This is a genomic window from Phenylobacterium montanum (assembly GCF_018135625.1).
Classification (GTDB): Bacteria; Pseudomonadota; Alphaproteobacteria; order Caulobacterales; family Caulobacteraceae; genus Poindextera; species Poindextera montana.
In genome coordinates, this window is the sequence record NZ_CP073078.1 from 734308 (window position 1) to 962609 (window position 228302).

General features: G+C 67.4%; 206 protein-coding genes and 4 tRNA genes (2 of these 210 only partly in view). 85 read left to right on the forward strand and 125 right to left on the reverse strand.

Annotation, left to right across the window (positions count from 1 at the left end; translation table 11 throughout):
• The 4 genes from KCG34_RS03300 to KCG34_RS03315 all read right to left on the reverse strand — a co-directional run.
• Positions 1-30, reverse strand: partial view of a response regulator gene (locus KCG34_RS03300; RefSeq protein WP_211938979.1) — the 5' end (the start) only. The gene continues 330 nt to the left of window position 1, outside the view; the window shows 30 of its 360 coding nt (coding positions 1-30); the start codon lies at positions 28-30; its stop codon lies beyond the left edge, outside the window.
• On the reverse strand, positions 23-1567 hold the full coding sequence (locus tag KCG34_RS03305; protein ID WP_211938980.1) for an HWE histidine kinase domain-containing protein: 1545 nt from the start codon (positions 1565-1567) through the stop codon (positions 23-25). The genes KCG34_RS03300 and KCG34_RS03305 overlap by 8 nt, the downstream gene beginning before the upstream one ends.
• 189 nt (positions 1568-1756) lie before the next feature.
• On the reverse strand, positions 1757-2587 hold the full coding sequence (locus KCG34_RS03310) for a PDZ domain-containing protein (RefSeq protein ID WP_211938981.1): 831 nt from the start codon (positions 2585-2587) through the stop codon (positions 1757-1759).
• Between the two features lie 10 nt (positions 2588-2597).
• Positions 2598-3260: a SanA/YdcF family protein gene (locus KCG34_RS03315; protein ID WP_211938982.1), complete on the reverse strand. Its 663-nt coding sequence runs from the start codon at positions 3258-3260 to the stop codon at positions 2598-2600.
• Positions 3261-3486: 226 nt separating this feature from the next.
• Between KCG34_RS03315 and KCG34_RS03320 the strand changes: the two genes are divergently transcribed.
• Together KCG34_RS03320 and KCG34_RS03325 are read left to right on the forward strand one after the other, a co-directional pair.
• On the forward strand, positions 3487-4737 hold the full coding sequence (locus tag KCG34_RS03320) for a hypothetical protein (protein ID WP_211938983.1): 1251 nt from the start codon (positions 3487-3489) through the stop codon (positions 4735-4737).
• Positions 4738-4856: 119 nt separating this feature from the next.
• A complete protein-coding gene (locus KCG34_RS03325) occupies positions 4857-6497 on the forward strand; it encodes a hypothetical protein (protein ID WP_211938984.1) in 1641 nt (546 codons plus the stop codon).
• Between the two features lie 10 nt (positions 6498-6507).
• Here the strand turns inward: KCG34_RS03325 and mfd are convergent, their stop codons facing one another.
• Complete coding sequence (mfd, locus tag KCG34_RS03330; RefSeq protein WP_249138200.1) at positions 6508-9978, reverse strand: transcription-repair coupling factor; 3471 nt, start codon at positions 9976-9978, stop codon at positions 6508-6510.
• 68 nt (positions 9979-10046) lie between these two features.
• Complete coding sequence (locus KCG34_RS03335) at positions 10047-10328, reverse strand: FAD assembly factor SdhE (protein WP_211938985.1); 282 nt, start codon at positions 10326-10328, stop codon at positions 10047-10049.
• A gap of 57 nt (positions 10329-10385) precedes the next feature.
• On the opposite strand from KCG34_RS03335, the gene recG reads away from it, so the two are divergent.
• From recG to KCG34_RS03355, 4 genes are all read left to right on the forward strand, one after another.
• Positions 10386-12464: an ATP-dependent DNA helicase RecG gene (recG, locus tag KCG34_RS03340; RefSeq protein ID WP_211938986.1), complete on the forward strand. Its 2079-nt coding sequence runs from the start codon at positions 10386-10388 to the stop codon at positions 12462-12464.
• Complete coding sequence (locus KCG34_RS03345) at positions 12464-13921, forward strand: mannitol dehydrogenase family protein (protein ID WP_211938987.1); 1458 nt, start codon at positions 12464-12466, stop codon at positions 13919-13921. Before recG ends, KCG34_RS03345 begins: the two co-directional genes overlap by 1 nt.
• A 160-nt stretch (positions 13922-14081) precedes the next feature.
• The gene (locus tag KCG34_RS03350; RefSeq protein WP_211938988.1) at positions 14082-14615 is read left to right on the forward strand and encodes a UrcA family protein; all 534 of its coding nucleotides are present in this window, start codon (positions 14082-14084) and stop codon (positions 14613-14615) included.
• A 116-nt stretch (positions 14616-14731) separates the two neighbouring features.
• A complete protein-coding gene (locus tag KCG34_RS03355) occupies positions 14732-14944 on the forward strand; it encodes a hypothetical protein (RefSeq protein WP_211938989.1) in 213 nt (70 codons plus the stop codon).
• Here the strand turns inward: KCG34_RS03355 and KCG34_RS03360 are convergent.
• Genes KCG34_RS03360 through kdsA form a run of 3 tightly spaced genes read right to left on the reverse strand, consistent with a single transcriptional unit; the run spans position 14938 to position 18206 of the window.
• The gene (locus KCG34_RS03360) at positions 14938-16068 is read right to left on the reverse strand and encodes a DUF3089 domain-containing protein (RefSeq protein ID WP_211938990.1); all 1131 of its coding nucleotides are present in this window, start codon (positions 16066-16068) and stop codon (positions 14938-14940) included. The genes KCG34_RS03355 and KCG34_RS03360 overlap by 7 nt on opposite strands.
• Before the next feature lie 40 nt (positions 16069-16108).
• Positions 16109-17344: an FAD-dependent oxidoreductase gene (locus KCG34_RS03365; RefSeq protein WP_211938991.1), complete on the reverse strand. Its 1236-nt coding sequence runs from the start codon at positions 17342-17344 to the stop codon at positions 16109-16111.
• 4 nt (positions 17345-17348) lie between these two features.
• Entirely contained in the window at positions 17349-18206 is an 858-nt protein-coding gene (gene kdsA, locus KCG34_RS03370) for a 3-deoxy-8-phosphooctulonate synthase (protein WP_249138201.1), read from the reverse strand.
• Positions 18207-18291: 85 nt separating this feature from the next.
• On the opposite strand from kdsA, the gene KCG34_RS03375 reads away from it, so the two are divergent.
• The 6 genes from KCG34_RS03375 (at position 18292) to metC (ending at position 24790) form a co-directional block, all read left to right on the forward strand.
• Positions 18292-19608, forward strand: coding sequence for an NAD(P)/FAD-dependent oxidoreductase (locus KCG34_RS03375; RefSeq protein WP_211938993.1), 1317 nt, complete (start codon positions 18292-18294; stop codon positions 19606-19608).
• Complete coding sequence (locus KCG34_RS03380) at positions 19605-20393, forward strand: DUF1365 domain-containing protein (RefSeq protein ID WP_211938994.1); 789 nt, start codon at positions 19605-19607, stop codon at positions 20391-20393. The genes KCG34_RS03375 and KCG34_RS03380 overlap by 4 nt, the downstream gene beginning before the upstream one ends.
• Complete coding sequence (locus tag KCG34_RS03385; RefSeq protein WP_249138202.1) at positions 20390-21631, forward strand: SAM-dependent methyltransferase; 1242 nt, start codon at positions 20390-20392, stop codon at positions 21629-21631. The genes KCG34_RS03380 and KCG34_RS03385 overlap by 4 nt, the downstream gene beginning before the upstream one ends.
• 105 nt (positions 21632-21736) lie before the next feature.
• Entirely contained in the window at positions 21737-22735 is a 999-nt protein-coding gene (locus KCG34_RS03390) for a cysteine synthase A (protein WP_211938995.1), read from the forward strand.
• 8 nt (positions 22736-22743) lie between these two features.
• A complete protein-coding gene (gene sseA, locus KCG34_RS03395) occupies positions 22744-23613 on the forward strand; it encodes a 3-mercaptopyruvate sulfurtransferase (RefSeq protein WP_211938996.1) in 870 nt (289 codons plus the stop codon).
• The gene (metC, locus tag KCG34_RS03400) at positions 23606-24790 is read left to right on the forward strand and encodes a cystathionine beta-lyase (protein WP_211938997.1); all 1185 of its coding nucleotides are present in this window, start codon (positions 23606-23608) and stop codon (positions 24788-24790) included. Before sseA ends, metC begins: the two co-directional genes overlap by 8 nt.
• A gap of 24 nt (positions 24791-24814) precedes the next feature.
• On the opposite strand, the gene KCG34_RS03405 is transcribed toward metC, so the two are convergent.
• From KCG34_RS03405 to KCG34_RS03470, 14 genes are all read right to left on the reverse strand, one after another.
• Complete coding sequence (locus tag KCG34_RS03405; protein WP_211938998.1) at positions 24815-25675, reverse strand: hypothetical protein; 861 nt, start codon at positions 25673-25675, stop codon at positions 24815-24817.
• 70 nt (positions 25676-25745) lie between these two features.
• Positions 25746-26546 (reverse strand): agmatinase family protein, encoded by an 801-nt coding sequence (locus KCG34_RS03410; protein ID WP_211938999.1) that lies wholly within the window; start codon positions 26544-26546, stop codon positions 25746-25748.
• A gap of 27 nt (positions 26547-26573) precedes the next feature.
• Positions 26574-27791, reverse strand: coding sequence for a chromate efflux transporter (gene chrA, locus KCG34_RS03415; RefSeq protein WP_211939000.1), 1218 nt, complete (start codon positions 27789-27791; stop codon positions 26574-26576).
• 46 nt (positions 27792-27837) lie between these two features.
• Positions 27838-27914 (reverse strand) — tRNA-Arg (locus tag KCG34_RS03420).
• Between the two features lie 14 nt (positions 27915-27928).
• A complete protein-coding gene (locus KCG34_RS03425; RefSeq protein WP_211939001.1) occupies positions 27929-28234 on the reverse strand; it encodes an ETC complex I subunit in 306 nt (101 codons plus the stop codon).
• A gap of 30 nt (positions 28235-28264) precedes the next feature.
• Positions 28265-28341: transfer RNA gene (locus KCG34_RS03430), tRNA-Pro, on the reverse strand.
• Between the two features lie 69 nt (positions 28342-28410).
• A complete protein-coding gene (locus KCG34_RS03435; RefSeq protein WP_211939002.1) occupies positions 28411-28800 on the reverse strand; it encodes a PaaI family thioesterase in 390 nt (129 codons plus the stop codon).
• 65 nt (positions 28801-28865) lie between these two features.
• The gene (locus tag KCG34_RS03440) at positions 28866-29492 is read right to left on the reverse strand and encodes a cold-shock protein (protein ID WP_211939003.1); all 627 of its coding nucleotides are present in this window, start codon (positions 29490-29492) and stop codon (positions 28866-28868) included.
• Positions 29493-29625: 133 nt separating this feature from the next.
• Positions 29626-29700 (reverse strand) — tRNA-Glu (locus tag KCG34_RS03445).
• A 131-nt stretch (positions 29701-29831) separates the two neighbouring features.
• Complete coding sequence (gene recJ, locus KCG34_RS03450) at positions 29832-31634, reverse strand: single-stranded-DNA-specific exonuclease RecJ (protein ID WP_211939004.1); 1803 nt, start codon at positions 31632-31634, stop codon at positions 29832-29834.
• A 239-nt stretch (positions 31635-31873) separates the two neighbouring features.
• Complete coding sequence (glpX, locus tag KCG34_RS03455; protein WP_211939005.1) at positions 31874-32827, reverse strand: class II fructose-bisphosphatase; 954 nt, start codon at positions 32825-32827, stop codon at positions 31874-31876.
• 51 nt (positions 32828-32878) lie between these two features.
• Complete coding sequence (locus KCG34_RS03460) at positions 32879-34165, reverse strand: homoserine dehydrogenase (protein WP_211939006.1); 1287 nt, start codon at positions 34163-34165, stop codon at positions 32879-32881.
• A gap of 8 nt (positions 34166-34173) precedes the next feature.
• Positions 34174-35400: an LL-diaminopimelate aminotransferase gene (locus KCG34_RS03465; RefSeq protein ID WP_211939007.1), complete on the reverse strand. Its 1227-nt coding sequence runs from the start codon at positions 35398-35400 to the stop codon at positions 34174-34176.
• Between the two features lie 114 nt (positions 35401-35514).
• Positions 35515-35979 carry a hypothetical protein gene (locus KCG34_RS03470; protein WP_211939008.1) on the reverse strand — a complete coding sequence of 155 codons (465 nt, stop codon included), beginning with the start codon at positions 35977-35979 and terminating at the stop codon, positions 35515-35517.
• A 111-nt stretch (positions 35980-36090) separates the two neighbouring features.
• Here KCG34_RS03470 and phaC point away from each other — a divergent pair, with 111 nt between their 5' ends.
• Positions 36091-38121 carry a class I poly(R)-hydroxyalkanoic acid synthase gene (phaC, locus tag KCG34_RS03475; RefSeq protein ID WP_211939009.1) on the forward strand — a complete coding sequence of 677 codons (2031 nt, stop codon included), beginning with the start codon at positions 36091-36093 and terminating at the stop codon, positions 38119-38121.
• On the opposite strand, the gene msrB is transcribed toward phaC, so the two are convergent.
• The 6 genes from msrB to KCG34_RS03505 all read right to left on the reverse strand — a co-directional run bounded on the left by msrB (position 38118) and on the right by KCG34_RS03505 (position 42340).
• The gene (gene msrB / locus KCG34_RS03480; protein ID WP_211939010.1) at positions 38118-38627 is read right to left on the reverse strand and encodes a peptide-methionine (R)-S-oxide reductase MsrB; all 510 of its coding nucleotides are present in this window, start codon (positions 38625-38627) and stop codon (positions 38118-38120) included. The two genes, phaC and msrB, sit on opposite strands and share 4 nt — an antisense overlap.
• 49 nt (positions 38628-38676) lie before the next feature.
• Positions 38677-39123 (reverse strand): GNAT family N-acetyltransferase, encoded by a 447-nt coding sequence (locus KCG34_RS03485; RefSeq protein ID WP_211939011.1) that lies wholly within the window; start codon positions 39121-39123, stop codon positions 38677-38679.
• Entirely contained in the window at positions 39120-40070 is a 951-nt protein-coding gene (argC, locus tag KCG34_RS03490; RefSeq protein WP_211939012.1) for an N-acetyl-gamma-glutamyl-phosphate reductase, read from the reverse strand. The genes KCG34_RS03485 and argC overlap by 4 nt, the downstream gene beginning before the upstream one ends.
• Positions 40071-40163: 93 nt before the next feature.
• Positions 40164-40634 carry a 30S ribosomal protein S9 gene (gene rpsI, locus KCG34_RS03495; RefSeq protein ID WP_211939013.1) on the reverse strand — a complete coding sequence of 157 codons (471 nt, stop codon included), beginning with the start codon at positions 40632-40634 and terminating at the stop codon, positions 40164-40166.
• 3 nt (positions 40635-40637) lie between these two features.
• A complete protein-coding gene (gene rplM, locus KCG34_RS03500; RefSeq protein WP_211939014.1) occupies positions 40638-41114 on the reverse strand; it encodes a 50S ribosomal protein L13 in 477 nt (158 codons plus the stop codon).
• 173 nt (positions 41115-41287) lie between these two features.
• Positions 41288-42340 carry a COX15/CtaA family protein gene (locus KCG34_RS03505; RefSeq protein ID WP_211939015.1) on the reverse strand — a complete coding sequence of 351 codons (1053 nt, stop codon included), beginning with the start codon at positions 42338-42340 and terminating at the stop codon, positions 41288-41290.
• A 110-nt stretch (positions 42341-42450) separates the two neighbouring features.
• Here KCG34_RS03505 and KCG34_RS03510 point away from each other — a divergent pair, with 110 nt between their 5' ends.
• Together KCG34_RS03510 and KCG34_RS03515 are read left to right on the forward strand one after the other, a co-directional pair.
• Positions 42451-42648, forward strand: coding sequence for a DUF2842 domain-containing protein (locus KCG34_RS03510; protein ID WP_249138203.1), 198 nt, complete (start codon positions 42451-42453; stop codon positions 42646-42648).
• A 255-nt stretch (positions 42649-42903) separates the two neighbouring features.
• Positions 42904-43557, forward strand: coding sequence for a hypothetical protein (locus KCG34_RS03515; RefSeq protein WP_211939017.1), 654 nt, complete (start codon positions 42904-42906; stop codon positions 43555-43557).
• A 108-nt stretch (positions 43558-43665) separates the two neighbouring features.
• Here KCG34_RS03515 and KCG34_RS03520 read toward each other — a convergent pair.
• The 8 genes from KCG34_RS03520 to KCG34_RS03555 form a co-directional block, all read right to left on the reverse strand.
• Positions 43666-43742: transfer RNA gene (locus tag KCG34_RS03520), tRNA-Pro, on the reverse strand.
• A gap of 98 nt (positions 43743-43840) precedes the next feature.
• Positions 43841-45142 carry a class I SAM-dependent methyltransferase gene (locus KCG34_RS03525; protein ID WP_211939018.1) on the reverse strand — a complete coding sequence of 434 codons (1302 nt, stop codon included), beginning with the start codon at positions 45140-45142 and terminating at the stop codon, positions 43841-43843.
• A gap of 39 nt (positions 45143-45181) precedes the next feature.
• Entirely contained in the window at positions 45182-45592 is a 411-nt protein-coding gene (locus KCG34_RS03530) for a MerR family transcriptional regulator (protein WP_211939019.1), read from the reverse strand.
• A gap of 14 nt (positions 45593-45606) precedes the next feature.
• Positions 45607-45909 carry an integration host factor subunit alpha gene (locus tag KCG34_RS03535; RefSeq protein ID WP_211939020.1) on the reverse strand — a complete coding sequence of 101 codons (303 nt, stop codon included), beginning with the start codon at positions 45907-45909 and terminating at the stop codon, positions 45607-45609.
• A gap of 84 nt (positions 45910-45993) precedes the next feature.
• Positions 45994-46974: a beta-ketoacyl-ACP synthase III gene (locus KCG34_RS03540; RefSeq protein ID WP_211939021.1), complete on the reverse strand. Its 981-nt coding sequence runs from the start codon at positions 46972-46974 to the stop codon at positions 45994-45996.
• Complete coding sequence (gene plsX / locus KCG34_RS03545) at positions 46971-48044, reverse strand: phosphate acyltransferase PlsX (protein ID WP_211939022.1); 1074 nt, start codon at positions 48042-48044, stop codon at positions 46971-46973. Before plsX ends, KCG34_RS03540 begins: the two co-directional genes overlap by 4 nt.
• Positions 48045-48129: 85 nt before the next feature.
• A complete protein-coding gene (locus tag KCG34_RS03550; protein ID WP_211939023.1) occupies positions 48130-48690 on the reverse strand; it encodes a YceD family protein in 561 nt (186 codons plus the stop codon).
• Positions 48687-49214: a ubiquinol-cytochrome C chaperone family protein gene (locus KCG34_RS03555; protein ID WP_367576017.1), complete on the reverse strand. Its 528-nt coding sequence runs from the start codon at positions 49212-49214 to the stop codon at positions 48687-48689. Before KCG34_RS03555 ends, KCG34_RS03550 begins: the two co-directional genes overlap by 4 nt.
• Before the next feature lie 106 nt (positions 49215-49320).
• Here KCG34_RS03555 and KCG34_RS03560 point away from each other — a divergent pair, with 106 nt between their 5' ends.
• Entirely contained in the window at positions 49321-49809 is a 489-nt protein-coding gene (locus tag KCG34_RS03560) for an outer membrane protein assembly factor BamE (protein WP_211939025.1), read from the forward strand.
• Between the two features lie 95 nt (positions 49810-49904).
• On the opposite strand, the gene KCG34_RS03565 is transcribed toward KCG34_RS03560, so the two are convergent.
• From KCG34_RS03565 to glyA (KCG34_RS03595), 7 genes are all read right to left on the reverse strand, one after another.
• A complete protein-coding gene (locus tag KCG34_RS03565; protein WP_211939026.1) occupies positions 49905-52031 on the reverse strand; it encodes a sodium-translocating pyrophosphatase in 2127 nt (708 codons plus the stop codon).
• Between the two features lie 209 nt (positions 52032-52240).
• Complete coding sequence (locus KCG34_RS03570; RefSeq protein WP_211939027.1) at positions 52241-52705, reverse strand: hypothetical protein; 465 nt, start codon at positions 52703-52705, stop codon at positions 52241-52243.
• Positions 52698-53780, reverse strand: a complete 1083-nt coding sequence (thiL, locus tag KCG34_RS03575; protein WP_376788210.1) for a thiamine-phosphate kinase — start codon at positions 53778-53780, stop codon at positions 52698-52700. The genes KCG34_RS03570 and thiL overlap by 8 nt, the downstream gene beginning before the upstream one ends.
• The gene (nusB, locus tag KCG34_RS03580; protein WP_211939029.1) at positions 53689-54135 is read right to left on the reverse strand and encodes a transcription antitermination factor NusB; all 447 of its coding nucleotides are present in this window, start codon (positions 54133-54135) and stop codon (positions 53689-53691) included. Before nusB ends, thiL begins: the two co-directional genes overlap by 92 nt.
• Positions 54132-54605: a 6,7-dimethyl-8-ribityllumazine synthase gene (locus tag KCG34_RS03585; protein WP_211939030.1), complete on the reverse strand. Its 474-nt coding sequence runs from the start codon at positions 54603-54605 to the stop codon at positions 54132-54134. Before KCG34_RS03585 ends, nusB begins: the two co-directional genes overlap by 4 nt.
• A gap of 15 nt (positions 54606-54620) precedes the next feature.
• A complete protein-coding gene (gene nrdR, locus KCG34_RS03590; protein WP_211939031.1) occupies positions 54621-55100 on the reverse strand; it encodes a transcriptional regulator NrdR in 480 nt (159 codons plus the stop codon).
• 27 nt (positions 55101-55127) lie between these two features.
• Entirely contained in the window at positions 55128-56354 is a 1227-nt protein-coding gene (glyA, locus tag KCG34_RS03595) for a serine hydroxymethyltransferase (RefSeq protein ID WP_249138384.1), read from the reverse strand.
• Positions 56355-56628: 274 nt separating this feature from the next.
• On the opposite strand from glyA (KCG34_RS03595), the gene KCG34_RS03600 reads away from it, so the two are divergent.
• Positions 56629-57057: a Ros/MucR family transcriptional regulator gene (locus tag KCG34_RS03600; protein ID WP_211939033.1), complete on the forward strand. Its 429-nt coding sequence runs from the start codon at positions 56629-56631 to the stop codon at positions 57055-57057.
• 181 nt (positions 57058-57238) lie between these two features.
• On the opposite strand, the gene hemA is transcribed toward KCG34_RS03600, so the two are convergent.
• Entirely contained in the window at positions 57239-58465 is a 1227-nt protein-coding gene (gene hemA, locus KCG34_RS03605; RefSeq protein WP_211939034.1) for a 5-aminolevulinate synthase, read from the reverse strand.
• A 241-nt stretch (positions 58466-58706) separates the two neighbouring features.
• Here hemA and alr point away from each other — a divergent pair, with 241 nt between their 5' ends.
• The 4 genes from alr to KCG34_RS03625 all read left to right on the forward strand — a co-directional run bounded on the left by alr (position 58707) and on the right by KCG34_RS03625 (position 62160).
• On the forward strand, positions 58707-59786 hold the full coding sequence (gene alr, locus KCG34_RS03610; protein ID WP_211939035.1) for an alanine racemase: 1080 nt from the start codon (positions 58707-58709) through the stop codon (positions 59784-59786).
• Positions 59783-60556 (forward strand): MlaE family ABC transporter permease, encoded by a 774-nt coding sequence (locus KCG34_RS03615; protein ID WP_211939036.1) that lies wholly within the window; start codon positions 59783-59785, stop codon positions 60554-60556. Before alr ends, KCG34_RS03615 begins: the two co-directional genes overlap by 4 nt.
• Positions 60553-61320, forward strand: a complete 768-nt coding sequence (locus KCG34_RS03620) for an ABC transporter ATP-binding protein (RefSeq protein WP_211939037.1) — start codon at positions 60553-60555, stop codon at positions 61318-61320. Before KCG34_RS03615 ends, KCG34_RS03620 begins: the two co-directional genes overlap by 4 nt.
• An 87-nt stretch (positions 61321-61407) precedes the next feature.
• Positions 61408-62160 carry a class I SAM-dependent methyltransferase gene (locus KCG34_RS03625; RefSeq protein ID WP_211939038.1) on the forward strand — a complete coding sequence of 251 codons (753 nt, stop codon included), beginning with the start codon at positions 61408-61410 and terminating at the stop codon, positions 62158-62160.
• Positions 62161-62350: 190 nt separating this feature from the next.
• Here KCG34_RS03625 and ndk read toward each other — a convergent pair whose 3' ends face one another.
• Positions 62351-62770 (reverse strand): nucleoside-diphosphate kinase, encoded by a 420-nt coding sequence (ndk, locus tag KCG34_RS03630; RefSeq protein WP_211939039.1) that lies wholly within the window; start codon positions 62768-62770, stop codon positions 62351-62353.
• Between the two features lie 95 nt (positions 62771-62865).
• On the opposite strand from ndk, the gene KCG34_RS03635 reads away from it, so the two are divergent.
• Positions 62866-64746: an ABC-F family ATP-binding cassette domain-containing protein gene (locus KCG34_RS03635; protein ID WP_211939040.1), complete on the forward strand. Its 1881-nt coding sequence runs from the start codon at positions 62866-62868 to the stop codon at positions 64744-64746.
• 7 nt (positions 64747-64753) lie between these two features.
• Here KCG34_RS03635 and KCG34_RS03640 read toward each other — a convergent pair whose 3' ends face one another.
• Genes KCG34_RS03640 through KCG34_RS03650 form a run of 3 tightly spaced genes read right to left on the reverse strand, consistent with a single transcriptional unit; the run spans position 64754 to position 67031 of the window.
• Complete coding sequence (locus tag KCG34_RS03640) at positions 64754-65077, reverse strand: proteinase inhibitor i78 (protein ID WP_249138204.1); 324 nt, start codon at positions 65075-65077, stop codon at positions 64754-64756.
• Complete coding sequence (locus KCG34_RS03645; protein WP_211939041.1) at positions 65074-65535, reverse strand: DNA polymerase III subunit chi; 462 nt, start codon at positions 65533-65535, stop codon at positions 65074-65076. The genes KCG34_RS03640 and KCG34_RS03645 overlap by 4 nt, the downstream gene beginning before the upstream one ends.
• 14 nt (positions 65536-65549) lie before the next feature.
• A complete protein-coding gene (locus tag KCG34_RS03650) occupies positions 65550-67031 on the reverse strand; it encodes a leucyl aminopeptidase (RefSeq protein WP_211939042.1) in 1482 nt (493 codons plus the stop codon).
• 156 nt (positions 67032-67187) lie between these two features.
• Between KCG34_RS03650 and lptF the strand changes: the two genes are divergently transcribed.
• The 6 genes from lptF (at position 67188) to rsmA (ending at position 75129) form a co-directional block, all read left to right on the forward strand.
• Entirely contained in the window at positions 67188-68330 is a 1143-nt protein-coding gene (gene lptF, locus KCG34_RS03655) for an LPS export ABC transporter permease LptF (protein ID WP_211939043.1), read from the forward strand.
• Entirely contained in the window at positions 68327-69436 is a 1110-nt protein-coding gene (locus KCG34_RS03660; RefSeq protein WP_211939044.1) for an LptF/LptG family permease, read from the forward strand. Before lptF ends, KCG34_RS03660 begins: the two co-directional genes overlap by 4 nt.
• Before the next feature lie 63 nt (positions 69437-69499).
• Positions 69500-71929 carry an LPS-assembly protein LptD gene (locus KCG34_RS03665; protein ID WP_211939045.1) on the forward strand — a complete coding sequence of 810 codons (2430 nt, stop codon included), beginning with the start codon at positions 69500-69502 and terminating at the stop codon, positions 71927-71929.
• A 97-nt stretch (positions 71930-72026) separates the two neighbouring features.
• On the forward strand, positions 72027-73301 hold the full coding sequence (locus tag KCG34_RS03670; RefSeq protein ID WP_249138205.1) for a peptidylprolyl isomerase: 1275 nt from the start codon (positions 72027-72029) through the stop codon (positions 73299-73301).
• Positions 73298-74305, forward strand: a complete 1008-nt coding sequence (gene pdxA / locus KCG34_RS03675; protein WP_211939047.1) for a 4-hydroxythreonine-4-phosphate dehydrogenase PdxA — start codon at positions 73298-73300, stop codon at positions 74303-74305. Before KCG34_RS03670 ends, pdxA begins: the two co-directional genes overlap by 4 nt.
• The gene (gene rsmA, locus KCG34_RS03680; RefSeq protein ID WP_211939048.1) at positions 74302-75129 is read left to right on the forward strand and encodes a 16S rRNA (adenine(1518)-N(6)/adenine(1519)-N(6))-dimethyltransferase RsmA; all 828 of its coding nucleotides are present in this window, start codon (positions 74302-74304) and stop codon (positions 75127-75129) included. Before pdxA ends, rsmA begins: the two co-directional genes overlap by 4 nt.
• A gap of 10 nt (positions 75130-75139) precedes the next feature.
• Here the strand turns inward: rsmA and gmk are convergent, their stop codons facing one another.
• The 7 genes from gmk to fabD all read right to left on the reverse strand — a co-directional run bounded on the left by gmk (position 75140) and on the right by fabD (position 81287).
• Positions 75140-75787, reverse strand: coding sequence for a guanylate kinase (gene gmk, locus KCG34_RS03685; RefSeq protein ID WP_211939049.1), 648 nt, complete (start codon positions 75785-75787; stop codon positions 75140-75142).
• A complete protein-coding gene (locus KCG34_RS03690) occupies positions 75777-76661 on the reverse strand; it encodes a YicC/YloC family endoribonuclease (protein WP_211939050.1) in 885 nt (294 codons plus the stop codon). Before KCG34_RS03690 ends, gmk begins: the two co-directional genes overlap by 11 nt.
• A 1-nt stretch (position 76662) precedes the next feature.
• Positions 76663-77724 carry an endolytic transglycosylase MltG gene (gene mltG, locus KCG34_RS03695; RefSeq protein WP_249138206.1) on the reverse strand — a complete coding sequence of 354 codons (1062 nt, stop codon included), beginning with the start codon at positions 77722-77724 and terminating at the stop codon, positions 76663-76665.
• Positions 77721-79004: a beta-ketoacyl-ACP synthase II gene (fabF, locus tag KCG34_RS03700; protein WP_211939051.1), complete on the reverse strand. Its 1284-nt coding sequence runs from the start codon at positions 79002-79004 to the stop codon at positions 77721-77723. The genes mltG and fabF overlap by 4 nt, the downstream gene beginning before the upstream one ends.
• A 186-nt stretch (positions 79005-79190) precedes the next feature.
• Complete coding sequence (locus KCG34_RS03705; protein WP_211939052.1) at positions 79191-79430, reverse strand: acyl carrier protein; 240 nt, start codon at positions 79428-79430, stop codon at positions 79191-79193.
• 156 nt (positions 79431-79586) lie between these two features.
• Positions 79587-80327 carry a 3-oxoacyl-[acyl-carrier-protein] reductase gene (gene fabG / locus KCG34_RS03710; protein WP_211939053.1) on the reverse strand — a complete coding sequence of 247 codons (741 nt, stop codon included), beginning with the start codon at positions 80325-80327 and terminating at the stop codon, positions 79587-79589.
• A 15-nt stretch (positions 80328-80342) separates the two neighbouring features.
• Positions 80343-81287 (reverse strand): ACP S-malonyltransferase, encoded by a 945-nt coding sequence (gene fabD / locus KCG34_RS03715; protein WP_211939054.1) that lies wholly within the window; start codon positions 81285-81287, stop codon positions 80343-80345.
• A gap of 166 nt (positions 81288-81453) precedes the next feature.
• On the opposite strand from fabD, the gene KCG34_RS03720 reads away from it, so the two are divergent.
• The 6 genes from KCG34_RS03720 (at position 81454) to KCG34_RS03745 (ending at position 86399) form a co-directional block, all read left to right on the forward strand.
• Positions 81454-81999 carry a peroxiredoxin gene (locus KCG34_RS03720; RefSeq protein ID WP_211939055.1) on the forward strand — a complete coding sequence of 182 codons (546 nt, stop codon included), beginning with the start codon at positions 81454-81456 and terminating at the stop codon, positions 81997-81999.
• A 37-nt stretch (positions 82000-82036) separates the two neighbouring features.
• Positions 82037-83293, forward strand: a complete 1257-nt coding sequence (locus tag KCG34_RS03725) for a serine hydrolase domain-containing protein (RefSeq protein WP_211939056.1) — start codon at positions 82037-82039, stop codon at positions 83291-83293.
• A gap of 177 nt (positions 83294-83470) precedes the next feature.
• Entirely contained in the window at positions 83471-83872 is a 402-nt protein-coding gene (gene rpsF / locus KCG34_RS03730) for a 30S ribosomal protein S6 (protein WP_211939057.1), read from the forward strand.
• 12 nt (positions 83873-83884) lie between these two features.
• Positions 83885-84151: a 30S ribosomal protein S18 gene (gene rpsR / locus KCG34_RS03735; RefSeq protein ID WP_211939058.1), complete on the forward strand. Its 267-nt coding sequence runs from the start codon at positions 83885-83887 to the stop codon at positions 84149-84151.
• 13 nt (positions 84152-84164) lie between these two features.
• On the forward strand, positions 84165-84749 hold the full coding sequence (gene rplI / locus KCG34_RS03740) for a 50S ribosomal protein L9 (RefSeq protein WP_211939059.1): 585 nt from the start codon (positions 84165-84167) through the stop codon (positions 84747-84749).
• Between the two features lie 168 nt (positions 84750-84917).
• Entirely contained in the window at positions 84918-86399 is a 1482-nt protein-coding gene (locus tag KCG34_RS03745) for a replicative DNA helicase (protein WP_211939060.1), read from the forward strand.
• Between the two features lie 148 nt (positions 86400-86547).
• On the opposite strand, the gene KCG34_RS03750 is transcribed toward KCG34_RS03745, so the two are convergent.
• Positions 86548-87288, reverse strand: a complete 741-nt coding sequence (locus KCG34_RS03750) for a class I SAM-dependent methyltransferase (protein ID WP_211939061.1) — start codon at positions 87286-87288, stop codon at positions 86548-86550.
• 143 nt (positions 87289-87431) lie between these two features.
• Here KCG34_RS03750 and KCG34_RS03755 point away from each other — a divergent pair, with 143 nt between their 5' ends.
• Both KCG34_RS03755 and hemB read left to right on the forward strand, forming a co-directional pair.
• Positions 87432-87911: a hypothetical protein gene (locus KCG34_RS03755; protein ID WP_211939062.1), complete on the forward strand. Its 480-nt coding sequence runs from the start codon at positions 87432-87434 to the stop codon at positions 87909-87911.
• A 35-nt stretch (positions 87912-87946) separates the two neighbouring features.
• Positions 87947-88966: a porphobilinogen synthase gene (gene hemB, locus KCG34_RS03760; RefSeq protein WP_211939063.1), complete on the forward strand. Its 1020-nt coding sequence runs from the start codon at positions 87947-87949 to the stop codon at positions 88964-88966.
• A gap of 137 nt (positions 88967-89103) precedes the next feature.
• Here hemB and KCG34_RS03765 read toward each other — a convergent pair whose 3' ends face one another.
• Complete coding sequence (locus KCG34_RS03765; RefSeq protein ID WP_211939064.1) at positions 89104-89958, reverse strand: NAD(P)-dependent oxidoreductase; 855 nt, start codon at positions 89956-89958, stop codon at positions 89104-89106.
• A 101-nt stretch (positions 89959-90059) separates the two neighbouring features.
• Between KCG34_RS03765 and KCG34_RS03770 the strand changes: the two genes are divergently transcribed.
• The gene (locus tag KCG34_RS03770; RefSeq protein WP_211939065.1) at positions 90060-90965 is read left to right on the forward strand and encodes a flagellar motor protein MotB; all 906 of its coding nucleotides are present in this window, start codon (positions 90060-90062) and stop codon (positions 90963-90965) included.
• Positions 90966-91148: 183 nt separating this feature from the next.
• Complete coding sequence (locus KCG34_RS03775) at positions 91149-91910, forward strand: arginyltransferase (protein WP_211939066.1); 762 nt, start codon at positions 91149-91151, stop codon at positions 91908-91910.
• A gap of 64 nt (positions 91911-91974) precedes the next feature.
• Here KCG34_RS03775 and parC read toward each other — a convergent pair whose 3' ends face one another.
• From parC to rpoZ, 11 genes are all read right to left on the reverse strand, one after another.
• Entirely contained in the window at positions 91975-94218 is a 2244-nt protein-coding gene (gene parC / locus KCG34_RS03780; RefSeq protein ID WP_211939067.1) for a DNA topoisomerase IV subunit A, read from the reverse strand.
• 68 nt (positions 94219-94286) lie between these two features.
• Positions 94287-95018 carry a DNA repair protein RecO gene (recO, locus tag KCG34_RS03785; RefSeq protein ID WP_211939068.1) on the reverse strand — a complete coding sequence of 244 codons (732 nt, stop codon included), beginning with the start codon at positions 95016-95018 and terminating at the stop codon, positions 94287-94289.
• A 17-nt stretch (positions 95019-95035) separates the two neighbouring features.
• Positions 95036-95980, reverse strand: a complete 945-nt coding sequence (gene era / locus KCG34_RS03790; protein ID WP_211939069.1) for a GTPase Era — start codon at positions 95978-95980, stop codon at positions 95036-95038.
• On the reverse strand, positions 95980-96672 hold the full coding sequence (gene rnc / locus KCG34_RS03795) for a ribonuclease III (RefSeq protein WP_211939070.1): 693 nt from the start codon (positions 96670-96672) through the stop codon (positions 95980-95982). Before rnc ends, era begins: the two co-directional genes overlap by 1 nt.
• 10 nt (positions 96673-96682) lie before the next feature.
• On the reverse strand, positions 96683-97531 hold the full coding sequence (lepB, locus tag KCG34_RS03800; protein ID WP_211939071.1) for a signal peptidase I: 849 nt from the start codon (positions 97529-97531) through the stop codon (positions 96683-96685).
• 96 nt (positions 97532-97627) lie between these two features.
• Positions 97628-98047 (reverse strand): holo-ACP synthase, encoded by a 420-nt coding sequence (gene acpS / locus KCG34_RS03805; protein WP_211939072.1) that lies wholly within the window; start codon positions 98045-98047, stop codon positions 97628-97630.
• On the reverse strand, positions 98044-98829 hold the full coding sequence (locus tag KCG34_RS03810; protein WP_211939073.1) for a pyridoxine 5'-phosphate synthase: 786 nt from the start codon (positions 98827-98829) through the stop codon (positions 98044-98046). Before KCG34_RS03810 ends, acpS begins: the two co-directional genes overlap by 4 nt.
• Positions 98826-99410 carry an orotate phosphoribosyltransferase gene (gene pyrE, locus KCG34_RS03815; RefSeq protein WP_211939074.1) on the reverse strand — a complete coding sequence of 195 codons (585 nt, stop codon included), beginning with the start codon at positions 99408-99410 and terminating at the stop codon, positions 98826-98828. The genes KCG34_RS03810 and pyrE overlap by 4 nt, the downstream gene beginning before the upstream one ends.
• A gap of 47 nt (positions 99411-99457) precedes the next feature.
• Positions 99458-100129: an SHOCT domain-containing protein gene (locus KCG34_RS03820; RefSeq protein ID WP_211939075.1), complete on the reverse strand. Its 672-nt coding sequence runs from the start codon at positions 100127-100129 to the stop codon at positions 99458-99460.
• Between the two features lie 52 nt (positions 100130-100181).
• Positions 100182-102260 (reverse strand): RelA/SpoT family protein, encoded by a 2079-nt coding sequence (locus KCG34_RS03825; RefSeq protein WP_249138385.1) that lies wholly within the window; start codon positions 102258-102260, stop codon positions 100182-100184.
• A 227-nt stretch (positions 102261-102487) separates the two neighbouring features.
• The gene (rpoZ, locus tag KCG34_RS03830) at positions 102488-102847 is read right to left on the reverse strand and encodes a DNA-directed RNA polymerase subunit omega (protein WP_211939077.1); all 360 of its coding nucleotides are present in this window, start codon (positions 102845-102847) and stop codon (positions 102488-102490) included.
• A 210-nt stretch (positions 102848-103057) separates the two neighbouring features.
• Between rpoZ and KCG34_RS03835 the strand changes: the two genes are divergently transcribed.
• Positions 103058-103279 (forward strand): hypothetical protein, encoded by a 222-nt coding sequence (locus KCG34_RS03835; protein WP_211939078.1) that lies wholly within the window; start codon positions 103058-103060, stop codon positions 103277-103279.
• A 10-nt stretch (positions 103280-103289) separates the two neighbouring features.
• On the opposite strand, the gene folK is transcribed toward KCG34_RS03835, so the two are convergent.
• A complete protein-coding gene (gene folK / locus KCG34_RS03840) occupies positions 103290-103763 on the reverse strand; it encodes a 2-amino-4-hydroxy-6-hydroxymethyldihydropteridine diphosphokinase (protein ID WP_367576018.1) in 474 nt (157 codons plus the stop codon).
• 58 nt (positions 103764-103821) lie between these two features.
• Between folK and KCG34_RS03845 the strand changes: the two genes are divergently transcribed.
• The 3 genes from KCG34_RS03845 (at position 103822) to KCG34_RS03855 (ending at position 106090) form a co-directional block, all read left to right on the forward strand.
• Positions 103822-104421 carry a LabA-like NYN domain-containing protein gene (locus tag KCG34_RS03845; RefSeq protein WP_211939080.1) on the forward strand — a complete coding sequence of 200 codons (600 nt, stop codon included), beginning with the start codon at positions 103822-103824 and terminating at the stop codon, positions 104419-104421.
• Complete coding sequence (locus KCG34_RS03850; protein WP_211939081.1) at positions 104408-105055, forward strand: uracil-DNA glycosylase; 648 nt, start codon at positions 104408-104410, stop codon at positions 105053-105055. Before KCG34_RS03845 ends, KCG34_RS03850 begins: the two co-directional genes overlap by 14 nt.
• A 153-nt stretch (positions 105056-105208) precedes the next feature.
• A complete protein-coding gene (locus KCG34_RS03855) occupies positions 105209-106090 on the forward strand; it encodes a class I SAM-dependent methyltransferase (protein WP_211939082.1) in 882 nt (293 codons plus the stop codon).
• On the opposite strand, the gene KCG34_RS03860 is transcribed toward KCG34_RS03855, so the two are convergent.
• The 5 genes from KCG34_RS03860 to dapA form a co-directional block, all read right to left on the reverse strand.
• A complete protein-coding gene (locus tag KCG34_RS03860; RefSeq protein WP_211939083.1) occupies positions 106050-107201 on the reverse strand; it encodes an MFS transporter in 1152 nt (383 codons plus the stop codon). The two genes, KCG34_RS03855 and KCG34_RS03860, sit on opposite strands and share 41 nt — an antisense overlap.
• 193 nt (positions 107202-107394) lie before the next feature.
• Positions 107395-109377: a hybrid sensor histidine kinase/response regulator gene (locus KCG34_RS03865; RefSeq protein ID WP_211939084.1), complete on the reverse strand. Its 1983-nt coding sequence runs from the start codon at positions 109375-109377 to the stop codon at positions 107395-107397.
• 285 nt (positions 109378-109662) lie between these two features.
• Positions 109663-111192: a S10 family peptidase gene (locus KCG34_RS03870; protein WP_211939085.1), complete on the reverse strand. Its 1530-nt coding sequence runs from the start codon at positions 111190-111192 to the stop codon at positions 109663-109665.
• Positions 111193-111256: 64 nt separating this feature from the next.
• The gene (gene smpB / locus KCG34_RS03875; protein WP_211939086.1) at positions 111257-111706 is read right to left on the reverse strand and encodes an SsrA-binding protein SmpB; all 450 of its coding nucleotides are present in this window, start codon (positions 111704-111706) and stop codon (positions 111257-111259) included.
• Positions 111703-112590, reverse strand: coding sequence for a 4-hydroxy-tetrahydrodipicolinate synthase (gene dapA / locus KCG34_RS03880; protein WP_211939087.1), 888 nt, complete (start codon positions 112588-112590; stop codon positions 111703-111705). Before dapA ends, smpB begins: the two co-directional genes overlap by 4 nt.
• A 130-nt stretch (positions 112591-112720) precedes the next feature.
• On the opposite strand from dapA, the gene KCG34_RS03885 reads away from it, so the two are divergent.
• A complete protein-coding gene (locus KCG34_RS03885; RefSeq protein ID WP_249138207.1) occupies positions 112721-114853 on the forward strand; it encodes a lytic transglycosylase domain-containing protein in 2133 nt (710 codons plus the stop codon).
• On the opposite strand, the gene KCG34_RS03890 is transcribed toward KCG34_RS03885, so the two are convergent.
• The 4 genes from KCG34_RS03890 to KCG34_RS03905 form a co-directional block, all read right to left on the reverse strand.
• Positions 114850-115620 carry an ABC transporter ATP-binding protein gene (locus tag KCG34_RS03890; RefSeq protein WP_211939088.1) on the reverse strand — a complete coding sequence of 257 codons (771 nt, stop codon included), beginning with the start codon at positions 115618-115620 and terminating at the stop codon, positions 114850-114852. The two genes, KCG34_RS03885 and KCG34_RS03890, sit on opposite strands and share 4 nt — an antisense overlap.
• The gene (locus KCG34_RS03895; protein WP_211939089.1) at positions 115617-116603 is read right to left on the reverse strand and encodes a FecCD family ABC transporter permease; all 987 of its coding nucleotides are present in this window, start codon (positions 116601-116603) and stop codon (positions 115617-115619) included. Before KCG34_RS03895 ends, KCG34_RS03890 begins: the two co-directional genes overlap by 4 nt.
• Positions 116600-117340, reverse strand: a complete 741-nt coding sequence (locus KCG34_RS03900) for an ABC transporter substrate-binding protein (protein ID WP_249138208.1) — start codon at positions 117338-117340, stop codon at positions 116600-116602. Before KCG34_RS03900 ends, KCG34_RS03895 begins: the two co-directional genes overlap by 4 nt.
• Positions 117341-117524: 184 nt before the next feature.
• Positions 117525-118160, reverse strand: coding sequence for a TetR/AcrR family transcriptional regulator (locus KCG34_RS03905; protein ID WP_211939090.1), 636 nt, complete (start codon positions 118158-118160; stop codon positions 117525-117527).
• A 139-nt stretch (positions 118161-118299) separates the two neighbouring features.
• On the opposite strand from KCG34_RS03905, the gene KCG34_RS03910 reads away from it, so the two are divergent.
• Together KCG34_RS03910 and KCG34_RS03915 are read left to right on the forward strand one after the other, a co-directional pair.
• Positions 118300-119217, forward strand: coding sequence for a class I SAM-dependent methyltransferase (locus tag KCG34_RS03910; protein ID WP_211939091.1), 918 nt, complete (start codon positions 118300-118302; stop codon positions 119215-119217).
• Entirely contained in the window at positions 119214-120005 is a 792-nt protein-coding gene (locus tag KCG34_RS03915) for a TrmH family RNA methyltransferase (protein WP_211939092.1), read from the forward strand. The genes KCG34_RS03910 and KCG34_RS03915 overlap by 4 nt, the downstream gene beginning before the upstream one ends.
• A gap of 17 nt (positions 120006-120022) precedes the next feature.
• On the opposite strand, the gene KCG34_RS03920 is transcribed toward KCG34_RS03915, so the two are convergent.
• The 3 genes from KCG34_RS03920 to hrpB form a co-directional block, all read right to left on the reverse strand.
• The gene (locus KCG34_RS03920; RefSeq protein WP_211939093.1) at positions 120023-120280 is read right to left on the reverse strand and encodes a hypothetical protein; all 258 of its coding nucleotides are present in this window, start codon (positions 120278-120280) and stop codon (positions 120023-120025) included.
• 145 nt (positions 120281-120425) lie between these two features.
• Positions 120426-122030, reverse strand: a complete 1605-nt coding sequence (locus tag KCG34_RS03925; protein WP_211939094.1) for an APC family permease — start codon at positions 122028-122030, stop codon at positions 120426-120428.
• Between the two features lie 263 nt (positions 122031-122293).
• The gene (gene hrpB / locus KCG34_RS03930) at positions 122294-124732 is read right to left on the reverse strand and encodes an ATP-dependent helicase HrpB (RefSeq protein ID WP_211939095.1); all 2439 of its coding nucleotides are present in this window, start codon (positions 124730-124732) and stop codon (positions 122294-122296) included.
• A gap of 118 nt (positions 124733-124850) precedes the next feature.
• Between hrpB and KCG34_RS03935 the strand changes: the two genes are divergently transcribed.
• From KCG34_RS03935 to KCG34_RS03960, 6 genes are all read left to right on the forward strand, one after another.
• Positions 124851-125546 carry an MBL fold metallo-hydrolase gene (locus tag KCG34_RS03935; RefSeq protein ID WP_211939096.1) on the forward strand — a complete coding sequence of 232 codons (696 nt, stop codon included), beginning with the start codon at positions 124851-124853 and terminating at the stop codon, positions 125544-125546.
• 68 nt (positions 125547-125614) lie between these two features.
• Positions 125615-126361, forward strand: coding sequence for a response regulator (locus KCG34_RS03940; RefSeq protein WP_249138209.1), 747 nt, complete (start codon positions 125615-125617; stop codon positions 126359-126361).
• Complete coding sequence (locus KCG34_RS03945) at positions 126358-127734, forward strand: ATP-binding protein (protein ID WP_211939098.1); 1377 nt, start codon at positions 126358-126360, stop codon at positions 127732-127734. The genes KCG34_RS03940 and KCG34_RS03945 overlap by 4 nt, the downstream gene beginning before the upstream one ends.
• A gap of 245 nt (positions 127735-127979) precedes the next feature.
• Positions 127980-128921 (forward strand): sulfate adenylyltransferase subunit CysD, encoded by a 942-nt coding sequence (gene cysD, locus KCG34_RS03950; protein WP_211939099.1) that lies wholly within the window; start codon positions 127980-127982, stop codon positions 128919-128921.
• Entirely contained in the window at positions 128921-130819 is a 1899-nt protein-coding gene (cysN, locus tag KCG34_RS03955; RefSeq protein ID WP_211939100.1) for a sulfate adenylyltransferase subunit CysN, read from the forward strand. The genes cysD and cysN overlap by 1 nt, the downstream gene beginning before the upstream one ends.
• 116 nt (positions 130820-130935) lie before the next feature.
• Positions 130936-131325 (forward strand): response regulator, encoded by a 390-nt coding sequence (locus KCG34_RS03960; protein ID WP_211939101.1) that lies wholly within the window; start codon positions 130936-130938, stop codon positions 131323-131325.
• Between the two features lie 10 nt (positions 131326-131335).
• On the opposite strand, the gene KCG34_RS03965 is transcribed toward KCG34_RS03960, so the two are convergent.
• Entirely contained in the window at positions 131336-132016 is a 681-nt protein-coding gene (locus KCG34_RS03965) for a DUF1345 domain-containing protein (RefSeq protein ID WP_249138210.1), read from the reverse strand.
• 206 nt (positions 132017-132222) lie between these two features.
• Here KCG34_RS03965 and KCG34_RS03970 point away from each other — a divergent pair, with 206 nt between their 5' ends.
• Complete coding sequence (locus tag KCG34_RS03970) at positions 132223-132462, forward strand: con-10 family general stress protein (protein ID WP_211939102.1); 240 nt, start codon at positions 132223-132225, stop codon at positions 132460-132462.
• 74 nt (positions 132463-132536) lie between these two features.
• Here the strand turns inward: KCG34_RS03970 and egtB are convergent, their stop codons facing one another.
• The 3 genes from egtB to rpsB all read right to left on the reverse strand — a co-directional run bounded on the left by egtB (position 132537) and on the right by rpsB (position 136883).
• Positions 132537-134717: an ergothioneine biosynthesis protein EgtB gene (gene egtB, locus KCG34_RS03975; protein WP_211939103.1), complete on the reverse strand. Its 2181-nt coding sequence runs from the start codon at positions 134715-134717 to the stop codon at positions 132537-132539.
• 275 nt (positions 134718-134992) lie between these two features.
• Positions 134993-135931: a translation elongation factor Ts gene (tsf, locus tag KCG34_RS03980; RefSeq protein WP_211939104.1), complete on the reverse strand. Its 939-nt coding sequence runs from the start codon at positions 135929-135931 to the stop codon at positions 134993-134995.
• A gap of 103 nt (positions 135932-136034) precedes the next feature.
• Positions 136035-136883 carry a 30S ribosomal protein S2 gene (gene rpsB / locus KCG34_RS03985; RefSeq protein WP_211939105.1) on the reverse strand — a complete coding sequence of 283 codons (849 nt, stop codon included), beginning with the start codon at positions 136881-136883 and terminating at the stop codon, positions 136035-136037.
• A gap of 253 nt (positions 136884-137136) precedes the next feature.
• Here rpsB and glyA (KCG34_RS03990) point away from each other — a divergent pair, with 253 nt between their 5' ends.
• A complete protein-coding gene (glyA, locus tag KCG34_RS03990) occupies positions 137137-138414 on the forward strand; it encodes a serine hydroxymethyltransferase (RefSeq protein WP_211939106.1) in 1278 nt (425 codons plus the stop codon).
• 74 nt (positions 138415-138488) lie between these two features.
• A complete protein-coding gene (locus KCG34_RS03995) occupies positions 138489-139307 on the forward strand; it encodes a mechanosensitive ion channel family protein (RefSeq protein WP_211939107.1) in 819 nt (272 codons plus the stop codon).
• A gap of 40 nt (positions 139308-139347) precedes the next feature.
• Here KCG34_RS03995 and KCG34_RS04000 read toward each other — a convergent pair whose 3' ends face one another.
• The 6 genes from KCG34_RS04000 to KCG34_RS04025 form a co-directional block, all read right to left on the reverse strand.
• Positions 139348-139698: a YdbL family probable chaperone protein gene (locus tag KCG34_RS04000; protein WP_211939108.1), complete on the reverse strand. Its 351-nt coding sequence runs from the start codon at positions 139696-139698 to the stop codon at positions 139348-139350.
• Positions 139699-139707: 9 nt separating this feature from the next.
• A complete protein-coding gene (locus KCG34_RS04005) occupies positions 139708-139896 on the reverse strand; it encodes a YnbE family lipoprotein (protein WP_211939109.1) in 189 nt (62 codons plus the stop codon).
• The gene (locus tag KCG34_RS04010; RefSeq protein ID WP_211939110.1) at positions 139896-142916 is read right to left on the reverse strand and encodes an intermembrane phospholipid transport protein YdbH family protein; all 3021 of its coding nucleotides are present in this window, start codon (positions 142914-142916) and stop codon (positions 139896-139898) included. The genes KCG34_RS04005 and KCG34_RS04010 overlap by 1 nt, the downstream gene beginning before the upstream one ends.
• A 137-nt stretch (positions 142917-143053) precedes the next feature.
• Positions 143054-144007: a GlxA family transcriptional regulator gene (locus tag KCG34_RS04015; RefSeq protein WP_211939111.1), complete on the reverse strand. Its 954-nt coding sequence runs from the start codon at positions 144005-144007 to the stop codon at positions 143054-143056.
• A 16-nt stretch (positions 144008-144023) separates the two neighbouring features.
• Positions 144024-145142 (reverse strand): FAD-binding oxidoreductase, encoded by a 1119-nt coding sequence (locus KCG34_RS04020; protein ID WP_211939112.1) that lies wholly within the window; start codon positions 145140-145142, stop codon positions 144024-144026.
• The gene (locus KCG34_RS04025; protein ID WP_211939113.1) at positions 145142-146419 is read right to left on the reverse strand and encodes an aromatic ring-hydroxylating oxygenase subunit alpha; all 1278 of its coding nucleotides are present in this window, start codon (positions 146417-146419) and stop codon (positions 145142-145144) included. Before KCG34_RS04025 ends, KCG34_RS04020 begins: the two co-directional genes overlap by 1 nt.
• Before the next feature lie 246 nt (positions 146420-146665).
• On the opposite strand from KCG34_RS04025, the gene KCG34_RS04030 reads away from it, so the two are divergent.
• From KCG34_RS04030 to KCG34_RS04050, 5 genes are all read left to right on the forward strand, one after another.
• Positions 146666-147919 (forward strand): sarcosine oxidase subunit beta family protein, encoded by a 1254-nt coding sequence (locus KCG34_RS04030; protein WP_211939114.1) that lies wholly within the window; start codon positions 146666-146668, stop codon positions 147917-147919.
• A gap of 13 nt (positions 147920-147932) precedes the next feature.
• On the forward strand, positions 147933-148226 hold the full coding sequence (locus tag KCG34_RS04035; protein WP_211939115.1) for a sarcosine oxidase subunit delta: 294 nt from the start codon (positions 147933-147935) through the stop codon (positions 148224-148226).
• Between the two features lie 5 nt (positions 148227-148231).
• Positions 148232-151210 carry a sarcosine oxidase subunit alpha family protein gene (locus tag KCG34_RS04040; protein WP_249138386.1) on the forward strand — a complete coding sequence of 993 codons (2979 nt, stop codon included), beginning with the start codon at positions 148232-148234 and terminating at the stop codon, positions 151208-151210.
• Positions 151203-151763, forward strand: coding sequence for a sarcosine oxidase subunit gamma (locus KCG34_RS04045; protein ID WP_211939117.1), 561 nt, complete (start codon positions 151203-151205; stop codon positions 151761-151763). The genes KCG34_RS04040 and KCG34_RS04045 overlap by 8 nt, the downstream gene beginning before the upstream one ends.
• A gap of 267 nt (positions 151764-152030) precedes the next feature.
• Positions 152031-152771: a UrcA family protein gene (locus KCG34_RS04050; protein ID WP_211939118.1), complete on the forward strand. Its 741-nt coding sequence runs from the start codon at positions 152031-152033 to the stop codon at positions 152769-152771.
• Positions 152772-152876: 105 nt separating this feature from the next.
• Here the strand turns inward: KCG34_RS04050 and KCG34_RS04055 are convergent, their stop codons facing one another.
• Positions 152877-153044, reverse strand: coding sequence for a hypothetical protein (locus tag KCG34_RS04055; RefSeq protein WP_211939119.1), 168 nt, complete (start codon positions 153042-153044; stop codon positions 152877-152879).
• Between KCG34_RS04055 and KCG34_RS04060 the strand changes: the two genes are divergently transcribed.
• From KCG34_RS04060 to KCG34_RS04075, 4 genes are all read left to right on the forward strand, one after another.
• Positions 153034-153477 (forward strand): hypothetical protein, encoded by a 444-nt coding sequence (locus KCG34_RS04060; RefSeq protein WP_211939120.1) that lies wholly within the window; start codon positions 153034-153036, stop codon positions 153475-153477. The two genes, KCG34_RS04055 and KCG34_RS04060, sit on opposite strands and share 11 nt — an antisense overlap.
• Positions 153478-153551: 74 nt before the next feature.
• Entirely contained in the window at positions 153552-155207 is a 1656-nt protein-coding gene (locus tag KCG34_RS04065) for a tetratricopeptide repeat protein (RefSeq protein ID WP_211939121.1), read from the forward strand.
• Positions 155208-155294: 87 nt separating this feature from the next.
• Entirely contained in the window at positions 155295-158243 is a 2949-nt protein-coding gene (locus KCG34_RS04070) for a DUF748 domain-containing protein (RefSeq protein ID WP_211939122.1), read from the forward strand.
• Positions 158244-158384: 141 nt separating this feature from the next.
• Positions 158385-159434 (forward strand): GlxA family transcriptional regulator, encoded by a 1050-nt coding sequence (locus KCG34_RS04075; protein WP_211939123.1) that lies wholly within the window; start codon positions 158385-158387, stop codon positions 159432-159434.
• Here KCG34_RS04075 and KCG34_RS04080 read toward each other — a convergent pair.
• From KCG34_RS04080 to betB, 4 genes are all read right to left on the reverse strand, one after another.
• On the reverse strand, positions 159431-161914 hold the full coding sequence (locus KCG34_RS04080; RefSeq protein WP_211939124.1) for an ATP-binding protein: 2484 nt from the start codon (positions 161912-161914) through the stop codon (positions 159431-159433). The genes KCG34_RS04075 and KCG34_RS04080 overlap by 4 nt on opposite strands.
• Positions 161915-162017: 103 nt before the next feature.
• Positions 162018-164405 carry a TonB-dependent receptor gene (locus KCG34_RS04085; RefSeq protein WP_211939125.1) on the reverse strand — a complete coding sequence of 796 codons (2388 nt, stop codon included), beginning with the start codon at positions 164403-164405 and terminating at the stop codon, positions 162018-162020.
• 375 nt (positions 164406-164780) lie between these two features.
• A complete protein-coding gene (gene betA, locus KCG34_RS04090; protein WP_211939126.1) occupies positions 164781-166442 on the reverse strand; it encodes a choline dehydrogenase in 1662 nt (553 codons plus the stop codon).
• An 18-nt stretch (positions 166443-166460) separates the two neighbouring features.
• Entirely contained in the window at positions 166461-168563 is a 2103-nt protein-coding gene (gene betB / locus KCG34_RS04095) for a betaine-aldehyde dehydrogenase (protein ID WP_249138387.1), read from the reverse strand.
• 343 nt (positions 168564-168906) lie between these two features.
• Between betB and KCG34_RS04100 the strand changes: the two genes are divergently transcribed.
• Both KCG34_RS04100 and KCG34_RS04105 read left to right on the forward strand, forming a co-directional pair.
• On the forward strand, positions 168907-171096 hold the full coding sequence (locus KCG34_RS04100) for a beta-glucosidase family protein (protein WP_211939127.1): 2190 nt from the start codon (positions 168907-168909) through the stop codon (positions 171094-171096).
• 52 nt (positions 171097-171148) lie between these two features.
• Positions 171149-171742, forward strand: a complete 594-nt coding sequence (locus KCG34_RS04105) for a DUF2239 family protein (RefSeq protein WP_211939128.1) — start codon at positions 171149-171151, stop codon at positions 171740-171742.
• Here KCG34_RS04105 and KCG34_RS04110 read toward each other — a convergent pair.
• On the reverse strand, positions 171739-172659 hold the full coding sequence (locus tag KCG34_RS04110; protein ID WP_211939129.1) for a tetratricopeptide repeat protein: 921 nt from the start codon (positions 172657-172659) through the stop codon (positions 171739-171741). The genes KCG34_RS04105 and KCG34_RS04110 overlap by 4 nt on opposite strands.
• A gap of 259 nt (positions 172660-172918) precedes the next feature.
• Here KCG34_RS04110 and KCG34_RS04115 point away from each other — a divergent pair, with 259 nt between their 5' ends.
• The 4 genes from KCG34_RS04115 (at position 172919) to KCG34_RS04130 (ending at position 178569) form a co-directional block, all read left to right on the forward strand.
• Positions 172919-174886, forward strand: coding sequence for a serine/threonine-protein kinase (locus tag KCG34_RS04115; RefSeq protein WP_211939130.1), 1968 nt, complete (start codon positions 172919-172921; stop codon positions 174884-174886).
• A gap of 287 nt (positions 174887-175173) precedes the next feature.
• On the forward strand, positions 175174-175734 hold the full coding sequence (locus tag KCG34_RS04120; RefSeq protein ID WP_211939131.1) for a hypothetical protein: 561 nt from the start codon (positions 175174-175176) through the stop codon (positions 175732-175734).
• Positions 175735-175927: 193 nt separating this feature from the next.
• Positions 175928-176929, forward strand: a complete 1002-nt coding sequence (rfaD, locus tag KCG34_RS04125; RefSeq protein WP_211939132.1) for an ADP-glyceromanno-heptose 6-epimerase — start codon at positions 175928-175930, stop codon at positions 176927-176929.
• 116 nt (positions 176930-177045) lie between these two features.
• Positions 177046-178569: a hypothetical protein gene (locus KCG34_RS04130; RefSeq protein ID WP_211939133.1), complete on the forward strand. Its 1524-nt coding sequence runs from the start codon at positions 177046-177048 to the stop codon at positions 178567-178569.
• A gap of 110 nt (positions 178570-178679) precedes the next feature.
• Here the strand turns inward: KCG34_RS04130 and tnpC are convergent, their stop codons facing one another.
• The 5 genes from tnpC to KCG34_RS04155 form a co-directional block, all read right to left on the reverse strand.
• The gene (tnpC, locus tag KCG34_RS04135) at positions 178680-180296 is read right to left on the reverse strand and encodes an IS66 family transposase (protein WP_211939134.1); all 1617 of its coding nucleotides are present in this window, start codon (positions 180294-180296) and stop codon (positions 178680-178682) included.
• 71 nt (positions 180297-180367) lie between these two features.
• Positions 180368-180637: an IS66 family insertion sequence element accessory protein TnpB gene (gene tnpB / locus KCG34_RS04140; protein WP_249138211.1), complete on the reverse strand. Its 270-nt coding sequence runs from the start codon at positions 180635-180637 to the stop codon at positions 180368-180370.
• Positions 180638-180717: 80 nt separating this feature from the next.
• A complete protein-coding gene (locus KCG34_RS04145; RefSeq protein WP_249138341.1) occupies positions 180718-181095 on the reverse strand; it encodes a transposase in 378 nt (125 codons plus the stop codon).
• Between the two features lie 296 nt (positions 181096-181391).
• Entirely contained in the window at positions 181392-182609 is a 1218-nt protein-coding gene (locus KCG34_RS04150; protein WP_211939137.1) for a polysaccharide biosynthesis/export family protein, read from the reverse strand.
• Between the two features lie 86 nt (positions 182610-182695).
• Complete coding sequence (locus KCG34_RS04155; RefSeq protein ID WP_211939138.1) at positions 182696-183853, reverse strand: glycosyltransferase family 4 protein; 1158 nt, start codon at positions 183851-183853, stop codon at positions 182696-182698.
• Positions 183854-183917: 64 nt separating this feature from the next.
• Here KCG34_RS04155 and KCG34_RS04160 point away from each other — a divergent pair, with 64 nt between their 5' ends.
• The 5 genes from KCG34_RS04160 to KCG34_RS04180 all read left to right on the forward strand — a co-directional run bounded on the left by KCG34_RS04160 (position 183918) and on the right by KCG34_RS04180 (position 190717).
• Positions 183918-184583 carry an ABC transporter ATP-binding protein gene (locus KCG34_RS04160; RefSeq protein WP_211939139.1) on the forward strand — a complete coding sequence of 222 codons (666 nt, stop codon included), beginning with the start codon at positions 183918-183920 and terminating at the stop codon, positions 184581-184583.
• A gap of 87 nt (positions 184584-184670) precedes the next feature.
• Positions 184671-186128 carry a D-glycero-beta-D-manno-heptose 1-phosphate adenylyltransferase gene (gene rfaE2, locus KCG34_RS04165; RefSeq protein WP_376788211.1) on the forward strand — a complete coding sequence of 486 codons (1458 nt, stop codon included), beginning with the start codon at positions 184671-184673 and terminating at the stop codon, positions 186126-186128.
• A gap of 81 nt (positions 186129-186209) precedes the next feature.
• Positions 186210-187979: a glycosyltransferase family 9 protein gene (locus KCG34_RS04170; RefSeq protein ID WP_211939141.1), complete on the forward strand. Its 1770-nt coding sequence runs from the start codon at positions 186210-186212 to the stop codon at positions 187977-187979.
• A 55-nt stretch (positions 187980-188034) separates the two neighbouring features.
• Positions 188035-188820 carry a class I SAM-dependent methyltransferase gene (locus tag KCG34_RS04175; protein ID WP_211939142.1) on the forward strand — a complete coding sequence of 262 codons (786 nt, stop codon included), beginning with the start codon at positions 188035-188037 and terminating at the stop codon, positions 188818-188820.
• A gap of 178 nt (positions 188821-188998) precedes the next feature.
• Positions 188999-190717, forward strand: a complete 1719-nt coding sequence (locus KCG34_RS04180; RefSeq protein WP_211939143.1) for a VCBS repeat-containing protein — start codon at positions 188999-189001, stop codon at positions 190715-190717.
• Positions 190718-190752: 35 nt separating this feature from the next.
• Here the strand turns inward: KCG34_RS04180 and KCG34_RS04185 are convergent, their stop codons facing one another.
• From KCG34_RS04185 to KCG34_RS04210, 6 genes are all read right to left on the reverse strand, one after another.
• A complete protein-coding gene (locus KCG34_RS04185; protein ID WP_211939144.1) occupies positions 190753-191970 on the reverse strand; it encodes a sulfotransferase family 2 domain-containing protein in 1218 nt (405 codons plus the stop codon).
• A gap of 326 nt (positions 191971-192296) precedes the next feature.
• Positions 192297-193466: a KpsE/RkpR family capsule polysaccharide export protein gene (locus KCG34_RS04190; RefSeq protein WP_211939145.1), complete on the reverse strand. Its 1170-nt coding sequence runs from the start codon at positions 193464-193466 to the stop codon at positions 192297-192299.
• A 44-nt stretch (positions 193467-193510) separates the two neighbouring features.
• A complete protein-coding gene (locus tag KCG34_RS04195; RefSeq protein WP_249138212.1) occupies positions 193511-194326 on the reverse strand; it encodes an ABC transporter permease in 816 nt (271 codons plus the stop codon).
• On the reverse strand, positions 194323-195642 hold the full coding sequence (locus tag KCG34_RS04200) for a glycosyltransferase family 4 protein (protein ID WP_211939146.1): 1320 nt from the start codon (positions 195640-195642) through the stop codon (positions 194323-194325). Before KCG34_RS04200 ends, KCG34_RS04195 begins: the two co-directional genes overlap by 4 nt.
• Positions 195643-195651: 9 nt before the next feature.
• A complete protein-coding gene (locus KCG34_RS04205; RefSeq protein ID WP_211939147.1) occupies positions 195652-196896 on the reverse strand; it encodes a capsule polysaccharide biogenesis protein in 1245 nt (414 codons plus the stop codon).
• Entirely contained in the window at positions 196889-198523 is a 1635-nt protein-coding gene (locus KCG34_RS04210) for a capsular polysaccharide export protein, LipB/KpsS family (RefSeq protein WP_211939148.1), read from the reverse strand. The genes KCG34_RS04205 and KCG34_RS04210 overlap by 8 nt, the downstream gene beginning before the upstream one ends.
• Between KCG34_RS04210 and KCG34_RS04215 the strand changes: the two genes are divergently transcribed.
• The 3 genes from KCG34_RS04215 (at position 198516) to KCG34_RS04225 (ending at position 201946) form a co-directional block, all read left to right on the forward strand.
• Positions 198516-198863: a hypothetical protein gene (locus KCG34_RS04215; protein WP_211939149.1), complete on the forward strand. Its 348-nt coding sequence runs from the start codon at positions 198516-198518 to the stop codon at positions 198861-198863. The genes KCG34_RS04210 and KCG34_RS04215 overlap by 8 nt on opposite strands.
• A gap of 472 nt (positions 198864-199335) precedes the next feature.
• Positions 199336-201171 (forward strand): transglycosylase domain-containing protein, encoded by a 1836-nt coding sequence (locus KCG34_RS04220; RefSeq protein ID WP_249138213.1) that lies wholly within the window; start codon positions 199336-199338, stop codon positions 201169-201171.
• A 7-nt stretch (positions 201172-201178) separates the two neighbouring features.
• Positions 201179-201946: a PIG-L family deacetylase gene (locus KCG34_RS04225; RefSeq protein WP_211939150.1), complete on the forward strand. Its 768-nt coding sequence runs from the start codon at positions 201179-201181 to the stop codon at positions 201944-201946.
• Here the strand turns inward: KCG34_RS04225 and KCG34_RS04230 are convergent.
• Positions 201933-203267 (reverse strand): amidohydrolase, encoded by a 1335-nt coding sequence (locus tag KCG34_RS04230; protein WP_211939151.1) that lies wholly within the window; start codon positions 203265-203267, stop codon positions 201933-201935. The two genes, KCG34_RS04225 and KCG34_RS04230, sit on opposite strands and share 14 nt — an antisense overlap.
• A gap of 116 nt (positions 203268-203383) precedes the next feature.
• Between KCG34_RS04230 and KCG34_RS04235 the strand changes: the two genes are divergently transcribed.
• Entirely contained in the window at positions 203384-204148 is a 765-nt protein-coding gene (locus tag KCG34_RS04235) for an alpha/beta fold hydrolase (protein WP_211939152.1), read from the forward strand.
• Between the two features lie 7 nt (positions 204149-204155).
• On the opposite strand, the gene KCG34_RS04240 is transcribed toward KCG34_RS04235, so the two are convergent.
• The 3 genes from KCG34_RS04240 to efp form a co-directional block, all read right to left on the reverse strand.
• Positions 204156-206363 (reverse strand): AGE family epimerase/isomerase, encoded by a 2208-nt coding sequence (locus KCG34_RS04240; RefSeq protein WP_211939153.1) that lies wholly within the window; start codon positions 206361-206363, stop codon positions 204156-204158.
• 97 nt (positions 206364-206460) lie between these two features.
• On the reverse strand, positions 206461-206823 hold the full coding sequence (locus KCG34_RS04245) for a PilZ domain-containing protein (RefSeq protein WP_211939154.1): 363 nt from the start codon (positions 206821-206823) through the stop codon (positions 206461-206463).
• Positions 206824-206929: 106 nt separating this feature from the next.
• Positions 206930-207496 (reverse strand): elongation factor P, encoded by a 567-nt coding sequence (efp, locus tag KCG34_RS04250; protein ID WP_211939155.1) that lies wholly within the window; start codon positions 207494-207496, stop codon positions 206930-206932.
• Positions 207497-207627: 131 nt separating this feature from the next.
• Here efp and epmA point away from each other — a divergent pair, with 131 nt between their 5' ends.
• Positions 207628-208692: an EF-P lysine aminoacylase EpmA gene (gene epmA / locus KCG34_RS04255; RefSeq protein ID WP_211939156.1), complete on the forward strand. Its 1065-nt coding sequence runs from the start codon at positions 207628-207630 to the stop codon at positions 208690-208692.
• 48 nt (positions 208693-208740) lie between these two features.
• Complete coding sequence (locus KCG34_RS04260; RefSeq protein ID WP_211939157.1) at positions 208741-209796, forward strand: lysine-2,3-aminomutase-like protein; 1056 nt, start codon at positions 208741-208743, stop codon at positions 209794-209796.
• Here the strand turns inward: KCG34_RS04260 and KCG34_RS04265 are convergent.
• The 7 genes from KCG34_RS04265 to greA all read right to left on the reverse strand — a co-directional run bounded on the left by KCG34_RS04265 (position 209793) and on the right by greA (position 218143).
• Complete coding sequence (locus KCG34_RS04265) at positions 209793-211673, reverse strand: acetyl/propionyl/methylcrotonyl-CoA carboxylase subunit alpha (RefSeq protein ID WP_211939158.1); 1881 nt, start codon at positions 211671-211673, stop codon at positions 209793-209795. The two genes, KCG34_RS04260 and KCG34_RS04265, sit on opposite strands and share 4 nt — an antisense overlap.
• Before the next feature lie 5 nt (positions 211674-211678).
• Entirely contained in the window at positions 211679-213280 is a 1602-nt protein-coding gene (locus KCG34_RS04270) for a carboxyl transferase domain-containing protein (protein ID WP_211939159.1), read from the reverse strand.
• A gap of 5 nt (positions 213281-213285) precedes the next feature.
• Positions 213286-215313, reverse strand: coding sequence for an alpha/beta hydrolase family protein (locus tag KCG34_RS04275; RefSeq protein WP_211939160.1), 2028 nt, complete (start codon positions 215311-215313; stop codon positions 213286-213288).
• A gap of 158 nt (positions 215314-215471) precedes the next feature.
• Complete coding sequence (locus KCG34_RS04280; protein ID WP_211939161.1) at positions 215472-215822, reverse strand: cupin domain-containing protein; 351 nt, start codon at positions 215820-215822, stop codon at positions 215472-215474.
• Positions 215823-215832: 10 nt separating this feature from the next.
• Positions 215833-217116 carry an NAD(P)/FAD-dependent oxidoreductase gene (locus KCG34_RS04285; RefSeq protein ID WP_211939162.1) on the reverse strand — a complete coding sequence of 428 codons (1284 nt, stop codon included), beginning with the start codon at positions 217114-217116 and terminating at the stop codon, positions 215833-215835.
• Between the two features lie 96 nt (positions 217117-217212).
• Positions 217213-217650, reverse strand: coding sequence for a DUF488 domain-containing protein (locus KCG34_RS04290; protein WP_211939163.1), 438 nt, complete (start codon positions 217648-217650; stop codon positions 217213-217215).
• A 7-nt stretch (positions 217651-217657) separates the two neighbouring features.
• Complete coding sequence (gene greA / locus KCG34_RS04295; RefSeq protein WP_211939164.1) at positions 217658-218143, reverse strand: transcription elongation factor GreA; 486 nt, start codon at positions 218141-218143, stop codon at positions 217658-217660.
• A gap of 172 nt (positions 218144-218315) precedes the next feature.
• Between greA and KCG34_RS04300 the strand changes: the two genes are divergently transcribed.
• Complete coding sequence (locus tag KCG34_RS04300; protein ID WP_211939165.1) at positions 218316-219617, forward strand: MFS transporter; 1302 nt, start codon at positions 218316-218318, stop codon at positions 219615-219617.
• 208 nt (positions 219618-219825) lie between these two features.
• The gene (locus KCG34_RS04305) at positions 219826-220239 is read left to right on the forward strand and encodes a YybH family protein (protein WP_211939166.1); all 414 of its coding nucleotides are present in this window, start codon (positions 219826-219828) and stop codon (positions 220237-220239) included.
• A gap of 310 nt (positions 220240-220549) precedes the next feature.
• Here the strand turns inward: KCG34_RS04305 and KCG34_RS04310 are convergent, their stop codons facing one another.
• A complete protein-coding gene (locus tag KCG34_RS04310; protein WP_249138214.1) occupies positions 220550-221365 on the reverse strand; it encodes an SDR family NAD(P)-dependent oxidoreductase in 816 nt (271 codons plus the stop codon).
• A 92-nt stretch (positions 221366-221457) separates the two neighbouring features.
• Between KCG34_RS04310 and KCG34_RS04315 the strand changes: the two genes are divergently transcribed.
• Complete coding sequence (locus KCG34_RS04315) at positions 221458-222615, forward strand: acyltransferase family protein (RefSeq protein WP_211939167.1); 1158 nt, start codon at positions 221458-221460, stop codon at positions 222613-222615.
• A gap of 66 nt (positions 222616-222681) precedes the next feature.
• Complete coding sequence (locus KCG34_RS04320; protein WP_211939168.1) at positions 222682-223350, forward strand: hypothetical protein; 669 nt, start codon at positions 222682-222684, stop codon at positions 223348-223350.
• Between the two features lie 174 nt (positions 223351-223524).
• Here the strand turns inward: KCG34_RS04320 and KCG34_RS04325 are convergent, their stop codons facing one another.
• Positions 223525-225639 carry an ATP-binding protein gene (locus tag KCG34_RS04325; RefSeq protein ID WP_211939169.1) on the reverse strand — a complete coding sequence of 705 codons (2115 nt, stop codon included), beginning with the start codon at positions 225637-225639 and terminating at the stop codon, positions 223525-223527.
• A gap of 30 nt (positions 225640-225669) precedes the next feature.
• A complete protein-coding gene (locus KCG34_RS04330) occupies positions 225670-226056 on the reverse strand; it encodes a DUF6841 family protein (protein WP_211939170.1) in 387 nt (128 codons plus the stop codon).
• A gap of 244 nt (positions 226057-226300) precedes the next feature.
• Between KCG34_RS04330 and KCG34_RS04335 the strand changes: the two genes are divergently transcribed.
• A complete protein-coding gene (locus KCG34_RS04335; RefSeq protein WP_211939171.1) occupies positions 226301-226636 on the forward strand; it encodes a hypothetical protein in 336 nt (111 codons plus the stop codon).
• Between the two features lie 71 nt (positions 226637-226707).
• Here the strand turns inward: KCG34_RS04335 and KCG34_RS04340 are convergent, their stop codons facing one another.
• Together KCG34_RS04340 and KCG34_RS04345 are read right to left on the reverse strand one after the other, a co-directional pair.
• Positions 226708-227676 (reverse strand): isopenicillin N synthase family dioxygenase, encoded by a 969-nt coding sequence (locus KCG34_RS04340; protein ID WP_211939172.1) that lies wholly within the window; start codon positions 227674-227676, stop codon positions 226708-226710.
• An 8-nt stretch (positions 227677-227684) separates the two neighbouring features.
• On the reverse strand, positions 227685-228302 hold the 3' portion of the coding sequence (locus KCG34_RS04345; RefSeq protein WP_211939173.1) for an acetyl-CoA acetyltransferase. Its footprint extends 585 nt past the window's final position; 618 of the gene's 1203 nt are visible here — the last part of the coding sequence; its start codon lies off the right edge, out of view — the gene reads right to left on this strand; the stop codon is at positions 227685-227687.

Below are 228302 nucleotides of genomic sequence, written 5' to 3' on the forward strand. Positions count from 1 at the left end.
CACCAGGACCTGGGGTTGCAACTCAGCCATCCCAACCGCTTTCACCAAAGGCCTGCGCCGGTTCGATCGAGGCCTTGATCATGCACCGCAGGCCCGCCTCGGTGAAGGCCATGTTGGCCATGCCGGAAAGCTCTCGCCCCAATCCGAGGATCATCCGCGTGCCGAAGCCCCGATGCGCCGGCTCGCGCGCCGGCGGCCCTCCGGTCTCGACCCAGTCCAGGTGCAGGGTGCGGCCCGCCAGACTCCAATGCACCTCAACCTTGCCGTCGGCCGCGGACAGCGCCCCGTACTTGGCGGCGTTGGTGCACAACTCGTGGAAGGTAAGGGAAAAGGCCAGGGCCGCTTTGGGCGACAAGCGCACGGTCGGGCCGCTGATGTCGATCCGGCCGGCGCCGGCATAGGGGCCGATCGCGCTCTCGACGATGTCGACCAGATTGGCGCCGTCCCAGCTCTCGCGGGTCAGGATGTCGTGGGCGCCGGCCAGGGCGCTCAGGCGCGCGTTCAAGGTGTTGCGCGCATCCGGCATCGAGCCGGCCGTGCGCAGGGTCTGGCTGGCGATCGACTGGACGCTGGCCAGGGTGTTTTTCACCCGGTGGTTCAGTTCGTTGACCATCAGCCGCTGCAGCTTGACCACCTGGCGCATCTGCTCAGTCGATTGCTGCGCCGCGTGCTTCGAGCGCCGCGCCACGTCCAGGGCGCGGGTGAGGCGCCTCTGGGTGCGTTCCTTGTCCGCCAGGGCCGCCATGGGCACGATCGCCGAGGCGACCATGGCCGCTAGAAAGCTCTGCAATCCCATGAAAGAGGCGTCTGGCGTGCTGTGGTCGATGATGGCGAACGGTCCTCGCCCGAGCGACGAGCAGGTCGCGGCGATGATGGTCATCAGCACCGCCCCCAGGATCATGTAGGGCGGGCTGAGGCGGAAGGCGGCCAGGACCACCAGCGGGAACACTACCAGACCCGCCGTCCCCTTCGGCTCGACGAACACCACCAGCGTCACCGCCACGAGCAGGCTCAGAAGGCCGGCGCGCTCGATCGGATTGGCGGTGCCGCCGAAATCGAAGCGCTTCATCCGCGCGATCATCAGCGAGGTGGGCGCGCCGATCACCATGCCCAGGAAATCGCTGGCCACCAGCTTGGGCCACTGGGCGGCGAAATGCTGATGGAAGCTCTGAGAAAAGAACACCGCCCCGATAGTCCCCACCGCCAGGGTGGCCGGCAGAATGGCCAGGAAGATCATCGAGCCCAGCCGGCGCAGGTCAGTGACGTTCAAGGCCGCGCCGCCCACCCGGCGGATCAGGACCGCCGCCAGGAAGGCCTCCGAGATGTCCATCACCGTGATCACGAAAGCGGGACCCAGCGGCGTGCGGCCGACATAGCAGGTCGAGACGAAATCGACCGCGGCGGCGACCAGAGTGATCGCCAACGCGGGACCGCGGGGCAGCAGCAGCAGCCCGGCCGCCAGGATGCCGTTGCAGGGCCAGAAGATGGCCAGGCTGGCCGAGCCCGTGGTCCATTGATAGGCGAACAGGGTCACCAGCAGATACGCGGCCGCAAAGGCGCCGGCCATCCGCCAGCCCCGGTCCGCACGCGGCGCAACGAAAAGCCGCAGACCTGTCACCCGATCCCCATATCGATACGCGCACACGCTATGCGGACAGCACGTCCCCAAAAGGACATCTCGACTGATCCGCCTGTCCTGGCAAGTCTTTGAGGGTTCGATCCTTTGGCGGTCTTGGCGAAACCCGCCTGGCCGGAATCAGAATTTCAAGGTCAGCCGCAGGGTCTCGTCTTTACGCCTGACTGTGGCGGTGATGCTGTCTCCGAAGGCCAGCCGCGTGAGGGCGGCGTTCATCTCGGCCTCGGACCTCGTGGGTTGGCCGGCAAAATCCAGGATCCAGTCGCCCTTCTGCAGGCCGGCGATTTCGGCCACCGAGCCCGCCGCGATATGGGTCAGCCGGACGCCGCCCTCGCTCGGCGGCGAGCCGCCGAAGCCGGCCCGTTCGGACCAATCTGCGCCCAGCGGCAAGGCCGGGAGAATCCGAGGATCCACGTCGTAAGGCTTGGCGGCATAGGGCGACAGCGCCGCCAACTGTTGCTGGATCAGGCTCGCGGGGATCTCGACGATCAGGCTCGAACCGCCCCGCCCCCGCAGCTTGAAAGCGGCGCCGGTGCGGGCATAGGCGCGCATCTGCTCGTCGCTGATCTCGAGGCCCATGACTTCCTTGTACCGGCTCTTGGCCCCGTAGAGCCCCAGGCCGCTGGCGAGGTTCAGGCGATTGAAGACGATCAGCGAATGGGCGGCGGCGCTGTCGTCATAGGCCTGGCTGTAGCTGTGGCGGATGCTGTCGGTATAGACCTCGGTCAGGTGCAACTGGTGCACCACCATCCTGGTGTGCTTTTCCACCAGGCTGCGCAGATAATAGTCGCCGCCATCCGATCCCTTGGCGTTCAGGGCGACGTCGGGGCCCGAAAGATCGATCACCGGATCGAACTGGTCACCCTCGACGCTGAATCCCGGCGGGACCTGCGCTGTGGCGAGACCGGCCAACGAGAGCATCGCCAGCGCAACCAGGACTGCCCGCATCATGCGCCTCTCCTCAGGTCGGCGGATCGGCGCCCAGCCGGATGGGCGGGCCACCAAACCTGGCGGACTTATCCGTGGCGATATCCCCGACGGCTCTCAGCCTGGAGCCCGCTTCGCGCAGGCGGATAGGCCAGCCCCAGCCCAGCGGAACGTCGTCAGCCGCCAGCCCCTGGAAAGCGAGGCCGTGGCGCTCGGCCAGATAAAGCGCCCTTTGCAGATGGAACCGCTGAGAGACCACGATCACCCGATCCTGGCCGAACACCTCGCGGGCCCTCAGCACGGAATCCAGGGTGCGAAACCCCGCATAGTCGCGATAGATGCGCGCCGCCGGCACGCCCGATGCGATCAGGGCGTCGCGCATGTCGGCGGGCTCGTCATAGCCGCCGGCGCCGCGGCCGCCGTGGGCCTGGCTGCCCGAAACGATCAGATAGCGGACCTTGCCCGCGGCGAAGAGGGCCGCCGCGGCTCGTATGCGCCCGGTGAAATAGGGATTGGCCGCGCCCGAGCGCAGCCGCTGCGAGGTCCCCAGCACCAGGCCGGCCTGGGCGGGGGCCAAGGCTTGCGGCGCGTCGGCGATCAGGCGATCGGTGCGATGCGAGACATAGGTCCACGCCGCCGCGGTCAGCGAAACCAGCGCCAGCAGGGCCGTCAGAACGAACCGGGCGATATTTCGCATTCGACTCCCGAGCCTGCTGAAACGGAATGGGAAGCTGTCGAACAAATATGGAACACCGCCGTGATTTAAAGTCAAGGTTGTAGCCGTCTGCCGGGTCCTGGTTCAGCAGCGCCCGGAACCTACCCCCGGGAAGGTTGAATTATCCGGGCGCGAATGGCCCGTTTCGATGCTGTCTGCCGCTTGAGTTTGCATTCCGTCCACCACTTCCAAGACACGTGGGGGTTCGATGCTGCGCTCATCCGTCCAGAACCGCCCGCCGGCCACCCCGATCGGTCGCTTCGCCGACACCATGCTGTGGCCGATCCGCCGGTTCACCGATTCCGACGTCGATGCCGCGACCATCAAGCGTGTGTTCCGGTCCAAGCACGTCACGGACCTGCAGCTGATCATGGCCTTCGCCATTCTGTTTGGCGTCCTGGCCTTGGTGATCGGCGCACCCCTCTCCCTCGCCTACCAGCATGTGGAGCTCTTGACCGCTGATCACGCCCCGCTCGCGCCGCTCAAATTCGGCGACCGCAGCCTGATGGCGGCGAAGGATTTTCTGACCTTCTTCGGCCCGATCCTGGCCGGCGTCGGCGCCGTCGTCGCCTGGGCCTACCAGACGGCCAGCGCGCGGCTCGGCGTCGTGGACCTGTTCGCCTGCGAGATCAGCACGCTCTGCCGGGTGGTGGCTGTGGTCGACACGGTCCGCCATCGGGTGGCGGAATTCCAGGCCGGCGCGCCGGCGGCCAAACCGGGCCATGACGAGGCTCACGCCTTTACCTCCCAGGAAAGCTATTTCCCGGTGTTCGAGGCCAATTCCAACGAGCTTCAGTCGCTGGAGGCCAAGGTCGTGATCCACATCACCGCCTTCTACAGCTACATCAAGGCCACGCGCGACAGCGGTCGCGGCCTGGCCGCCGCGACGCCCAGCGACGAAGACCGCACGCCCTTCGCCCAGGGGCTTGCGCTCGGCCCCTGGCGCACGGCCTTGCGCACCCTGATCTACATGCTGTTCCTGGGACTGGAGAGCGGGCGCAAGTCGATCCACCACCTGGTCGAGTTCGAGCCGGAGGAGGCCGAGCGCATCCTGGTGATCCTGATCAGCGAGATCGAGGCCTATCATTTCCTGCGCCAGCAATATCCCGACGCCACCGACATGCATCACCAGCGCATCATTCTGCGCGAGGCCGACTATCGCCGTGAGGTGCCGATCCTGATCGACCAGGTCGACCGCAGCTATCGCGTGGCGGAGTCCGCCGCCAAGGCGGCCGACTCCTTCGGCGACAAGGCCGGTCTCGAAAACGCGCTCAGAAAGCTGATGAACTGGGAGGCCGCCGAGCGCCTGTTGCCTGAGGTCTGGCGGCGCTACGAGGCGGCCGGCCTGTCGACCGGGGCGCGCCACACGCTCCTGGACCTGCCCGGAGCCGGGAAGGCGGCCTGCTTCGATGTGGCCGACGCGGCGAGGCGGCAGATCGCCGAACAGCCCGAGGCCTGAATTCGGCGCACCCTCTTGCGGCGCCCCCGGGTTCGCCCGTTGGATTGCCGTTGGGGACATGAACAACCATTCCGTAAGGCTCCACAGGTAGCCTGAGCTGGGATGGCGTTGGGGGCCGCATGGGCGGGGAAGGATCAGCAGCGCTCGCAGCGCGCGCAGACGCGCAGGCGTTCAGCGGGGCCTCGTGGCGTTCTCTGGCTCCATGGCAGATCGCCCTGTCGTTCGCAGCCCTGTCTGCGCCGATCCTGCTGTTCGCGCACCCGGCGCTCTGCGACTACCAGAACCATCTGGCCCGGATCTGGCTGATCGCAAACGACATGCCCGGGCGCCCGGCGGTCCCTTTCTACAGCGTCGACTGGGGCCATATCACCAGCGACCTGGGCGTCGACCTTGCCGCCCGCCTGCTGGGCGGGGTGCTGACCGCTGACCAGATCGGCCGCCTCTGCCTCTCGGCCGCGGTGATGCTCCCACCGTTGGGGGCGATCCTCTTGAACCGGCGCGTATTCGGCGGGGGCAACGCGACCCAGCTGCTGATCCCCTTCTTCGCCTGGACGCTGACCGTCCTGGCCGGCTTTCTGAACTACCAGATCGGGCTGGGGCTGGCGCTGCTGTTCGCAGCCTTGGACCCCATCTTCAAGGCGCGCGGAGCGGCCGTTCTGATGGCTGCGCGATGCCTCTGCGGTGTGATCCTGTTCCTGGACCACGCCCTGGCGCTACTGTTCTACAGCCTGCTGATCGGAGCCCTGACCTTCGGACCAACCGGCCCCGGCGCCCAGCCCATCGGCCCGCGACTGGTGCGCAGCATCGCCGCCGCGTTCAGCGGCTTTGTCCCCGTGCTGCTGCTCAGCCTGGCTTATCGCGTGACGCCGGGAAATCACCACCCGGCCGGCGCGGGGCTGAAATACGCCTGGAACACTCTCAGCGACACCCTGCTCGCCCTGACCTCGCCGCTGGTCAGCTATGACCTGAGGATCGATGCGATCCTGGCCGTGTTGCTTGCCGGCGCCGTACTGTTCGCCCTTTGGAAAGGCAAGATCAGGCTTCACGCCGGGCTCGTGGGCCTGGCCCTGGTGCTGCTGATCATCCAGCCGTTCCTGCCCAGCGCCACGCCACAGGGCGGCTGGACCGACCGGCGCCTGCCGATCATGGCCCTGCTCGTCCTGCTGTCGGGCGTGCAGGCTACCTTCCCCGCCCGCCGTGCGGCAGGGCTGGTCTTCGCGCTTGCGGCCTTTGGCCTGGTCATCCTGCGGACCGCCTGGATCGGATGGAGCTGGCAGGGCGCCGAGCGCCTATCCGACGAGGTGGCGGCGGCCATGAGCGCGGTTCCGGCCGGCGCCGCGGTGCTGCCGGTGCAACATGTCGCCAGCCCTGCCGAACTCGCCGCCGCGCCCCGCGGCCGCTTCATCTTCCACCACGAGGCGACCTACCGGCATCTGCAGGCCATGGCCCTGCCCGACCACGGCGCCTTTGTTCCCACTGAATTCGCCCAGCGCGGCGTACACCCGATCCGGCTGCAGAGTCCCTGGGACCAGATCGCCAACCCCGAGGGCGGCGAGTTGGCCAGCGTCGACGCCCTCAGCGACGCCCGCCTGATCCCCGCCAATGCGTCCTATGTCCGCGCCTGGCGCTCGCGGTTCGACTATGTGCTGGTGCTGAACGCGGACTATCCGGACCGCAACGGCGTAGCCCCGCCGCCAGGGCGGCTGGCCCTGGTCCGCGATGCGGGCTTCGCCGTGCTCTACAGGATCGTCAGGCGCTGAGCCGCGGCCGTCAGGTCACCAGCCGCGCCAGGTCCTCCATGATCAGCTCGGCCGCCCGCAGCCTGGCGTTGGCGCTCTCCCATTCGCCCTTGACCACCAGCTTCTGATCCGGGCGCACGCGCCAGATGGCGGGTTTCTTCTGGATCAGCTGGACCAGGCCGACCGGATTGGGGAAGGCGTCGTCGCGGAAGGCGATCACCGCGCCCTTGGGTCCGACGTCGATCTTGGACACGTTGGCGGTGCGGCACAGGCCCTTGATGCCCACAACCTTGAGCAGTTGGTCGGCTTCGGGCGGCAGGGGACCGAAGCGGTCGATCAGCTCGGCGGCCAGGGCTTCGCGGTCCCCGGTCTTCTCCGCCTCCGAAAGGCGCCGGTAGAGCGCCAGGCGCACATTGAGGTCCGGCACATAGTCCTCGGGGATCAGCACCGCGACGCCGGTATTGATCTGAGGCGACCAGCCACGCGCGGTCTCCAGCGCCGACGGCCCATGCGCCTTCAGCTCGGCGACCGCGTCTTCCAGCATCTGCTGATAGAGTTCGACGCCGATCTCGCGAATGTGGCCGCTCTGCTCGTCGCCCAGAAGGTTGCCGCCGCCGCGGATGTCGAGGTCGTGGCTGGCCAGCTGGAAGCCGGCGCCCAGGCTGTCCAGCGACTGCATGACCTTCAGCCGCTTCTCGGCCGACAGGGTCAGCTGCTTCTCCGGCGGGGTGGTCAGGTAGGCGTAGGCGCGGGCCTTGGAGCGCCCCACCCTTCCCCGCAACTGGTAGAGCTGGGCCAGGCCGAACATGTCGGCCCGGTGGATGATCAGGGTGTTGGCGGTGGGGATGTCGAGTCCGCTCTCGACGATGGTGGTCGACAGCAGCACGTCGTACTTGCCGTCGTAGAAGGCGCTCATCACGTCTTCCAGCTGGGTCGGGGCCATCTGGCCGTGGCCGACGATGAACTTCACCTCCGGCACCTGCTCGCGCAGGAACTTCTCCAGGTCCGGCAGGTCCTTGATCCGCGGGGCGACGAAATAGGCCTGGCCGCCGCGATATTTCTCACGCAGCAGCGCCTCGCGCGCGACCACCGGGTCGAACGGGGTGATGTAGGTCCTGACCGACAGGCGGTCGACCGGCGGGGTGGCGATGATCGACATCTCGCGGATGCCGGACAGGGCCATCTGCAGTGTGCGCGGGATCGGCGTTGCCGACAGGGTCAGCATGTGCACCTCGGCGCGCAGCTCCTTCAGCGCCTCCTTGTGCTTGACCCCGAAGTGCTGCTCCTCGTCGACGATGACGAGGCCGAGGTTCTTGAAGCCGACCTGCTTGGACAAGACCGCGTGGGTGCCGATCACCAGCTCGATCTCGCCCCTGGCCAGACCCTCGCGGGTCTTGGCGGCCTCGGCGGCAGGAACCAGGCGCGACAGGCGGCTCACCCTGACCGGCCAACCGGCGAACCGCTCGGAAAAGGTCTTGTAGTGCTGGCGGGCCAGGAGCGTGGTCGGGCAGACCACGGCCACCTGCTTGCCGCTCATGGCCATGACGAAGGCCGCGCGCAGGGCGACTTCGGTCTTGCCGAAGCCCACGTCGCCGCAGATCAGCCGGTCCATCGGACGGCCGGCCGCAAGGTCGGTCAGCACGTCGGCGATGGCCGCCAGCTGATCCTCGGTCTCCTCATAGGGGAAGCGGGCGCAGAACTCGTCGAAGACGCCGCTCGGCGGATCGACTTCCTCGGTCTGGTTCAATTGGCGGGCGGCGGCGATAGCGATCAGGCCCTCGGCCATCTCGCGCAGCCGTTCCTTGGCCTTGGCCTTGCGCGCCTGCCAGGCCGCGCCGCCCAACCGGTCCAGCTGCACCCCGTCGGTCTCGCTGCCGTAGCGGGTCAGAAGGTCGATGTTCTCGACCGGCAGATAGAGCTTGGACTCGCCGGCATAGTGCAGTTCCAGGCAGTCGTGCGGCGCGTCCTGCACATCCAGGGTCTTCAGCCCTTCGTAGCGGCCGATGCCGTGGTCGATGTGCACCACAAGATCGCCGGGGGTCAGGGAGGCGGCCTCGGCCAGGAAGTTCTGCGCCCGCCGCCGGCGCTTGGGCCGAGCCAGGCGGTCGCCCAGGATGTCGGTCTCGGAAATGACCGCCAGGTTGTCGGTCTCGAATCCGGTCTCCAGCGGCAGCACCACGCGCTGGGGCTTCTTCGGATCGGCCGCCTTGGCCGCCTGCCAGTAGGGTGAAAGGGCGATGCCGGAAAGGCCGTGGTCGGCCAGCATCGAGCCCAGGCGCTCGGACGAACCCTCCGACCAGCTGGCGAACAGCACCCGCTTGCCCTGGGCGCTCAGCGCCTTGGCGTGGTCGGCGGTGGCCTGGAACAGGTTGACGCTGTCCTGCGCCCGCTCGGCTGCGAAGGTGCGGCCCTGGCGCGCGCCCATGTCGACCACAGCCAGGTCGTCGTCGTGCTGGAAGGGCGTGAACAGGCGGTGCGCGCGGTCGCCCAAGGCTGCGTCCCACTGCTCGGCGGTCAGATAGAGGGCGTCGGGCTCCAGGGCGTGATAGCCGCTGCGGCCCTGGGCGCTTTCCTTGCGCGCGTCATAGGCGTCGGCGATCATCGCCAGGCGCTCGTCTCGCGCTTCCTTGGCCAGGTGGTCGACGCCGATCAGGGCGCCGTCCGGCAGGTAGTCGAACAGGGTCTCCAGCCGGTCGTAGAACAGCGGCAGGAAGTGCTCGACCCCGCCCTTGCGCACCCCCTCGGTCACGCCAGCATAAAGGGCGTCGTCACCCGGCGCGCCGAAATGGCCGACATAGCCCTTGCGGAAGCGCGAGATGCTGTCTGCGTCCAGTAGCGCCTCGGAAACCGGCAAGAGATCAATGGCTTTGAGCTGCTTGGTCGAGCGCTGGGTGAAGGGATCGAAGGCGCGGATCGATTCCAGGGTGTCGCCGAACAGGTCCAGGCGCACGGGCTCTTCCTGACCCGGCGGGAATACGTCGATCACCCCGCCGCGGACGGCGAACTCGCCAGCCTCGGTGACGGTCGAGGCGCGTCGATAGCCGTTGATGGCGAAATAGCGCTCCAGGTCCTTGATATCGACGTCACGGCCCGTGGCGGCGCGATAGCTGGCGCGGTGGATGACCTCCCGCGGCGGCGTGCGCTGCAAGAGCGCCGGAACCTGGGTGACCAGCAGCCGCGGCTTGCCGTCCGCCTCGCCCCCGGCCAGGCGCGACAGGGTCGCCATGCGCTGAGCCGAGATCCCGCCCGACGGCCCCAGCCGGTCATAGGGCAGGCAGTCCCAGGACGGCAGGCGCAGGATCTCGATCTCGGGCGCAAAGAAGCCCATGGCGTCGATGAAGGCCGAGGCCCGGGCGCCGTCGCGCGCCACGAACACCGAAAGGCCGCCGCGGGCCCGGGCGATGTCGGCCATCACCAGGGCGTCAAAGCCCTCCGGCGCCGATCCCAGGATCAGGCGGCCGTCGAACTGGGCGATGCGCTTTTGGTCTTGCGGCGAGGGCAACGGGATAGGTCCTAAAGTATCGGTCAATTCGGGAAGCGAACGCGAGCGGTGAACTCAGGTCGAGCCGTTCATGCGCCCCTGCCTGAACCGCTCGCGCCGACAGTCAGGTGGAACGCCTTCAAGCGGTCCAGCACCGGACCTTCCATCTCGGCCGGCGCGGGGTCGCGGCCGATGATCCAGCCGTAGAGGTCGTGGTCAGGCTGGTCGATCAAGTGTTCGAAGGCGTCCAACTCAGTGTCGCTGAGCTCGGCCAGATGCGCGTCGGCGAAGGGGCCCAGGATCAGGTCGGCCTCTCGAAAGCCCCTGTGCCAGGCGCGGTAGCGGATCTTGTTCAGGCGGGGATCGCTCATGAGGTCGCGCATATAGAACGTGCGCGCGCACGCCGCCACCCAAGCTATGCTCCTTTCATGCGCCCGCAGATTCTGTTTCCCCTGTTCGCGCCCTCCGCCAACCTGAAAGGGGTCGGCCCGAGGACCGCGCCGCTGCTCGAGAAGCTGGCGGGGCCCCTGGTGCGCGACGTGCTGTTCCTGGGGCCGCAGAACCTGGTGCATCGCCCCGTGGTCGCGGCCAACCAGGCCCGAGACGGCGAGATCGCCACCCTGCACGTCACCATCGACGCCCACCTGCCGCCTCAGCGCTCGAACCAGCCCTATCGCATCCGCACCTTCGACGGCACGGCCTTCCTGACCCTGATCTGGTTCAAGGTTCAGGGCGACCACCTTCTGCGCAGCCACCCCGTGGGGGCCAAGCGCGCGGTCAGCGGCAAGGTCGATCATTTCGGCAGCGAGCTGCAGATGGCCCACCCCGACTATCTGCTCCCGATCGAGCGGGCCGGCGAGATTCCGACGCGCGAGGCGGTCTATCCGGCCACGGCCGGCCTGCCGCCGCGCACGGTGCGCAAGCTGGCCCTGGAAGCGCTGGAGCGGGCCGCCGACCTTCCGGAATGGCAGGACCCTGCCTTCCTGGCGCGCGAGAGCTTCCCCGGCTGGCGCGAGGCCCTGGCCCGCCGCCATGCGCCGGCCAGCGACGCCGACCTCTCTCCCCTCGCCCCGCACCAGCGGCGCTTGGCCTATGACGAGCTGTTCGCCCATCAGCTGGCCATGGCCCAGCGCAAGGCCCAGCGGCGCAGCCAGCCGGCCGAACCGATCCCGGCCTCGGATCTCGCCACCCGCATCGAGAAACACCTGCCCTTCGCCCTCACCGGCGCCCAGGTCCGCAGCCTGGCCGAGATCCGCGGCGACCTGCAGTCGGGCGAGCGGATGTCGCGGCTGCTTCAGGGCGATGTGGGGGCCGGCAAGACCGTGGTGGCCATGCTGGCCATGGCCGATGCGGCCGCGGCTGGCTTCCAGTCGGCCCTGATGGCCCCGACCGAAATCCTGGCCCGCCAGCACTTCGAGACCATCGCCGCCCCCCTGGAAGCGCAGGGCGTGCGCGCCGTCCTGCTCACCGGCCGCGACAAGGGCGCGGTGCGCGCCGACAAGCTGATGGCCCTGGCCGGTGCTGAGGCCATGATCGCGGTCGGCACCCACGCCCTGTTCCAGGACGAGGTGCGCTTTCGCCGCCTGGCCCTGGCGGTGGTCGACGAGCAGCATCGGTTCGGCGTCTCCGAGCGCCAGCGACTGCAGGAGAAGGGGCCGGCGACGCATCTGCTGGCCATGTCCGCCACCCCGATCCCGCGCACCCTGGAGCTGACCGTCTATGGCGACCTCGACGTCTCTCGCCTGGACGAAAAGCCGCCTGGCCGCCAGCCGGTCGCGACGCGCGCGGCGCCCAAGGGCCGGATGGGCGAGATCGTCGCCCGCCTGAAGCAGGCTGTCACCACCGGCGCCCAGGCCTTCTGGATCTGCCCGCTGGTCTCGGAATCCGAACTCAGCGACCTCGCCGCCGCCGAGGCGCGGGCCGAGGACCTTCGAAAGCACATCGGCCCCAGCGTCGGCCTGGTCCATGGCCGCCTGCCCCCCGCCGAGAAGGACGCGGTGATGGCCGAGTTCGCTGACGGCGAACTCAAGGTGCTGGTCGCCACCACCGTGGTCGAGGTCGGGGTCAACGTCCCCAACGCCACCATCATGGTCATCGAGCACGCCGACCGCTTCGGCCTGGCCCAGCTGCACCAGCTGCGCGGCCGGGTCGGACGCGGCGCGCGGGAAAGCAGCTGCGTGCTGCTGTACGATCCGCCGCTTTCCAAGACCGCCGAGGCGCGGCTGGACATCCTGCGCCGGACCGACGACGGCTTCCTCATCGCCGAGAAAGACCTGGAGCTCAGGGGCGGCGGCGATCCCCTGGGCCTGAAACAGAGCGGCTTTCCCGCCTATCGTCTCGCCGACCCGGTCGCCCACCGCGACCTGATCGCTATAGCCGCCGACGACGCCCGCCTGGTCCTGGCCCGCGACCCCGACCTCGCCAGCCCGCGGGGCCAGGCGATCAGGGTGCTCCAGGCGCTGTTCGACTGGCGACCGGGCTCGGGCGGCGTCACGGAGGCGGGCTGATGCGGGCCCGTTTGAGCGAAAACACCCTGTCGTCATTGCCTGCCGGTGTCGAAAGGCCGGCCTACGACCGCAAGGCGACTTCGATCGGCATCGTGCATATCGGGCCCGGCGCCTTTCACCGGGCGCACCAAGCCGCCTATTTCGACGCGCTGCTGCACCGTGACCCGCGTTGGGGGATATGCGCCGTCTCGCCGAACAACCCCGGGGTGCGGGACGCCCTGACGCCGCAGGACGGTCTGTACACGCTGGTCACCTTGGACAAGGAGGTCGGTTTCAGGGTGATCGGCGCCATCGGGGAGATCCTGGTGGCCCCCGAGACGCCGGCCCAGGTGTTTGCCCGCCTGGCCGCATCGGAAACCGCCCTCGTCACCCTGACCGTGACCGAGAAGGGCTACCGCCTCGCGGCCGACGGATCGCTCGACTTCCGTCACCCGGACATCGAGCGCGATCGGGCCACGCCCGCGGTCCCGGCCAGCGCTGTTGGCTGGTTGGTGGAGGGCCTGCGCCGGCGCAGGGCCCAGGGGTGCGCCCCGCTCAGCGTGCTGAGCTGCGACAACCTTCCGGGCAACGGGCACAAGCTCGGCGCGGCCGTGCTGGCCCTGGCCCGAGCCCAGGGCGACGCGGCCTTGGCGGACTGGATCGCCGAGGCCGTGGCCTTCCCGAGCAGCATGGTCGACAGCATCACACCTGCCACCGACGATGCGCTGTGCAATCTGGTCGCCGGCAAACTCGGCCTCGACGATGCCTGGCCGGTGCAGCGGGAACATTTCACCCAGTGGGTGGTCGAGGATCGCCTTAAGCCCGGAGCGCCTGACCTCGCCGCCTGCGGCGTACAGCTGACCAAGGATGTCGGACCCTTCGAACAGGCCAAGCTGCGCCTGCTGAACGCCGCCCATTCCAGCCTCGCCTATATCGGCGCGCTGATGGGGTTCGAAACGGTGGCCGAGGCCATGGCCGAGCCCGGCCTCGCAAGGTTCATCGAGCGCCTCTTGCGTGAGGATGTGGCGCCGAGCCTGAAACCGTCCGCCGATCTCGACCTCAGCGCCTATATCACCGCGATCCTCGACCGGTTCCGCAATCCGGCGATCCGCCATCGCCTCTCCCAGATCGCCGTCGACGGCTCGCAGAAGCTGCCCGTGCGCCTGTTTGCGACCATCGAGCGGGCCCTGGCCGATGGCCGGCCGATCGGGCGGCTGTGCATTCCCATCGCCGCATGGATCGCCTTCGTGGTGCAGGAGACCCGCGCCGGCGGCGCCCTGGTCGATCCGCTGGCCGACACCCTGGCGGTCCTGGCCCGAGCACCGGGCGACGCCGATGCGGTCGTCGGCGGATTTCTGGCCTCGGGCTCCGCATTCCCATCCCGCATCGCCGCTTCACCGATCTTTCGCGCCGCGACGGCCTCGGCCCTTGCGGGCCTTTCCGCCGGCGAGTTGAGAGCGCTGCTGGAACGATCGTGAGCACGCCGCTCGGCGAAGAAGCAGCCGCTCGACCATGGATAGAACAGCGCCGTCAAGGCGAAGAGATAGATGTTTAGAGTTGAAATTTACAACAACCTGAACTGTAAATACGCAGTACTATTGGTGACGACTGTCACCCAGAACGCACATTGTCAGGTATTTGCCTACCAATCAGGCGGCATTTCTTATATATTTGAATCCTCGATCGAGCGTCTTCCGTCAGCAGTCTTCATCTGACGACGCCTGCGGCGACGTGGGCGCCTGGGTTCAACCGAAATCACCATCGACCTTCGCCCGGCGGCTCCACGCCGCCAAGCGAGGCTATGGGGGCACGACCATGATCAACAAGCTCATTCCTGTCTTCACCGCCGCCCTCGTCTTGGGCGCGACATCAGGCATCGACGGCGCCGCCGCGCAAACCAGCGAGACCGTCAAAATGAAAGTTTCCGCCGCGGGGCTGGACCTCTCCACCGAGACCGGCGTCGGCCAGCTCAAGAGGCGAATCCTGCACGGCGCCATAGAAGCCTGCCGCACCGATCTGGCCCTGATCGAAGCGATCGCGGACTATGTGGACGACACGCCTTGCGTAAAGGCCCTGGTCAATCAGGCGATGAGCCAGTTCGATCTCTGGCGCGAGACGGCGTCGCGCGCGGCGCCTCACCCGGTCGCCCTTGCGCAACGGTCGCCGCGATAGCGTGTGCCGGCCCGCCCCTGCCTCGGGGCGCTGGGCTGAGCTCGCCAGGGCTGATAAGCTCCGTTCCGGAATTCGGCGCCGCCCCAGGCGGCCTCGGACCGCGGACGGAGGAACGCATGACAACCTTGAGGGTCGAGCAACTCGGCGAGGGCCTCGTCATCCGGCTGCCGCCGGACAGCGCAGCCACCCTGGGCCTGCACGATGGCGATACGGTCACCATCAACCGGTCGGAAACCGGCGAAGTCTCGCTGGCTGCGCCGGACCTCGACCACCAGTTGCGATCGGACCGAGGTCGCGCCTTCCTGCGTCGATACCGCAGCCCTTACTGAGGCGCCGGCGCCGCCAGCGCCTGGGCTAGACGCGCCCGGGCGTCGGCTTCCAGGTCGGCGTAGAAGAGGTTGTAGCCAGGCTCCTTCAGCTGGTCGAGCCAGCCGCCGGGCGTTTTCAAGGACGGCGAAGCCGGGCGCGAGACCCGCAATACGCCGTTGACGCACTGGGCCGAGACCTGGCGGCCAAGTATGGCTGGCCGCAAGCCCCATTCCATGTCGGTGGCGTTGGCCGCGCCCAGGTTGCTGCGGGCGCTCGCTTTCTGAGTGGAGGCGGCGCCCAGCACCGGGTTCACGCAGAGGATCGGCCGGCCGCCTACATTGACCAGGTGATCTCCCTCCCAGACCATCGATCGGTCGTAGGTGTTGCGAATGTCCTTGAGATCGAAATCGAACGATTGGGTCCAGCCGACCACGCAGTGGGCCTCGTGCCGGTCCAGGCAGGCCGGCAGCGGCGCGCTGGCCCCATAATAGTCCGAGCTCAGCGCCACTGCGTCGATCAGATAGACCGCCACCAGCTGCTGGCGCAGGCTTGGGTGGGCGTCGGTCTCCTCCCTGAGCAGGCGTTCGGCCAGAGTGCCGCCCTGCTCCACGCCGACCAGCAGGATCGGCCGGCCCTGGTTGAACCGGCCCAGGTAGAAATCGAAGGCTCGGCGGATGTCGTCATAAGCAAACGCCCGGGCCTCGCGCGCGTCGTCGCGCAGGGTCAGTTCGGTATAGATGCTGGCCTGGCGATAACGCGGCGCGAACAGCCGCCCTACCCGCTGGAACGGCCCGGCGTAGTTGGGCAGCATGACCCGTTCCAGCACCCGATTGGCCTGGGGCTGGTCGATCGGTCCGTTCCAGTCCTTGCCGCCGTCGAAGGTGGTCGGGTGAATGAAAAACACGTCGGCGGGCGGGTCGCCGGAATTCGGCTGGTCGGCTTTGGGCGGCAACAGGGCCCAGGCGCCCCGACGGCCATAGTCCGGCGCCGGCGGCGGCTGGTAGATCTGGAATGGACGCTTGGGATCGAGGGTGGTCTGCAGGATGTCGTGACGCCAGCGGATCGCCGCCGCCAGCACCAAGCCCAGCAGGATCACGATCACCGCCAGGAACCAGTCCCGGCCGCTCAGCTCAAGCTTCCGCATCACGTCATCGATACACGAGGCGGGGGTACGACGCGAGCGGTCAAGCCGCGGCGCCTGGGTGCTCCGGGGTCTTCACGCGTTCCATCCGGAACCCCATGCCGAGAACGCGCGCCGGAATCCGCCTCAGAAGGGGGACACGATCCAGAAGCAGGGCGGGCCACGGCGGCTCGAATGGCTGGTCAGCCTTCAAGGCCGGCGCCAGCACCCGCTCCTGCACCGCGACCTGCAGCCCCTGGATCAGCCGCATTGGCAGGGTCCGTCGCTTCTGGATCGCGGCGAGGTCCGCATCGCTCAGTCGCCCCTCGCGCAGGGGCGCAGCCAACTGATTGGCGGCGGCGACCGCGTCCTGGATAGCGAGGTTGATGCCGACCCCGCCCACGGGCGACATGGCGTGGGCGGCGTCGCCGATACACAGGAGGCCCGGCCGCCACCAGCGCTCCAGCCGGTCGATGGTCACGGTCAGGAGCTTGACGTCGTCCCAGCTGCGCAGTCCCTCCAGCCGGTCGGCGATCATCGGCTGGATCGCGGCGAGGCTGGCCTTGAACGCCGCCAGCCCCTGAGCCTTCACCGCCTCGATCCCGCCCTTGGGGATCACAAAGCCGCACTGGTAGTAGTCGTTGCGGTCGATCATCACCAGCATGTAGCCGGGGCCGATATTGCCCAGGGCCGCCTGCGCATCGTCCGGTCGGCGCGGCAGGCGAAACCACAGCACGTCGATCGGCGCACCGATGTCGCGCACGGTCAGTCCCGCCTCAGCCCGCACCTGGGAGGTGCGCCCGTCGCAGCCCAACACCAGATCGGCCCGAATCTCCAGCGCCCCGTCTGGTCCGTGCGCCTCGACGCCGACGACGCGACCGCCCTCCTCGATCAGCCGCCCGGCCTCGGTCGACATAAGGAGCCTGAAGGCGGGATAGCGGTCCGCGGCGCCAGACAGGAAATTCAGGAAGTCCCACTGGGGCATCACCGCCACGAACTTGGCGGCGGTCGGCAGGTGGCGCGTGTCCGCCAGCTTGAGCATCCGCGTCCCGATCCTGCCGCTGATCTCGCTCAGTTCGCTGTGTGGGCGCTTCAGGAACTCGTCCAGCAGGCCGACATCGGCCAGCACCTGCATGGTCGAGGGATGCACCGTGTCGCCGCGAAAGTCGCGCAGGAAGTCGGCGTGCTTTTCCAGAACCGTCACCCGCACCCCGGCCCGGGCGAGCAGAAATCCGGCCATCACCCCCGCCGGCCCGCCGCCGACGATGCAGCAGCAGGTCCGGACCTGGGTCGCCGCCATGCGGTCAGGCGGCCGGACGCCGCTTGGCCAGGGCGTCGAAGGCCAGGAGATTGGCCGCCAGGGCCTCGAACTCGGACAGCGGCACCATGTTGGGGCCGTCCGAGGGGGCATGGTCGGGGTCGGGGTGGGTCTCCATGAACACCGCCGCCACGCCCACCGACACCGCCGCGCGGGCCAGCACCGGCACGAACTCGCGCTGGCCGCCCGAGGTGGCGCCCTGCCCGCCGGGCTGCTGCACCGAATGGGTGGCGTCGAACACCACCGGGCAGCCGATCTCGGCCAGCACCGGCAGGGCCCGCATGTCCGAAACCAGGGTGTTATAGCCGAACGAGGCGCCGCGCTCGGTGGCCAGGACATTGGGGTTGCCGCCGGCCAGGACCTTGCCGATTACGTGCTTCATGTCCCAGGGCGCCAAGAACTGGCCCTTCTTGACGTTGACCACCTTGCCGGTCGCCGCGGCGGCCAGGAGCAGGTCGGTCTGCCGGCAGAGGAAGGCCGGTATCTGCAGTACGTCCACGGCCTGGGCGGCCTGGGCGCACTGGTCCGGCTCGTGGACGTCGGTCAGCACCGGAAGGCCGGTCACCTCGCGGATCTCGGCGAAGATCGGCAGGGATTCGGCCAGTCCAATGCCCCGCTGGGTGCTGATCGAGCTGCGGTTCGCCTTGTCGAACGAGGTCTTGTAGATCAGCCCGACCCCCAGGCGCTGGGCGATCTCCTTCAAGGCGTGCGCGGTCTCCAGCGCATGCTGGCGGCTCTCGAGCTGGCACGGCCCGGCGATGAACGACAACTTCTCCGCGTTTCCGATGCGGACAACCGCCCCGTTTGGTGTCTTGATGTCAACGACGGCGTTGGGCTGGGTCAAAGCTGGTCTTCCGTAATCCAAGGGTCTCACCGGGTCGTAGAAGTGGCGTGCCGAGCTTGAACGCACAAGAGCCGACGGGGGCCAGATGAAGATCGCGGTGATCGGCGCAGGCATATCAGGTCTCGGCGCCGCCTACGCTCTCAAAGATCATCACCAGGTGACGATCTTCGAGAAGGACGCGCGGTTAGGCGGCCACGCCAACCCGGTCACGGTCGACTATGATGGCCAGGCCATCGATGTCGACACCGGCTTCATCGTCTACAATGTGCGCAACTATCCGAACCTTTTGGGGCTGTTCGAGCACCTGGGCGTCGAGAGCGTGCCCACCGACATGAGCTTCGCCTTCGCCGGCCGCGGGGTGGAATGGTCGTCCAACTTCCCTGGCGGCGTGTTCGCACAGAAGCGGAACCTGGTCAGCCCGCGCTTCCTGGCCATGCTGGCCGACATTCGCCGCTTCAACCGCCAGGCCCTGGCGGATCTGGAGGCCGGCGTGCTGTGCGACCTGACCCTCGGCGGATATCTGCGCCTGGGCGGCTACGGCCCGGCGTTCGAGCAGAACTATCTCCTGCCCATGGGCGCTGCGATCTGGTCGACCAGCGAGGCCGGCGTAGAGGCGGCGCCGGCGGAGAGCTTCGTGCGCTTCTTCGCCAACCACAACCTGCTGCAGATGATCCAGCCCTCCTGGCGCACGGTGATGGGCACGAGCCGCGCCTATCTGGATCCGCTGACCCGGCGATTGACGGCCGGTACGCAGGTGCGCCCAGGGGCGGTCGAGGTCAACCGAACAGCCGCCGGCGTGCTGGTCCGCAGCCGCGATGGCTCGACCGACCTGTTCGACCAGGTGATCTTCGCCTGCCACTCGGACCAGGCCCTGGCCCTGCTGACAGACGCGGACCAGGAGGAACACGCCTTCCTGGGGGCGATCCGCTATGCGCCGAACCGCGCCTACCTGCATCGTGATCCGGCCCTGATGCCGCGCCGACGTGCGGCCTGGGGCGCGTGGAACTATATCTATAGCCAAGGGGCGTGTCCGGGTTCGGTGACCTATTGGATGAACCGCCTGCAGCACATCGATCCGGCAAGACCGCTGTTCGTCAGCCTCAATCCCGAGTCTGCGCCGGACGAGCGCCTGACCTTCGCCGCCTTCGACTACGACCACCCCCAGTTCGACACCCCCTCCCTGGCCGCCCAGCGCCAGTTCGGCCGCATACAGGGGCGTGGAGGGGTCTGGTACGCCGGGGCCTGGCTGGGCCACGGCTTCCATGAGGACGGCCTGACCGCCGGCCTGCGCGCCGCCCTGGCCCTGGGCGGCGAGGTTCCCTGGCGCTTCGTCGACCATCGCATCGAGGGCGGTCCCCTGCCCGGCCTGGATCAGGCCCAGCCGGAACGGAGGGTGGCGTGAGCGAGCCCGTGACCCTCTATGTCGGCCGGACCACCCATCATCGCTTCGCGCCGCGGCCGCACCGGTTCAGCTATCGCCTGTTCCAGTTGCTGATCGACGTCGACGCCCAGCGCTTCGACGGTCTGACCCTGCTGCGCCGAGGGCCGTTTGGCCTTTTCAGCTACAGCGACAAAGACCACGGCCCGCGGGACGGCTCGCCCCTGCGCCCCTGGGTCGAGGCGCGGCTGGCCGAAGCCGGGATCGCGGCCCAGGCCCTGACGATCCGCCTGCTCTGCTTCCCGCGGATCGTGGGCTTCGTCTTCAACCCGCTGTCGATCTTCTTCGTCCACGGCGAGGACGAGCGGCTGGAGGCGGTTATCTACGAGGTCAACAACACCTTCGGCCAGACCCACGCCTATGTGGTCCCGGCTGAGGGCTGCGCGGTCGAGCGGCACGAGGCGGACAAGGCGCTCTATGTCTCGCCCTTCTACCGTGTCGAGGGCGGCTATCACTTCCGCCTGGAACCGCCCGGCGAGCGGCTCGACCTGACGATCGTCAAGCACGGCGCCGCGGGGCCGGACTTCAATGCCCGCCTTTTGCTGGAGCGTCGCCTGTTGAGCGACGCTGCGCTCTTGAACCTCTTCTTTCTCATGCCGTTGATGACCCTGGGCGTGGTCGCTGCGATCCATTGGGAAGCTCTGCGCCTCTTGATCAAGGGCGCGCCCTTCGGCCCGCGCGCGCCCGGCCCCAAGGCCGGCGCAAGCCGCGGCCGGCTGACCAAGCGCCTGGAGGCCCGCCGCGCATGACCCCGCATGTCGAGATGGCGGCGAAGAACAGCCTGGCCGCAGCGCGGCCGGACTTGCGACGCGCGCCGCCGGCGTTCCAGGCGGCGGTCAAGATCGCCGCGCGGCACTGGACCGCGGGCGGCATCACCTTCGTCCTGCCTTCGGGCCGGGAGATCGTCCTCGGCGGCAGCGAGCCGGGCCACCACGCGCGGGTTGAGATTCGCGACTACAACTTCATGCGCCGGGTGCTGGCGGCAGGCGACATCGGCTTCGCCGAGGGCTACATGGCCGGCGAGTGGTCGACCCCCGACCTGACCGCCGTGCTGGCCTCGGCCAGCCAGAACTGGGAACGGCTCGCCAAGCTGGTCGAGGGCAACGCGGTGATGCGGGTGCTCAACACTCTGGGGCACCTGGTGCGTCCCAACACGCGCCGCGGCGCCAGGCGCAACATCCATGCGCACTACGATCTGGGCAACGCCTTCTACCAGTGCTGGCTGGACCCCAGCATGACCTATTCCTCGGCCCGGTTCGAACAGCCGGGACAGAGTCTGACCGACGCTCAGCGGTCGAAATATGCCAGCCTGGCCCGCGCCATGCGGCTGGAGCACGGGCACAGCGTGCTGGAGATCGGTTGCGGATGGGGAGGGTTCGCCGAGTTCGCCGCTCGCGAGGTCGGAGCCAAGGTCACCGGCGTCACGATCTCACGCGAACAGTACGACTTCGCCCGCCGGCGCCTGTTCGAGCAGGGCTTGGCCGAGCGGGCCGAGATCCGACTGGTCGACTATCGCGACGTGGAAGGGCGCTTCGACCGGGTGGCCTCGATCGAAATGTTCGAGGCGGTCGGCGAGCGCTATTGGCCGGCCTATTTCCAGAAGCTGCACGACGTACTGGAACCTGGCGGCCTGGCCGGCCTGCAGATCATCACCATCCGGGACGAACTGTTCGACGACTATCGCTCACGGGCCGACTTCATCCAGAAATACGTCTTCCCGGGCGGTATGCTTGGGTGCGAAGCGCGACTGCGCGAGGTGGCCGAGCGCGCCAATCTGGCCTGGGGCGAGGTCGCCCGGTTCGGCCAGGATTATGGCCTTACCCTTGCTGAATGGCGCCACCGCTTCCACGACGCCTGGGACGAGATCAAGGGCCTGGGCTTCGACGAACGCTTCCGCCGACTGTGGTCGTTCTACCTCAGCTATTGCGAGGCCGGGTTCAAGACCGGGCGGACCGACGTGATCCAGCTGAGCCTCTCCAGGGCCTGAGCGACAGCAGCCTGTTGGGGCTGTTAGATTTTCTCTTGGGGCCCGGCATGGTTCCCGGCGGCGGGCGCCTATATTACGGCCACTGGCCCACCCGAGAACACATCCATGACCAAAGCGTCCAGCGTCGTCGAGGCGATCGGCAACACGCCCCTGATCCGCCTCAACCGCGCCAGCGAGGCCACCGGCTGCGAGATCTGGGGCAAGGCCGAATTCATGAACCCGGGGCAGTCGGTCAAGGACCGGGCCGCGCTGTACATCATCCGCGACGCCGAGCGGCGGGGCCTTTTGCGCCCCGGCGGGCTCATCGTCGAGGGCACGGCGGGCAATACCGGCATCGGCCTCGCCGTCGTGGCCTCCGCGCTGGGCTACCGGACCACCATCGTAATCCCCCGCACACAAAGCCAGGAGAAGAAGGACGCCATCCGCCTCCTGGGCGCGGAACTCGTGGAGGTGGACGCCGTCCCCTATTCCAACCCCGACAACTATGTCCGCTATTCCGGCCGTCTGGCCGAGGAGCGCGCGGCGGTCGAGCCCAACGGCGCCATCTGGGCAAACCAGTTCGACAATGTCGCCAACCGCCAGGCGCACGTAGAGACCACTGCTCCGGAAATCTGGGAACAGACCGGCGGCGCGATCGACGGCTTCGTCAGCGCGGTCGGCTCGGGCGGCACCCTGGCCGGCGTGGCCCTGGGCCTGCGGGCGCGCAATCCCAAGGTGGCGATCGCGATCGCCGACCCCTTCGGTGCGGCGCTGTACAGCTACTACAAGACAGGCGAGCTGAAATCGGAAGGGACCTCGATCACCGAGGGCATCGGCCAGGGGCGCGTGACCGCCAACCTGGAGGGCCTGGAGGTCGACTACGCCTACCAGATCCCCGACGCCGAGGCGCTGGAGCAGGTGTTCGACCTGACCCAGCACGAGGGCCTGTGCCTGGGCGGCTCGACAGGGATCAATGTCGCCGGGGCGATCCGCCTTGCGCGCGACCTGGGCCCCGGAAAGACCATCGTGACCATTCTGTGCGACCACGGATCGCGCTATCAGACCAAGCTGTTCAATCCGTCGTTCCTGGCCGAACGTGGATTGCCGACGCCCCCTTGGCTCTGAGGTCACGCATGACGCACGCCCCTTCTTCCGACAGCCCGCTGGTCTCGACCGAGTGGCTGGCCGAAAACCTCGATGCGCCAGGTCTGATCGTCATCGACGCCAGCTGGTTCATGCCGGGCACGCCGCGCGACCCCAGGGCCGAACACGCCGACAAGCACATTCCCGGCGCCCTCTATTTCGACATCGACGAGATCGCCGACCATACGACCGACCTGCCACACATGCTGCCCGAGGCGCACGACTTCGCCACCCACGCCCGGCGGCTCGGCGTCGAGCCGGCCTCGCCAGTCGTGGTCTATGATAGCCACGGCCTGTTCTCGGCGCCGCGGGTCTGGTGGATGTTCCGGGTGATGGGCCACGATCAGGTCTGGGTGCTCGACGGCGGCCTACCCAAGTGGATCGCCGAGGGTCACCCGGTGGAGACCGGCTGGCCGCAGAAGCCGCACGGCGAGTTCAAGTCGCACTTCCGCCCTGGCCTGGTGCGCAGCCTGGACGAAGTCTTGACCGCCCTCACCGACCACAACGCCCAGATCCTCGACGCCCGCTCCACCGCCCGCTTCACCGGCGAGGCGCCCGAGCCGCGGCCAGGCCTGCGCGGCGGCCACATGCCGGGCGCACGCAACCTGCCATCCGCCGCAGTGGTCGACGCCGACGGCCGGCTGAAGGCGCCCGGGGAGTTGCAGGCCCTGTTCGAAGGCGCCGGGATCGACATCGACCGGCCGATCGTCACCACCTGCGGCTCGGGCGTCTCCGCCGCCATCCTGGCCATCGCCCTGGCGCGCCTCGGCCGGCCCGAGGTTGCGGTCTATGACGGCTCCTGGACCGAATGGGCGTCGCGCGCGGACACTCCCATCGTCACCGGTCCGGTCGATGGCTGAGGATCGGCCGTCTCGCCCCGCCGACGCCACCCGCCTGATACATCCCAAGGGCAAGGGCGACGCGGTCTGTCGCACGGTCGGGCCGGTGATCCAGCGCGGCTCGACGGTGCTGATGCCGCGCGCCGCCGACCTCTACGACCACAGCCAGGTCACCTATGGCCGCCAGGGGCTGTCGGCCCAGGGCGCGCTGGTCGAAGCCCTGTGCGAACTGGAAGGCGCCCGCGGCGGCGAGCTCTATCCGTCCGGCCTGTCGGCAGTGACCGCGGCCATGCTGGCTGTGCTGAAGGCCGGGGACGAGGTGCTGGTGGTCGACACCATCTACGCCCCGACCCGACGGTTCTGCGATCGGATGCTGGCCCGCTACGGAGTCAAGGTCGGCTACTACCCCCCGCGCGCCTCGGCCGAGGATATCCTGGCGCTCGGCGGCCCGAACCTGAAGCTGATCGTGCTGGAATCGCCGGGCTCTCTGACCTTCGAAACGCAGGACGCGCCAGCCATCGCCCGCGCGGCCAAGGCCCGCGGCGTCCTGACCCTGATGGACAATACCTGGGGCGCGGGCCTGTTGTTCAAGCCGCTGGCCCATGGGATCGACCTCAGCGTCCAGGCCCTGACCAAATATGTCTGCGGCACCTCCGACGTGTTCATGGGCGCCGCCCTGGCCAGCGACCCGAAGCTGGTCCGCGCCTTGGCCGACGGAGTAATGCACCTCGGCTGGGCGGTCGCGCCGGACGAGGCCTACCAGGCCATGCGCGGCCTTCGCACCCTGCCCGTGCGCTTGGCCCGCCATGGCGACAGCGCGCTTGCGATCGCCCACTGGCTGACGCAGCAGCCCGAAGTGCTGGAGGTGCTGCATCCGGGTCTGCCCGAAAGCCCCGACCACGCTGTCTGGGCCCGCGACTATGCCGGCGCCTGCGGCCTGTTCAGCTTCATCCTGAAGCCGGTTCCCGAGGCGGCCGTGAACGCCTTCCTTGATCGCCTGACCCTGTTCGGCCTCGGCTTCTCCTGGGGCGGCTTCGAGAGCCTGGCCATTTCCTCGGGGGACCAGCTGCAGCAGCGGCAATATCCGCCCAAGTTCGCCGGCCCGCTGATCAGGCTGCATATCGGGCTGGAGGACGTGGATGACCTGAAGGCCGATCTCAGAAACGGGCTGGATGTCTTTGATAGGCACGACCGCTAGCAGTCTGGCGGGGCGTCATGGGTCCTATCTGAGCACTTCCAGCCAATCGTAGATCGCAAGCTGCCGCCATCGCCCTCCAACGACGACGTGGAGCACCCCGTCGCGCCCGCCGACAAACGCCGATGGTTCAGCAATGGCCGGCCATTCGATGCTGGCGACCAACTGCGCCGTGCGGGCCCCGAGCTTCAGGAGCGCCACGCGGCTTTTGTCCGGCTCGTAGCCACCGGCCAGGATGACATGGTCCCCTTTGGCGACGATTGCGCGAGCGCCCGCAATCTCAACATTTGCCCATGACGAAAGCTTGCCGTTCTCAATGCGAAGGATCGGAAAGTCCGGATAGGTGCAGGCCCACGCCGTTTCGCCAGTCACACTAAGCGCATAGCAGTCGAGGACATATGGCTCACCGGTCAACGCCCAGGTGCGGTCACCATGTGCGTCGAGGGCGAGGAGGCGAGCAGCTCGCTCGCTTTCGTCGAAATAGCCTACCCACGTGGCGCCTTTGGCCGTGCAGATGACGTGCTCCAGGCCATCACCCATCGCAAACGCGCCTAACGCCGCCCCGAATTGATCGAACAGTCGAGCATTGGCTTCTCCCTCCCGCGCCCGTGCTGCAGCGACGAGCCATGACCCGTCGCTCAGCCGGCACACATTTGGCCAAATGCACCCATCGACCTCAATCGCTGGGCTTTCGACCCCGTAAGAGAAACTCGATAGTCGAAGGCGCGAAGTCCGCCAGTTGAAGCTCCCACGGTCCCGCCCGAAATCCCTGTTCACACGGATCAGCGCAAGGCTTCCGTCACTGAGCAGCGCATGCCGGCATTCGAACCAGCCTTGGGGCGGGTCGGGAAGCTCAATTGATGTCAGAGAGTTGCGCAGATCAGCCATTTGCCAATTGCAATCCTATTGAGGATGTCTGCTTGGGGCGGCGGCGCGTTTCCAACCTCTGACGCCGCTCTCAACCTTGAACCGTCCTTACCATCATCCCCGCGATCTCCTTGACCAGCTTGGCGGCCACGGTGGCGGTCTGGCCGCCCAGGTCGCAGCGCGGGTTGTATTCGACCACGTCGGCCGCGACGATCGGCTGGTCGATGGCCTGGATCAGGTCCATCACCTGGCGCACCGACGGGCCGCCAGGCTCGCGGTGCGAGACGCCGGGGGCGAAGGCCGGGTCGATGCCGTCGATGTCCAGCGAGACATAGACCGGGGTGTCGAAGGCGAACTTCAGGCCGTCCTTCCAATGCCGGGCCTCGACCACCTCGACCCCGAAGCGTTCGAACTGGGCGCGATGCTCGTCGCAGATGGTGCGCAGGCCCACCTGGATCAGCCGGTCGGCCAGCCCCTCCTCCATGATCCGGGCGAAGGGCGAGGCGTGGGAGCGGGGGTTGTCCTGGTAGGCGTGATAGATGTCGGCGTGGGCGTCGATGTGCAGGATGGCCAGGCGCGGATGGCGCCGCCGCACGGCCTTCAGGATCGGATGGGTGATGGCGTGGTCGCCACCCAGCGCGATCAGGGGATCGCCGGCCGCCAGGCCCTCGTCGACGGCCGTCTCGATCGCGATCCAGGGATCGACGTCGTCAGCAAAGGCGACGTCGCCCAGGTCCCTGAACCGGTTTTCCAGGTCAACGCCGGTCTCGCTCCAGAGGCTATAGCAGTCGCTGAACAGCTCCCGCCGGATCAGGGGCGGCGCTTCGGCCGGGCCGCGCACGAAGGAGGAGTTCTCGTCGTTGGGGACGCCCAGGAGCGCGATGCTGACCAATTTCTGTCGTTTCCTTCCCGTGAGCCTTCAAATGTGGTGGAGCGCCCTGAATATCCCGAATGCGGCGCCCAGGACCACCACCACCAACGGCGGGGCGCGAAATCCGGTCAGCAGCACGAAGCCGGCGGCTGCGGCGGCGAAATCTCCCCGGTCCAGCACCGCGCTGGTCCAGACGGGATCATAGAGCGCGCCGGCGAGAATGCCGACCACCGCGGCGTTGGCGCCGACCATGGCCGCCTGGGCCGCCGGCCGCCGCCTGAGGGCGCCCCAGAACGGGAGGGCGGCGAGCAGGATCAGCATTCCCGGCAGGAACAGGGCTGCCAGGCCCAGGGCGGCTCCGGCAAGGCCATGCTGGGGTCCGCCCATGATCGCGCCCAGATAGGCGCCGAAGCTGAACAGCGGGCCCGGAACCGCCTGGGCCGCGCCATAGCCCGCAAGGAACCGGCCCGGGTCCACAAAGCCAGGGCTGACAACCGCATCCTTCAGCAGCGGCAGCACCACATGGCCACCACCAAACACCAGCGCGCCGGAGCGATAGACGGCGGCGAACTCCGCCAACGGCCGGGAGCCGGCCGCCTGGGCCAGCAGCGGCGCGCCGATCAGGAGCGCGAGGAACAGCCCCAGCGCCGCAAGGCCGGCCAGCTGCGGAACGAGCGGCGCCAGAACCTCCGGCCGCGTCTCGGCCGTTGTCCGGCAAAGCGCCAGGCCCGCCAGCACGCCGCCGGCGATGGCCTCGATCTGCGCCCAGGCGGGTGGCGCCAGGGTGACCACGACGAGGGCCAGCACAGCGATCCCCGCTCTCCGCGCATCCGGCGTCAGGCTGCGCGCCATGCCCATCAGGGCCTGGGCGACCACGGCGACGGCGACCAGCTTCAGGCCGTGGGAGAGGCCCGCGCCGACCGCTCCGCCCAGCGAAGCTGCGCCCAGGGCGAAGGCGGTCATCAGTAGCGCCGAAGGCAGGGTGAAGCCGATGAAGGCCGCCAGGGCGCCCAGTGGGCCGGCCCGCATCAGCCCGATGGCGAACCCGACCTGGCTGGACGCCGGACCGGGCAGGAATTGGCAAAGGGCGACCAGGTCGGCGAAGGCCGCTTCGCTCAGCCAGCGCCGTTTCACGACCAGGGCCTGGCGGAAATAGCCGATATGGGCGACCGGCCCGCCGAACGAGGTCAAGCCAAGGCGCAGGAAGGCCCAAAGCACCTCCGCCCAGGATCCCGGCGCCGCCGTAGTCTCCGCCCCCTGATCCATCACGCCCCCTTCGCGAGGCCTCCTAGATGGCCCAATGCGGGCGAGATGGCGACCCCGGCAGGACTCGAACCTGCAACCGTCCGCTTAGAAGGCGGATGCTCTATCCGGTTGAGCTACGGGGTCCACGGCGTGGAGGCTCAGTGGGTCCAGGGCTGCTTGCGCGAAAAGGCGAAATTATCGGCGTAGGCCTTGATGAAGCGCTTGGGCGTCTTGGGCTCGGTGACGCGGAAGGGGATCTGGCGCCCCTGGGCATAGGCGATCGCCTCTTCCTTGGTCTCGAAGGTCAGGCGGATCTGGCCGTTCATGTCCCGGGACTGCGACCAGCCCATCAGGGGGTCCGGCAGGCGGGCGGTTTCCGGTTCGAACTCCAGCGCCCAGTCGTTCGTCTTCGCCTTGCCCGACTGCATGGCGGTCTTGGTCGGACGATAGATGCGCGCGAGCATGCGGCCGGTCTCCAGTTTCACGTCCCGAGGTGGTCGGGGCGGCGTGATTCGAACACGCGACCCTCTGCTCCCAAAGCAGATGCGCTACCAGACTGCGCTACGCCCCGCAAAACCTCGGAACGCGGCTTTTGCCACGTCGTGCCCTGCGCCGCAACGAGGGTCCGTTGCTTCAACGCTCAGGCCTCGATCTTGCGGTGCATCAGCTTGAAGACCCCGCTGGCCCGGGCGATGTCCTTCTCGCCCACGTGCAGGCGCCCCTCGGCGAAGGCCAGGTCCTTGGTGTGACGGGTGACGCGCGAATTGCCGATCACCCACTCGCCGGCCCGGGCCATGGAGAGGAAATCCAGCGACAGATGGATGGTCACGCTGGCCGTGCGGGTCGCCCGCCCCACCGCCGCGCCGAGGAGGCCGTCCATGAAGGCGCTGACCATGCCGCCATGCAGTATGCCCATGCCGTTGCAGTGCCGGCGCAGGACATAGAAGGCGTGCTGCGCGCCCTCGTCCGGCCGGGCGTGGAAATAGGGGCCGATGTGAACCGAGAACGGCCCGCGGCTTTCGCTGCGCACGAAACCGTCCGGCGGCGCCGGTATCTCCTGCTCTGAGTCTGGCCCCCGGGAGTCCCCGAGCCCGCTCACCGGCTGTCGGTCGAGATCTCGGCGACCACCAGGCCCTTGGGCCCTTCGGCGAACCGCACCATCACGTCCTCACCGGGCTGAAGGTCCTCCAGCCCGCTGCGGCGCAGTGTCTCGATATGCACGAAGATGTCCCCCGACGAGCCTTCGCGGATCACGAACCCATAGCCCTTGGTGCGATTGAACCACTTCACCCGCGCCCGCTCCAGCGGACCGGCTTCCATCGGCGGCCGGCGCGGCGGACGATCGCGGAAACCGCCGTGATCGCGCCCATGTCCGCCCCGGTCGAAGGAGTCGCGGCGGAAGCCGTTGTCACGGTCCATGGATCTGTGCGGCCGTTCGGCCGGCTGCGCGGTAGACTCGTCCAACTCATGCACCGTCGAGACCTGCCAGCCTTTCGGCCGACGCACGACTTCGCAAACTATGGTCGAGCCTTCCAGCGCGGTCTCCCGCCCCGTCTGCCTGAGACTGGTGACATGCAAAAGCACATCCTTCATGCCCGTCTGACTTGGATCGTCGGGCACAATGAATCCGTAGCCCTTGCCAGCATCGAACCACTTCACGTGGCCGCTGATGCGAACCGACTCCTCTTGGGAATCAGCGTCGCTAAAACCGTAACTAGACATCCCGCCCCTCTCGCTCGTTCAAAGAACAAAGACGAACGAGCACGCGTTTATAACACTGTTCTGCCTAGAACAGTGCGTCAAGACTTGAATCACCAAGTTTGGGCAGGCGCGATCGGGATGAGGAGGCGCCCGCTGGCAGTCCCTAGGGGAGTCGAACCCCTCTCTCCAGATTGAAAATCTGGCGTCCTAACCGATAGACGAAGGGACCGCGGCGGCAAGGAGGGGCGATATATCCGCCTTCATTCGCGGGTGCAAGCCTCTGTCTGCGGAGCTTGCAGAAAAAGTCTCAAACCCGCTGAGCGTTTCAAAATAAGGGGAAATTTCCCGGTTTCGCGGCGCTCAGGCGCGCATGCGCGGATCGGCCACATCCTCGATCTCGAGCTCGACGCCCTGGCGGCCGTTCCAGTCGTCGGCCTTCAGGCGGCCGGCCACATGCAGGGTCCCGCCACCCGACAACAGCCTCCGCCCAAGCTCGGTATCCCCTGCCCGCCAGGCCACGGCCTTCAGCCGGCCCCGCTGGCCATCGCTCAATTGGCAGCGAATGTGTCCGCCGCGCAACATATTCACCTGCTCCAGCCGCACGTCAGCCGCAGCGAACATCGGCTCCGGGTTGCCGGGACCGAAGGGCTGCAGACGCTGGAAGTCCTCGAACAGGTCGCGGCTGGCGGCGCCGGGCGCGACGAGGGCGTCAATCTCGACCACGTCCAGGGCGGCGGCCACTTCGCGCTCGGCGGCCAGGGTCTCGCACAGGAAGGCTCGCAGTTCGGGAATGGCGTCGCGGCGCACGGTCAGGCCGGCGGCCATGGCGTGGCCGCCTCCGGCCAGCAGCAGTCCGGCGTCGAACGCCGCCTGCACGGCACGCCCAAGATTGACCCCAGGCTGAGACCGGCCCGAGCCTTTGCCGACGCCCGTGACCGGGTCCAGGCCGATCACGATCGTCGGCTTGCGGTAACGCTCGCGCAGCCTGCCGGCGACAATGCCGATCACGCCCGGGTGCCAATGGTCGTCGGCGACGAGCAATACCGGCAGGTCGGGATCCAGGTTTGAAGGCCCCTCCAGCATGGCCACGGCTTCGTCCAGCACCTGGGCTTCGACCGCCTTGCGCTCGACATTCAGGGCGTCGAGCTGTTCAGCCAGCGCCCTCGCCTCCTCGGGATCGTCGGTGGAGAGCAGGCGCACCCCAAGGTCGGAACGCCCCACTCGGCCGCCAGCATTGATCCGGGGGCCCAGGATGAAGCCGGCATGGAAGGTCGTGGCCGACCCCTTGGACTTGGCGACATCCAGCAGCGCCTTCAGGCCCGGATTGCTCCAGCTGGACATCACCTTCAGCCCCTGGGCGGTCAGGGCGCGGTTGAAGCCCACCAGCTGGGTCACGTCGCAGATGGCGCCCATGGCCGCCAGGTCCAGCCATTGGCGAATGTCCGGCTCGGCGCGGCCCTCGAACAGGCCCCGCCGCCGCGCCTCCCGGTTCAGGGCGGCCAAAAGCACGAAGGTCACCCCGGCTGCGGCCAGAACGCCCTGGCCGGAGAGGCAGTCCGGGCGGTTGGGATTGACCAGGGCGGCGGCGGGCGGCGGGATCTCGCGCATCATGTGGTGGTCGATCACCACAACCTCCAGCCCGATCCGCTCGGCCTCGGCGATGGCGTCATAGGCCGCCGCGCCGCAATCCACCGTCACCACCAGTTCGGCGCCCTGTTCCCTCAGATGACGAAAGGCGGCGGGGCTGGGGCCATAACCCTCGGTGATGCGGTCGGGAACGTAGATCGGCAACTCGCGCCCCAATGCGCGGAACCAGCGCACCAGTTGCGAGGCGCTGGAGGCGCCGTCGACATCATAATCTGCAAACACCGCGCATGGCCGACCCCGCTCCGCGGCGTCTACCAGGATGGCGGCCGCCCGGTCCATGTCGGTGAAGCTGGAGGGGTCGGGAAACAGCGCCTTCAGCGTCGGATTGAGGAAATCCTCGGCCGCCTCGGCCGAGACGCCGCGCGCCGCCAGGGCCCGCGCCAGGGGCTCCGACAGCCCGAGCCGCTGTGCGTGAGAACGCGCCAAGGCGCTGTCCGCCGGCCGTCGCCGCCACGCCCGTCCGCTCAGCGAGCGGGAGACGCCGAGAAAGGCGTCCAGGCCTGAGGCGTCGTCCATTATATCTGTCCTAGCCAGTGCGAATTTCCCTTCTCCCGTGGGGAGAAGGAGGGGCCCGTTCGCGAAGCGAATGGGAGGTTGAGGGGGTACGACCTCTCAGATTCATCCTGAAACGGCGCAACCCCTCACCCTCCCACGCCTTCGGCGCGGGCCCCTCCCTCTCCCTCTGGGAGAGGTGTTCCGTGCGCCGACCTCAGCCAGCGGCGAAACAAGCGAATCTCAAGCTGCTCCAGCCTACCTCAAAGCGCCCGCTTCATCCGCACTTCGCGGATCGTGCGGCTGGAGGAGTTGAGCACCAGCGAGTGGGTGTAGACATAGCCGGCATCGTACCGCACGCCGTCCAGCAGCGCGCCCTTGGTCACGCCGGTGGCGGCGAAGATGGCGTCGGCGCGAACGATCTCGTGCAGGGTGTACTTCTTGTCGAAGTCGGTGACGCCGAGACGCGTGGCGCGCGCCTTTTCATCTGCGTTGCGGAACACAAGGCGTCCCTGGAACTGGCCGCCGACGCATTTCAGCGCCGCACAGGCCAGCACGCCCTCGGGCGCGCCGCCCTGGCCGATATACATGTCGATGCCGGTCTCGGGCTCGGCGGTGTTCATCACCCCGGCCACGTCGCCGTCGGTGATCAGGTGCACCCGGGCGCCGATGCTGCGCAGCGAGGCGATGATCTCGGCGTGGCGCGGACGATCGAGCACGCAGACCGTGATGTCCTCAGGCTTGACCCCCTTGGCCTTGGCCAGGGCGGCGGCGTTGTCGGCCGGCGAGGCGTCGAGATCGATGATGCCTTCCGGGAAGCCCGGGCCGCAGGCGATCTTGTCCATATAGGTGTCAGGGGCGTTGAGCAGGGTGCCCTTGGGGGCCCAGGCCATCACCGCCAGCGCATTGGCCATGGCCTTGGCGGTCAGGGTGGTGCCTTCCAGCGGGTCGAGGGCGATGTCGATCGCCTGGCCTTTGCCCTTGCCGACCTTTTCGCCGATGTAGAGCATCGGCGCCTCGTCGCGCTCGCCCTCGCCGATGACGATCTCGCCGTCGATGTCGAGGGTGTTCAGCGCATTGCGCATGGCGTCCACGGCGGCCTGGTCGGCGGCCTTTTCATCGCCGCGGCCGACCTCGCGCCAGGCGGCGATAGCGGCGGCCTCGGTCACGCGGACCGCGTCGAGCACAAGGCTACGGTCCAGATCGTTAGAACTCATCAAAGGGTCTCCTGCCCCATAGTTGGCCCAGAGGCGGGCCGAGAAACGGCCTCAGACGCGCGCGATCCGCAACATCTTGGGCGGCGCCAGAACCGCGGGCAGGGCTGCAATGCGCCTGGCCGCCTCCAGCACCGCCGCCTCCGGTGTTGCGTGGGTGGTTAGCACAATCGGAACCCCGCCTGCATCCTCCACCGGCTTTTGCAGGAAACTATCGATCGACACGCCGACCTCAGCCAGGGTTTCGGACACCGCCGCGATCACGCCCGGCTGGTCGCGGACGAGCAAGCGCAAATAGGCCTTACCCACATTGTGGGCCGCGTCGATCTTGGCGAAGGGCTGCAGAGACTGGGCCGGCGCCTGGAAAACAGGCCGCCGGGCGCCGGTCATCACGTCGGAGATGTCAGCGGCGACCGCCGCCGCTGTCGGGCCGGAACCTGCCCCCGGGCCCTGGATGAAGATGCGGCCGATCCGTCGCCCCTCGATGAAGAGCGCGTTCAAGGCGCCGCGGGTCTCGGCCAGCGGATGGCCGATCGGCGCCAGGGCCGGGTGCACGCGCACCGAAACGCCGTCGGCCGACCGGGTTGCGCTGGCCACCAAGCGGATGCGATAGCCCAGATCGCCGGCCAGCTTGATGTCCAGGAGCTCGACCTGATCGACCCCCTCGACCTCGGCGGCGGCGTAGTGCGGCGCGCAGCCGAAGGCCAGGGCGGCCAGGATCGAAATCTTGTGCGCCGCGTCGAACCCGCCGACGTCGGTGGTGGGGTCGGCCTCGGCGTAACCCAGCCGCTGGGCCTCGGCCAGCACCTGGGCGAAGGGGCGCGAGCCCTGCTCCATCTCGGTCAGGATATAGTTGCAGGTGCCGTTGAGGATGCCGGCCACGGCGTCGACCTCGTCACCGACCATGGCCTCGCGCAGCATCTTCACCGCCGGCGTGCCGCCCATCACCGCCGCCTCGAACAGCAGCGGCGCGCCGACCGATTCGGCGAGTTCGGCCAATTCGCGGCCATGGACGGCGATCAGGGCCTTGTTGGCGGTCACCACCGGCTTGCCAAGCCGCAGCGCCGTCTCCACCGCCGCCTTGGCCGGACCTTCCGAACCGCCGATCAGCTCGACGAAGATGTCGACATCCGGCGAGGAGGCCAGGGCCACGGGATCGTCGAACCATTCGTAGCCCGAAATGTCGAAGTCCCGCTGGCGGCTGCGATCGCGGGCCGAGACGGCGGTGATCACCGCAGTTCCGCCGGCCGGCGCGAAATGCGGCCGCTCGGTCAGGAACTTGACCAGACCCCCGCCGACCGTCCCCAGGCCGGCGACGCCGATGCGCCAGGTGTTCTTCATGCTCGTCCCTATTTCGCCGCCGCCGGCAGTTCCTCGCGCGCCCGGCTGAGGATCTGCCCCGACTGTTGCAGGAATTTCTTCACGTTGCGCGCCGCCTGACGGATACGGTGCTCGTTCTCCACCAGTCCGATGCGCACATAGCCTTCGCCGTACTCCCCGAAGCCAAGGCCGGGAGCGACCGCCACGCCCGCCTCCTCGACCAGAAGCTTGGAGAACAGCATCGAGCCGGCCTCGCGGAACGGCTCGGGAATCGGCGCCCAGGCGAACATCGAGGCCGGCGGATTGGGAATCTCCCAGCCCGCGCGCTGCATCGATGAGACCAGCACATCGCGCCGAGACTTGTAGATGCCGCGGATCTCGTCGATGCAGTCGGCGGGCCCGTTCAGCGCTGCGGCCGCCGCCACCTGGATCGGGGTGAAGGCGCCGTAGTCCAGATAGGACTTCACCCGGGCCAGGGCCGCGCAGATGCGGGCGTTGCCGACGACCATGCCGACGCGCCAGCCGGCCATGGCGAAGGTCTTGGACAGGGAATTGACCTCGACCGCCACGTCCTTGGCCCCCTCGACCTCGAGAATCGAGGGCGGCGGGTTGTCGTCGAAATAGATCTCGGAATAGGCGATGTCCGACAGCACCAGCATGTCGTGCTTCTTCGCCAGCGCGATCACGTCCTTGTAGAAGTCGAGGCCGACCCATTGGGCGGTCGGGTTCGAGGGATAGGACACGATCAAGACGCTCGGCGGCGGCACCGAATGCTTCACCGCCCGGCTGATGCCCGCCAGATACTCCTCGGGCGACAGGGCCGGCACGTGGCGGATCACCCCGCCGGCCATGATGAAGCCGTAGGCGTGGATCGGATAGGCCGGGTTCGGGCAGATGATCACGTCGCCCGGCGCAGTGAGGGCCTGGGCCAGGTTGGCGAAGCCCTCCTTGGAGCCCAGGGTGGCGATCACCTCGGTGTCGGGATTCAGTTTCACGCCGAAGCGGCGGTCGTAGTAGCCGGCCATGGCGCGGCGCAGGCCCGGAATACCCTTCGAGGCGGAGTAGCCGTGGGTCTTGGGCCGTTTCACCGTCTCGACCAGCTTGTCGACGATGTGCTTGGGGGTCGGCATGTCGGGATTGCCCATGCCGAAATCGATGATGTCGACGCCCTTGGCCCTCAGGCCCGCCTTGATTCGGTTGACCTCTTCAAAGACGTAGGGCGGCAGGCGCCGGATGCGATGGAAATCGTGGGTCATGATCTTCTTGGCCCCTCCCTGGGGGCCGCGCATAGCAGTGTCGGGGGCATGAATAGACGAAGCATCGCCCCGCTATCCAGCAAGGAATGGCGAAATTTCAGCCCCCGGAGGCCGTCAGTGCGGCGCCGGGGGCGGTGTAGCTCGCGCCCGCTGCTCGGCGGCGTAGGCTTCCGAATCGCTGGCCTCGCCCGGGGCCACCGGCTTCAGCTCGCTGGCGGGGATCTTGGCCCGCTCGGCTGTGGCCCAGGCTTCGCTGTCCTTGAGGATGAAGGGGATCGAGGCGGCTTCGGCTTCCAGCTGGCGCTTGTCGGCCAACTCGCCGACCACGGCCGAGCGCCAGGCCGAGGCCGGGCGGATGTCGTGCGGAACCGGCGGAACGCTGCTGAAGGTGGGATAGGGTCCGGGGGTCTCGGAGGCCTTGGCCACCTCGCCCGCCACGCTCGAGCGCTGGTCGATCCTGCCGGCGCTGAAGGGGGTGGCGCCGCCTGCGGCGCAGCCGCCCAGCGCCACGAGCAGCGCGGCGCAGCCGGCCTGGGCCAGGCCTCTCGACTTTGGTCGGAATTGATCTGAAGTCGACAAACCCAATTCTCGCCATACAGAATACGTCTTGGTCTTATGCGATCATGGACTTCTGCGAAAGGGCGCGCAGGAGTGATGACGTTTCGCCGCGCCGTAAGGGAGACTTCTGGCATGCCGACCAAGCCGACCTCCAAAGCCGCAACCGCCGCCAAGGGGGCCAAGACCGCCAAGCCGAAAGCGGCTGCGAAGCCAGCGGCCAGGGCGGCGAAAGCGGTCGCCGAGGCGGCGCCCAAGCCAAAGACGGCTGCGAAGCCGGCCAAGGCTCCGCCGCCCAAGCCGGCCGCCGCCGCAGCCCCGCCGCCAGAGCCGCCCAGGGCCGCGCCCGAGGCCAAGCCGGCCGCCGGCGCCACGCTGATGGACTTCCTCAGCAGCGACCAGCGCCAGGCGCTCGAATCGATCTCCGCCAACCTGGCCCGCGCCGCCCTGACCGCCCAGGGAGCCTTCGCCGAGGCGGCCATGCGCCAGGCCGACCGGCCTGCGGCCCTGTCGCCCGACCCCTTCAACGTCGCTCCCGCCCTCAGCGAGGTGATGGGCCGCCTCGCCGCCCAGCCGGATCGGCTGATGCGGGCTCAGGCGGACCTGTTCGCCCGCTATACCGACCTATGGCGCACCGCCTCGCGCCGCGCGCTCGACGGTTCGGCGGAATCGGTGGTCGAGCCGGCCAAGGGCGACAAGCGGTTCGCCGATCCGGGCTGGTCGGACAATCCGATGTTCGACGTGATGAAGCAGTCCTACCTTTTGACCTCGAACTGGCTGAACGATCTGGTCTCCGGCGTCGACGGGGTGGATCCCCTGGCCAAGCGTCGCGTCGAGTTCTTCACCAAGATGCTGACCGACGCCTTTTCGCCGTCGAATTTCTTGATCTCCAACCCTGCGGCGCTGAAAGAGATCGCCGAGACCAAGGGCGAAAGCCTGGTGCGCGGCATGGAGAACTTCGCCGCCGACCTCGCCCGCGGCGAGGGTCAGCTGTCGATCAGCCAGACCGACTTCGAGAAGTTCAAGGTCGGCGACAACGTCGCCACCGCCCCGGGCAAGGTGGTGTTCCAGAACGACATCATCCAGCTGCTGCAGTTCTCGCCCTCGACCGACAAGGTGCACGAGATCCCGCTGCTGATCTTCCCGCCCTGGATCAACAAGTTCTATATCCTGGACCTTCGGCCCGAAAACTCGATGATCCGCTGGCTGGCCGCCCAGGGCTTCACCGTGTTCGTGGCCTCATGGGTCAACCCGGACGCCAAACTCGCGACCAAGACCTTCGAGGACTACATGATCGAAGGGGTTTACGCCGCCAGCCAGGCGGTGATGACCCAGTGCAAGGTCAAGGAGGTCAACACCGTCGGCTACTGCATCGGCGGCACCCTGCTCTCCTGCTCCCTGGCCTATATGGCGGCCAAGGGGGACAAGCGAATCAAGTCGGCCACCTTCTTCGCCGCCCAGCAGGACTTCAGCGAGGCGGGCGATCTTCTGCTGTTCACCGACGACAACTGGCTGGCGACGGTGGAGAAGCAGATGGACGAGGGCGGCGGGGTCCTTTCCGGCGCCGCCATGGCCGACACCTTCAACGCCCTGCGGGCCAACGACCTGATCTGGTCGTTCTTCGTCAACAACTACCTGATGGGCAAGGAGCCCAAGCCCTTCGACCTGCTCTACTGGAATTCCGACCAGACCAGGATGCCCAAGACCCTGCACCTGTTCTACCTGCGCGAGTTCTATCAGAAGAACAGACTGGCCAAGGGCGAGCTGGTGCTGGGCGGCGAGACGCTGGACATGGGCAAGGTCAAGATTCCCGTGTTCGTGCAGTCCTCCAAAGAGGACCACATCGCCCCCATGCGCTCGGTCTACAAGGGCGCAAAGCTGTTCGGCGGGCCGACCACCTTCATGATGGCGGGCTCGGGGCACATCGCCGGGGTGATCAACGCGCCCGTGGCCAATAAGTACCAGCACTGGACAAACCCCGCCCTGCCCGCCACGCCCGACGAATGGATCAAGGGGGCCGAGGAGCATCCGGGGTCCTGGTGGCCCTATTGGGCAAAGTGGCTGGCCGAACGCTCCGGGCCGATGGTGGCGGCGCGGGATCCGGCCAAGGGCCCCTTGAAGCCGATCGAGGACGCGCCGGGGAGCTTCGTGAAGGTGAAGAGCTAGGCAGGGACGAACTTCACCGCCACACCGTTGTTGCAGTAGCGCAGGCCCGTGGGCTGAGGGCCGTCGTCGAAGATGTGCCCTTGGTGCCCGAGGCAGCGGGCGCAGTGGTATTCGGTGCGGTCCATGCCGATCGAGAGGTCGCGCTTGTGGCCCAGGGCGCCATAGATCGCCTTCCAGAAGCTGGGCCAGCCGGTGTGGGAGTCGTACTTCCAGTCCGACTTGAACAGCGGCAGCTCGCAGCCCAGGCAGACGAAGGTGCCCTTGCGGTGCTCGCCCAGCAGCGGGCTGGTGAAGGGATATTCCGTCCCCTCGTGGCGCAACACGTTGAAGGACGTCGCCGGCAGGCGTTTCTTCCAGTCCGCCTCGCTCAGCTTGCGGAACGGCGAAGCGGCATAGGCGGCCTCGGCGTCAGCGGCCAGGGCGGGCCGCAGGCCCAGGCCCAACAGCCCAAGGGCGGCGGACGAGGCCATCAGGCGGCGGCGGGAGAGGTCAGGCAGGGTGCTCATGCCTGTTGATACGACCGGGAACGCGGACCGGTTACCCGGCGCCCAAAAATTATTCCGCCGGACGGGTCCAGATATAGAGGGCGTCCGGCTCGTGCTCCTCGTTGTGCTCGCCGTCGGTCAGGCGCTCCAGCACGAAACCGCGGCGCTCGTAGAAGGTGCGGGCGCGGTCGTTCTTCTGGAACGCCCAGAGCTGCAGATGATCATCGTCCGCCATGACCTGGGCCAGCAGGGCGCCGGCGACGCCGCGGCCCTGATGGCTGGGGTGGACGTAGAGGTGGTTCAGCCAGCCGGGGCTGTGGGCGGCGTAGCCCAGGGGCCTGCCGTCCTCCTCGACCATCCAGACCTCGTTGTTGGGGAAGAGCTGGTCCTCGAAAAAGGCCTGGTCTTCCTCCGCCGTGTGCAGTTCGGGCAGGAAGGTCAGGGTCTCGCGCATGGCCTTGCGGTGCAGCCGCGCCAGGGCGGCCATGTCCTCCAGCCTGGCGCGACGCAGCATCATGAGAGCCCCGCCCCCTCGTCCAGCCCCAGCATCAGGTTCAGGTTCTGCACCGCCGCGCCTGAGGCGCCCTTGCCGAGGTTGTCGAGCAGGGCCACCAACCGCGCCTGGCCGGCAGATGCGTTGCCGAACACGTAGAGCTTCATGCGGTTGGTCCCGTTCAGGCCCTCGGGGTCCAGGGTCTTGAGACCGGCGACCTCTTCCAGTGAAGCGACCTCGACGAAGCGCTCGCCGTCATAGGCCTTGGCCAGGGCCGCGTGCAGATCGGCCGGCGCCGGGCGCTCCGGCATGGCCCAGAGCTGCAACGGGACCTCGACGATCATGCCCTGGGCGTAGCGGCCGACGGCGGGGGTGAACAGCGGTCGGTGAGCCAGCCCGGCGTGCTTCTGGATCTCGGGCACGTGCTTGTGCTCCAGGCCCATGGCGTAGATGCGGTAGGGAACCTTGGTGTGGCCCGGCAAGGTCTCATCCTCGAACTCGGCGATCATGGCCTTGCCGCCGCCGGAATAGCCGGAGACGGCGTTGATCGTCACCGGCCAGCCCGCCGGGACCAGGCCCCCGCGGACCAAGGGGGCCAGCAGCGCGATGGCGCCCGTGGAATAGCAGCCGGGGTTCGACACGCGCTTGGCCCCTGCGACCGCGGCCCGCTGGCCGGGGGCGAACTCGGGGAAGCCGAACGACCAGTCGGACGCGGTGCGGTGCGCGGTCGAGGCGTCCACCACCTTGACCGCCGGGTTGTCGATCAGGGCGACGGCTTCCCGCGCCGCATCGTCCGGCAGGCACAGGATGACCAGGTCGGCGCCGTTCAGCATCTCGGCGCGGGCGGCCGGGTCCTTGCGCCGCTCGGGGTCGATCGAGACCAGGCGCAGATCCTCGCGGCGCTCCAGCCGGGCGCGGATCTGCAGGCCGGTGGTGCCGGCTTCGCCATCGATGAACACCTTGGGGGCCATGGCCGCCTCCTGGAGACTGGAGCAGAGAACAAAGAAAAAGGGCGCCTCGGTGACCCGAAGCGCCCCAATTCGAAATCGGCTGTGGAGAACCGATCAGCGCTTCGAGAACTGGAAGCTGCGGCGGGCCTTGGCCTTGCCGTACTTCTTACGCTCGACGACGCGGCTGTCGCGGGTCAGGAAGCCGTGCGGCTTCAGGACGGCGCGCAGGCCCGGCTCGTAATAGGTCAGGGCCTTGGACAGGCCGTGGCGCACGGCGCCGGCCTGGCCCGACAGGCCCGAGCCTTCGACGGTCACGGTGACGTCGAACTGGCCGAGACGGTCGGCGATCTGCAGCGGCTGGGCGATCATCATCCGCAGCACGGGGCGGGCGAAATAGACCTCCTGGTCGCGGCCGTTGATGGTGATCGTGCCCTTGCCGGGCTTGATCCACACGCGGGCGATGGCGTTCTTGCGCTTGCCGGTGGCGTAGGCGCGCCCTTGGGCGTCGATCTGCGGTTCGCGGACGACGGCTTCGGGCGCGGGGTTGGAAGACAGGCTCTGAAGAGCCTCGAGACCTTCGGCCATGAGTTATTGGCTCCGCGCGTTCTTGGTGTTGAAGCTCTTGAAGTCGACCGCTTCGGGCTGCTGAGCTTCATGAGTGTGGGAGGGACCGGCGAAGACGCGCAGGTGGGTCAGTTGCTGGCGGGCCAGCGGGCTTTCCTTGGGCAGCATGCGCTCGACGGCCTTTTCCAGGACGCGCTCGGGGAAGCGGCCGCCCAGGATCTTGCCCGCGGTGCGTTCCTTGATGCCGCCCGGATGGCCGGTGTGCCAGTAGTAGGTCTTCTGGGCCAGCTTGCGGCCGGTGAACTTCACCTTGTCGGCGTTGACCACGACGACATAGTCGCCGCAATCGACGTGGGGGGTGTAGTCCGAGCGGTGCTTGCCGCGAAGACGCATGGCGATGAACGAAGCGAGACGGCCGACCACGGCGTCCTGGGCGTCGATCACGATCCACTTCTTCTCGACGTCCGCCGGCTTCAGCGAGGCCGTGGTCTTGGTCGTCATGGGTCAGGGTCCGTTGAGCTAACGACGAACGGCGGACCGCACGTCGACTTGAGGGCGCGGCGATACAGGCGCAGGGCTGTGCTGTCAACACGCAATGTGCGACGAAATAGCTCGGAAAGCCTTATTTCAGAAGGATTTTTGCAATACGGTATCTATATACCGCATCGTCCTTTTCAGCTCAGCCGGGCCGCCCGCCAGGCCAGGGTCACCGCTGCGCCCAGCACCAGCGCCGCCAGCAGCTGGTGGGCCAGGCTGAAGGCCAGGGGCGCCGCCAGCATCAGGGTGGCGACGCCCAGACAGGCCTGGGCCAACACCAGGGCGCCGGTGAACAGGGCCATCGCCCGGAAATTGCCGGCGAGATAGCGGCTGCGCGCCGCCGCGACCGCGAGGCTCAGAGCCAGGATCAACACCAGATAGGCGCCGATGCGGTGGTTGAACTGCACCGCCGCCTGGCTGCGGGTCAGGGTGCGCCAGAGGCCGCCCAGCACATAACTTCTGGGGAACCAGGCCCCGTTCATGCGCGGCCAGTCGTTATAGACCTGCCCCGCCTTGTTGCCAGCAACCAGGGCGCCGAGCAGGCATTGGATGTAGACCAGCGTCGCCAGGGCCGCCGTCGCCGGTCCCCAGCCGCCGGGCCGGGACGCCCTCGCCTGCCCCGCCCAGGCCTCCCAGCCGGTCCAGATGGCGGCGCAGAAGATGATCAGGGCCAGGCCCTGGTGGGCGGCCAGCATCTCGGGCGCCACATGCACCAGGTTCTCGTGGTTCTGCGGTCCGCCCAGCCCGCTGCTGACCATCAGCCAGCCCAAAAGCCCCTGCAGTCCGCCGAGCACGAACAACCCGACGCAGCGCCAGATCAGCCGCGGCGGCAGACGGCGCAGGGCCAGGAGCACGACGAAGGGCAGGAAGAACACCACCCCGACCATCCGGCCCAGCAGGCGGTGCGCCCACTCCCACCAGAAGATCCCCTGGAACTGCGCCAGGGTCATGCCCTGGTTGACGAAGCGGTACTGAGGGATCTGCTGATAGTTGCGGAACTCGGCCATCCAGGCCTCGTGGCTCAGCGGCGGGATCACGCCGGAGACCGGCTTCCACTCGGTGATGGAAAGGCCCGAGCCGGTCAGGCGGGTCGCCCCGCCGACCACCACCATGGCCAGGACCAGGGCGGCGATGCAGAACAGCCAGACAGCCGCCGTGCGCGAGCGGTCGGTTCTCAGGAACGAGGTCATACGGCGGTCAGCCCTCGGACGGCGCAAAAGACCCGCCCGGTTAGCCCGACTGGCCCGCCTCGTCCATGCCCTGTTGGCGAGCGGGCGGCCAGGGGGTAGGAGACGCCCCCATGAACGCGCGCACCCGCAAGCTGATCGGCGGCCTCGGCATCCTGGTCTTCCTGGCCGCCTATGTCATCGCCGTGGTCAACTTGGCCGACCACCTGCCGGACAACCAGCTGATCAAGCTGGCCTACTACGTCCTGTCAGGAACCCTCTGGGGCGCGCCCCTGATCCCCCTGATCACCTGGATGAACCGGGGGCGGTAGCGGGGGCGCTCAAGGACTGCCGACCTCAGGCCCGCCAAGGAAGCGCTCTTGATCAGTGTCGTATCCAACGACTGACTACCCGCCGGACCATCGGATTCCGCGAATCTATGAGAGCAGCCCCGCGACTTATCCAAACAGACCGATAAGGAACCGCACCGGCTTGAACGGCTGCTGACGAAGGCGTCGACGACTTGAGATTGCACTCGCCCCCAGAAGCGGGGCCATACTCGCTCCCGCATCAACGCGGTGGCGAAAATGGTGGACACAAGTTGGCTGGGAAATGGTGGCGCGGCGGCGATCGTCGGGGCCCTGGTTGGCTCGATCGTCGGCGGGTCCATCACGGGAGCCGTACAGTGGGTGGTACTCAAGCATACCGCCTTCGAGCGAGATCAGGCCCTGGCGAGAGCGCTCCTCTCAAAGCTGGGGCGAATGTATTCCCACCTTCAAAAGGCGCACGAGCACCTGGAGGCGGCTTTCGCCATGGTTGACCCGAACCGTCACGCGAGCCCGTCCACCTTTGTTGAGAGTTTCCCTAACACCCAGCAACGCCTCAATTTCACAGAGGACGAGCTTGGCGTCGTGCTCCGATTGGGGGGGGCGGAACTCTTCAATGACCTCATTATGCGCGACGAGCTACACAACGCGGCGCTCGATATCCTGGATTTCTATCACGAACGTCGGTTGGGCTTTCTCGACTCCCTGGCGCCGGTTAGGGTCCAAGGCCAGATCGTGGACATTCCGATCAACGAGACCACCAAACGACGAATCATCGAACTCGATGGCCTGGTTGCTCAGGTTCGCGAGCATATTGGTCCGGACGCCGGTCGACTTATGAACCTGCTCCAGCAGGCGGCCGAAGCGTTCAACCGGAAACTAAAGCTCAACTACACGGTAATGCCCCGCCGCTAACGGCCGCGTCCGTGACCAAACCACAATCGGCGTAGGGCTTAGGCGTCGCCAGCCCATTGGGGTGACGCCAAATTTCATAGTAGATACAAAGCAATATCTAGGCCTCTCTGGTCGGAGCGGCGGGATTCGAACCCACGACCCCTTGACCCCCAGTCAAGTGCGCTACCAGACTGCGCTACGCTCCGCCGAGAGGAGCGCCCTTATAGGGGCGGCGCCGTTCAGCCGCAACACCGGACTTCACCTCGATTTTCTTCCTTGCGCCGGCATGAACGCCAAGGCGTCCTTACGCCAGGTCGCCCCTAGCCAACGGCAGTCCCGACGCTCCCACCGCGCGCTTGGAGGCCAGGGTCTGGAACACCCCGACCGTGCCGCGTTCGAAGGCGCGGGCGAAGATGGCGAAGAACAGCAGGCACATCCGCATCCGCACACGGCCGACCTCGGCGGCGGCGCTTTCCTGGCGGGCATAGAGGCGGGCCAGCCAGTGTTCCAGGGTCAGCTGATAGTGCTCGCGCATGGCCTCGACGTCATGAACCTCGAAGCCATGGCGCTCGAGGTTGGTCACGGTCAGGCCGATATGGTCAAGTTCGCCGCCGGGAAAAATGAAGCGGGAGATGACCTTCTGATAGTGGGTCATGCGGCGGAACTTGCGGATATCCGGCGTGGCCCGGCGGGTGATGGCGTGGTGCAGGTACAGGCCGCGTGGGCGCAGGAGACCCCGCATCTGCCGGAAGTGCCGGTCGTGATTGTCCAGGCCGACATGCTCGAACATGCCCACCTGGGCGATCTTGTCATAGGCTTCTGGGGCGTCGACCGAGCGGTAGTCCCTGAGTTCGATCCTGACCCGGTCCGCCAGGCCCAATTTGGCGATCCTGGCCTGGGCGTAGTCGAACTGGGCCTTGGACAGGGTCACCCCGTGCCCTTCCGCGCCGTAGGTAAGAGCTGCGTGGATCAGAAGGGCGCCCCAGCCGCAGCCGACATCCAACAGCCGGTCACCGGGTTGAAGGCGCAGCTTTCGGCAGATCCGGTCGAGCTTGGTCGCCTGGGCCTGGTCGAGCGGCGTCTGCGGCGTCGCGAAATAGGCGCAGGAATAGACCATCTGCGGATCCAGGAAGGTCTCGTAGAAGGCGTTGGACAGGTCGTAATGGAAGGCGATCAGGGTGCGGTCGTCGCGCCCCTGTTCGAATTTTCGGCTGACGTCCGCGTCGAAGGCCGCAGAGCCCCGGCGCTCGTGCGGGGCCAGCAGGAACAGCAGGGCGCTGCGCAGCGCCAGGCCCCTGTCCACGCTCCGGGCCAGGCGCAGCGAGCGCAAATGATCGAAGCGCCGCGAGGCCGTCAGCGGATCGGCGCCGGAGAAGTCGATCTCGCCCTCGGCATAGAGCGCGATCAACGACATCAGGCCGGGCTTGAGCAGCAGGCGGCGCACCGCGCCGGGTGAGCGCAGCACCAGGCGCACGTCGTCTCGCGCAGTGGCGCCCAGCGGCAACACCTCGCCATTCCAGAGCTCAAGGCTCAGGTCTCCCTGCAAATGCCCGGCTATATCGGCCGCCAGCGCCCGTACTGCGGCGAGCCGGGATTGCTCGAACATCGATGTCCGCTCCCCTTGCAGGAACGAGGCCGCCGCGGGTCAGCGCCTGGTCGTCGCCAAAGCCGCGTCCAGGCGGGCCTTGGCGGCCTCCAGCGCCTCCAGCGCCGCAGCCAGCCGCGCGCGTTGGGGCGCAGGCCCCGCAACTGCCTCGTCGAACGGAAGATCGGATGCGCCGGCCTCGCCGCCGCCCGCCGCCACCAGACGCGCCGCGCCCTGCTCCCGGTGCAGCCGCTGCACGCCCTTGATGGTGTAGCCCTCGTCGTGCAGCAGGCGGCGAACGCCGCGCAGCAAGGCGAGGTCGTGCGGGCGATAGAAACGCCGCCCTCCGGCCCGTTTCATCGGGCGGATAAAGGAAAACCTGGTCTCCCAGAACCGCAGCACATGCTGCGGCACGCCGAGCTCCTCGGCGGCCTCGGTGATGGTGCGAAACGCGTCCGGACCCTTGGCCACCAGAACTCCTAGCCTCAGCCCCCGAGGCCCTCGTCGACCCGGGCCTTCATCACGTGGCTGGCCCGAAATCCGATCACCCTGCGCGGCTCGATCGGCGCCGGTTCGCCGGTCTTGGGGTTGCGGCCCATGCGGGCGCGCTTAGCGCGAACCTGGAAGACGCCGAAGCCGGAAAGCTTGACCGTTTCGCCCTGCTCCAGGGTTTCGGCGATCAGGTCCAGGGTGCGCTCGACCAGGCCGGCGCAATCCAGACGGGTGAGCCCGACCTCCTCGTGCACCGCTTCGCAGAGGTCCGCCCGCGTCAGGGTCTCACCGCTCATCGACTTCGCCCGCGTTGTGAAGGTCTCGCTCCGCCAAGGTCAATGCCGCGAAGCGTTCGATAAGTCAAAGGGTTCCGCGCAAAACTAGAGACGGATCACGCAGGCGCCCCAGGTCAGGCCGCCGCCCATGGCTTCCAAGAGCAGCATCTGGCCCGGCTTGATGCGCCCGTCCGCCACGCCCTGTGCAAGCGCAAGGGGAATCGAGGCCGCCGAGGTGTTGGCGTGCTCGGCCACGGTCGAGATCACCCGCTCGTGCGGAATGCCCAGCCGCTTGGCGACTCCCTCAAGGATGCGCTGGTTGGCCTGATGCGGAATGAACCAGTCGACGGAACTGACCGGCACGCCGGCCGCCTCAGCCGCAGCCTCCACCGCCTCAGAGATGTTGATCACCGCGTGGCGGAAAACCTGGTTGCCCTGCATGCGCAGGTGGCCGACCGTGCCGGTGGTCGAAGGACCGCCGTCGACATAGAGCAGGTCCTGCTTGGTCCCGTCGCAGCGCAGGGCGAAGCCCAGGAGGCCGCGATCCTCGATGGTCCCCTGCCCTTGCACCGGCTCCAGCACCACCGCGCCGGCGCCGTCGCCGAACAGCACGCAGGTGCCGCGGTCGGTCCAGTCCATCAGCCGGGTCATGGTCTCGGCCCCGATGACCAGGGCGCATTTGGAAAGGCCCCGGGCCACGAAGCCGTCGGCCACGCTCAGCGCATAGACGAAGCCGGAGCACACCGCCTGGACGTCAAAAGCCACGCCGACCGGGCAACCCAGCTTGCGCTGGACCAGGGCGGCGGTGGCGGGAAAGGTCAGGTCGGGGGTGGTGGTGGCGACGATGATCAGGTCGATCTCGGCGGGCGTGCGGCCGGCGGCGTCCAGGGCGCGCTTGGCCGCCTCGACCGCCAGGTCGGAAGCGCCCTGCTCCGGCGCGGCCTTGCGGCGCTGGCGGATGCCGGTGCGCTCGACGATCCATTCGTCGCTGGTGTGGACGATCTTGGCCAGGTCGTGATTGGTGACCACGTCCTCGGGCAGATAACCGCCCACTCCGGTGACCGCGCTGCGCAAAACCGAACTCACTCCTTGTGCTCCGACGCGACGGCGGCGACTTCGGCCTCGCCTTCGCTCAAGGCCGCCGTCAATTGCTCCAGATTGCGCCGAATTTCTGACGCGAACGCGCTCTGGGCCAGGTCGGCCGCCACGCCCACCGCATGGGCGAAGCCCTTGGCGTCGCCGCCGCCGTGGCTCTTGACCACGATGCCGTTCAGGCCCAGCAGCGGCCCTCCGCCGCCCGGGGTGATCCGCTCGCGCAGGCGCCGCAACGCGCCCTGGGCGATAAAGGCCCCGATCTTGCTGACCAGGGACGAGGTCAGGGCCGCGCGCAGTTCCGCCGACACGAACCGCGCCACGCCCTCGGCGGTCTTCAAGGCGACATTGCCGGTGAAGCCGTCGGTGACGATGACGTCGACGCTGCCCTTGCCGATGTCGTCCCCCTCGACAAAGCCCTTGTAGTTCAGGTTCAGGCCGCCTTCGGTCAGCAGGCGGTGCGCCTCCTTGACGTCGTCGCGGCCCTTCTGCTCTTCCGCGCCCACGTTCAGGAGGCCGATGGTGGGCCGATTGGCCCCATGCACCGCGCGATGATAGGCCTCGCCCATAATGGCGAAGTCGACCAGGCGCTCGGCGTCGCAGTCGATATTGGCGCCCACGTCCAGAACGGTGGTGAAGCCGCGCGAAGTCGGCCAGCTGACCACGATCGCCGGACGCTCCAGGTCCGGCGTCACCATACGCAGGATCAGCTTGGAGATGGCCATCAGGGCGCCGGTGTTGCCGGACGATACGGCGGCTTGGGCCCGGCCCTCGCGAATCGCCTCCACAGCGTTCCACAGGCTGGAGCCCTTGCCTCGGCGCATGGCCTGGGCCGGTTTTTCGTCGCCGCCGATGACGAGTTCGGTGTGGCGAATCTCGCACAGGGGCCGCAGCGCCGGATAGCGCGCCATTTCCGCCTCGATGCGGGCCTGGTCGCCATGCACCAGGAAGCTCACGCCGCGCGCGCGCCAGGTTTCGACTCCGAGCGCAAGGCCCGGCACGACCACTGACGGACCATGGTCCCCGCCCATGGCGTCGATGGAAATTACGATGGGTTCCGGCACGACGGCGCTTAGGCCCCTCGAGTTGATTGGCGCCTGGCGAGGGCGGGCGGACGATACAGGCGCGCGGACGGGATGCAAGCGGCGGTCACGCCTGGCCCTCCCCGTCCGAACCGCCGGTCTTCAGCGCCTTCAAGACCGCGAAAGGCGAGAGTTCGCCCGTTTCCTTCGGTGGTTGGAACTCGGCGCCCGGTTTGCGCGGGAACGGATCGATCTCCAGGGCCAAGTGTTCGACCACATAGCCGCCTAGGTCCACGACATCGCTTTCAAGCACGTCCGGGGGATCGTCCGCCTCCAGATCGATCTCGATCTCCGGCTCGGCGTCCTGGCTGGCGTGGGGGCTGGACGGGGGCACAGCGCGCACGTCGAAAGTCCCGGATAGCGAAACCGGAAAATCCTCCGCGCTCAGCCCGCAGGTCTGGACGATGTCGGCGCTCCAGTCGCCCTCGATGCGCAGGCCGTCGAACCAGCCGGACAGGGCGAGGTCGGCCTGCAGCCGGTCCACGGCGACGAGGCCGAGTTGCTTGGCGATTCGCGCTCGCACGGCGGCGTCGGCCTCCAACCGGCGCTTCAGGGGCGCGGAGGGGGTGAAGCGGGCGGCCTCGACGATGCGAATCGTCTCCGGCCAGTCGGACGGGGCGTCGCTCACGAGCGGATCTCCGCCCAGTTCGTCTCGCCGGCCAGAATCGTTTCCAGCGGCAGCTCGGCCAGGGCGGCGAAGGCTCGCCGCACATAGCCGGCCATGGCGGCCACGTCGCCTTGAGGCGCATCGGCGAACAGGGTGCGGCCGATCAGGGCGGCCAGTTCGTCGGACTGCACCCCCAGGGCCGAATCATAGGCCTTGGCCCGGCCGTAAAAGGCCTCGCCCAGCTTGCGCATCTTCTTACCGACGGACAGGTCGCCGACGCCCATCTCGCGCAGGGCGTCGTCCAGCGAGCGCAGATAGGCGTCGAACAGGGCCTGGCTGACCTCGCTGGCCTCGGCCCCCTCGCCCTTCAGGCGGCAGACCAGCAAGACCACGTGCAGGCTGTAGAGTTCGAAGCGCCCCTCGACCGTGTCCGGAACCCCGAAGTCCGCATAAAAGGCCGGCTGGCGCGCCTGGCGGGCAGCCGCCTGGAACAGCGCCGCGCCCGCAGCCTTGGCCGCGCGGGGCCGAAAAAGCCTTTGAAGCACCAAACCCAGCCTCACTTTCGCCGCAGCCTGCGGCCAACCCAGCCATTGAACTAAGGGTTCGAGGGCGCTAGGTCAAAGTTTGGAACTCTCATTGGTGAGGCATTTGATGATACGCCGGCTCGCCGCGCCGTTTTGCGTGCTTATGGCTTCGGCCGCGCTCGTTACCGGTTGCGCCCCCACCAATATGTTCCAGGGCTTCCAGGCCATCGAGGCCAAGCCCCAGGACGTGAAGGTCGGCGAGGACACCAAGTCGACCGTGATGAGCCGTCTGGGCTCGCCGTCCACCGTCTCCACCTTCGACCCGAACGTCTGGTTCTACGTCTCGCAGGTCACCCAGGTGCAGAGCTTCTATCACCCGAAGGTCGTGCGCCGCGACGTGGTGGCCCTGACCTTCAACAAGGACGACGAGAAGGTGGTGAACGTCGCCACCCTGTCGCTTAAGGATGGGCGGGTGATCGCCTATAACGGGCGCGAGACCCCGACCCGCGGCCGCGAACTCAGCATTCTCGAGCAACTCTTGGGCAACCTGGGCCAAGGCTCGCTGCTCAACAACAACCAGGACCTGACCCCCGGCTCGCGCCCGGGTCAGCGATAGGGCGCCCGGCCGCCTCGGCTGAACCCAATCCCCCAAAAACAACGCCCCGAAGCCTGGAGGCCTCGGGGCGTTCGCTTTTCAGCGATCAGTCGATCCTATCCGCCGTGGGCCAGCACCGCCAGGAGGAGCAGGGCCACGATGTTGGTGATCTTGATCATCGGGTTCACGGCGGGACCCGAGGTGTCCTTGTAGGGGTCGCCGACGGTGTCGCCGGTCACCGCGGCCTTGTGCGCCTCGGAGCCCTTGCCGCCGTAGTTGCCCTCTTCGATGTACTTCTTGGCGTTGTCCCAGGCGCCGCCGCCCGAGGTCATCGAGATGGCGACGAACAGGCCGGTGACGATCACCCCCATCAGCATGGCGCCGAGGGCGGAGAAGGCGTCCGACTTGCCGGCGATGGCCTTGATGACGAAGAACAGCACGATCGGCGAGGCCACGGGCAGCAGGCTCGGCACGATCATTTCGCGAATCGCCGCCTTGGTCAGGATGTCCACGGCGCGGCCGTATTCCGGCTTGACCTCATAGGTCATGATGCCGGGGTTCTCCTTGAACTGGCGGCGCACCTCGGCGACCACCGATTCCGCCGCCCGGCCGACCGCGGTCATGGACAGGCCGCCGAACAGGAACGGCAACAGGCCGCCGAACAGCAGGCCGACCACCACATAGGGGTTGGCCAGGTCAAACCGGACGTCCTGCATGCCCACGAAGAACGGGAACTGGGCCGAGTTCGCCGGAGCCGAGAAGTAGTGCAGGTCCGAGGTATAGGCCGCGAACAGCACCAGGGCGCCGAGGCCGGCCGAACCGATGGCGTAGCCCTTGGTCACCGCCTTGGTGGTGTTGCCGACCGCGTCCAGGGCGTCGGTGGAGACCCGCACCTCGGACGGAAGGCCGGCCATTTCAGCGATGCCGCCGGCGTTGTCGGTCACCGGGCCAAAGGCGTCCAGGGCGACGATGAATCCCGCCAGGGACAGCATGGTGGTGGTGGCGATGGCGATGCCGAACAGCCCGGCCAGCTTGAAGGTGACGATGATGCCGACAATGATCACCAGCGCCGGCATGGCGGTGGCTTCCAGCGACATGGCCAGGCCCTGGATCACGTTGGTGCCGTGGCCGGACACCGACGCCTTGGCGATCGAGCGCACCGGACGGAAGCCTGTGCCGGTGTAGTATTCGGTGATCACCACGATGGCGGCGGTCACCGCCAGGCCCACCAGGCCGCAGCCGAACAGGGCGTTGGAATCCATGGTCTTGTCGCCGACGGTGACCGCGGCGGGAACCAGGGTCTTGATCACCCACCAGACCGCGCCGATCGACAGGACGCCGGTGATGATCAGGCCCTGATAGAGGGCCCCCATGATGTTGTTGTTCTTGCCGAGCCGCACGCCAAAGGTGCCGACGATCGAGGTCAGGATGCAGACCCCGCAGATCGCCAGCGGCAGCAGCATCATGTTGCCCACCACCGCCTCGCCGCGGAAGAAGATCGCCGCCAGGACCATGGTGGCGACGGTGGTCACCGCATAGGTCTCGAACAGGTCGGCGGCCATGCCGGCGCAGTCGCCGACATTGTCGCCTACGTTGTCGGCGATGGTGGCGGCGTTGCGGGGATCGTCCTCCGGGATACCGGCCTCGACCTTGCCGACCATGTCGCCGCCGACGTCGGCCCCCTTGGTGAAGATACCCCCGCCAAGACGCGCGAAGATGGAGATCAGCGAGGCGCCAAAGCCCAGCGCCACCAGGGCGTCCACCACCTCACGGCTGGTCGGATCCAGGCCGCGGACATTGGTCAGGAAGGCGTAGTAGCCCGCCACCCCGATCAGGGCGAAGCCGGCCACCAGAAGGCCGGTGATCGCGCCCGAGGTGAAGGCCAGCGACAGGCCCTTGGCCAGGCTCTCGCTCGCCGCCTGGGCCGTGCGCACGTTGGCGCGAACCGAGATCAGCATGCCGGCGAAGCCCGCCGCGCCCGAAAGCACAGCCCCGATCAGAAAGCCGATGGCGGCCGTGGGGCCGATCAAAAAGAAAACGGCCGCCAAGATGACGGCCCCGACGATCCCGATTGTCGTGTATTGGCGCCGCAGATAAGCCTGCGCCCCTTCCTGGATCGCCGCGGCGATCTCCTGCATCTTGTCGCTGCCGGCGGATTTGCCCATCAGGGCCGCCGACTGCAGGGCGCCGTAAAGCACCGCTGCTATGCCGGCGCCTATCACCAGCCAAATGTAAGAACCCATATCGTAAGCGCCCCTTTGTCAGTTATGCGCACGGGGTTGCCCAGGCTTTCGCCTGCGCCCGACCGGTTGTTGGTCGCCCCTCCCTTTTTCGACTTCCCCCTGTGACGCAGGTCGCGCCCGGCGAAATGACCGGAGGAGGTTGCCAAAGAAGGTTAGGATACGCAACCGCCTGCGCGGCTTGGGTTTGCTCAGGATCTAGGAGAGCGGGCTCAGCGCTGGACCGGCAGCCGGTGCTGGGGCGTCTGGCTGACCACCTGGATGGAGCGCACCGCGGCGGGGCCGATGATGGCGCCGGCCTCGCGCTGCATGGCCGCGCGCAGCTTGGCCTCGTCGATCCGGTTGTAGTCCCCCTTGACCACGAACGGGGTGCGATGGCCCACACGGACCAGGGCGTCGCGGAAATAGGGCTCCTTGTCCCTCAGGGCGAAGGCGTCGTAGCCGGGATTGAGCCAGACCTTGACCGAAACGAACACATAGTTGGCGATGCGCCCGTCTGCCACGACCGGCAGGGCCACAGGCGACAGGGCGACGGAATCCTCTGGCGGCGCAGGCTTGGGCGTCTCCGCCGCCAGGGCGGGCTGCATGGCGAGCAGCGCCCCGCTGAAGGCGAGCAGGATCAAGCGGCGCATGGCTTCACCCATGGGGTTGCGGCGCCCCGGCCGGGGCTCAGCCATGTCGATAGCCGGCGCGTTCCGGCGTGACAAGGCGGCCGTTCAGCCGCGTCTCCACGCCCTGCCCCGCCCCCACCCGGCCGATCCGGACCAGCCGTACGCCGGCCTCGGCGGCGGCCTGGACCAGGGCGTCTGCGCAGCTTTCCCGGGCAGTGCAGACCACCTCGTAGTCGTCACCGCCGGCGGCGAGGGCGAGGAGCCCGGCATCCCGATCGCCCTGCCCCGCCAGCCACCGGGCGGCTGGCTCGGACAGGGGCGCGTGCTCCAGGTCGAGTTCGACGGCGATGTCCGAGGCGATGGCGATGCGCCCGGCGTCGGCGATCAGGCCGTCGGACACGTCGGCGGCGGCCGTGGCGTGCCCTTTCAGCGCCGAGGCCAGGGCCAGGCGCGGCTCAGGCTTTCGATAGCGCCCGGCGAGCCAGGCCCGGTCTTCGGTCGAAAGTTCGGCCAGGCCGCCTTGAGCCGCCTTCAGGCCCAGCCAACCATCGCCGATGGTTCCGCTGACCAGCACCACGTCGCCCGGCCGCGCGCCGCTGCGCCGGACCATGCCGCCCTGGGGAACCCAGCCGAGCAAGGTCAGGCTGACGACGAAAGGCCCCGGGGTCGAGACAGTGTCTCCGCCCAGCAGGGTCAGGCCGAACCTCTGCTGGTCCTCGGCCAGGCCGCGGGCGAAGGCTTCACGCGGCGCCCAGCCGGTTCCCTTAGGCCAGGCCGTTGCTAGGAGATAGCCGTAGGGCTCGGCGCCCTTGGCCGCCAGGTCCGACAGGTTGACGCGGATCAGCTTGCCAGCCACCCCGTCCAAAGGATCGTCGGGCAGAAAGTGGACCCCCTCGACCAGGGCGTCCTTGGTGATGACGAGATCGAAGCCAGGCCTGGAAGGTACCACTGCGGCGTCGTCCAGGAGGCCCAGGGCCTCAGGCGCACCCGCCAGCGGCATCAGGCAGCGGCGGATCCAGTCGAACTCGTCGACCGGGCCTTCGTTCTGGTCAGGCCCGGACATCGCGGGCGATGGCGTCGAGGGCGCCGTTGACGAAGCCGGGCTCCGGCCCCTCGAAGAAGGACTTGGCCACCTCGACATATTCGTTGATCACCACCTCGACCGGCGCCTCGCCGTGCGCCAGTTCGAACGCCCCGGCCCGCAGAATGGCCCGCAGTGTGGCGTCGAGCCGCTCCAGCCGCCAGCCCTCGGCCAGGCGCTTGACCACCGCCTGGTCAATCTTGGCCTGCTCGGCCACCACGCCGCGCACGATCTCGGAGAAATGCTCTTCGTCCGCCGGGGCTAGGGGCGCCCCTTCGAGGTCGGCCTCGAAGCGATGGTCGGCGAATTCGCGGATCACCGCTTCCGAGCCGATGCCGGAGACTTCCATCTGGTATAGGGCCTGGACGGCGGCCAGCCGGGCGACGGTGCGGGCCTGCCTCTGCTGCGCCTTCATCGGCTGATCCCCAACAGGCGCCGGCGCAGGCCGACCATGGCCAGGCACGCGCGCGCAGCCTCGGCGCCCCGCTCGGCCAGCTTGCCGTTCACCCGCTCCCAGGCCTGGGCCTCGGTGTCGGCCGTGACAAGGCCGGCGCCGATCAGAAGGTTTCGGCCGATCGTCAGATCCATCAGTCCCCGCATGGTCTCGTGCGCCAGCACTTCATAGCGCAAGGTCTGGCCGCGGATCAGCGCGCCCAGAGCCACATAGCCGTCATAGCGCACCCCCGCGGGCCGGCTGCCGCCGACCTCGGCCTGGGCCACTGCGCCCGGCAGGTGAAAGACTCCCGGGACCGTCACCACCGAGCAGTCGGCCTTCTCGGCCTTGATCGCCGCAACGGCGCTGTCGCGCAGGGCGTCGGCCAGCGCCTCGGGGACGCCCTCGCCTCGCGCCTCGACGATCAGAATGTTGAATCGTTCCTGCAGCATCAAAACCTTGGCTGATTATTCCGCCGCGCCTTCAGCGGGCTCATCGCTGAGCCCCTCGTCGCCCAGGAACTTGGCGAAATCCTGGGTTTCGCGGAAGTCGCGATAGACCGAGGCGTAGCGGACATAGCCCACCTCGTCCAAGGACTTCAGCGCCTTCATCACCATCTCGCCGACCACGTGGGACTGCAACTCGGTCTCGCCCATGCTCTCCAGCTGGCGCACGATGCCCGAGACCATCCGTTCCAGCCGCTCGGGATCCACCGGGCGCTTTCTCAGGGCCACAGAAATCGAGCGCACCAGCTTTTCCCGGTCGAACGGCGCGCGGCGGCCCGAGCGCTTGACGATGGTCAGCTCGCGCAGTTGCACCCGCTCGAAGGTCGTGAAGCGCCCGCCGCATTCGGGGCACAGCCGCCGGCGACGGATCGCCGCCCCGTCTTCCGACGGGCGGCTGTCCTTCACCTGGCTTTCGACGTGGCCGCAGAACGGACACCGCATCTTGTGGCTCTCCCCGGGAACCGACCCCTATCGATTGTAGATGGGGAAACGCGCCGTCAAGGCCAAGACCTCTTCGCGCACCTTTGCTTCGGTGGCGGTGTTGTCCTTCTTGTCCCGCGAGAGTCCATCGACGACCTCGCCGATCCAGTGGCCGATCTGGCGGAACTCCTCCTGGCCGAAGCCGCGGGTGGTCCCGGCCGGCGTGCCGACGCGGACGCCCGATGTGATGTTGGCCGATTTAGGGTCGAAAGGGATGCCGTTCTTGTTGCAGGTGATGTAGGCCCGCTCCAGGCTGGCCTCGGTCGCCTTGCCCGACACCCCCTTCGGCTGCAGGTCGACCAGCATCAGATGGCTGTCGGTGCCTCCGGAGACGATGTTCAGCCCGGTGGCCATCAGCGAATCGGCCAGGGCCTTGGCGTTGTCGATCACGTTCTGGGCGTAGACCTTGAACTCAGGTTGCAGGGCCTCGCCGAAGGCCACCGCCTTGGCGGCGATCACGTGCATCAGGGGGCCGCCCTGAAGACCGGGGAACACGGCCGAATCGATCTTCTTGGCCAGTTCCTCGTCATTGGTCAGCACCATGCCGCCGCGCGGGCCGCGCAGGGTCTTGTGGGTGGTGGTGGTGACCACATGGGCGTGGCCGATCGGGCTGGGGAACACCCCTGCGGCGACGAGGCCGGCGAAGTGGGCCATGTCGACCATCAGGTAGGCCCCCACGCTATCGGCCACCTCGCGGAACTTGGCGAAGTCGATGTGGCGGCTGTAGGCCGAGCCGCCGGCGATGATCACCTTGGGCTTACAGGAAGCCGCGATTTCGCCGAGTGAGTCATAGTCGATGATCTGGTCCTGCTGGCGCACCGTGTAGGCCACCGGGTTGAACCACTTGCCCGACTGGTTGACCGACTTGCCGTGGGTCAGGTGACCGCCCGCCGACAGGTCCATGCCCATGAATGTGTCGCCGGGCTGCATCAGGGCCATGAACACGGCCTGATTGGCCTGCGAGCCCGAATGCGGCTGCACATTGGCGAAGTTGCAGCCGAACAGCTTCTTGGCCCGTTCGATGGCCAGGTTCTCGGCGATGTCCACGAACTCGCAGCCGCCATAGTAGCGGCGGCCCGGATAGCCCTCGGCGTACTTGTTGGTCAGGATCGAGCCCTGGGCCTCGAGCACGGCGCGCGAGACGATGTTTTCCGAGGCGATCAGCTCGATCTGGTGCTGCTGGCGGCCCAGCTCCTCGCCGATGGCGCCGAACAGTTCAGGATCGGTCTCTGAAAGGGCGCCAGAGAAAAAGGCGGCGTTCGGTTTGGCGAGCGTGGCGACGGATGCGGTCAAGGCGAGGCCCTTTCAGGCTTAAGGCGGTCAACGGCCCCTCTTTATACAGGCCCGTCCCATGATCAAAGCACGGAACGATCCACAGCTCTGATCACCTTGCGGGAACTTGGCCTCAGGTCGCGCGTTCGGATTTGGCCGAGTTCCAAAGCCGGGACCGGTCCATAGGCGTAACCGCAGAGTATCAGGGCCCCCAAGCATGATCACACAAGACCACACTGACGAGGCCGCCGACGTCCTGCGCCTCAGCGCCGAGATCGTTTCGGCCTATGTCGCCCAGAACAACGTGCCTGCTTCGAGCATCGGTACGCTCATCCATTCGGTGCATGATGCGCTCACCGGCCTCGGCGCCCCGCCGAAGGAGCCTGAACCCGAAAAGCGGAAGCCCGCCGTACCGATCAGCCGCTCGGTGCAGAGCGACTATATCGTCTGCCTGGAAGACGGAAAGCGCCTGAAGATGCTGAAGCGCTATCTGCGCTCGCGCTACGACCTCAGCCCGGAAGAATACCGGCGCAAATGGGGCCTGCCACCCGACTATCCGATGGTCGCTCCGGTCTACGCCGCCCGTCGCTCGGACTTCGCCAAGCAGATCGGCCTCGGCAAGGGCGTCCGCGGGCGCAAGGCCTGACGAGTGCGTGGTTCGAGACGCGGCGCTCTGCGCCGCTCCTCACCATGACGACTTTGGTGGAACGTCAACAAACCTCGTCATCCTGAGGAGGCCGCAAGGCGGCCGTCTCGAAGGACGCACAAGCTCCCAGCGCTCGAAGGACGCACAAGCGCCCAGCGAAAGTTCCAAGCGGCCCTGGAACTCAGGCCGCGTAACCGCCCAGGCGCTTGACGTTGCAGCGCGACCACAGCTTGTCGAGCGCGCCCACCAGGTGGTCCATCATCTCGTCGGTGTGGAACGGAGTCGGGGTGAAGCGAAGGCGCTCGGTGCCGCGCGGCACGGTCGGATAGTTGATCGGCTGCACGTAGACGCCGAAATCGGCTAGCAGCATGTCCGAGATCATCTTGCAGTGGACGGGATCGCCCACCAGCACCGGCACGATGTGGCTGACCGAAGGCATCACCGGCAGGCCGGCCTCGGCGAAGCGGCGCTTCAGGGTCGCGGCGCGCTCCTGGTGGCGGACCCGCACCTCGTTGTGCTCGCGCAGCCAACGCACGCTGGCCGCCGCGCCCGCCGACAGGGCCGGCGGCAGCGAGGTGGTGAAGATGAAGCCGGAGGCGAAGCTGCGGATGGCGTCGACGATATCGGCGTCGGCGGCGATGTAGCCGCCCATGACCCCGAAGGCCTTGCCCAGGGTGCCTTCGATGATGTCGATCTGGTCCATCACCCCGTCGCGCTCGGCGACGCCGCCGCCCTGCCGGCCGTAGAGCCCGACCGCATGGACCTCGTCCAGATAGGTCAGGGCGCCATATTTCTTGGCCAGGGCGATGGTTCCGGCGATATCCGAGATGTCGCCGTCCATGGAATAGACGCTCTCGAACGCCACCAGCTTGGGCGCGTCCGCCGGGGCATCGCGCAGCAGCGCCTCCAGATGCTCCAGGTCGTTGTGGCGGAACACCTTGTACTCGCAGCGCCCGTTGCGGATGCCGGCGATCATCGAGGCGTGGTTCAGCTCGTCAGAGAAGATGATCAGGCCGGGCAGGATCTTGGTCAGGGTCGACAGCGCCGCCTCGTTGGCCACATAGCCGGACGTGAACAGCAGGGCCGCTTCCTTGCCGTGCAGGTCGGCCAGTTCCTTCTCCAGGGCGACGTGGTAGCAGGTGGTGCCCGAGATATTGCGCGTGCCGCCCGAGCCTGAACCAGCCTCGTCGATGGCCTGGTGCATGGCCTGAGTCACGATCGGGTTCTGGCCCTGGCCGAGATAGTCGTTGGAGCACCAGACCACGACGTCGGTCTGGCTGCCGTCGGGACGGGTCCAGCGGGCCTTGGGGAACTCTCCGCGGTAGCGCTTCAGGTCGGCGAACACTCGGTAGCGGCCCTCGCTGTGGACCTGGTCGAGCGCGTTGCGAAAAGCAGCCTTGTAATCCATCGCTTCTGAATTCCCCGACATCCGCCTCAAGTTCGACGGACCCTCCATCACTGAACGGTCATCAAATCGCCGGGCCTTGTCGCACCAGAAGCCCGGCCTGTCCACATCCGGAAAGACACTTAGGGGCCCTACCGTGACGGCCCCGTCACCTTCGATATTGACGCCAAACCCAGGCGCGACAATAGGACAAAGGCGCCTTAAAGCCTGCGACAAACGAGTCTCTCCAGGTCGCTTTCGCCTCATGTCCGCGTTCCAAGCCCGCCTGACCGTCGATCTCGACGCCCTGGCCGCCAACTTCGCCCTGCTGCGGCGGCTGGCGGGCGCGGCCGAGGTCGCGCCGGTGGTCAAGGCGGGCGCCTATGGGCTCGGATCCGCGCCGGTCGCGCGCCGGCTGCAGGCCGAGGGGGCGAAGAGCTTTTTCGTCGCCCGCCTGACCGAGGGCGAGACCTTGCGCGGCGCGCTGGGCGAGGGCGCAAGCATCTACGTGCTGGACGGCTGCCCGGCCGGTTCGGCCGAGCGGCTGATCGCCTCGCGCCTGACGCCGGTGCTGAACAGCCTGGAGCAGGTCGAGGCCTGGTCGGCGGCGCGCGGCGGCCCCTGCGTGCTGCATGTCGACACGGGCCTGAACCGGCTGGGCTTGCGCAAGGACGAGGCCGAGGGTCTGGCGAAAGCGCAAAGTGCTCAAGGCGGACTTGAGATCGCCGTGATCATGAGCCACCTGAGCTGCGGCGCCAGCCACGACCACCCGATGAACCACAGACAGGCCGAGAGCTTTGCCGCCATTCGTGCGCTCTTTCCCGACGCCAGGGCCAGCCTGGCCAATTCCGGCGGCCTGTTCCACGGCGGCGGCTTCCTGCACGACCTGGTGCGGCCCGGGATCACCCTCTATGGCGGCGGCCCGTTCGACCACGCCGATCCGCGGATCGCGCCCGTGGTGACGCTGGAAGCGCCGGTGCTGCAGGTGCGCGACGTGCCGGCCGGCGAGAGCGTTGGCTATGACGGCGGCTTCACCGCGCCGCGGGCGATGAAGGTGGCGATCCTCGCCGCCGGCCACGCCGACGGCCTGTTGCGCGCCCAGAGCCCGGCGGGCTGGGCCGTCTTCGACGGACTGCGGCGGTCCTTCGTCGGCCGGGTCTCGATGGACCTGATCGCCGTCGACGTCAGCGAGGACCAAGCCCCCCGGGCCGGCGACATGGTGCAGATGATAGGCCCAGATGTCCTGATCGACGAGGTCGCAGCGGCCTCTGGCACCATCGCCTACGAGATCCTGACCCGGCTCGGCGATCGCTTCGAGACCATCTACAAGGGCGCCGTCCAGTGAACCCCGTCCGGACGATAGGCCGCATCACCCTGGACATCGTGCGCTTCACCGGCGAGGTGGCCCTGTTCGGCCTGCGCGGGATCGCGCCCCTGTTCTCGCCGCCCTGGTTCCCTCGCCAGCTGGCCCGGCAGATGATGGCGATCGGCTACCTGTCCCTGCCGGTGGTGGGCCTGACCGCGGTCTTCACCGGCGCGGCCCTGGCGCTGAACATCTATACCGGCGGCGGCCGCTTCAACGCCGAGCAGATCATGCCGCAGATCGTGGCCCTGGGGATCACGCGCGAGCTCGGGCCCGTTCTGGCGGCCCTGATGCTGGCCGGCCGCGTCTCCGCCGCCATCGCCGCCGAGCTGGGCGCCATGCGGGCGACCGAGCAGATCGACGCCATGCGCACCCTCTCCACCGACCCATTCCGCTACCTGGTGGCGCCGCGGATCCTAGCGGCGGTGATCTGCCTGCCGCTGCTGACCGTGGTCGCCGACCTGATCGGCATAGCCGGCGGCTGGCTGGTGGCGACCCGCACCCTGGCCTTCAACCCGGTAGTCTATCTGCGCAACACCGGCGACTTCCTGCAGTCCTGGGACGTGGAGTCCGGCCTGATCAAGGCGGCGGTGTTCGGCTTCATGGTCGCCCTGATGGGCTGCTATCACGGTTACAACTCCAAGGGCGGCGCCCGCGGAGTCGGCCGCGCCACCACGCTCGCCGTCGTCTCGGCGGCGGTGCTGATCTTCATGAGCGACTATCTGCTCACCACCTGGTTCTCCCGCACATGACCGCGGCTCCCAAGCTCGAGTGGCGCGGCGTGCGCATCCATCTCAGCGACCATTGGGTGCTGGACGGGCTGGACCTGTCCATCGGCGCCGGGCGCTCGCTGGTGATCATCGGCGGCTCGGGCCAGGGCAAGTCGGTGACCATCAAGATCGCCATGGGCCTGATGACGCCCGACAAGGGCCAGGTGCTGATCGACGGCGTCGACGTCACTCACGCCTCGGGGCGGGAGCGTAGCGGCCTGTTCAGCCGCTTCGGCATGCTGTTTCAGGGCGGCGCGCTGTTCGACAGCCTGACGGTCTGGGAGAACGTGGCCTTTCGCCTGATCAACGCCGACAAGGTCCCGCGCCGGGCGGCCAAGGCCCAGGCGGTGGAGGCCCTGGCCAAGGTGCGGCTGGCGGCCAGCGTCGCCGACCTCTATCCCAGCGACCTTTCAGGCGGCATGCAGAAGCGCGTGGGCCTGGCCCGCGCTATCGTCGGCTCGCCCGAGATCATTTTCTTCGACGAGCCCACCACGGGCCTGGACCCCATCACCGCCGACGCGGTCAACGAGCTGATTGTCGAGCAGGTCAAGGGCCTGGGCTGCACCGCGGTCTCGATCACCCACGACCTGGCCTCGGCCCGCAAGATCGGCGACGAGGCGGCCATGCTGCACGACGGCAAGATCGTCTGGCGCGGCCCGATGGCCGAGTTCGACCGCTCGGGCGACCCGTACGTCGAGCAGTTCATCGCCGGCCGGGCGGATGGGCCGATCAAGGCGGCGATCTGAACCGCCGGGCATTGCCGGTTGGCTATTTGCCCCCCACCTTCGCTGCGCCGCCGGGCTCGAACCCGTCGCGCGGTTCAGGGAGGAACCATGAGGATTTGCAAGATCGGGGCGGCTGCGGCCGCCTGTTTCGCCGTGCTGGCCGTGAGCGCGCCCGCAAGCGTGCTGGCGCAGCAACCCGCCGCCAAGCCCGCCGCCGAGGACACTCAGGCCGACGCCCTGACCAATCCGGCCTTCAAGCGCGCCGAGGTCCTGGCCTTCATCGGCGTCCAGCCCGGCTGGCGGGTCGCTGATATCATCGCTGGGCGGTTCACCCGCGCCTTCAGCCAGGCGGTGGGGCCGAACGGCAAGGTCTATGCGGTCGAGCCGGCCGAGATGGTGGCGCGGCACCCGGACATCATGACCATCATGAACGGGATCGCCGCCCAGCCGAGCTACGGCAACGTCGCGGTCAGCACCTCGCCGATCAACGCCCTGGTCATCCCGCCAGGGGTGGACGCGGTGTTCATCCGCCAGGACTATCACGACCTGCACGACAAGTTCATGGGGCCGGCGGACATCGCCGCCTTCAACCGCAGCGTCTTTGCGGCCCTGAAGCCGGGTGGCGTGTTGGTGGTGCTGGACCACGCGGCGGCGGCGGGGTCGGGCCTGCGCGACACCGAGACCCTGCACCGGATCGACCCAGCGGCGGTCAAGACCGAGGTGACGGCGGCCGGCTTCGTGCTGGATGGGGAAAGCGACGTTCTGGCCAATCCGGCCGACGATCACACCAAGAAGGTGTTCGACCCCTCGATCCGCGGACACACGGACCAGTTCCTGCTGCGATTCAAGAAGCCGGGGTAAATTTCAGCAATTGCACAACAAGTCCTCATCCTGAGGCGCCCGCATAGCGGGCCTCGAAGGACGCATTGGCGGCGCCGCTGCGTGCTTCGAGGCTCGCCGCTACGCGGCGAGCACCTCAGCATGAGCAGGATATGTAAGGCTCATCCCTAGCTTGGCGTCTGAGGCGCAGCAGGGGATGAGCGGAGTAGGATCACCCGACGATTTCGGCTTCCGAGAAGAACTGGCCGATTTCGAGCTTGGCGTTCTCCTGGCTGTCCGAGCCGTGGACCGAGTTCTCGCCGACCGATTCGGCGTAGAGCTTGCGGATGGTGCCCTCGGCGGCCTGGGCCGGGTTGGTGGCGCCCATGACTTCGCGGTAGCGCGCGACGGCGTTCGGGCCTTCCAGCACCTGCACCACCACCGGGGCCGAGACCATGAAGTCGACCAGTTCGCCGAAGAACGGGCGTTCCTTGTGCACCTCGTAGAAGCGCTCAGCCTGGGCGCGGCTCATGTGGATGCGCTTTTGCGCGACGATGCGCAGGCCGGCGTCTTCGATGACGGCGTTGACCTTGCCAGTCAGGTTGCGGCGGGTCGCGTCCGGCTTGATGATCGAGAAGGTGCGTTCGGTCATGGGAAGGCTCTAGGCTCACAAGGGGAGTTGGAGGAAAAAGGTCGCGGGCTTATAGCCGTGCGCTTCCTCCCCGCCAAGGCGCGCGCTTTTTTCTCATGTTGCAGATCAACGACCTCGTGTTCGACGCCTGGGGCCGCCGTTTCTTTGACGGCGCGAGCGTCACCCTGCCCCAGAACGCCAAGGTGGGGCTGGTGGGCCGCAACGGGGTGGGCAAGTCGACCCTGTTCAAGCTGATCCTGGGCCAGCTGGTCCTGGGCTCCGGCGAGATCAGGATGCCGCGGAACGCGAAGGTGGCCTCGGTTGATCAGGAGCATCCGGCGACGCCTGTCAGCCTCTTGGACACAGTGCTGGCCGCCGACGTCGAGCGCGCCGCCCTGACCGCCGAGCTGGACGTGGCCCCGCCCGAGCGCCTGGGCGAGATCTACGCCCGGCTGATCGAGATCGACGCCGACCGGGCGCCGTCGCGCGCGGCTGAGATCCTGTCGGGCCTGGGCTTCACCACCGCCGACCTCGCCCGCCCCATGGCCGAGTTCTCCGGCGGCTGGCGCATGCGCGTGGCCCTGGCTGCGGCCCTGTTCGCCGAGCCGGATCTGCTCCTGCTCGACGAGCCGACCAATTATCTCGACCTGGAAGGCGCCCTGTGGCTCGAGGCGCGGCTGAAGAAGTACCCCTACAACGCCCTGATCATCAGCCACGACCGCGAACTGCTGAACAACTCGGTCGGCTACATCCTGCATGTGCGGGAGGGCAAGCTGGACCTCTACACCGGCGGCTATGACAGCTTCGAAGAGCAGCGGGCCGAAAAGGCGCGGCTGGCCGACGCCATGCGGGCCAAGATCGAGGCCAAGCGGGCGCACATGCAGGCCTTTGTCGACCGCTTCCGCGCCAAGGCGTCCAAGGCCACCCAGGCCCAGTCGCGCCTGAAGATGCTGGCCAAGCTGCCGCCGGCGTCGGAGGTGCAATTGGAGCGCACCGCCCCCTTCACCCTGCCCTCGCCGACCCGGCCGCTGGCCCCGCCGCTGATCCGGCTGGAGGGCGTCAGCGTGGGCTATGGCGGCCCGCCGATCCTCAGGAACCTGAACCTGCGGCTCGACATCGACGACCGCATCGGCCTTCTGGGCGTCAACGGGGCCGGCAAGTCGACCTTCGCCAAGATGATCGCCGACGCCCTGCCGATCTCGCACGGCCACATGCACCGCGACCGGCGGATCAAGGTCGGCTGGTTCCACCAGCATCAGATCGAGGCCCTCGATCCCACCGACACGCCGCTGGAGATCATCCGCCGGGCCATGCCGGAGGCGTCGGAGAGCCAGCGCCGCTCCAAGCTGGCCCAGTTCGGCCTGGGCTTCGACAAGGCCGAGACCACGGTCTCCAACCTGTCCGGCGGCGAGCGGGCGCGGCTGCTGCTCAATCTCGTGGCCATGGAGGCTCCTCACCTCCTGATCCTCGACGAACCGACCAACCACCTGGACATCGACAGCCGCCGGGCCCTGCTGGACGCGCTGAACGACTACGAGGGCGCGGTGATCCTGATCACGCACGACCGCTCGCTGATGGAATTGGTGGCCGACCGGCTGTGGCTGGCCGCCGACGGGAGCATCCAGCCCTTCGACGGGGACATGGAAGACTACGCCAAGTTCGTCCTCGACCGCGCCCGAGTGGCCGCGAGAGCCCCGACCCAGGTCCAGGCCGAAGCCCCGCCAGCGCCGCCCAAGCCTGCCGCCAAGCCCGCCGTCACCGCCGCCGGGCCGCTGAAGCGTCGCCTGGAGGCCGCCGAGGTGGTGTTGGCGCGCGAGACCAAGACCCTGGCCGAAATCGACGCCGCCCTGGCGGACCCGGACCTCTATGTCCGAAACCCAGCCAAGGCCGCCGAACTCGGCCAGCGCCGGGAAAAGGTCCAGGCGGCCCTGGATAAGGCTGAACAGGCCTGGATCGAGGCGGCCGAGGCGTATGAGACGGCCAAGGCGCTGGCCTGAGGCGGTCTCACCCGCAGGTCACCGACATCACCAGCCCGGTCTGGCTGTCGAAGATGATGTTGGTCCGGTCCGGTCGGTAATCTTCCGGCATCTGGCAGGTGCTGCAGGCGACGCGGCGGCGCGAGGGGTCCACAGCCACGGGGATCTGAGTGTGCGGCTTGCCGACCAGCCAGGCGAGGTCGTGCGCGTCGCACTGTTCTTTGACCTGGGCGGTGCTGGCGATATTCGGCATCAGCGGCTTGGGGCCGGCGTCGGCGGTGGGCGCCTTGTCGTCATCGCGGCAGGCGGCGAGCGAAGCAGCGGCCAGGGCGATCAGGAGGAAGCGCCTCACGCCTGCCGCTCCCAGCCGCGCTCGGCGCCCTGGCGCCAATAGCTGACCGGCAGCCCCTGGGCCTTGAACCGCTTCCAGCGGCCGCGCGCCTCGGTCAGGGCGGCTTCGTCGCGGCCGTCGAACAGGAGGATGCAGCGCTTATAGCCGTCCAGGTCGCCGGCTTCCGCTCCGTCGATCAGGAACAGGGCGTCGGCGCCGTTGGGGTTGGCGTCATCCGTCGTCAGAACGATCGGCTGCCGCTCGGCCTGGGGCTCGTCGGCCGAACCGTGCGGCAGAAAGCTGTCCTCGCGATAGGACCACAGCCAGCCGTCCAGGTGCTCGACCCGCTCGCGCTGGCCGCAGCGGACCAGGGCCTTCCAGCCCCGGCCGAGGGTCTTCTCCAGGAGCTCGGGCAGCACCTGGTCCAGGCCACTGCGCTCCAGGTGATAGAACCAGACTTCACACGCCGCGTCAGACATGACCTGTAAGCTACTCAGTCTTCGTAGAAATCGGCGACGAGCTTGTCCAGCAGGCGCACGCCGAAGCCGGTGGCGCCATCCGGAATGGTCGGCACGGTGGAAGGCTTCTTCCAGGCGGTCGAGGCGATGTCGAGGTGAGCCCAGGGAAGCTCGTTGACGAAGCGCTGCAGGAACAGGGCCGCGGTGATCGAGCCGCCCGGCCGGCCGCCGGTGTTCTTCACATCGGCCGCCATGCTGTCGATCTGCTTCTCATAGGCCGCCGGCAGGGGCATGCGCCACAGCTGGTCGCCAGAGGCCTTGGACGCGGCCAGGAGGTTCTCGGCCAGGGAATCGTTGTTGGAATAGAGCCCGGCATAGTCGTTGCCGAGGGCGATAATGATCGCGCCGGTCAGGGTGGCGAGATCGACCATGAACTTGGGCTTGAAGCGATCCTGGCAGTACCAGAGGGCGTCGGCCAGGACGAGCCGGCCCTCGGCGTCGGTGTTGATCACCTCGATGGTCTGGCCGGACATGGAGGTGACGATGTCGCCAGGGCGCTGGGCGGCGCCGTCGGGCATGTTCTCGACGAGGCCCAGGATGCCGACGACGTTGGCCTTGGCCTTGCGCTTGGCCAGGGTGAGCATCAGGCCGGCGACGGCGCCCGCCCCGCCCATGTCCCACTTCATGTCCTCCATGCCGTCGGCGGGCTTGAGGCTGATGCCGCCGGTGTCGAAGCAGACTCCCTTGCCGACGAAGGCCACCGGCTGGGCGTTCGCATCGGCGGCGCCGTTCCAGCGCACGACCACCAGCTGGCTTTCGCGCTCGCTGCCCTGGCCGACGCCGAGGAGCGAGCCCATGCCGAGCTTCTCCATCTCGGCCTCGCCCAGAATCTCGACCACAAGGCCGTGGGCCTCTAAGGCCTTGACGCGAGCCGCGAACTCGACGGGATGAAGGATATTGGCCGGCTCCGAGACCAGGTCGCGGGTGAAGAACACGCCCTGCGCCAGGGCCGCCAGCGGGGCCCAGGCGGCTTCGGCCGCGGTCACGTCCGAGACGGCGATGCGCACGGTCTGGATGGTCGGCTTCTTCTCCGGCTTCTCCTTGGTGCGGTAACGGTCGAAGCGATAGGCGGCCAGGGTGGCGCCCAGGGCGGCGCGGGCGGCCAGATCCGCCGAATCCTCGGCCACGTCGACGGTCAGCACCTGGGCGCCGCTGGTCTTCAGCGCCTGATAGGCCTCGGCGGCGAAGGTCTCTGCCCGCTCGGCCGTCAGGTCGGAAGCCGCGCCGACCCCGATCAGCAGCACTCGCGAGGCGGCGAGGCCCGCCGGCGCGACCAGCTCCAGGCTCTTGCCCTTGGCGCCGGTGAAGGCCGCGGCCGTCATGGCGCGCGCCAGCGATCCGCCCGATGCGCCGTCCAGCCGCGCCGCCGCTGGGGACAGGGTCCCGCCGTCGAAGGCCGCCACCGCCCAGGCTCCGTCCACCGCCGCGCCCGCGCGCGCCACAAATTCGACCTGCATTCGCAACTCCTAGGCTGGGCTTCCGCGCCCTCACGCAATTGGCCAACGCCTTAGTCCGGCGCGCGGCGGTTGGCGACTCCCATCTGGCGCGTGTAGAAGGTGGCCAACCCAGTCGGGGTCCGCAATGGCCGCTCTGGCTCACTCACGCGCAGGCCCATGAGTCTCATCGAAAAATACCTGTTGCGTCAGCTCCTGGGCCCTTCGCTGCTGGCCATAGCGGCCCTCGGCGCGGTGGTGGTGCTGAGCCAGACGCTGGGCGCCCTGGACATCATCGTCAACCAGGGCCAGAGCCCATGGGTGCTGATCAAGGTGATCGCGCTCGCCCTGCCCCAGCTGATGGCCATGGTTCTGCCGATCGCCCTGTTCATCGCCGCCCTGGTGGCGCTGAACCGGCTGCATACCGAGCAGGAGATCGTGGTCTGCTTCGCCAGCGGCATGAGCCGTTGGCGAGTCATATCGCCGGCCATGCGCCTGGCGGCGGTGGCCGCGTTCCTGGCCCTGATCACCAACCTCTGGGTCGCGCCCTGGGCCGACCGGGCCATGCGGGAAGAGCTGTTCCGCGTGCGCACCGACCTGGCCGCCAGTCTGATCCATGTGGGCCAGTTCACTTCGCCCGCCGCGGGCCTGACCGTCTACGCCCAGGACAGCGACCAGAGCGGCGCCTTCCACAACCTGTTCGTCTACCAGGTCAAGCCGGAGGGCGGCGACACCACCTATCTCGCCGAACGGGGCCGCATCACCAAGCGCAACGGCCAGCCGGTGTTGGTCATGCGCGACGGCTCCAGCCAGTCGTTCAGCACGGCAGGGGTGCTGAACTACCTTAAGTTCGAAGAATATATCTTTGATTTATCGCCTTTCATGGCGAACGACGAGCTGATCCACTACAAGATTCCGGATCGGTATCTGCACGAACTGCTGTTCCCCGACCTGACCCAGGACTGGGAGCGGAAGAATCGCAAGAAGATGCTGGCCGAGGCCCACGCCCGCCTGGCCACGCCGATCTACAACCTCACCTTCATGGCCATGGCCCTGGCCGCCGTCATCGGCGGGACCTTCAGCCGGATGGGCTACGGGCGGCGGATCCTGATCGTCTGCGCCGCCGCGGCGGTGCTGCGCATGCTGGGCATCGGCGCCCAGGCTGCAGCGGCAGGTACCCCGTGGCTGAACATCCTTCAATATGCGGTCCCGATCGGAGGCCTGTGGTGGTCGATGGCGGTGCTGTTCCGCCAACGCGCGGGCCGCTTCGCCCGTCGTCGCCCCACATCGCCCCGGATGGAACTCGCCGGAGCTGAGGCATGAGGCTAAGCCTGACCCGGATCGAAAGCTACGTGCTGAGCGCCACCCTACTGGGCGTCGGCGTAGCCCTGGCCGTGATCGCGGCGGTCATCATGCTGGCCGACTTTGTCGAACTGTCGCGCACCCTGGGCGTCGGGGCCGAGCTGGGCTTCAGCCAGACACTGCGCCTGACCCTGCTGCACGCGCCTTCGGTCATCCTCCTGCTGCTGCCCTTCGCCTTCCTGTTCGGCGTGCTGGGCGCGTTCGTGAACCTGAACCGGCGCAGCGAGCTGATCGCCATGCGCGCCGCCGGCGTCTCGGCCTGGCGGTTCATCTTCCCGGCCGCGGGCGCCGCCGTCGTCATCGGCCTCGTGGCGATCACCATCTTGAACCCGGTCGCCTCGGCCCTGGCGGCGCAGTACGAGCGCGACGTCGAGGCCCTGCGCCGCGGCGCGGCGGTGGCCAGCGGCAAGGAGATCTGGCTGCGCCAGGGCGATTCCCACACCCAGATCGTGATCCACGCCCACCGTCAGGTCAGCCAGGGCGAGACCCTGGTGCTGACCGGCGTCAGCCTGTTCGTCTCCACGCCATCCAAGGACCACAAGGGCCTGGAGTTCTCGCGCCGCATCGAGGCGCAGCAGGCCAAGCTGACGCCCGGCGCCTGGCTCCTGACCGGCGCCCGCGAGGCCACGCCGGGCGCCGAGGCCCTGCGCTATGACAGCCTGACCCTGCCCACCACCCTTGAGGGGCGCACTGCGCTGGAACGCTTCACCTCACCCAAGGCCGTGCCTTTCTGGGGATTGTGGGACGCGATTTCGCGGACGGAACTGGCGGGTTTCCCGGCGACAGGCTATCGGCTGCAGTTGGACGAGCTTCTGGCGACCCCGCTGCTCCTGGCGGCGATGTCGGTGTTGGCGGCGGCGTTCTCGCTCAGGCTGATTCGGCTGGGCGGCCTGGCGGGATTGGCAGGATCGGGGGTCGCGCTTGGCTTCGTGCTGTTCTTCTTCAACCAATTCTGCCGCGCGCTCGGCGAGGCGGGGGCGATTCCGCCGATGGCGGCGGCATGGACGCCGCCCGTTCTCGCCCTTTTGTCCGGGTTCACCTTGCTTTGCTATACCGAGGACGGCTAGGCCAATGCAGCCTTCAGCGTTCGACGGGGGCGCAAACTGTTTCGCGAGTGGGTTTCTCGGTTGATGCGCGACCTTAGACGAGCTCGACAGAGCGCGGAGAAGCTCGGCCTTTGCGCCGGCTCCGCCCTGTCGCTGCTTTGCGGTTCGGCGGCGCTGGCCCAGACCGCCACCGAGCTGCCGGTCCGCGCGCTGGATTCGCCGACCCCGCTGCTGCCCTCCGAGGCGCCCAGGATCACCGCGCCAAAGCCGACGCCCGTAGCCACGGACGATGGCCTGGGCCAGGACGGATTCTATCTGGAAGCCGACACCCTGGTGCGGGACGACAAGGCCAATACCTGGACCGCGCGCGGCGGGGTCGAGGCCCGCTATCAGGGCCGCACCCTGCGCGCCGAGGAAGTGATCTACAGCGTCGCCACCGGGGCCGTGACCGTGAACGGCAAGGCGCAGATCATCGAGGCCGACGGCACGGTCCAGTTCGCCGAGCACGCGGTGCTGGACGACAAGATGCGCGCCGGCTTCGCCCGTGGCTTCGCCCTGCACACCACCCAGGACGCCACCTTCGCCGCCGATGTCGCCATCCGCCGCAGCGAGACGGTCAACGAGCTGAACCGGGCGGTGTTCACCCCCTGCCCCGTCTGCGCGCCCGACGGATCGAGCGTGACCCCCACCTGGTCGATCCAGGCCGACCGGATCGTGCAGGATCACCAGCACCGTCTGGTCTACTACCGCAACGCGGTGATCCGCATCAAAGGCGTTCCGGTATTTTACACGCCTTTTCTGTCACATCCGGACCCCAGCTCGCCCAGAGCCTCAGGCCTGCTGATGCCGGAGCCGACCAGCTCCAACTCGCGCGGGTTCACCTATCGCCAGGGCTACCTGTTCGTGGTCTCGCCCTCGATGGAGCTGACCGTCAAGCCGGACATCAGCACCAAGCAGAACCCATTCCTGCAGATGGAATGGAAGGAGCGGTTCTATTCCGGCTATCTCGACGCCCGGGTCGGGTACACCTATTCGCGCGACTTCGACGGCAAGGGCGACCAGTTCGGCGGCCAGACCTCGCGCTCGTTCATCCTGGCCGATGGCCGCTTCAGCCTGAACGACAAATGGGACTGGGGCTTCACTCTGGATCGCGCTTCGGACCCGCTGATCTTTGAAAAATATCAGATTCCGAACGTCTACGAAAACCACGGCATGTTCACGCCGGACCTGCAGCGGCTCCTGAGCCAGCTGTTCGTCACGCGACAGGACAGCAACTCCTACCTCTCGATCGCCGCGCTCGACTTCCAGGGCCTGAGGACCAGTTCAACCGGCATCACCGAGAACAGCGAGACCTTCCCCATCGTCGCGCCGCTGATCGAAGCGCGCTACGAGCCCAAGGCCGACATCTTCGGCGGGCGGCTGCGGTTCACCGGCAGCGCGGTGGTGCTGAGCGCCAATGAATCGGCGATCGACCCGGAACAGCCCGGCATCGACAGCCGCCGCGCCACCGCCGAGGTCAACTGGCGGCGCAACTTCACCCTGGCCGATGGCATGCGCCTGTCGCCGTTCCTGGACCTGCGCGGCGACTTCTACAACATCGCCAACACCACCCCGACCGACCACAGCGACCACTCGATCGGCCGCGGCCTGGGCACCGCCGGCCTCGATTTCAGCTGGCCGTTCATGCGTCAGGCCGGTTCGACGACCGTGATCCTGGAGCCCGTGGCCCAGATCGCCCTGTCGCCGAACGTCTCCGCCAATCCTCACATCCCGAATGAGGACAGCATCGTAACCAATTTCGATGAAACGAATTTGTTCAGCATAGACCGGTTCACCGGCTATGATCTGGCCGAGGGCGGGCAGAGGTTCAATATCGGCGGGCGGGCGACCATCGACTGGGGCGACGGACTGAGCGCCCGCATTCTGGTGGGCCGCGTATTCCGCGCCCAGCCGCTGGCCTTGGCCTCAGTCAATACCGGCCAGGGCAGCTCGGCTTCGGCGACCGGCAACCCTACGCCGCAGCCGGCGACCAACCTTACCTTCGCGCCCAATACCGGCCTGAACAAGACCGCGTCGGACTGGGTGGTGGCGGCGGAGACCACGCCGGTTGCGGGCCTGTCGATGTTCGGCCGCACCCTGCTGGACAACAACTTCCAGGCTCAGGACACCGAGGTCGGCGTCAATTTCGCGCGTTCACGGATGCGGGGCTATCTGCGATACGACGACGACAACACCCAGATCACCGGCCGCCAACGCAATGTCGAAGGCGCCGGCGAGTTCTTTGTCACGAAGCACTGGGGGTTCAGCGTCATGGGCGTGCGCGACCTTCAGTTCAGCGACTGGCGCATGCGCGACCTTGGCGTGATCTACATGGATGATTGCATCCGCGTGGAAGTCGTCTACCAGCACGAAGACACCCAGATCGGCCGCCTCGGCAAGTCGGACTCGGTCTTTGTACGCCTAAAGCTCGCCACATTGGGCGATGAAGGATATAGGAATGCCGACTTCCGCTAAGGCGAGCGTATCGACTGTTGGAAAGGGGACTGGCTCGTTCATGATGCGGACGTGCAAGACGGTGGCCGGATCGGCTGCCGCGTTGATTTTTGCGTGCATGGCCGGGAACGCCCTGGCCCAGGGCGCGGCGCCCGTTGCTGCGGCCCCTCAGGAGGCTGCGCCGCCGCCGAACCAGTTGGCCGAAGGCGTGGCGGCCATCGTCAACGACCAGATCATCTCGACATACGATCTGCGCCAGCGCATGCGGCTCTTGATGGTCACATCGGGCGTGCAGCCGACGCAGCAGGCTCTGCAGCAGCTGCAGCAGGAAGCGCTGCGCTCGCTGATCGACGAGCGGCTTGAGCTCCAGGAAATCAAGCGCGAAGAAAAAGAGCAGAAATTCAAGATCGTCGCCGACGACGATGACGTGAAACATGAGATCGACCGGATCGCCTCCGGCAATCGCATGACCGGCGATCAACTGCTCAAGGCCCTGGCCGGCGCCGGAGTCGGCCAGGACACCATGAAGGAGCAGATCCGCGCGCAGATGAGCTGGGCCCGCTGGATCCAGGGACGCTACGGCGGCTCCCGCATGAAGGTCAGCCAGGACCAGATCAACGCCGTGCTGCGCCAATTGCAGGCCGAGGCCGCCAAGCCGCAGTTCCAGATCAGCGAAATCTTCCTCGACGCCTCGCGTGTCGGCGGCCAGAACGTGGCTCAGGACGGCGCCAACCAGCTGATCGCTCAGCTGCAAAAGGGCGCGCCCTTCCCCGCCGTGGCCCGGCAGTTCTCCAGCGCCACCACCGCGGCCAATGGCGGCGACGCCGGCTGGCTGGCCGAATCCCAGCTGCAGCCGGAAGTGCGCGAGGTGGTCGAGCAGATGCGCCCCGGCCAGCTGTCGGCACCGATCCCGGTGCGCGACGGGGTCTATATCATTTACCTGCGCGACAAGCGCTCGGGCAGCGGCAGCGAGATGGTGAACCTGAAGCAGGCCGCCATCAGCCTCCCCGCCGGCGCGCCCGCCGACCAGGTCGAAGCGGCGCGGCAGAAGCTGATCGCGCTCAAGGGGCAGATCAAGAGCTGCGCCGACGTCGACGCCAAGGCCGGCAAGCTGGACGGCGTCCTGGCCGGCGACCTGGGCGAGGCCGACGTCAAGGACCTGGCGCCCGCCTTCCGCGACGCCATTCAGGGCCTTACGCCCGGCCAGGTCAGCGACCCGATCCGCACCGAAGCGGGCCTGCACCTGATCGCCGTCTGCGGCCGCCGCCAGGGCGGACTCGAGCTGCCCTCGCGCGATGAGATCGAGAGCCGGCTGGAAGACCAGCAGCTGTCGCTGGTCTCGCGGCGCTACCTGCGTGACCTGAAGAACTCGGCCACCATCGAGTTCCCGTGAACCCGCTTGCGCTCAGCCTGGGCGACCCCGCCGGCGTCGGGCCGGAGATCGTGGTCAAGGCCTGGCAGGCGCTAAGAGGATCCGGCCCGGCCTTCGTGGTCATCGGCGACCGCAACGTGCTGGCCGCCGCCTCGGGTTCGGGCGCCGCGATCCTGCGGCGGGTGACCCGCGCCAGCGAAGCGGCCGAGGTGTTCGCCGAGGCCCTGCCGGTGATCGACCTGAAGCTCAACGCCCACGTGGTCGCCGGCAAAGGTGACCCGGCCCACGCCGGCGCCATTATCCGCTGGATCGAGACCGGAGTGGGCCTGGCCCTGTCCGGCGAAGTCAGCGGACTGGTCACCGCCCCGATCGCCAAGGCCCCGCTCTACGCCGCCGGCTTCAAGTTCCCCGGCCACACCGAGTTCCTGGCCGAACTGGCCCCGCCCTCGCCCTACAAGGGCGCCAAAGGGCCGGTGATGATGCTGACCGCCGGCGATCTGCGTACGGCTCTGGTCACCATCCACAGTCCCTTGAGCGCCGTTGCGGCCACGGTCAGCCTGGAGCGGGTGGTCGAGGTCGGGCTAATCACGCACCAGGCGGTTCAACGCGACTTCGGCGTCGAGCGCCCCCGCATCGCCATGGCCGGCCTCAATCCCCATGCTGGCGAGGACGGCGGTATCGGCCGCGAGGAGATCGAAGTCCTGCGCCCCGCGGCCCAGCGCCTGCGCGAACTGGGCGTCGATTGCGGCGATCCCAAGCCCGCCGACAGCCTGTTCCACGCCGCCGCCCGCTCCACCTATGACGCGGTGATCTGCATGTATCACGACCAGGCCCTGATCCCGGTCAAGATGCTGGACTTCTGGGGCGGGGTGAACGTCACCCTGGGCCTGCCGATCGTGCGCACCTCGCCGGACCACGGCGTGGCCTACGACATCGCCGGCCGCGGCCTCGCCCGCGCCGACAGCCTGGTCGCGGCCATCCGCCTGGCGGCCGAGATGGCGGAGCGGCGCGGAACCGACCGGTGAGCCTGGCCGACCTTCCGCCGCTGCGCGAAAGCCTCGAGGCCCACGGCCTGTTCGCCAAGAAGGCCTTCGGCCAGCACTTCCTGCTGGACCTCAACATCACCCGCAAGATCGCCCGCCTGGCCGCGCCGCTGGAGGACGTGCAGGTGATCGAGGTCGGCCCCGGCCCCGGCGGCCTGACCCGGGCTCTCCTGGAAGCCGGCGCCCGGGTCACGGCTGTAGAGAAGGACGCCCGCTTCCTGCCCCTGCTGCAGGAACTGGCCGAAGCTGCGGACGGGCGGCTGACCCTCATCGAAGCCGACGCCCTGACTGTGGACGAGGACGCCCTGGCCGGCGGCGGGCCGTTCAAGGTGATCTCCAACCTGCCCTACAATGTCGGCACGCCGCTGCTGATCAAATGGCTGAGCCGGCCCGAACCGCCGGCGCAGATGGCGCTGATGTTCCAGAGGGAGGTGGCCCAGCGCATCGTCGCTCGGGTCGGCGAGGAGGCCTACGGGCGCCTCGCGGTGATCAGCCAGGCGGTCTGCGAGGCCGCCCTGGTCATGGACCTGCCCGCACGGGCCTTCACCCCGCCCCCCAAAGTGGCCTCAGCGGTCGTCCGCCTGGAGCCGCGCGCCGAACGGCCAGCGCCCGCGCTGCTGGCGTCGCTGGAGCGCATCACCGCCGCCGCCTTCGGCCAGAGGCGCAAGATGCTGCGGTCGAGCCTCAAAGCGCTGGGCGGCGAGACCCTGTGCGAGGCAGCCGGCATAGCCGCCGACCGCCGCGCCGAGACCATCCCTGTTTCTGGGTTCCTCGATCTGGCCCAAGCCCTGCTACAAAGGGACTGAGGCCCGCGCCTCAACTCAGTTTTTCGTCGAGCAGCTTCTGCACCAACGGTTTGAGCCAGGGGTTGCGCGCCCGCTTCAGGCGTTCGGCATGATAGATGTGTGCGAGGTCGGCATAGGCCTGATCGAAATCGTCGTTCAGGATCACGTAGTCGTACTCGGCCCACATGGCGATCTCGCCATAAGCGCGGCCGAGCCGGCGCTGGATCACGTCCTCGGCGTCCTGGGCCCTGGCATGCAAACGGCGGCTGAGGTCGGCCATGGACGGCGGCAGGATGAACACCCGCACCACATCGGCCGGCGCGGCCTGGGCGATGCTCATCGCCCCCTGCCAGTCGATGTCGAACAGCACGTCCCGCCCCTGCTCGAGAGCGGCCATCACCGGCGCGCGCGGGCTGCCATAGCGATGCTCGTGCACCTCAGCCCATTCCAGGAAGGCGTCCTCGCCGATCATGGCGTGGAAGCGGGCCGGATCGACGAAGTGATATTCCCGTCCGTCGTGCTCCCCGGGGCGCGGGCCGCGGGTGGTGGCGGAAATCGAGAGCTCGAGGTCCGCATGGTCCGCCACCAGGCGCCGCGAGAGCGAGGTCTTGCCAGCGCCCGAGGGGCTGGAGATCACCAGCATCAGGCCGCGGCGTTGGCGGGGGCGGTCATTCGACATTCTGCACCTGCTCGCGCAACTGATCGATGGTCGCTTTCAACTCCAGCCCCACCGCGGTCAAGGCCGTGGTCGCCGATTTCGAGCAGAGGGTGTTGGCCTCGCGCATGAATTCCTGGGTCAGGAAGTCCAGCTTGCGGCCGACGGGGTCGTCCGTCGCCAAAAGGGTGCGGGCGGCGGCCACGTGGCTTGTCAGCCGGTCCAACTCCTCGCGCACGTCGGCGCGGCTGGCGAGGGCCGCGGCCTCCTGCACGACGCGCTCCTGCAGGTCGGCTCGCTCGCCGAGCAGTTCGGCCATGCGCCGTTCGAAGCGCTCCTTGAGTACGACAGGCTGGGCCTTGGCCTCGCCCTCGGCCTGGGCGACCAGGGTCTCGATCTTGTCGGCCAAGGCCGCCAGCACCGGCGCCAGCGCGGCGCCTTCCTCAAGGCGGGCCACCTTCAGCCCATCGAGAGCCTCCGCCAGGCTCGCGGCCATGGCCGCCTCGACGGCGGCGCGGACCTCCGCATCCTCGCCCTCGTCGCTGGCCTCGATCACCCCGCGCAGGGCTAGAATGCCGTCAAAAGCCGGCGGGCTGGCCCGGCCGTCCCGCACATAGGGCTCGGCCAGGGCGAGAAAGGCCTCCAGCTGCGTGGCGTTGACGCGCACCGCGCCGAGCCCCTCGGCCCGCTTGGCCTGCAGGGCGATATTGATCTGGCCGCGCTGGAAGCGGGCCTGGGCGGCGTCGCGGGCGGCCCGGTCCAGGCTATCGAAGCCCGGCGGCCCGCGGAAGCGCGCCTCCAGGCTGCGTCCGTTGACCGAGCGCGCCTCCACCGTCCAGCTCCAGGCGCCCTCGGCCCCATCGGCCCTGGCAAAGCCGGTCATACCAGAGATCGCCATCTCAGCGCCCCGCCGTCTTGGTCTGAGCGTGCTGCTGGGCGTGAATCGCCCGCCAGTGCTCCACGTTCTTGTTGTGCGCCTCGAGCGTCGAGGCGAAGGCGTGCCCGCCCGTGCCGTCGGCGACGAAATAGAGATCGTTGGAGTCCGGCGGGTCCAGCACCGCCGCCAGGGACGCCCTGCCGGGGTTGCAGATCGGCGTCGGGGGCAGGCCGTCGATATGATAGGTGTTGTAGGGCGTCACGCTGTCCAGCTCCGGCTTGGTCGGCTCTCGCGCGGGCGGCCGGCCGGGATTGACGCCATAGGTGACGGTCGGGTCGGAACCCAAGGGAATGTGCTGGCGCAGGCGGTTTTCGAACACCGCCGCCACATGGGGCCGCTCGTCCGCCACCGCGGTCTCTTTCTCCACGATCGAGGCCAGGATCACCGCCTGCTCCGGCGTCTCGACCGGCAGATTGCCCTTGCGCTGGGCCCACAGGGTGCGCAGCAGGGTGTCGCGGGCGTCCATCATCCGTTGCAGCACCGCGCCCCGGTCCTCGCCGCGGCGGACCTCGTAGGTCTCCGGTAGGATTGTCCCCTCGGCTGGCGCCGGCGCAGCCCCGGTCAGCACGGGGCTGGCCATCAGGATGTCGACCGCCTCCTCCGAGGTGAGGCCTTCGGGGATGGTGATCATGTGGTGGACGATGTCGCCGCGGCGGATCTTGTCGATCACGCTGGCGAGCGAGGCATGGGTCGGGAATTCATATTCGCCGGCCTTCAGCCGCTTGGCCGCGCCGCTGACCTGGGCGGCGGCGATGAACACCGCCGGCGAACGGATCACGCCGGCGCCGCGCAGGGTGGCGGCGATCTCGCTGATGCCGCCGCCTTGGCGCAGAACCACGGTGGTCGAGCCATCATGCGCCGCCGCCGGCCCCGGCCCCTGGTAGAGCCAGAGGCCCAGGCCCAGCATCACCACCGCCAGCACGACCAGGGTGGTCGCCGCGCTGCCGAAGGCGATGCCCAGCCGGCGCAGCAGGGGCAGGTCCGCAGACCGCTTGGCTTTGGGGGCTGGCCTCCTACCGCTCACGAGACCTTCTTCAACACCAGGGAGGCGTTGGTGCCGCCGAACCCGAAGCTGTTGGACAGGGCGATGTCGATCTTCATCGGCTTGGCCTTGTGCGGCACAAGGTCGATGGCGGTCTCGACGGAGGGGTTGTCGAGGTTGATGGTCGGCGGGGCGATCTGGTCGCGGATGGCGAGGACGGTGAAGGCCGCCTCGACCGCGCCTGCGGCGCCCAGCAGGTGACCAATCGCCGACTTGGTCGAGGACATGGCCACCTTGCCGGCCGCCTGGCCCAGGATGCGCTCCACCGCGCCCAGTTCGATCTCGTCGCCCAGAGGCGTCGAGGTGCCGTGGGCGTTGATGTAGTCGATGTCGGACGCATCGATCCCGGCCCGGGCGATGGCCGCCTTCATGGCGCGGAAGCCGCCGTCGCCATCCTCGGCCGGAGCGGTGATGTGATAGGCGTCGCCGGCCAGGCCGTAGCCGACCACCTCGGCATAGATCTTGGCCCCGCGCGCCTTGGCGTGCTCGTACTCTTCCAGCACCAGGACACCGGCGCCCTCGCCCATGACGAAGCCGTCGCGATCCTTATCATAGGGACGCGAGCCTTTTTCCGGCTCGTCGTTGAAGCTGGTGGACATGGCGCGGCAGGCGATGAAGCCCGCGATGCCAATCTTGCACACCGCCGCCTCGGCGCCGCCAGCGATCATTACGTCCGCATCGTCCCACTGGATCAGCCGGGCCGCGTCGCCGATCGCGTGCGCGCCGGTGGCGCAGGCCGTGACGACGGCGTGGTTCGGCCCTTTGAAACCGTAGCGGATCGAGACCTGGCCCGAGGCCAGGTTGATCAAAGCCGAGGGAATGAAGAAGGGGCTGACCCGGCGGGGACCCTTCTGCTCCAGTTCGACCGCAGTGTCGGCGATGGCTGAGAGGCCGCCGATGCCCGAGCCGATCATCACGCCGGTGCGCTCGCGGCTCTCCTCGTCCTCGGGCATCCAATTGGCGTCCCGCACGGCTTCGTCGGCGGCGGCCATGGCGTAGAGGATGAAATCGTCGACCCGGCGCTGATCCTTGGGCGACATGGTCTGGTCCGGATCGAAGCTGCCGGGCACGTCAGGCCCGCCGCCGCCGCGCCCGTCGACGCGCGGCACCTCGCAGGCGATCTTGCAGGCGTAGTCGGTGGGGTCGAAGGCCGAGATGCGGTTGGCGCCCGACTTGCCGGCCAGGATCGCCTGCCAGCTGACATCGACGCCGTAGCCGAGGGGGGTGATCAGGCCGAGGCCGGTGACGACGACACGGCGCATGCGAGGCTCCTTACGCTGGAGCGGAACGGCGCCCAGCTACGCTGCGCCCGCGGCCCGCTCTGAACCCTTCGAAACGGCCCGCCGGGGAATCAGTCGGGCCGACCAACAAATACATAAGCCGCCGCCCGCGAAATTGCGCGCGGCGCGACGGCTCATGCGAGATCGAAATTGGTTTCGGCGAGCCGATCAGGCGCCCAGGCGCTCGTCGATGAACTTCACCGCATCGCCGACCGTCTGGATATGCTCGGCGGCGTCATCCGGGATTTCGATATCGAACTCTTCTTCGAAGGCCATGACCAGCTCGACGTTGTCGAGGCTGTCGGCGCCCAGGTCGTCGATGAAGGAGGCCTTTTCAGTGACCTTCTCCGGATCGGCGTCCAGGTGCTCGATCACGATCTTACGCACGCGTTCGAGAGTGTCGGACATACGAAGTAATCCCTTGTTGTTCGTGGACGCGGGCGGCGACGCCGGCGCGACTTGAAGAAAACCTATTGCTCGGCCGTCGCAGTTTGACCGGAACAGCTGATCGGGCATCGCCCTAGCATGTTCCTTTAGGCCCGACTAGACGCCCCCCTAAAGCGGCTAGACCATGGCCATGCCGCCGTTCACATGCAAGGTCTGGCCTGTGACATAGGCTCCCGAGGCCGCGGCCAGGTAAACACACGCAGCGGCGACATCGTCTCCGCCTCCCAGCCGGCCGGCGGGAATCTTCGACATGATTCCCTCCTTCTGCTGATCGGTCAGGGCGTCGGTCATGGGACTCGCGATAAAACCAGGCGCGACGCAATTCACAGTGACGTTACGGCTCGCCACCTCCTGGGCCAGGGACTTGGAAAAGCCGATCATGCCGGCCTTAGAGGCGGCATAGTTGGCCTGACCCGGATTGCCGGTCACGCCGACCACAGAGGTGACGCCAATGATTCGGCCCCAACGGCGCTTCATCATCCCCTTCAGCGCGGCGCGCGACAGGCGGAAATAGGATTCGAGGTTCACCCGCAGCACCGCCTCCCAGTCCTCGTCCTTCATGCGCAGGAGCAGGCCGTCCTTGGTGATCCCCGCATTGGCGACCAGGATGTCGACCTGGCCGGTCCCGGCGGCCTCGGCCGCGCCGATCAGCCCGTCGACCGCCGCCGGGTCGGAGAGGTTGCAGGCGGCGACGCTGGCGCGCTCGCCGAGTTCGGACGCCAGGCCGCCCAGCACCTCGGCGCGGGTGCCCGACAGCACCACGTGCGCGCCCTGGGCGTGGAAGGCCCGCGCGATCGCCCCGCCGATGCCGCCGGTGGCCCCGGTGACGAGCGCGGTCTTGCCGGATAGGTCGAACATCAGATCCTGCTCCCCTCAGAGCGACTTGGCGAAAGCTTCGAGATCGGCCGGCGCGTTCAACGCCAGGGCCTCGGCGTCGGGGGCGATGCGCTTGGCCATGCCGGTCAGCACCTTGCCTGCGCCGGCCTCGGCGAAGCGGGTGACCCCGCCCTCGCCCGCCAGCCATTCCATGCTCTCGCGCCAGCGGACGCGGCCGGTGACCTGTTCGACCAGCAGGCGGCGGATAACCTCGGCGTCCAGGGTGGGCCTGGCCAGCACATTGGCCACCAGCGGCGCGCGCGGAGCGCTGATCCGCGCCTCGGCCAGGGCGGCGGCCATCTCGTCGGCCGCGGGCTGCATCAGGGGGCAGTGGAACGGCGCCGAGACGTTCAGCGGGATGGCCCGCGCGCCCAGGGCCTTGGCCGCCTCGATGGCCTTGTCCACTGCCGTCTTGGCGCCGGAGATCACCACATTGCCGACATTGTTGTCGTTGGCCACGACGCAGACCCCGACCTCTGCGCCCGCCGCCGCCGCGGCCTCGGCCAGGGCGAGGTCGGTCTTGGGCCCGATCAGCGAGGCCATGGCCCCCTCGCCCACCGGAACCGCTCGCTGCATGGCCTGGCCGCGCAGTTTCAGGAGGCGCGCGGTGTCGGCCAGCGGGATCGCGCCCGCAGCGGCCAGGGCGGAATATTCGCCCAGGCTGTGACCGGCGACGAAGGCGGCCTTGTCGATGCCGAGGCCGAACTCCTGCTCCAGGGTGCGGATCACCGCCAGGCTGACCGCCATCAGGGCCGGCTGCGCGTTCTCGGTCAGGGTCAGGTCCTCGATCGGACCCTCGCGCATCAACTTGGACAGGGACTGCTTAAGGGCCTCGTCCACCTCTTCGAACACGGCGCGCGCCGGGGCGAAGGCCTCGGCCAGGTCGGCGCCCATGCCGACGGCCTGGCTGCCCTGGCCGGGGAAAAGAAAGGCGAGAGACATGGGGCCGCTCCTTGAATGGCGGGTCGATTCAGTGGCGCGAGGGTTAGGTCAATCCAGGGCGGGCGGCAAGCGCGGGCGAAATTCCGCTGGTTTGCAGTGATCCGCTGGCGTGCCATGGTCGTAGCGCGCCCAGGTATGGTCAGCCGCAAAGGCCGGAGGAACTCCAATGAAGAAGACACTGCTCGCCCTGACGCTCAGCTGCGCCCTGGCCTCGCCCGCCTTCGCCGCCCTGGCTCCAGGCGCCGCGGCCCCGGACTTCGTGGCTCCCGCCTTCCTAGCCGGCAAGCCGTTCGATTTCCATCTGAACGACGCGCTGAAGAAAGGCCCGGTGGTCCTGTACTTCTTCCCCGCCGCCCACACCTCGGGCTGCAACCTGGAAGCCCACCTGTTCGCCGAGGCGGTAGACCAGTTCAAGGCCCAGGGCGCGACCGTGATCGGCGTCACCGCCGGCAACACCGACCAGCTCGGCGCCTTCTCCGCCGAGACCGAGCACTGCTCGGGCAAGTTCCCGGTAGCCGCCGACGCCGACCTGAAGATCGGCAAGGAATACGATTCCAAGCTGGTGCTGCGGCCCGGTTGGACGGATCGCACGTCCTATGTGATCACCCCCGACCACAAGGTTCTGTTCGCTTACAGCGACCTCAAGGCGGACAAGCACGTCGACGAGACGCTGGCGGCGGTGAAGGCCTGGCGAGCCAAGCATCCGGGGTAAGCTGCTCTCCTCGTCGGAATCAGCGGGTGTGGGGGACATGAAGAACAAGAAGATTGGGTGCGCGGCCGCACTCGCGTTTACCGCGGCCGTCTCCGCCTCCTCCGCCCAAGCTCAGACCCAAGCCCTCAAACCCGCCTTCGAGGCCCAGCTGAAGCAGCACGGCGTCGTCGGCGGCGGCTTGGCGTTTGTTCACGGCCCCGCCCCTGCGGCCTTGATCCTGAGCGGCGACGCCCGCACCGAGCCACGCCAGGCGATCGACGCCGAGACCGCCTACAACTGGGCCTCGATCACCAAGACCTTCACCGCCATCGCCATCCTGCAGTTGCGCGACCGGGGCCTGCTGTCGCTGGACGATCCGATCACCAAGTACGTGCCCGAGCTGCGCCAGGTCCATGACGCCTACGGCTCGCCCGACGCCATCACCATCCGCCAGCTCCTGACCCACAGCGCCGGCTTCCGCAATCCGACCTGGCCCTGGGACTGCGACGACGCCAAGGACTGCACCTGGCAGCCCTTCGAGCCGACCCGGTGGACCCAGGTTGCGGCCATGCTGCCCTATACGCATGTCGCCTTCCCGCCCGGCAGCCGCTGGAGCTACTCCAACCCCGGCTATGTGTTCCTGGGCCAGGTGATCGAGCGGCTGAGCGGTGACGATTTCGAGGTCTATGTTGACAAGAATATCCTGAAGCCCCTCGGCATGGCCGACAGCTACTTCGACCGCGCGCCCTATTTCCTGCAGGGCCACGTCTCGGCGAGCTGGCTGCGAGCGGGATCGCGTCTGGAGGCGCAGCCGTTCGACTACGACACCGGGATCACCACCTCGAACAGCGGGCTCAAGGCCCCGCTTCCCGACATGGTCAAGTACCTGCGCTTCCTGGTCGGCGAACCAGGCAATGCGCGCTACGAGACGGTGCTGAAGCGCAGCTCGCTGGAGGAGATGTGGCGCGGCGAGGTCCCGGTCACGGAGCCTGGCGAAGCCGCCACCGCCTATACCGAAACCTCAGGCGGCAAGCCGCCGATGATGGGCCTGGGCTTCTTTGTCATGGAGCGGAACGGCCATCGCTACATCTATCACGACGGCGACCAGGCCGGCTTTTCCTCCGAGCTCCTGGTCGATCCCGACGGCAAGAGCGCGGCCATCCTGGTGGTCAACACCACCGACACAGGGGCCGAAACACCGGCCAGCACCCACGCCATCTCCAATACCGACCCAGACCCGGCGACGGACCTGCGCAAGTCGATGCGGGCCGCGCTGGTCGACAAGGTGTTCCCTGCCGCCGCCAAGGCTCCGTGAACAGCCCTTGCAAAAACCCGCGTATTCCCGTATTAGCGCGCCCTCTCCGGAAGGCGGTCTTTCGCGGTTCTTCCAGTTTTCGGGCGTTCGGCCCGGAACGCCGCGACAAGAGCCATCGTATCCCAGCCAGCTTCCGAGGCTAGGACGCGCCGCCTTCCACAGCGGAAGAAGGACATCATGGCTTTCTACGAGCACGTGGTCATTGCGCGGCAGGACATCTCCCCGCAACAGGCCGAAGCGCTGAACGATCAGCTGAAGCACCTCATCGAAGAGGGCGGCGGCCACATCGCCAAGATCGAATACTGGGGTCTGCGCAACCTCACCTACCGCATCAAGAAGAACCGGAAGGGTCACTACTCCCTCCTGGCCATCGACGCCCCTGCGGCGGCGGTGAAGGAGATGGAGCGCCAGCTGTCGATCAACGAAGACGTGCTGCGCTACATGACCGTGCGGGTCGAAGAACTGGACCTGGAGCTGTCGCCGGTCCTGGCGCGTCGCGACCGTGATCGCGGCGAGCGGGGCGACCGCGAGGGCGGCGAGCGCCCCCCGCGTCGTGAATTCGAAGACGTTCCGGCCTAAAGGACACAGATCATGACCGATGTTGCTCCCGAAGCCGGCGCGCCCGCCGGCGGCGCCCGTCGCCCCTTCTTCCGCCGCCGCAAGGTGTGCCCGTTCTCCGGCGCCAACGCCCCGAAGATCGACTACAAGGACGTCAAGCTCCTGCAGCGCTACGTCTCCGAGCGCGGCAAGATCGTGCCGTCGCGCATCACCGCGGTCTCGGCCAAGAAGCAGCGCGAACTGGCCAAGGCCATCAAGCGCGCCCGCTTCCTCGCCCTGCTCCCCTACGTCGTGAAGTAAGGAGCGGACACCCATGAAAGTCATTCTGCTCGAACGCGTCGAGCGCCTGGGTCACCTGGGCGACGTGGTCAATGTGAAGGACGGCTTCGCCCGTAACTTCCTGTTGCCCCGTTCCAAGGCCCTGCGCGCAACCTCGGCGAACATGAAGGTCTTCGAAGGCCAGCGCGCCGACATCGAAGCCCGCAACCAGAAGGCTCGCGACGCGGCCTCGAACGCCGGCGAAAAGCTGGACGGGACCTCATATGTCCTGATCCGCCAGGCGGGCGAGAGCGGCCAGCTCTACGGCTCGGTCTCGGGCCGCGACGTGGCCGACGCGGTCAACGCCGAAGGCGGCAAGATCGACCGCTCGATGGTCTCGCTGGACAAGCCGATCAAGACCCTGGGCGTGCACCAGGTGAAGGTGAAGCTGCACGCGGAGGTCACCGTTACGGTCAGCATCAACATCGCGCGCAGCCAGGACGAAGCCGAGCGTCAGGCGCGCGGCGAGAACGTCATCGCCGCGGCCTTCGAAGAAGAGGCTCGCCTCGACGCCGAAGCCGCTGCGGACATGCTGGAAGGCGGCGCCGGACAGCTGGGCGAAGACCGCGACTTCGCCTGAAGCGCGACCTGACCCACAGATCAAGGCGGCTCCGCAAGGGGCCGCCTTTTTTGTTCTTGCCGCCGGCAACAAGCTGAGCGTTGATATCAGTCCACAGCCGCCATGATCGCTGGGGATATCCCAACGACGAACCTCCGTCGCTCCTGCCTCATACGTTAACGTCCACAGATGGCTCTCGCACCAGCTCTCGAACTGCACTCCGTGACGGACGACGCGGGGATTTCCCACATCCCCCACAACATCGACGCCGAACAGGCGCTGCTGGGCTCGCTGCTGTTCGACAATGCGGTGTTCGAGAAGCTGAGCGACCAGCTGCAGCCGCGGCATTTCTACGAGCCGTTCCACGCCCGTCTGTTCGCGGCGATCGAAGAATATATCAAGCGCGGTCAGCTGGCCGAGCCGATCATGCTGATGGAGCGCTTCCGCCAGGATGCGGCCTTCAACGAACTGGGCGGCCTGCGCTACCTGGCCGACCTCGTCGACCGGGCCCCGCCGGGGGCCAATGCGCCGGAATATGCGCGGCTGATCTACGACCTGGCCCTGCGCCGCGACCTGATCCGCATCGGCGGCGAGATCGCCGCCGACGCCACCAGCGACCGGCCGGCCCGCGACCAGATCGAATCCGCCGAACAGCAGCTCTACAGCCTGGCCGAAACCGGCGCGACATCGCAGGGCTTCGTGCCGTTCAGCGACGCCCTGCGGGGCGCGGTGGAGATGGCGGCCGAGGCCTTTGGCCGCGATGGAGGCCTGGCCGGCCTTTCGACCGGCCTGATCGACCTGGACCAGAAGCTGGGCGGCCTGCACCCCTCGGACCTGATCATCCTGGCCGCCCGCCCCTCCATGGGCAAAACCGCCCTGGCGGTGAACATCGCCTTCAACGTGGCCCGCAACTACGCCTGGGAGCCGCAGCCCGACGGCGGGCGCAAGACCGTCAATGGCGGCATCGTGGCCTTCTATTCGCTGGAAATGTCCGCCGAGCAGCTGGCCATGCGTATCCTCGCCGACGCTTCAGGTGTCTCCTCGGACCGCCTGCGAAAGGGCGAGATCGACGCCTCGGAGTTCGGCCGGGTGCGCGATGCGGCCTTCGAAATCGGAAGCTCGCCCCTGCATATCGACGCCACCGGCGGCCTGGCGCTGGCCAAGCTCGCCGCCCGCGCACGGCGCCTGAAGCGCCAGGCCGGCCTGGACCTTCTGATCGTCGACTACCTGCAGCTGATCACCCTGGGCGACGCCAGCCTGGCCAACAACCGGGTGCAGGAAGTCAGCCAGATCACCATGGGCCTCAAGGCCCTGGCCAAGGAGCTGTCGGTGCCGATCATCGCGCTGTCGCAGCTGTCGCGCCAGGTCGAGAGCCGCGAGGACAAGCGGCCCCAGCTCTCCGACCTGCGCGAATCCGGCTCGATCGAGCAGGACGCCGACGTGGTCATGTTCATCTATCGAGAGAGCTACTACAAAGGCCGCGCCGAGCCGCGCGAGGGCACGCCCGAGCACCTGGCCTGGCAGGAAGAGATGGACCATATCCGTGGCGTCGCCGAGGTGATCATCGGCAAGCAGCGCCACGGCCCGATCGGCACCGTCAAGCTGCACTACCACGAAGACACCACCCGCTTCGGCAACCTTGCCCGCGAGGGGCGGTTCGATCCGCGGTAGGGCTTGGTCGCAATCACAAACCATCCTCATGCTGAGGTGCTCGCCGCAAAGCGGCGGGCCTCGAAGCACGCAGCGGCAGCGCCAATGCGTCCTTCGAGGCCCGCTTCGCGGGCGCCTCAGGATAAGGAACTACAGTTAAATCTGGTGCTTACCCCGGCTTCTTGAACCGCAGCATGAACTGGTCCGTCTTGCCGCGGATCGAGGCGTCGAACACCAGGGCGGTGTGCGGATCGGCCGGGTTGCGCAGGGCGTCGCTCTCGCCGTCGAGCACGAAGCCGGCGCTCTCCACCTCCTGCTTGACCACCGCTTCGTCGATCCGGTGCAGCTTGTCCGGGTCGCGCAGGCCCGAGCCGGCCTCGGCGGCATGGTCGACGATCACCAGATAGCCGCCCGGTTTGATCGCCGCGAACAGGGCCTTGTCGTAGGCCGGCACGTCCAGCTTCAGCCGGGCCAGGTGCAGATCGTGATAGTTCTGGGCGGTCCAGATGATGTCGACCGGCCCCGCGCTGGCCAGGCCCGGCGGAGTGGCGTCGACCAAGCTGACATTGGCGTAGTGCGGGTCGGCGGCGATCTTGGCCGCCGCTGGCTCGGCGTCCGCCGATTTGGCGGGGGGCGTGGCGGCAAAGACATGGCCGCTAGGGCCCACCGCGACGCTGAAGATGCGGGTGAAGTAGCCGCCGCCCGGGATCAGGTCGACCACTTTGTCGCCGGGCTTGACCTGGGCGAAGGCCATCATCTCCGCCGGCTTGCGCGCCGCGTCGCGGGCGGTGTCGGCCGCCGGCCGGGCGCTGTCGGAGACCGCTGCGGCGTAGGACGAGGCCGGCATGTCGGCGGCCGCCGGAGCGGCCAGGGCCAGGCCGGAAGCGGCCAGGAGCCAAACGAACTTCATCGCGAACCCTCCCGAGGTCGTGTTTGCGAACTGATAGCAGATCGGCCCCATGGCCCACATTAAGGTTGAGCAATGTTCCGCGATGGAGCAGAATCTGCGAATCCGCGGCCGGCTCAGACCGGCGCCTGGAGTGAAGCGTCTCCATGACCACCGCCTCGGAGATCAGGCGGCCCGCCAACGCGGCGGATGTCGATCGCAACATCGCCATGCTGGGCTACGGCCTGCTCTTCTTCGCCATCTTCTTCGCCGGTGCGCCGGCCCTGATCGCCGTCGCGATCGCCTATGCCCGACGGCGGGACGTGAACTGCACCGTCGCCAGCCATCACCGGTTTCAAATCTACATCTTCTGGGTCGGCTTCGCCCTGACGCTTCTGATGGCGCTGTCGGGCCTCGCCGCCCTGCTCTCGATCATCGGCGACCTTCTGGGCGTGGTCAGCCAGGTGCGCTGGAACGGCTGGGACACGGTGCAGACCACCAGCCTGCATGTGGGACGGCCGTTCTTCATCTTCGCCACCGCCGCGGCGGGCCTCGGGGTGGTTACTGGCCTCTGGCTGATGGTCACCGCCGGCTACGGCTTCATTCGGCTTGCATACTCCCACGCGATCCCTCAGACCGCGCGCTGAAGCCCTCGCACTGAAGGTCTGAAGGAGTTCCGCGCATGACCCGCGCCCCGCTCGCGCCCTACCCTGCCCTGCGCCCGCGCCGGCTGCGCCAGGCGCCCTGGATCCGGAGCCTGGTGCGCGAGACCACCCTTTCGCCCAGCGACCTGATCTGGTCGATGGTGGTGCATGACGGGCCGGAGGACTTCATCAACGTCCCCTCCATGCCCGGGGTCCAGCGCCTGTCGGTGCGCGAGGCGGCCAAGGCGGCGGTGCGGGCGCGGGCGCTGGGCATCCCGGCTATAGCCGTATTTCCGCACATCGACGGGGCCAAGAAGGACGCCCACGGCAGCGAGGCCGCCAACCCGGACGGCCTGATCGCCCAGGCGGTCAAGGCGATGAAGGACGCCGCGCCCGAGGTCGGGATCATGTGCGACGTGGCCCTGGATCCCTTCACCGACCACGGCCATGACGGCCTGGTGGACCGCGGCCGCATCCTGAACGACGCCACCATCGAGCGGTTGGTGGAACAGGGCCTGATGCAGGCCAGGGCCGGCGCCGACATCCTGGCCCCCTCGGACATGATGGATGGCCGAGTGGGGGCCCTGCGCACAGCCTTGGAGGGCGCGGGCCTTCAGGACGTGATGATCATGTCCTATGCGGCGAAATACGCCTCGGCCTTCTACGGTCCCTATCGCGACGCCATCGGTTCGGGGAAGCTGGGCACGGGCTCGATCGACAACCCGGGCGACAAGAAGACCTACCAGATGGACCCCGGCAACACCGACGAGGCCCTGCGCGAGGTGGCGCTAGACATCGCCGAAGGAGCCGACATGGTCATGGTCAAGCCGGGCATGCCCTATCTCGATATCGTCCGCCGGGTGGTCGAAGCCTTCGCCCTGCCGACCTTCGCCTTCCAGGTCTCGGGCGAGTACGCCATGATCATGGCCGCCGCGGGCAATGGCTGGATCGACGAGGAGCGCGCGATCCTGGAGAGCCTGGGGGCGTTCAAACGCGCCGGCGCGGCAGGGGTGATCACCTATTTCGCCGAGCGGGCGGCGGGGATGCTGGGGGCGTAGGGGCTCGGTTCGTGCGTGGTTCGAGACGCGATCCTGATGGATCGCTCCTCACCATGACGAAGTCTCTTGAAGTCCACTTTCCAAAGTCATGGTGAGGAGGCCGCGCGAGCGGCCGTCTCGAACCACGCACCGTCCTGCTATCGCTCCAGCCGCGCCGCCAGACTCGACGTATCCCACCGCCGCCCGCCCATCGACTGCACCTCGGCGTAGAACTGGTCGACCAGCGCGGTGACCTCCAGCCGCGCGCCGTTCGAGCGGGCCTCGTCCAGCACCAGGCCCAGGTCCTTCCTCATCCAGTCGACGGCGAAGCCGAACTCGAACTGGCCCTGGACCATGGTCTTCCAGCGGTTCTCCATCTGCCAGGACTGGGCGGCGCCCTTGGAGACGGCCTCCAGCACCAGATCGGTGTCGATGCCGGCGGTCTTGGCGAAGTGGACGGCCTCGGCCAGGCCCTGGACCACGCCGGCGATGCAGATCTGGTTGACCATCTTGCAGAGCTGCCCGGCGCCCGGCCCACCGATGCGGCGGATGGCCTTGGCGTAGGCGGCGATCACCGGCTCAGCCTTCGCAAAACCCTCCTCGTCGCCGCCGCACATGATCGACAGCTGGCCGGCCTCGGCGCCCGCCTGGCCGCCGGAGACGGGGGCGTCGACGAACCAGGCGCCGGTGATGCGCGCTTCCGCCGCCGCCTCGCGCGCGATCTTGGCCGAGGTGGTGGTGTGGTCGACCACGACCCCGCCCGGCGCGATCACCGGCAGGATCTTGCCCAGGCATTCACGCACGTCGTCGTCGTTGCCGACACAGAGCGCCACCAGCTCGCAGCCCCTGACCGCCTCGGCCAGGGTCTCGGCGGTCGAGCCGCCCACTTCGGCGACAAATCGGCGCGCCTTTTCCGGGCTGCGGTTGTAGACGCTGACCTCGTGGCCCGCGGACTTGAGGTGGCGCGCCATGGGAAAGCCCATCACGCCGAGGCCGACGAACGCCGTCTTCATCTTGCAACTCCTTGTCGCAACCGCCTTGCGGCAACCGCATCTTAACGCCCACCCGTCACCTTGGCCGACGATCGCAAAATGCGTGACCAGGGGTGAAAGCCATGTCTGTCAGCGACAGACCCGTGATGATCAAAAAGGTCAAGAAGGTCGTTGGCGGCGGGCACCACGGCGGCGCCTGGAAGGTCGCCTACGCCGACTTCGTCACCGCCATGATGGCGTTCTTCCTCTTGATGTGGCTGATCAATACGACGAGCCCGCAGCAAAAGCGCGGCATCGCCGACTATTTCGCCCCGGCCAGCGTCTCGCAGTCCACCTCCGGCTCCGGCGGCATCCTGGCCGGCACCGCGCTCGGCGACGACGGGGTCAAGTCCAACGGCTCGGCCAGCGCCATCGACCAGCTGGCCCCCCAGGCCCCGCCCAATCCCAAGGAGAACGGCCAGTCCAGCACCCAGGCCGGCGGTTCGGGCGCCTCGGCGGACCAGGCGGCCCGGGACGCCCTGACCAAGCACGAGGACGCCGAACTGCAGAGCGCGGCCCAGTCCCTGCGCCAGGCCATGCAGCAGATGCCGGAACTGGCCGAGCTGTCCAAGCAGGTGCTGATCGACCAGACGCCCGAGGGCCTGCGCATACAGCTGATCGACCAGGAAGGCCGCTCGATGTTCGAGCCCGGCGCCAGCCGGCCCAACGACCGCGCCAAGCTGCTCCTGCGCGCGGTGGCCAAGATCGCCGCCCAGCTGCCCAACCGTATCACCATCGCCGGCCACACCAGCGCCAGCGCCACCGGGGTCAAGGCCGCCGGCGACTGGTCCCTGTCCTCGTCCCGCGCCGACGCCTCGCGCGAAGTGCTGCAGCAGGCCGGCATCGACGCCGACCGGATCTATCAGGTCTCGGGCAAGGCGGCGTCCGACCCGCTGTTCCCGGACGATCCCACCCTGCCCGGGAACCGCCGCATCACCATCGTGCTGCTGCACGAGTCGCCGGTGCTGCCGCCCGGGCAGCATCCATAAGGAAACGCCGACCAGGCGAATAATTCGCCTGTGACGTCTTATCCATGCACGTCACCGCAAGGATAGGCCGCGGCGCGACGTCGCAACGATCACGAAGTTGCAATGTGCGTCGCACTCGCTCTTGCGGGCGTCGCCAGCTTTTGTCCTAATCGCAGTCTAGACTCAAAAAGGCTGCGCTATTCGGTGACCCACCATTTTGCGACGCGACAGCTTCGGTTCTTCCTGACGGCGCCGTCGCCGTGCCCCTATCTGCCCGACCGCGAAGAACGCAAGGTCTTCGCCCATCTGCCGCTGTCTGACGGCGCCACCATCAACGACGCCCTGACCCAGATCGGCTTCCGTCGCTCGCAGAATATCGCCTATCGCCCCGCCTGCGAGCGCTGCGACGCCTGCGTCTCGGCGCGGATCCCGGCGTTCGACTACATCTTCTCCAAGTCCGAGCGGCGGGTGCTGGACCGAAACCGCGACCTGAAGCGGCACCTGGTCGAGGCCGAGGCGACGCTGGAGCAGTTCGACCTTCTGCGCCGCTACCTCCTCGCCCGCCACGCCGAGGGCGGCATGGCCGACATGACCTGGCCCGACTATGTGGCCATGGTCGAGGACACCGCCGCCCGCACCCACCTGATCGAATACCGCCTGGCCTCCGGCGATGGCGGCCCGGGCGACCTCATCGGCTGCGTGCTGATCGACGTGCTGTCTGACGGCCTTTCCATGGTCTACAGCTTCTACGATCCCGACATGGCCAAGCGCAGCCTGGGCTCGTTCATCATCCTGGACCATGTGATCCAGGCCTGCGGCGCCGATCTGCCCTACGTCTATCTGGGCTACTGGGTGAACGGCAGCCCCAAGATGGCCTACAAGGCCCGCTTCCAGCCGATCGAGGTGCTGCGCGCGGGGGGTTGGACGCTGATGCAACAGCAGCCGGCGGTGAGCGAGAAGCGGTAGTAGGGCTTCGTGCGCGGCTCGAGACGCGGTCCTGCCGGACCGCTCCTCGAACCACGCACAGCGATTACTTCGGCCGGAATCGCTTGCTCGCAGGGAAGCCCTTGGGCGCCAGGCGGCCAGCGGCGGCTCTGCGGCCGGACCATTCGCTCCACTCTGCCCAGACGCGGGTGCGGCCGGCGCTGTCGATCCAGGCGGCGCCGGCCTCGGCGTTGAACACCAGGGCGTCGCGCAGGCCGCCTTCGCGGTAGCTCTGCAGCTTGACGCCCTTGCCGCGGGGCATTTCCGGCAGTTCGTCGGCGCCGAAGATCAGGATCTTGCCGTTGTCGCCGACCACCGCCACCCGGTCGCCAGCCATTTCCAGCGAGATCAGGGCCACGCCGTTCAAGACCTGCTTGCCGGCGCGGCGCAGGGCCACCGCCTCGTCCTCGGGCAGGATGAAGCCGTAGCCGTCCTTTGAGGCGATGAAGCGCTTGCGGCCCGGCTTGTGCGGGAAGACGTCGACGAACGAGACCTTGTCGTCCAGGTCCAGCATCAGCCTGACCGGCTCGCCATGGCCGCGGGCGGACGGAAGCTTGTCGCACGGCAGGGTGAAGAAGCGGCCGTCCGAGGCGAAGATCATCAGCTTGTCGGTGGTCTCTGCCGCGACCAGGAAGGCCAGCTTGTCGCCCTCCTTGAACTTCAGCTCGGAGGGGTCCTCGACCTTGCCCTTGGCCGCGCGGATCCAGCCGCGCTCGGACAGGATCACGGTGATCGCCTCGCGCGGGATCATGGCCTCGATGGCGCTGGCGGCGTCGATCTGCGGCGCGTCGGCGAAGACCGAGCGGCGCTTGCCGACCGCCGTGGCCGGGCCCAGCACCTTCAAGACCTCCTTCAGCCCCTCGCCCACCAGCCGCCATTGCAGCTTGTCCGAGGCCAGCATGGCGTTCAGGCCGTCGCGTTCCTCCGACAGCTCGGCGTGCTCGCGACGGATCTCCATCTCCTCCAGCCGGGCCAATTGGCGCAGGCGGGTGTTGAGGATGGCTTCGGCCTGCAGCTCGGAGAGCGCGAAGGCGGCGATCAGCTTGGCCTTCGGCTCGTCCTCGTAGCGGACGATGCGGATCACCTCATCGAGATTGAGGTAGGCGATCAGCATCCCGTCCAGGATGTGCAGCCGCGCCTCGATCTTGCCCAGGCGGAAGCGGGCGCGGCGGACGATCACCTCGCGGCGGTGGTCGAGGAAGGCCTTCAGCGCTGGCTTCAGGCCCATGACGCCGGGCGAGCCCTTGGCGTCCAACACGTTCATGTTGACCGAGAAACGGCTTTCCAGGGCGGAGAGCTTGAACAGGCTCTCCATCAGCACCTCGGCCTCGATGTTGCGCGACTTGGGCTCGATGACGATGCGCACGTCCTCGGCCGACTCGTCGCGCACGTCGCCCAGCAGCGGGGCCTTCTTGGTCTCAATCAGGTCGGCCAGCTGCTCGATCAGGTCAGCCTTCTTCACCTGGTAGGGGATCTCGGTGACGATAATCCGGTAGCCGCCGCGCGGCAGCGGTTCCTCGGTCCAAAGGGCGCGCACCCGCACCCCGCCGCGGCCGGTCTCGTAGGTTTCCAGGAGCGAGGCGGCCGGCTCGACGATCACCCCGCCGGTCGGGAAATCCGGCCCGCCCACGACCTGCATCAGCTCGGTGGTGGTGGCCTCGGGCTTGTCGAGCAGGATCTGGCAGGCGGCGACCAGCTCGCCGACATTGTGCGGCGGGATCGAGGTGGCCATGCCGACGGCGATGCCGGCCGAGCCGTTGGCCAACAGGTTGGGGAAACCGGCCGGCAGCACCACCGGCTCTTCTTCTTCGCCGTCGTAAGTTGCGCGGAAGTCGACCGCGTCTTCGTCGATGCCGTCCAGCAACAGGGCGGCGGCGTCAGTCATGCGGCATTCGGTGTAGCGCATGGCCGCGGCGTTATCGCCATCGATATTGCCGAAGTTGCCCTGGCCGTCGACCAACGGGTAACGCTGGGCGAAGTCCTGGGCTAGGCGCACCAGCGCGTCATAGACGGCGGTGTCGCCGTGCGGGTGGTACTTACCGATCACGTCGCCGACGACGCGGGCGCATTTCTTGGCGGTGGTCTGCGGGTCCAGCCTGAGTTGGCGCATGGCGTAGAGCAGACGCCGGTGCACGGGCTTCAGTCCGTCGCGCACGTCCGGCAGGGCCCGCGAGGTGATGGTCGAGAGCGCATAGGCCAGGTAGCGCCGCGAGAGCGCCTCGGTCAGTGGCTCGTCGACGATGCGGTCGTCGCCGCCGTCTCCGTCGTCGGGGTTGAAAGGCTTGGTCATGCGGGAGTCGAATCGATCATGGCGGTCCAGGACCAGGAATTATCGCTCCGCCCGGTCAGGCGAAAGCTCTAAAGCCGCCCTGCGTCCTTGAGGCGGTCGACCAGCCACATCCGGGCCGGCGGCAGGGGCCGGTTCATGACCGCGAACACGAAGGCGTCGAGAAAGTGGGCGGTGAGGTCGAGGCCCGCGCCGATGTCGCCTTCGCCCAGGCCGCCCTGAGAGGAAAGCAGGAACGGCGGCAGCTTCAGGAGGCGCTCTGCATAGGGCGCGCCGGCCTCGCGGCTGACGGCGCGGCCGGTGCGTGGGCTGACATAGATGAGGTCGTCCAACGAGCCGGTGACGGCGCATTTGGAGAGATCGAGGCCGAAGCCCAGCTCCTGCAACAGGCCCGCCTCGAAGCGCACATAGACCGCCGGCCAGATCTCGGCCAGGGCCAGGACCTCGGTCAGGGCCTCGAAGGCGAAGAAGGCGCCGGGATGCGGCTCCCGCTCCGGCAAGGCGCCCGCGGCGACGGCCGCGGCGGCGGCGAGGCCGGCCAGGGCCAGGGGATCGTCGAACAGGGCCGCGGGCCCCTCGCCTACCGGCTCCAGGCTGGCCGAGCCCAGCTGTTCGGCCACGCGCGCGCGATAGCTGACGATCACCCGCGCCCCGGGCTGCAGGAACGGCCGCATCCGCCGAGAGCCGCCGCCGGCCACATGAGCGACATAGCGGCCGTGGGCCGAGGTCAGAAGCTCGACGATCGCCCCGGATTCGCCGTGGGCGCGGGCGGCCAGGACATAGGCGTCGTCTTCAAAGTCCATGATTTGAAGCTAGAGCTTCAGACGTCGAAATCCAGCCCCAGCCCGGTGAAGAACTCCCGCTCCTCGGCCCAGGTCTCGCGGACCTTGACCGTGAGGAACAGGTGCACCGGGCGATCCAGGATCTGGATCAGGTCCTCGCGGGCGTGCTGGCCGATCCATTTCAGGGTCTGGCCGTTCTTGCCCAGCACGATCGGGCGCTGGCTTTCGCGCTCGACATAGATGGTCTGCTCGATGCGGGCGCCGCCGTCCTTGGCCTCGGTGAAGGCTGTGGTCTCCACCGCCGCCGCATAGGGCAGCTCCTCGTGGACCCGCAGGTAGAGCTTCTCGCGGGTGATCTCGGCGGCCAGAAGGCGCGCCGGCAGGTCAGCGGTCTGATCTTCGGGATAGAGCCACGGCCCTTCTGGCATCAGTTCCGCCAGGCGGGTCCTGAGGTCCTCGACCCCGGAGCCGTTGGCGGCCGAGATCATGAACACCTCGTCGTAGACGCCCTCGCCGAACAGCTTCTGCGACAGGCCGAGGAGCTGGTCACGCTTGACCAGATCGATCTTGTTGATGGCCAGGATCGCCTTGCGGCCGGCCGATTTCATGCCGGCGATGATGGTTTCGACATCCTGGGCGGCCTTCTTATCGGCCGCCTTGCCGCCGCCTAAGGCGACCGCGATCTCGGCATTGGCGTCCACCAGATGCACGACGGCGTCGGCGTCCTCGGCCCCGGCCCAGGCCGAGCGCACCATGGCCCGGTCGAGCCGGCGGCGCGGGTTGAAAATGCCGGGGGTGTCGACCAGCACGATCTGGGCCGCACCGGCCATGGCCACGCCCTTGACTGGAAAGCGGGTGGTCTGGACCTTCTGGGTCACGATCGAGACCTTGGCCCCGACCAGGCGGTTGACCAGGGTGGACTTGCCGGCGTTGGGGGCGCCGATGACGGCCGCGAACCCGGCTTTGGTCTTGGTGTCGCTCATTATTGGCCTTCGCGTTCGAGCAGCTGGGCGGCGGCGGCTTTTTCCGCCTCCTGCCGCGAACGGCCTTGTGCGCTCATTGGGATGAGGCCCGCAACCTCCACCGAGACGGTGAAGACCGGGGCGTGGTCGGGGCCGGTACGGTCGGTGACCGAATAGGTCGGCAGGGGCTTGCCGCGGCCTTGCGCCCACTCCTGCAGCGCAGTCTTGGGATCGCGTGGGCGCGGCTGGCCGAGGGTGTCGAACGCCTCGGACCACAGGTCGAGAAACACCCGCCGGGCCACATCGACGCCGCCGTCATAATAGACCGCCGCCATCACCGCCTCGCAGGCGCCGGCCAGGATGGAATCCTTGTCCCGCCCGCCGGTCTTGGTCTCGGACGGCGCAAGGCGCAGGGCGGGCCCCAGTCCCATCCGTCGCGCGACCCTGGCGCAGGCCTCGCGGCTGACCACGGCGTTGAGCCGGGGGGCCAGGTCGCCCTCCGGGGATTTGGGATAGAGCTCGGCCAGGCGCTCGGCGGCGAAGAGGCCGATCACCCGATCGCCGATGAATTCCAGGACCTCGTTGTCGCGCTGCTTGGCGGCGACGCCGGTGACGCTGGCGTGGGTCAGGGCGCGCTCCAGGAGGCTGGGGTCACTGAAGGCATGGCCGAGCCGGCCCGCCAGAGCCTCGACCGCCTGGGCGCGCGCGTTCACTTGAGCCCGGTCACTTGAGAACGTGGAAGAAGCGGCTGGGCCGCGCGTTCAGCACCCAGGTCCACGGCTTGAACAGCGAGGCGCCGCGCTTCCATGACAGCAGGATGATCTGGGCCCGGCCTTCCAGGTTTTCTTCCGGCACGAAGCCCACCCCCTTCTCGTCAGGCACGTAGGGGTCGACCGAGGGGTCCCAGCCGCAATTGGACGGACCCACGGCGTCGAAAGGCATGCCCGGGTCGAAGCGGCTGTCCAGCGAGTTGTCGCGGTTGTCGCCCATCATGAAGTAGCAATGCGGCGGCACCACATAGACCCCGGTGTTTTCCGAGACCTGGTTCTTGCCGTAGGAATTGGTCAGGTAGCTGCGGCCCTCGGGCGTGGTCTCCTTGAACACGTCGATCGGGAAGGTCATGCCGTCGCCGTTGTCTTCCATGCCGGCGCCGACGCGGGTGCGGTCCATGGGCCGGCCGTTGACGAACACCACCCCCGACTTGACCTGGATCTTGTCGCCCGGCAGGCCGACCAGCCGCTTGATGTAGTCGACGTTCGGCTCGCGCGGCAGCTTGAAGACGATGATGTCGCCGCGCTTGGGCGAGGTGTTGAAGATGCGGCCGTGGAACAGCGGCGGGCTGAACGGGATCGAGTGCTTGGAATAGCCGTAGCTGTATTTCGAGACGATGATGTAGTCGCCCTCGTAGAGGTTCGGCTCCATCGAGGCCGAAGGGATCGTATAGGGCTGGAACAGCAGCACCCTCAGGACCAGGGCGATCAGCAGCGCATAGACGATGGTCTTGACGATCTCGATCGCCTCGTTCGCCGCGCCGCCTTTGCCGTCGGTCGGCCCCTCTGCGTCAGAACTCATGGAGGATGGGTCTCTTTTTTGGGGCCGTTCGCGGCGAAGTCGCCTTGCTAGACAATCGATAAGCCAGGAGCAAGCCGCACGCCCGTTAACTCGCCGTCATGGCGTCGCAGCGCCGGGGTCCAGGGGCAAGGCCTCGATGATCACGAAGGCCTGGGCGTAGGGGTGGTCGTCGGTCATGGTCAGATGCACCACCGGCCGCATGCCCGGGGGCGTGATGCGGGCCAGGCGCTCGCCGGCGCCGCCGGTCAGGACCATGGTCGGCTGGCCCGACTTGAGGTTGGCCACGCCCATGTCACGCCAGAACACTCCACCACGGATACCTGTGCCCAGCGCCTTGGAGCAGGCCTCCTTGGCGGCGAAACGCTTGGCGTAGCTGGCGGCGCGGTCGGGTTTGCGCTCGGAGCGGGCGCGCTCGATCTCGGTGAACAGGCGATTGGTGAAGCGCTCGCCGAAGTTCTGCAGCGTGTCCTCGATGCGGCGGATGTCGCAGAGGTCCGATCCGAGGCCAATGATCAAGCCGCGGTTCCCTCTGCCTGAACCTGGGGGGCGTGGGTGCGGGCGTGGTCCATCAGGGCGCGCATGCGGCGAATGGCGGGGTCGAGGCCGGTGAAGATGGCCTCCCCGATCAGGAAATGCCCGATGTTCAGCTCGACGATCTCGGGGATGGCGGCGACCGGCCCCACGGTCTCGTAGTCCAGGCCATGCCCGGCGTGGACCTCCAGCCCAAGCGAGGCGGCCAGGGCCGCGGCCTTCTGAAGGGCTTCGAGATAGCCGGCGGCCTCGGGCCGATGCTCGCGCACCGCGTCGCTATAGGCGCCGGTGTGCAGTTCGACCACCTGGGCGCCCACGTCGGCGGCGGCCTGCACCTGGACCGGACTGGCCTCGATGAACAGCGAGACTCGGATGCCGACCTCTTTCAGAGCGCGCACGACCGGATCGATGGTGTTGCGGCCCTTGGCGACGTCGAGGCCGCCTTCGGTGGTGATTTCCTCGCGGCGCTCGGGCACCAGGCAGGCGGCGTGCGGGCGATGACGCAGGGCGATGGCCTGCATCTCGTCGGTCACCGCCATCTCGAAGTTCAGCGGCCTGCCCCGACGGCGGGTCAGCTGGGCCAAGTGCTCGATATCGGTGTCCGAGATGTGCCGGCGATCCTCGCGCAAATGGGCGGTGATGCCGTCGGCGCCGGCGGCCATGGCGATCTCGGCGGCGCGCGAGGGGTCCGGCGCGTGGCCGCCACGGGCGTTCCGGATGGTCGCCACATGGTCGATATTGACCCCAAGACGCAGCCTCGCGCTCATTTGCCCAGTCTCCGGCTGCCGGGGTCCTCGGTCGGGATCGCCGCCAGCTCCGGCGGCAGGGCGTCGGCGGGATAGGCCGGCACGTCCAGGGTCGCCAGCGCCACCAGAGGGACGCCGACATCAGCGCGGCCGCCCGATCGGTCGACGATGCAGGCGGCGCAGACCACCTCGGCGCCCGCGGCCTGGATCGCGGCGATGCATTCGCGGGAGGACAGGCCCGTGGTGACGATGTCCTCGACCATGGCCACCCGTGCGCCGGGCGCGACGTGGAAGCCACGGCGGAACTTGAACTCGCCGCCCTCGCGCTCGACATAGATCGAGGGGGCGTTCAGATGGCGAGAGGTCTCATAGCCGGGGATGATGCCGCCGACGGCCGGCGAGACCACCACGTCGACCTTGCCGACCTTCTCCGTGATCTTTTGGGCCAGGGCCTTGCACAGGCGCTCGCAGCGATCCGGGTGCATGAACACCAGGTTCTTCTGCAGGAAAACCGGACTGTGCAGCCCCGAGGACAGCACGAAATGGCCTTCCCGCAGGGCTCCCGCCGCGCGGAACTCGTCGATCACATCGTCATTGGTCATGACGCAGGAGATAGCGCTTTCGGCCGCGCTGGAAAAGGCGCCGGCGACTAAAGCGCCCCGATGATCTTAGCTTTGATCGCCTCGAACTCGGCGTCGGTGATCAGGCCCTGGGCCAGCATCGACTTGGCGCGGGCAAGGCGCTGGGCGGGATCCTCAGCGCCAGATTGCGCAGGCTGGGCCTCGATGGTCCGGCCGGCGTCGACCGCGCCGCCCCGCCCTTGCGGATAGACGCCGGTCGCGATCTGCACCCCGCCGGCCTGGGCGCGCATTTCCTCGATCGAGCGCATCCGCCGCTTCTCGCGCCAGGCTTGAACCTGGGCCTGGCATTCGCGGTAGAGGGCCTGGGCCTGGGGGATCTTCAGGCCGGTGACCTCGATCTCTCCTGCCCCGCGCTCGCCCGCGGCGGTGTCGGACAGGTTGGCGCTGAATTCGATCCGCACATTGGCGCCGAACAGGCCGACCTTGAGATGCGCCTCTTTCATATCCTGCCAACGCACGTCGACCGGGTCGTAGCCGCCCAGCAGGCGCCGGCTCAGATAGATGAAGCGGCCCGAGGTCGCCGCCGCCGCGATCCGGCGATGGGTCAGGGCGAACAGGCGATGCTGCAGAGCGACCGCGATCAGGCTCTCGCCGGCGATGAGCAGGCTGCGCAGCTGTTCGGTGGCGGTCTCCTCGCCCCGGTCGCCGGATCCGCCCTGATAGCCGATGACCTCGGTCATGCCGCCCCTCGTTCGCTGCTAGCGCGCCTAGTAGCGATTCCGCGGCCCCAAGTCAGCCCCGCGCCCGCTCCACCGTCTCAACTGGCGGGCAGGCGCGCAGGGCGGCGGCGATGTTGGTCAGGTGGCGGGCGTCGCGCACCTCGATGTCGAAATCGACGTCGAAGAAGTCGGCCTGGCGGTGATGCATGCGCATGCCGACGATGTTGCCGCCGGCCTGGCCGATGATGGTGCAGGTCTGGCCGAGCACGCCCGGCGCGTCACGGATGGTGGCCTTGAGCTTGGCCTGGGAGATGGTGTTGCGTTCGGCCTCGGGCGTCCATTGCAGGTCGCGCCAGAGGTCGTCACGGTCCTCGTATTCAGCCAGCTTCTGGCAGTCGATGGCGTGTACGGTCAGGCCGCCGCCATCGGGCTCCAGGATGCCGACGATGCGGTCGCCGGGCACCGGGTTGCAGCAGGTCCCGAAGTGCAGGCTCACGCCAGGCGTAAGGCCGCCGCCGCGGACGAACAGGCGCGCGCCCTTGCCGCCCTCGATCTTGCGCCGGGCCGCCGCAGCGGCCTTCTCGGTCTCCTTCAGGCCCGGGAACAGCACTTCCAGCACCTGGGCCGGCGAGATGCGCCCGCGGCCGACGGCCTCGTAGAGCTCCTCCTCGGTGGGGGCGGTGAACCGTTCCAGGGCGGGGCGTAGCGAGACCTCGGCGCGCGTCTTGCCGGCGCGCTCGATGGTCTGGTCGATCGAGGCGCGACCGAGGCGGATGAACTCGTCCTTTTCGGTCTGGCGCATGTGCCGGCGGATGGCCGAGCGCGCGCGGCCGGTGATCGACAGCGACTGCCATTCGGGGTGGGCGACCGCCTTGGCTCCACGGATCACCTCGACCACGTCGCCATTGGTCAGAGGGGTGCGCAGGGGGCGAAGCTCGCCGTTGATCTTCACGCCCACCGCGGTGTCGCCCACGTCCGAGTGGACCGCGTAGGCGAAGTCCAGCGGCATGGCGCCCCTGGGCAGGCTGATCAGCTGGCCCTTGGGGGTGAAGACGAACACCTGGTCGAGGAACATCTCCAGCTTGGCGTGCTCGACTAGGTCCTCGGCGTCGCCGCCGTGCTCCAGCACCTGGACCAGGTGGCGCAGGTTGACCAGGGGGTCGCGCCCGCCCGCCGCCTGCTGCGCCTCGGCGTCGAAGCCGTAGCTTTCGTCCTTGTAGCGCCAGTGGGCCGCCACCCCGTCCTCGGCGACCCGGTTCATCGCCTCGGTGCGGATCTGCATCTCGATCTTCATGCCCTTGGGGCCGACGACCGTGGTGTGCAGCGAGCGATAGTTGTTGCGCTTGGGGGTGGAGATGAAGTCCTTGAACCGCTCCGGCACCATGGGCCAGGCGCGGTGGATCACACCGAGGGCCTGGTAGCAGGCCTCCTCCGACTCCACGATCACGCGGAAGGCGTAGATGTCGGAGAGCTGGGAGAAGCCGATGGATTTGCGCTGCAGCTTGCGCCAGATCGAATAGGGATGCTTTTCGCGGCCGAACACGCGGCTCTTGATTCCCGCCGCCTCGAGCTTGGCCGAGATTTCGCCGCTGACCACCGCCACGGTGCTGCTCTGCTCGGCGCGCAAGACCTCCAGCCGCCGCACGATCGCATCGCGCGCCACCTTGTTCAGGTGGGTGAAGGCCAGCTCCTCCAGTTCGGTGCAGATCCGATGGCAGCCGATCGAGCGGGCCAGGGGCGCATAGATGTCCAGGGTCTCGCGAGCGATGCGCTCGCGCTTTTCCTGCCGCGGAATGAACTCCAGCGTGCGCATGTTGTGCAGCCGGTCGGCCAGTTTGACCATCAAGACGCGCACGTCTCGGGAAATGGCCAGGATGAACTTGCGGAGGTTCTCCGCCTGGCGAGTGTGCTCGGCCTGCAGTTCCAGACGCGACAGCTTGGTCACGCCTTCCACCAGTTCGCCGATCAGGGGGCCGAAAAGCTGGTCGATATCGGCGCGGGTGACCGGGGTGTCCTCGATCACGTCGTGCAGCAGGGCGGTGACGATGGTCGCCGTGTCCAGCCTATAGTCGGTCAGGATGCCGGCCACCTCGATCGGGTGGGCGAAATAGGGATCGCCCGAGGCCCGGGTCTGGGAGCCGTGCATGCGCATGGCGTAGACATAGGCGCGGTTGAGCAGGTCCTCGTCCGCGGTCGGGTCGTAGCTCTTGACCTTGTCGATCAGCTCGTACTGGCGCAGGAACTTGGGCCGGGCCTTGGCGGCCGGCTTGGATTCAGCTGCGGATATAGCGTCTGCGGCCGTCGCCAATACGTCGGCCGGAGGGATTTCGGCGGATTTTTGAGCCGCCGACAGCGTGCCTGTGTCTGGCGCCGGGGCGCTCAGTACCGCTCCTCTTGACCGCCGTCGCGGTCGCTCTGAAGGGCGCGGACCAGTTCCTGCTCGCTCATGTGCTGGTGCTGCGGATCGGCCAGCAGGGCCAGGGTCTCGGCCTCTTCCTCGGCGTCGGCGCGTTCGTCGACCCGCTGCAGGCTGGTGATCAGGCTCTCGCGCAGGCCTTCGGCGTCGAGCACGTCGTCGGCGATCTCGCGCAGGGCGCAGACCGGATTCTTGTCGTTGTCGCGGTCGACGAGCAGCGGCGAGCCGGCGGAGATCGCCCGGGCGCGATGAGCCGACAACAGCACCAGGCTGAAGCGGTTCGGGACTTTCTCGACGCAATCTTCGACGGTGACGCGAGCCATGGAAACCTCAGTTCGGGGAGTAGAACCGGGGAAAATAGAGACTTTGGCCTTGTGATGCAATGCCGCCGCGCGCCAGCCCCACGCCTGCGCCCGCACGACGGAATGTCGCAGGTCGAATAGGTTCCTGGAAACCAAACCTTGACTTACTCGCAGACAAAGAGGCGCCGGCGTAAGATGCGCCGCAAAAGGATCGAGCAACAGACAACCTGAATGTCCGACCTTCTCGACCCATCCGCCGTCGAAGCCCTGGCCCGGGAGCTCTGTGAAGCCGAGGGCTGGGATCCGGACGAGCGGATCGATTGCGAGCCCTGGGAAGCCATCCGCCCCGAGCCCAACGGCGCCGGGGGTCATGCCTGCGCCCGGTGGGAGCCCTACGCCCAGGCGGCGCGGAAGATGATCGCGGCCAGGGCGGACGATTGGGACACTTTCTGAGCCGACCGCCTCAAACCCGCAGGGGCCGCGCGTCTCGGCCGACGCTCGCCGTCAGCGCTAGCGCTGACGCGGTCTTTCCCAGCACCGGATGCACCCAGTCCGGAGCGACCTCCGCCAGGGGCCCCATGACGAACAGTCGCTCCGCCGCCCGGGGATGCGGCAGGATCGGCGCGTCTTGCGAAACCAGCCGGCCGTAGGCGATCAGGTCGAGATCGAGGGTCCTGGGCGCGTTCTGGCGCTCTCGCTCGCGCCCGAAGCGGCGTTCGATACCGTGCAGCGCCTCCAGCGCCGCGGCAGGCCCCAGCCGCGTCTCGACAATCGCGACGGCGTTGAGGTAGTCAGGGTCCTCAAGGTTTGGCCACGCCGCCGATCGCCACCACTTGGACCGGACAAGGAGCGTCAGCCCCGCCCCCGCGAACTCATCGAGCGCCGCTTCCAGCAGGGCCTGAACGGAGCCGAAGCCGCCCTTCAGATTGCCGCCCAAAGCGACTAGAACGGCGCTATCGAATCGAGACCCCATTTCAATCAGGACATTTCGCCGTATGACTTTTTACCCCAACGATCGTATCGCCCTGTTTATCGACGGCGCCAATCTCTATTCCTCGTCAAAGAGCCTCGGCTTCGACATCGACTACAAGAAGCTTCTGGAAGAGTTCCGCAAGCGCGGCATGCTGACCCGCGCCTATTACTATACCGCCCTGGTGGAAGATCAGGACTATTCGCCGATCCGCCCGCTGGTCGACTGGCTGGACTACAACGGCTACGCCCTGGTGACCAAGACCGCCCGCGAATACACCGACAGCCAGGGCCGCCGACGCTGGCGCGGCGACATGGACATCGAGATCGCGGTCGACATGATGGAGATGGCTCCGCACATCGACCACGCGGTGTTGTTCTCCGGCGACGGCGACTTCCGCCGCCTGGTGCAGGCGGTGCAGCAGAAGGGCGTGCGCGTGACCGTGGTCTCGACCATGAAATCGCAGCCGCCCATGGCCTCCGACGACCTGCGCCGCCAGGCCGACAGCTTCGTCGATCTGGCCGACCTGTCGGGCATCATCGGCCGCCCTGCCCGCTCGCCCCTGCCCCGCTTCATCCAGGGCGACGCCGCCGAGCAAGAGCGCGAGGCGAATGCCGACAGCTGACGCCGCGGCCGAACCCGCCCGCGACTGCCCGCTCTGCCCGCGCCTGGTGGACTACCGCCGGGCCAACCAGGCCGGCAATCCCGACTGGTTCAACGGACCGGCGCCCTCGTTCGGCGACCCGGACGCGCGACTGCTGGTCGTGGGCCTGGCCCCCGGGCGGACCGGCGCCAACCGCACGGGCCGGCCGTTCACCGGCGACCATGCCGGCTGGCTGCTCTACGGCACCCTGATCAAGCTCGGCTTCGCCCGAGGGGTCTACGACGCCCGCCCCGACGATGGGCTGGAGTTGGTCGACTGCATGATCACCAACGCGGTCCGTTGCGCCCCGCCCGGCAACAAGCCGCTGCCGGCGGAGGAGGCCCAATGCCGCCCGTTCCTCGCCGCGCGGCTGAAGGCCCTGCCCCGGCTGAAGGCCATCGTCACCCTGGGCGATGTCTCCCGCCGCAGCGTGCTGCGCGCCCTGGGCGCCAAGGCCAGCGCCACCGAAGCCGGCCACGGGACCGAGACCGACGTGGCCGGTTATCGCCTCTTCAACAGCTATCATTGCTCGCGCCTGAACACGAACACGGGCCGCCTGACGCCGGCCATGTTCGAAGACGTATTTCGCAGCGTGCAAGCCTATCTGCGCACCTGAACAGATTACATTTCTAAAACTGGCTTTGCTGCAGCCGATCGATGACAGGTCGGCGATGGTGGATTAATAACGCAGCACTCAAAGCAGTAGTCGTTTGTGCTGAATCGCCAATCGGCGGGGGCGCGATGCACGCAAATGGCCAAGGGATTTCCCATGGCTATCGAATTCGACGCTTCTCTCGACAAAATTCTCGACGCCAGTTTCAAAATCGACGCCCCGCGGTACTGCAAGGTCTGTGACGCTGAGGCGCTCTATTTCGACAAGGTCGACCTCGGACGTTCGTGCCATGACGAGCCCTATCCGCTCGGCCGCTACGGCATCGACATCCCCTACTACCAATGCCTCGAGTGTCGCTTCACCTTCACAACCGCCTTCGACCGCTTCAGCACCGAACAGTGGCGGCGGTTCATCTACAACCGTGACTATGTGAAGGTGGACCCAGCTTTCGTGGAGGAACGGCCCAGCGCCAACGCCATCGTGACCGAGGCCTACCTGCGCGCGGTCGGGGGCAAGCCGGTCGGGCTGGATTTCGGTGGCGGCGACGGCCTGACCGCCTCGATCCTGCGCAGTCGCGGCTGGACCTATGACAGCGTCGACCCGTTCAACGGCCAGGACCATGTCAGCCCGCACAGGCCATACGATTTCTGCACCGCCTTCGAGGTGTTCGAGCACATCGTCCATCCGCGCGACGCCCTGGCCGACCTGCGCCGGCGGTGTTCGGCCGAGCGGGTGCTGGTGCTGATCGGCACCAACATTCTGGACGGCATGATTTCGCATCAGACCGGCCTGGACTGGTGGTACGCCGGCCCGCGCAATGGCCACATCTCGCTCTACTCGCGCGCCGCCCTGAAGCGTCTCGCAGCGGACGCGGGGCTCCACTATCTCAGCCTTGGCCGCAACCTTCACTTCCTCTCGCACGGCTATGCCGTCGAGGAGGTGATCCGCATCGCCGTCGAGGGCAAGCTGAGGCGCGTCATGGCCGGGTCGCACGCCGTCAGGCCGGCGTCAGGGCCTGGCGCTCGTAATACCGCATGAGCAGGACGGCCACGCTGGCGGCGCCGATCAGGGCCAGCAGCACCCCGACCGAGAACGGCGCGCCGGCCCAAAGCAAGCCCGCCGCGATCAGGCAGCCGCTGGAAGCGCCGGCGTCCCAACCGCCCTCGGTGGCGATATGGAAGCGGAGGGCGCAGGGCGACTTCTGGGCCAGGTTGTAGACTGCGGTCATCAGGGTCGGCTGATAGAGGGTCGGCACCAGGGCGCCCAGCGCGTTGGCGGCCACGGCCATGGCGGGGTTCCCGTAGCTGGCGGCCCTGAGACAGACCACCACGGCGATCACCCCAGCCGCGAGCCAGACCGCTCGCCGGCCATGACCTGCGTCGATGAAGCGGCCCAGAAACAGGCCGCTCGCCGCGCCGACGACCGCCGCCAGCGCCATGGCGCCGCCGAAGATGGTGAAGTCCTGGCCCAGCGAAATGAACAGGGCGATCTGCCAGACGAACACGTAACTGGCGGCGATCCAGCCATCGGAGACGAACATCAGCATGCCGGCGAAGGCGGCCTTGAAGGCGCCGGGGGCATATTGAGGCACAGGCACGTTGCGGGCGTAGAAGATCGGGATCGCGGCCAGCAGCAGCACCGCCGCCGTGGCCCAGAAAGCCACATGCGGGCCGAACCGGGTCAGGGCCCAGCCGGTGGCCAGGGGACCGACGATGCCGATCAGGGCCGCCAGGGCCTCACGCGCGCCGATCTGATGCCCCCGATGCCCGGCATCGCCCAGCGAGGCGAAATAGGCGTGATAGGAGGTCCAATAGACCGTGTCGCCCACCGAGGAGACCGCACAGAGCGCCAGCAACGGCCAGCCTACCCCATGCACCTCGGCCAGCAGGGGATATTGAAGGCCAGTCAGCACCGTTCCGGCGATCACCAGCGGCTTCAGCCCGAAGCGGCGGGCCGGAGCGAGCACTAAAGGCCGGATTACGAACCGACCGGCCAGGATCAGGGCCAGCGAGGCCAGCACCATCGGCGCCGGCACGCCCGCATGCAGCAGGAAGGCGGCGAAGAAGGCGCCACCACCGCTAAGCGCCAGCGAGTGGATGGCGTAGTGAAGATTGAGGAGGTTGACCGTGTCGTTGCGGAAGAAGGCCATGAAGGCGGTCCTGGAACAGGCGATGGCTCGGAGGGGCGAGGACGCGCCTCAGTCAATGCGGCGCGCGACATGTCCGAGGGATCAACCGGCCAACGGGACTGCCTTCTTCTGAACGGCCCTGAGAGAAGCGCGACCGAAGCTATCGCGGGCGCAGGCCGGCGGCAACGGCCGATCCGGCGAGACGGCGCTTGTTCTATTGGCCTTCGATCCGCACCAGCCTGCTGGCCCGGCCCGGATCGCGACCCGCCCGGGTCCAGTCGGCGACCTTGCGCATCAGGTCCCTCAGCACGATCGGTTTGGCCAGGTGATCATCCATGCCGGCGTCCAGGCAGGTTGCGACCTGGGCCGCGAGGACGTTCGCCGTCAGGGCGATGATCGGGGTGCGGGCGTTCAACGGCGAGGAGGCGCGGATCGCTCGGGTCGCCGCAAGGCCGTCCATGCCCGGCATCTGCATGTCCATCAGAATCAGGTCGAACGAGGACCTCATGGCGGCCTGGACCGCCTCGGCCCCGCCCGAGGCCTCGACGCACCGATGGCCGAACGCCTGCAACATGGTGCGGATCACCTCGCGATTGGGCTCGGCGTCGTCCACGACCAGGATATGGGCCGAGCGCGCCGGGGTCGCAGCGGCGTCGGCCAGGCTGAGCCCTGCCGCAGCCCGATCCGCAATCGGAGCCTTGATCGTGAACCAGAAGGTCGAACCGACGCCCTCCTCGCTCTCCACGCCGATCTCCCCGCCCATCAGCCCGACCAGACTGCGGCAGATGGCGAGCCCCAAGCCCGTACCGCCATGACGCCGGTTGATCGACGCGTCGCCCTGGGAGAAGCGCTGGAACAGCCGGCTCCGCGCCGCATCGGGGATCCCCGCGCCGGTGTCGGCCACGGCGATACGGAGAACGCCGCCATCCTTGTCCAGATAGGCCGCCCGGACCACGACCCCGCCCTCGGCGGTGAACTTGATCGCATTGGTCAGGAGGTTCAGCAGCACCTGGCGCAGGCGCGCGCTGTCCGCGTCGACGAAGGCCGGCAGTCCCGGATCGGCGATGTCGAAGCTGAGCGACAGCTTCTTCAGGGCGGCCAGTTCGGCGACCAGGTCCAGGGTCTCCTGGATGAAGCCGGCGGGATCGAAGGTGTGTGCATCGAGCTCGATCTGGCCCGCCTCGAGTTTGGAGAAGTCCAGTATGTCGTTGACCACCGACAGCAAGGTGCGGCCGGCCGTGGAGATACGCTGCGCGTAGCGGCGCTGGCGCTCGCTGAGGCCCTTTTCGGCGTCCAGCAAATCCGAAAAGCCGATCACGCCGGTCAGCGGGGTGCGGATCTCGTGGCTCATATTGGCCAGAAACTCGGCCTTGACCGCCGATGCGGCCTCGGCCCGCTCCTTAGCCTCGGCCAGCTGGCGGCTCATGCGGGTCAGGACGGCCTGCACCCGCCAGCCGACTAGGACGCCAGTCACGCAGACCAAGAGACTGAGCCCGGCCACGGCGGCGTAGGCCAGCCCGGTCGCCAGGCGCGCCACATGGCCCATCTGCTTGGAGAACTGCTGTTCGTCGGCCGTGGCGTTGCGGTCCAGCTGCTCGGCCTGGTCCAGCAATTGCTCCGTCCGGGCGCCGGGCGGCGTCGTGCGGATCTGCGGAGCCAGCCGCTCCAGGGCGATGAACTGCTCGTCGGCGGCGCGCCAGTCGCGCACGGCCTGGTCGAACGGCGGCCATCGATGGAACAGGCGAAAGCCGGTGATCAGGGTCGGCACGTCGGCCGGGGCGTTGCGCCCCTGCAGGAAGCCGCGCTCGGCGGCGGCCAGGTCCGGCCTCGGCGCCTCGAGCGCTTGGCGCGCGGCGCGATCGCCCTTGAGCACGGCAAGCGAAGCGGTGAACTGGTCGTAGTCGGCCGGTGCGCGGCCGCGGGCGTAGCGCATCAGGGCGATCACCGCCTCCTTCTGCGCCTTGGAATATTGCGCCTCGCCGGTGACGTAGGTGCGGGCGATGTTGCTGACGCTCATGCCGCCAAAGCCCAGCAGCACCACAAGGGCCTGGGCGATGATGAACACCACCGCGCTGACCAGCAGCAGCTTGCGGCCCAGGCGTGCGACGACGCTGGACGCCTCGCGCCCGTCCTTCAGCCTGGCGGCGTTTGATTGGACGCCGCGGGCGTCATCGTCCAAGTTATCGCGAGCGCCCACGGGAGCCTCAAACAAGGAGCTTCAATTCATAACGCAGAACGCAAGCAACCTGACTTGAAATACCGGACGCTGTTCATTCGCAGTTCGCCCCAATATACGCCGCCATGGTTGTCAAAACGGAATCAGACGGCTCGGAACTGCGGAAAAATATTCTTTAATTCAAACGATTCCGCTTCGGCAGCATCCCATTGCGCCGAATTCATTGGTATGAAAATACCACCGCAGGTCAAGCGACGCGTCGGACCTGCGACACAAGACCACGATCTGGAAAAATTACGCCGCCCGTCAGCGGGCGCCGTAGACCGCCATCACGTCCCTGCGCAGGCCGGCTTGGCTGTCGGGGCGGGAATAGAACATGTGGCCGCCGGGATAGACCTTCACCTGCAGGCGGTCGGCCGCGCCCATGGTCGGGATCTGCGACACGATCATCTTGGACTCGAAATAGGGGCAGGACAGGTCGTTGTAGCCGTGGACGATCAGGGCCTTCATCTTCGGGTCGATGGCCAGGGCCTGACGCAGGTCCGAGGCGGACTCGATGCTGGTGAACCAGTTCTTCTCCCAGCGCTGGTTCACCTCCGGGTTCAGCGCCTCGTAGTGGGCGTCGAGCTTCCAGCCGACTTCGCGCTGGACGAAGTCGACCATGGCCGAGGTGGTTGGGGCCAGGATGCCTTCCAGGATCGGGTCGCCGGTCTCCTGGTCGGGCGCCCACGGATAGGGATCGAAGGCGGTGACGTTGCTGTCGTACCAGCTGCCCAGCTTGCCCTGGTCACGATAGAGGGCGCGCAGGAAGGCGCGGCTCTCGATGCGGCCGCCCATGTGGCGCACATCTTCGGGATTGAGCCCGGTATAGGCGGTGACCTTGGCCACGATCCGGTCCACCGCCGCCTGGTCCTGGCGGCCGCGCAGCAGGTCGGTCATGAAATCGGTGCGGGCGTAGTTTTCCACCTCCGCCATTTGCTCGGGCGAGAGGGTCTTGCCCTGGCGCTCGTAGTTGGCGGCGGCCATGGACGGCAGGGTTTCCATCCACGACATGGGCGAGGTGTCAGGATCGGCGGCGCTGCGGCCGTCGAGGGCCGGCGAGACCATCACCACGCCGGAGACGCCGACGCCCATCGAGGTCTGCAGGTAGTGGGTGATCGCCGGGGCGCGGTAGCCGCCGTAGCTTTCGCCGACCACGTATTTCGGCGAGGCCATCCGGCCGTTCTTGCTCAGCCAGTCGTAGACGATGCGCGAGAGGTAGGCGATGTCGGTCTTGACGGTGAAGAACTTCTTGTCGGTCTCGTCGGGCTTGAGCAGCGAGCGTGAATAGCCGGTCCCGACCGGATCGATGAACACGAGGTCGGTGAAGTCGAGCCAGGTTCCGGGGTTGTCGCGCAGCACCGCGGGATCGGAGGGGCTGTCGCCCTGGGCGCCGAACTGGATGCGCTTGGGCCCGATGGCGCCGAGGTTCAGATAGACCGAGGCTGCGCCCGGGCCGCCGTTGAAGGCGAAGGTGACAGGGCGGTTCGGATCGCGCGGGCCGTCCAGGGTGTAGGCGGTGAAGACGATTTCGGCGATCTTCTTGCCGTCGGCGTCGCGCACCGGCAGCGAGCCGACCGTGGCCGTGTAGTTCAAGGTCTTGCCGGCGACGTGGGTCACCTGCTTGACGCTGGCGTCAGCGGGGAAGGCCGGCAGGTCGGGCTTGTCTGCGTCCTTCTTGTCCGCCGCCTCAGGCTTGGGCGCTTCGGCGGCGATCGCGGGGGCGGCGAAGGCGAGCACGGAGGCCGAAGCCAGCGCGATCCAGGCGGAACGGCCAAATTGTTGCGATCGAGACATGCGATTCCCCCGGGTTCGACGCTATTTCCTGCCCTATGCCATCAAACTTGGCCGGAAACAGGGCTTATCCCTTCTCCCGCATCAGCCGCCCCTGTTCGCGCTTCCAGTCGCGGTCGGCCTCGGTTTCGCGCTTGTCGTGCAGCTTCTTGCCCTTGGCCAGGGCCAGCTCCAGCTTCACCCGGCCCTTGTCGTTAAAATAGAGCCTGGTCGGGATCAGGGTGCGCCCTTCCCGCTGGACGGCGCCCAGCAGGCGGTCGATCTCCTTGCGGTGAAGCAGCAGTTTCCGCGGCCGCCGTGGCTCGTGGTTGAACCGGTTGGCCGGGCCGTATTCGGGGATATAGGCGTTGACCAGGACGATCTCGTTCCCCTCGGTCGCGGCATAGGACTCGGCGATGTTGGCCCGCCCCTCGCGCAGGGCCTTGACCTCGGTGCCGGTCAGCGACAGGCCGGCCTCGAAGGTCTGGTCCAGGAAATAGTCGAACCGCGCCCGCCGGTTCTCGGCGATCAGCTTCATTCGAGCACGCCGGCCTCGGCCATGGCCTCCAGGATCGCCGGCTTGACCGCATCGCTGCAGGGCGCGATCGGCAAGCGAACCTCGTCGGTGCAGAGGCCCAGGTGCGCCAGGGCGAACTTGGTCGGCGAAGGCGAGGAATCCAGGAACAGCGCCTTGTGCAGCCGGACCAGCTTGTCCTGCCGCGCCCGGGCGGCGTCGAAGTCGCCCTGCAGGCAGGCGTTGTAGAAGTCGGCGCAGGCCTTGGGCGCCACATTGGCGGTGACCGAGATGCAGCCGTGGCCGCCATGGGCCATGTAGCCCAGGCCGGTCGGATCGTCGCCCGACAGCATCACCCAGTCCGGCCCGCACATCAGCCGCTGGAAGCTGGTGCGGGTCATATCGCCGGTGGCGTCCTTGATGCCGACGATGTTGGGCAGCCTGGAAAGCCGCTCCAGGGTCTCGTTGGTCACGTCGCTCGAGGTCCGCGAGGGCACGTTGTAGACGATGACCGGCAGCTGGACCGCATCGTTGATCGCCGCGTAGTGGCGGTAGATGCCCTCCTGGCTCGGCCGATTGTAATAGGGCGTCACCACCAGAGCCGCATCGGCGCCGACCGCCTTGGCGTGGCCCACGAGCTCGATCGCCTCATGGGTCGAGTTGGAGCCCGCGCCGGCGATCACGGGCACACGGCCGCGCGCGGTTTGGACGCATAGTTCGACGACTCGTCTATGCTCATCATGGCTGAGAGTCGCGGTCTCGCCGGTGGTGCCCACCGGCACCAGGCCGTGGACCCCTCCAGCGATCTGCCGTTCGACCAGGGCGACGAAGGCTTTCTCGTCCAGCTGGCCGTCACGAAAGGGCGTGATCAAGGCGGGGAAGACGCCCCGGAAGAGAGGAAGGGTCATGATTTACGCAAATTGCCGTGAGAGGGAGGCGACCGTGCTTGCGGCCGTTTTCGCCGCGGACAATATGGCCCCGGGCCCCGTCGCTGCAACCGCCCAGTCGGGCGGAATTTCGGAGTAGATGATTTTGTCGGTGTCCCTGCTTCGCGCCCTTTCCGCGCTGGCGATGATCGGGCTCTTGGAAACCTCCGCCAACGCCCAGATTTCCGGCGCGCCCGCGACCGCTCCTGAAGAAGACGCCCAGACCCAGCTTCAATTCCCGCTGATCGCCCAGGCCTCGCCCTTGAGCGAATCGGACCGCAGCGCGCTCTTGACCGCCCTGCATGCGGCCAGGCGGGGAGAAGGCGCCGCGGCCCAGACGGCCATGGCCTCGATCAGCGACCCGGTGGCGCGCAAGCTGGCCCTGTGGGCCACCATCGACGCCACGGGCGAGCAGCTCTCTTTCCTGCAGCTCGACCAGGCGCGCCGCGACCTCGCCGGCTGGCCCCGGGCCCAGCGGCGCCAGCAGGCGGCGGAAAAGGTTCTGGAGACTTCCGGCCAGGGGCCTGCGGCCACCATCGCCTGGTTCGGCGGCTCCGAGCCGGTCTCGGCCATGGGCGCCATGGCCCTGGCCACGGCCTATCAGCAACTCAACCGCCAGGCCGACGCCGAGGCGCTGATCCGGCGCTGGTGGCGCAACCACGAGCTGGACCTGGAAACCCAGCACCAGATGTACAACCGCTTCGGCGCCATGCTGACGGTCGACGACCACATCAAGCGCGCCGACACCCTGCTCTACGGCCCGCAGGGCCAGTCCCTGCGCGACATGCTGCCGTTGCTTCCGCCCGACCAGAAGGCCCTGGCCGAGGCGCGCATGGCTCTGCGTGAGGACAGCTATCGCGCCCCCGGCCTGGTCGCGGCCCTGCCGGCCTCGGTGGCCGATGATCCCGGCCTGGCCATCGAGCGCGCCCGCTACCTGCACAACCGCGGCCTGGACATGGAAGCCCTGCCGCTGGTGGCCCACTTCCCCACCGACGCGCCCAATGACGACGCCGCCAGCCGCAACTGGACCGTCCGCCGGCAGATGATCAACGCGGCCCTGAAGATCGGCGACTACAAGACCGCCTATGCCGCCGCCGCCCACACGGGCCTGGCCAACGGCGAGGACTTCACCGCCGCCGAGTTCTACGCGGGCTGGATCGCCCTGGCCAAGCTGCACGACCCAGTCACGGCCGACCAGTATTTCGGCGAGATTCAAAGGGTGGGCCTGGCCCCCATCACCCAATCGCGCGCCCTCTACTGGCGCGGCCGGGCGGCCCAGGCTATGGGCGAGGACGAGGTCGCCGCCGCCTTCTTCCAGGCCGGCGCCCAGTACACCACCACCTTCTACGGCCAGCTGGCGGCCGAGCGGGCCGGCCAGACCGAGCTGGTGCTGGGCCACGACCCCAACCCCACCCCCGCCGACCGCGCCCGCTTCGACGGCCGCGAGCTGATCCGGGCCACGCGCATGCTGGGCGACCTGGACGAGCGCGACCTGTTCCGCACCTTCGTCCTGTCGGTGGACGAGACCCTGCCCGGCGGGGCCGAGAGCGCGCTGCTCATCGACCTCGCCCGTTCCTATGGCGACCAGGACCTGGCGATGAAGGTGGTGCGTAAGGCGGCGCACAACGGCCATGTGCTGCCTGAGCGCGGCTATCCGGTGCGCATGGCCCCCAGCGGCGGCGAGGCGCCCGAGCCGGCGATCGTGTTCGGCATCACCCGCCAGGAGAGCGGCTTCGACCCGCACGTGCGCTCCGGCGTCGGGGCGCGGGGCATGATGCAGCTGATGCCCGAGACCGCCCACGCCGTGGCCCGCCGCATCGGCGAGCCCTATTCGCCGAGCCGGCTGGACGAGGCCGACTACAACATGCGCCTGGGCGCAGCCTATCTGGGCCACATGATCAACGACTTCTCCGGCTCCTACGTGCTGGCGGCGGCGGCCTACAACGCCGGGCCGGGCAGGCCGGCGGAGTGGGTCACCTATTGCGGCGACCCGCGCACCTCGAGCGTCGACCCGGTGGATTTCGTCGAGTGCATCCCCTTCTCCGAGACCCGCAACTACGTCATGCGGGTGCTGGAGGCGACGGAGGTCTATCGCGCGCGGATGAACAGCGGCATCGCGCCCCTGACCCTGTCGGCGGACCTGAAGCGCGGCGGCTACACCACCTATGCCCAGAGCCTGAGCCCGGCGACCACCACATCATCGTCCGCCGAGACCCTGATCCCGTCCTCGACCACCAACCGTTAGGATCGGCCAGGATGCAGCCGGCGAGCGGCGAGGGTCGGGCCGGCGGGCGTATCGACCAGAGCCCCTTCAAGCTGGAAGGCGCGGGCGAGAATTTCCGGCGACAGGGCCTCTGACGGCGCAGCGTCGGCCAGGACGTGGTGTTCGGCGAGCACCACCAGGCGGTCGCAGGTCCGGGCCGCCAGGGTCAGGTCGTGCAGAGTGACCAGCACCGAGCGCCCCGCCCTCGCCTCCAGGCGCAGCTGCTCCAGGGCCAGGAACTGAGCGTCGGGATCGAGGCCTGCGGTGGGCTCGTCGGCCACCAGCAGGGGCGCGCGCGTGATCAGCAGCCGCGCCAAGAGCACCCGCGCCCGCTCGCCGCCGGACATGTCGAGCACGCCGCGCTCGCAAAGCTCGGCGAGCCCGACCCGGGCGAGGCCTTCCAGCGCCGCGGCGCGGGCCAGGCCGGCAGGCCGGTCGACGGCGCCCAGGGCGGCGATGCGCCAGGCCGGCAGGCTCCAGGCCACCCGCCGCTCTTGGGGCATGTAGGCGGCCAGGGCCGCGCGTTCGGCGTCCGAGAGGCCCGAGACCGGCCGGCCGCCGAGCAGGGCCTGGCCGGCGGCGAGCGGCGCGAGACCCAGGAGCGCGCGCAGCAGCGTGGTCTTGCCGGCGCCGTTGGGGCCGACCACCCCGACCATCTCGCCGGGCTCGATGTGCAGGCTGGCGGCCTCCAGCACGCTGCGGCCGGCGACGCGCACCGAGGCGCCTGCAAGTTCGCCCCGCGCCGTCATCCGCGCCAGCTCCGCGCCGCGCGCCAGGCGATGGCGGCGAACAGGGGGGCGCCGAACAGGGCCGTGACGACGCCCAGCCTAAGCTCAACCTCGGTCGGCAGGATTCGGGCCACCAAGTCCGCGCCGACCAACAGCATGGCTCCGGCCAGGGCGGAGGGCGCCAGGATCGCGGCCGGGTCGTTGCGCGCGCCGCCGCGGACCAGGTGCGGCGCGGCGAGGCCGACAAAGCCGATCACGCCCGAGATCGCCACCGCCGCTCCGGTCAGCAGCGCTGCGCCGGCGACGGCTGCGGCTCTTAAGCGCGCCATGGGCAGGCCGGACAGGGCCGCGGTCTCCTCGCCGAGGGTCATCATCAGAAGGCCGGGCCGGGCGTAGAGGCAAAGGCCGAGGCCCGCCAGCATGGCCGGCGCGGCCCACAGGGCGTCGGACCAGTCGCGATTGGCCACCGAGCCCATCAGCCAGGCCATCACCTCGGCCGTGGTCACCGGCGAAGGCGAGAAGTTGAACACCAGCGCGGTCAGGGCGCCGCCGAAGGCCGAGAGCGCCACGCCCATCAGGATCAGGGTCTCGGGCTCGCGGAAGCGCGCCGCGGCCAGCACCACCAGCCCCCCCGCCGCCAGGGCCCCGCCCAGCGCTGCGAACTGCACCGCGCCCGGCAGGGCCGAGAGGCCGAAGGCGATGGCCGTGGCCGCGCCGAGCCCGCCGCCAGCGGAGACGCCGAGCACGCCGGGCTCGGCCAGGGGGTTGCGGAGCAGGCCCTGCATCACTGCGCCCGAGAGGCCGAGCGCGGCGCCGACCAGGGCGGCGACACAGACCCGCGGCGCGCGCAGACTCCAAAGAATCTCGGCCGCGGGCGAGCCGGGACGGGTCAGGGCGTCACGATACTGGGCGGCGCTGAGCGCGGTTTCGCCCAGGGTGACCGCCAAGCCGGCCACCACCAGCAGACCGAGGGCGAGCAGGACGGTCTGGCGGGTCGGCCTCATCGCGGCGCCCGCTGCGCCAGGGCTTCGACCCCGTCGCCGATGAACCAGGCGGGGCAGCCGAGAATGCTGCCCGGCAGGCTGGCGGCGGTGCGGCCGGCGGCGAGCTTGCGCAGCACGCTCTGCCGGCCCGGCCCCCAGGCGGCGGAGCGCGCAGCAGGTCCGTCGAAGAAGCCCAGCACCATGCGGTCGGGCGGGTTCAGCACCAGCTTTTCCGTGGGCGCCGCGGCATAGCCGGGGGCGGCGGCGCCCGTCAGGCCCGCGCCGGCGAGCATGGCGTCGATCAGGGTTCCCTTGCCGGCGGTGAAGCCGCCAGGGGTGAGGTAGAAGCCGCTGCGGCCGCCCCAGGTCCCCCGCCCCGCCTTCAGCTGGGCGTCCAGGCGCGCGATCAGAGCCTCGCCCCGCGGCGCCTGGCCCAGCGCCGTCGCCACGCGCCGGAGGTTGGCGCGTACGCCGTCGAAGCCCTCCGCCTCCTCGATGCGTACGACCTTGACCCGACGCTTGGCCAGGACCGCGTCCAGCCGGGCGTCGCCGCCCCAGTAGCGCACGACGAGATCGGGCAGGGCCGCCAGGACGGACTCGGCCGTCGCGCGACGCCGCGGCAAACCGGCGGCCCGGGCCCTGAGATAAGAATCCGCGTCCCCGACGCGCGGCGAGACGCCGACGATCGAGCTGCGCGGCGCAAGCGCGATCACATACTGATCGGCGCACTGGTCGAGCGAAAATACACGCGGCGTCAACGCCCGCGCCGGACTGCTCAAGCTAACAACGATCAGGCCAAGCGCCGCCAGACCGCCCAGGGCGGGACGAGAAAAAGTGCGAAGCGGTTTTTCGCCCGCGTCCCGCTCAACCATTTCAGACTCGATCACGTCGATTTCGGATCACGTCGATCCGAAATCGACGTGATCAGGCGGGCGCATGGCGTCAGCGGGTCAGGAGGCCGTCGAAGATGCCGTCCAGCATCGTCGACATCAGGACCTCGTTGTCCTCCCAGGCCAGCTGCGTGCGGGTGATGCGCAGGGCCACCAGGCCGTGGCAGGCGCTCCAGAGCACGTGGGCGGCGATGTCGCTCTTGCCGACCCCGAGCCGACCGTCCGCCTCGATTTCGGCCACGGCGCCGTGGAAGGCCTCGTAGCAGCGCGCCGAGATGTCGGTCAGCCGCTCGTTCTGCGGGCCGCCCTCCTCGTCCGACTTCGCCAGATAGACCAGGCGATAGGCGTTGGGGTTCTCCAGGCCGAAGCGCATGTAGGCGGCCAGCATCAGCCGCACCTTGGTCACCGCGTCCAGCGGCCGGCCGGCGATCTCGGTGTTGCTGGCCAACAGCTGGCCGACCATGGTCTCGGCGATCTCGAGAAGGATCTCGTCCTTGTCGCGGAAGTGCATGTAGAGGGCGGTCGAAGACACCCCGACCTCGTCGGCGATCTTGCGGATGGTCGCGCCCTGATAGCCATCGCGCACGAAGATGGTCTCGGCCGCGCGCAAGATCTCCGCCCGGCGCAGGTGGCCGTCCCCCTTGGCCTTGCGGGCGGACTTGACGGGCTGAACGGCGGTGAGCGTCACGATCGGCGGGTCCCCACGAGAGTTAGTCTGATTCACATAGCGAAAATCCCACTGTTACCGCAAGGGAACTCCGTTTCAAGCGCAGTCAACGAACGGGCGATACTGGACGGGCCGGCCTTTCGCCGCGTAATCGGGGGCGATGAAGCTTGCTGATCCCGAAATCGCCCCCGCGCCCATCGTGATGCGCACCACCGGCTGGCGCGACTATGGCCTGGTCGACAGCGGTGGCGGGCGCAAACTGGAACGCTACGGCCCCTACAGGGTGGTGCGGCCGGAACCCCAATGCCTGTGGGCGCCGCGGCTCAGCCAAGGTGAATGGGACGCCGCCGACGCGGTGTTCGACCCGGCCGACGAGGACGAGGCCGGGCGCTGGCGCTTCAAGGCCCAGCCCAAGGACACCTGGCCGCTGGCCTGGCGGGAGATCCGCTTCAAGGGCCGCTTCACCGCCTTCCGCCACCTGGCCTTCTTTCCCGAGCAGGCGGCCAACTGGGAGTGGCTGGACGGCGCGGTCCGGGCGGGGCCGGGCAAGGTGTTGAACCTGTTCGGCTATACCGGCGTCGCCAGCCTGGTGATGGCTGCCGCCGGGGCGCAGGTGACCCATGTGGACGCCTCGAAGAAGGCGATCGGCTGGGCGCGGGAGAACGCCGAACTGTCAGGCCTGGCCGACCGGCCGATCCGCTGGATCTGCGAGGACGCCCGCCGCTATGTACAGCGCGAGGTGCGGCGCGGGGCGCAGTACGACGGCATCGTCCTGGACCCGCCGAAATACGGCCGCGGCCCCGGGGGCGAGGTCTGGCGGCTGTTCGAGGACCTGCCGGGCCTCCTGGCCGACTGCGTGCAGCTGCTCTCGCCGGATGCGTCCTTCCTCTTGCTGAACGGCTATGCCGAACGGATCTCCGGCCTGTCCCTGGCTGGGCTCACGGCCGAGGCCATGGCCGGACGTGGCGGGCGGATCGACTGGGGCGAATTGGCCCTGATGGAGGAGGTCCGCAATCCCTCCCAGGCGGCGCGGGGCGTGGGCCTGTCCTTCTTCGCCCGCTGGAGCCGCGAGCCATGAGCGCGCGCCAAGTCACCTCCCTGACCAACCCCACGGTCAAGGCTGTGCGCGCCCTGCATATGCGCAAGGAGCGCGAGGAATCGGGCCTGTTCCTGGCCGAGGGGCTGAAGCTGGTCGGCGAGGCGGTCGACCAGGGGCGCACACCGCGCATCCTGCTCTATGGCCCGGAGGCGGCCGGCATGCCGGTGCTGCGGCGCGTGGCCGAGGCCACCGAAAAGGCCGGCGGCGACGTGGTCGAGGTCAATCGCGAGATCCTGGAAAAGGTTTCCCGCCGCGATAACCCCCAGACGGTGATCGCGGTGTTTCCGCAGCTGTTCCATGACCTCATGGCGCTGAAGCCGAAGGCGGCGCGGTGCTGGGTGGCGCTGCAGGCGGTGCGCGATCCGGGCAATCTGGGCACCATCGTGCGCACGGCCGACGCCGCGGGCTGCGGCGGGGTGATCCTGGTCGGCGACTGCTGCGATCCCTATTCGGTGGAGGCGGTGCGGGCGACCATGGGCTCGATCTTCGCCGTGCCGCTGTACAAGGCGACCGTTGCCGAGTTCCTGGCCTGGCGCGCGCATTGGCCGGGCTCGGTGGTGGGCACGCTTCTGACCGCCACGATCGACCATCGCCAGGCCCGCTACGAGGACCCGACCCTGATCCTGATGGGCAATGAGCAAGCCGGCCTGCCGCCCGAGCTGGCGGCGGCCTGCGACGTCAACGTCAAGATCCCCATGCGCGGCCGCGCCGACAGCCTGAACCTGTCGGTGGCCACCGGCATCATGATCTACGCGGCGACGCCGTAGGGCGGCTTCGCCCAACCTCAGACCGGATTGTCGCTCTCGGTCGAATGCGCCAGGAAACTGCGCATGGCCCACACGCCGATGGCGAACACCACAATCCCGCACAGGGTCCCCAGCCAGAAGCCGCCGGCGGTGGCGAAGGTGATCGTCGACCAGGTGAGGAACGCGGCCAGGAAGACCAGCACCCATTTCACGCCGAGCATGAAGCGGTGATAGGCCATCGCGTGGGCGGCGAGTTCCGGTTCGGTTGTGGAAGGATGGACGGCGCTTGCGGCCATAGTACTGCTCCGGTTGTTATCGTGAGCCGTTGAGCGAGCTTAGCACAGGCCCGGGGCTTGGCTATCTGGCCGGTCATCACGAATAGCTGAGCAGTATTGAAAACGGGGTCCGAGCAGCGGCCCGGACCCCGCAATCAGGAAGCGATTACTCGCCCGTATGAGGCAGTTCCATCGGGGTCGCCTCGTGGCCCATGACCAGCTCGCCCTTGCCGAGCTTGGAGTTCCACAGGCCGAAGACGAAGTAGATGACGATGCCGCCGGCCAGATAGATGAGGAAGAAGTTCCGGGTCGCGGCGGTGGACATCAGGCTCATCAGCAAGACCGCGCACATGACTGCGCCAAGGATCGGCACCCAGGGGAACAACGGAGTCCTGAACGGCCGCTCCAGATCCGGGTGCGAGACGCGAAGGTAGAAGACCGTCACGCAGACCAGGGCGAAGGCCGCCAGCGAGCCGACGTTTGAGAGATCCGACAGGGCGTCCAGCGACAGCAGGCCCGACGCGCCGGCGGCGGCGATGCCGACGATGATGGTGTTGATCCAGGGCGTCTTGAACTTCTTGTGCACGGTGGCCAGCGAGGCCGGCAGCAGGCCGTCCTTGGACATGGTGTAGAAGATGCGGGTCTGGCCGTAGAGCAGCACCAGCATGACGCTGGAAAGGCCGGCGATGGCGCCGATCTTCACCAGGATGGCGAACCACGGCATGCCGATCTGGTTCACCGCGGTGGCGATCGGGGCGGGATTGTCCAGCGAGGCGTAGGGCACGATGCCCACCAGCACGCCGGAGGTGAGGATGTAGAGGATGGTGCAGATGACCAGGGCGCCCAGGATGCCGATCGGCATGTCGCGGGACGGGTTGCGCGCCTCGGCCCCGGCGGTGGAGACCGCCTCGAAGCCCAGGTAGGCGAAGAAGATCACGGCGGCGGCGTGGATCACCCCGCCGACGCCATAGCGCGAATGGCTGTTGCCGGTGATCACGTCGCCCAGGGCGCGGAAGATCTGGTGGCCCATGTCCATGGGGGTGCCCGGGGGCGGCGCCGGAACCTGGGCCGGGATCAGCGGCGACCAGTTGGAGGGATGCACGAAGCGCGAGCCGATGACGATGAAGGCGATGACCACGGTCAGCTTGATGAACACGACGATGTTGTTGACCGTCGCCGATTCCGACACGCCCGCTACGAGCAGGCAGGTGACGGCGCCGATAACCAGCGCAGCCGGCAGGTTCATGACGCCCGTGCCGATCACATGGCCCCCCGCGTCGGTCACAGAAACCCCGGGGGCCGCTGTGAGCGCTGGCGGTATGTGTACGCCCACGTCCTGCAAGAGGCTGACGGCGTAGCCCGACCAGCCCACCGCCACGGTCGAGGCCGCCAGGCCGTATTCGAGCAGCAGCAAAAGGCCCATCACCCAGGCCACCACCTCGCCCATCGAGGCGTAGGTGTAGGAATAGGCTGAACCTGAGACCGGCAGGGCCGAAGCCAGTTCGGCGTAGCAGAGCGCGACGAAGGCGCAGAGTATGCCGGTGATGACGAACGAGATCATGATGCCGGGGCCGGCGAACTGAGCCGCAGCACGACCGGTCAGAACGAAGATACCGGTGCCGATCACGCAGCCGATGCCGAGAAGAACCAGATTGAGCGCGCCCAGGGACCGCTTCAGTTCGCCGTGTTCGTGTTCGGCCTGAATCTGTGCGACCGATTTTCGTAAGAATATGCGCCCGATGCCTCGGCCGGGGGCTGCAACATTCGCCATCTGGTTGTCCCTGTATTCCCTATTTAGCCCGGTGCGTATGCCGAGGAAGGGCGCAAGCTAGCGAGGTCGATGCGTTCGGGCAATCTCGCACCGCAACATGATCGCCGCTCACCCCTTCATGCCGCTGAGACGCGGATTGGTGCAAGAATATGCCTAGGCCACGATCACGCCGGCTTTGGATCGAGACGATCCAAAGCCGAAAAGCGTGATCGATTCCTAGGACTAGGGCGGGGTGCGAGCGGAAAACCGCTTCGCACTTTTCCTCACCCCGCCCTCGGCTTAGCTCTCAAGGTCGGCGCCGCGGCGGCGGGGTCTTCGGGCCAGACGTGCTTGGGATAGCGCCCCCGCATGTCCTTGCGCACATCGCTCCACGAGCCGCGCCAGAAGCCCGGCAGGTCCTTGGTCAGCTGGATCGGGCGGTGGGCCGGCGAAAGCAGGGCCAGGGTCAGCGGGACGCTGCGGCCGACTGTGGGATGGACGTTGAGCCCAAACAGCTCCTGCACTCGGATGTCGACCCTGGGCCCACCCTCGGCGGCGTAATCAATGGCGTGGGTGGTTCCGGTCGGGGCCGTCCAGCGCACCGGAGCCTCCGCGTCGAGGCGGCGCAGGACATCCCAGGGCGCGAGGCCGCGCAGGGCTTCCAGGAGGTCCGAATCAGCAAGGCCGTTCAGCGACGTGCGGCCCGCCAGCAAAGGCCCTAGCCAGGCCTCGAGGTCCGCCAGCAGCGCTTCGTCCGAGAAGTCGGGCGCCTCGCCCCCGCTGGCCCGCACGAAGGCGGCGCGCTCGCGCAAGGAGCGACTGGCGGCGCCCCAGGGCAGGGCCTCGAGCCCACGCCGGCGGACCTCGTCCAGCAGGGCGGCGCGAATCAGGGCGGGGTCCGGGTCGGTGATCAGGCGCTCCTCGACCGCGAGCCGGCCCAGCCACAGGGTTTCCTTGGCTCGAAGGCGCCCGTTCGGCGACGCCTCCAGCCGCTCTTCGCGCACCAGCCGATCGGCGAACGCGACCCTCAGCGCCGTCTCGTCGAGGCGGGCGGCCAGCAGGATTCGGTCGCGGGCCTCGCCGGCGCCCAGTTCGGCCACCGCCAGCCAGGGCTCGCGGGCCAGCGAATCGGCGGGATCGAGGGTCACGCCGCGGCCGTTGGCGAGCTGGTATTCGCCGGGCTTGCCGCGGGCCTTGGCGATCCGCTCGGGAAAGGCCTCGGCCACCAGCAGGCCGTCGTCAATTTCGCCTTTGGAATCACCGCCGCCCGCAAGCCGCGCCCAGCGATCGGCCAGGGCGGCGGCGCCCTTGGCCCGGGGGCCGGAATCGCGCGCAAAGCCTTCCAGGCGCGTGGCGATGTCGGCCGAGCGGCCGCCGAGGCCGCGCTCGGTCAGCAGGGCGGCGATGCGGGCCGCACGGCGGCCGGCGCCCCTCGCCGCCCCCGCCATGACCATGTGCGCCAGGCGCGGGGCCAAGGGCAGCTCGCCCATGGCTCGCCCGTGGGCCGTGAGCGCGCCGGCCGCATCCAGGGCGCCCAGGCGGGTCAGCAGGGCCCGCGCCTCGGCCAGGGCCGCCGCGGGCGGCCGGTCGAGCAGGCTGAGCTCGTCGGCGTCCCGTGCGCCCCAGCGGGCCAGGTCCAGGGCCAGGCGCGAGAGGTCGGTCTCCAGGATCTCTGGCCGCTCGAAAGCGATCAGGGAGCGGGTCTCGGGCTCATCCCACAGGCGGTAGCAGACCCCAGGGGCGGTGCGCCCCGCCCGCCCCCGCCGCTGGTCGGCCGAGGCGCGGGAGACGCGCACGGTCTCCAGGCGGGTCAGGCCGCTGGCCGGATCGAAGCGGGGGACACGGGCCAGGCCGGCGTCGATCACGACGCGGACGCCTTCGAGGGTCAGGCTGGTCTCGGCGATGGCGGTGGCGAGCACCACCTTGCGCCGGCCTGGGGGCGACGGAGCGATGGCCCGGTCCTGGTCCTTGGGCTCGAGGGCGCCGTAGAGCGGGGCGATGTCGATGTTGGAGCCTTCGAAGCGCGCGGCCAGCCGCTCGGCGGTGCGCAGGATCTCGCCCTGGCCCGGCAGGAAGACGAGGACGCCGCCCTCCGCTTCCGCCAGCGCCTTGCGCACCGCCCGCTCGGCCTGGTCCTCGATCCGGGCCGCGGGATCGCGGCCGAGGTAGCGGGTCTCGACCGGATAGGCGCGCCCCTGGCTCTCGATCACCGGGGCGCCGTCCAAAAGCCGCGCCACCGCCGCGCCGTCCAGGGTCGCGGACATGACCACCAGCCTCAGATCGGGGCGAAGCAGGCCCTGGCTGTCGCGGGCGAAGGCGAGACCCAGGTCGGCGTCGAGGCTGCGCTCGTGGAATTCGTCGAACAGCACCGCGGCCACCCCGTCGAGGCCGGGGTCGGCGGTGATCATGCGGGTGAAGACGCCCTCGGTGACCACCTCGATCCGGGTGCGGGCCGAAACCCTGGATTCCAGCCGCACGCGGAAGCCGACGGTCTCGCCGACAGGCTCGCCCAGGCTCTGGGCCATGCGCGCCGCCGCGGCCCGCGCCGCCAGCCGCCGCGGCTCCAGGACGATCAGCTTGCCCCCGGCTACCCAGGGCTCGTCCTTCAGGGCCAGGGGCGCGACCGTGGTCTTGCCGGCGCCCGGCGGGGCCACCACCACGGCGCAGCTGCGCTCGGCGAGGGCGGCCTTCAGGGCCGGAAGGGCGTCGTGGATCGGCAGCATCGCGCCTGCCATAGCCGCGAGCGCCGCCCGCGTCATCCGGGCGCGGCGTTTCGCGAGGGATTGGTGATCGGCGATCAGGCCCCTATTCTAGGCTTAGCCCCCGCCGCTTGGATGTTCGATGAGCGATACCCAGACCGCCCCCCTACCGATCAAGGCCGTGATCGCCCCGGTCACGCCGCTGCAGCAGAACTGCACCATCGTCTGGTGCGTGAAGACGAAGAAGGCGGCGGTGATCGACCCGGGCGGCGAGGTCCAGCGGCTGCTGCACGCCATCGACGACCAGGGCCTGACGCTGGAAAAGATCTGGATCACCCACGGCCACCTGGACCATGCCGGCGCCGCCTCGGCGCTGAAGGCGGCCACCGGGGTTCCGATCGAGGGGCCGCACAAGGACGACCAGTTCTGGATCGACCAGATCGAAGCCAGCGGCCAGCGCTATGGCATGCCCGACGCGCGCGGCTTCACCCCCGACCGCTGGCTGGACGACGGCGACGTGGTCACCCTGGGCGAGACCGAGTTCGAAGTCTATCACACCCCCGGACACACGCCGGGGCACATCGTCTTCTTCCATCGCCAGGCCATGTTCGCCCAGGTCGGCGACGTGCTGTTCCAGGGCTCGATCGGCCGCACCGACTTCCCGCGCGGCGACTATCGCCAGCTGATCGAGTCCATCACCGGCAAATTGTGGCCGCTGGGCGACCAGGTGCGCTTCGTGCCGGGCCATGGACCCATGTCGACCTTTGGCGCGGAGCGGCGGATCAACCCCTTCGTTTCCGACGAAGCCCTTGAAATCGATCGTGAACTGAGGGGCTGACGGCGGGGTTTCACCGGTGAAATCTGTATGCCATCACCCTTTGGGATAAAAGGGGCATGGAAACCGACATGCAAGACGCCCAAGGCCGCACCGAACAGGATCCGCTGGCCCATGTGCTGATGGTCGACGATGATCCCGGGATCCGCGACGCGGTCTCCGATTTCCTGCGGCGGCACGGCTATGCGGTGGAGACCGCGGCCGACGGGCAGGAGATGGAGGCGATGCTGAGCCGCGGCAGCATCGACCTGATCGTGCTCGACATCATGCTCCCCGGCGAGGACGGCCTGGCCATCTGTCGGCGCATGGCGGGCGGAGAGGCGCCGGCCATCATCATGCTGAGCGCCATGGGCGACGAGACCGACCGCATCATCGGCCTGGAGCTGGGCGCCGACGACTATCTGCCCAAGCCCTGCAATCCGCGCGAGTTGCTGGCCCGCATCCGGGCGGTGCTGCGCCGACGGCAGGAGCCGCGGGCGTCGAGCGACCCGCCGCTGGGCGCCGGCTGCAGCTTCGCCGGCTGGCGGCTGGACCTGGTCCGACGCGAGCTGCGTTCGCCCCAGGGGGTGATCGTCAACCTGTCGAGCGGCGAGTTCACCCTGCTGCAGGCGTTCATCGAGCGGCCGCAGCGGGTGCTGACCCGCGACCGCCTGCTGGACCTGGCCCGCGGCCCGGACAGCGACGCCTATGACCGGGCGATCGACGTGCAGATCAGCCGCCTGCGCCGCAAGCTGGATGACGGCGTCGGCGGCCAGGAACTGATCCGCACCGTGCGCAACGAGGGCTATGTGTTTACGGCCCGCGTCACCCGGACATGACGACGGCGGAGGCCCAGCCCAGCGCCCGGCGGCGCGCCGCCGCCCCCCTGTTCCTGCAGGCCCTGGCGCTCAGCGTGCTGAGCCTTCTGGCGGCGATCGCCATCAACCTCTTGGTGATCTTCAACCTGCCGGCGCCCCTGCCCTATTTCTACCGGGTCAGCGAGATCGCCCAGCTGATCAGAACCGGCAAGGCCGCGGTTGAGAAGGATCGGCCGATCCTGACCGCCCACTATGCCGACAGGCCGGACAAGGGGGCGGACTTCGACCGGCGCGACATGCCGCTGCACCGCAAGGAGTTGGGCGACCTGATCGGCGTCGATCCCAGCCGGATCGCCTTCCTGGTCGAATTCTCGCGCTATCCCGACCGGCGGGCCATCCGCCTGATCCGCAGCCAGATGGCGCATGACGGGCGCCTGGCCGACGACCATTTCGTCATCGCCCCGTTCAGCGTCTCGGTGCAGCAGCCGGACGGGCGCTGGCTGATCGTCGAACCCAAGCACACCCTTCAGCCCTCGCCCTGGCAGCGGCGGCTTTTGCTGTGGCTGGGCCTGAGCCTGGTGGCGCTGATCCCGCTGGCCTACATCTTTTCGCGCCGCCTCGCCGCGCCGATCGTGGCCTTCGCCAAGGCCGCCGAGCGCCTGGGCCGCGACCCCCATGCCGAGCCCCTGGCCTTGCGCGGCCCGGCCGAGGTCGGGGTAGCGGTCAGCGCCTTCAACGAGATGCAGGAGCGCCTCTCCCGCTATGTCGGCGACCGCACCGCCATGGTCGGGGCCATCGCCCACGACCTGAGGACGCCCCTGACCCGAATCCGCTTCCGCCTGGAGGAGGCGCCCGAGCCGTTGCGCGAGAAGATGGTCGCAGACATCGCCGAGATGGAGGCGATGATTTCGGGCACCCTGGCCTTCGTGCGCGACGCCTCCAAGCGCGCCGACCGCTCCAAGCTGGAGCTGTCCTCGCTGCTGGAAAGCCTGGCTGACGAGATGAGCGAGACGGGCCTTGATGTCTCGGTCGCCCATGCCGAGCGGGTGGTGGTCGAGGGCGATCCGATCGACCTCAAGCGCCTGTTCAACAACCTGCTGGAAAACGCCATCAAGTTCGGCGGCTCGGCCAGGGTCGGGGTCAGCGCCGCGGGCGACGCCGCCGTGGTCGAAATCGACGACAAGGGACCCGGCATTCCCGAGACAGAGCTGGAGCGGGTCTTTGAGCCTTTCTATAGGCGCGAGGGCTCCAGGTCGCGGGACACGGGCGGTATCGGCCTGGGCCTTCCGGTGGTGCGCTCGATCGCCAGGGCTCACGGCGGAGATGCTACGTTGCACAACCGGCCAGGGGGTGGCCTGACCGCGCGAGTGCTCCTTCCGCTCGGGGCCGTGTGAGTTTTTGTGCGGGGTTCGAGACGCGTCCCTGACGGGCCGCTCCTCGCCATGACTAAGTTTGGGCGCCCTTCGCAAAACCCCTCATAGTGGGGAGCCCGCACCAGCGGGCGTCTCGAACCACGCGCAGCCCTGTTAGCTTCTCTATCCGCCGCCAAAGATAAGATGCGCTGCGGAGCGCGGCTTCAGGCTGTAATTGATCTCCCGTCCCGCGCCATGGCCGGCGCGCGGAAGGGAGCTTTTGTCCGATGTCCGCAGTCCTGGGCCTGCCCGCCGCCACCGAGCGCCGCCCGCTTTCCGCGCACCTGAGGCGGCTTGAATCCGAGTCGATCGAAATCATTCGCGAGGTCGCCGCGGCGTTCGACAACCCGGTGATGCTCTATTCGATCGGCAAGGATTCCGGGGTAATGCTGCACCTGGCGGCCAAAGCCTTCTATCCGTCCAAGCCGCCGTTCCCGCTGCTGCATGTCGACACCACCTGGAAGTTCCGCGACATGATCCGCCACCGCGATACGGTGGCCGAGCGCTATGGCGTGCGCCTGCTGGTCCACACCAACGAGGAAGGCCTGGCGCGCGGGATCAACCCGATCGCCTCCGGCTCGTCCCTGCACACCCAGGTGATGAAGACCGAGGCCCTGAAACAGGCTCTGGACAAGTACGACTTCGACGCGGCCTTCGGCGGCGCGCGGCGCGACGAGGAGAAGAGCCGGGCCAAGGAGCGGGTGTTCTCGTTCCGCTCGGCCGGCCACGTCTGGGACCCGCGCAACCAGCGGCCGGAGCTCTGGCGGCTCTACAACACCCGGATCAACAAGGGCGAGACCATTCGCGTCTTCCCCCTGTCCAACTGGACCGAGCTCGACATCTGGGAATACACGCGCAGCGAAAACATCCCCGTGGTGCCGCTCTATTTCGCCGCCCCGCGGCCGGTGGTGAAGCGCGACGGCATGCTGATCATGCGCGACGACGAGCGCATGCCGCTCCTCCCCGACGAGGTCCCCGAGACCCGCTGGGTGCGGTTCCGCTCGCTGGGCTGCTATCCGCTGAGCGCGGCGGTGGAGTCCCGGGCCGACAGCCTGGAGGACATCATCGCCGAGATGCGCGCCTCCCGCAGTTCCGAGCGCGAGGGGCGGCTGATCGATTCCGACGAGTCGGCCTCGATGGAGAAGAAGAAGCGCGAGGGCTATTTCTGATGGACGGCGCGCAATCCCCCCTGACCGAACTGTCGGTCGAGATCCCCGTCGAGACCGCCGAGCGCGGCCTGCTGCGTTTTCTGACCTGCGGCTCGGTGGACGACGGCAAGTCGACCCTGATCGGACGGCTGCTCTATGACTCCAAGTTGATCCTGGACGACCAGTTGGCCGCCCTGGAGCGCGACAGCCGCCGGCATGGGACCGCGGGCGAGGACATCGACCTGGCGCTGCTGGTCGACGGCCTAGAGGCCGAGCGGCAGCAGGGCATCACTATCGATGTGGCCTATCGCTTCTTCACCACCGACCGGCGCAGCTTCATCGTCGCCGACACGCCTGGGCACGAACAGTACACCCGCAACATGGCCACCGGCGCCTCGGGTGCGGACCTGGCGGTGATCCTGGTCGATGCGCGAAAGGGGCTGCTGACTCAGACCCGGCGGCACAGCTACATCTGTTCGCTGCTGGGCGTGCGCCATGTGGTGCTGGCGGTGAACAAGATCGACCTGGTGGACTACGACCAGGCGGTGTTCGACCGGATCGTCGCCGACTATGCGGCTTTCGCCGAGGGCCTCGGCTTCTGCTCGATCACCCCGATCCCGATGTCGGCCCGCCACGGCGACAACGTCACCCGGGCCTCCAGCAACACCCCCTGGCATCGCGGGCCGACGCTGGTCGAGCATCTGGAGACCATCGACGTCGTTTCCGATGCGGCGGCCAAGCCGTTCCGCTTCCCGGTGCAATGGGTCAATCGGCCGGACCTGGATTTCCGTGGCTTTTCCGGCACGGTCGCCTCGGGTGTGGTTCGCCCCGGAGACCGGGTCACAGTGGCCGCCTCGGGCCGCGAGAGCACCGTCCGCAGGATCGTCACCTATGACGGCGACCTGGCCGAGGCCCGGGCCGGCGACGCCGTGACCCTGACCCTGGCCGACGAGGTGGATATCGCCCGCGGCGACCTTTTGGCGCCCGCCACCGCGCGGCCCGAGGTCGCCGACCAGTTCGCCGCCCATGTCCTTTGGATGGGCGACGAGCCCCTGCTGCCCGGCCGCCCCTATCTGATGCGCATCGGCGCGCGGCACGTCCCGGTCAAGGTCACGGCGCTCAAGCATCGCATCGACGTCGACACCCAGGAGCACCTGGCCGGCCGCAGCCTGGCCCTGAACGAGATCGGGGTCTGCAACCTGTCGACCAGCGCGCCGATCGCCTTCGACGCCTATGCCGACAACCGCGAGACCGGCGCCTTCATCCTGATCGACCGCTACACCAACGCCACGGTGGGCGCAGGCATGATCGACTTCGCCCTGCGCCGGGCGGGCAACATCCATCGTCAGGCCCTGCTGGTCAGCCGTGAGGATCGCCAGCGCCTGAACGGCCACGGGGCGGCGGCCCTTTGGTTCACCGGCCTCTCGGGCTCGGGCAAGTCGACCATCGCCAACCTGGTCGAGCGCGCCCTGCACGAGCGCGGTGTGCGCACCTTCCTCCTGGACGGCGACAATGTCCGCCACGGCCTGAACCGCGACCTGGGCTTCTCCGACGCCGAGCGGGTGGAGAACGTCCGCCGGGTCGGCGAGGTGGCCAAGCTGTTCGTCGAGGCCGGGACCATCGTCCTCTGCTCGTTCATCTCGCCCTTCCGCGCCGAGCGGCGGATGGTGCGCGAGTTGTTCGAGGCCGGCGAGTTCCTGGAGATCTTCGTCGACACCCCGCTGGAAGCCTGCATCGCCCGCGACCCCAAGGGGCTCTACGCCAAGGCCCTGGACGGCCAGATCGCCAACTTCACCGGCGTCTCCTCGCCCTATGAGGCGCCGGAGGCGGCCGAGATCGTGGTGGCGACCGAGGACCTGAGCGCCCAGGAGGCGGCGGATCGCATCGTCGAGGCATTGGAGCGGGCCGGTCGGATCTGACCTGTAGGCGCTATTGTGACCTCTGACGCGATCCCCTAACCTGCCCCGTCGTCCGCGGTCGGCGTGGAGTTACAGGATTTGGCTCGTCTATGCAGACCTCCGGCTCAGGTATTTTAGTGAGCGTACAGACCTCGTTCGAGGTCCTGCTGGTCGAAGACGAGCCCCTGGTGGCCATCGTCGCGGAAGAATGCCTCAGATCGATCGGCTATGAGCCGATCGTGGCCCATAGCGCCCAGGAGGCCCGCGACGCGATCGAAGGTGGCCTGCGTCCGGCCCTGGCCGTGATCGACGTCGGCCTGCCCGATGGCCGGGGCGACGAGCTGGTCACACAGCTTCGACGCCGCCATCCGGAGCTGCGCGTGGTGGTGGTCAGCGGCTATGAGGAAGACGAGCTGCGCGCCCAGTTCCAGGGCGATCGCGGCGTCACTGTGGTCGCCAAGCCCTACACCGAGCTGGACCTGGCCCGCGCCACCGAAAGCCTGGGGCTGGAACTGCGCGAGGGCTGATCCTACCCCGTCAGTGCCCGATCAGGCTGGACAGCAGGTTGATGCCCAGGGCCAGGATCGCGGTGTTGTAAAGATAGGCCACCGCGCCATGGGCGGTGATCAGGTTGCGCAGGCTGGCGCGCTCGACATTTGTGTCCGAGACCTGGAAGGTCGCGCCCATGCAGAACGAGAGGTAGGCGAAGTCCAGATAGGTTTCCGGCGGATCGCCCGGGAACTTGAAGCCGCCGACGATTTCACCGTCCTCGCCGGTCTCGCCGAAATGGCGATGGGCGTAGTGAAGCGTGAAGATGGTCTGCAGCATCAGCCAAGAGACCACCAGGGTCGCTGCGGCCAATCCCGCCACAAGGTTTTGCTCGAATGGCGAGCCATGCTTGCTTTCGATCATGGCCAGCACGATGCCTACGAGGCTGGCGAGGATGGCGCTGACCACCAGGGTCAGAAGGCCCCATGGCGTCTCGTCCTCGTTGCACGCGCGGCACCGCACCTCTTCGGTGGTGGCGGTGACGAACAGCCGCCAGGTCAGGACCAGATAGAGCGCCGCTCCCCCGTTCCAGGCGATCAGGATGCGGCTAGCGGGCGGGGCGCCCAGCAATGGGCTTGCGACCAAAAGCAAAATACCGAACACGGCCCCGACCGCGAGCCGCCAATGGTGCGGGGCGTATCTTTTGGTGCTCATTTCCTGGTCGGACACGGCTGACGCTCCTCACTTCCGCGTGAAGCATGGCCCGATTCCAACATTTCCGCGCCATTCGGGCGAACCTTTGGCTTAAATGAAGCGTTGCCACTGACGCGGGTCCGGACCTGGCCCCACTTAGGCCGAGCCGCGGATCGCTTGTTCGAGACCGCTCCCCCCGACCGGGCGTTGCTCATCGCGCCCTCAGTGAACAGGAAGTACCGATGACTGAGCCAACCACCCCCCAAACCAAGCCGGCGCATCGCGGATTCGCCGCCATGGACAAGGCCCGCCAGCGGGAAATCGCGCGCAAGGGCGGCGCCAGCGTGCCGGACGAAAAGCGCAGCTTCTCACAGGATCGCGACCTGGCCGCGGCGGCGGGACGCAAGGGCGGCGAAGCCTCGCACGGTGGCGGACGCCGGCGGGCCGACGCCTCCACCCAGCCGGCCAACACGCGCTCCTGACCCGTTCCGCTTGAACGGCGAAAGCCGCCCGCTCCGGTCCCCCTCTCGGAGCGGGCGCATTCGCCTGTATACGGCTATTCCTGCAACAGGAAGATCGCGAAGGCTGGGTCGGGGCTGATCCAGCGCGCGGCTAAGCGCCAGCCGCCCCGGGCGGCCAGGGCCTCGAACGCCTCGACCGTGTATTTATGGGAATTCTCCGTGTGGATGGTCTCGCCCGCCCGCATCGAAAACTCGCGCCCGGCCACCTCGAACACCTGATCCTCCGTGCTGAGCAGATGCATTTCGATCCGGCTATCCCGCGCGTTCCAGACCGCGCGGTGGGCGAACTTGCCGAGATCAATGTCGGCGTCCAGTTCGCGGTCGATCCGGGCTAGCAAGTTGAAGTTGAAGGCCGCGGTGACGCCTTGCGCGTCGTCATAGGCGCGGATCAGCACGCCCTCGTCCTTGACCAGGTCGGCGCCGACGATCATGCGCCCGCCGGCGCCCAGGAGCTTACGCGCCTCAGCGAGAAAGCGTGCGGCTTCGTCGGCTTCGAAATTGCCGATGGTCGAGCCGGGGAAGAACCCGACCCTGGGCCGGCCCTCGGCGACGGCCGGCAGGGCGAAGGCCTGGGTGAAGTCCGCCGCTACCGGTTCGACCAGGAGGCGCGGGTAGAGCCTGCGGATCGCCTCGGCCGCTTCGAGCAGGGCCTCGGTCGAGATATCAACCGGCGTATAGGCCGCGATCTGGGGCGCGGCGTCCAGGAGGCGACGCGTCTTCAGGCTGGCGCCGCTGCCGTATTCGATCAGGGCGGCGCCGTCGGGGATGTGGGCCGCAATCTCGCCGGCCACGTGGTCCAGCAGGGCCATCTCGGTACGGGTCGGATAGTATTCCGGCAGGCGGCAGATCTCTTCGAACAGGGCTGCGCCGCGGGCGTCATAGAAGTACTTGCTGGGCAGGCGCTTCCGCGGCTGCGAGAGGCCCGCCACCACGTCCTGGCGGAAGGCGTCGATGTCGGCTTCCGCCGCCGCCTGATCCTCCGCCAGACGCACGCCGCTGAACATCCACCGTTGATGCGGCTGGAAGAAGTTGCGGTAGCTGGGCCGCACGTGGCCTTCGGGCGTGGCCGAACAGCCGCCGCGCAGCACCATCTGGCCAATCATGAACTTGCCATTGTACTCGCCGACCGCGCCGGCGGCGGGGCGGAAGCCCGGATAGCCGAGATAGGCGCTGGCGGTCCATTGCCAGAGCTCGTCCGAAGCCTGGCGCAGCTCGCCGCCCTCGCCCTGGCGACGCACGGCGTGCTCCCACTCCGCCTCGGTCGGCAGGCGCTTGCCGCGCCAGTGGGCGTAGGCGTCGGCCTCGTAGTAGCTGACATGGGCGACCGGGGCGTGAGGGTCGAGCGGAACCGCCCCGGCCAGGGTCATTTCCCACCAGCCTCCGGCGTGGTCGAGCCGCCAGTAGAGGGGATGACTCCAACCCTCGCGCTGGATCAGCGCCCAACCGTCGGAGAGCCAGAGGTCGGCCTTGCGATAGCCGTCGTCCTCAATGAACTCGAGCCACTCGCCATTGGTGACCAGCCGATCGGCCAGGCCGTAGGGTTCCAGCCATACGTCATGGCGAGGCCCCTCGTTGTCGAAGGCGAAGCCGCCGCCGCTGTGGCCGACCGGGACCAGGCCGCCGGCGAAGCGCAGGAATCGGGCCGGGCCGGGATCGTCGCGGCGAGCCGGCGGCGGGCCCTGATAGACCGGATCGCCCGGCATCTGGGCGAACAGGTGCAGCACGTCCATCAGGATCAGCTCCTGGTGCTGCTCCTCGTGCGCCAGGCCCAGTTCGACCAGAGCCTGGACCTCGCGCCGCTCGGCCGCAGGGCCGGCCAGGAAGTCAGCCATGGCCAGGTCGACGTGGCGGCGATAGGCGCGCACCTCGCTGAGCGAGGGACGGGTGATCAGGCCCCGCTCCGGCCGGGGACGGCGGGGGCCGACGGCTTCGTAGTAGGAGTTGAACAGATAGGCGTATCCCGGATCGAACACCTGGTAGTCGGGGTCGAAGGCCTGCAGCAGGAAGGTCTCGAAGAACCAGGTGGTGTGGGCCTGGTGCCATTTGACCGGGCTGGCGTCGGGCATCGACTGGACCACCTGGTCCTCGGCCGAGAGCGGCAGGGTCAGGGCGGCGGTGTGGGACCGGACGCTGTGGTAGCGGGCCAGGAGCGGGGTTTCGACGCTGGGCGAACTCGTATCGCGCTGGGCCGGGCGCGCGCCGTCAGCGGGACTCACGCGGCCGCTCCTCGTGCGGCCTTCGAGCGTCGGATAGCCATCGGTTCTCTCCCTGGCGTGGCGGCCTGCGTCGCCCTGCCGAGGGCCGCAGATCAAACCGTGAACGGCATCTTGACGCCAATATGGTGGACCCACTCGGCGAGGCAAGAGGCATGACCCTGGAGAACAACGCACAACGGCTGCCTACTGACACCTTGGCCGTAGACAAAAAACGCCGCCCCGGCGCAAACCGGGGCGGCGCTGATCTCAATCCAGACTGATCTGGCGGGCGACGATCAGCCCTGGCCGGTCACCGCGGCGACTTCCGCAGCGAAGTCTTCCTGCTTCTTCTCGACGCCTTCGCCGAGGGCCAGACGCACGAAGCCCTTCACCTTGACCGGCGAGCCCAGGGTCTTGCCGGCTTCGGCCACCAGCTGCTCGATGGTCTGGTCGGGGTTCATGACGAAGGCCTGCTTCAACAGCACGACTTCCTCGAAGAACTTGCGGATGCGGCCTTCGACCATCTTCTCGACCACAGCGGCGGGCTTGCCCGACTCCAGGGCCTGTTCGGTGAAGATGGCGCGCTCGCGCTCCACCGCTTCCGGGTCCAGGTCGTCGGTCGACAGCGACAGAGGGGCGGTGGCCGCCACGTGCATGGCGATCTTCTTGCCCAGGTCCTGCAGCGCGGCCTGGTCGCCAGCGCCTTCCAGGGCCACCAACACGCCGATGCGGCCAAGGTCCGGGGCGGTGGCGTTGTGCACATAGGCCGCCACGGCGCCTTCGGCCACGTCGAAGCGGGCCGCGCGGCGCAGCAGCATGTTCTCGCCGATGGTGGCGATCAGGTTGGTGATCGATTCCGCCACCGTCTCGCCGTCGGCGGTCTTGGCCGCGCCGATAGCGTCCACCGAGCCGTCGGTGTCCAAGGCGATCTGGGCGGTCTTGCGCGCCGCGACCTGGAACAGCTCGTTGCGGGCGACGAAGTCGGTTTCGGCGTTCAGCTCGATGGCGGCGCCGGTCATGCCCTTGCCATTGGGGCGCAGGGCGATGGCCACCAGACCCTCGGCCGCCACGCGGTCAGCCTTCTTGGCCGCCTTGGACAGACCCTTGGTGCGCAGCCAGTCCATCGATTGTTCGATGTCGCCGCCGTTCTCCTGCAAGGCCTTCTTGCAGTCCATCATGCCCGCGCCGGACTTCTCGCGCAGTTCCTTCACCAGGCCGGCCGTGATCTCCGCCATGGAGCTTCTCCAGTTTCAAATAGGTCGGACGGCCGAGCGTTTAGCCCAGCCGTCCATTTCAGGAAAGGCTCGCGGCGGGTGGGACCGCCGCGAAGTTTTTGTGTCAGCTCGCGGCCGGCTCGTCCGCCGCGGCGGCTTCGGTCGCCACGACTTCGGCAGGGACTTCCGCAGGCGCTTCGGCCGGGACCTCGGCTTCCGCGACCATCTTCAGCACCGGCTCGCTGGGAGCTTCCGAAGCGCCCAGGTCGACGCCCAGGGAGGCTTGGCCCTGGGCCAGGCCGTCCAGCACCGCGTCGGCGATCAGGTCGCAATAGAGCTGCAGCGCGCGCGCCGCGTCGTCATTGCCCGGGATCGGATAGGTGATGCCGTTCGGGTCGCAGTTGGTGTCGAGGATCGCCACCACCGGGATGTTCAGCTTGCGGGCTTCCTGGATCGCGATCGCTTCCTTGTTGGTGTCGATCACGAACATCAGGTCGGGAATGCCGCCCATGTCCTTGATGCCGCCCAGCGACAGTTCCAGCTTGTCGCGCTCGCGGGTCAGCTGCAGGATTTCCTTCTTCACCCGGCCTTCGCCGCCCGAGGACAGCACGGTTTCCAGTTCGCGCAGACGGGCGATCGAGCCGGAGATGGTGCGCCAGTTGGTCAGGGTGCCGCCCAGCCAGCGGTGGTTGACATAGTACTGGGCGCAGCGGCGCGCAGCGGTCGCGACCGGGTCCGAGGCCTGGCGCTTGGTGCCGACGAACAGCACCCGGCCGCCGCCGGCGGCGACGTCGCGGACCTTGACCAGGGCCTGGTGCAGCAGCGGGATGGTCTGCGACAGGTCGATGATGTGGATGTTGGCGCGGCTGCCAAAGATGTACCGCTCCATCTTCGGGTTCCAGCGGTGGGTCTGGTGGCCGAAGTGAGCGCCAGCTTCCAAGAGCTGACGCATGGAGAATTCAGGAAGCGCCATAGGTATGTCTCCTTCTTCCGGTGCGCCTCCGCAGGCAAACCCCTTCGAGAAGGGACCGGAACGGAAGCCAGAACGGGATTGACCGATCAGCCGCCGAACGCCTGCGTGTGTGATGGGGCGCGCATGTAGGGGATTGCGCAGCGAAAAGCAAGGGGCGCGGCCTGTCGCCGCCGTTCAAGCCTGAGGCCGCCTGCGTGCGCGATGAACCCGCGACGACACGGCAAACTCGCTCGATATCCCTCCGGAGCCCGCCATGTCCGACGCCGCCGCCTTTTTCGCCCGCGACCTCAGCCGCGACGACCCGGCCGTGCAGGCCGCCATCGACGCGGAGCTGCATCGCCAGCAGGACAAGCTGGAGCTGATCGCGTCCGAGAACATCGTCTCGCCGGCCGTGCTGAAGGCCCAGGGCTCGGTGCTGACCAACAAGTACGCCGAGGGCTATCCGGGCAAGCGCTACTATGGCGGCTGCGAGCACGTGGACGTCACCGAGCAGCTGGCCATCGACCGGGCCAAGGCCCTGTTCGATTGCGGCTTCGCCAATGTCCAGCCGCACTCGGGCGCCCAGGCCAACATGGCGGTGCTGTTCGCGCTGCTGCAGCCCGGCGACACCATTCTGGGCCTCGGCCTCGCCCATGGCGGCCACCTGACCCACGGGGCGCCCCCCACCGTCTCCGGCCGCTGGTTCAAGCCGGTGAACTATGGCGTGGATCCGGGCTCCCAGGTGATCGACTACGACGCGCTCGAAGCCCTCGCAATCGAGCATCAGCCGAAACTGATCATCGCCGGCGGCTCGGCCTATCCGCGCACCCTGGACTTCGCCCGCTTCCGCGCCATAGCCGACAAGGTCGGGGCCTATCTGATGGTCGACATGGCCCACATCGCGGGCCTGGTGGCCGGCGGCGCTCACCCAAGCCCCCTGCCCTACGCCCACGTCACCACCTCGACCACGCACAAGACCCTGCGTGGCCCGCGCGGCGGCCTGGTACTTTCCAACGACGAGGACATCGCCAAGAAGATCAATTCCGCGGTCTTTCCCGGCATCCAGGGCGGCCCGCTGGAGCACGTGATCGCCGCCAAGGCGGTGGCCTTCGGCGAGGCCCTGGAGCCGTCGTTCAAAGCCTATGCCCGCCAGGTCGTGTCCAACGCCAAGGTGTTGGCCGAGGGCCTGGCAGCCCGCGGCTGCGCCATCGTCTCCGGCGGCACCGACACCCACGTGGTGCTGGTCGACCTGCGCCCCAAGGGTCTATCGGGCAAGGTGGCCGAGCGGGCCCTGGATGAGGCTGGGATCACCTGCAACAAGAACGGCATCCCGTTCGACCCGGCCAAGCCGGCGGTCACGTCCGGCATCCGCCTCGGCTCGCCCGCCCTGACCACTCGCGGCTTCCGTGAGGCCGAGTTCGAAAAGGTCGCCGCCCTGATCGACCAGGTGCTGGAGGCCGCGCGGACCGGCGAACAGCTTGAAGATGTCACGATGCACGTGCGGGCCGAAGTCGCGGCCCTGTGCAAGGCGTTCCCGATCTATCCCAACTAGCCCTTGCCAGGCGGTCCAAGGCGCCTGTTACCTAGCGTCCTCCAGGTTGCTGACCTTGAAGGGGACCTAAGGACATGGACGTGAAGATCTGGCTGGCATCGATCGCGCCAGTTGCGACCGCCATCGGGTTCAAGGTCGTTGGCGGCCTCGTGCTCTATCTGATCGGCCGCTGGCTGATCGGCGCCGCCATCGGCGTGCTGTCGCGGGTGCTGACGGCGCGCAATCTCGACGCCACCCTGCAGCGCTACATCGCCAACATCCTCGGCGTCGGGCTGAACATCGTCCTGGTGGTGGCCATCCTCGGCTATTTCGGGGTCGAGACCACCAGCTTCGCCGCCCTCCTCGCCGGCGTCGGCCTGGCCGTCGGCGCAGCCTGGTCGGGCCTCCTGGCCAATTTCGCCGCCGGCGCCTTCCTGATCATCTTCCGGCCATACAAGGTCGGCGACTACATCGTCGGCGCCGGCGTGGAAGGCACGGTCACCGAGATCGGCCTGTTCAACACCCTGATCACCGCGCCGGACAACGTGGCCATGATCGTCGGCAATTCGAAGGTGTCGGGCGACATCATCAAGAACTACAGCGCCCACGCCCATCGCCGCGTGGACCGCACAGCCCAGCTCGCCTTTGGCGTCGATCCGCTGGAGGCCATCGCCAAGCTGAAACCGGCCCTGGCCGCCATCCCCAACGTGATCTCCGATCCGGCGCCGGACGTGGAGATCCTCGACTTCAACGCCATGGGCACGGTGCTGGCCGTGCGTCCCTACTGCCACACCAACCACTATTGGCAGGTCTATTTCGACACCAACAAGCTGATTGCCGCCACCTTCGGCGCGGCGGGCTATCCGGCGCCGTATGTGGTGGAGGAGTTGCGGGGCGGGAAGGCCAAAAGCTGACCCGACGCCCGAAAGAGCCGAGGCGCCCTTTGTAGCTCGTCTATTTCCGCGTCCAGGAGCCGCCCAGGGGCTTGTAGTAGGCGCCCGCCGGCAGCCGCCCGACGAGCTGGATGGCGGTCGCCTCTCCGGCGGCGGCTTGCGACACGCCGGTCTTGGCGGCGATATCCTGGTAGGCCTTGGCGCGCCCTGCGTTAATGGCGGCCATGGCGGCGGTCACATCCGCCGGCGCCGACCCTGTGACCAGGCCAAGGAAGCCGTCGCCCTGCTCGCCGACCACCCCCTGGGTTTTGGCGGCGTCGACAGTGGCTTTTTCGGCGGCGGACTGGGCCGATGCGCCTGTGGCCGCGAGGCTCAGGCCGAGGGTCAGGGCGAGGAACAGACGGCGGATCATGGTCGGCCTCTAAAACAGGTTGGGGTTCTGCTGGATGGCCGTCTGAACCTCCTTGTCCAGACGGATGCGGATATCGGCCTCCAGCTTGGCGTAGATGCTGATCGGTTCGACCCGGACGTTGATCGTCGGCGTGCAGGCCCCCAGGGCCAACAAGGCGCCGGACGCCAGAAGACTCGTCAGCAGGGCGCGTCTGATCATCAAGGCTTCACCTCTTGTTTGACGGCGAGCGGACCATGTTCCGCCTGAACCGACGCTGAACCGCCAGGCTCTTGGGCCTGGCCTAAGCTGTCACGCCATGCCTGCTGCAAGGCCCGCACAAGCTCGCCGAAGTTCAGCGACGTGTCGAGGGTCAGATCGATCCTGGTGTCGGACGGCAGCGTCAGGGGCTTGGCCAGGGGCTGGCCGCGGAGAAGGTCGCTGAGGGCGATGGTCGCGCGCTGCGGCTTGGGCGGCGCGTGGCGGCCCTTGATGTGGAACAGGACCCCCAGTCGATCGCCGGGCAGCGTGTTCAGCGAGGCGTCCAGCGTGTCGAAGGCCAGGTCGCCCATGGCCTGGTAGGCCAGGTCCTCGGCGAAGCCGGCCTGCTTCGCGCTGGCGCCGTCCTTCAGCGCCTTGCGCGAGATCGACAGGCGGCCTGGACCCACGGCCCGCAGTTCACCGCCCTGGATGGTCAACCCGGCCGAGCTCACGGTGAAGGGGATGCGCCCGTCGACCACGGCGTCCAGCTTGACCGAGTCGGCCAGGCTCGAGGCGGCCAGAACCTGTCCGATCCTGACGTGGTCGATCACCAGCACGCCCTTGAAGGGCGCCCCGGCGGCGAGCGGGGCGACCATCGGCTCCAGGCGGATGCGGCCCTCGGCGATCGCGCCCGACGCCTGGTCGATGCTCACCGAGCGGGCGTCCAGATCGAACTGCGCGGAAAGCCCGCTGAGCGGGGTCGCCGCCTGCACCAGCTCTACATTGACCTTCTGGCCCGGCTGCGTGACCAGGGGCGACAGGCTGGTGAAGTGGAGGTCGCTGTTGATGCCCAGCACAGCGCCAAGCGGGCTCTTGAACTCCAGACCGTTCGCCTTCAGCTCCCCGCCGCTTTGCGCCGGCGCGCCGGGCCCCCAGGCGAACCAGCCCTTGAAGGTAGCCACGCCCTGGGCGTTGCGCGCGAAATCGGCCTGGGGCGTCAGTTCCGCCGGCTGCAGGGCGTTCGGGGCGAACGCCAGGGGCCCGGTGTCGATGTCCGCGCGGCCGGTCCCGCTGGCCACCACCTGGCGAAGGTCGACCTTGCCGATCCGATGGCCGGCGTGGGTCGTGGCCGCAAAATCGCCGGTCCAGACGCCGCCAGCCAGGTTGGCGCGGCCGGCGAGGTTCAGGTCGCGAAACCGCAAGGGCTTGGCGGTGTCGGCCAGTTGCGCCTTGTCGACGCTGACCTCGGCCGCCTCCAGGGCGTGGCGGCCGATGGCCTGGAAGGCGCCGTCGGCCCCGGTGACGCGCGCCTCGAAGCTGGGCGCCGCGCCCTGAGCCTGCTGCAGCTGCCCACGCGCCCGCCAGCCTTCGGCGCTCGCCACGAGCAGCGGGCCATCGCCCGGGCAGAGGCTGGCGGCGAAGTCGTCCACCGAATTGGGCCCGAAATCGAGACGGTGCGCGCGCTGCGGCGCACAGCCGTCCAGGTCGAAGCGCACCTGGCCGCCGTGTCCGGAGAGCCGGCCCTTGGCCTGCACCTGCGCGCCGCGGGCGAACAGGGCGTCCAGCTCGCTCTCGGCCGCCAGGTCGGCGCTGAAGCCGGACGATGTGATCGCGGCGTGGGATAGGCTGGCGCGCATTGTCGGCAGCCCACCGCCGCCGAGCTCGATGCGTCCCGCTGAGACAATCCCCTTGGCGCCGATGGTCGTCGGCGCAGCCGCCAGCGTCAGACGCGCCCCGGAACCGGCATCGACGGTCAGCGGCGCCCCAAGGGCCAGTCTCACCCCGTGGTCGGACAACTCGGCTCGCCAGCGCGATTCGGCGAAACGGAAGCCGTGCAGGGCGCGCTCGATCGCGGCGGCATAGGGCTTTTCGTCCGAGAGCACCGGGACCCGCTGGGCCAGGCTGTGCGCCCGCGCGGCGGCAAATGCGGCATGGCCAGCCAATCCCCCCTCCAGCGTCCCGGCCCTGCTGAAGCGGCCACCTTGCGCCAGGAGCTTCAGCCCGCGGATCCGGATCGCGCCGGTCTGGACCTGCGCCTGGGCGCCGGCGGTGTCGACCCCGCCGGACAGGCCGCCGGCTCCCTCGCCAGTCAGCGACAGCCCCGACGCATCGCGGACCACCGCCAACTGGGTCAGATCGATCTGCACGAGGCTCCGGTTCAGCCGCGCGCCCGGCCGCTGCGCCTGGGCGACCTGGCCGGTCAGCAGCATCCGCCCGGTAAGGACCTGTCGCGCGGGGCTAGCCTCCCCAGCGCCGTCCAGATCGAGATTCACGACCCCGCCCGAGGCGTGCAGGTCGCCGCTGTCCGCTGTAACGCCCAGGCCGGTAAGGGCCAGGCGCACCGGCCCGCGCCAGGCGCCGCCTTTCGCCGGGAACGGAAGCTCGCCGCCCAGCTTGACCCGCGCCGCATGCAGCCTGGCCGCGCCTGCAAGCGCGTTCACCGGCCCAAGATCGATCGTCAGCGACATCCGCTCGCCAGTTCGATGCAGCTCGAACGCGCCCCCCTCGCCTTGCAGCCTCACGCCGGCCAGGCCGGCCCTATAGGGGTCGAGGCTGCCGCTGAGATCCGTCAGCAAGCCTTTCTTCAATGCGCCGCCGCCGCGGAACACGTCCTGACCATCCGGCGTCACCAGCACCAGGACGGCCTGCTCGATCGTGACGTCCGGAGCTGGTCCTCCGCCCGGCCGTGGCTTCGACAGCTGCGCGATCAGCGGCTGCAGGGCGCCGTATCGCATCTCACCGCCCGACCAGCGAAGCCTCAGCCGGGGGCGGACAAGGCGCAGGCTGGTTGTGCGCACCCCCAACGGGGCGCCGCTCCACGGGCCGGTCAAGGCGTAGCCGACCTCGACACGATCCACGGTCAGGTCCGGATCCGCCGCTGGCCCGACCCTCAGGCTTGCGCTGAGCCCGGTCAGGGACAGGGAGCGAATCGAAAGGCCGGAAACCACGCCCTGCTGGCGCAGCCAGTCACGGGCGAGCCCCTCGGCGATGCGTCCTCGCGCCAGGTAAACCGCCCCGGCGGCGACGAAGACGACGGCCACGGCAACGCCTGTGGCCGCGGGCCATCGTCTTGGCCGAGGTTTCGGAGGGGCGGACGACTCGGCGCTCATTCACACTCAACGGGCTTCGATTGCGCGCAGACTATGTGCTGGCGTCGCGCCTGTCAGGGGCGATCGCGCTACCCCGCCGCGCGTTCCGCCCTTGGCGGGCGATCGAACCGGCGGCGGTAGGCGGTGGAGAAGTGGGTCGGCGAGGTGAAGCCGCAGGCCAGCGCGATGTCGGTGATCGGCATGGCGGTCTGGCGCAGCAGGGCGCGGGCGCGGTCGAGGCGCAGGGTCAGGGCGAAGGCGCTGGGGCTGTGGCCCAGGCGCTGCCTGAACAGCCGCTCCAGCTGACGCGCCGAAACGCCGGCGTGGGTCGCGACCTCGGCGGCGGACAGCGGAAACTCGATCCGTTCCTCCATCAGCCGCACCGCCTTTTCCAGCGCCGGGTGGCCGACCACCGAATGGGATTTGGCCAGGCTGGGCTGGCGCTCCTCGCCGGCGCGGGTGCGATCGACGATGAACTGCATGGAGACCTGGTCGGCGACCTCGCGCCCCAGCCCGCCGCCGATCAGGTTGAGCATCATGTCCAGGGGCGCCACCCCGCCGGTGCAGGTCAGCCGGTCGCGGTCGATGGCGTAAAGGTCCTGGGTGAAGTCGATCTCGGGGAACTCCTCGTGGATCGCCTGCAGGTTCTCCCAATGGATGGCGCAGCGATAACCTTTGAGGAGTCCCGCCTCGGCCAGGGCGAAAGAGCCGGTGCAGAGGGCGCCCAGGGCCACGCCCTGCCGCGCCAGGCGGCGGAGCGCGGTCTTGACCGGCCGCCCGACCGAGAGGCGCACATCGACCCCGCCGCAGACCAGCACCGCATCCATCGGCCCCGCCGCCTCCAAGGCCAAGGTCGGGCCCAGCGACAGCCCGTTGCTGGCCGCAGCCGGCGCCCCGTCCAGGGTCAGCATGGTCCAGCCGTAGTCGGCCCGCCCGGTCAGACGATTGGCCATGCGCAGCGGCTCGATGGCGTTGGCGCAGGCGATCATCGAATAGTTCGGCAGGGTCAGGAAACCGAACCGGCGGAGGGCCGAGGGGATCATGGGGCCAGTCTGCGCCTCACCGTTCGATCACCAGGTCGCTGGTGGGTTTGGAGCAGCAGATCAGGATCATGCCCTGGTCGATCTCGCGCTGGCGAATCCCGCCCGAGGGCGACATCTCGACCGTGCCGGAAACCAGCTTGCACTTGCAGGTGCCGCACATGCCCTTGGCGCAGGAGGACGGCAGGCGCATGCCCGCGGCCTTGGCGGCGGCCAGGACGAACTGGTCCGAGGGGCAGTCGAGCGCGCGCCGCGAGGTGGCGAACTCGACCCTAAACGACGGCACGCCGGCTTCGCATTCAGCTTCAGGTTCGGCGTCAATCTGGTCTCCCAGCTCACTGAAATCGAAGCTTTCCTGGTGATGTCGGCTCATGTCGAAGCCGGCTTCGGCCAGCGCCGCGCGCACGCCCTCCATGTAGGGCGCCGGGCCGCAGACGAAGACCTCGCGCTCGCGGAAGTCGGGGCAGATCAGCTCGAGGCGTTTGAGGTCGATGCGGCCGCGATAGCCGGACCAGGCGGCCATGGGCGCGTCGGCCTCGCAGAGGGTGGTGATGCGCAGGCCCGGCTGCTCGCGGGCCATCAGGGCCAGCTCGGCCTCGAAGATCAGGTCGATCGGCGAGCGGGCGCTGTGCACGAAGGCGATGTCGGCGCCGGAGGCGAGGTCGTGGTGCGTCCGGGTCATCGACATCAGCGGCGTGATCCCGCTGCCAGCCGACAGGAACAGGTATTTCGGCGCCGGATGGGCGGCGCAGGTGAAGTCGCCCATCGGCCCCATCGCCTTGACCCGCATGCCGGGCTTCAGGGTCTCGTGCAGCCAGGTCGAGACCGGGCCGCCGGGAATCTTCTTGACCGTGATCTCCAGCCGGTGCGGCCGGGTCGGCGCGCTGGCGATGGTGTAGCAGCGATTGATCGCCTCGCCGCCGATCTCGAACTCGAAGGTCATGAACTGGCCGGGGCGGTAGGAGAACACCCGCGGCTCGGGCGCTTCGAACACAAAGGTCATCACGTCGTGGGTTTCGCGGCGCACGGCGCGGCAGACCAGGGTGTCGTCGACCTCGCTGTCCCAGACGGGCGGCGGGGCGGCGATCAGCGCCTCGATGAGGCGGCTGTCAGCGGGGCGTTCCAGCAGGTCGGTCACTACGCGGCCTCCGCCAGGTCGGTCGCCAGGCCCGCGGACAAGCGGCCCAGGTACCAATCGCAGAACTTCTCCACCAGGCCCTCGGTGAACACCGAATAGGGACCCGGCTCATAGGCGGGGCTTTCCACCCCCGCCTGGGTGATCTCGACCAAGTCGGCGTCCTGCTGGTTGGTCGCCAGCCAGACCTGGGTCAGGTTTTCCAGGTCGTAGTCGACGCCCTCGACCGCATCCTTGTGCACCAGCCAGCGGGTTCTGAGCAGGGTCTCGGTCGGCGAGACCGGGATCACCGAGAAGGTGACCACGTGGTCGCTCATGAAGTGGTGCCAGGAATTGGGCTGGGTCCAGACCGAAAGCCCGCCCATGGCCGGGTCGTTGATCTGGCCCAGGAGCTTTCGGGACGCGACCTTGGAGTCCAGGGTCTGGCTCTCGCCGTGCTGGTCCAGCGGCAGGCGCTCGGCGCGGAAGGCGGTGACGCGGTCGGCCAGGTGCTCGACCTCGCGCGAGGCGGCGCCGGCGCCCTCCCAGCGGGCGTGACTGTCGCAGACCAGGGCCTGGTAGCGCGCCGCCTGCTCGCGCTCGCCTTCATCCAAGGTCTTCGGCGAGAAGCCGAAGCCATAGGCGAACAAGGGAACTGTCAGCTCCGGATGGTTGGCGCCGCAGTGATAGCACTCGCGGTTGTTCTCCATGGTCAGCTTCCAATTGCCGTGCTCGATCAGGTCGGTCGACTTGACGATCTTGCAATTGGGCAGGTCGTGGACGGCGAGGTACGGGGTCAGGGCCTCGGCCATGGCCTCGATGTCCTTGGGCGGCTCCTCGGCCAGACAGATGAACAGCAGGCCGGCGATCGAGCGCAGGTGGACCGGCTTCAGGCCCCGGCAGCTCTTGTCGAAATCCTCGCCCATGTGGTCGGCGAAGAGCAGTTTTCCATCAAGACCGTAGGTCCAGGAGTGATAGCGGCACACGAGGTTTCCGACCACCGCATTGGGCGTCGAGACCAGCCGCGCGCCGCGATGGCGGCAGACATTGTGGAAGGCGCGGATGTTCATGTCGTCGTCGCGCACGATCAGCACCGAGGTCTTACCGATATCGACCACCACCACGTCGCCCGGCTCCGGCACGTCGGGCTCGACGCCAACATAGATCCAATGTCGCCCGAAGATAAGTTCCATGTCGGCTTCGAAAATATCCTGGCGCCGATAAAAGTCCGCCGCCAGGCTGTGCCCGGCCCGGCGGCGGGCGATCAGGTCTTTCAGGGATTGGGAATCTGCAAGGGTCATGACGAGGGCCTGAACTTGAAGCTGAGCCGACTGTCCCCATTTGTACGCACGCGCGCGGCGAGTCACATTCCAATATCCGACATCTGTTGAGCGGAACGCGACACTGGCGGTTTGTCGCAGGCGCAAGACCCATCCATGACGCATGCGACACGCATGTCGGGCTGATACAAGTTCGCCGCCGCCTCCGTGATGGCCCCGCCGGCCGCCCGGGCCCACCCTTCAGCCACCGATCGTCGGGCGGACCCCATGCAGAGATTTTCAGCCTTCCAGCTCTTCAAGCAGGGGCTTTCCGGCCAGTCGGGCTGGAAGCCGCAATGGCGCTCGCCCGAACCCAAGCCCGCCTATGACGCCGTCATCGTCGGCGGCGGCGGCCATGGCCTGGGCGCGGCCTATTACCTGGCCAAGCAGCACGGGATGCGAAACATCGCCATCCTGGAGAAGGGCTGGCTGGGCGGCGGCAACACCGGCCGCAACACCACCATCATCCGCTCCAACTACCTGTTCGACGAAAGCGCCGGCCTCTACGACCACGCGGTCAAGCTGTGGGAAGGCCTGTCGCAGGAGCTGAACTACAACGTCATGTTCTCCCAGCGCGGGGTGATGATGCTGGCCCACACCGTGCACGACGTGCAGGTGTTCAAGCGCCACGTCCACGCCAACCGCGCCAACGGCGTCGACAACGAATGGCTGACGCCCGAGGAGGCCAAGGCCTACTGCCCGCCGCTGAACATATCCGACAACATGCGCTATCCGATCCTGGGCGCGGCCCTGCAGCGGCGCGGCGGCACGGCGCGGCACGACGCGGTGGCCTGGGGCTATGCCCGAGCGGCGGACAGCCTTGGCGTCGACATCATCGAGAACTGCGAGGTCACCGGCATCCGCCGCAACGCCGCCGGCGCGGTCGAGGCGGTGGAGACCACCCGCGGGGTGATCAAGACCCCCAAGGTCGGGGTCAGCGCCGCCGGCCACACCAGCGTTGTGCTCGGCATGGCGGGCGTGCGCCTGCCGCTGGAGAGCTATCCGCTGCAGGCCCTGGTGTCCGAGCCGATCAAGCCGATCTTCCCCTGCGTGGTGATGAGCAACACCATCCACGCCTATATCAGCCAGTCGGACAAGGGCGAGCTGGTCATCGGCGCCGGCACCGACATCTACACCAGCTACACCCAGCGCGGCGGACTGCACATTCCCCAGCACACGCTGGAGGCCATCTGCGAGCTGTTCCCCGCCTTCCGCCGCATGAAGATGCTGAGGAACTGGGGCGGCATCGTCGATGTCACCCCCGACCGCTCGCCGATCGTCGGCAAGACCCCGGTGCCGGGGCTCTATGTCAATTGCGGCTGGGGCACCGGCGGGTTCAAGGCGACGCCCGGCGCGGCCCATACGCTCGCCTGGACCATCGCCAAGGACGAGCCGCACCCGATCAACGCCCCCTTCACCCTCGAGCGCTTCCGCGACGGCCACCTGATCGACGAAGCCGCCGCCGCGGCCGTGGCGCACTAGAGGCGAGAGACTCATGCTCCTGATCACCTGCCCCTATTGCGGCCCGCGGCCCGAGATCGAGTTCAGTCACGGCGGGGAGGCGCACATCGCCCGGCCCGAGAACCCCAGCGAACTCAACGCCGACGATTGGACCGAATACCTCTACCTGCGCGCCAACCCCAAGGGCCTGCACGCCGAGCGCTGGCGCCACATCCATGGCTGCGCGCGCTTCTTCAACGCCCTGCGCGACACCACCACCGACCAGTTCGTGACCACCTACAAGACCGGTGAGCCGCGCCCCGATCTCAAAAAGGACGCCGCCGCGTGAGCCAGATGTTCCGCACGCCCGCCGGCGGCCGCATCGATCGGTCCAAGCCGGTGCGCTTCACCTTCGATGGCGCGAGCTATCAAGGCTTCGAAGGCGACACCCTGGCCTCGGCCCTCTTGGCCAACGGCGTCCACCTGATGGGCCGCTCGTTCAAGTATCACCGCCCGCGCGGGGTGATCGCCTCCGGCTCGGACGAGCCCAACGCCCTGGTGGATGTGCGCCGCGACGCCGCCCGCTCGGCGCCGAACCTGCGCGCGACCCAGGTCGAGCTCTATGACGGGCTGTCGAGCGAAAGCCAGAATCGCTGGCCGAGCCTCAGCTTCGACGTCGGGGCGTTGAACGAGCTGATCGCGCCGTTCATCTCCGCCGGCTTCTACTACAAGACCTTCATGTGGCCGCGGAAGGCCTGGGACAAGCTCTACGAGCCGTTCATCCGCAGCGCCGCGGGCCTCGGCAAGGCGCCCGGCGCGCCCGACCCCGACCGCTATCTCAGCCGCTATGCCCACTGCGAGGTGCTGGTGGTCGGCGCCGGCCCGGCCGGGATCGCCGCGGCCCTGGCGGCGGCGGAAGGCGGCGGCCGGGTGATGCTGGTCGACGAGCAGGCCGAAATGGGCGGCTCGCTCCTGGCCGCGACCGAGGCCTTCATCGACGGCGAGCCGGCCGGCGAATGGGCCGCCAAGGCGCTGGCGACCCTGGCCGCCAATCCGCGCGTCACCCTGCTCTCCCGCGCCACCGCCTTTGGCTATTTCGCCCACAACATGATCGGCGTGGCCGAGCGCCTGACCGAGCACCTTGCCCAGCCCAAGGCCGGCCAGCCGCGCGAGCGCCTGTGGCAGGTGCGCGCCAAAGAGGTGGTGCTGGCCGCAGGGTCGATCGAGCGGCCGCTGGTGTTCCCCGACAACGACCGTCCGGGCGTGATGCTGGCCGAGGCCGCGCGCACCTATCTGCGCCGTTATGGCGTCCTGCCCGGCCGCCGGGTGGTGATCGCCACAGGTCACGACGGCGCCTATCGCGCGGCGCTGGACCTGCACCGCGCCGGGGTCGAGATCGCCGCCATCGCCGACGTGCGGCCCGATCCTTCGGGCCCCCTGGTCGACGCCGCGCGCGCGGCCAAGCTGCCGATCCGCGCCGGCTGCGCCATCACTGGGACTTACGGGACCAAGCGGGTCAGCGGGGCGCGGCTTTCCAAGATCACCGGCGCCGGCCAAGTCGGCGCGGCCGAGACCGTGGCCTGCGACGCCGTCCTGATGTCGGGCGGCTTCACCCCCAGCGTCCACCTGTTCTCGCAGTCGCGCGGCAAGCTCACCTGGGATGAGAACCTTCAGGCCTATCTGCCTGGCCAATCGGCGGAAGCCGAGCGCTCGGCCGGCGCCTGCCGCGGCCGCTTCGGCCTAGCCGAGGCCCTGGCCGACGGCTGGGCTGCGGGGGCCGAGGCTGCGGGCGTCGCCGCCCAGCGGAGCTTCCAGGTCAAGGCCACAGAGCCGGCGCCGGAGGGCGTGATCGGCGCCCTGCCCCACGATCGCGGCGTCCAGGCTAGAGCCTTCGTCGACTGGCAGAACGACGTCACCACCAAGGACCTGAAGCTGGCGGTGCGCGAGGGCTTCCAGTCGATCGAGCACATCAAGCGCTACACCACCACCGGCATGGCCACCGACCAGGGCAAGACCTCGAACATCAACGCCCTGGGCGTGGTGTCCGACGCCCTGGGCAAGCCGATCCCGAAGATCGGCCTGACCACCTTCCGCATGCCCTATACGCCGGTGACCTTCGGCGTCTTGGCAGGCCTGGCGCGCGAGGACCTGTTCGACCCCATCCGCACGACGCCCATCCACACCTGGGCCGCAGAGCAGGGCGCGGTGTTCGAGGACGTCTCCCTGTGGAAGCGCGCTCGCTACTTCCCTCGCGGGTCGGAGGACATGGAGGCCGCCGTCCGCCGCGAATGCCTGGCGGTGCGCTCGTCCTGCGGAATCTTCGACGCCTCCACTCTCGGCAAGATCGAGGTCGTCGGCCCCGACGCCGCCGAGTTCATGAACCGCATGTACGTCAACGCCTGGACCAAGCTCGGCGTCGGCAAGTGCCGCTATGGCGTGCTCTGCCGCGAGGACGGCTTCGTCACTGATGACGGCGTCGTCGGCCGCATCGCCAAGGACCGCTTCCACGTCACCACCACCACCGGCGGCGCCCCGCGCGTCCTGTCTATGATGGAGGACTACCTGCAGACCGAGTGGCCGGACCTGAACGTCTGGCTGACCTCGACCACCGAGGAATGGGCGGTCATCGCGCTACAGGGGCCCAAGGCGCGGGAAATCCTGTCCGGCCTGGTCGAAGGGATCGACCTGTCGCCGGAAGCCCTGCCGCACATGAGCTTAGGCCATGGGACCATCTGCGGCGTCCCCACCCGCCTGTTCCGCGTCAGCTTCACCGGCGAGCTGGGCTTCGAGGTCAATGTCGCCCCCGATCACGCGCGCGCGGTCTGGGAGGCGATCTGGGCCGCCGGCCAGCCGTATGGCCTGACGCCCTATGGCACCGAGACCATGCACGTGCTGCGCGCCGAAAAGGGCTTCATCATCGTCGGCCAGGAGACCGATGGGACCGCGACGCCCGACGATGTGGGCCTGTCCTGGTGCATCGGCAAGGCCAAGCCGGACTTCGTGGGCAAGCGCTCGCTGGCGCGGCCGTCCATGGCCGACCCCGACCGCAAGCAGCTGGTCGGCCTTTTGACCGCCAACCCCGAGACCGTGCTCGAGGAAGGCGCCCAGATCGTCGCAACGCGCGGTCAGGCGCCGCCCATGACCCTGATCGGACACGTCACCTCGTCCTATTACAGCGCCGTGCTCGGCCGCTCGATCGCCCTGGCCATGGTCAGGGGCGGGCGCGCGAAAGTGGGCCAGACCCTGTTCTCGCCCTCTCCCGGCGGCGATATCCCGGTGCAGGTGGTCTCGCCGGTGTTCTACGATTCCGAAGGAGCGCGGGTGAATGGCTGAGACCCTGACCATCCGCCGCCCTCTGGACGGCTTTACCGCGGCAGCGCCGCTCGGTCTGGCGGCGGCTCCGCCCATGGCCCGCTTCGTCCTGCGCGGACGTGACGAGGCCCTGGCCGCGGCCGAAGTCGCACTCGGCTTCGCCCTGCCCCACCAGGCCTGCCGCGCCGCCGGCGCCGGCGAGCGCCACGCCCTCTGGCTCGGGCCGGACGAATGGCTGCTGCTGGCCCCCGCCGGTCAGGCCGAGAGCCTGTCCGCCGCCCTGGAGCAGGCCATGGACGGCCTGCCCCATGCGCTGGTCGAGGTCAGCCAGCGCCAGACCGGCCTTGTTGTCACCGGCGCTCTGGCCGAGACCCTGCTTTCGGTCGGCTGCCCGCTGGACCTCGCCCCGGCCGCCTTCCCCGTCGGCATGTGCACGCGCACGGTCATGGCCAAGGTCGAGGTGGTGCTATGGCGCACGGGGTCAGACGCTTTCCACATCGAGGTCTGGCGGTCGTTCGCCGCCTATGCCTGGCGGTTCCTGGAGGCCGCTGGGGCGGAGTTCGTCGGCGGCTGACGGTGAATCGGCGCCAAGACGATAATCCTTCGCAACAATGGTGCGGTCGAAAATCAAACAACCTCAGCAGTTGATGAGACTATCTCCCCTTGAAATCCCACGCGACGTGCTTCCGGAAACATTCACGGCGCCCGAATATCGACGCGAAATCTCATATTTCATTCATTGAATTCCACATCCGCGAGGATCGTTGACTTACGTCAATGGGATCAGGGGGATAATGATCGATAAGACCTTCCAGTTGAAACTCAAACTGGGAGACTTGGCATGGCCAGGCAACTGATTGGGCTTCGCACGAAGCTATCGGCGTTCGCCGCGGCGAGCGTCTTTATGGGTGGATGCCTGATCGCAGGCGCGCCGGCGATGGCTCAACAGGTCGATGAGGTCACCGTGACCGCGCCCCGCGTGGTCGAGCACCGCGCGTCAGGCGCGCGCAATGAACACCCAGCCACCGTGACGCTTTCCCGCGGGGTAGGCTACGCCGACCTCAATCTCGCCACCCAAGCGGGCGCAGCGACCCTTGAGCAACGGATCAAGGACACGGCGAGCGGGATCTGCGCGCAACTGTATGACATCTACCCGGAAACCCTGTACCTGCCCAACCCGACAGGCCAGGACTGCGTAGCGGTGGCGGTCGATGGCGGCATGACCCAGGCCAAGGCGGTCATCGAGGCCACACGCAAGATCGCCATGCTGCCCAATGAAGTGACGGTCACGGCGCCGCGCTTGGTGGTGCATCGGGTGTCCGGCGCGCGCGGCCAGAACCCTGAATCGGTCTCGCTCTCGCGCCGGGTGCAATACGGGGACCTGGACCTCGCCACGCAGGCGGGCGCAGCAGCGCTCAAGGAACGGGTCAAGGAGACCGCGAGCCTGATCTGCTCGCAGCTCAACGACCTCTATCCAGAGAGCCTGTATCTGCCCAATCCTTCCGGCCAGGACTGCTTGAGCGTAGCGGTCGACGGCGGCATGACCCAGGCTAACGCCGCGATCACGCTTGCGCACAAATAGCAGAGCTTTCGGCTTCACGGCCTCCCCGAAACCTCAAGGAAGCGGGGAGGCCGGCGCTGAACACGCGGCCGGTTAGAGTTTGTTTGCTGGATCTCTGGTCCGCGGTCAAAAATGTTCAGTTGTTTCGCCATCTGCCTGCAGGCGTTCTGCGCGCCATGCGGCGCAGGGGCGCGGCGAAGCTGGCGGCATCGTCAGCTGGCCGACATCGCTTGAACTCAAGCCATACCCCTTCTCCGCCAACACTGAGCCTTCGGAGATGGTCATGAAATTCATGCTTGCTTCACTGGCCGCGGCCGCCCTGTTCGCCGCCGTCCCGGCCCTAGCCGCTGACGAGAACGCCCCAAGCTTCGAGAACGGGCCGGTCTGGGACTTCGGCCAGATCCAGACCAAGGACGGGCATTTCGACGAATACATGCACTGGCTCGACACCCAGTGGAAAGCCCAGGAAGAGGCGCTGAAGAAGGAAGGCGTGATCATCGACTACAAGGTCTATCTGGTCGCGGACCCGCGCCAGGGCGAGCCCGACATCATCCTGGCCACGGAATACAAGAACATGGCGGCGTTCGACCGCTCGGTGGCGGATGGCTACGCGCTTCAAGCCAAGATCTTCGGCTCGATCCCCAAGGCCGATAGCGAACAGGCCGCGCGCGGCACGGTCCGCACGGTGCTCGGAGACGTGTGGGCCCGCGAAGCCATCCTGAAATAGAAAACTGACCGGCCGGCTTGACGACAGGTCGGGCCGGCCGAACCTTGTGTGTCGTGATTTGGGGAGGCCGCCGCATGAAGATATCCGGATTGGCGGCGGGCCTCGCCCTGGCCTCGGCGCCCATGGCGGTGGCGAGCGACGCCGTCTCGCACCGGGCCATCGGCTATATCTGCTCGGCCGAGCACCCCGTCGCCGCCGGCGGCGAACGGCGCCTGGTGAGGGTGCCCGGCGTCGGCAGCGGGGGCTTTCCGGTCGCTACCCGCAGCCACGAGGCCCAGGCCTGGTTCGACTACGGCATGCAGTTGGCGCACGCCTTCTATCACGACGACGCCAAGGCCGCCTTCAAGCGCGCCGCCGAGCTGGACCCCACCTGCGCCATGTGCGTCTGGGGCCAGGCCTGGGCGGCGGGGCCGACCATCAATTTCGACATTTCGGCCGACGAGACCAAGGCGGCCGCGGCCCTGGCGGACAAGGCCTTCGCCCTCGGCGCCGGTGAATCGGCGAAGAACCGAGGCCTGTTGCAGGCGCTGAAGCTGCGCTACGGCGCCGACACGGCCGCCTCGGACCTTGCCTTCGCCAAGGCCGTAGACGCCCTGTCTCGCACCTATCCGGATGACGCCGAAGTCGCCATCCTGACCTCGGACGCCTGGCTGATCGTGGCGTCGAGCCATGAAGACTTCCAGGGCGTTCCCCGCGCGGTTTCGGTGCTGGAGCCGGTCCTGCGCCGCGATCCAAACAATACCGGCGCCATTCACTTCTATATCCACGCCACCGAGTTCAACGGCGAGCCAGCCCTGGCCCTGCCCTATGCCGAGCGGCTCGGCCGCCTGGCCCCCGGCGCCAGCCACCTGGTGCACATGGCCTCGCACACCTTCTTCCGCGTGGGCCGCTACGAGGACGCCGCGACCAGCAACGCGGCGGCCATCGCCTCGGACGGCGCCTACCTGCAAGCCACCCGGGACGCCCGCCCTCAGGGCCAAGTGCGCTATCACGGCCATGACCTGCGGTTCGGCCTGTCGGGGGCCATGGCCGCGGGCGATGGTCCCCTGGCCCTGCGTCTCGCCGACCACGAGGCCTACGCGTATCCGGCTGCGGCCCACGTGCCTGGCGCCCAGAGCATGGCGGGCTGGGCGCTTGTCGCCTATGGCCGCTTTGCGCCGGGCCGGGCGCTCGCCATGCCGGATCCGGGGGCCGCGGCGCCCCTGACCGAAGCGCTGCGCCACTACGCCCGCGGCGAAGCCTTCGCCGCCAAGGGCGACAGCGCCGGGGTTCTCGCAGAGGCGGCCCAGTCCGGCCCTAGCAAAGAGGCTGTAGACGCCGCTCCGGCCTATGTGCGTGACGCGACCTCGGCGGTGCTGAAGATCGCCCAACTGACGCTGAAGGGCCGCGCCGCCATGCTGCAGGGCGACCACCAGGGCGCGATCGCCGCCTATCAGGCCGCTGTCCAGCTGCAGGACAAGAACCTCTCCGACTGGCAGCTCAGCGACCCGCCGCAGTGGTGGTACCCGGAGCGCCGCAGCCTCGCCGCCGCCCTGCTGGCCGCCGGCGAGCCGGCCCGCGCCGCCGAGGAAGCGCGCAAGGCGCTCAAGACCTGGCCTGAGGAGCCGCTGACCCTGCAGGTGCTGGCCAAGGCCGAGCTGGCGGCGGGGCAAAACGCAGCCGCCAAGCGGGACGCCGCCAGGGCTAGCCGCGGCTGGCGCGGGCCGCCGGTCAGCTTGGCGCGGCTGTGAACAATGTCGGGCTCCATCGCGCTCGGCGGGACGGTATAGAGTGACTTGACTATGGGACGCCCCGATGCGGCGTAGTACGGCATCCAGATGCACTCCAAGCTCGATTCAGCTCAGCCCCCTCGCGAAGAGCACCGCCCGGCGCGGTCGCCCTGGCCACGGCCGCTCAGGCTCGCCGCGATCGCCGTCGTCATTCTGGCGGTCTTGATTGGCCTGTACGCCGCCTTCGGCTTCTGGGCGGCGCCGCGGCTGATTCGCTCGCAGGTGGTCGCCCAGGCCGACCAGCGCTATCACCGCCAAGCCTCGATCGGCGAGGTGCGGGTCAATCCGTTCACACTCAGGCTGGAGGCCCAGGATTTCCGCCTGCCTGACGCCGACGGCAAGCCGATGATTGGCTTCGACCGACTGGCGGTGCAGGTCTCGCCCAGCTCGATCTGGCGTGGGCTGGACTTCACCGAGATCGCGCTGGAGGGGCCCAGGCTACGGGTGGTGATCCGCCCCGGCGGCCGGCTTAACCTGATGGACCTCGCCCCGCCGCCCAGCGGCAAGCCGGCGCCCAAGGGGCCGCCGCCGAAGGTCCGGATCGATCACCTGTCGATCCAGCGCGGCGCGGGCGAGTTTGTCGATCTCGACCGCGAGATCCCCTTCACAAAGGCCTTCGCCCCGATCGGCTTCAGCCTGCACGACTTCAGCACTGTCGAAGACGGCGCCAAGTTTTCGCTGAAAGCTGTCACCGACCGCGGCGAGCATCTGGCGTGGACGGGAAGCCTCGGCGTCGCGCCATTGACTTCGCGGGGACGGGTGACTCTGACCAGCATCAAGGCCCAGCCCCTTGCGGCGCTGGCGGGCGACGCCCTGCCCTTCGGTGTCAGCGGCGGCGCCCTCGACGTCCTGGCCGGCTACGATTTCGCCCTGGACCGCGAGCGGCTGAAGCTGACGCTCGACATCGACCAGGCCAAGCTCGCCGGCGTGGGTCTGCGCGCCCGCGGCGCCGATCGCGATTGGGTCAGCCTGCCGCTGGTGACTGTCAGCGGCGTCCATGTGGATGCCCCCGCCAGGGCGGTGAAGGTCGGCGGTATCGTGCTGAACCAGCCCAGCGTCACCGCCTGGCTCGACCGTGACGGGATCAACCTGGCACGTTTGGCGGGGCCGGCCCATCCCAAGGCTCCCGCAGCCGTCGCTGCGCCCGCCGGGCCTGCCTGGACCGTCAGCCTTCCGGACCTCCGCATTCACGCCGGCGCGGTGACCTTCGAGGACCGCACCGCCTCGTCCCCCGTCAAGGTCGCCGCCACGCCGGTCGAGTTCACCGTCACCGGCTTAGCCCTGCCGATCACGGCGCCCGTCCAGGTCGAGGCCAGCACCGGCGTCGATGGCGGCGGCCGCGTCGCCGCCAAGGGGAGTGTGGACCTGACCAGGCTGGCGACGGACCTGGACCTCGACGCCCAGGGCCTGACCTTGCAGCGCGTGCAGCCCTATCTGGACAAGTCGGCCAACCTGAATCTGCTCTCGGGCAAGCTCGGCGCCCACGGTCACCTGACCTACGCCGACGGCGCGGCGACCTATGCCGGCCAGGCGGCGATCGACGATTTGCATACGGTCGACAGGGTCTTGAAGCAGGACCTGGTCAACTGGCGTAGACTGGCCCTCGACGGGATCAGCGTCCAGACCAAGCCCCTGGCGATCAAGGTCAAGACCGTCACCGCGCGCGCGCCCTACGCCAAGCTGGTGATCGGGCCGAACTATGTGACCAACATCCAGGACGTGCTGAGCCCGCCGGGCGCCGTCCGGCCAGCGGCTCCGTCCGCCGGCGACGCCAAGACCGCGCCGACCGCGCCGCGCCAGGCCCTGCCGGTCGAGATCGGCCTGGTGCGGATACAGGGCGGGACGCTGGACTATGGCGACCTGACCCTGACCCCCCATTTCGCCGCCGGCATCCAGAGCCTCGGCGGGACCATCAAGGGTCTGTCCGGCCGCCAGGACGCCCGCGCCACGGTCGCCCTGACCGGCCAGGTGGACCGCTATTCGCCAGTCAAGATCGACGGCCAGATCAACTATTTCGCCGCCCGGAGCTATACCGACGTGAAGATGAGCTTCCAGAACATTGAGCTCACCACCCTGTCGCCCTACTCCGGCAAGTTCGCCGGCTATCGCATCGACAAGGGCAAGCTGAACATCGATCTCCACTACAACATCGACGATACGAAGCTGCACGCCACCCATCACGTGGTGATCAACCAGCTGCAGCTGGGCGACAAGGTCGACAGCGCCGACGCGGTGAAGCTGCCGGTCAAGCTGATCGTGGCGCTGTTGAAGGACCGGAACGGGGTGATCGACGTGCCGATCGAGATCGACGGCAGCCTGGACGACCCGAAGTTCAAGGTCTGGCCGGTGATCTGGCACATCGTGCACAACCTGATGGTCAAGGTGGCGACCGCACCCTTCACCGCGCTGGGCAAGCTGTTCGGCGGCGGCGAGGAGCTGAGCTATGTCGACTTCGCCCCGGGCGCCGCAGGCCTGGACGAAGCCGGCGGGCGCAAGGTCGCGAGCCTGGCGCAGGCGCTGAATGACCACCCGGCCGTCAATCTGGAAATCCCCATGGTGGCCGATCCGGCGGCAGACCGGCCTGTGCTGGCCGAGGCCCGCTACCAGGCCGAGATCGCCGCGGCGCAGGCGCAGTTCAAGCCGCCGGCCAAGGCCTGGTATGGCAAGGCGCCCACGCCCGTCGCGCTGCGCCGCGCCATGCTAGAGCAGCTCTATCAGAAAGATTTCGGAGCCCGCCCCGAGGTCCCCAAGCCGCCGGAGGTCAAGCAGGGGCCCAAGCCCGACGCCGACCAGCTGGCCATCGATTGGCTGGAGGCGAAGATTCGCGCCCATGTCGCCGTCAGCGACCAGGATCTGCAGCAGCTCGGCCGCGCCCGCGCCCAGGCGGTGCAGGACGCCCTGATGAAGGACGGCAAGGTCGATCCGACCCGGGTTTTCATCGTCACCGCCCCGCCCGCCGATGCGCCCCAGGTGCGAATGCAGCTGACCCTGAAGTAGGACGAACCGCCTTCGGCTGAATGGTCATTCAATCACGAGCTGGGAGAAAGTCGCCCAGGTTCAATTCATCCGGCCCATGCGTCGCCCCGCGTCAGGAAATTCCTGATTGCCAAACGCGCGATTGAATGCTCATTTAACTGCATGCGGTACGGAACCTCCCAGACTTCCGAGATCAAGCCCGCTGGGCGCGCGCCGCTTCGGGTGGGCATCGTCCTGGCCGAGAACTTTACCCTCTCGGCCTTCGCCCTGTTCATCGACCATCTGCGCCTGGCCGCCGACGAGGGCGACCGCAGCCGGCCGCTGAACGTGCAGTGGTCGATCATGGCCTCGAGGCCCGACCCCCTGCGCGCCAGCTGCGGGGTGATGACCTCGCCCACCTCCAGCTTCCTGGACCCGCGCGAGCTGGACTATGTGGTGGTGGTCGGCGGGGTGCTGCATGCCGGCCGCCAGATCGACGACGCCACCGAACGCTATCTGAAGCGGGTGTCCGAGGCCGGCGTGCCGCTGATCGGCATGTGCACCGGCAGCTTCATCCTCTGCCGCGCCGGCCTGATGAAGAACCGCAAGGTCTGTGTCAGCTGGTACCACTACCAGGACTTCCTGGACGAGTTCCCGGACCACGACGTGGTCGCCGACCGCCTGTTCGTCGCTGACGGGGACCGCATCACCTGCGCCGGCGGCGCCGGCACGGCCGACCTGGCCAGCCACCTGATCGAGCGCCACATCGGCTGGTCGGTGGCGCAGAAGGCCAGCCAGGTCCTGCTGTTCGACCGCACCCGCGGCGGCGGCGAGGCCCAGCCGCACCCGCCGATGTCGGAAAAGGTCAGCGACCCGCGGGTGCGCCGCGCCTTGCTGTTGATGGAGCAGAACCTGGCCCGGCCGCTGCCGATCTCGCTGGTGGCCGATAAATTGGGCCTCTCCACCCGCCAGTTCGAACGCCTTTGCCATGGAGCCCTGGGCATGAGCCCGGCTTCGGCCTACCGGCACCTGCGCCTCCGCTACGCCCACTGGCTGATCGGCAACACCGATCGCTCGGTCACCGAGATCGCCCACGAGGCCGGCTTCGCCGACTGCGCCCATTTCTCGCGCCAGTTCAAGGAGACCTACGGCTCCTCCCCCTCCGGCCAACGCCGCCGCAGCGACCACGCCGGCGAGGTCGGCGACCTGGCCGGCATGCGGGTGTTCGGTTAGGCCGCTTCACCGGTCCACTGCGCCACCTTCTGCAACAGCTTGGCGGGCACGATCGGCTTTGCCAGGTGATCGTCCATTCCCGCCTCGAGGCAGGCTTCGATCTGAGGCTCAAGCACATTGGCGCTGAGGGCGACGATCGGCGCGCCGTGGCTGAGCGCAGCGGAGTTGCGGATCGCCCGGGTCGCCGCCAACCCGTCCATGCCGGGCATCTGCATGTCCATCAGGATCACGTCGAACCGCGTTTTTGCGGCCGCGTCGATCGCCTCCGGCCCGCTGGCGGCTTCGTCCACCCGATGGCCGACCGCCTCCAATATGGCGCGCACCAGTTCGCGGTTCGTCGACATGTCGTCGACGATCAGGATGTTGGCGGGCCGATCCTCCGAGCCCGACGCACCAAAGACCGCCCCGGCCGGCGCTGGCTCCTGGGCCGGCGGCGCGGGAACCTCGAACCAAAAGGTCGAGCCAACGCCTTCGACGCTGTCGACCCCGATCCGGCCCGCCATCAGGTCCACCAGGTTCTTGCAGATCGCAAGGCCAAGACCGGTTCCACCGTGGAGCCGCGTATTCGAGCCGTCCAGCTGCGAAAAGCGCTGGAACAGCCGGCGTTGATCGGCCGCCGACACGCCCTCGCCGGTATCGCGCACCGCCACGCGCAACTGCTGCGAGGCCGGATCATAGGCGGCGCTGAGTTCGACCTCGCCCTTCTGGGTGAACTTGATGGCGTTGGTCAGCAGATTGAGGACCACCTGCCTCAGGCGGGCGCTGTCGGCATGGACGAAGTCGGGCGCCGCGCCGATCGAAAGGTTCAGGCTCAGGCCCTTCGCCGTCGCCTGTCGGCTGACCAGATCAACGGCCTCGCGCAGCAGCGCAGCGGGCGCGAAGGCGTGCGGCGCCAGCTGGATCTGGCCGGCCTCCATTTTTGAGAAGTCGAGGATGTCGTTGACGATGTCGAGCAGGGCTTCGCCCCCGCTGCGAATCCGGTCGACGAAGGTTCGCGAACGGCCGCTGAGTTCGGGTTCGGCTTCCAGAAGGCCGGTGAAGCCGATGACGGCGGTCAGCGGCGTCCTGATCTCGTGGCTCATATTGGCCAGGAACTGCGACTTGGCGACCGAGGCGGCTTCGGCCTCGATCGTGCGCCGGCGCAGCTCGTCCTCCATGCGCCGACGCTCGGTGATGTCGCGCAGGACCGAGACCACGCCAATCACCCGGCCGGCCTCGTCGGTGATCGGCGAAGGATTGCCTTCCAGCCAGACAAAGCTTCCGTCGGCCCGGCGCAGCCGCATGGCGACGCCCGAAGCCGGGATCTCGCCGCCCGCCAGTTGGCTCAAACGCGCGGCGGCCTCCCTGGCATTGTCCGGATGGACGAGATGCTGCGTCGTGCGACCGACAAGGTCCTCGGGCCGGTAACCCAGCTGGGCGACGGAAGGCGAGACGTAGCGGACCACCCCGTCGAGGTCGAACTGGGCGATGATGTCCACCGTTCGATCAGCCAGCACCCGATAGCGCGCCTCGCTGACCGCCAGGCGCTCCAGCGCGCTCTGGGTCTCGCCCTGCCTGTGCTCCAGTTCCTGCATCAGGCGGGCGCGATTGGTCAGGGCGGAGGCGATCGGCAGCACCAGGGCCGTCGTGGCGGCGAAATAGATCCGCAGCATCAGCACGCGCTGGGCGGGCTCGAACGCCTCGGCGCCGGCCGGCAGATGTCCCAAATGGGTCAGGATGATCGAAACCGCGGCCGTGCAGAGCAGCGCCAGGGCCGCCCCGGTCAGGTGCAGCTCGAAGGCGACCAGCACCAGCGAGGCTGGGATCAGGGAATAGACCTGATAGCGGCTTTGGCCGAACACGGCCGCGAGGCTGATCCCCAGAAGCACGAGGGAAAGGACGCCTCGCCTCGCCCGAAACCTGGCCCAGAGCTCTCTCAGCGCCTGTGGCGTCGCCACCAGAAGCGCCGGTGTGATCGTCAATAGGCCCAGGGCGTCCATCGCCCACCAGTCAAGCACGTCGCCCAACAGCGGATCGCCGCGCCACAGGGACAGGAGCAGGCCGGAAGCCAGCGCCGCCGACAGCGGGGCGATGACGCCCGCCGCCAATGCGAAGCCGCGCAACTGGCGCGGCTGGGTTAGGTCGACCTCGCCGCCCGTCAGCCTCAGGGCCGCCCAGGCGCAGACCAGGTTTTCAAGGCTGTTGCACACCGGCAACACCACGACCGGCGCCAGGGCGTTCCCGGCGATCAGCTTGGCGGCGACATTGGCCAGCAGGCCGGCCAGCAGCAGCGAGGGCCACCAAGCCTTTTGCGAGCGAAGCAGCACCGCCACCACGATGGCGTTGGCGGGCCAGATTGCGGACAGATCGTTCAGCTGACGCCGGAACAGCAGGCTGACGAAGGTGAGGCAGAAGACCAAACCGGCGACGATGACGACCCGCGTCCACAGGCCGCGATCATCTCCATTCGTTAATTGCCTGTCCGCCATCCGATTCGCCAACCCCGCGGCCGCAATCGATCGACTTTACCAGCGTCAGCGCGGGATTTGCGCTTTGAGAACGGGTCGCAAGGCGAGGCGCGAATGGCCTCGCCCGCCCCTGTTCCTACTTCCCGAAGTGATAGGTCGCCGTCAGGCCCCAGGTCCGAGGCCTGGCGTAAACGCTGGGGATCTGGCCGGTATAGGCCGCCACGTCGAATGTATAGACCCGGTAGATCTCCTGCCCGACATTGTTGACATAGACCGCCATGTCCCAACGCTTGTTCGGCGGGGTGTAGCCGGCGCGCAGGTTGACCACGGTATGCGGCGCCTCGTGCTCGACCGGGGCGCACAGCACCGAGAAGCAGAAGCGGCCCTTGTAGGTCGCGTCGACCTGGGCGAAAGCCGTGCCCCAGTCGGCGTAGTAGTCGTAACGCGCCAGGAGGCTGCCCGAGGTCTTGGGGTCCTGGGGCAGGTGATGGGTGACGATGGTCTGGTCCGGCAGCGGGACGTCCTTCACCTCGTTGTCCATGGCCGAGAAATTGGCCTGCAGGGTCAGGCCGCGGATCGGGTGGGTGGTCAGCTCCGCCTCGAAACCCTCTTCCTGCGCAGGCAGGTTGATCACCGTCTCCACCAGGCCGTATTCGGCGAAGGCCTGATAGTGATGATAGTCATAGTAGAACCCGGTCAGGTTCAGCGAGGTCGACAGCGGCAGCGACGCCTTCAGGCCGATCTCGTAGGCGTCCAGCACCTCGGGCCGATAGGGGATGCCATTGAGGAACGACACTTCGAACCCGGCCGTCGGGGTTGCGGTCGACAGGGTGAAGCCGCCGCTCTTGGTGCCGCGGTTGAAGCTCACATAGGTCAGAAGGTTGCGGGAGGGCTTGTAGTCCAGTTCGGCCCGCAGCGAATAGTCCGAGAACTGCTTGTCGGCGTCGGCGGGCGTAACCGTGATGCCGCTGGTCACCGGGGCCCCGGCGGCGGCGTTGAAGGCGTAGACGCGCCCTGTGTTGAAGATCACCGTCTCGCCGGTGTTGTCGGTGGCGAAATAGTTGACCTTGCGCTCGTCGTGCCAGTAGCGGGCGCCGAAGATGGCCTTGAAGTTGTCGGGCAGCTCCCACTCGTCCTGGGCGAAGAAGGCGTAGGAGGTGGTCTTCTGCTTGAAGCGCACCACCGGGATCAGGTTGAACACGGCGGGGAACGAGTAAGAAGCTGTATAGTGGCCGTCGATCCCCATGCCATAGGCGCCCATGACCAGCTCATGCTCGCCGAAGTGGCCGGACAGGCGGAACTCTTCCGAATACTGGGTGACGTGGGCGCCCTGGCGGAAATTGACCTGGTCGATCGGCGAGGCGCTGGCGTCCTCCATGTACGACTTGTAGATGTTCTGCAGGTCGCTGATCGAGGTCAGGCGGAACGGCCCCAGCGGCGCCTCGATCTTGATCTGATTATCCACCAGCGTGCGGTCGGTATAGGAGTCCTGGTTGGTGGCGACCTTCCACGGGTCGCCGCCGCGTTGGGGGTCGATGGCGTCGTTGCGGTATCCGGTCAGGTCGGTGCCGGTCGGGTAGTTCGGCCCCGGAAACGCCGGATTGTAGCCCAGCAGCAGCAGCGGGTTGACCATGTTGGCCGGCAGGTAGGTGCCCTGGCCGTGGGCGTTCGGATAGGCCGCCTCCCACGAATACATGCCCGCCGAGTTCTCATGCGGATTGCGGGCGTACTTGCTGATGAACTGGACGTTGGTGTCGGCGGTCGGCTGCCATTCGACGATGCCGCGCAAGGCCCAGTGGTTCGTGCCGCCGCGGTCGCGCACGCCGGGGGTCAGGTCCTGGATGTAGCCGTCGGAATAGGCGCTCATCGCCGACAGACGAACCTGCACGTTGTCGCGCACCGGGCCGGACACGGCGCCTTCGAAGTCCCGCTCGTTGAAGCTGCCGGTGGTTCCGGTCAGGTAGGCTTCGAAATCCTTGGTCGGCTTGTTGGAGATGAACTGGATCGCCCCGCCGGTGGCGTTGCGGCCGAACAGGGTGCCCTGGGGCCCGCGCAGCACTTCGACCCGTTGCAGGTCGAACAGGGGGAAGCCCGAGGACACGAACGAGCTGGCATAAGCGTCGTCCTGGTACACCGCGACCGGCGGTTCCTGCTCGTCGCCGAAGTCGTTCTGCGAGACACCCCGGATGTTGAAGACGACGGCCGACGGCGTGTACTCGTTCATCGACAGGCTGGGGGCGGCCTTGGTCAGGTCGGTGGAATCCTTGATGCCCAGGCTGGCGATCTGCTTGCTGGAGAAGGCGGTGACCGCGATGCCGACGTCCTGCAGCTTCTGTTCGCGCCGCTGGGCGGTGACGACGATGGCGTCGATGGTCTCGGGCTGAGCCGCCGCAGCGGGGGCAGCAGTAGCGGGCGCCGCGGTCTGGGCGAAGGCCGGCCCGGCCAGGGCGGCCGCTGCGGCGCCGGCCAGCAGGCCGCTGCGCAAGGCCGAGGCCCTCGCCGAACTCTTGGAAAACGCCATCATGATATCCCCCTGATTGGACCGCAGCTCGATTGGCGCATCGCCGGAGGCCGCCCGAAAGCTTGAGCCCCCTCCACCAGGGTCTGACCGCCCCTTGGGAAATCCGCTGAAGTCTATGAACGGATGAAACAACGCTATTGAATGAATCCGTCACCCATAACGGCGTTCACGTCACCAGTTTCACACAAAAACACTTGATGCGTCAAAGCATTGGCAAACCTTTGTTAGGCCTGAGTTCGATTTTGCGCAAGTCATCGCGATCGCTTCGGCGCGCACGCCGTAACGATCATCACCCGATGCCCCAGCGGGCCGATCCGCAGCGCCGCCAAAGCTCGTCGAAGTCGCGGCATGGCCCGTCAGCCGGCCCGCCGCACCTTCCTATCGTTGCGCGGTCTCCCAGTTCGGAGCCACGTAATAGTCGGCGTTGGACCGCGCGAGCGGCGGCTTGCCGAGAATATGGTCAGACGCCTTCTCCGCCAGCATGATGGTCGGGGCGTTGAGGTTGCCGGTGGTGATCGACGGCATGATCGAGGCGTCCACGACGCGCAGGGATTCGACGCCGATCACCCTGGCCTCGGGATCGACCACCGCCATGGGATCGTCGGCCCGCCCCATCTTGCAGCTGCAGGACGGGTGATAGGCGGTTTCGATCTTCTCGCGGATGAAGGCGTCGATCGCCTCGTCGCTGGTGGCGCCCGCCCCCGGCTGCAGTTCCTCGCCGCGGTAGGGATCGAACGGCGCCTGGGCGAAGATCTCGCGGGTCAGGCGCACGCAGGCCCGCATCTCGGTCCAGTCGTCCGGGTGGCTCATATAGTTGAAGCGGATCTCGGGCTTGGCGGTCGGGTCGGGCGAGGTCAGCCGCACCCAGCCGCGGCTCTTCGACCGCATCGGCCCGACATGGGCCTGAAAGCCGTGCTGCTTGGCCAGGGACTGGCCGTCATAGGTCACCGCCAAGGGCAGGAAGTGGTACTGGATGTCTGGATAGCGGATCCCGGCGCGGCTTCGGATAAAGCCGCAGCTCTCGAAATGGTTGGTGGCCCCCAGGCCATTCTTGAACAGGATCCAGCGCGCCCCGATCAGCGCCTTGGCCAGGGGATTCATCGCCGAATAGAGCGTGATCGGCAGCTTGCTGGCGACCTGGAAATAGAATTCCAGATGGTCCTGCAGGTTTTCGCCAACCCCGGCGCGGTCGGCCACCACCGGCAACCCGAACCGCTTCAGTTCCTCCGCCGGACCGACGCCCGACAGCTTGAGCAGTTGCGGCGAGTTGATCGCCCCGCCAGCCAGCACCACCTCACGCCGGGCGCGGACCGTCGTCTCGCGCCCGCCCTGACGGACCCTGACGCCAACGGCGCGGCGGCCCTCGAACACCACCTGGGTGACCAGGGCATGGGTGCGCACCTCCAGATTCGGGCGGCGACCGCGGATAGGCTTCAGATAGGCGTTGGCCGCGCTCCAGCGCCGCCCCTCGCCCACCGTCATGTCCATGCGGCCGAAGCCTTCCTGCTGGCGGCCGTTGATGTCCTCGGTCAGGGGATAGCCGGCCGCCTCGGCCGACTTCAGCCAGGCTTCATGCAGGGGATTGCGCAGAGTCCCGTAGGAAGTTTTCAGCGGCCCGCCCGAGCCGCGATAGGCGTCGCCGCCCTCCGCCCGGTCCTCGGCGCGTTTGAAATAGGGCAGCACGTCGCCATAGCCCCAGCCGCGCGCGCCTTCGTCCTGCCAGCGCTCGAAGTCCAGCGGATTGCCGCGCACATAGACCAGGCCGTTGATCGAGGACGATCCGCCCAAAACCTTGCCGCGCGGGGTGTGGATGCGCCGCCCGCCCAGGGCCGGCTCCGGTTCCGCCTCATAGGCCCAGATGTAGCGGGGATTGTTCATCGGGATCGACAGGGCCGTCGGCATCTGGATGAAGATCGAGCTGTCGTTCCCGCCGAATTCCAGCAGCAGCACACTGGACTTGCCGTCCTCGCTCAGCCGGTTGGCCAGGACGCAGCCGGCCGAGCCGGCGCCCACGATGATATAGTCGAAGCTGTCAGCCACCCGCCGGTCCGCCTGCGGTCAGTAGGGAGAGTCGATATCGCCCAGGGCGACATAGACGCTCTTCAATTGCGAATAGTGCTCGATCGCGGCCTTGCTGTTCTCGCGGCCCAGGCCCGACTGCTTGACGCCGCCGAACGGCAGCTCGATCGGGGTGATGTTGTAGTGGTTGATCCAGCAGGTTCCGGCCTGCAGGCGCGCCACGACGCGATGCGCCCGGGTCAGGTCGTTGGTGAACACCCCGGCGGCCAGGCCGAACTCGGTGGCGTTGGCGCGGGCGACCACCTCGTCCTCATCGTCGAAGCCCAGCACGGTCATCACCGGGCCGAAGATCTCTTCCCGCACGATGGCCATGTCGTCGTGGCAGCCGTCGAACACGGTCGGCTCGACGAAGCAGCCCTTGGCCAGGGCGCCTGTCGTCACCCGATGGCCGCCGACCAGGACCTTGGCCCCCTCGGCGCGGCCGCGCTCGATATAGCCCAGCACCTTGTTCATGTGGGCTTCCGAGATCAGCGCCCCGACCTGGGTCTTCGGATCCAGCGGGTCGCCCACCGCCATCTTGGAGACCCGACCGACCAGCTTCTCCAGGAACGCCGCCTTGACCGAATTGTGCACGAACACCCGCGTGCCGTTCGAGCAGACCTCGCCGGCCGAATAGAAATTGGCCAGGAGCGCGCCGGAGACGGCGTTGTCCAGCTTGGCGTCCTCGAACACGATCAGCGGCGACTTGCCGCCCAATTCCAGCGTCACGGCCTTGAGGGTGGCGGCGGCGTCGGCCATCACCTTCTTGCCCGTGCCGACCTCCCCGGTCAGCGAGATCTTGCGGATCTTGGGGTGGCGGCTCAGCAGCTGACCGGTGGCTGCAAAGCCCTGCACCACGTTGAACACCCCGTCGGGCAGGCCGGCCTCGGTGAAGATCTCGGCCAGGCGCAGGGCGGTCAGCGGGGTCAGCTCGGCCGGCTTGAAGATCATGGCGTTGCCGCAGGCCAGCGCCGGCGCCGACTTCCAGCAGGCGATCTGCAGCGGGTAGTTCCAGGCGCCGATCCCGGCCACCACCCCCAGGGGCTCGCGGCGGGTATAGCCGAAGGCCTCCGGCCCCAGGTCGACCTGCTCGCCGGTCAGGGTGGCGGCGAGGCCGCCGTAATATTCCAGGCAGTCGGCGCCCGAGAGCACATCGACGGCGATGGTCTCCTGGATCGGCTTGCCGGTGTCGCGGCATTCCAGCTCGGCCAGTTCGTCATTGGCGGCGCGCAAGAGATCAGCCGTGCGTTTCAGCACCCTGCCCCGCTCCGCCCCGGTCATCGCCGCCCAGCGAGCCTGGCCGCGCTCGGCCGCCGCCACCGCCGCCTCCACCGTCTCCGGCCCGGCGATCTCGACCTCGGCGATGGTCTCGCCCGTGGCGGGGTTGATGGTCTTGAAAGTCTCGCCCGAGCCGGCGACGAAGCAGCCGCCGACATAGCTGCGGCGCAGCTCGCCCGCGGGCCTGGCCTTGGGCGCGACCCTCGTCTGCGCAAGGCGGCTGTCGACGAAGGCGGTCAGAAGCGCGCGCGCGGCCTCGCTGTCGGCCTCCTGCCAAGTGGACAGGGCCGCCCGGAGCCAGACCCCGTCGATCATGGCCGCGATCATGGCCGCAAGACGGTTCGCCTCCGCCGGCGCCACCAGCATCTTCAGCGCATGGCGCAGGTTGGACAGCATCCGCCGCTGATAGACCGCCTGCACGCGCCGCAGCCGCTCGGTGTGCAGCACCTGACCCCAGAAGGCCAGCCAGGCGGCGCCGGTGCGCTGGTCGAACTCCTTGGCGTCCAGATTGGCGTCGATCACGGCCTGGATCCGCTCTCGCGGGCCATTGGCCTGATGCAGCCGCGTCACGACCTTGACCCCGATGCTGGAGGTCAGGGCGCGGAAAGCCGCGTCCAAAAGGCCGTCCTTGTCGCCGAAATAGTGCGCCACGAGGCCCGGCGAGACATTGGCCCGCCCCGCGATCTGCGACAGGGTGGATCCGACATAGCCGAGCTCGGCCAGGCTATCGATGGTCATCTCGATCAGCTGCTGGCGCCGGCCTTCCTCGGCTTCGCTCTTGGGCGGGGCGCCGCCGACCGGGTTGGAGGAGGGATGAGAGGCCATGGACACCAAATTGAATCTTCGTTCAACGCCAGTCTAAGCCCGTCGAACTCGAAAAGGTCAATCCCCTTCGCAACTCTGAGGACGTCGCGGCTGACAGCGACGAGCGCCCGCGCTCGCCCACGAACCGAAACTAAATGTCCGTTCAGCTCAAGCCGCGGGTGCGAAGGGCTCGCCTCCGTGCATTTACGTTGACAGCGTTAACTCACCCATTGCAACTTTCGCCCCGCCGGACACCGTACCGGGCCGGCGACAGGTCCAAACAAGAAAGCGGGCATGCGTCGGCTTGGACCGCGCCTGGCCATCACAATAAGGTCCCGCCGCGGTCGGTCCTTGGGAGGAGACGATGAGACTGAAACCCCTCGCCATGACGGCGATGCTTCTCAGCGCGGTCTCGACTGCCGCCCTCGCCCAGGTTCAGCCCTGGATGAACGCCAAGCTGTCGCCGGACGAACGCGCGCGCCTTTTGGACCAGCAGATGACCGAGGATGAGCGCATCGCAATCCTTCATGGCCCGCTCGGCGTCGGCATCTTCGGCGCCAAGCTGCCGGCGGGCGCTATCGGCTCGGCCGGCTTCATCCCCGGAAATGCACGGCTTGGGATACCGGCGCTGCAGGAAAGCGACGCCAGTCTGGGTGTGGCCAATCCGGCCAATGTCCGCCCCGGCGACGGCGCCACCCCCCTGCCCTCCGGCTTGGCGATGGCGTCCAGTTTCGACCCTGACATAGCCTACGCCGCCGGCTCCATGGTGGGTCACGAGGCCTGGAGCAAGGGGCTGAACGTGCTCCTGGGCGGCGGGGTTGACCTGATCCGCGATCCACGCAATGGGCGCAACTTCGAATATTACAGCGAAGACCCGCTGCTGTCGGGCCTGATGGCCGGCGAAGCGATCCGCGGAACCCAGGAACAGCACGTGGTCTCGACCATCAAGCACTTTGCGCTCAACGACCAGGAAACCGGCCGCATGACGCTGAGCGCCAATATCGGCGAGGCGGCCGCCCGCGAGAGCGATCTTTTGGCCTTCGAGATCGCCATCGAAGGCGGGCGCCCCGGCTCGGTGATGTGCGCCTACAACCGGGTCAATTCGGTCTATGCCTGCGAGAACGACCAGCTTCTGAACAAGACGCTGAAGGGCGACTGGGCCTATCCGGGCTGGGTGATGTCCGACTGGGGCGCCGTCCACAGCGTCAAGGCGGCGGCGAATGGCCTGGACCAGGAATCCGGCGAGCAGCTGGACGGCACCGCCTGGTTCAACAAGCCGCTGAAGGCCGCCCTGGCCAGCGGCGAGATTCCGGCTGCGCGGGTGTCCGACATGAGCCGGCGCATCCTGCGCTCGATGTTCGCCGCCGGCCTGTTCGACCATCCGGCCACCAAGACGCCCATCGACTACGACGCCGACAATGCGGTCGCCAAACGGGCGGCCGAGGAGGGCATCGTCCTGCTCAGTAACCCGGGGGGACTGCTGCCGCTGGCGAAGACCGCCCGCTCCATCGTCGTCATCGGCGGCGACGCCGACGCCGGCGTTCTCTCCGGCGCCGGCTCCTCGCAGGTGGTCCCGGTCGGCGGGCCCGCCCGAACGGTGCAGATCGGCGGCGAAGGGCTGATCGATCTCAACGGCGTCATCGTCTACGACCGCTCCTCGCCGCTGGCGGCGATCAAGGCCAAGGCGCGCGGCGCCCACGTCACCTTCGAGCCTGGGCGCTATCCCAAGGCGGCGGCTGAAGCCGCCAAGGCCGCCGACGTCGCCATCGTCTTCGCCAACCAGTGGATGACCGAGGGGGCCGACGCGCCGGACCTCACCCTGCCCTCCGGCCAGGACGCGCTGATCGCGGCCGTGACCAAGGCCAATCCGCACACCATCGTCGTGCTGCAGACCGGCGGGCCCGTGCTGATGCCCTGGCTCGACCAGGCGGGCGCCGTAGTCGAGGCCTGGTATTCCGGGGCCAAGGGCGGCGAGGCGATCGCCGACGTCCTGTTCGGCGACGCCGACGCTACGGGCCGCCTGCCGATCACCTTCCCGGCCAGCGAGGCGCAGCTGCCCCGGCCGGACCTGCCCGGCGTCGGCCTGGCGCCGACCGCGAAGTTCGACGTCGACTATGCCGAGGGCTCGGAGGTCGGCTACCGCTGGTTCGCGCAAAAAGGCCTGAAACCCCTGTTCCCGTTCGGCTTCGGCCTGTCCTACACCCACTTCGACTACAGTGGGCTGAAGGTGACCGGCGGCCAGTCCCTGACCGTGCGCTTCGACGTCAAGAACACTGGCGGAAGGCCCGGTTCCGACACGCCGCAGGTCTATCTGACGGACGCAGCCGGCAAGGCGCACGTGCGCCTGATCGGCTTCCAGAGGGTGGCGCTCCAGCCGGGCGAAAGCAGGACCGTAACCTTGACCGCCGACCCCCGTCTTCTGGCCAGTTTCGATGAGGCCGCCCACCGGTGGAGGCTCGACGGCGGCGTGTACCATGTCGCTGTCGGCGCCTCGTCGGCGGACATGAAGCTCACCGGCGAAGCCAAGCTGGCCCCCAAGACCATGAAACCCTAGTTTTACCCGGGCAAAATATGCAAGATGCGGCTTCCAACCCTGTGGAGGCCGCATGAGCGAACGCCCGCCGAGCTTCAGCGCCTTTCTGGGTCACGATCTTGTGGCCCGGGGCGATCTGCGAACCGTGCTGACGGCGCTCGCGCATCGCCCGGGCGGAGAGGCGCCCGTGCTGATCCTGGACGACCTCACGGGCGATCGGATCGAGCCCGACCCGCGGCACGACCTCGAGACGAACATCGCCCGCCTGACCTCGTCCGCGGGCGATGCGGCCCCGCGAACCGGGCGAGGCCGCCCCCGCCTCGGCGTCACGGCCAGGGAGGTCACCCTCCTGCCCCGACACTGGGACTGGCTCGCCGCCCAACCGGGCGGAGCGTCCGCAGCCTTGCGTCGATTGGTCGATGCGGCGCGGCGGGAAGGTTCGGCGGAAGATGTGGCCCGCCGCTCCCACCGGGCCCTGGATCGGTTCCTCTACCTCGTGGCCGGCGATCTGCCGCTGTTCGAAGACGCCTACCGCGCCTTCTACGCCGACGATGCGGCGGGCTTCCGTCAGGCGATGGAAGCCTGGCCGAGCAGCGTGCGCGACCACGCATTGGCCCTTTTCGAAACGGCCCGCACCGACCGGGCGAAGGCGGCCCTGGGCGGCTAGGCGGCCGGCTGCGACTGCAGGGCCTTGGCCGCATCAAAGTTGCGGCACTCTTTCGGGTCGCCGCCGAACAGGCCATGGCGCTTGCCCGAGATCGCGTCGGCCAGGCACTGGGCGAGCGGACGCCTCGGGTCCTTGAATTCCGCCGCCGCCCGGTAGTCGCGCAGGGCCGCGGCGCTGTCCCCGCCGATCTGGTTGACCACGCCGCGATAGAAGAAGGTGTCGAAGTCCAGGGTGTGGCCGGCCCGCCCCATGGTCTCCGCGGTGTTGAAGTCCTCGATCGCGCCGGCGATGTCGCCGACCCGCGCCAGGGCGATCCCCCGATGCAGGCGGGCGAGACGCACCTCGCCGTCGTCGCCCGCGACCTGGCCATAGTCCTTGATCGCCAGGTCGGTCTCGCCATTGCCCAGATAGGCGTCGGCGCGGCTGAGGAAAAAGGTCGAACTGCCCTTGCCGTCCCGCAGTTCCAGGTCCCGATTGAAATCCGCCACCGCCGCCGCGTATTTGCCGAGCTTCATTTCGGCCTTTCCGCGAGCGTAGAAATACTTCTCGACCTTGTCGTTCCGGGCGATGGCGTTGGTGAACTGGTCCACGGCGCCCGAGGCGTCGCCGTTGGCGAGATAGGCCCGGCCGAGCAGGAACATGCCTTCGTCATTGGCCGGGTCCAGTTGGCGCACGCGCTTGAAAAACAGCGTGGCCAAGGCGAAATCGCCATGCTCGAAAGCCGCAACGCCGGCGATTCTGTCCCGTTCGACCTGATCGGCCTTCGCCGCGGGCGTGTCGACAGCCCCCATGACCGGCAGGCCGCGCGCCGTGGTCGCCCCCGCGGCTGAGGCTGGTCCGGGCGCTATCCACGCGGCCAGGATCACAGCCAGGATGAGGCCGACAGGCTGGAGCCCGGCGTCACGCTTCGACGTCATCTGTCCCTCAACCCGGACGCCACTGATCGGCGCAAGATCTAGCATGACGTTCACGACCCGCCCAACCGCTGCGCTTTAACGGCCTCTAACACGGTCTTCCGTCGATCCCGCAATGCGCTTGCCCCGGTTTCGGATAAAAAGCCGCTAAGTTTTACAGTTACAGCGCAGCTTAGCCATCAAGCGGGACGTGCGAACCTCTGCGACGGCGTGCTATCGGTCGTGGTAAGCTGGTTATGGCAGCCCCCGGAGAGGCTTTATATTGCCGCAGTCCACCACCCCTGATGCGCGAACCGGTTCGGATGCGGCGGCGATCGCCTCGCTGCGGCCGACCAGCGCGTCGGGCGTAAGCGAGCGGCGCAGCGAGCCTCAAGGCCGAGTGACGGTCGGTTCGGTGCTTAATCACATCTATCAGGTGCGGCGCTTCCTCGCCCAGGGCGGCATGGGCGAGGTCTACGAAGGCGTCAACATCAACACCGACGAGCGGGTGGCCATCAAGGTGATCCTTCCGCACCTGGCGCAAGATCCCAAGATCGATGCGATGTTCAGGAAGGAGGCGCGCACCCTCACCCGCCTGACCCATCCCGCGCTCGTGCAGTACCGCGTCCTTGCCCAGGAACCGGACCTCGGCGTGCTCTACATCGTCACTGAATTCGTCGATGGGGACGGACTGGACGAATTGATCGGCGAATTCCTGCCGAGCGAGGCCGAGCTTCGGGCGCTGACCCGCCGCCTCGCCGACGGGCTGCGCGCCGCGCATGAACTGGGCGCCGTTCACCGCGACATCTCGCCCGACAACATCCTCCTGCCCGGCGGCAAGCTCGAGGCGGCCAAGATTATCGACTTCGGCATCGCCCAGGACGGCTCCACCCCCCAAGGCACGCTGTTGGGCGAGGCCTTCGCCGGAAAGCTCGGCTATGTGGCGCCCGAACAGCTCGGCGATTTCGGCCGCGAGGTCGGCCCCTGGACCGATGTCTACAGCCTGGGCCTGGTGATCCTGGCCCTGGCGGCCGGCGGCAGCCTGGATATGGGCCTGACCCCGGCAGAAGCGGTCGATCGCCGGCGGGCAGGGCCGGACCTATCGCCCTTGCCCGAGGAGTTGCGAGCGGTGTTCCAGCGCATGCTGGAGCCCGATCCCCAGCGCCGCCTGCGCTCTATGGACCAGGTGATCAACGCGCTCGACGGAACCCTGCCGCAAGCGCCGGCGCTGCCTGCCTCGCCCCCTGCCCGCACCTCGCGCTCGGCCCTGATCGGCGCGACGGTCGGCGCGCTCGGGATCCTCGCCGCCTTCGGCCTCGGAGCGACCAGCCTCATGTCCTGGCTGGCGCGCCGGCCGCCGCCACCCGCGTCCGCCCCGACCATCGCGCCCGAGGCGGTGCTGGATTCCGCCCTTCGCTCGGCCAGCTGCGCCTGGTTGAACGACCGCATGTCGCGAGGGGCCGACGGCTTGCACATCGAACTCAGCGGCGCCGCAGGCGATCCGGCCGCTGCCGCCGGCCAGCTGACCCAGGCCATGGAAAAGGCTGGCGCGCATGTCGCCGCGACCGACCATTCGCTCGTACACGCCCTGCCTCCCACCGCCTGCGCCGCCGTAACGGCCTTCGCCCGGCTGCACGCGACATCCTCCGAAGCGACCTGGCTGAGACCTCAGGCCAACCTGTTCCACCTGTTGCCGGATCCCATCTGCCAGAACGATCCTCACCAGGGCGTGGCGGTGCTGAACCTTCGGGCGCCGCCGCCCGGCCCCGGCGAAGACGTCTCGCTTCTGCGCCTGGACGAGACCGGCGCCGTCAGCCCCGTCTTCACGAGCCTGGCCGATTTCAAGGCGAAGGCGGCGACGTCTCGCCCCCGGGGTTACAAGTTCGAGGACCTCGGCCCGCAGGGCCTGAGGATCAGCCTTTGCGAGAAGACGCGGGGCCTCAAGGGCATGCTGGTGATCCACGGCAAGCCGCCGTTCGATCTGGTGGGCCTGCGCCCAGGCCCTGCGCCTTCGGCGTCCGCCCAAGCCATCTCGCCCGATTGGATAGCCTCGGCCGGAAAGGCCCAGGGCTGGCGCACCCAGATGGCCTGGTACGAGGTCGAACAGGGATACCTGCCGACCCAAGCCCCTGCGAAAGCAACGACAAAGCGGCCCCCTCACCTCAAACTGCCGACCGTCAGGCAGATCAACCCGCCGCCACCGGCGCCGCGGCCAGACCGGCACGACACCCTGGGCACCGACTTCAAGTAGCCGCAGGCGCAATTGCGACGAGATTAGCCGCGGTCCATAAGGGCCCGCATCAAGAGTCGGGGGCAAATCCAGATCCCATGCTTTGTAGGAAGAGCCACTCGCCTCTCGGCGTCCCTCATCTTGGCCATGACCCTTCCCACCCGCGCCCGGCGGGCAAGACTGATCTCGGACGCAAGGCGATCGGCGGCCTGGCCGCCTTGAGCCTCAGTCTCCCTTTCCCGGCCTTCGCCGGAGCGCCGTCGCCCTGGCCGGACACCTTTCAGGGTCGTCTGGAGGCCCTCGCGGTGATGGAACGATTGAATGGCGCCCTGCTCGCCAGCCATAGCGCCACCCGGACACTCGAGGCCTGGTGCGCGGACCACCACATGGCCGATCCGGCCCGTGTGGTCGCCCAGCGCGTCCCCGGTCCGGACAAGCCCATCAGCGCCGAGCAGCGCGCCCGCCTTCAAATTGGACCTGATGAACCGGTACGCTATCGCCACGTCCAGCTGAGCTGCGGCGGCCATGTGCTGTCGGACGCCGACAACTGGTACGTGCCTTCACGCCTGACACCAGATATGAACCGCCTCTTGGACACCACCGACATACCCTTCGGCCGCGTGGTGCAGCCGCTGCGCCCCCAACGCCAGACCTTGTCCGCAGAGCGGCTGTGGTCGCCCCTGGCCAATGGTTGGGAAACTAGACCCGCCGAAGCGGAAGGATCGTCAGCCGGACGATTTCTAAGGCCTTCCCCGTTCCTGTTTCGCCATCAGGCCATTCTGTTCGACGAGCGGCATCGGCCCTTTGCGGAGGTGACTGAACGTTATACCGCCGAAGTTCTCGATTTTTCTCGCCGCTCGACGCCGTGATGCCCGCCGTCACCATTCGTGCGGTCGACATGGGCAGCGGCCGTGGCCAGTTAGAGACACTATTGAAATCGTAACGCGCTCAATTGCGGTTCCGCCGCTTCCGAAATCACTTGAGAACCAATCCAAGCACGGTTCAACTGAGCAAGGTTGGACGCGGCCCAAACGACATTCACTGACAACGCCGAGATATATTATGACACGAAGGCTCGTCCTGGTTACGGGTGGCGCCGGATTCATCGGTTCCAACATCGTCGCCGACCTTGCTGGCGACAATAATTTCGAGGTCGCGGTATGCGATCGCCTACGAAATGCCGACGATGGAAAATGGCGAAACATTGCAAAGCACCCCATCGTGGATTTTGTGGCGCCGCATGAGATCTTTCCTTGGCTCTATCGCAACGCAGATCGACTTTTGGCGGTCGTTCATATGGGAGCCATCTCGTCCACAACCGAACCCGATGCCGATCACATAATTCATACCAACTTCGGACTCTCGCGCGACCTTTTCCGCTGGTGCGCCGAACACCGTCAGCGCTTCATCTATGCCTCGTCGGCGGCGACCTATGGGGACGGATCGCTTGGTTTCGTCGATCGCGACGATCCTGATAGCCTGGCCGCCCTGCGCCCGTTGAACGCCTATGGCTGGTCGAAGGCGCTGTTCGACACTTTCGCCGCTCGGGAAGCGGCAGCCGGCAGGCACCCAGCACAATGGGTCGGCTTGAAGTTTTTCAATGTCTACGGACCAAACGAGGAGCACAAGCGAAGCATGCGCTCCATCGCGTCTCAAATCTGGCCAAATATACAAAACAATGTGCAAGTAAAACTTTTCAAGAGCTATCGAAGCGAATATCCAGATGGAGGGCAATTGAGGGATTTCGTCTACGTCAGAGATGCTGTTAGCGTCATTAGATGGCTTATTAATACGCCAGAGGTTAACGGGATATATAATTTAGGATCCGGCACCTCCAGGACTTTCGTCGCCCTTGCCGAAGCTGCCTTTAAAGCAGCTGGAAAAATTCCTGATATAGTCTACACCGACATGCCAGTATCCATTCGGGATAAGTATCAGTACTTTACACAAGCCAGAATGGAAAAGCTTTACCAAGCAGGATATAGTGGAAATTCCACGTCACTGGAAGATGGAATTTATGATTACTGCAAGAATTATCTGAACAACGCAGATCCATATCGCTGACATTGACAGGGCTCGAGGTTCGGAGAAGCCTGGACGTGCGCCGACGGGATCCGCAACCTCAACCGCTTTTTTGCGTTCTGGCTTGGAGGCGCAGCACCCTGCTCGAGGAGACTGATATGCGCAGGCTTGCAACTCCTATCGTGGCGGCCTGCCTCGCAGCAGCTTCATTCGCCAACGCCCAAACTTCGGCGACCGGAACAGCGTCTCGCGCGCCCGCACTCACGGGAGCGGAACAGATCAATCTGCAACAGGGCGCTCAGGGGGGTGGCGCACCAAGCCGGGTGGCGACCATATCCGACCTTGGCGCCGTATTATTGGGCGCTTCAGGCACCAACCTATCCGGCTCGGCGTGCACAGGCGGCGACGACACGGACGAGATAAACGCCGCGCTCGCCAAAGGCGGACTTGTCGCGCTTCCCGGAAGAACTTGCATCATATCTGGAACGCTGAACGTCACTCAGTCGTCGACCCACCTTGTCGGCAAGGGCGTCGGCGGCACATTCATTCGCTGCGTGGGCTCAAGTGGCGCCGACTGCATCAGAATTGGCGGCCAATCCAAGCAAGTCTACAACACAACGATAGAAGGCGTTTATGTGGTCGCGCCGTCGCGCGTCGGTGGGGCGTGCATCGATATTGACGGCGCTGCGAATCTGCTGATCTCGAGATTTGCGCTGGGCCCGTGCTTCAACAGCGTCAGCGACACCTGGAGCAACAACGTCGTGCTCGAGCACTTCGTCATCCAGGGTGTTAAGGGCGACTATGGGCTTCTATGGACTTCGCCGGCCAACGACACACGAAGAAGCGACGTATTGATCCTCAACGATGGTGTGATCAATGCGCTCTACAGTGGAGCCGACGGATTGATCTTGGACGGCATGGTTCAGACCCTCAGGCTGAACGGCGTTAGCATTCTCGGCGCACGCCATGCGCTCTGGGTCAGAAATACCGCCCGAAGCACAAGTCATTTCCCCGCCTTCGTGTTCGCAAACGATCTCGAAGTCGATGGCGCTACGCTGGTTAGCGTACAGATCGACGGTGGCGCGGAATTCCATTTCACCAACAGCGACCTCAGCAATACGAGCGGTTCGCCTGGTCAAGGCGGCGCCGACACTGACTGTTTCATCGTCAACCCCGACCTGGGCGCCAGCGTCACGCGCAATATATTCGTCACCGGGGGCCGTGTCGGGAATTGTCAGCAGCGGGCGATGAACATCAATGCCCGGGACGTCCACATCACTGGCGTCAACGTTCACAGCGCATCGAAAGAGGGCCGTAGCGCCTATCCTCAGGTCGAGCTGGGCCCCAACGCTGTCGATATCGACGTCACCGGCGGCAAGATCGCATATGAATTCGGCGACCCGGCGAATGCTTCCTATGGCGTCGTGGTGGACCCCGGAGCGACCAACGTAGCGCTCACCGGCATCAACTTCAGCGGCAATCTCCAAGGGGAAGTGCTCAATCAAACCCGGGGCAGCGTAAACATCACGGGCGGGATCGGCCACGATAACGCCCCGATGCCGATTTATCTCGGGCAACGAAATTCCGATCCGACGTCGCCGCAGCCAGGTACGTGCTATCACAACACGCTTTCCAGTCACGGCCGATGCTGGACTGGGGCGAGTTGGGTGCAGATTTACTAGGATCGATCAAGCAAGCTTTCCGCGTGCGCTCGGCCATTCTTGTACTGTATTTGCGCCGTCGCTGATCGTAAGCGGAGTGCAGCCACCCTTTGAAGGGTGATTGACGGATGTCAGTTTTGCAGGAGGGCTTTCCAACCCCAGGGGGTGAGCTCTGTGAGGCGGCTCTGCAGATGTCCGTTCACCAGGCGGGTGAGGACATCGGTTAGATAGGCGGTCGGATTGACGCCGTGGAGTTTGCAGTTTTCCACCAGGGTGGCCAGGACTGCCCAGTGGTGTGCGCCCTCGTCGGAGCCGGCGAAGAGCGCATTTTTCCGATTTAATGCGATGGGGCGCATCGTCCGCTCGACCGGGTTGGTGTCCAGCTCGACGCGTCCGTCAGCGAGGAAGACAGTCAGGCCGTCCCAGTGGGTCATCGCGTACCGGATAATCCCGGCCGCGGGCGAGCGGCCCGGAAGTTTGGCGAGCTGAGTTTCCAGCCAGGCTTTGAGATCTTCGATGAGCGGGCTGCTGCGGTCCTGGCGTGCGGCGGCGCGCGCCTCGGCGCCTTGGCCGCGGATATCAGCCTCGATGGCGTATAGTTCTGCGATGCGCCGAAGGGCTTCGGTGGCGATGTGCGCCGCGCCGCCCTTGGCCAGGTCGAAGAACTTGCGGCGCAGATGCGACCAGCAGTGGGCGAGCGTCACCTGACGATTGCGGCCGGCCAGAGTCTTGTAGGCGCTATAGCCATCGGTCTGCAGCACGCCGCTGAACTCTTCCAGCATGGCGATGGCATGCTCGGCGCCGCGACCAGGGGCGTAGGTGTAAACCACGCACGGCGGATCCGGCCCCGCCCAGGCCCGGTCGTCCCGGGCGATGGCCCAGAAGTAGCCGGTCTTGGTGCGCCCTCGGCCAGGATCGAGCACCGGCGCTATGGTCTCGTCGACGAAGAGCTTGTTGGACCTGAGCAGTTCTTGTCGCATCAGGGTCCAGATTGGCTTCAGCTCGGCGGCCGCGTAGCCAGTCCAGAAGGCCAGGGTCGAGCGGTCGATCTCGATCCCCTGGCGGGCCAGGCCTTGGGCTTGGCGATAGAGCGGGGTGTGATCGGCGTACTTGGCGACGAGGACCTGAGCCACCATCCGCTCGGTCGGAAGCCCGCCCTCGATCAACCGGGCCGGCGCCGGAGCCTGGACCACCTGGCCCTCACAAGCCCGGCAGGCGTATTTTGGCCGGCGGGTGACCAGGACCTGATATTGCGCCGGCACGACATCCAGGCGGCGGGAGACATCCTCGCCGATCACATGCATGGCGCCGGCGCAGCAGGGGCAGATCGTCGAGGCCGGTTCGACCACCACCTCCACCTCGGGCAGGTGCGGCGGCAGAGAGGGACGCTGCTCGCGGCGCTGACGCGTGCGGTGCGTCTTCAGCTGCGGATCGTCCTTTTCCTCCTCGCCCTCGATCTCGGCCAGCCCCTGCTGGAGATCCTCCAGGGCCAGTTGCAATTGGTCCTTGTCCATCCGCTCGGAGCGCTTGCCGAACTGCAGCCGGCGAAGCTGGGCGATGATGTGTTCGTAGCGCTCGTTCTGCGCTGTCAGCCGTTCGACTTCGGCTTCCAGGCGGATGCGCTCGGCCTCGAGGGCCTTATTCTCTTCGATCTGGGCCACCAGTTCGGCCTGCCTGGCGCGCTCGGCCAGGAGCATCGCCTGCAGCGTCCCTACATCGTCCGGAAGGGTGTCGTGCGCGACGTCCATGCCTTCGATTAGAGCATAAAATCAGCCGCTTGAGGCGCCCCCGCGTGAGACCCGAGTCATCTTGCCGCACCCTATCGGACGGCCTTTGGGCTCACCCGCCGGGGCGGATGAACCCGCGTCCAATCCAGCCCGTCGAGCAAAGCCGCCAGCTGCGCCGACGACAGCCGCATCACCCCGTCGCTGACCGGCGGCCACTTGAAAGAGCCCTCGTCCAGGGCCTTCCAGACCATCACCAACCCCGTGCCGTCCCAGACCACCAGCTTTATCCGGTCCGCACGCCGCGCGCGGAACACCAGCACCGTGCCCGAGAAAGGATCCTGGCCCAGCGCTTCCTTGGCCAAGGCAGCGAGACTGTCCGCTCCTTTGCGAAAATCAACAGGCTTGGTCGCCACCAGAACCCGGACACCCGAACCGAGCCCAATCACCGCGCCGCTCGCAGCGCCATCAGGATCGCCGTCACCATCGCCGGATCGGCCCCCGGCTCAATGCTGACCGATGCGCCGCGCAGCCGAACCTCGATCAAACCGCGCTGCATGACCGCGGCCGCGCCGGCGTCGTCCACCTCCACCCGCGCGAACCCAGCAGCTTCGGCCGCTCGCTGCGCATCCCGCCGCCAAGTGAAAATCTGCGTCTTGGAAAGGCTGTGCCGGGCCGCCGCGTCACCCACCGAGGTCGCATAGCTCTCGGCCACGATCTGGGCCTTGAGCTCCGAGTTCCACTTGCGCCGACGGCCAGATCCCGTGAACACCTCGATCCGACGCGCCGAAGGCATCATCAGCACATCGTCACCAAGCATCATCAGCACCCCAAGCCCGCACAGTCGTTCAACCGGCAGACTCGGCGATCACGTCAGCCCGGGAAAGGTGGGGGAAAAGCCGCGCTTACCGCTGATCCTCAGAAGCCAGGAGATCGCGTCAAGACAATCCGGCGCTCCGCCTCAAGCCCAAGATCAACCCAGTCACATCTTTTGAAGGCGGAATTCCTTTGGCCCCGAGTCACGGCGGGCTCCGGGCCAGGGTAGCCGCGCCATTATGGAGCCAGCGGATTTGCCGATTCGCCGACCGTGGTGCAACACGATCGCCTATCGGGTGCGACCTATTGTGACAGCTGCTTTGAAACGATGATCGGATTGATCGCGACACCGATCATGTTCAACATCTTCAGGATCATGTTCGCGCGCGCATTGGAGATCAGGACCAAGTCCTTATCGTGCACCTGAAAGCGCTGCGCGACGAAATAGCTGCGCGGGTCTTTCATATTCAATCGATAGACCACCGGCTGCGGGGTCGCCGCCTGCCCGGCCCGAAAGACGAAAACACCTGTCGGATCAGCCTGCTGCTCAGAAGGCCCCCCCATTCGCGCCAGCGCTTCCGCCAAGCTCAGCGTCTCGGTCTGGATCGGAATTTCGGACACGCGGCCTGTCGCACCGAAGGCCGTGAAAGATCTCGGCTTGTAGACAAGTTCGACCCTGTCTTGCGGCTGCAGCAGAACATCATTGCGGCCACCGCTCTGGACATCGGTGAGCCGGACCTCGCTTGAAGTACCGCCACGAGTCAGGCGAACCACAGAGTCGGCCTTGCTGCTTGTCACCCCACCAGAGAGTGCGATCATATCCAGCAGACGCTCACGCTGAATTCCAAGAGGTTTCCGCCCTGGGTTCTTTATATCGCCGAGCATCATCACGGCATTGGATACGTCATCGCGAATGCTCACGACCACTTGTGGACTCTGAGACTTTCCGCGCAGCCCCAACTCAATCGCACGAGCCAGCTCGTCCGGCGTCATTCCGTCGGCCCTGATGCGCCCAACATACGGCACGACCAGGCCTCCATCCGGCCCAATAAGGAGAGGCGGCAGATTTTGAGCATTAGCTGCAGGCGCGGAATCGCTCGCCATCGGCAGTCCGGCCGCAGCGTTCGCCCCAATAGAGCCGAGGCTGGAGCCGGCGCCCCCGCCGACCCCACCAGATCCAAAAAGCGCCGCTCCAATTTCGTAGATCGAGATCTGCAAGGTGTCGCCGATCTGGATCCGGTTCCATCCAGCCGGCGGCGTCGCGCCAGCGTTCGCCCCGCCTAAGAGCGGAACCGCTTCGGCAACCGGCTTGTTCTCCACGGGCTGAGACCTGTCCAGGTCGACGATACGATACGCGCTTTCCGCTCCTTGGCCTGCACGTACGACGTCCCGGGCCTCAGGGCCACTCGACGGCAGGGTGCTGCAGGCGCCGAGGGCGAGCAGCATGAAACTGGCAATAATCCACTTGGCTTGGTTTACGACGTTTCCGGCCTGGCCGGGGATTGAACGCTGAAGCAGCACGATCTGTTCTCGCCTACGGCTGGGTTGTACGGCGCTGCATATCCGACGCCTCGCGAATGTCGAGAGGGCTATTTTGGGTCCGCGCCTTAAGGCTGTTCGAAGGGGGTTAACCGATCGTAAAGACTGCGAAGGCGGCCCGCATAGGCTGGTACCGAGAATTTGGCCGCCCGCAATGCTCCCGCCGCCACAAGCCTCCGACGCAGTTCTTCATCCCCATCCAGACGGGCGAACCCCCCGGCGATGGCGTCGATGTCGGTGGGATCAACTTCAAGCGCGGCTGCGGCGGAAATCTCTGCGAGGGCGCCGTCATCGGACGAAAGGACCGGCACGCCTAGTGCGAAGGCCTCAGCGACTGGCAATCCGAATCCTTCGGCCAGGGATGGCATGATCAGCCCAGTCGCTTCGCGAATCAGGGCGAGCAAAACATCGCGAGGCTGAGGCGACAACCTACGTATGCCGCCGCCTTTCGGATCTCCCCGTTGGTCGGCGGATCCAGGCGAGACAATGACGAGCGGGCGCGAAACCTTGCTGCGATAGAAGGCCTCTACGACGCGTTCGCCATTCTTGCGGGCTTCGCCGGAATCGCAGAATAGGAAATAATTTCCCGGACGTAGACCCAGGCCCCGAACCCGCTCGGCGCCTGCGGCGGCCTCGGTCAGAACGCACTGATAGGTATTGGTGACAAAGTCTGGCGAACACCCCAGATGATCGACGATTTCGCGCCGCGAGTGTTCTGAAATGGTGACAATATGATCCGCGTGAAAAGCCATTTGCTTGATGATCGCGGCGTGCCGCTTGGGCGAAACCACGCCTAAGTCGGGATTTCGCAGCGGAATCAGGTCATGCACGGTATAGACGTTTTTAGCGCCAACCATGACTATCGGTAATGGATATGTCCAATGCATGATTTGAGGCGGGTTGGGGCATTTGATCCGCATGAAGCGCCGCTGGGCTGTGAAGTGGACATGGGCCCTGCGAAATATGTCGGGCCAGGCCCAGGCTCCAGCTACGATAGAGGGCGCGCCATCCACGCCCGCCTTCTTCAACAGCGGGCTGAACCAACCGGTGGCGGCGGCAACCTTACCCAGGTCAAACCCGCTTGGCCGTCGCGCAAGATATTCAGGTCGTTCGATTAGCAGCTCGACGGGTCGGCCGCTCGCTGCCGCTGCCACCACGAGCGCTTCGGCATAGCTTGCAACACCCGTGCTCACGTGGTTCGGATAAGCTAAGCGGCCGTCGATCATGAGCCGAGGTCCAAACGAACGCCGCTGAATCACCACCACCTAATACCTTCGGTCACCGAGCCAAATGATCCGCTTTGAAAACGTCAGCAAGGTCTACCATACGCGCTCCGGGGAGCGACACACGCTGCGGAACGCCTCATTCACGATCGACCGAGGAACCGCCCTGGGCATCTGCGGCGCCAACGGCGCGGGCAAATCCACGCTTCTCAGAATGATGGCCGGCGTCGAATACCCGACGTCGGGCCTCATCCGGCGGGGCATGTCGATCTCATGGCCGCTGGGCCATGCGAGTGCATTTCACACCACCCTGACCGGTGCAGATAATCTTCGCTTTGTCGCGAGAATATATGGCAAACATTATTCAGACTTGATCGACGAAGTGGAAGATTTCGCGAGGCTCGGCGACTATATGAAAATGCCCATAAATACCTATTCATCTGGCATGAGAGCGAGGCTTGCCTTCGGTGTTTCATTGGCGATCAACTTTGACTGCTATCTAGTAGATGAGATTACATCTGTTGGGGATGTGACCTTTCAGGAACGATGCACCCACGCGTTGCGCGAACGCAAGGAGCGAGGGACGCTGATAATGGTGTCACATTCGCCCGAGACACTCCGCACCTACTGCGATACAGGGGCCACGATATTGGACGGACGGATCAGGTTCTTCGACACCATCGACGAGGCGATCGATGCCCATTATGCGAGCCAAGCGATGGCTTTGACATAGATTTTCCATGTCCCGCTTCGTATGTGATGGTCCTAAAGCTACGGATGCGCCACAGTTGTCGGTGAGTTTTTCAAAAGGAATATGGCCTTGATCGATCGCTTCTCAGATCGCGTACTGGTCGTGATTGGCGATGTCATGCTGGACCGCTTTGTCTATGGCCGCGCCGATCGGGTCTCGCCCGAAGCGCCGGCGCTCGTATTGCGCGTCGAGGATGACCGCTGGCTGCTGGGCGGCGCAGCAAACGTCGCCGCCAACATCGCCGAGCTGGGCGGCAAGGCGATCCTGATTGGCCGGGTCGGTGTCGACGATGACGCTCAGATCATTCGACGCCTGGCGGATCAAACTGGAGGTGGCCTCGGCCTTCGCTTGGTAGAGGACTGCGAGGCCCCGACGACTGTAAAGACCCGCTATTTGGCCGGCGACCGGCATCTGCTGCGTGCGGATCGCGAAAAGATCGGGCTGTCTTCGAAGTGCGAAGCCGAATTGATACGCACCGTCGAGGCGGCCATCCACGATGCCGACGCGATAGTCGTTTCGGACTATGCCAAGGGCGTCGTTTCGGACGCGGTGTTGTCGGCCGTATTCAAGGCCGCGGACAGCGGGCGCAAGCCCGTGATAGTCGATCCGAAGAGGCGCGATTTGCGGGCCTATCGCGGGGCTACGGTGATAACCCCGAACCGCGGCGAATTGTCCCTTTCAACAGGAGTGGCGTGCGACGACGAGCAGGGGGCCGCCAGAGCCGCGGAGATCGCCATCGAACAGACGGGCGCCACCGTCCTGCTTACGCGTTCTGAGCAGGGCGTCTCCCTGTATCGCCCCGGTCTCGAAGCTTGGCGCGACATGGCCCGAGCAAAGACCATCCGCGACGTATCCGGCGCTGGCGATACGGTCGTCGCCACACTGGCCCTAGCCTTGGCCAGCGGGGCTGACATGACGGCTGCCGCCCACCTTTCCAACGTCGCCGCCGGCGTCGCTGTAAGCAAGAGCGGGACGTCCTTGGTTAGCCCAGAGGAACTGCGTCTTGCCCTACTCGGTACAGAACATGGGACGGATAGCGGTTGTGCTAAGCGACTTCCGCTCAAGAGGGTGATCGAGCAACGCGCCCGATGGCGCGAGGAGGGAGTTAAGGTCGGGTTCACCAATGGCTGCTTCGACCTAATTCACCCAGGGCACGTGCGCCTATTGCGTGAGGCCAAGCGCCACTGCGACAAGCTCATTGTGGCCATAAACTCCGATTCCTCGGTGCAGCGCCTGAACAAGGGGCCTTCGCGCCCGATCCAAAATGAGAATGCGCGCCTTGAGGTCATGGCTGCATTGGAGCCTGTCGACATCGTTCTGATGTTCAGCGAGGACACGCCGTACGATCTCATCGCCGACCTGGAACCGGACATTCTGATAAAAGGGGCCGACTATACAGAAGACAGGGTTGTCGGCGCCGCATTGGTCAAGGCCCGCGGGGGCCGGGTTGTACTGGTGGACATCGCGAAGGGGCATTCAACGACGAACCTGGTCGCGCGCTCCGCTCCCAGTTCCGACGCAGCTTGATTCCGCCCCCCGGGGAAGTTGACCGGCCCCAGCACTTGGAGAAGTAAATTGCAGGTAGCGCCAGGCGCCGAGGCGTCGAATGTGGCCGACAAGATTCTCGATGCGCTCTCGCGTCCGGATTTGCGGGAGCTCGAGATGAACCTTGATCGCTTCCTTGCCATCGGCGTCAATCACGCAGGTCACCCCATCGCAAGGCCGACCGATTGCCGGGCCATGACCGATCTGTTCAGCGCGACATTTTCCATCAATCGTCGGCATTTCGAGACGCGCCATTCGGCTACCACAGAACGCTTTTTCCAACTGCTGTATCGCTTTGAGGCTTCGGCCGTGCGCAGCTACGGATCCGAGATCGTCCGCCTGGACCTATTGAAAACACGCGTGCTCTTGTCCGTGGGACGCCCTGAAGAGGCTGCCGCTACGGTCGGGCCTTGGGCCGAGCGGCCATATCGCATCGAAGGCGATTTCAAGTTGGTGCTGGAGGCGCTCAAACTGGACTTGGCGGCCAGAATGAACTGCGGCCAGATCGAAGACGTCAGGCGCTTGGCTTTCGCGCGGGTGATTTTTTTGGCGGGATCCGCGCAGCGGCGCGTCTTCGGCCTCACTAAGACATTCTATCAGGCCCTGGCGATACTGGACTCGTCGAGCGAAACAGAGCATTGGGTCGTCCCCATCCTAGCCAAAGCGGCGCGATTTCACCTTCGAGGACAGCGAAGAGGCCGCCGGTTATGGCTGGTGCGCTATCTGCGGCGTGTTCTGGCCCAAGCGGCCCTCATTTCCGCCGATGCCTTGCTCTTCCTAGCCATTAAGCTGCCCCACCGCGCATTGCGCGTACAATTGGAGGGCGCCAATTCCCCCTCCCCACGCCCGCTGCGCGGCGAAGCGAACGATCAAGAGCCGGCGATCCTTGTGACGCGCGCCATGGGTGGCTTGGGCGATATCGCTATGATGACGCCCGGCTTGCGGGCTTTGGCTCTTCGTTACAACCGGCGTGTAGCCTTCGCTATTCCGGCTAAGTTTCACCCGGCATTGGCAGGCGACCCGCATTACGATCTGATCGACAGCGACGGCTTCATCGACCTCGCCCAGTATCGCCGCTGGCGCAACCTGACCGCATGCCCTGCCGCCCGCTATGAGTCGCGTCGCACGCCAAATATCAAGCGAGGGCGCGTCGAACTCTTCGCCAGGGGCATGGGAGTGAAACTTAACCTACTGAACCGCTACGGCCAAACGATCCAAGGGCGGCTTTCCCAAGCGCAACGTGCTGTTCGCGACGAATTGAGACTTCGAGCCCCAGCCGGCCGCAGGATTGTCGGCGTGGCGCTGCATTCGCGCGAAGAATACCGCGACTACCCAGCGATGGGTCAATTGTTGCGCGAGCTTGCAGACCGCTACTTCGTTATCGCGATCCATACCACGCCCACGCCGATTCCGGATTCTCCGAACATCGTCGGCTGGTTTTCCAAGCCACTCGACGCCGCCATCGCCGCAGTGGCCGCGTGCGATACATTTATCAGCGTCGACACCGCGCTGTTTCACTTTGCAGGTGGCTTTGGCGTTCCAACCGTGGGCATTTTCGGGCCAACTTCGGCCAAGGTCAGGTCAACCCACCTCACGAACGTGGTGCCTGTCGAAGCTCCAGGGTTGGTGTGCCGCCCCTGCTGGCGTAATGAGGACGAAATTTGCCAGATTAGCGGCAACTTCGACAGCGTGTGCATGGCTAGCATCAGGAGCCAGGAAATCCTTTCGGCCGTCGAGCGAGCCCTGATGCTTGCTCCAGAGCGTTCGAGCGCACAACTCGACGCCCCCCGGGGGCCCGAACCGCATCCGGAACGCGCCGTCGTTCATTCTTGATGCGCAGCCATGATATGCGGCGCGACATGGTATGGTCCCGATAGGAGGGTTTGGAATGACCTCACTGCGAAGCCTGATCTCGACCCTTTCTCAGAAGGCAAACATGAACGCAAATACAGTACCAGATATGCTGCCGTGCAAGATGTGCGGCAGTGAAGCTAAAAAAATTTTTGGGCTACCAAAATCGAAAAAAACTGGACACCCAATACCCGATGCGCCGGACAATTGCTGGTACTATCAATGCAAAAAATGTATCTTTTGCTTTACGCCAGCACTCGACGGGGACAATCACACCGAAATATATGACGACGAATATTGGAACCATCAAGATCCAGACCTATACGGGCGCGTCGGAGAAACACTTCGCCTCGTGGTCATGGCAAATGAACTCCTTCACAAGCGTGGAGATAGACTGGAAATTCTTGATTTCGGCTGCGGTGGCGGCGGCTTTGTAAAGATTGCGCGCGAATCACTCGGCATGAACGCGTGGGGGACCGACATTATCCAACCCAAATTTGGCCGAGAGTGGTTCCTCCCCGATCTGGGCGACCGAAAGTTCGATATGATCGTATCGTGCGAGGTCATCGAGCATCTGCCAGACCCGCGCGGCACGTTCAACCACATAAGGGCTCACCTGAAGTCGCCCGGAGCATTCGCTTTTCAAACAGCCCAATGGGACCCCAAGGCGTGCGACCGGAACTGGTGGTACCTCGGACCGGACAATGGCCACATCAGCCACTATAGCCGCGAGTCCTTCGATCTTGCTTGGCGCGAGATGGGTGGCGCGGCGCGGCGCCTCTGGAACGACTACCCAGGCTGCCAGGCCTGGCTGTTTGAATAGCCATAAACCGGGCGTCCCGTGCCACCTGCCGAATGGGTTGGCGCGCAGGAATCCTTAGGGGGCTTGTCCTCTTGTTAAACAAGGCGAGCTAGGCTGTCACGCCGGTGAACGCGCCAGCATCGCGATAAGCCGAATTAGGATACTGTGGTCAAAGGACTCAGCCCCAGGGTATTCATTCATGAATATTGTAATAGAGTACGATTCCAGTGCGAACTCAGCTCCGGCCGGATTCAAGACGGCAGTACAGTACGCCGTAAACTATATAGATCATCTTGTTTTAAACCCCGTTACCGTACCGATCATGTTTGGCTTCGGCCAAATCGACGGACAAAATCTCGCTTCTGACGCGCTAGGCGAAAGCAGCAACAACGGCAATATCGAATCCTATTCGTCCCTGGTTCAATTGCTGACGACCGCCGCCAAATCAGAGCCGGCCGTTCTTTCGCTCTCTGCGCTACCCGCGACGGACCCGACCAATGGCGGGCGCTTTTGGGTTACCGACGCCCAGGCGGCTGTTTACGGCCTGGGCTCCGAGCCGGGCTATACGGATCCGGTAGATGGCTTTGTCTCGCTGAGCAGCAGCGCCTCCTTCACTTACGATCCGAACGCGCGTGTCGTTTCAGGCTCCTACGACGCCATCGGCGTCCTCGTGCACGAGATCACCGAGGCCCTTGGCCGTACCAGCGACCTGGGCACTGGAAAATTCGAGGGGTACACGCTGTACAGCGAGATGGACATGTTCAGGTACTCGTCCTCGGGCGTCCATCAGTTGTCAAATACGGCCGGATATTTTTCGGTCGATGGCCACACCATGCTGCTGCCCTACAACGATCCGAGCAACGGCGGCGACGCCGGCGATTGGGGCAACGCAGTCAGCGGCGACGCCTTCGGCGCATTCACCCCTTCAGCCCAACAGGAGAACCTCAGTCTGACGGACCTGCAGGAATTAAACCTGCTTGGCTTCAATGTGAATTGGGGCGCCTCGGAAGATTTCAGTGGCTTCGGGCTTTCGGACTTGCTGTGGCGGACCGGAGACGGGACCGTGGAGCTGGGGCTGTCGCAGACTGGGGTCAATCTTCCGAATATTCAGAACCATAACCTCGGCCAGATAGGGCTGAATTGGACAATTCAGGGCGTCGGCGACTTTAATCAGGACGCCAAGGCCGATTTGCTCTGGCGTAACAGCGCCGGACAAGTCGTCCTCTGGGAATCGAATTCGGGTTCTGGCTTCACCGGCTCACACGATATCGATCTAGGCACGATCGGAAGCAATTGGACGATCGAAGCCGTTGGGGACTTCAATGGTGACGGCAAAGCCGACGTCCTTTGGCTCAACACCGCCGGGCAGTTGATCGGATGGGTTTCCAATCCCGGTGCAAGCTTCACTGGCTTCACCAACCAGGCTTTCGCTACGGTCGCCTCGAACTATCAAATCCACGGAATTGGGGATTTTTCCGGAGATGGCAGGTCCGACATTCTCTGGCGCACCACTGAGGGGGATGTTCAACTCTGGCTGAACAACACCGGGTCTGGATCGGGCTTCTCGCATCTCGACCTCGGGGTTGTCGGCTCAGGTTGGACGATCGAGGGCGTAGGCGACTTCAACGGTGACGGCAAAGCCGACATCCTGTGGATCAATACATCCGGCGAAATGATCACCTGGCAGTCCCTGGCCGGGTCGGGCTTTGCAGGTACTTCAGACACCGAAATTGGCTTTGCAGGCGCCGGTTGGAGCATCATAGGTGTCGGGGACTACAATGGCGACCGCAAGGCCGACATTGCGCTTCGAAGCTCAAGCGGTGATGTGCATATTTGGACGTCTAACCAAGGCGTGGGTTTCAGCGGGTTCACAGTCCACGACCTCGGGCTTGTCGGCGCGGATTGGCACCTCTTTTGACCCAGATCCCGGCGAAGCCGCCGTCGGCGCGATAGTCAGCACAAGGGCGTGATTTCTACGCCTTTGAATTTCATGGTCGCGTCGGCAAAGCCCGCAACGCCGATGCGATACTCCAGAACCTCTTCGCGGAACGTGTTCATGAAGGTGAGCGTTCTAAGCTCTCTCGAAAGCGGACCAGGTCCCACCAAGAGCCGCGCCGCCAGCCGACTGTCCGTTCCCGCGACAACATCCAACTCGATCCGTTCCGACATGGTCGGGATCCGATCGTCGACCTCGAACAAGAACTCCACGCTGTAGACGCCCTTAGGCAGTCTTTGATATGGACCATAGATCACGTGCATGCTGATCCCATCCAGACCGACTTCCAGGTGGTCGTCGTGCCGGACGCCGATTTCACTGAAGAATTTCGACGCCGGCACGACGATCGCCGAGCCTGGGGCGACGCCACGCGGGTCGGCGGCCAGCCCATCCGGAAAATACAAATCCATTTTTCGCGACAATAAGTTGCCGGCCTTGTGGTAGACCGCGTCCTCGAGCGCCAACAGGTGACCGATCGTCGGGTCTGACTTCAGCGCAGAATATTCCGCCTTCAGCTCATCAAGCTGCTCTTGCCGAACCCCGCGAACACTGCTCGCGTTGAGCACCGGCAGATCTTTGAGGTCTGGCAGGTCCAGCATGCGCGAAAGCACAGCGCAACTCTCGTCCAGGCGATCCAAAACCCCGACGAAAGCAATATCGTCGAGGAAACCCAGCACCTTCCCGATCAAAGCCTCGAACTCCCGCTGACTACCCACGCCGGGCTTCGTTAGGGACACGCCGAGCGTGCCTGTCTGGAATGCAGCATAGTGCCAGTTGCGCCGAAGGAATTCCGAAAAGCCAAGGGAAATCGCGGCTTCACGCAATGGATTGGCCGGATCCTCGGTCAAATGAAGATAGTTAGAAGCGGCTTGATCGGCGGGATTGCGCAAGAACGTCATCACAAAATCACCAGGCTGGAGGGCTGACGCCAGGTCGTGTCCAGGGTGGCCGTAAAGAAATCCGCCGTTGGAAAGCTCAGAGCGAAGCCCCTCTACGCCCTCGCGACTCAAATGATCAGCAAAATCAAAAACTCTACCCGGGCCATACCGGCGAGCTAAGGTATCAGAAACGCTGGTTCCACCAGTTTTTGGAATATGAATAAATATTATAACTCGACCAGTATTTCTTTTGACGACTTCATTCTTCTTCATATCTGATAAATGCCGACCGCTCACCTGACCCGCCAAACTATGTCGGCATATTTCCGACTAGCATTATTAGATTGTGCAATCAGCCCAAATTAGAACGCAATGTGACAATGCACAACTGCTCTCTGATCGAATCAGCGCGCCCCTCGTAAGCATCGGATATCCGGACACAATCAGCTGGCGGCGTCCAGTTGCTTAACTGCGAGCGGACCCGTTGCGCCCGTCATGCCAATCGCAACGGGGCGATGACGCTCGCATAATGCGTCCCCTCGATCGAAACATGGCCCAGCCGACCGGTGCGTCAATGGCGCGACATGCATCCGCTCACGCAAACCAGGCAGGATCGATCCGATTCAGTCGGCGTGTTCGCGGACGCCCGCGAGCAGAAGCCATCCGATGCCATAGGCCACCAATAGCCCCGCGAGAAGCGTACCGATGGTCACGAGGCGGCGCGGATAAAGCGATTTCACCGGCAAATTCGGCTCGACCACACGCACGATAAACAGACGCTGCTTACGCGCCTCTTCACGGGCAGTCGCGGCTGCCGCCGAGGCCACGGCATAGCGCTTCGCGGCCAGGTCCTGCTGCAGCAGCAGCCCTTCATAGCCGGCCAGTTTTGGCGCCATACCGCCTCCATTGCTGCTCAGCCGCGCAGATTCAGCACTGATCTGGGCTTTCAAGGCTCGAATCCGCGAAGCGGCGGCGATCGCTTGGGGGCTGCTGGGCGATATGAACCGCATCATACTCGCCTGCCTGGATTCTGCATCCGCCAGCTCCTCCTGCAGGCGACTGACAAGCAGCAGCTGGGCGCCGGAGGTCTTCACAGGATCGATATCACCCCTGGACGAACGGAACTGGGTCAGCTGCGCCTGGATATTCGCCAGCTGGACCTGCGCCTCAGCGACCTCGCGATCGGTCACCCGCAACGCTTCCTGGTCGGCCCGGGCATTGAAATCGTTCACTCTTGACTCGCCGAGTTGAAGGAGGGTCTCTGCGATCGATCGAGCGTCTGCGGGTTGGAACGCCCGAACGGTCATCACGATCTCGCCGGTATCCTCGTTGGGGACGATGCGTACTTGCCGACGATAGTATCTCAATAGAGTTTCTGGCGCCGGATCGTGGGGCGTCAAGCGGGAAAGGAAATCAACATCAGGCCGACCGAACATATTTACGATGTTGAGCTTTGCATTGAGAGCCGAAACGGCGTCGTTGGACTGGAGATAATCTGCAACGCTAAACGAGTCTGTTTGGCTCTGCGCGGCCGCTCCGAGACCAAAGAGTTGACCAATGCCGGTCGGCGGGGTCATGGTCTGCTGGGAATTGCGAACGATAAAGTGCGCCTCGGACACGTATTGGTTGCTTGCGAAGGCAAACAGGTAGATCGACGCGACAAGCGTCGGCAACACTACGAAACCCAGCAAGCCCCAATGGCGCGCGAAGATCGCTTTGCCGCGCACCATCCATGTTTTCCGGGCGGCACGCCTTTCGGCTATATCCAGTCGATCGTAAACCTGAGTATCCATCAGATAAATCCAAATGAGGCGGCTGTTCCCAACAACATTCCTGCCTATTCAAGGTGAATGTGCGGGCGGATGGCGCGCAAAGCCAGTAGTCCGACGAATGTCAAACCCATGCAGAGCGCCACCAAAAAGGGCAAATGGACGAACCGGTCATCCAGATCGGCAAATTGGCCATATCTGACCAGTTCTTCGATCTGCACCAGAGGCACCCACTCGACTGCACTCCGAAACGAACTCGGCACCCAGCGCATCAAGAAAAACGCGCCGGATATGGGCAATGACAGATACATTCCCGCATGTAGCAGGCGCGGAAAAGCTCGGCTGACATGGGAAGCCACACAGACGATCATGGAAAGCCCAAAAGCAAGCCAAGTCATCATCAATAAACCCGTCAGCAACCACAGCGGCCTTGCCGGCAAGCTTGCGAAGCCGAGCACGATGGCGCCGCCCATCAAAAGGAAGAACGCAAAGATCGTCGAAGCCAATTCTAACACGGCCCGCGCTAACAGCATGTCGAGAAGAGTCACCATGCGATGGTACAACAACGGGCGATTACTTTCGAGCGTGCCCTCCGCTCGAAGAACGATCGCCCGAAACAATATGAAAGTAAGATAGCCGCACAAAGCAACAGCGACCATAGAAATGCTACTATCGCTGGATTTTCTGTAGGCATGAATGATTGCCACAGCCACAGCCAGAAGCATTGGCTCTGCAAATACCCACAAATATCCGATATTGTCACGACCAAATCGAGTGTGAAGTTCTCGCATGATCAGTGCGCCGATAACGTTCAACTGCACATTGAACGCCGACACCAGTGACGATCGAGGTGACGGTGCATAGCGACCGGCTGCGAGGGTCACCACGGTTCTCCGTCGATAAATTCAACGGCCGCCCTGACATGGCTCTCCCATGTCGGCGCCTTCCAAAGGCGCATGCGACTTAGCTGGGCCTGGCGCCGAGGCGAAGTGGGCGACGCGTAATCCGAGATCGCAGCGCGCCAGCTCGGGCCGTCCAGCGGATCGAAAAACTCTGCGATAGGGTCAGCGATTTCTCGGTGGGCCGGTATATCGCTGCAGAGTACGGGAACTCCCAGCTTCAGCGCCTCTACGACGGGCAGACCAAAGCCCTCAGCGAAAGAAGGCATCACCAGGGCTCTGGCCCCCGCCACGATCGGCCACATCTCCTGGTCGCACAATTGCCCCCGCTCCTCGACCACGCCGACGAGTTGGGGGCACCTGTCGAGCATATCGACGATATTCTCATTCTCCCAACCGCGGCGCCCCACGAGAACAAGCCGAGGCGTAACGTGAGGACCGAGTTCGTCGACCATTCTGCGCCACAGATTGAGGAGCAACAGATGGTTCTTTCGTGGCTCGATCGTTCCGACAAAGACAAAATAGGGCGAACCGCCAAACTGGGTAGGCGCACGCGCCCTGATCTGGTCCGCCCCGAGCGGAGCCACGCACACGTCGAGGTCCCGCCCCCGCCCCTGGTGAGCCAAATAACCCAAGAGCGAACGCCGGGTCGATTCCGAAGCGGCGATCACCGCGTCAGCGAACCGCGAGACCGTTTCCATGCGACGGGCATGCAGGCTTTTGCCGTTGGGACGCGCGTGTTCGGGATATTCGATCGGAATCAGATCGTGAACCAGACAAACGAAACGGGCCTTTTCACGCGCCAAGATATTTCGAATCCGCCGGGGACGATCCAGGTGATGCGGAGAAACCTGCAAATACACCCGCTCGGAGCATCTCTCGGGGATCGGTTCGGGCGCCAGACGCGGCAGCATTCGAACCAGAGCGCGCACCGCCTTAGCAGACCAAACGCCGCTCTGCCGATCATGGCGGCCGCCAATCCAGGTTTGCTCGGTTTCATGAAGAAACGCCGCTGCTGCAGCCGTTGGAAGACGCCCATAGACTCCGGTGGGATGGACGGCAGCGAAGCTCAGCCGCTCGGGGGCGAATTGGAGAAGTTGTTTCGCGTAGGCCATCTCTACGCGATCGACCCCAGTCGGCGCGTTGAATCGCACGCGCGAAATCAAACGCGATAGATCGAGGATGATTTCCGGCGCCGACCGCTGACGCGGTCCGAATCCCAAAATAGGCACCGATGCGTACCTGGGTCCATGCAGAGGTTGTCCAACCTCGTCATGCGAATCAAAATCCTGATCCAGCATCCGGCTTAGCTACTCCGCCGCGACCGCAAGGCTGGATGGCGAGGTTATCGACTTGCTACGCGCCAAAATCCGCTCCACGGCCCCATCGATCAACAGCGATAGGCCTTCCTCACTATAAAAGCCACCGCGCACCATACAACGATCGGCAAGCACCCTGCGGAACGCCTCGTAAAGTTCCACCGAGGGCTGCTGCGGATCCGTCCAGAAAGCATCCAGACCGGTTTGATGCGTCAGCCCCGGCATATCGTAGACTGCACGCCCCATGGCGACGACCGGGACGCCTGCCGACAATCCCAGGGTCCCCGTCGTGCTGTTGACCGTGACCAGTCCGGCCGATCCGCGGACCAAAACGTCAATGTCGCCTAAGTCGCAGAAAACAACTCGGTCCGCGACTCCATAAAGACGGGCCGACTGGCGGACCAAGCCGCGCCAATCCTTGAGGCCGTTGTCAAGGGGGTGTTCTTTCACGACCAGACAGGCGTCAGGTGGCGCGTGCAGCGCAAACGATCGCATTACAAAATCTATCGCGGGCATCATGCCCGCAAAAGAAGAATGCACGCGAATCTGGTAGTCGGAGTCCAACTGCAGCGCAAAGAGGAAATATCGCCGCTCGGCGATACGGCTCAATGCCTCAACTGTGCGACGCTTCGAGAGGCTGCGACGCGCCAATCGAACCAACCAACCTCTCCCTTCGGTCAAGGCTCCCCAAGGCCGGTGGGTACGGTAAAACGGATACCGCCACCAAAGCAGGATCGCCGCCGCATGGTATCCAAAAGTCTCGCGAGCCCTGCGATCGAACGTCTGGCCCAGCGGCGAGCCGATGACGACCGGCGCCAAGGCGGCAGCCTCTCGCAGGTACCAATCCGGGTCGCGCGGCAAGGTAGAATGGCCGTTTACGCCACCTTGCTCAAGCGTCACCCAATCTGGCCTGACATAGCCTTCTTCAAAGACATGAACCGTCAGGCTAGAGGCGCCGGCGCAGGATAACGCCGCCCGATGAAGTGGGCGACAGTCGCCGAAGAGAACGATGTCGGTCACACCGTGTTGTTCGACGATTCTGTTTAGGGTCGCTGGCCACTCCGAGAGCGGACCCCGATAGCCGATGGCCGGTTCTGGCCAATCCATCTGGTCCCCGCCATTGAAATTTACGCGGATCACGAAACAACCGCGCTCGCGCAGGGCGACAGCGAGCCGCCAGAAGGATCCCCCCGGCAAGCCCTGCAGGAACAGGAAGCGCTTTCGCCGGTCAGTCATGATTGACCCGCGGCTGGTGAATCCAAGCCTTCCCGTTCCACCCCAACACCCTCTCAAATGATTGGCGCAGCAACCGAACGGCGCCGGCGCTGGCGAATTTGGGTGACCGAACCTCGCTTAGCCGGTCGATCAATACCTCTGGCCGGCAATTCAGCCGGGTGACCGGATCGAGGTAGCGGGGATAGAGTATAAGGGTTCCGGCGACGAGTTCCGTCAGATCGAGCCGGCGCCCACGGCGAGGCGGGGGCGACAGGTCGCGGGTCAGGCCCCAGCCGCTATAGAACGGCTGACCGTGAGTGATCACCTCTCTCCCCCGCAGCAGGGCTTCGAACCCGGTCAGCGACGTCAAGACGTGAACGGCGTCGACATTGTCGAGCAGGGCGGGCGTGGCCACGTTGCGCACGACCTGGTCGGCGAACTGGAGCGCCTCGGCGTCGGTTACGGCGCCGATACGATTTCCAGCCTCGACGTCCGGATGGGGTTTGTAGACGATGAATGCGTCTGGCTCGCAACGGCGAACGCGCCGCAGAAGGTCAAGATTCCCGGCGCAATCGGCTCCGCCGAGACGCCATGACTGATCGTCCTCGACCTGCCCCGGGACAAAAACGACGCGTCTGTGCGCCGGCCGTGCGTAGCTAGAGCCGCCGACGTTGTATTTAGTCAGTCTTCTGGCCACGAGCATGTCGATCAGGCGACGCGAGCGGTCGCGCAAATCGGCGGAAAATTCTGTCTCTGACAGGATCCATTCCAGGTCGCTGGGCTGGCTGGGGTCGTAATAGATGCCGCGCCGGTCAATCACGATTGAACATGGCGGCAGAAGATCACTGCCCAGGCCCACGGACCGCACGAAACCATCTTCGACACGCCGTAAGGCGACACCCGCTGCGCGCGCTTGGTCGAGCAGCCCTGCTGGCGCGCGTGACGGCCAGACAGCGATGGCCCCGCCCGTGCGCTTCGCCCGTTCGACACTCCGACGGGCGGATTGATAGGCCGGGATGGATCGTGCCTTTGGCGACAGGAACGCCTTCACCTGTGCGCGCTTCCAAAGGGCGATGCCGGCGCAGCAGGCCAGATCGCGATCCTCATCGACGATCCGTCGCCAGTCCGACAGCAGCTCGACGACCGATTCGCAATCGGTAACACGACCGGTAAAAGGATTGAAATAGCGCGCACCGTGGATCAGCACGGCCTCAGCGATCTGCCAAGGCCGCCTTTCGCCTCGGCTCGGAACGCCCGGTGCGTCTAAAGTGGCCCCCCAGCCGCCGAGATAGCCGCCTGTGCGACAATAGACGCTCTTTCCGGCGAGAATGGCGAGCAGGCCCAGTTCGTCATCGCCGCTAACGACAACCGACTGCACGCGCTCGAGCACACTCCAGGGGTCAACGGGACCGATGGCGACCGAAAATCCGCGAGCAGACAGCCCCCCGGCGACTGCGCCCGGCCAAAGCCCCCCCGGCAACAGGACCAGAATCTCGTCCGGCCGGCCAAGCTCAAGCGCGAAACTGAGGCGCCCCTGCAACTGAGACTGGCGCTCGAGACGCACAGCGATGCGCACAGCGGGCGCGCAACTCGGCGACGAGGCCCAAAATTCGCCGCCGATTCGGCCGCCGACGATCGCCTTGGTCAAGGCCGATATCCGCTCTGGCGCCGGCGCCGGGCCGAAAGAAGCGTCCAGCAGCGCGCGTTCGATCCAACCGCCCGGCGCATCGCCCGCGGCGATCGCCGTTTCACTGACCCGAACCACGGTCCGATTTGATCGGGGCGCACGCAGGATAGCTGCCCGCAGAGACAGGCCCTTAGGCCGCAATGCTCGGGTATCCAAGGTCGGTGTTGTTCCGCCGCTCAACACGAACCAATCCCCAAAAGCCAAGCCAACCCGGCTCGCTGGCGAAAACCAAGAGGCCGCCGACATCGCGTCAGATGCGATGACCGGGGACAACTACATCATTACCGACGATTGGAAATAGCCAAAATCGACCTTTTACGGTGACGCTTGTCACTTGTGACGCCTCGCACAGTGCCGCGAGTCACTGCGCGGCGACATCATGCTGTTTTGACGACGGTATTTGGACAACGGCCAACTTAGGCGGGTGCGCCCAACCTCAGCTTTCTGAAATTTTCCGCCGTCCAGAACGCCCGCATCACGTGTATCTCCGGATTTGAGCGAGGCGTGGTTGGACGTGGCGGAACGTCGCCGAGGCTCACCCGATAGCAGTCTTGGGAAGAATTTTCAGCCTGTCCAATCCGTACCTGCCAAAGCCAGGCCATCCTTGGTATCCAAGGCCCTGTGCTTTACTGCGCGCTCGACGGACGCCTGACCGCGCCACACTTTGGTCAAGGCCACGGCGTAGCCGATCGCCGCTGGAGCTTGGGCGAGTCAGCCATGAACGCATCGGGCGATTGCGCCCTCCAGGGGCAGCCACGAGTGGAGAACCGAGTGTGATTTCCGCACTGGCTATGGGCCTGGCGATTTCCGGCCTGCCGGACGTCTCCAACCTGAACAATGTCCGGCGCGAGCCGACCATCACCTATGTCGACCGCAGCGGCGTCATGATCGGCATGCGGGGCGGCCGCTATGGGCCTCCGGTGGATCTGAACCGCCTGCCCGCCTATGTGCCGGCCGCCTTCGTTTCGATCGAAGATCGCCGCTTCTATGAGCATATGGGCTTCGACCCCGTGGGCATAGCCCGCGCCGTGGCCGCAGACATCACCAAGGGGCGCACCGCCGAGGGCGCCTCGACCATCACCCAGCAGCTCGCCCGCAACCTGTTCCTGACGCCCGACCAGACTATGGAGCGCAAGGCCCAGGAACTGGCGCTCGCGGTGATGATCGAGCAGAAATACACCAAGAAGCAGATCCTGGCCCTTTATCTGAGCAGGGTCTATTTCGGCAACGGCGCCTACGGCCTGGAGGCCGCTTCGCAGCGCTATTTCGGCAAGCCGGCGGCCAAGCTCTCGATCGCCGAGGCCGCGGCCCTGGCCGGCGTGCTGAAATCGCCGACCCACTACAATCCCCTCGATGAGCCACAGCGCTCCGCCGAGCGGGCCAAGATCGTTCTGGCGGCCATGGTCGACACCGGCGCCATCACCGAGGCCCAGCGGCGCAAGGCCGAGGCCCATCCGATCCGCGTCTACGCCCAGGCGGCCAGCGCCTCGGCGCAGTATTTCGTCGACTGGGTCGATGGCCAGACCCGCTCGTTCCTGGGCGGCGCGCCCAAGCAGGACCTGGTGGTGCAGACCACGCTGGACCTGCCGCTGGAGGAGATCGCCGCCAAGACCACCGCCAGCGTGGTGGCCCGCGACGCCCGGCAGGGGGTGCAGCAGGCGGCGCTGGTGGCCCTGGACAGCGCCGGGCGGGTTCGCTCGATGGTCGGCGGCGTCGACTACGGCGAGAGCCAGTTCAACCGCGCCGTCGCCGCGCACCGCCAGGCCGGCTCCTCCTGGAAGCCGTTCGTCTATCTGACCGCCATGGAGGCCGGCCAGACGCCGGAGATGCAGGTGGTCGACGAGCCGGTGACCATCAACGGCTGGTCGCCGCACAACTATGAGCCCGAATACCTGGGGACCATCACGCTGCAGGACGCTCTGGCCCACTCGGTCAACACGGTGGCGGCGCGCCTGGCCGACCAGGTCGGCCGCAACAATGTCGCCCAGACCGCCAAGCGCCTCGGGATCAGCTCGCCGATCAACACCGACCCGGCCATGGCGCTCGGGACCACCCAGGTGACGCCGCTGGAGATGGCCCAGGCCTATTCCACCTTCGCCGACGGCGGGCTGGGCTCCAGCGCCTATGGCGTCGAGAGCATCAAGACCTCGGCCGGCAAGGTGCTGTTCCAGCACCGCGCCCAGCCCCAGCCGCAGCTGATCGCCAATCCGGCCCTGTCGGAGATGAACCAGATGCTGCGGGCGGTGGTGACCAGCGGCACGGGCGTGCATGACGCCATTCCGGGCTATGACATCGCCGGCAAGACCGGCACCACCTCGGACTACAAGGACGCCTGGTTCTGCGGCTTCACCGGCGGCTTCACCACCGTGGTCTGGGTCGGGCGGGACGATTCCACGCCCATGATCCGGGTGGCGGGCGCCGGCGCGCCGAGCGAGATCTGGCGCGGCTTCATGGGCGCCGCCCTGCCCCGCGTGCGCCCGACCGCAATACCGCCAGGGCCACCCCCGCCCGCGCCTGTCCTGCCGCCCGCAGACTCGGTGGCCGTCGCCGCCGCGCCGCCGGTGGTCGAGGCCGATCCGGAAACGCCGTCAGCGCCGCCGCAGCGATAGACCGTCGATGCGCATCCTGGCCATCCACGCCCACCCCGACGATATCGAGACCCTGGCGGCCGGGACCCTGGCCCTGCTGGCCCGGGCCGGTCACACGATCAGCATCGTCACCCTGACCGCCGGCGACTGCGGCTCGGCCGACGCGGGCCCTGAGGAGACCGGCCGGGTGCGGATGGCCGAGGCGGCGCGGGCGGCGGCGATGATCGGGGCCGACTATCGCTGCGCCGGCTTTGGCGACCTTTCGGTGTTCAACGATGACGCCTCACGCCGGGCGGTGACCGAGCTGGTGCGCTGGGCGCGGCCGGAGCTGGTGATCACTTCGGCGCCGGTCGACTATCACCCGGACCATGAGGCGACCAGTATCCTGGTGCGCGACGCCTGCTTCGCCGCCTCGGCCCGCAACTACCGCACAGGGCCGTCCGAGCCCTTGGCGGCGATCCCGCACCTCTATTTCACCGACCCGATCGGCGGGCGCGATCGCGAGGGCGTTCCCTGCCCGCCGCACTTCGCCGTCGACGTCGGCGCCGCGTTCGAGACCAAGCGCGCCATGCTGGCCTGCCACGAGAGCCAGAAGGACTGGCTTTTGCAGCAGCACAGCATCACCGACTATGTCGGCGCCATGGTCGCCTGGTCGAAGAAGCGCGGCCGCGAGTTCGGCGTCGCCTATGCCGAGGGCTTTCGGCAGTACAGGAACCACCCCTACCCCGAACAGCCGCTGCTGCAGGAGCTGGTCGGGGCGGCGCTGATCCAGCCCGTCCCCCCTACTTCTGCATGACGTCGATCACCGCCAGGGTCATGGCCTCGACCCCGGTGCGGATCGAGGGCTCGGGCACGGGGGCGAAGAAGGGCGAGTGGTTGGCCGGGACCGGCTTTCCCGCCGCCTTGGCCTCGGCCAGCATCTTGGGGTCCAGGCCGCCGATGCCGAAATAGGTCGAGGGCACGCCGGCGATGATGAACTCGGAATAGTCCTCGCTGGCCGCGCCGGGCTTGGGTTCGGCCACGGCGTGATCGCCGAACGCCGCCTTGAACACCTTGGCGGTGCGTTCGGTCAGGGCGTCGTCGTTGACCACCGCCTTGCCGCCTTCGACGATGGCCACGTCGGGCGCCGGCGCGCCGGAGATCATGGCCACACCATTAGCGGTGCGCTTGATGCCGTCGATCATCCGCTCGCGCACGGCCGGGTCGTAGGAGCGGATGGTGCCGCGCAGCTCGGCCGTGTCAGGGATGACGTTGCCGGCGTTACCGGCCTGGATCGAGCCGATAGAGATCACGCCGAACTGCGAAGGGTCCTTTTCGCGGCTGACCACGCCCTGCAGGTCGACGATGAAGCGCGCCGCCTCCATCACTGGATCGACAGTGAGATTGGGCATGGAGCCGTGGCCGCCGCGGCCGTGGAAGGTGACGTCAAGCTCATCAGAGGTCGAGCTGAAGACACCGGCCTTATAGGAGACGAAGCCGTACGGCCCCGGTCCCACATGCAGGGCGAAACCGTAGTCGGGCTTGGGGAAGCGGGTGAACAGGCCGTCATCGATCATGCCCTTGGCGCCCGAGACCATCTCCTCGGCCGGCTGGCCGATGAACATCAGGGTCCCATGCCAGCGGCTCTTCATCGCCACCAGGGCGTGGGCGGTCCCGACCCAGGCGGCCATGTGGATGTCGTGGCCGCAGGCGTGGTCGACGAAGGTCTCGTGGCCGCGGTAGCTCTGCTTGGCGGTGCTGGCATAGGCTAGGCCGGTCTTTTCCTGCACCGGCAGGGCGTCGAGTTCGGTGCGGACCAGCACGGTCGGCCCCGCGCCGTTCTTGTAGACGGCGACGATGCCGGTCTTGCCGACGCCTTCGGTCACCTCGAAGCCGAGGGCGCGCATCTCCTTGGCCAGGACAGCCGCGGTGCGCGCCTCCTGGAAGCCGAGTTCGGGATGATTGTGGATGTCCTTGTAGAGGCCATCGAGGTGGCCGTATTCGCCGTCCAGGTCCTTGTCGACGGCGGCCTTCAGCGCAGGAACGTCGAGGGCGCTGGCCGAGCCGGCCAGGGAGACGGCGGCGACGGCCGCGCCGAGGAAGGCCCATCGCCGGACCCTATTGTGACGGACGGACATGCGCGGCGGCTCCCCTGGAATCGAATGGACACGCGGATGAGCCGCGGGCCTACTGCATTGCGCGCAAGACGGCGGGGCGCAACCCTTCAAGCCGCGCCGCAGCGATGGAGGATGCGATGGCCAGGCTGAACCGCGACGGCGTCGAGCTGTACTACGAAGTCCATGGCTCCGGCCCTGCCCTGCTCTTGACCCATGGCTACTCCGCCAGTTCGCAGATGTGGCGCGGCCAGATCGAAGCGCTGTCGAGGCGCCACAAGCTGGTGATCTGGGACATGCGCGGTCACGGGCAGTCGGACTATCCCGAGGATCCGGCCGCCTATAGCGAAGCGGCGACGGTGGCGGACATGGCGGCCCTGCTGGATGAGGTGGGCGCCGAAAAGGCGATCGTCGGCGGGCTTTCGCTGGGAGGCTATATGTCCCTGGCCTTCCATCGCGACCACCGCGCCCGGGTCCGGGCGCTCCTGATCATCGACACCGGCCCCGGCTATCGCAACGACGCGGCCCGCGAGGGCTGGAACCAGTATGCGCACAGGGCCGCGGAGCGCTGGGAGCGCGAGGGCCTCAGCCGGATCGACCAGGCGAGCCCAGAGGTGCGCGCCAGCCGGCACCGGAACGCGGAAGGCCTGGCCAAGGCCGCGCGCGGCATGCTGACCCAGCGCGATTCCAGCGTGATCGACTCCCTGCCGACCATCGCCGTTCCCGCCCTGGTGCTGGTCGGGGCGGAGGACACGCAGTTCCTCACCCCCACCGACTACATGGCCGCCAAGATCCCCGGCGCGGAAAAGGTGGTGATCCCGGGCGCGGGACATGCCGCCAACATCGACCAGCCGGAGGCGTTCAACGAGGCCCTGGTGAACTTCCTGGCGCGGGTGGAAGGCTGAGACGGCTTCAATCGGCCCGCACGCGGATCAGCCCCTGAACCGCGCCGAACAGATGATAGAGACTGCTGGCCGGCGCGGGGGCGTCTTTGAAGCTCCCGTCGGCCGACATCTCATCGCGCCACAGCCCGACGACCGGGGTTTCCAGATAGCGCCAGAGGCTGGCCGCGGAGGCTTCCGCCCAGGCGGCGAAGTCGATCGGATCGCCCTCACGGTCGCGCCCGAGCAGGATCGCCGCCTTCAGCATCTCGGTCTGAGGCCAGAGCCGCGCCGTCGCGCGCTTCACCGACAAGCGCTCGTCCAGTTCGTCGACAGCCACCGCGCGCGAAGCGTCCCAGCCCTCGAGGCCGGCCTTGAACAGGGCCAGCGCCGCCGAGGCCGCCGGCTCGGAGCCGGACATGTGCGCCCAGCGATCCAGCAGCCAAGCCCATTCGAACTGGTGTCCCGGTTCGACAATGCGTCCCGCGGCCCCTTCGGCGGGCGACCAGTCGTCCGAGAAGAACTCCCGTACCGCCCGCCGATCCGGATCGATCAGACGATCAAGCGCCAGGGTGACCAGAGCGTTCGCGAGGTCGGTCCAAACCTTCGCGCCGTCCGCCTCGATCCAGGCGAGCGCAGCCTCCAGGAGGTGCATCTGAGCATTGGATTGGAAACGTCTGTTGCCCGCCTCCTGATAGCCGCCGCCCGAATGCGCAAAGCGGCCCTGAATCGCCTGCAGGAGCGCGCGGCCGGCGGCGAGGCGTGCGCCATCCTGCGGATCCACCTCATGCAGAGCCGCCAACGCCATCAGGGCGAAGGCCTGGTCATAGAGATAGGCCTCATCGTCCACCGGCGACCCGTCGGCGGCGACCGCCGAGCGGTACAGGCCGTCGGGGCGGCGATAAAAGGTTTCGAAGAAGCGCCAGCCATGCTGCGCGGCCTGCAGCCAAGGCCCCGAAAGACCAAGCTTGACCGCCCGGGCATAGGTGAAGGTCTGCCGTGTCTGCACGCGGGACCGCTTGTCTGCTGCGACGCCGACCCCGTCTTGCCCGACCAGTTCGAAAAAGCCGCCGCGACCGTGATCGCCGCCCAGCGCCCACCAGGCGGGCAGAGCGGCTGTCCGAAACCAGCGGTCATATCGCTCCGACCAGACGCTCAGGTCCGGCTTTGCCGGCTCCACAGCCGTGGCGGCCTTGGCGGCGGCTTCGGCGGCGGCTTTCACCCCTTGGCTGTGCGCCATGTCGCAGACGAGCAGAGACGCATCGTCGGCGACTACCGCCAGCCCCTTCACCCCCACCAGCGCAACCTGAAGCCCGCCCGCCACATTGACCAGGCAGTCCGTTGCGCCGTGCGCGATCGCGCCCTTGGGCAAGACGTTTCCGGCCTCGTCCTTCTCGGCCGCCGACCAGATCGCATCCCATGCGCCCAGGTCCGACCAGGCGAACGACGCCGGCAGGACGGCCGCCCGGTCGGTCTTCTCCATCACCGCGTAATCGAACGATTTTTTCGTCGCCGTCGTGAAGCTGGGCCCGAGCCGGAGCCCGGTCGGCGTCGATTCGGCCTCCGCCAGCGCCGCCTTCACCGATTCGAGGATCGCCGGTTCAAAGCGCTCCAATTCGGCCAGCAGCACGTCCGCCCGGGCGATGAAGTTGCCGCTGTTCCACAGATAGCCCTGGCGCACGTAGGTTTCAGCCGTCGCGGCGTCGGGCTTTTCCACAAAGGCCAGGTTGCGCCTGACGGGCTCCAGCCCCGCCAGGATCTCACCGGGCCGGATGTAGCCGTAAGCCGTGGCCGGCGCGATCGGGTCGATGCCCATGGTCACGATCCAGCCTTCAGCCGCTGCCTTTGCCGCCAGTCGCAGTGAAGCCCTGAAGGCCTCGGCGTCCGGCACATGATGGTCGGCGGCGAGAATAACGACCACGCCGGACGGGTCCCGGCTGGCGATCAAAGCGGCCGCCACCGCGACCGCAGGCGCGGAATCGCGCGCCTGTGGCTCGAGCAGGACCTCGATCTCAGCCCCGGCCGCCTGCGCTTCGCGCGCCAGCCAGTCGCCGTGGCTTTGGCCTGCAACGATCAGCGGCGTCGCCACTGGCTCCAGGCCGCGGACTCGGTCGAGCGTACCGCGAAACGGAGAAAGAGAACCGACCAGAGGAATGAATTGTTTCGGTCGCGACGACCGCGACAGGGGCCACAACCGGGTTCCGGATCCGCCGCACATGATTACCGGAAAAAACGTCATGACACCCCGGAGATTAGCCGCAGCAAGCCCCAGGGGTCTCTAGTAGGTCGGATCGGGGTTTGCAACCGCGCGAGCGTAGCCGTGGCGGCCCCGGACTCTAGCCGCCCCAGGCCCGGTACACGGCCGCCAATTCGGCGGTCAGCTTGCCCTCGAGACTGCGCTTGCCCTTGAATCGCACGCCCAGCTCGCCGCCGCTTCGCCAGATCATTTCGGCCTCGATCACGCTGCGTTCGGCATGCCAGATCAGATAGAAAGCGGCCGGCAGGCTGCCAGCGTGCTCAGTGCGGATGCGCGCGCCGCTATCGCTGAGGTCGACCACCAGGCAAGGCAGGGTCGCCAGATCTTCGCCATGGACGATAGTCGCCTTGAATCGCGTCTTACGCCGCGGCGAAGCGCGGCGATCGACGTATTCCGGCGGATCCATCTCCACGCGTTTCGCCTTGAGAGTCATCGGGGCCATTAGCCAACTCTAAGGCGCCGACCGTTTCCCGCCGGTGAACAGAAAAGACTTTTTTCGCCGGTATGGTGAACGAGCTCCTGAATTCAAAGAACCTCGTTCGCCAAGATCAATCCTTGGCGCGCTCGACGTAGGAACCATCCTCGGTCATCACCACGATCTTGGTGCCGGCGGTGATATAGGTCGGCACCATGGTGCGGACGCCGTTGACCAGCAGGGCCGGCTTGTAGGAGCCGGAAGCGGTCTGACCCTTGACCACCGGTTCGGTCTCGGCGACCTCCAGCGACACGCGCTGGGGCAGTTCGAGGGCGATGGCGATGTCGTTGTGGATCTTCAGCATGACGCTCATGCCGTCCTGCAGATAGGCGGCCAGGTCGCCCACCACGTCCTCCGAAACCACGACCTGATCGTAGTTGTCGGGGTTCATGAAGTGATAGCCCTCGCCGTCCTGGTAGAGGAAGTTGTAGCTGCGCTCGTCGACAAACGCCTTTTCCACGGTCTCGGTGGTGCGGTAGCGCTCGGAGATCTTCACGCCATCGGAGATGCGGCGCATGTCCAGCTGGGTCACCGGCGTGCCCTTGCCGGGGTGGATGTTCTGGGCTTGCAGGACGACATAGAGCTTGCCGTCCACATCGACGACGCTGCCTTTGCGGAGCGAACTGGCCGAGACTTTCACGTGTCAATTCCTCATAGGCCCGTCCGGCCCGTCCGGCCGCGGCGAGTCTGTTTGTGATCAGAGTTCCCGCGCACCTATACGATTGGCGCTAAGATCGCCAGCCGTCTTCGCTGTTTTGAGGTCGTTTCCGCGTGCCCAGCCCCCTGCCCTCGCCCTGGTGGCGTCCCGACCGGCACGCCGATCGCCGCCCGCGGCTGGTGCTCCGCAACCGGATCACCGCGGCCGTTCGCGGCTGGTTTGGGGAGCGCGATTTTGTCGAGGTGGAGACCGCCGCGCTGCAGATATCGCCCGGCAACGAAACCCATCTGCACGCCTTCGCCACCGAGCAGGTCGCCATCTCCGGCGAGCGGGCGCCGCTCTATCTGCGTACATCGCCGGAGTTCGCCTGCAAGAAGCTCTTGGCCGCCGGCGAGCCCAGGATCTTCGATTTCGCCCGCGTCTGGCGCAATCGCGAGGACGGCCCGCTGCACAGTCCTGAGTTCACCCTGCTGGAATGGTACAGGGCGGGCGAGCCCTATGAGACCCTGATGGACGACTGCGCCGCGCTCATGGCCCTGGCGGCCGAAACGGCCTGCGCGAAACGGTTCGCCTTCAAGGGGCGTCAGATCGACCCCTTCCAACCGCCCGAGCGCCTGACCCTGGCCGAAGCCTTCGACCGCTTCGCCGGCATCGACCTTTTGGCCACCATAGACGCCTCGGGCGAAAGCGATCGCGACGCCCTTGCGGCCGGCGCGCGGGCCGCCGGCGTGCGGGTGGCCGAGGACGACAGCTGGACCGACGTCTTCAGCCGGGTATTGGTGGCCCTGGTCGAGCCGAAGCTGGGCTTCGATCGTGCGACCATCCTCTGCGAATATCCGATCTCCGAAGCCGCCCTCGCCCGGCCCAAGCCCTCGGATCCGCGCGTCGCCGAGCGGTTCGAGCTCTACGCCCTGGGGGTCGAGCTGGCCAACTGCTTCGGCGAGCTGACCGATCCTGTCGAGCAGCGGCGGCGCTTCGAGGCGGACATGGCCGAAAAGCAGGCGATCTATGGCGAGCGCTATCCGATCGACGAGGACCTGCTGACGGCGCTGGCGATCATGCCTGCGGCCAGCGGCGCGGCGCTGGGCTTCGACCGCCTTGTCATGCTGGCGACCGGCGCGGACCGCATCGACCAGGTGCTGTGGACGCCGCTGCCGGAGGCGTCAGGCCGCGCTTGAGTCGTCGGCGGCCCTGGGCCATAGGAGCCGGCCCCGGAAAATATCGCCTTGCCCAAAACCAAGACTCTGCGCCTTTCCCGCGAACTCGCCGATGCGGGCCTGATCGACGCCGATCTTTTGCCGGCGCTCGAAAAGGTGGCCCAACGCTACGCCCTCGCCATCACGCCGGCCATGGCGGAGCTGATAGATCAGCATGATCCCAACGATCCCATCGCGCGCCAGTTTGCGCCGGACGAAGCCGAACTGACAATCACCCCGGAGGAAGCGGCCGACCCGATTGGCGACCTGTGCAAAAGCCCGGTCGAGGGGATCGTCCACCGCTACCCCGACCGGGTGCTCTTAAAGCTGACCCACACCTGCGCGGTCTATTGCCGGTTCTGCTTCCGCCGCGAGATGGTCGGGCCGGAGGGGTTGGGGACACTGTCGCCCGAAGCCATGGCCACAGCCCTCGGCTACATCCGCGAGCGCTCGGAAATCTGGGAGGTGATCCTGACCGGCGGCGACCCGCTGGTGCTGTCGCCCCGCCGCCTGCGCCAAGCCATGGCGGCCCTGGCGGCCATCGAGCACGTCAAGGTGGTTCGCCTGCACACCCGCATTCCAGCCGTCGATCCCGGAGCGATCACGGACGAGCTTGTGGCGTCGCTGACGTGCGACGGCAAGGCGGTCTATGTCGCCCTGCATGCGAACCATCCCCGCGAACTGACGCCAGCGGCGCGGGTCGCCTGCGCCCGGATCGTTGAGGCCGGCCTGCCGATGCTGGGGCAGACCGTGCTGCTGAAAGGCGTCAACGATGATCCGGAGACCTTGACCCAGTTGTTCCGGGCCATGGTGGAGACCCGGATCAAGCCCTACTACCTGCACCATGCCGACCTGGCGCCCGGCACCGGCCATTTCCGCACCAGCCTCCCCGAAGGCCAGGCGCTGATGCGCGCCATTCGCGGCCGGATCTCAGGCCTCTGCCAGCCGACCTATGTGCTCGACATCCCAGGTGGCCACGGCAAGGTCCCTGTCGGACCGGACTATCATTCAAGCCACCCGACCCATGGGCTGATAGTCGAGGACCCACAGGGGGCTCGCCACGCCTACCGACCCGAACTGTCCTAGCCCGCAGCCTCCAGCCGCACGAGCATGGCCCCTTCTGAGACCTGATCCCCGGCGGCGCCCTTGATCTCGGCGACGGTTGCGTCGAAGGGCGCCGTGAGCGCGTGCTCCATCTTCATGGCCTCGACGGTGATCAGGGGCTGGCCCTTGGCCACCTGGTCGCCGACCTTGACCTGGACCTGGACGATCTTGCCGGGCATGGGCGAGCGGATCACGCCATCGCTTGTCGCCCCCTCCTGGCCGCCGGCGTCGGCGCGGGGCTCGTGGAAGGCCAGGGCTTCGCCGGCCTCGAACAGTATGACTTCGTCGCCTTCGATCAGGACGTCCGTATCGAGGTCGGCGCGCGGAGCCCGGTGTTCGATCACCTGGCCGTTGAGGGCCAGGCGCACCCGGGCCGGCTCGGCGCGGCCCATGCGGAAGCCGGCCAGGGGCTCTCCTGGGGAGAAGACGTCGCCGTCGTCGAAGCGGGTGGCCAGGGCGGACGCGGCGGCGTCGAGCACGGCGTCGGAGGGCGCGGGCGGGACGATCAGGGCCTCGAGCTTGCGCTCGATGAAGCCGGTGTCGATGGCGCCGGCGACGAAGTCCGGCTCGGAGAGGCAGCGGGCCAGGAAGCCGGCGTTGGCCTTCACCGGCCAGATCTCCACTTGCCGGCAGGCCTCGGCCAGGCGCGCCGCGGCGCCGGCCCGGGTCGGAGCCTGGGCGATCAGCTTGGCGATCATCGGATCGTAGAAGGGGGTGACCTCGCCGCCCTCCTCCACCGCGCTGTCGACGCGGATGCCGTCCGGCAGGACGAAGTGGTCCAAGGGGCCAGTGGACGGCAGGAACCCGGTCTGCGGGTTCTCGGCATAGAGTCGCGCCTCCATGGCCCAGCCGGTGAGGCGGATCTGGTCCTGGGTCAGGGGCAGCATCTCGCCGGAGGCCACGCGCAGCTGCCATTCGACCAGGTCCTGGCCGGTGACCGCCTCGGTGACCGGGTGCTCGACCTGCAGGCGGGTGTTCATCTCCATGAACCAGACGCGGTCGGGCTTGAGACCCTGCGAACCGTCGGCGATGAACTCGACCGTGCCGGCGCCCTGATAGCCTACAGCCTTGGCGGCGCGGACCGCCGCTTCGGTGATCGCGGCGCGGGTGGCTTCGTCCATGCCGGGCGCGGGCGCCTCCTCAATCACCTTCTGGTGCCGGCGCTGCAAGGAGCAGTCGCGCTCGTAGAGATGCACCGCATTGCCATAGGCGTCCGCGAACACCTGCACCTCGATGTGACGGGGGCGGGTGACGTATTTTTCCAAGAGGACCTTGTCGTCGCCGAAGCTGGCGGCCGCCTCTCTGCGGCACGAGGCCAGGGCGGCGGCGAAATCGGCGGAGGCCTCGACCTTGCGCATACCCTTGCCGCCGCCGCCGGCCACGGCCTTGATCAGCACCGGATAGCCGATGGCGTCGGCTTCGGCCTGCAGCCGGACCTCGGACTGATCGTCGCCCAGATAGCCGGGAGTGACCGGCACGCCGGCTTCCGACATCAGTTTCTTGGCGGCGTCCTTCAGGCCCATGGCCCGGATCGAGGCCGGCGGCGGGCCGATCCAGGTAAGGCCCGCGGCCATCACCGCTTCGGCGAACTCGGCGTTCTCGGAGAGGAAGCCGTAGCCGGGGTGGATCGCCTCGGCCCCGGTGGTCTTGGCGGCGGCCAGGATCTTCCCCTGAACCAGATAGCTCTCCCGCGCCGGGGCGGGGCCGATCAGGACCGCGGCGTCGGCCTCGCGCACGTGGGGCGAGCCCGCATCCGCCTCGGAATAGACCGCGATGGTGCGCACGCCGAGTCGGCGGGCGGTCCGGATGACGCGGCGGGCGATCTCGCCGCGGTTGGCGATGAGGACGGATCCGATCATGAGGGTCACATCCGGAAGACGCCGAACCGGGTTTCCGGGATCGGCGCGTTGAGCGAAGCGGAAATGGCCAGGCCCAGCACGTCGCGGGTCTGGGCCGGGTCGATGACGCCGTCGTCCCACAGGCGTGCGGTGGCGTGGTAGGGGTTGCCCTCGTCCTCATAGCGCTGGCGGATCGGGGCCTTGAAGGCCTCGGCCTCCTCCGGGCTCCACTTGTCCGCATCGCGGTGGACGGTGGCCAGCACGCTGGCGGCCTGCTCGCCGCCCATGACGCTGATGCGGCTGTTGGGCCAGGTGAACAGGAAGCGGGGGGAATAGGCCCGGCCGCACATGCCGTAGTTGCCGGCGCCGAAACTGCCGCCGATCAGCACGGTGAACTTGGGAACTTCGGCCGAGGCTACGGCGGTGACCAGCTTGGCCCCGTCCTTGGCGATGCCGCCGGCCTCGTACTTGCCGCCGACCATGAAGCCCGAGATGTTCTGCAGGAACACCAGCGGGATCTTCCGCTTGCAGGCCAGTTCGATGAAGTGCGCACCCTTCAGCGCGCTTTCCGAGAACAAGACCCCGTTGTTGGCCAGGATCGCCACCGGCTGGCCCCAGATGCGGGCGAAGCCGCAGACCAGCGTGGTCCCATAGAGCGCCTTGAACTCGTCGAAGCGCGAGCCGTCGACGATGCGGGCGATCACCTCGCGCACGTCATAAGGCGCGCGCACGTCGGTGGGCACAATGCCGTAGAGTTCCTCCGGATCGTAGAGCGGCGGCTCGGGGTCTTCGAGCACCAGCTGGTCGGGCTTGGTCGTATTCAGGTTGCCAACGATCTGGCGGACGATGGCCAGGGCGTGCTCGTCATTGGCGGCCACGTGGTCCACCACGCCGGAGCGGCGGCCATGGGTGTCGGCCCCGCCCAGCTCCTCGGCCGAGATCACCTCGCCGGTGGCGGCCTTCACCAGCGGCGGGCCGGCCAGGAAGATGGTCCCCTGCCCCTTCACGATCACCGTCTCGTCCGACATCGCCGGCACATAGGCCCCGCCGGCGGTGCAGGATCCCATCACACAGGCGATCTGCGGGATGCCCTCGGCGCTCATCCGCGCCTGATTGAAGAAGATGCGGCCGAAGTGGTCGCGGTCTGGGAACACCTCGGCCTGGTGCGGCAGGTTGGCCCCGCCGCTGTCGACCAGATAGACGCAAGGAAGACGATTCTGCTGGGCGATTTCCTGGGCGCGCAGGTGCTTCTTCACCGTGATCGGGAAATAGGCGCCGCCTTTGACCGTGGCGTCGTTGGCCACGATCATCACCTCGCGGCCAGAGACCCGGCCGATGCCGGTGATCACGCCGGCGCCCGGCGCCTCGCCGCCATAGAGGTCGAAGGCGGCCAGTTGGCCGACCTCCAGGAACGGCGAGCCGAGATCGAGCAGCCGCTCGACCCGGTCGCGGGGCAACAGCTTGCCGCGGCTGGTGTGGCGGTCGCGGGCGGCGGCCGGGCCGCCGAGCGCAGCGGTGGCCACGCGATCGCGCAGTTCGGCCGCCAGGGCCAGATTGACCTCGCGGTTGCGGGCATAGCCCTCCGAGGCTCCGTCGATCGTGGTGGAAAGCCGGGAATGGGTGGACATCAGGATCAGGACCCTGCTGGACGACGATATTTTTCAAACCAGGCCAGGATGGCCGAGATCTCGGCCGCCTGCTGCGACGGACGCTCGGCCAGGCTTTCGTGCGAGGCGCCGGGGACGCGGACCATCATGGTCGGCACGTCGCGGATCTTCAGCGCCTCGTAGAACTGCTCGGCCTCGCTGTGCGGCGTGCGCATGTCCTCAGTGCCGACCATGACCATGGTGGGGGTCTTGACGGCGCCCACGAGCGACAGGGGCGAGCGGCGCCAGTACTGGTCCTGGTCCTCCCAGGGCATCTTGGAGAACCAATAGGCCGCCTGGCTGACCGCGCCGTCGGTGGTCAGGACCTCGCTGGTCCAGTTGATCACCGGCTTTTCGCTGACGGCGGCGCGGAAGCGGTCGGTCTTGCCGACGATCCAGGCGGTGAGCAGGCCGCCGCCCGAGCCGCCCATGACGAACAGGTTGTTCGGATCGACAGAGCCCTTGGCGATGGCGGCGTCCACCACGCTCATCAGGTCGTCATAGTCGTGGTTGGGATAGGTGTAGTTGATCTGGTCGGCATAGTCGAAGCCGTAGGAGGTCGAGCCCCTGGGGTTGGCATAGACCACCACATAGCCGGCCGCGGCCAGGAGTTGCGCCTCGGAGCCGAACACCGGCCCGTAGCTGGCGAAGGGGCCGCCGTGGATTTCGAGGATCAGCGGATACTTCTTCGCCCGGTCGAAGTCCGGCGGGGTCACGATCCAGGCGCCCACCGAACGCTTGTCGAAGGACGAGGTCACCGCCAGGGGTTCGACCTTGGCCAGGGCCTTGCCGGCGAAGAGGCCGTCGTTCAGGCGGGTCAGGCGCTCGGTCTTGCCGCCATGGGCCAGGGCCAAGTCCCCCGGCTCGTCCGGCGCGCCTTGCGTGAAAGCGACCATGCCGGTCTGCGAGACGCTGTATTCGCCGCCGGAATAGGGCCGGTCGAGTTCGCCCCCGTTCATGCCGGCGGCCACGGTCTCGAAATGGCCATCCAGGCCGACGCGGCCGACCTTGCCGACGCCCTGGTCGATGTAGTGGACGAAGACGCTCTTGCCGTCCGCGGCCCAGCGCGGGCTGTCCACCGAGCGGTCGAGACTCTTGGTAAGGGAGTGCGCGGCCTTGCCGTCGCGGTCCATCACGAACAGCTCGATGTTCTGATAGCCGACGTGCTTGTCCTCAAAGCCGGTGAAGGCGACCAGCTTGCCGTCGGGCGAGGCCTGGGGCTCGCCATAGGGGCCGAAGCCATGGCTGAGCTGGGTCAAGGCCCCGTCGGCGACCGAGACCGAATAGACATTGGCTTCCAGGGGTTCGCGCTGCCAGTTGGCGCCGCGGTTGGCCGAGAACAGCAGGCTGCGGCCATCCGGCGTCCAGCTGATCGGGGCGTCGTCATCGAAGGCCCCGAAGGTCAGCTGGCGGATCGCCCCGCCGTCAGCGGCGACCACGTAGAGCTGAGGATGGCCGGGCTTGAGGTAGCCCTGGTCGTCGGCGCGGAACTGCACCGTGTCGATCACCTGCAGCGGCTCGGCCCAGTGGGCGCCGTCGGGTTTGGGGGGCGCCTGGCCGATCGAGGGCGGATCGCCGGGGGTGAACATGACGAAGGCGATCTGGCGGCCGTCCGGCGACCAGGCCAGGGTGCGCGGGGCCTGGGGCAGGCTGGCGATCCGGGCGCTGGCGCCGGCGCCCACCCAGCGCACATAGAGTTCGGCCGCGCCCTTGTCGCTGACCTGGACGTAGGCCAGGCGCTTGCCGTCCGGCGACCAGCGCGGCGTGGTCTGGGCCACGCCCCCGCCGCCCAGCGGAACCTGCGCGCCGCTGGCGGCGTCGACCAGCCAGATGGAATGGCCAGCCTTGTCGGTCATGATGTCGTAGGCGTCGCGCACATAGGCGACCTGGCGGCCGTCCGGGGCGATCTCGGGATCGCGTACCGCCTGCAGCTGGAACAGGTCCAGGGGCTGGAAGGTGCGCGCCGGCGCCTCAGGGCTCGCCGCCAGGGCCGCGCCGAACGCCGTCCCGGCCATCAGAAACGCCAACAAGCCATGCCGAACCAAGGCGCCGCTCCCCTGCATCCGCGGCGCTGTCCCGCCGACTCGGCGAACCTAGAGCATCCTTTTGCCGAATGGGATGGCGATGTTGCGAGGTTCGTGCGCGAAACCGCAGGACCGGCGCACGAGACCGCCTACTCCCCCAGGCGGATCACATAGCGCTTGCGCATGGGCTCCAGCACCCGCCAGACGCCCGCAAAGCCGGGTTCAATGACGAAGCTGTCGCCGGCGCAAAAGCGCATGGCCTCGCCGTCATCGGGGACCAGTTCGCAGACGCCTGAGAGGATGTGGCAGAACTCCCATTCGTCGTAAGCGACCCGCCAGGCGCCCTCCCCCGCCGCCCATTCGCCGACATAGGTGTGCTCGCCCTTTTCGTAGGCGTTGCGGGTCTCGGTGACGGGATGGCCTTCCAAGAGGCGATCAGGCGCGACCGGCTCGGTCACGGGCTCGGCCTGGCCGGGGATGCGGATCAGCTTGGCGGTCATGGATGCGCTTTCAGTGCAGTTTCAGCCGCCCCGATACACGTTCCTGCAGCAGGCGCGCCAGGGCCAGCACGACCGTCTGCCAGAAGCCTAGGATGGCGCGGTGGTGGGCCAGGTGCAGCGAGATGTACATGTATTTGGCGATCAGGCCCTCGACGAAGAAGTTCTTGCCGCCGAGATTGCCCATCAGCGAGCCCACCCCGCGGTTCTCGCCCAACGACACCAGCGAGCCGAAGTCGCGATAGGCGTAGGGTTCGGCGACGTGCCCCTCGCGCAGCTTGGCCAGCAGCACCTTGCGCAGATAGCTGGCCTGCTGGTGCGCCGCCTGGGCGCGGGCCGGCACCAGCTTGCCGTCGCGCCAGGGGCAGGCCGCGCAGTCGCCCAGGGCGAAGACGCCGGGGGCCGAGGTCTGCAGGTGGTCGTCAACCTGGAACTGGTTGGAGCGGGTGACCGCAAGGCCCAGGCCGGCGTTGCTATCCGCCGCCTTGACCCCGGCGGCCCAGACCACGAGGTCGGCCGGGATCGGCCCGGCGCTGGTGGCGAGGCCGCAGGCGGCGACCTCCTGGACCTTGGCGCCGGTCAGGACCCGCACGCCGCGGCGCTGCAGGGTCAGGGTCGCCTGTTCGGAGATCTTCTCCGGCAGGCCGCCCAGGATGCGGTCGGCGGCCTCCACGAGGGTCAGGCCCAGGCGGAAGCGCTGCGAGGGGCCGAGGCTCTGCAGGAGCTCGGTGTGGGCCTCCAGGAGCTCGGCCGACAGCTCGACCCCGGTCGCCCCGCCGCCGACGATGGCGATGTTCAGGGCGCCGGCCTCGGTGAAGGAGGCCCTGGTGAAGGCGCTGAGCAGGCGCGTGTGGAAGCGCTCGGCGTCCTCGGTCTGCTCCAGCACATAGGCGTGCTCGGCCGCACCCGGCGTGCCGAAGAAGTTCGAGCCGCTGCCAATGGCCAGCACCGTCCAGGTGAAGCTGATGGCGCGGGCCGGCACGATCAGCTCGCCGTCCTTGTCGCGAATCTCCTTCAGGGTCAGGCGCTTGGCTTCCGGATCCAGCCCCTCCAGCTCGCCGAGGGCGAAGCTGAAATGGTTGCGGCGGGCCAGGATGGCGTAGGACAGCCCCTCCTGGTGGGTGTCGAGGGTGCCGGCGGCGACCTCGTGCAGGGTCGGCTTCCAGATGTGGAATACGGCCCGGTCGATCAGAAGGACGCGTTCGCGCCCGCGCTTGCGTCCCAAAGCGCGGCCCAGCTGGGCCGCAAGCTCAAGCCCGCCGGCGCCACCGCCGACGATGACGATATCGTAGTGCATGCTCTGATGGCTCCCCTTACGTCAACTTGGGGAGGGTTCTGCGCGCCTTGGCAACACCTGGCGGCCAGGTGAACGCAATTCAGGCGCCGACCGTGATCAAAGATCCACGATATCGCATTTAAGACGATCACGGATCTCGCCCGCCACGATCCGGCGATGACAGTCGCAGGCCTCGGCCTCGTAGCAGAGCAGAGCCGCCGGCCGCGCCTCGGCGATGCGCACCGCCTCGCCCAGGGCGGCGATGGCCTCCGGCTCGGCCATGTGGTCGGCGAAGATCCGGCGCATAAGCTCCACCTTGCCGGCGCGCACGGCCTCGCGGCCGGCCTTGGGCGTGCCGAGGGGGCGCAGATGGGCGTAGCCGATCCCGGCCTCACGCAGGCTCTCGCCCAGCATGGTCTTGGAGAAGCCGGGCCGGCGGGAGGCGGCGACGGCGCGCACGTCGATCACGATCTCGACCCCGGCGGCCTTCAGCCGGCCGATCACCCCGTCCAGGGTGTCGCGCTCGTAGCCGATGGTGAAGACCTTGCCCGGCATGGGCCGCTCAGCCCGGCTCGACGCCGACGATCTCGACCTCGGCCCCGGCGACCTCGGCGGTGTCGCCGACGCCCTTGCCCAGCACGGCCTTGGCCAGGGGCGCAATGTAGGAGATGGCGCCCAGGGCCGGATCGGCCTCGTCCTCGCCGACGATACGGAAGGCCTGGCGGCGGCCGTCCTCGCGCTCCAGCACCACCTTGCGGCCGAACAGCACCTGGTCGGCCGGCCCTTGCGGCTCGGTCAGCTGCGCCGAGGCGCGGCGGGCCTGGAAGTAGCGCAGGTCGCGGGTGGCCCGGGCCATGGCGGTGCGGTCGGCGCTGACCCCGCCCTCGGACTGGGCGGCGGCATAGGCGGCGCGCGCCTCGGCCAGGGCGGCGTCCAGGGCGGCCAGACCTTTGGCGGTGACCAGGTTCGGGTGGGACGAGATGGGGCGGTCAGGCAGGTTGACGGCGGCCGCTTCGCTGTCTTCCTCGCGGGTGAAGGCGACGCTCATTTGATCCGTACTCGGCAAGGCGGCGGACCAGCGCCGCCGCTCATCTCAGATGGGCCTGGGGCCGGCCCAGGTCAAATGCTTACGCCACGGAACGGTCGCCTCCGGCGTTGACCCCCGCGGCCATCGCCCCCACCTTGGCCCTGGGGATGTTCTGCGGGGCTGGAGTTCTGGTGTGACGACAACGGCGACGGGATCGGCCGCGGCGGGGCCTGACGCGCCCGCGGCGCCCGCCATTTTGAAGCGGCACGTCGGCGCGGCCGTGATCGGCAACGCGCTGGAATTCTACGACTTCACCACCTTCACCTTCTTCGCCGGCCATATCGGCCGCGCCTTCTTCCCCTCGGCCAACGCGATGGACAGCCTGCTCTGGTCGCTGGCCACCTTCGGGGTCGGGTTCTCGACCCGGCCGCTGGGCGCCATCGTGATCGGCCATATCGGCGACCGACATGGGCGCAAGCCGGCCATGCTGATCAGCTTCGCCCTGATGGGGCTCGCCATCCTGGCCATGGCGCTCTGCCCCTCCTACGCCGCCATCGGGCCGGCGGCGCCGGTGCTGATCGTGCTGATCCGGCTGGTGCAGGGCTTCGCCCTCGGCGGCGAGGTCGGCCCGTCCACCGCCTTCCTGCTCGAGGCGGCGCCGCCGCAGCACCGCGGGCTCTATACCGCCATGCAGTCGGTCAGCCAGAACATCGCCGCCCTGGTCGCCGGCCTGGTCGGCATGGGCCTGGCCAGCCTGCTCAGCGAGGCGCAGCTGGGCGATTTCGGCTGGCGTATCGCGCTCGGCCTCGGCGCGGTGGTGCTGCCGTTCGGCCTGATGATCCGCCGCACCCTGCCCGAGACCCTGCACCATTACGAGCCGCCCAGCGTCATCCACCGGGAATCCGACGGCTTTCAGTGGCGGGTGATCCTGTGCAGCATGGCCATGCTCGTGGGCGGCACGGTGGCGACCTACATCCAGAGCTACCTGACCACCTACGCCCACGAAATCCTGCACATGACGACCAGCGTCGCCTTCAGCGCGCCGATCGTCTACGGCGTGGTCGGCATAGGGGCGAACCTCGTGGGCGGGGTGCTGTCGGACCGCGTCGGCCGCCGGCCGCTGATCGCGCTCCCGCGGATCGTGTTCCTGCTCGCCGTCCTGCCCTCCTTCTGGCTGCTCGACCGCCACAGGGACGCCATGACCCTGGTGCTGATCACCCTGGTGATCACGGTCTGCGCCTCGACCAGCGGCGGGGCGATCATGAGTTCGATCACGGAGTCGATCCGCAAGTCCGACCGTTCGCGCACCTTGGCCATCGCCTATGCGGTCACCATCGCCCTCTTCGGCGGCACCACCCAGTTCGTGGCCACCTGGCTGATCGCCGCCACCCACGACAACCTCAGCCCCGCCTACTTCTGCATGGTGGCGACGGCGATCGGGATCGTGGGCGCGCTGGCGATCCGGGAGTCGGCGCCGGCGAAGGTGGGGGCTTGAGGTGAAGATATAGGGGGCGCCGACTGCACGCTCCTCTCCTGGGCCGGGCGTCCGCTTCCGGCGCGGGAGCTATCGCCCCGAACGGACTCTTGTGGCGCAGCGCAGCGCAAGAGATCATGACTATTCACGCTGCGCCGGCGCCGCGTATCTCAGGCCATGCAAGGTGCAGTTCGTAGGGGTGGATCAACGACAGGAGCCGACGAGGAACATGCGCGCGATCATGCTTGGCCTGCTGGCCGCTCTACTGGCCGGAGCCGCAAGGGCCGACGACAAAGCGGATATCCAGGCGCTGAACGACCAGTTTTCGGCCGCCGCCAACCGCGGGGACGGCGCCGGGATGGCGGCGCTCTATGCGCCCGACGCCCTGATGCTTCCGCCCGACAACAGCCTCGTGTCCGGCCCGGCGATCGGCCCCTATCTCGCCAGCTTCGAAAAGAGCGTCAGCAACCTGAAGCTGATCACGACCGACGTGGTGCGCCTGTCGCCGGACTATATCCGTGAGGTCGGGACCGCGAGCTTCGACACGCGCGGGGACAAGCCCGTCACCGTGAAGGCGACCTATGTGGTGGTCTGGAAGCGGGTCGGCGGCGCCTGGAAGCTGTGGACCGACATTTTCCACTGACGTCAAAGGTCCGGCGGCGAACAAGGCCGGCGACCAGATTCACTGGAGCGCTCGCTCCCCCAAACCCTGCCCCGCCCGACCCTGCCGGGAGTCCGCTTCATTCCGCGCCACACCGCGGCGCCCGGCCTCGGCTTCGTTGAATCGGATCTTTGCGAGTGGCGGCGTACACCGGACCTGTCGCCGCTCGCTGCGGGGCTGGGTTGATGCGGAACGCAACCGCGCTATTCGACGCTTTGCAGCAGGCTCAAGAACGGCAAAAATTGGCGCCGAGCGGGCCATTGCAAGGTCACGGCGAAGACGCCTGTCGGCGTCACCAAGGCACCGTATCGCCATTGCGATCCAGGAACCGCAATCCTGGACGCCCCTGCTGTGCGGCGAGCACATCGACAATCTGCGGCATGACTTCTTCGACGCCGAACGGCGCGCCCGGACCGCCCAGCTCCGTGCGTATCCAGCCGGGCGCCATCAGAACGATCGCCCGCCCTTCCCCAGCGTGCCGGCCAGCATAGCTGGACATGGACTGGTTCAGGGCCGCCTTGCTGGCGCGGTAAACGTCGTTTGCGCCGCTGGCGTTGTTGGCGATGCTGCCTTGCCCCGAAGACATGACGCCGATGACACCGCCGGGGCGGGCCAGGACGCCAAGGTGTTCGACAGCGCGCATGACGCCGAGAACGTTGGTGAGCATGACATTGACGAACTCCTCCGTGGAAACGTCCGCCATCGTGTCCGAGGGTGTTCGATTGACGATCCCCCCGTTGATGAAGACGATATCGAACAGCCTGCCCGAAAGGCGATCGCGCAGACTCCGAATCTGATCGTGGTCGGTCATGTCGAGCATCTCGACCTCGACCTTGTCGGGTCGCTCGGCCGCAAGGGCGTGCAGCGGGGTTTTGGCCGCTCGCACGGCGCCCACCACGCTCCATCCTCTTGTCGCGAACTCAGCCGCCATCGCACGGCCCAGCCCGCGCGAAGCGCCGACGATGAGGATCGACTTCCCGGCGCCTGTTGACGCTGAATTGCTCACGCTCAGACCTTTCGCGACTGCTGAGCCGAGCATATGAGCCGCCGGCCGGCGCCGCCAGACGTCCGGATTCTGCGGCGCGATCAACGGGAGCAACGGGCGCATCTGGGTCCGTCGCGGCGATGCTATCCTGGCTTCGGATAGGCCTTCATCTCCCATCCGTTGCGGCCTGCGATCGTTGTCAGTAGCTTGGCTTTATGACCAGCGTCCTGACGAGCCACGCCCATAGTCCCGAGCGCGCCGCCGGGCCGGACCTCACCGCCCAGGGCAAGCCGCACTATGAGGTGCTGGATGGCTTGCGGGGCACGGCGGCGGTGATGGTGGTGCTGTTTCACATCATGGGCATGCCGATCAGCTGGACCGACAAGGGCCAGGGGCTGCACCACGCGGCGATGGCGGTCGATTTCTTTTTCGGCCTGTCGGGCTTCGTGGTCGCCTATGCCTATGACGGGCGCTGGGGGACCATGTCCGTCCGCGAGTTCGTCGCCATTCGCCTGGTTCGCCTGCACCCGCTGGTGCTGCTAGGGGCTGTGCTGGGGTTGGCCAGCTTCCTGATCGATCCGTTCGCCGCCAACCAGAAGCTGATCGCACTACCGGTGGTGCTGGGCGACTTCGCCCTGGCCTGCCTGCTGCTGCCACACCCGCCCCTGCCCAACCGCTGGACCGACACCCACAGCCTCAACTCGCCGGCCTGGTCGCTGCTGCAGGAATATGTAGGCAACCTGGCCTACGCCCTGGTGTTGCGGCGGCTGGGGACGCAGGCCCTTGGGGTCGTGGCCGCCGTGGCCGCGGCGGCGCTGCTGAGCGTGCTGTGGCGCTCGAACTCGATCGATCTCGGCTCGGACTGGACGACATTCTGGATCGCGCCGACGCGGATGACCTTCTCGTTCACCATGGGCCTGTGGCTCTACCGGGTGCGCGAGCAGGCGCCGGCGGTTCGGCTGGGCTGGGGCGTGCTGAGCGTGATCCTGGTCCTGATCTTCGCCACGCCGCTGGTCCCGCGGTCGATCCCTCACGGCAACGGCCTGTTCGAGGCTCTCGTCGCCATGCTGCTGTTCCCCGCGATCATCCTTTGCGGCGCCCATTCCGAGATCGGCCGGGCCGAGATGGCGCTGTGCAAGTTCGCGGGCCGGATCTCCTATCCGATCTACATCCTGCACTATCCCTTCCTGCTGATTTACATGAATTTTGTCACCTTCCGCAAACCGCCCGCCCCGGTCGCCCACCTGGTTGCGGCCGCCGCGTTCGCACTGGTGGTGGCGGTCGCCTGGGCGGCGCTGAAGCTCTACGACGAGCCTGTGCGGCGCTGGCTGAAGGGCGCGAGGGCGCCCGGGGCGGCCGTCCAGAACGCCTGACGCGGGCGCGGAGGCGTTGGGGCCAGCTTGACAAATCCATGGAATAATGTTCCTATTTGTCACATCATGCATCAGCCCGAACCCTCCGACTTCGACGACGCCTGCGCGGCGGACCCCGTGTCCGTGGCGGCGATGGCGCGTGGGGTGGCGGAGCGGCAGGTGGCGTTTCTGGATCGGCTGGCCGAGGCGGGGACGCGGATGGCCGAGGCCCTGGCGCAAAGGACCGTCGAGGACGCGGCGGGCGGCAAGGATGTCGAGGGGCTGGACCGGGCGTTCCAAAAAGTCACCCGGGCGGTGCGGCTGACGCTCGCCTTGCAGACCAAGGCGATCAAGGACCTGGCGGCGCTGGAGGCTGGGCAGGCGCCCGCGGCTGCCGTTGCGGCGGTGGCGGCGGAAGACCCGCTGGAGCGGCGTCGGCGGCGGATCGCGCGGATCGTGAACCGGGTGGTGGCGGACGACGAGGCCACAGCCTGGAAGGCCGAGCGCCTCTGCGGCCGGGTCTGGGAGCGGCTTTCCGACGAAGACATCTACGGCGATGTGCTCTCCAAGCCGATCGGCGTGGTGATCGAGATGATCTGCCGGGACCTGCAGATCCCGGTGAATTGGGTGCATCTGGCCAGGGAGGCCTGGGCCGTCGAGGAGACGGCGAGCGGCGATGAGACTTCGCCGTTCGTGGCGCCGGATGGGGCCTATGTGCGGCTGTTCAGGCCGCCGCCTATGGCTGGGGCGCCGTGAAAAAGTCCCTTCTCCCATGGGGAGAAGGAGGGGCCCGTTCGCGCCAGCGAATGGGAGGTTGAGGGGGTACGGCCTCTCAGATTTATCCTGAACCAGCGAAACCCCTCACCCTCCCACGGCTTCGCCGCGGGCCCCTCCCTCTCCCTCTGGGAGCGGTGTTCCGTGCGTGCGCCCTCAGTCCACCCCGACCAGCCCCGTCGCTTCGGCGTCGTTCGCACCGGCCCAGCGGTTCAGCACGTCCAGCAGGGCGGCCGGGCTGATCGGCTTGCCGATATGGTCGTTCATGCCGGCTTCGAGGCAGCGGGCGATCTGGTCGGGCAGGACGTTGGCGGTCATGGCGATGATGGGCAGGTTGGCTGCGTGCGCCAGGCTCATGGCGCGGATGCGGCGGGTGGCGGTCAGGCCGTCCATGCCCGGCATCTGCACGTCCATCAGCACCAGGTCGTACCGGCCTTCGCGGATGCGATCCAAGGCCTCCAGCCCGTTCTCGGCGGTGACCACCTCGACGTCGAAGGGGGCGAGGATGGCCAGGACCAGCTCGCGATTGACCTCGACGTCCTCGACCAGCAGCAGCCGCAGGGCGCGGTCGGGCGCAGCCGGCGCTGGCTCTTGCCGTGCGGCGACATCGGCGGGATCGGCCAGGGGCAAGGTCAGTTCGAACCAGAAGGTCGCCCCCCTGCCCTCCTCGCTGTCGACGCCGATCCGCCCGCCCATCATCTCGACGATGCGCTTGGAGATGGCCAGGCCCAGGCCGGTGCCGCCGAAGCGACGAGCGATAGAGGCGTCGGCCTGGGAGAAGCGCTCGAAAAGGACGTCCATCTGCTCGGCGGCGATGCCGACCCCGGTGTCGGCGACCTCGACCCGCAGCGTGGCCTCGCCCCCCACAGCCTCGGCCTGGACCCGGACGGTGATCCCGCCGCGGGCGGTGAACTTGACGGCGTTGGACAGGAGATTGACCAGCACCTGGCGCAGCCGGCCGGCGTCCCCGCGCAGATGGACCGGGGCCGGGTCGATCTCGACGCTCACCGCCAGGCCCTTGGCCTCGGCCTGCTGGCGGACCATGTCCACGGTCGCCCCCGCCCACTCGTGCAGCTCGAAGGGCCGCGGCTCCAGCTCCAGGGCGCCGGCCTCGATCTTGGAGAAGTCGAGCACGCTGTTGATCAACTCCAGGAGGCTGGCGCTGGCCTCATAGACCAGCCGGGCTTGCCTCGCGTCCTGGCCAGTCAGGGTCGGGGAATCGCGCAGGAGGCCGGAGAAGCCGATGATGGCGTTCAGCGGGGTCCTGAGCTCGTGGGTCATGTTGGCCAGGAAGTCGGCCTTGGCCGTGGCTGCCGCCTCGGCCCGCTCGCGCGCCTGGACCAGCTCGGCCTCCAGCGCCTTGCGCCGGTCGATGATGCGCGAGACGCTGAGGATGTCGCCCGGCGCGATCGGGTCGTCGTCCGGCACCCGCTTGAACAGGGTCTCGGCCCAGGTGATCCCGCCATCCTTGCGGATCACGCGATAGTCCAGCTGGCATTCGGGGTTTTCGGGGGTCAGGCCGGCTATGGCCGCGCGGACCCGCGGCGCGTCTTCCGGATAGAGGTAGGTGTAGTTGGGGGTGTTCAGCAGGTCATCGACCCTGTGCCCCAGGGCCCGCTCGATGGAGCGGGAGATGTAGTGGCGCTCGCCATTGGCGCGGCTGAGGGCGATGACGTCGTCGATATTGTCGGCCAGGAAGCGGTATTCCGCCTCGCTGGCGCTGAGCTGGTCGCGCACCTCGAGGAACTTGCGCCGGGCGGCGAAGGAGGTTCGCGCGCCGCTGGCGATGAAGAGGGCCACCAAAAGCAGGCAGGCGGTGACGATCAGGCCTTCCGGCCCAGGACGAAACGGCGCCACGGCGCTGGCCGCCAGCATGCCCAGCGCCGGGATCACCCCGCCGACGAAGAAGCCCAGCGGCGACTGGTAGGCGTAGCACTGGGCGAAGCTGATGATGCCGAGCCAGATTCCGACGCCGCAGATCGCGCTCTCCGGCGTGCGGTTCAGCCAAAGCACCAGGGCCAGGGCGAACCACCAGCTGTAGCCCAGGGTCATGACGGCGAAGTAGCCCGCCCGGTCGCCCCAGCCGACCGGCTGGTCGAGGAACTGGCGGCGGGTGGCGAACCAGTTCCAGCCTTCCAGCAGCACGGCGACGGCGCCCCAGCCGAGCGCCAGGCTCCAGTGGGTCAGGGCTCCGCCGATGGCCGCCGCGCCCAGGGTGACGAACAGGCGCGCGGTCCAGCTGGCGTGTGCGCCGGCGGCGATTTCGTCCATTCTTTCGTCGAGCAGCCGCGCCATCGGCGTCTAGGGCGCGAAGCTGGAGCGGATCTTCACGCCCCAATGCCCGTCCTGCAGCGTCACCACATAGACGGAATCGAAGCCGCCGATCACCGAGCCATCGGCGCGGTAGCGGGTGAAGCGGGTGTCGAGATGCACCTTGTCCGGCCCGGCGTGGATCACCTCGCGCCGGTCCCAGCCCGAGTGATGCCAATCGGCCAGGGCGCCCTGGTCGAACATGCCGGGATGGTGATGGCCGGGCTCGATCAGCACCAGGCGGCCGGAGGCCAGGCGCACGCTGGGGAAGTTGAACGTCGCGTCGAAGGCCGCAACGTCGCGGGCGTTGAAGGCGGCCATGAACTCGTCGAGGCAATTCATAGCCCCGGCGACGGCCTCTGGGTGCGCATGCGGCACTCGCTCCTCCTGCTCCGGTCCCGCCGCATCGATCTCAATCCCGCCGCCGCGCCAATGCAAGCGTGCGGCGCCCCGATACGGCCTGGGTTGCGTCGATCTGGCGCAGCGCCGCAGCCCGTTCACACCGATGAACGACGCCTGACTCGCAAGGTTCAGAACGCGTTCAGCGCGGCCTTTGCAACATGGCCATCGTTCGGACCGGGGCAGTTCTCGGCCTCGAGCCCCAACTCTAGGATCAAGTGTCATGAACATGCAGAAGAAGATGGTTCTGGTCGCGATGGGCCTGGCGATGGCCTGCGGCGCGGCGACCGGCGCCTCGGCCGAAACCCGCTGGGACCGCGACCACCCGCGCCAGCATCAGGTCCTGACCCGCGTCGCCCATCAGGAGCACCGGATCACGCGCGAACGCCGCGAAGGCGAGATCGGCGCCCGCAAGGCCCACCGCCTGCGCGCCGCGGATGTCCGCATCCTGCGCCAGGAGCGCCGCGACGCCCGCATGCACGGCGGCCACATCACCCGGGCCGAGCAACATCACCTGAACCGCGCGGAAAACCGCGTCAGCCGCCACATCGGCGCCTGACCCTGGCCCTGGCTCCGTCGGCGATCCCGCTCCCGCCCGGGATCGCCGATTGGCCCTGCAGGGCCGCGCCGTCAGGCGAGCGTCTGCGGTTTCTTCTGCGAGGCGTTGATGCGGCCCATGATGTAGTCGCCCGCCGTCACCGGCGCGTATTTCGCCGCCTCGCCTTCACCCAGGCCGAGATGGGACGGATCGACCGGCGCCACATAGTCCGGATCGTAGAAGGTGGCGATTGACAGCCGCTCGCGGCCCGAGCGGTTGGTCACCCGATGCGGGGTCGAGCGGTATCGGTCGTTGGACCAGCGCGCCAGCAAATCGCCGATATTAACCACCAGCGTGCCGGGGACCGGTTCGGCCGCCACCCAGGCGCCGGAGCGCTCCTGCACTTCCAGGCCGCCCACATCGTCCTGCCAGAGCAGAGTCACGCAGCCATAGTCGGTATGGGGCGCCACGCCGAACAGCTCGTCCCCGGTGTCCGCCGGATGCGGCGGATAGTAGACGCACTGCGTCCGCTGCAGCGGCTTGTCGTACTTATCGGCGAAGAAAGACGGCGCGACGCCCAGCGAGACCGCCACCGCCCGCAGGAAACCCTGGCCACAGGCGCCGATCTCCTGGAAATAGCGCGTCAGCGCTGTCTCGAACCGCGGCATGCCGCTGGGCCACTGGTTGGGGCCTCGGAGCGGCTGGCCGGCGAGCACCGCCGGATCGTCACGCGGCAGCTCCAGGCCGATCTGGTAGTATTCCTTGTAGTCCGGGTTCTTGGCCCCATACATCGTGGTGCGGCCTATGGCGTTGAATCCCCGGACGGATTCCTTCGGCGCCGACTTCTGCTTTTCCTCGAGCGGCAGGTGAAAGAAATCCAGCGCCGCGCTCGCAGCCGCCGAGATCACCTCATCCGGCACGCCGTGGTTTCGGATGTAGCAGAAGCCGGAGGTCGTGAACGCGTGCCGGACCTGGTCGCCGACCGCCTTCAGGGCGCCGGTGTCGCCGCCCCTCACCGCGCCGATGTCGATGGTCGGGATGAAGGCGGATGGCGGCGCCATGCCTGGCCTCAGGCCCCTTCCCGTCCGACGATCGCCACCGAGCAGACATTGGTCGACGGCGAGCCGCCGAGATTGTGGGTCATGCCGAACACCGGGTTGGCCAGCTGCCGCTCACCCGCCCGGCCCTGCAGCTGCAGGTACATCTCGTACAGCATTCTGAGGCCGGAGGCCCCGATCGGGTGACCGAAGCATTTCAGGCCCCCGTCGATCTGGCACGGCACCCCGCCGTCGGCGTCATAGAAGCCGTCCATCACGTCGCGCCAGCCCTTGCCCTCCTCGCTGATGAACAGGTCCTCCATGGTCACCAGCTCGGTGATCGAGAAGCAGTCGTGGACCTCCATCATCGATATCTGCTTGCGCGGGTTCTCGATGCCGGCCTCGCGATAGGCCTTCTTGGCGGCGATGCGGGCGGTGTGGAAATAGGAGCCGTCCCAGGCGTTGAACTGGCTCTCGTAGCCATTAGATACGGACAGTTGCAGCGCCTTGACGGTGACGAGATCGGTCTTGCCCAGGCTGCGGGCGATCTCGGGCGTGGTCACGATCGCCGCCGCTGCGCCGTCGGACACGCCGCAGCAGTCGAACAGGCCCAGGGGTTCGGCGATCATCGGCGCGTTCAAGACCTGCTC

What these genes read in the sequence shown, in the direction of transcription:
- KCG34_RS03305 (WP_211938980.1), bottom strand. Translation starts at nt 1,567, where the DNA reads ATGGCCGGCGCCTTTGCGGCCGCGTATCTGCTGGTGACCCTGTTCGCC.
- KCG34_RS03310 (WP_211938981.1), bottom strand. Translation starts at nt 2,587, where the DNA reads ATGATGCGGGCAGTCCTGGTTGCGCTGGCGATGCTCTCGTTGGCCGGT.
- KCG34_RS03315 (WP_211938982.1), bottom strand. Translation starts at nt 3,260, where the DNA reads ATGCGAAATATCGCCCGGTTCGTTCTGACGGCCCTGCTGGCGCTGGTT.
- KCG34_RS03320 (WP_211938983.1), top strand. Translation starts at nt 3,487, where the DNA reads ATGCTGCGCTCATCCGTCCAGAACCGCCCGCCGGCCACCCCGATCGGT.
- KCG34_RS03325 (WP_211938984.1), top strand. Translation starts at nt 4,857, where the DNA reads ATGGGCGGGGAAGGATCAGCAGCGCTCGCAGCGCGCGCAGACGCGCAG.
- KCG34_RS03335 (WP_211938985.1), bottom strand. Translation starts at nt 10,328, where the DNA reads ATGAGCGATCCCCGCCTGAACAAGATCCGCTACCGCGCCTGGCACAGG.
- recG (WP_211938986.1), top strand. Translation starts at nt 10,386, where the DNA reads ATGCGCCCGCAGATTCTGTTTCCCCTGTTCGCGCCCTCCGCCAACCTG.
- KCG34_RS03345 (WP_211938987.1), top strand. Translation starts at nt 12,464, where the DNA reads ATGCGGGCCCGTTTGAGCGAAAACACCCTGTCGTCATTGCCTGCCGGT.
- KCG34_RS03355 (WP_211938989.1), top strand. Translation starts at nt 14,732, where the DNA reads ATGACAACCTTGAGGGTCGAGCAACTCGGCGAGGGCCTCGTCATCCGG.
- KCG34_RS03360 (WP_211938990.1), bottom strand. Translation starts at nt 16,068, where the DNA reads ATGCGGAAGCTTGAGCTGAGCGGCCGGGACTGGTTCCTGGCGGTGATC.
- KCG34_RS03365 (WP_211938991.1), bottom strand. Translation starts at nt 17,344, where the DNA reads ATGGCGGCGACCCAGGTCCGGACCTGCTGCTGCATCGTCGGCGGCGGG.
- KCG34_RS03375 (WP_211938993.1), top strand. Translation starts at nt 18,292, where the DNA reads ATGAAGATCGCGGTGATCGGCGCAGGCATATCAGGTCTCGGCGCCGCC.
- KCG34_RS03385 (WP_249138202.1), top strand. Translation starts at nt 20,390, where the DNA reads ATGACCCCGCATGTCGAGATGGCGGCGAAGAACAGCCTGGCCGCAGCG.
- KCG34_RS03390 (WP_211938995.1), top strand. Translation starts at nt 21,737, where the DNA reads ATGACCAAAGCGTCCAGCGTCGTCGAGGCGATCGGCAACACGCCCCTG.
- sseA (WP_211938996.1), top strand. Translation starts at nt 22,744, where the DNA reads ATGACGCACGCCCCTTCTTCCGACAGCCCGCTGGTCTCGACCGAGTGG.
- metC (WP_211938997.1), top strand. Translation starts at nt 23,606, where the DNA reads ATGGCTGAGGATCGGCCGTCTCGCCCCGCCGACGCCACCCGCCTGATA.
- KCG34_RS03405 (WP_211938998.1), bottom strand. Translation starts at nt 25,675, where the DNA reads ATGGCTGATCTGCGCAACTCTCTGACATCAATTGAGCTTCCCGACCCG.
- chrA (WP_211939000.1), bottom strand. Translation starts at nt 27,791, where the DNA reads ATGGATCAGGGGGCGGAGACTACGGCGGCGCCGGGATCCTGGGCGGAG.
- KCG34_RS03425 (WP_211939001.1), bottom strand. Translation starts at nt 28,234, where the DNA reads ATGCTCGCGCGCATCTATCGTCCGACCAAGACCGCCATGCAGTCGGGC.
- KCG34_RS03440 (WP_211939003.1), bottom strand. Translation starts at nt 29,492, where the DNA reads ATGTCTAGTTACGGTTTTAGCGACGCTGATTCCCAAGAGGAGTCGGTT.
- recJ (WP_211939004.1), bottom strand. Translation starts at nt 31,634, where the DNA reads ATGGACGACGCCTCAGGCCTGGACGCCTTTCTCGGCGTCTCCCGCTCG.
- glpX (WP_211939005.1), bottom strand. Translation starts at nt 32,827, where the DNA reads ATGAGTTCTAACGATCTGGACCGTAGCCTTGTGCTCGACGCGGTCCGC.
- KCG34_RS03460 (WP_211939006.1), bottom strand. Translation starts at nt 34,165, where the DNA reads ATGAAGAACACCTGGCGCATCGGCGTCGCCGGCCTGGGGACGGTCGGC.
- KCG34_RS03465 (WP_211939007.1), bottom strand. Translation starts at nt 35,400, where the DNA reads ATGACCCACGATTTCCATCGCATCCGGCGCCTGCCGCCCTACGTCTTT.
- phaC (WP_211939009.1), top strand. Translation starts at nt 36,091, where the DNA reads ATGCCGACCAAGCCGACCTCCAAAGCCGCAACCGCCGCCAAGGGGGCC.
- msrB (WP_211939010.1), bottom strand. Translation starts at nt 38,627, where the DNA reads ATGAGCACCCTGCCTGACCTCTCCCGCCGCCGCCTGATGGCCTCGTCC.
- KCG34_RS03485 (WP_211939011.1), bottom strand. Translation starts at nt 39,123, where the DNA reads ATGATGCTGCGTCGCGCCAGGCTGGAGGACATGGCCGCCCTGGCGCGG.
- argC (WP_211939012.1), bottom strand. Translation starts at nt 40,070, where the DNA reads ATGGCCCCCAAGGTGTTCATCGATGGCGAAGCCGGCACCACCGGCCTG.
- rpsI (WP_211939013.1), bottom strand. Translation starts at nt 40,634, where the DNA reads ATGGCCGAAGGTCTCGAGGCTCTTCAGAGCCTGTCTTCCAACCCCGCG.
- rplM (WP_211939014.1), bottom strand. Translation starts at nt 41,114, where the DNA reads ATGACGACCAAGACCACGGCCTCGCTGAAGCCGGCGGACGTCGAGAAG.
- KCG34_RS03505 (WP_211939015.1), bottom strand. Translation starts at nt 42,340, where the DNA reads ATGACCTCGTTCCTGAGAACCGACCGCTCGCGCACGGCGGCTGTCTGG.
- KCG34_RS03510 (WP_249138203.1), top strand. Translation starts at nt 42,451, where the DNA reads ATGAACGCGCGCACCCGCAAGCTGATCGGCGGCCTCGGCATCCTGGTC.
- KCG34_RS03515 (WP_211939017.1), top strand. Translation starts at nt 42,904, where the DNA reads ATGGTGGACACAAGTTGGCTGGGAAATGGTGGCGCGGCGGCGATCGTC.
- KCG34_RS03525 (WP_211939018.1), bottom strand. Translation starts at nt 45,142, where the DNA reads ATGTTCGAGCAATCCCGGCTCGCCGCAGTACGGGCGCTGGCGGCCGAT.
- KCG34_RS03535 (WP_211939020.1), bottom strand. Translation starts at nt 45,909, where the DNA reads ATGAGCGGTGAGACCCTGACGCGGGCGGACCTCTGCGAAGCGGTGCAC.
- KCG34_RS03560 (WP_211939025.1), top strand. Translation starts at nt 49,321, where the DNA reads ATGATACGCCGGCTCGCCGCGCCGTTTTGCGTGCTTATGGCTTCGGCC.
- KCG34_RS03565 (WP_211939026.1), bottom strand. Translation starts at nt 52,031, where the DNA reads ATGGGTTCTTACATTTGGCTGGTGATAGGCGCCGGCATAGCAGCGGTG.
- KCG34_RS03570 (WP_211939027.1), bottom strand. Translation starts at nt 52,705, where the DNA reads ATGGCTGAGCCCCGGCCGGGGCGCCGCAACCCCATGGGTGAAGCCATG.
- thiL (WP_376788210.1), bottom strand. Translation starts at nt 53,780, where the DNA reads ATGTCGAGGTGGCCAAGTCCTTCTTCGAGGGGCCGGAGCCCGGCTTCG.
- nusB (WP_211939029.1), bottom strand. Translation starts at nt 54,135, where the DNA reads ATGAAGGCGCAGCAGAGGCAGGCCCGCACCGTCGCCCGGCTGGCCGCC.
- KCG34_RS03585 (WP_211939030.1), bottom strand. Translation starts at nt 54,605, where the DNA reads ATGCTGCAGGAACGATTCAACATTCTGATCGTCGAGGCGCGAGGCGAG.
- nrdR (WP_211939031.1), bottom strand. Translation starts at nt 55,100, where the DNA reads ATGCGGTGTCCGTTCTGCGGCCACGTCGAAAGCCAGGTGAAGGACAGC.
- KCG34_RS03600 (WP_211939033.1), top strand. Translation starts at nt 56,629, where the DNA reads ATGATCACACAAGACCACACTGACGAGGCCGCCGACGTCCTGCGCCTC.
- hemA (WP_211939034.1), bottom strand. Translation starts at nt 58,465, where the DNA reads ATGGATTACAAGGCTGCTTTTCGCAACGCGCTCGACCAGGTCCACAGC.
- alr (WP_211939035.1), top strand. Translation starts at nt 58,707, where the DNA reads ATGTCCGCGTTCCAAGCCCGCCTGACCGTCGATCTCGACGCCCTGGCC.
- KCG34_RS03620 (WP_211939037.1), top strand. Translation starts at nt 60,553, where the DNA reads ATGACCGCGGCTCCCAAGCTCGAGTGGCGCGGCGTGCGCATCCATCTC.
- KCG34_RS03625 (WP_211939038.1), top strand. Translation starts at nt 61,408, where the DNA reads ATGAGGATTTGCAAGATCGGGGCGGCTGCGGCCGCCTGTTTCGCCGTG.
- ndk (WP_211939039.1), bottom strand. Translation starts at nt 62,770, where the DNA reads ATGACCGAACGCACCTTCTCGATCATCAAGCCGGACGCGACCCGCCGC.
- KCG34_RS03635 (WP_211939040.1), top strand. Translation starts at nt 62,866, where the DNA reads ATGTTGCAGATCAACGACCTCGTGTTCGACGCCTGGGGCCGCCGTTTC.
- KCG34_RS03645 (WP_211939041.1), bottom strand. Translation starts at nt 65,535, where the DNA reads ATGTCTGACGCGGCGTGTGAAGTCTGGTTCTATCACCTGGAGCGCAGT.
- KCG34_RS03650 (WP_211939042.1), bottom strand. Translation starts at nt 67,031, where the DNA reads ATGCAGGTCGAATTTGTGGCGCGCGCGGGCGCGGCGGTGGACGGAGCC.
- lptF (WP_211939043.1), top strand. Translation starts at nt 67,188, where the DNA reads ATGAGTCTCATCGAAAAATACCTGTTGCGTCAGCTCCTGGGCCCTTCG.
- KCG34_RS03660 (WP_211939044.1), top strand. Translation starts at nt 68,327, where the DNA reads ATGAGGCTAAGCCTGACCCGGATCGAAAGCTACGTGCTGAGCGCCACC.
- KCG34_RS03665 (WP_211939045.1), top strand. Translation starts at nt 69,500, where the DNA reads ATGCGCGACCTTAGACGAGCTCGACAGAGCGCGGAGAAGCTCGGCCTT.
- KCG34_RS03670 (WP_249138205.1), top strand. Translation starts at nt 72,027, where the DNA reads ATGGCCGGGAACGCCCTGGCCCAGGGCGCGGCGCCCGTTGCTGCGGCC.
- gmk (WP_211939049.1), bottom strand. Translation starts at nt 75,787, where the DNA reads ATGTCGAATGACCGCCCCCGCCAACGCCGCGGCCTGATGCTGGTGATC.
- KCG34_RS03690 (WP_211939050.1), bottom strand. Translation starts at nt 76,661, where the DNA reads ATGGCGATCTCTGGTATGACCGGCTTTGCCAGGGCCGATGGGGCCGAG.
- fabF (WP_211939051.1), bottom strand. Translation starts at nt 79,004, where the DNA reads ATGCGCCGTGTCGTCGTCACCGGCCTCGGCCTGATCACCCCCCTCGGC.
- KCG34_RS03705 (WP_211939052.1), bottom strand. Translation starts at nt 79,430, where the DNA reads ATGTCCGACACTCTCGAACGCGTGCGTAAGATCGTGATCGAGCACCTG.
- fabG (WP_211939053.1), bottom strand. Translation starts at nt 80,327, where the DNA reads ATGTTCGACCTATCCGGCAAGACCGCGCTCGTCACCGGGGCCACCGGC.
- fabD (WP_211939054.1), bottom strand. Translation starts at nt 81,287, where the DNA reads ATGTCTCTCGCCTTTCTTTTCCCCGGCCAGGGCAGCCAGGCCGTCGGC.
- KCG34_RS03720 (WP_211939055.1), top strand. Translation starts at nt 81,454, where the DNA reads ATGAAGAAGACACTGCTCGCCCTGACGCTCAGCTGCGCCCTGGCCTCG.
- KCG34_RS03725 (WP_211939056.1), top strand. Translation starts at nt 82,037, where the DNA reads ATGAAGAACAAGAAGATTGGGTGCGCGGCCGCACTCGCGTTTACCGCG.
- rpsF (WP_211939057.1), top strand. Translation starts at nt 83,471, where the DNA reads ATGGCTTTCTACGAGCACGTGGTCATTGCGCGGCAGGACATCTCCCCG.
- rpsR (WP_211939058.1), top strand. Translation starts at nt 83,885, where the DNA reads ATGACCGATGTTGCTCCCGAAGCCGGCGCGCCCGCCGGCGGCGCCCGT.
- rplI (WP_211939059.1), top strand. Translation starts at nt 84,165, where the DNA reads ATGAAAGTCATTCTGCTCGAACGCGTCGAGCGCCTGGGTCACCTGGGC.
- KCG34_RS03745 (WP_211939060.1), top strand. Translation starts at nt 84,918, where the DNA reads ATGGCTCTCGCACCAGCTCTCGAACTGCACTCCGTGACGGACGACGCG.
- KCG34_RS03750 (WP_211939061.1), bottom strand. Translation starts at nt 87,288, where the DNA reads ATGAAGTTCGTTTGGCTCCTGGCCGCTTCCGGCCTGGCCCTGGCCGCT.
- KCG34_RS03755 (WP_211939062.1), top strand. Translation starts at nt 87,432, where the DNA reads ATGACCACCGCCTCGGAGATCAGGCGGCCCGCCAACGCGGCGGATGTC.
- hemB (WP_211939063.1), top strand. Translation starts at nt 87,947, where the DNA reads ATGACCCGCGCCCCGCTCGCGCCCTACCCTGCCCTGCGCCCGCGCCGG.
- KCG34_RS03765 (WP_211939064.1), bottom strand. Translation starts at nt 89,958, where the DNA reads ATGAAGACGGCGTTCGTCGGCCTCGGCGTGATGGGCTTTCCCATGGCG.
- KCG34_RS03770 (WP_211939065.1), top strand. Translation starts at nt 90,060, where the DNA reads ATGTCTGTCAGCGACAGACCCGTGATGATCAAAAAGGTCAAGAAGGTC.
- parC (WP_211939067.1), bottom strand. Translation starts at nt 94,218, where the DNA reads ATGACCAAGCCTTTCAACCCCGACGACGGAGACGGCGGCGACGACCGC.
- recO (WP_211939068.1), bottom strand. Translation starts at nt 95,018, where the DNA reads ATGGACTTTGAAGACGACGCCTATGTCCTGGCCGCCCGCGCCCACGGC.
- era (WP_211939069.1), bottom strand. Translation starts at nt 95,980, where the DNA reads ATGAGCGACACCAAGACCAAAGCCGGGTTCGCGGCCGTCATCGGCGCC.
- lepB (WP_211939071.1), bottom strand. Translation starts at nt 97,531, where the DNA reads ATGAGTTCTGACGCAGAGGGGCCGACCGACGGCAAAGGCGGCGCGGCG.
- KCG34_RS03810 (WP_211939073.1), bottom strand. Translation starts at nt 98,829, where the DNA reads ATGAGCGCGAGGCTGCGTCTTGGGGTCAATATCGACCATGTGGCGACC.
- pyrE (WP_211939074.1), bottom strand. Translation starts at nt 99,410, where the DNA reads ATGACCAATGACGATGTGATCGACGAGTTCCGCGCGGCGGGAGCCCTG.
- KCG34_RS03820 (WP_211939075.1), bottom strand. Translation starts at nt 100,129, where the DNA reads ATGACCGAGGTCATCGGCTATCAGGGCGGATCCGGCGACCGGGGCGAG.
- KCG34_RS03825 (WP_249138385.1), bottom strand. Translation starts at nt 102,260, where the DNA reads ATGCGCATGCACGGCTCCCAGACCCGGGCCTCGGGCGATCCCTATTTC.
- rpoZ (WP_211939077.1), bottom strand. Translation starts at nt 102,847, where the DNA reads ATGGCTCGCGTCACCGTCGAAGATTGCGTCGAGAAAGTCCCGAACCGC.
- KCG34_RS03835 (WP_211939078.1), top strand. Translation starts at nt 103,058, where the DNA reads ATGTCCGACCTTCTCGACCCATCCGCCGTCGAAGCCCTGGCCCGGGAG.
- KCG34_RS03845 (WP_211939080.1), top strand. Translation starts at nt 103,822, where the DNA reads ATGACTTTTTACCCCAACGATCGTATCGCCCTGTTTATCGACGGCGCC.
- KCG34_RS03850 (WP_211939081.1), top strand. Translation starts at nt 104,408, where the DNA reads ATGCCGACAGCTGACGCCGCGGCCGAACCCGCCCGCGACTGCCCGCTC.
- KCG34_RS03855 (WP_211939082.1), top strand. Translation starts at nt 105,209, where the DNA reads ATGGCTATCGAATTCGACGCTTCTCTCGACAAAATTCTCGACGCCAGT.
- KCG34_RS03860 (WP_211939083.1), bottom strand. Translation starts at nt 107,201, where the DNA reads ATGGCCTTCTTCCGCAACGACACGGTCAACCTCCTCAATCTTCACTAC.
- KCG34_RS03870 (WP_211939085.1), bottom strand. Translation starts at nt 111,192, where the DNA reads ATGTCTCGATCGCAACAATTTGGCCGTTCCGCCTGGATCGCGCTGGCT.
- smpB (WP_211939086.1), bottom strand. Translation starts at nt 111,706, where the DNA reads ATGAAGCTGATCGCCGAGAACCGGCGGGCGCGGTTCGACTATTTCCTG.
- dapA (WP_211939087.1), bottom strand. Translation starts at nt 112,590, where the DNA reads ATGACCCTTCCTCTCTTCCGGGGCGTCTTCCCCGCCTTGATCACGCCC.
- KCG34_RS03890 (WP_211939088.1), bottom strand. Translation starts at nt 115,620, where the DNA reads ATGACGGCGCGGGGCGAACTTGCAGGCGCCTCGGTGCGCGTCGCCGGC.
- KCG34_RS03895 (WP_211939089.1), bottom strand. Translation starts at nt 116,603, where the DNA reads ATGAGGCCGACCCGCCAGACCGTCCTGCTCGCCCTCGGTCTGCTGGTG.
- KCG34_RS03910 (WP_211939091.1), top strand. Translation starts at nt 118,300, where the DNA reads ATGAAGCTTGCTGATCCCGAAATCGCCCCCGCGCCCATCGTGATGCGC.
- KCG34_RS03915 (WP_211939092.1), top strand. Translation starts at nt 119,214, where the DNA reads ATGAGCGCGCGCCAAGTCACCTCCCTGACCAACCCCACGGTCAAGGCT.
- KCG34_RS03920 (WP_211939093.1), bottom strand. Translation starts at nt 120,280, where the DNA reads ATGGCCGCAAGCGCCGTCCATCCTTCCACAACCGAACCGGAACTCGCC.
- KCG34_RS03925 (WP_211939094.1), bottom strand. Translation starts at nt 122,030, where the DNA reads ATGGCGAATGTTGCAGCCCCCGGCCGAGGCATCGGGCGCATATTCTTA.
- hrpB (WP_211939095.1), bottom strand. Translation starts at nt 124,732, where the DNA reads ATGCTGCCGATCCACGACGCCCTTCCGGCCCTGAAGGCCGCCCTCGCC.
- KCG34_RS03935 (WP_211939096.1), top strand. Translation starts at nt 124,851, where the DNA reads ATGAGCGATACCCAGACCGCCCCCCTACCGATCAAGGCCGTGATCGCC.
- KCG34_RS03940 (WP_249138209.1), top strand. Translation starts at nt 125,615, where the DNA reads ATGCAAGACGCCCAAGGCCGCACCGAACAGGATCCGCTGGCCCATGTG.
- KCG34_RS03945 (WP_211939098.1), top strand. Translation starts at nt 126,358, where the DNA reads ATGACGACGGCGGAGGCCCAGCCCAGCGCCCGGCGGCGCGCCGCCGCC.
- cysD (WP_211939099.1), top strand. Translation starts at nt 127,980, where the DNA reads ATGTCCGCAGTCCTGGGCCTGCCCGCCGCCACCGAGCGCCGCCCGCTT.
- cysN (WP_211939100.1), top strand. Translation starts at nt 128,921, where the DNA reads ATGGACGGCGCGCAATCCCCCCTGACCGAACTGTCGGTCGAGATCCCC.
- KCG34_RS03970 (WP_211939102.1), top strand. Translation starts at nt 132,223, where the DNA reads ATGACTGAGCCAACCACCCCCCAAACCAAGCCGGCGCATCGCGGATTC.
- tsf (WP_211939104.1), bottom strand. Translation starts at nt 135,931, where the DNA reads ATGGCGGAGATCACGGCCGGCCTGGTGAAGGAACTGCGCGAGAAGTCC.
- rpsB (WP_211939105.1), bottom strand. Translation starts at nt 136,883, where the DNA reads ATGGCGCTTCCTGAATTCTCCATGCGTCAGCTCTTGGAAGCTGGCGCT.
- glyA (WP_211939106.1), top strand. Translation starts at nt 137,137, where the DNA reads ATGTCCGACGCCGCCGCCTTTTTCGCCCGCGACCTCAGCCGCGACGAC.
- KCG34_RS03995 (WP_211939107.1), top strand. Translation starts at nt 138,489, where the DNA reads ATGGACGTGAAGATCTGGCTGGCATCGATCGCGCCAGTTGCGACCGCC.
- KCG34_RS04000 (WP_211939108.1), bottom strand. Translation starts at nt 139,698, where the DNA reads ATGATCCGCCGTCTGTTCCTCGCCCTGACCCTCGGCCTGAGCCTCGCG.
- KCG34_RS04005 (WP_211939109.1), bottom strand. Translation starts at nt 139,896, where the DNA reads ATGATCAGACGCGCCCTGCTGACGAGTCTTCTGGCGTCCGGCGCCTTG.
- KCG34_RS04015 (WP_211939111.1), bottom strand. Translation starts at nt 144,007, where the DNA reads ATGATCCCCTCGGCCCTCCGCCGGTTCGGTTTCCTGACCCTGCCGAAC.
- KCG34_RS04025 (WP_211939113.1), bottom strand. Translation starts at nt 146,419, where the DNA reads ATGACCCTTGCAGATTCCCAATCCCTGAAAGACCTGATCGCCCGCCGC.
- KCG34_RS04030 (WP_211939114.1), top strand. Translation starts at nt 146,666, where the DNA reads ATGCAGAGATTTTCAGCCTTCCAGCTCTTCAAGCAGGGGCTTTCCGGC.
- KCG34_RS04035 (WP_211939115.1), top strand. Translation starts at nt 147,933, where the DNA reads ATGCTCCTGATCACCTGCCCCTATTGCGGCCCGCGGCCCGAGATCGAG.
- KCG34_RS04040 (WP_249138386.1), top strand. Translation starts at nt 148,232, where the DNA reads ATGTTCCGCACGCCCGCCGGCGGCCGCATCGATCGGTCCAAGCCGGTG.
- KCG34_RS04045 (WP_211939117.1), top strand. Translation starts at nt 151,203, where the DNA reads ATGGCTGAGACCCTGACCATCCGCCGCCCTCTGGACGGCTTTACCGCG.
- KCG34_RS04050 (WP_211939118.1), top strand. Translation starts at nt 152,031, where the DNA reads ATGGCCAGGCAACTGATTGGGCTTCGCACGAAGCTATCGGCGTTCGCC.
- KCG34_RS04060 (WP_211939120.1), top strand. Translation starts at nt 153,034, where the DNA reads ATGAAATTCATGCTTGCTTCACTGGCCGCGGCCGCCCTGTTCGCCGCC.
- KCG34_RS04055 (WP_211939119.1), bottom strand. Translation starts at nt 153,044, where the DNA reads ATGAATTTCATGACCATCTCCGAAGGCTCAGTGTTGGCGGAGAAGGGG.
- KCG34_RS04065 (WP_211939121.1), top strand. Translation starts at nt 153,552, where the DNA reads ATGAAGATATCCGGATTGGCGGCGGGCCTCGCCCTGGCCTCGGCGCCC.
- KCG34_RS04070 (WP_211939122.1), top strand. Translation starts at nt 155,295, where the DNA reads ATGCACTCCAAGCTCGATTCAGCTCAGCCCCCTCGCGAAGAGCACCGC.
- KCG34_RS04075 (WP_211939123.1), top strand. Translation starts at nt 158,385, where the DNA reads ATGCGGTACGGAACCTCCCAGACTTCCGAGATCAAGCCCGCTGGGCGC.
- KCG34_RS04085 (WP_211939125.1), bottom strand. Translation starts at nt 164,405, where the DNA reads ATGATGGCGTTTTCCAAGAGTTCGGCGAGGGCCTCGGCCTTGCGCAGC.
- betB (WP_249138387.1), bottom strand. Translation starts at nt 168,563, where the DNA reads ATGGCCTCTCATCCCTCCTCCAACCCGGTCGGCGGCGCCCCGCCCAAG.
- KCG34_RS04100 (WP_211939127.1), top strand. Translation starts at nt 168,907, where the DNA reads ATGAGACTGAAACCCCTCGCCATGACGGCGATGCTTCTCAGCGCGGTC.
- KCG34_RS04105 (WP_211939128.1), top strand. Translation starts at nt 171,149, where the DNA reads ATGAGCGAACGCCCGCCGAGCTTCAGCGCCTTTCTGGGTCACGATCTT.
- KCG34_RS04110 (WP_211939129.1), bottom strand. Translation starts at nt 172,659, where the DNA reads ATGACGTCGAAGCGTGACGCCGGGCTCCAGCCTGTCGGCCTCATCCTG.
- KCG34_RS04120 (WP_211939131.1), top strand. Translation starts at nt 175,174, where the DNA reads ATGGAACGATTGAATGGCGCCCTGCTCGCCAGCCATAGCGCCACCCGG.
- rfaD (WP_211939132.1), top strand. Translation starts at nt 175,928, where the DNA reads ATGACACGAAGGCTCGTCCTGGTTACGGGTGGCGCCGGATTCATCGGT.
- KCG34_RS04130 (WP_211939133.1), top strand. Translation starts at nt 177,046, where the DNA reads ATGCGCAGGCTTGCAACTCCTATCGTGGCGGCCTGCCTCGCAGCAGCT.
- tnpC (WP_211939134.1), bottom strand. Translation starts at nt 180,296, where the DNA reads ATGGACGTCGCGCACGACACCCTTCCGGACGATGTAGGGACGCTGCAG.
- KCG34_RS04145 (WP_249138341.1), bottom strand. Translation starts at nt 181,095, where the DNA reads ATGATGCTTGGTGACGATGTGCTGATGATGCCTTCGGCGCGTCGGATC.
- KCG34_RS04155 (WP_211939138.1), bottom strand. Translation starts at nt 183,853, where the DNA reads ATGATCGACGGCCGCTTAGCTTATCCGAACCACGTGAGCACGGGTGTT.
- KCG34_RS04160 (WP_211939139.1), top strand. Translation starts at nt 183,918, where the DNA reads ATGATCCGCTTTGAAAACGTCAGCAAGGTCTACCATACGCGCTCCGGG.
- KCG34_RS04175 (WP_211939142.1), top strand. Translation starts at nt 188,035, where the DNA reads ATGACCTCACTGCGAAGCCTGATCTCGACCCTTTCTCAGAAGGCAAAC.
- KCG34_RS04180 (WP_211939143.1), top strand. Translation starts at nt 188,999, where the DNA reads ATGAATATTGTAATAGAGTACGATTCCAGTGCGAACTCAGCTCCGGCC.
- KCG34_RS04190 (WP_211939145.1), bottom strand. Translation starts at nt 193,466, where the DNA reads ATGGATACTCAGGTTTACGATCGACTGGATATAGCCGAAAGGCGTGCC.
- KCG34_RS04200 (WP_211939146.1), bottom strand. Translation starts at nt 195,642, where the DNA reads ATGCTGGATCAGGATTTTGATTCGCATGACGAGGTTGGACAACCTCTG.
- KCG34_RS04205 (WP_211939147.1), bottom strand. Translation starts at nt 196,896, where the DNA reads ATGACTGACCGGCGAAAGCGCTTCCTGTTCCTGCAGGGCTTGCCGGGG.
- KCG34_RS04225 (WP_211939150.1), top strand. Translation starts at nt 201,179, where the DNA reads ATGCGCATCCTGGCCATCCACGCCCACCCCGACGATATCGAGACCCTG.
- KCG34_RS04230 (WP_211939151.1), bottom strand. Translation starts at nt 203,267, where the DNA reads ATGTCCGTCCGTCACAATAGGGTCCGGCGATGGGCCTTCCTCGGCGCG.
- KCG34_RS04235 (WP_211939152.1), top strand. Translation starts at nt 203,384, where the DNA reads ATGGCCAGGCTGAACCGCGACGGCGTCGAGCTGTACTACGAAGTCCAT.
- KCG34_RS04240 (WP_211939153.1), bottom strand. Translation starts at nt 206,363, where the DNA reads ATGACGTTTTTTCCGGTAATCATGTGCGGCGGATCCGGAACCCGGTTG.
- KCG34_RS04245 (WP_211939154.1), bottom strand. Translation starts at nt 206,823, where the DNA reads ATGGCCCCGATGACTCTCAAGGCGAAACGCGTGGAGATGGATCCGCCG.
- KCG34_RS04265 (WP_211939158.1), bottom strand. Translation starts at nt 211,673, where the DNA reads ATGATCGGATCCGTCCTCATCGCCAACCGCGGCGAGATCGCCCGCCGC.
- KCG34_RS04270 (WP_211939159.1), bottom strand. Translation starts at nt 213,280, where the DNA reads ATGTCCACCCATTCCCGGCTTTCCACCACGATCGACGGAGCCTCGGAG.
- KCG34_RS04275 (WP_211939160.1), bottom strand. Translation starts at nt 215,313, where the DNA reads ATGGCCGGGACGGCGTTCGGCGCGGCCCTGGCGGCGAGCCCTGAGGCG.
- KCG34_RS04280 (WP_211939161.1), bottom strand. Translation starts at nt 215,822, where the DNA reads ATGACCGCCAAGCTGATCCGCATCCCCGGCCAGGCCGAGCCCGTGACC.
- KCG34_RS04285 (WP_211939162.1), bottom strand. Translation starts at nt 217,116, where the DNA reads ATGCACTACGATATCGTCATCGTCGGCGGTGGCGCCGGCGGGCTTGAG.
- KCG34_RS04290 (WP_211939163.1), bottom strand. Translation starts at nt 217,650, where the DNA reads ATGCCGGGCAAGGTCTTCACCATCGGCTACGAGCGCGACACCCTGGAC.
- greA (WP_211939164.1), bottom strand. Translation starts at nt 218,143, where the DNA reads ATGAGCGTCGCCTTCACCCGCGAGGAAGACAGCGAAGCGGCCGCCGTC.
- KCG34_RS04305 (WP_211939166.1), top strand. Translation starts at nt 219,826, where the DNA reads ATGCGCGCGATCATGCTTGGCCTGCTGGCCGCTCTACTGGCCGGAGCC.
- KCG34_RS04310 (WP_249138214.1), bottom strand. Translation starts at nt 221,365, where the DNA reads ATGCGCCCGTTGCTCCCGTTGATCGCGCCGCAGAATCCGGACGTCTGG.
- KCG34_RS04315 (WP_211939167.1), top strand. Translation starts at nt 221,458, where the DNA reads ATGACCAGCGTCCTGACGAGCCACGCCCATAGTCCCGAGCGCGCCGCC.
- KCG34_RS04320 (WP_211939168.1), top strand. Translation starts at nt 222,682, where the DNA reads ATGCATCAGCCCGAACCCTCCGACTTCGACGACGCCTGCGCGGCGGAC.
- KCG34_RS04325 (WP_211939169.1), bottom strand. Translation starts at nt 225,639, where the DNA reads ATGGACGAAATCGCCGCCGGCGCACACGCCAGCTGGACCGCGCGCCTG.
- KCG34_RS04335 (WP_211939171.1), top strand. Translation starts at nt 226,301, where the DNA reads ATGAACATGCAGAAGAAGATGGTTCTGGTCGCGATGGGCCTGGCGATG.
- KCG34_RS04340 (WP_211939172.1), bottom strand. Translation starts at nt 227,676, where the DNA reads ATGGCGCCGCCATCCGCCTTCATCCCGACCATCGACATCGGCGCGGTG.